Genomic DNA, 226,415 nt, shown 5'->3' with positions numbered 1-226,415 from the left:
ACCGTCGCCCGGATCGCGGGCGAGGACCCCTCCCGGCCCGCGCTGCTCATCCACGGGCACACCGACGTCGTACCGGCCAACGCCGAGGACTGGACCCACCACCCCTTCTCCGGCGAGATCGCCGACGGGTGCGTCTGGGGCCGCGGCGCGGTCGACATGAAGGACATGGACGCCATGACGCTGGCGGTCGTCCGGGACCGGATGCGCTCCGGCCGGAAGCCGCCGCGGGACATCGTGCTGGCGTTCCTCGCCGACGAGGAGGCGGGCGGCACCTACGGCGCGCGCTACCTGGTCGACAAGCACCCCGGTCTCTTCGACGGTGTGACGGAGGCGATCAGCGAGGTCGGCGGCTTCTCCTTCACCGTCAACGAGAACCTGCGGCTCTACCTCGTCGAGACGGCGCAGAAGGGCATGCACTGGATGAAGCTGACCGTGGACGGCACCGCCGGGCACGGTTCGATGATCCACCGGGACAACGCCATCACCGAACTGTCCGAAGCGGTCGGCCGGTTGGGCCGGTACGAGTTCCCGGTACGGGTCACCAAGACGCTGCGGCACTTCCTGGACGAGCTGGGTGACGCGCTGGGCACCGAGCTGGACCCGGAAGACATGGACGGCACGCTGGCCAAGCTCGGCGGCATCGCCAAGCTGATCGGCGCCTCGCTCAAGAACACCGCCAACCCGACCCAGCTCGGCGCCGGTTACAAGGTCAACGTCATCCCGGGACAGGCCACCGCCCACGTCGACGGCCGTTTCCTGCCCGGCTACGAGGAGGAGTTCCTGGCCGACCTCGACCGGATCCTGGGCCCCCGCGTCGTACGCGAGGACGTGCACGCCGACAAGGCGCTGGAGACCACCTTCGACGGCGCCCTGGTCGACGCGATGCAGTCCGCGCTGCGCGCCGAGGACCCGATCGCGCGGGCGGTGCCGTACATGCTGTCCGCGGGCACGGACGCCAAGTCCTTCGACGACCTGGGCATCCGCGGGTTCGGGTTCGCGCCGCTGAAGCTGCCGCCCGAGCTGGACTTCGCGGGCATGTTCCACGGTGTGGACGAGCGGGTGCCGGTGGACGGGCTCAAGTTCGGTGTGCGGGTGCTGGACCGCTTCATCGACCAGAGCTGATGGACCGTAACAGGAGCAAACTGTCTGCTACTTGTTCCTGCTTCGCTGGAAAGAGTGAATACCGCGATCTGTTCGTAGCTTGAATGCCCTTCGCCTCGTTGCAGTGTGTGCGGTCCGCGGCTGGGATCGCATTGCCAACAAGGAGGAAGAATGATCAAGAAGGTCGTCGCTGCTGCGGCGCTCACCGGTGGTTTCGTGCTCGCCGGCGCGGGCCTGGCCGTTGCCGACTCGGGCGCTCTGGGTGGTGCCTCGCACTCCCCGGGCGTCGTGTCGGGCAACGTGATCCAGGTGCCGGTGCACGTCCCGGTCAACGTCTGCGGCAACACGATCTCCGTGGTCGGGCTGCTGAACCCCGCCTTCGGCAACACCTGCATCAACACCTGAAGTTGCACTTGAACCCGTAAGGGTCTGCTCCCGGTCGGCTCCGGAATGCGCCACTCGCGTTCCGGGGCCGCTGGGGATTTCGGCAGGCGGGGCGACCGTGCACCGCCCGCATTCCAAAGGAACAAGGCAGGGGAACAACCTATGAGACAGGTCGCACGAAAGGGCCTGATCACCGTGGCGGCTGCCGGTGGCGTTCTCGTCGCCGGCGCGGGTTTCGCCCACGCGGACGCGGGAGCCCAGGGCGGAGCGGCAGGCTCACCCGGCGTCGCATCCGGAAACACCATTCAGGTACCGGTCCACGTACCGGTGAACGCGTGCGGGAACACCGTCAGCGTCGTCGGACTGCTGAACCCGGCATTCGGCAACACCTGCGCCAACGGCTCCCAGAGCGGAGGCCACCACGACAAGGGTGATCAGCCCGCCAACGGTGACCAGCACGCCAACCAGGGCGGCGGACACCAGGGCGGGCACGGCGGTTCCGGGGCCCAGGGCAGCGCCAAGGGTTCGCCAGGCGTCGGCTCGGGCAACAGCATCCAGGCGCCGATCGACATCCCGGTCAACGCCTGCGGCAACAGCATCGACGTCGTCGGACTGCTGAACCCCGCGTTCGGCAACGACTGCGGCAACGACGCCAAGGTGCCGCCGACGAGCCCGGAGAACCCCGGTACGCCGGGCAAGCCGGAGCAGCCCCGTACCCCGTCGACGCCGGAGCACCCCTCCACGCCGAAGACGCCGGAGCTGCACGTGCAGACCGCATCGCACGTGAAGATCGCGACGCCTGAGCCCGCACAGGAGCTCGCGCACACCGGCGCCGGATCGATCGGGTACGCGATTCCGGCCAGCGCGGGTCTGCTGCTCGGCGGAGCCGTGCTCTACCGCAAGGCGCGCACCGCGCGCAGGTGATCACCGCACCCGGCATCGCATGACGAAGCGGGCTCCGCATCAGCGGGGCCCGCTTTGCCGTGCCAGGACCCCGGCCGCCCGCAACCGTTCCACCGCCGGGGCGACGGTGCGTCACCGGCGGGCACTTCAGGTCACCACGTGGCGCGAAGCTGGCGGATGATCCGGCGGCGCAGCCGCACCTTGCGGCTGCCGTCGGGGTTGAGGCGGAGTCGGTCCAACTCCCAGTGTCCGTACTCGGCATGGTCGGTGAGCAGGCGTGTGGCGGCCTTGCGGGAGACCCCCCGAGGCACGTACACATCGCAGAATTCGTATTCCGGCATCGCATCTATTGTGCGGGACCGGCCCCGGTACGGATAGCGTCTGCACTATGTCTGATGCTGCGCAGCCTTCCGCTGCCGAGGTACGTGCCGCCGCCGAGGCGGTCAAAGCCGCACTGGACCGTCACCTCGACGCGGTGGAACGCCGCTCGGGGCAGGACGATCCCGCCGTCTACGCCGCGTTCGACGAACTCGCCGCCGCGGCCGAGGTCTACGACGAGCTGCTCTACGACACCTACGACGAGGTCACGCCCTTCGAGATCCCCGGGAGCGACCATCTCCCCTCCTACAACGGGCCGGAGGAACCCAGTGCGCTGAGCGTCCTGATCCGGCGCGATTACGCGGTGGCCCAGCCGCAGCGGCTGCTGCATCAGGCGCAGCGCATCGCCGATCTCGATCCGGAGGCCGTGGACGACGCGGCGGACGGCAGCGGCGAGGCGGGCTCGGCCGCCGCGGTGGTCGGGACCAGCGTGTACGCCGCGCTCGGTGTGCTGTTCGGCGAGTTCGAACCGGACGAGATCGCCTCCCGGCACAAGGAGTTCGGCCTGGAGGAGGGCGATTCCACCCTCTGGGTCGCCGCCGCCGACGACCTCGCGGAACCGGGCGAGTGGCTGTCCGTGCCGTTCGACGACATCGACCCGCAGCAGGTGGTCTGCCGCTTCGATGTCAGCGCCGTCTTCGACGAGGAGCTGGACGAGGACGAGGACGCGGCGGACCCCGTCGAACGGGGTCGTTGAGCTGCGGCCGATGGCGGGCGGGGCCGGATGCCCCGGCGGACGCGGCTGGGAGCCCGTCTCCGCCCGCCTCGGCCGGAACCCGTAAGAACCCGTAACCGGAGCCGCGTAATGCTGCCCCGGTCCGTCGGGAGGGCGTATCGCTCTCCGACGGGCCGGGGCAGCGGCGTGCCCGGTCCGTCGGAGAGGGCGGGGTTCAGCCCGCGGCTGCCGCGTCGGCCGTGGCCTGGACGCTCTGGAGTTGCAGCAGGGTGCGCAGCCGGGTGGTGCGCTCCTTCACCGGTACCTCGGCGATCGCCTTGGGCAACGCCTGGTCCACTCCCTGCACCACCGACAGATGGCGCTCGCCGCGGCTGAACGCGGTGTAGACCCAGGACCGGGTCAGGCCGCGCGCGGCGTCGCCCGGCAGCACGACCACGGCGGCGGGCCAGCGCAGGCCGGCCGCCTGATGCGCGGTGAGCGCCCAGCCGTGCCGCAGCGCGCCGGAACCGACCCGCTCGCGGGGCACCAGGACGGCGCTGCCGCCGCAGTCGAGCCGCAGGCCGTCCTGGTCCGCGCCGGTGACCGTGCCGGGCAGGATGCGGCCGGGGGCGGGGGAGTAGGCGACGCGGTCGCCGGGGTCGAATCCGCCGAAGCGGCCGGGGCCGGGATTGAGCCGTTCCTTGAGCGCGGCGTTGAGCGCGCGGGTGCCGGCCGAGCCGCCGTGCCCGACGGTGATGACCTGCGTCTGCTCCGGGGGGACGCCGAGCGCCCGCGGCACCGAGTCGGCGACCAGCTGCACCGTACGGTGCACCGCCTCCGGCGCGTCGCGCACCGGGACGATCACGACCTCCTTGCCGGGCGCGTCGACCTGGCTCAGCTCGCCGATGCCGATCCCCGAGACCAGCTCGCCGATCGGGCCGAAGTCCGGGGTGCGGGAGGCGACCTGGGGACAGCAGCGGGCCGCGATGAGGTCGGCGAAGAGGCGGCCGGGACCGGCGGACCACAGGACTCCGGGGTCGCCGCTGAGCACAAGGCGCGACCCGTCGGTCAGCGACTCGATGAGCATCGCCGCCGTCTCCAGATCCAGCTGCGGGGCATCGAGCACGACCAGCAGATCGAGGGCGAGCGCGCCTTCCGCGTCCCTGCCGGGGCCTTCCTGGCCGGAGAGCAGCCCGGCGACGGTGACCGCCGCAGCTCCGGGGGCGCCGGCGCCATCGGCTGCCGGGTGCGCGGTGTTCTCCGCCAACTGCGCGGCCAGCCGTTCGCGGCCGTTCGCGCTGTGCGTGGCGCCGTAGGCCCGCAGGCCCAGCGCGCGGGCGGCGGCGACCAGGGCCGCCGGCTCGGCGCGTGCCGCCTCGGCGCCGGTGTGCGCCACGAGCCCGCTGCGGGCCGCGGCCCGGATCAGTTCCGCTGCCGACGGCGACGGGGCCGCCGCCGCGGCGCCCTCCCAGTCCGCCGCGGACGGCCGCACCCGGTGCGCCGCCGCATCCTCAGGACGCTCCGGGGTGGCCTCCGCGTCCGGCTGCGGCGCATCGGCCGGCCGGTTCTCCTCCCGGCCCTCCTCCGCGTCCGGCTCTTCGGAACCGCCGTCCTGCGGGGCGCCATCGGCCGCGGAACCCGCGCCTGCTTCGTCGCCGTCGGCAGCGGACTCCGCGTCCTCCTCGCCGCCCCCGGCCACGGTGTCCGGACCGTCCTCCGCGTCGAAGGTGTTGAGCAGCCGCGCCAGGCCGTCGGCGACGCTCTCCTCGGCCATCGCGAACCGGTCGAGCCCCAGCAGGACCCGGACCGGTGTTTCCTCTTCCTCGTCGTCGGCCGCGGGCCTGGCCCGGCCCGGGGTGTCGATCGCGTCCTGGAAGACCAGGACGGCGCCGTCGGCGAGCGCGGTCTGGAGCGCTTCGTCGGGATCGGGGACGGCGCGCTGGGCCAGCGCGGCGCGCAGCGCGGGCGCCTCCAGGGCGGAGTGCCCGGCCACGGCGGCCTGCTCCAGCAGCCAGACGACCAGCGCCTGTGCGCGCCGCTCGTCGCCCGGCCCGCAGTCGGGGCCGAGCAGCGCCCGCGCGAACGCGTCGGCCTGCTCGGGGCGCACGCCGGGCACGGCCAGCAGCCGCCAGGGGTCCTCGCTCAGCTCCTCGCCCGCCCGCTCGCCGAGCAGCTCCGCCGCCTTCTCGGCCAGCGCCTCGGGGGCGCCGCCCGCGGCCAGGACCTGGCGCACCCCGTCGACCCCAGGGGACGTCGGCCGGACCGTGCTCTCCGGGGCGGGGGCCGCGGCGCCGGGGGAGCCGACGGGGCCGCCCGCTTCGTGCGCCGGGGCGGCCGGGTGGTGCTGCGGTGCGGTGTCCGCCGGGGCGCGCTGCGGCGTCACCTGCGGCGCCGGGGCGTCCGGGGGCGCGGCTGCGTCACGGGGCGGGGCGGCGCGGGCGGCGGGCCGCGGGGTGCTGTTGAAGAACGAGGCGGCCGAGCGTTCGCCGCTCTCCACCGCCCGCACAGCGGCGGCCAGCGCCGCGGCGGAGGCCGCGGGTCCGGCCTTCGCCTCCCGCGCCGCCGTGGAGCCGTCGGCCGCCGCACCGGCCTCCTGACCTGCGCCCTGGCTGCTGTCCGCGGCGCCACCGGTCTCCTGATCCGCGCCTTGGCTGCCGTCCGTTGTGGCACCGGCCTCCTGACCCGAGTCCTGGCTGCCGTCCGCGGCGGCCGGCCCGGAGTCCTGGTCCGACGGGGCCTCGGCGGGGCTGGGCGTGGCCTCCTGCTCGGGCGCGGTCTCGCCGGCGGGGCGGTCGGTACTCACAGCGTGCTCCAGTTGTGATCGGGATAGTGGTGCACCGGAGCGGACACCTCGTCCAGCGCCCGGCTGATCTCGTCAGGAAGACTAAGGGTCTCCACCGACAACGCCGCTCCGAGCTGCTGCGCGGTGCGCGCGCCCACGATCGGGGCGGCCACACCGGGACGGTCACGCACCCAGGACAGCGCGACCTGGAGAGGTGCGACGGCCAGGCCGTCGGCGGCCGTGGTGACCGCGTCGACGAGGCCGATGCAGGACACCCGCAGGCCGGTACGTCCGAGGTGCCTTTGCTCCATGGGCCCCGAGATTAGTGGCCGCGTGCCGGGCGCAGGAGAGCTGTGGACAACCCGGCCATGACGGCGGCGGGCGGTGCGCGCTAGAGTCCCCGCAACAGTGACGTTACTGATGGGTAAGGGGAGCGGCGTGAGGCTTGGGATCAACCTCGGTTACTGGGGTGCCGGCATGGACGGGGACAACCTCGCCGTCGCGCAGGAGGCCGACCGGCTCGGGTACGCGGTCTGCTGGGCGGCCGAGGCGTACGGCTCCGACGCCCCCACGGTCCTGTCCTGGGTGGCGGCCAAGACCGAGCGCATCGACGTCGGTTCGGCGATCTTCCAGATCCCGGCCAGGACACCCGCCATGACCGCCATGACCGCGGCGACCCTCGACTCGCTCTCCGGTGGCCGCTTCCGGCTCGGCCTGGGCGTCTCGGGCCCGCAGGTCTCCGAGGGCTGGTACGGCGTGAAGTTCGACAAGCCCCTGGCGCGCACCCGCGAGTACGTCGACATCGTCCGCAAGGCCATGTCCCGCGAGCGGCTGTCCTACGAGGGGCAGCACTGGACGCTGCCGCTGCCCGACGGCCCCGGCAAGCCGCTGAAGCTCACCGTCCACCCGACCCGTGAGCACATCCCGCTCTACATCGCGGCGATCGGCCCCAAGAACCTCGAACAGACCGGTGAGATCGCCGACGGCGCGCTGCTGATCTTCCCCTCCGCCGACCACCTGGAGGAGACCGCGCTCGCCCCCATCCGGGCGGGCCGCGAGAAGGCAGGCAAGACCATGGACGGGTTCGACGTCTGCCCGACGCTGCCGCTGGCCGTCGGCGATGACGTCGGCGCCCTCGCAGACATGTTCCGCCCGTACACGGCGCTGTACGTCGGCGGCATGGGCAGCCGCAAGCAGAACTTCTACAACAAGCTGGCCCAGCGCATGGGTTACGAGAAGGAAGCCGCCGAGATCCAGGACAAGTACCTCTCCGGCGACAAGGAGGGTGCCGCCGCCGCGATCCCGCAGCGGCTCATCGACCAGACCACGCTGCTGGGCTCCGTCGAGCGGATCGCCGAGCGGATGCAGGCGTACGCCGCCGCGGGGGTCACCACGCTGACGCTGGCGCCCGCCGGCTTCACCCTGGAGGACCGGATCGCGTCGCTGCGCGCGGGCACCGAGGCGCTGGAGAAGGCCGGACTGGCCTGACCGCCGACGGCCCGGCCGGCTGCGGCCGGGCCGTGCGGATCGTTCGTACGGGTGAACGCCGGGAGCCTCCGGTTGCCGTGCCTCCCGGACCGTCCTTGACTGTGCCTTCAGGCGCGTCCGTTCGGAGGTGGTGCTGATGCTCTCGGCCAGAAGCCTGTTCCGGGAGATCGTCGACAACGACGATTCCTACCGCCTCTTCTGCTCCATCGCGGCGAGCGGAGAGGCACAGGGCGGCTGGGAGAACGGCCGGATCGCCGCGCTGCTGCCCGCCGCGCAACGCCATCTCGCGCCCAAGGTGGCGCGGCACGGCGCCGACGAGGACAAGCACGGCCGGATCTTCCGTGCGCTGCTGCGCAAACGCGGACTGAGCCCCGCCGACGTCCCCGGCGAAACGGACTACACGATGCTGCTGGAGCGCCGCGGCATCGGTCTCGCACACGACACGCTGCGGCGCGCCGAGCCCCTCACCGAGCAGGACGTCATCACCTACCTCGCGCACAGCCGGGTCACCGAACAGCGCGCGTCCGAGCAGATGCTGCTGCTGAAGAAGTACTTCGGCGACGACCCCGAACTGGGCCGGGCGATCCGGATGATCTCCGAGGACGAGGACAACCACCTCGCCTACTGCCACGAGGAACTGCTGCGGTTCGCCCACGCCGGGCACGGCCGCCGCATCCAGCGGACGCTGCGCGCCTGCGCGCTCGCCGAGATCGCCGTCCACCGGGACGTCAGCCTCGCCGTGATGGAGCGCATGGGCCGCATCCTGGGCTGGCCCGCCGCCAAGTCCGCGGTGCTCGCGGCGGGCATCCGCGCCCGCTACGCGTACGAACGGCTGGCCGGCTGGCGGCGGATGGTCAGCCTGCGGATGCCCGAGCGGCGCGATGCGCTGGGCGGTCGGGCGACCGAGTTCGCCTGAGTGACCGGGCGCGCGTCACAGCCAGCCGCGGCGTTTGAACAGCCGGAACAGGGACAGTTCGATGGCCGCCATCGCCAACAGCACACCGTAGTAGCCAAATCCCCAGTTCAATTCGGGCATGTGCGTGAAGTTCATGCCGTAGATGCCGGCGATCAGGGTCGGCACGGCCGCCAGCGCCGCCCAGGCCGAGATCTTGCGCATGTCGTCGTTCTGCCGCACGCCCATCTGCGCCAGATGGGCGGAGAGGATGTCGGACAGCAGCCGGTCGAGACCTTCGACGGACTCGTTGGCGCGGGTCAGGTGGTCGCCGACGTCCCGGAAGAACGGCCGCGCCTGATCGTGCACGAAGGGCACCCCGGCGCTCTGGAGCCGCGCCATCGGCTCGGTCAACGGCCCCGTGGCGCGCCGGAATTCCAGCACCTCCCGTTTGAACGCGTAGATCTCGGCGGCGGTGTTCCTGGTGCTCGACCGGGTCGGCGCGAACACCTCGGCCTCCAACTCCTCCAGATCCACCTGGAGTTCCCCCGCCACTTCGATGTAGTGGTCCACCACCGCGTCACTGACCGCGTAGAGGACCGACGTCGGCCCGTGCCTGAGGATGTCCGGCTGGTGTTCGAGGCGGCGGCGCACCGCGCTCAGCGGGCTGGCCTCGCCGTGCCGGACGGTGACGACGAACGAGTCGCCGACGAAGACCATCAGCTCCGACGCGGTCACGGTGTCGGCGTGCACGTCGTAGGTGACCGGCTTGAGCACGAGGAACAGCGAGTCGTCGTAGACCTCCAGCTTCGGCCGCTGATGGGCCTTGAGCGCGTCCTCGACGGCCAGCGGGTGCAGGGCGAAATCCCTGGTGATCCGGTCGAATTCGGCCTGTGTCGGCTCGTGGACGCCCAGCCAGAGGAACGCGCCGGCGCTCCCGGCCCGCGCGTCGTGCAGGGCGGCGGAGAAGTCGGCCGGTGCGTCGGCGCGGCGGCCCTCCCGGTAGATGGCGCAGTCCACGATCACACCTGGCATTCTCACCCGGTACCCGGCCTCCTGCCAGGGAGGAGTAGCCGGGAACGTAGGCTGGCTGCCATGCCCACGCTGATCCTGGTGCGGCACGGCCGCTCCACCGCCAATACCTCCGGCGTACTCGCGGGACGCACTCCCCGGGTCGCACTCGACGAACGCGGCGCCGCCCAGGCCGCCGCGCTGCCAGGACGGCTGGCCGACGTGCCGCTGGCCGCCGCCGTGACCAGCCCGCTCCAGCGCTGCCAGGAGACCCTGCGCCCGCTCCTTGACGCCCGTCCCGGTCTGCCGCTGCACACCGAGGACCGCATCAACGAATGCGATTACGGCGACTGGTCGGGGCGCAAGCTCGCCGAGTTGAGCGATCACCCGCTGATGGAGGTCGTCCAGCGGCACCCGTCGTCGGCGGCCTTCCCCGGAGGCGAGTCGATGCGGGGGATGCAGGCCCGCGCCGTCGACGCCGTGCACGACTGGAACGCCAGGATCGAGGCGGCGCACGGCCCGTCGGCTGCCTATCTGATGTGCTCGCACGGCGACATCATCAAGGCGCTGGTCGCCGACGCACTCGGCCTGCACCTCGACCTGTTCCAGCGGATCTCCGTCGACCCCTGCTCGGTGACCGCGATCCGCTACACCCGCCTGCGGCCGTTCCTCGTACGCCTCGGCGACACCGGCGACTTCGGTGCGCTGGCGCCGTCCGGCGAGGAGCCGGACGAGGCGGCCACGGAGGGCGAGGGGGACGCCGCCGTCGGTGGCGGTGCGGGAGCACCGTGATCAGCGGGCGCAGTAGGGTGGTGCGACGGCGCTGCCCGCCACGCCGCTGAGAACTGTGCACAGACCGCAGTGACCACAGGGGCCGCAGCGACCGCAGTGCCCCCGCAGTCGAGCAAATCGGAGCAGGACGTTGTCCCGTCAGGTGTTCTTCTACGACGCCCCGGACCGCTTTGTGGCCGGCACGGTCGGGCTGCCTGGCCGCCGTAGCTTCTTCCTCCAGGCCACAGCGGCCGGCAGGACCACCAGCGTGGCCCTGGAGAAGACCCAGGTCGCCGCACTCGCCGAGCGGATCGACGAGCTGCTGGACGAGGTGGTGCGGCGCAGCGGCGGCAATGCCCCGGTGCCCGCCGTCGCGCCGTCCGAGCTGGCCGACACCGCCCCGCTGGAATCGCCGGTCGAGGAAGAGTTCAAGGTCGGCACGATGGCGCTCGCCTGGGACGGCGAGGACGAGCGCATGATCATCGAGGCGCAGGCGCTGGTCGAGCTGGAGGCCGACAGCGACGAAGATCTCGCGGAGGCCGAGGAGCGCCTGCTCCAGGACGACGAGAACGGCCCGCCCATGCTGCGGGTGCGGATGACCGGCACCATGGCCAGGGCCTTCGCCAAGCGCGCCCTGGAGGTCGTCAACGCCGGACGGCCCCCGTGCCCCCTGTGCAGCCTGCCGCTCGACCCGGAGGGACACGTATGCCCGCGCCAGAACGGATACCGACGGGACGCCTGAGCCCGATGGAGCCCTCCGCCCAGCAGGCCGTCCCCGGGCCCGCGGCGCCGCCGGACGGCGCGCCGCCCCCGGCGGAACCGGCCGACCTGCCTGCCGCCTTCCTCGCCGACGGCGAGCTGACCGTGCGCGGGCAGATCCAGGAGGCGTCCAACGCGGTCCTGTACTGCACCGTGACCCACGAGGGCCGCACCGCCGCCTGCGTCTACAAGCCGGTCGCCGGCGAGCGCCCGCTGTGGGACTTCCCCGACGGCACCCTCGCCCAGCGCGAGGTCGCCGCGTACGAGATCTCCCGGGCGACGGGCTGGGGCCTGGTCCCCACGACGGTGCTGCGCGAGGGCCCGTACGGCTCCGGCATGGTCCAGGAGTGGATCGAGGCGCCGGGCGATGACGACGAGGTCCCCGAGCTGCTGGCGCTGGTCGAGGGCGAGGAGCCGGGTCCTGGCTGGAAGGCCGTCGGCTTCGCCGAGACCGGCAGGGGCCGCCCCGCGCTGCTGGTGCACGCCGACGACCGGCGGCTGCGGCGCCTCGCCGTGCTCGACGCGGTGATCAACAACGGTGACCGCAAGGGCGGGCACCTGCTGCCAGGCGCGGGCGGCCGGGTCTTCGCGATCGACCACGGTGTGACGTTCAACTCCGATGACAAGCTGCGCACCCTGCTGTGGGGCTGGGCCGGGGAACCGCTGACCGACGAGGCGCTGGCGGTGCTGCGGGCGCTCGCTGAGGCCCTGGAGGCGGGCCGGCCGCTCGTCACCCGGCTGGCCGAGCTGATCACGGAGGCCGAAATCGCGGCCCTGCGGGCACGGGTGGCCGGGCTGCTGGCCGACGGGCGCCACCCCGAACCCAGCGGGCAGTGGCCGCCGATTCCCTGGCCGCCGGTCTGATTCAGGGCGCCCGTGGCGGGCCGTCATGCACGCCGCGGCTTCGAACGCAAGAGCGCCTATCCGGTCAAGAGAGCCGGTCCGGTTCGTATGCGGAACGTGCATCCGGTTAGGCTCAAGGCATGCATGCATGGCCCGCTTCTGAGGTCCCCGCCCTGCCCGGCCAGGGCCGCGACCTGAGGATCCACGACACCGCGACCGGCGGACGGGTAACCCTCGCCCCCGGTCCCGTCGCCCGTATCTATGTCTGCGGCATCACGCCGTACGACGCCACCCACATGGGGCACGCGGCGACCTACAACGCGTTCGACCTGGTCCAACGCGTGTGGCTCGACACGAAGCGCCAGGTTCACTACGTGCAGAACGTCACCGATGTCGACGATCCGCTGCTGGAGCGGGCCGTCGCCACGGGGGACGACTGGACGGCGCTCGCCGAGCGTGAGACCGCGTTGTTCCGCGAGGACATGACGGCCCTGCGGATGCTGCCGCCGCGCCACTACATAGGCGCCGTCGAGTCGATACCCGGCATCGTGCCGCTCGTCGAGCGGCTGCGCGACAACGGCGCCGCCTACGAGCTGGACGGCGACATCTACTTCTCCGTCGAGTCCGACACCCACTTCGGTGCGGTCTCCGGCCTCGACGCGGAGGCGATGCGGCTGCTGTCCGCCGAGCGCGGCGGCGACCCCGAGCGGGAGGGCAAGAAGAACCCGCTCGACCCGATGCTGTGGATGGCCGCCCGTGACGGCGAGCCGAGCTGGGACGGCGGCTCGCTGGGCCGCGGCCGGCCCGGCTGGCACATCGAGTGTGTGGCCATCGCTCTCGATCACCTCGGCATGGGCTTCGACGTGCAGGGCGGCGGCTCCGATCTCGCCTTCCCGCACCACGAGATGGGCGCCTCGCACGCCCAGGCACTCACCGGCGAATTCCCGTTCGCCAAGGCGTACGTGCACGCCGGGATGGTGGCCCTGAACGGCGAGAAGATGTCCAAGTCCAAGGGCAATCTGGTCTTCGTCTCGAAGGTGCGGCGGGACGGCACCGACCCGGCGGCGATCCGCCTGGCGCTGCTCGCCCACCACTACCGCGCCGACTGGGAGTGGACCGACGCGGTGCTCGACGAGGCCGTGGCGCGGCTGGCGCGCTGGCGTGCCGCCGTCTCCCGCCCCGACGGCCCGTCGGCCGATGTGCTCCTGGAGGAGATCCGCACGGCGCTCGCCGACGACCTGGACTCGCCCGCCGCGCTCGCGGCCGTCGACCGCTGGGCCGCGGCGCAGCAGGCCGATGGCGGCAGCGAGGAAGGCGCGCCCGGCCTGGTCTCGCGTGCGGTGGACGCGCTCCTGGGCGTGGCCCTGTGATCCGCTGATCCGTTGCTTCCCGGGCGCCCCCGCCGATCGGCGGGGGCGCCCTTTTTTCCGTGGTCCGGGGGAGGGGCGCGGCCCGGCGGCGGGTGAGAAGTCCAGGAAGCGGGGCCGAAGAGTCCATGGTCATGTCCGCGCCAGGGCGTTAGATCTCGGGCATGAGGAAATCAACAGGACTGCGGGCGGCGGTCGTTGCCGCGCTGCTCGGGCTCGCGGCGGCGCTCGCGGGGCCGGCGGGCAGCGCCGGGGCCGCCGAGCCCGCCCCCGCACACACCGTCGGCGATGTCACCGGCTTCGACGCCGACGGGCCCGTCTACCGTCTGCACGCCGGAAAGGCCCAGGCGCGCGTCAGTTTCGTCTCCGACCGGACCTTCCGCATCGAACTCGCCCCCGACGGGAAGTTCACCGACCCGACGGGCAAGGACATCGTGCTGCCCCAGGGCGCACCGCCGCGCACGCACTGGAAGGACGCGGGCGACGCCTACGAACTCGCCACCGGCAAGGTGACCCTGCGGGCCTTCAAGGCACCGCTGCGCTTCGAACTGCGCCGCGCCGACGGCTCCTTGGTGTGGTCCGAGGCGAAGGGGCTGAGCTGGGACGGCGACTCCACCACCCAGACCCTGGCACGCGGCGGCGACGAGCAGTTCTACGGCGCCGGCATGCAGAACGGCCGCGGCAACACCTCGCACCGCGGCCACACCGTCGAGGTCGGCGTCGACGACAACTGGGACGACGGCGGGCACCCCAACTCGGTGCCCTTCTACCTCTCGACGGCGGGCTACGGCGTCTTCCGGAACACGTACGCGCCCAACACGTACGCGTTCCACGACCCGGTGACGGCCACCGCGAAGGAACGCCGCTTCGACGCCTACTACTTCGCGGGGCCGAGTGCGAAGGACGTCATCGGCCAGTACACGACGCTGACCGGCAAGCCGTTCCTGCCGCCGCTGTACGGCCTGGAGATCGGCGACTCCGACTGCTATCTGCACAACGCCAACCGCGGCGAGCGGCACACCCTGGACGCGCTGAAGGTCGCCGACCTCTACACCCAGCACGACATGCCCAACGGCTGGATGCTGGTCAACGACGGCTACGGCTGCGGCTACGAGCACCTCGCCGAGGCGTCGAAGGGCCTCGGCGAGCGGAAGATGAAGCTCGGACTGTGGACCGAGGACGGACTCGACAAGCTCGCCGACCAGGTCAAGGCGGGCCAGCGGGTCGCCAAACTCGACGTCGCCTGGGTCGGCGACGGCTACAAGCACGCACTGGACGGCTGCAAGGACGCCTACCGCGGCATCGAGGACAACAGCGACGCCCGCGGGTTCACCTGGGCCCCGGAGAGCTGGGCGGGCGCGCAGCGCTGCGGCGTCCAGTGGTCCGGCGACCAGAAGGGCACCTGGGACTACATCCGCTGGCAGATCCCGACCTACGCGGGCGCGAGCATGTCAGGGCTCGCGTACACCACCGGCGACGTGGACGGCATCTTCGGCGGCAGCCCCCGGACGTACGTCCGTGACCTGGAGTGGAAGTCGTTCCTCCCGGCGATGATGACGATGGACGGCTGGGCGGACAGCGACAAGCAGCCCTTCAGGCGCGGGGAGCCGTACACCTCCATCAGCCGGAAGTACCTCAAGCTCAAGGAGTCGCTGCTGCCGTACATGTACTCCTACGCGGCGCAGGCGACCGGGACCGGCGTCGGACCGGTCCGCCCGCTGTCCCTGGAGTACCCGGACGACCCGAAGGCGGGCTCGGACGCCGCCAAGTACGAGTTCCTGAGCGGCGAGGACTTCCTGGTCGCGCCCGTCTACCAGGACACCGAAACCCGCGACGGCATCTACCTGCCGAAGGGCACCTGGGTGGACTACTGGAGCGGCCGTACCTACCGGGGGCCGGTGACGGTCAACGGCTACCACGCCCCGCTGGACACCCTGCCGCTGTTCGTCAAGGCCGGTGCGAGCGTGCCGATGTGGCCCGGCATCACGTCCTACCAGGACCGCACGGCCGCCTCGCCGCTTGCCTGGGACGTCTATCCGCAGGGCCGTTCGTCGTTCACGCTCTACGAGGACGACGGTGTCACCCGCGCCCACCGGGACGGCGCCTTCGCCACCCAGCGGGTGGACGTCGCGGCGCCGAAGTCCGGCGCGGGCGACGTACGGATACGGGTCGGGGCCTCCCGCGGCACCTTCCACGGCAAGCAGACCTCCCGGCCCTACGCGTTCACCGTGCACACCGGTGACGCGCCGCGCGGGGTGCGGCTGGCGGGGCGGCAGCTGCCGCGGCTGCACTCGGCGGCGGCGTTCGAAGCGGCGGGTGAGGGCTGGTACCACGACCCGTCCGACCGGGCCGGTGTGGTCAAGGTCAAGACCGCGAGCCGCGCCACCGACCGCGCCTTCTCGCTGGTGCTCAAGGGCGCGAGCGCGGTCGGCGGGAAGTGACCTGCGCCCTGCGGTAGCGGGGTGAGGATGACGGAACGGGGGCGCCCGCCGGTGGGGCGCCCCCGTTTCCGTGCCGTGCGCGGCGGTTCAGCGGCCGTCGCCGCTCTCCTCCGGGCCGTCGTCCCTGCGGTCGCCGCGGGGCCCGGCCTCGGGCCGGTCGTCGGTGCCCTCGTGCCCGTCACCTGCGCCGTCGGCGGAATCCGCCGCGCCGGGGCCCTCCGGGTCCGGGACTGTCCCGTCCCGCCCGTCGGACGGCCGGGTCTCGCGCGGCTCCTTGGGCGCGGGGCGCGGGGGCCGGGTGCGGCCCGCGGTGGTGTCCCGCAGGTACGAGCCGCCCGGCCCGTCCGTGAGCCCGCCTTCGGTGGCGAGTCCTGGCCCGGCCTGCGGGTCGCGGCGCCGCAGGTAGCGCTCGAATTCGCGGGCGATGGCCTCGCCGGACGCCTCCGGCAGGTCCGCGGTGTCCCGCGCCTCCTCCAGCGACTGGACGTACTCGGCGACCTCGCTGTCCTCGGCCGCCAGCTGGTCCACGCCGAGCTGCCAGGCGCGTGCGTCCTCGCTCAGCTCGCCCTGCGGGATGCGGATGCCGAGCAGGTCCTCCAGGCGGTTGAGCAGCGCGAGGGACGCCTTCGGGTTGGGCGGCTGGGAGACGTAGTGCGGTACGGCGGCCCAGAGGCTGACCGCGGGCACACCGGCGTGGGTGCACGCCTCCTGGAGGATGCCGACGATGCCGGTGGGGCCTTCGTAGCGGGACTCCTCCAGATCCAGCCGGGCGGCGAGGTCCGCGTCGGACGTCACGCCGCTCACCGGGACCGGCCGGGTGTGCGGGGTGTCGCCGAGCAGCGCGCCGAGCACGACCAGCATCTCCACACCCAGTTCATGGGCGAACCCCAGGATCTCGGTGCAGAACGTCCGCCAGCGCATGCTCGGTTCGATGCCGCGGACCAGGACCAGGTCCCGCGGGCGGCCCTTGCCGTCGGAGTCGGCGACGCGGACGACGGAGAGCCGGGTCGTCGGCCAGGTGACCTTGCGGACGCCGCCCTCCAGGAAGACGTTCGGGCGGTTGACCTGGAAGTCGTAGTAGTCCTCGGCGTCCAGCGCCGCGAACACCTCGCCCTTCCACTCCCGGTCCAGATGCGCGACCGCGGCGGAGGCGGCGTCGCCGGCGTCGTTCCAGCCCTCGAACGCGGCCACCATGACCGGGTCGATCAGCTCGGGAACCCCCTCGAGCTCGATCACCCAGCGCCTCCTTCCGACCGGCCGGGCCGCCTCGCGACGGCCGCCGGCAGCAGTTCTCTTGCGTGCGTTCCCCAGACTACGGGGTCTGCGGTACCCGTTCGCAGCCCCTTTGCACGTACGAGTGCTCATTCATCCGACCTGTCGGGCCCGGTCCTCGTGCAACTTCGGCACGGGTCTGGACGCTGGCTCACGGGCGGCGCTATACATCGGATGACCGGGAAAGGTCCGATGTTCTTCCGCGACGTCCCAGGGGGCATGCGCATGGCCGCGACCGACACCGTCACGGAACTGGAGGTCCACGACGTCCGCTTCCCCACGTCGGAGCAGCTCGACGGCTCGGACGCGATGAACCCCGACCCCGACTACTCCGCCGCGTACGTCGTCCTGCACACCGAGGGCGGCACACGGGGGCACGGCCTCTGCTTCACCATCGGCCGCGGCAACGACGTCATGGCCGCCGCGATCCGCGCGCTCGCCCCGTACGTCGTCGGCCGCCCGGCCCCCGCCACCGCCGCCGCGCTGGCCACGCTGTACCGCACCCTGACCCGCGACTCCCAACTGCGCTGGCTCGGCCCGGAGAAGGGCGTGATGCACATGGCGGCAGGCGCGGTCGTCAACGCCGCGTGGGACCTGGCCGCCACCCGCGCGGGCCTGCCGGTCTGGGAGTTCCTGGCCGCGATGACCCCCGAAGAACTGGTCTCGCTGGTCGACTTCCGCCACCTGTCGGACGCGCTGACCCCCGACGAGGCGCTGGCCCTGCTGCGCGCCGCCGCCCCCGGCCGGGCCGCCCGCACCGCCCGCCTCAAGGCCGACGGCTACCCCGCGTACACCACATCGCCGGGCTGGCTCGGCTACGACGACGGCAAACTGGTGCGGCTGGCGAAGGAAGCGGTCGCCGACGGCTTCCGGCAGATCAAGCTCAAGGTGGGCGGCGACCCCGACGACGACCTGCGGCGGATGCGGCTGGCCAGAGAGGCCGTCGGGCCCGGCGTACGGATCGCGGTCGACGCCAACCAGCGCTGGGACGTACCGGAAGCGGTCCGCCGGATGACCGCGCTCGCGCCGTACGACCCGTACTGGATCGAGGAGCCGACCGGACCCGACGACATCCTCGGCCACGCCGCGGTCCGCGCCGGGCAGCCGGTCAAGGTCGCCACCGGCGAACACGCCGCCAACCGCATCGTCTTCAAACAGCTGCTCCAGGCCGGGGCCGTCGACTTCGTGCAGATCGACGCGGCTCGTGTGGCGGGGGTCAACGAGAACCTCGCGATCCTGCTGCTGGCCGCCAAATACGGCGTGCCGGTCTGCCCGCACGCGGGCGGGGTCGGGCTGTGCGAGCTGGTGCAGCACCTGGCGATGTTCGACTACGTGGCGGTGTCCGGGAGTTGGGACGACCGGGTCATCGAGTACGTCGACCACCTCCACGAGCACTTCACCGACCCCGCGGTGGTCGAGCGTGGACGCTACCGCGCCCCCACGGCCCCCGGCTTCTCGGCCCGGATGAAACCCGCGTCGGTCGCCGCCCACCGCTACCCCGAAGGACCGGTGTGGCGCGACCGCACCCCGCGTCCGCACGGCGAACAGGAGGTCTCCGCATGAGCCAGGTACAGCTTCCCGCGGTCCCGTCGGCCGACTTCACCGGCATGGGCGCCCTCGTCACCGGCGGCGGCTCCGGCATCGGCGCGGCCACCGCCGCCCTGCTGCTGGCCCGCGGCGCCCGGGTCGCCGTCCTCGACCGCGACCCGTCGGGCGCACCCGAAGGCGCCCTGCGGGTGGCCGCCGATGTCACGTCCGACGCCGCGGTACGCCGGGCCGTCGACGAGGCGGCAGCGGAACTCGGCGCCCTGCACACCCTCGTCGGCAACGCGGGCATCGGCGCCGTCGGCACCGTCGAGGACAACGACGACGCGGAGTGGAGCCGGGTGCTGGACGTGAACGTGCTGGGCCTGGTGCGCTGCGCCCGCGCCGCGCTGCCGTGGCTGCGCCGCACCGCCGCCACCGACACCGGCCGGGTCTCGGTCACCCACACCTGCTCCATCGCCGCCACCGCGGGACTGCCGCAGCGCGCCCTCTACAGCGCCAGCAAGGGCGCCGTCCTCTCGCTGACCCTCGCCATGGCCGCCGACCACATCCGCGACGGCATCCGCGTCAACTGCGTCAACCCCGGCACCGCCGACACCCCCTGGGTCGGCCGGCTGCTCGACCGCGCCGACGACCCGGCCGCCGAACGCGCCGCCCTCAACGCGCGCCAGCCGATGGGCCGGATGGTGACGGCGGACGAAGTCGCCGCGGCCATCGTCCATCTGGCGTCCCCTGCCGCGTCCGGCATCACCGGCACCGCGCTCGCCGTGGACGGCGGCATGCACGGACTGCGGCTGCGCCCCGCCACCTGACCGCCCGCCGCACACCACGACCGAGGGACCACCCATGAGACTGCGTACGACCGGCGCGGCGGCCTGCGCCGCGGTGCTCGCCACCGCCGCACTCGCCGGCTGCAACCGCGGCAGCGACGCGGCCGGAAAGATCGGCATCGACATCCCGCGTGCCGACACCGACTTCTGGAACTCCTACCAGCAGTACGTGTCGAAGGACCTGGACCGCGACGGCACGGCCGCCCTGCCGCTGTCCAACTCGCAGAACGACATCTCCAAGGTCGTCTCCAACGTGCAGGCCCTCACCGACCAGGGCGCCAAGGCGATCGTGATGGCCCCGCAGGACACCGGCGCCATCAGCGCCGAACTCCGGCGGCTGGCGGAGAAGAAGATCCCGGTCGTCAGCGTGGACACCCGTCCCGACGAGGGCGCGGTCTACATGGTCGTGCGGGCCGACAACCGCGCGTACGGCGAGAAGTCCTGCGAATACCTCGGCGAGAAGCTCGGCGGCAGGGGCCGGGTCGCCGAACTCCAGGGCGACCTCAGCTCGATCAACGGCCGGGACCGCTCGGCCGCGTTCGCCGCCTGCATGAAGAAGAAGTTCCCGAAGATCACCGTGCACGAGCTGGCCACCGACTGGAAGGGCGAGGTCGCCTCCGCCAAGCTCCAGAGCCTGCTCGCCCAGCACCAGGACATCGACGGCATCTACCTCCAGGCCGGCGGCGTCTTCCTCCAGCCGACGCTGGCCCTGCTGGAACAGAAGAAGCTCCTCGAACCGGCCGGATCCCCGGGCCACATCACCGTCATCTCCAACGACGGCATCCCTGACGAACTGGCCGCGATCCGGGCCGGGAAGATCGACGCCACCCTCTCCCAGCCCGCCGACCTCTACGCCAAGTACGCGCTGTACTACGCCAAGGCGGGTGTGGCGGGGAAGAAGTTCACACCGGGCCCGACCGACCACGGCTCGACCATCGTGAAGATCAAGAACGGCCTGGAGGACCAGCTGCCCGCCCCGTTGGTCACCAAGGACACCGTCGACGACGGGAAACTCTGGGCCAACCAGCTGGAGAAGAAATAGTGCCGCCCGCAGCCACCGGCCCCACCGGGACGCCACCGGCCGCGGCGGCCGTCCGCGCCGAAGGCATCGTCCGGCGCTACGGCCCCACCCTCGCCCTCGACGGCGCCCGGCTGACCGTCGCGGCAGGTGAGGCGCACGCACTCGTCGGCCGCAACGGCGCGGGCAAGTCCACCCTGGTCTCGGTGCTCACCGGCATGCAGCGGCCGGACGCGGGCGAGATCACCTTCGGCGGCGCGCCCGCGCCCCGCTGGGGCGACACGGCCGCCTGGCAGCGCACCGTCGCCTGCGTCTACCAGAAATCGATGACCGTCCCCGACCTGACCGTCGCGGAGAACCTCTACCTGGGCCGGCTGCCGGGCCGCCGCGCCATCCGGTGGCGGGCGCTGCGCGAGCGGGCCCGCGAGCTGCTCACCGATTACGGCGTGGACGTCGACCCGGCCGCCCGCATCCGTGATCTCGGCGTCGAGCAGCGGCAGTTCGTGGAGATCGCCCGCGCCCTCTCCTTCGGCGCCCGGCTGATCATCCTCGACGAGCCGACCGCCAGGCTCGACGCGGGCGGCATCGACCGGCTCTTCGGCAAGCTCCGCGCGCTGCGCGCCCAGGGCGTCGCCTTCCTGTTCATCTCGCACCACCTCCAGGAGGTCTACGAGCTGTGCGACACCGTCACCGTCTTCCGTGACGCGCGCCATGTGCTGACCGCGCCCGTCGCCACCCTCACCGATGACGCGCTGGTCGAGGCGATGACGGGGGAGCCGCGGGCCGCGGCGGCCCGGCGCCGCGCACCTGTGGCACGGCCCCCGGGCGAGCCGGTCCTGCGCACCGAACGGCTGGCCGTCCAGGGCCACTTCGCGCCACTGGACCTGACCGTACGGGCCGGCGAGGTGGTGGGCCTGGCCGGGGCGACCGGCAGCGGGAACACCGCGATCGGCGAGACGCTGGTGGGCCTGCGGGCCCCGGACGGCGGCCGGATCACGGTGCGCGGCCGGCCGGTGCGCGGCGGCAGCGTCCCGCACGCACTGGGCGCCGGCATCGGCTACGTCCCCGAGGACCGCCACCGCGAGGGCCTCATCGCGGGCCGCAGCGTCGCCGAGAACGCCACGCTGACCGTCACCGACCAGCTCGGCCCGTTCGGCACCGTACTGCCGTCGCGGACCCGGGAGTTCGCCCACCGGATGATCACCTCGCTGGACATCAAGACGTCAGGTCCAGGACAGCCGGTGTCCGGCCTGTCAGGCGGCAACCAGCAGAAGGTCGTCATCGCCCGCGCGCTGGCCCGCGAGCCCGCCGTGCTGGTGGCCGTCCGCCCCACCAACGGGGTGGACGTCAAGTCCAAGGACGCGCTGCTCGGCGTGGTGCGGGAGACCGCCGACGGCGGCGGCTGCGCGCTGATCGTCTCCGACGAACTCGACGATCTGCGGATCTGCGACCGGGTGCTCGCGGTCTTCCACGGCCGGGTGACCGCCGCGTTCCCGGCCGGCTGGAGCGACCACGAACTGGTCGCGGCCATGGAGGGGATGGAGGGGCCGGAGGGGCCGGAGGTGGCGGGCGGCCCGGACGACACCCCGCACCGCTCGGACGATGCCCCGCCCCGCCCGGACGGCACCCCGCACGGCACCCGGCGGGCGGCAGGAACCGCAGGAACGGAAGGCACCGAAGGGACCGCGCCATGACCGAGACCGCACCGCCACCGGCCACCCACGCCGCCCGGCCCCCGGCGCCCGCCCGCCCCCGGGCCCTGCCGGGCCGCTGGCGTGACCTCTCCCTGGTGCCGGTGATCTTCGTCCTGGGTGTCATCGGCTTCATCGTCTCGCCCGCCTTCCTCACCCAGGACAACCTCATCGGCGTCGTCCAGCAGTCCACCGAACTGGGCCTGCTGGTGCTCGGCGAGGCGCTGATCCTGATCAGCGGGCGGATGGACCTGTCACTGGAGTCGACGATCGGCCTCGCCCCGGTGGTCGCCCTGTGGCTGGTGATGCCCGCGCACGGCGCCCGCTTCGCCGGACTCGGGCTCCTCCCCGCCTGGAGCGCCGTCCCGCTCTGCCTGGCCGTGGGCGCGGCCATCGGCGCCACCAACGGCTTCCTCATCCTCAAGCTCCGCGTCAACGGCTTCATCGCCACCCTCGGCATGCTCACCATGCTGCGCGGCCTCCAGGTCGGCATCTCCGAGGGCCAGTCCATCGGCAACGTCCCGGCGTCCTTCTCCTACCTCGGCAAGGCCGAGTGGCTGGGCGTCCCGGCCGCCGTATGGATCTGCCTGGCGCTCTTCGCCGCGGGCGGCGGCGTACTCGGCTACCTGCGGCACGGACGGGCGCTGTACGCCGTCGGCGGCAACCCGGAGGCGGCCCGCGCCGCCGGCATCCGGGTGGACCGCCTCACCTGGATCGTGCTGACCACGGGCGGGGTGCTCGCCGCCTTCGCCGGCATCCTCTACACCGGCCACTACGGCGCGGTCTCCGCGAGCCAGGGCAACGGCTGGATCTTCCAGGTCTTCGCCGCCGCGGTGATCGGCGGCATCAGCCTCAAGGGCGGCCGTGGCACCCTCTTCGGCGCGCTGACCGGCGTTCTGACCCTCCAACTGGTCATCAACGTGATGACGCTGGGCGGGGTGCCGCCGCTGTGGACCCAGTTCCTCAACGGCATGATCATCATCATCGCGCTGGTCATCTCCCGCTTCACCAGCGGCGAGAAGCAGGACTGAGGCCCGGCATGCCGTATCTCCCGCACGGACCGAGGGAGTTGGGGCGCAGCGGCGTCACCGTCCCGCCCCTCGGCCTCGGCTGCGCCCCGCTGGGCAACCTCTACCGCGCCGTCCCCGAGGCCCAGGCGCAGGACGTGCTGCGCACCGCCCTCGCCACCGGAGCCCGCTACCTCGACACCGCCCCGCACTACGGCGTCGGCCTCGCCGAGGAGCGCATCGGCCGGGCACTGCGCGGTCGCGACCGGGCCACGTACACCCTCTCCACCAAGGTGGGCCGCCGGCTGCGACCGCTGGCACCGGGCGAGGAGGCCGAAGGCGAGGGCTTCGTCGACACCCCCGCACGCGCCCGGGTACGGGACTTCAGCCGCGACGGCATCCGGGCCGGCCTCGACGCGTCCCTGGAACGGCTCGGCGTGGAATCCGTCGACATCGTCTACCTCCACGACGTCGAAGACCACCTGCGCGAGGTGTACGAGACCGGCTTCCCCGCCCTCGCCGAACTCCGCGACCAGCGGGCCGTACGCGCCATCGGCTTCGGCATGAACCACAGCGGCGTGCTGGCCCGCCTGGTCGCCGACCTCGACGTGGACGTGGTGCTCTGCGCAGGCCGCTGGACGCTGCTGGAGCGCACCGCGTTCGACGACCTGCTGCCGGTGTGCGCGCGGCGCGGCACCTCGGTCGTGGTCGGCGGCGTCTACAACTCCGGCCTGCTGGCCGACCCGTCGCCCGGCGCGCCCTACGACTACGCCCCCGCGCCGCCCGCCGTCCTGGCGCGGGCCCGCCAACTGGCCGACATCTGCGCGGAGTTCGGCGTCCCGCTCAAGGCCGCCGCGCTGCGTTTCCCGTTCGGTCACCCCGCCGTCGCCTCGGCGGTCGTCGGCGCCGCCACCGCCGACGAGGCCGCCCAGAACGCCGCGCTGTTCACCCACGACATCCCCGACGCCCTGTGGCACACCCTCGTCGCCCGTGGCCTGCTCGGCCCGGACCTGCCGCTGCCCACCGCCGACCCCGGAGCACGCCCCTGATGCGTATCGACGCCCATCACCACCTGTGGAACCTCGGCAGGCGCCCGCAGCCCTGGATGGACGGCCCCTGGGCCGACCCCATCCGCCGCGACTTCACCCTCCCCGATCTCGCCCCGCAGCTCGCCGCGCACGGCATCGAAGGCACCGTGCTCGTCCAGTCCTCGTCCTCGTACGAGGAGACCGCCGAGCTGCTGGCCGTCGCGGCGGGGGAGGGGCCGGTACGCGGCGTCGTCGGCTGGGCCGACCTCACCGATCCGGCGCTCGGCGAGGTGCCGGCCGCCCTCGGGCCCGGCCTGGTGGGCATCCGCCACCAGGTCCAGGACGAGCCGGATCCCGACTGGCTGACCCGGCCCGACGTGCTGCGCGGGCTGCGCACCCTGGCCGCAGCGGGGCTCGTCTACGACCTGCTGGTCACACCGCGCGAGCTGCCCGCGGCGCTGGCCGCGGCGCGCGCGGTGCCGGAGCTGTCGTTCGTGCTGGACCACGCGGGGAAGCCGCCGGTGGCCCGCGGCGCACGCCTGCCCTGGGCCGACCACCTCACCGCCATCGCCCGGCTGCCGAACGTCAGCTGCAAACTCTCCGGCCTGGTCACCGAGGCCGACTGGACCACCTGGCGGCCGGAGCCACTCCTGCCGTACGCCCGGCACGTCCTGGACGCCTTCGGGCCGGGCCGGGTCCTCTTCGGCTCCGACTGGCCGGTGTGCACCCTCGCCGCCCGCTACGACGACGTCGTCGCCCTCGCCGAGTCGGCCACCGGCCATCTCACCGCCGCCGAACGCGCCGCCGTCTTCGGGGGAACGGCGGCGCGGGTGTACGGCATCGGGCGGCCAAAGGCGCGGCAGCGAGCGGAGTGAGGGGAGGAGCGGGGGCGAGGGTGAGCGTCACAGCGTCGAGCGCAGCCACTGCTCCACGCTCGCGATGTGCACCGTCGCCCACGCCCGCGCGGCCTCCGCGTCGCGGTCGCGCAGCGCCCCGATGATCGCGCGGTGCTCGGTGAGGGTGCGGGCCACCGCGTCCTTCTGCGTCAGCCCCCGCCAGATCCGGGCCCGGGTGGTCGGCCCCGACAGGCCGTCCAGCAGCGAACAGAGCACGGAGTTGCCGGACGCGGCGACGATCGCGCGGTGGAACTCCAGGTCGCCGCCCACCAGATCCTCCACCGATGGATCCGGGCCCAGCGCGTCCAACTGCGCCTCCAGTGCGTCCAGTTCGGCCGGATCGATCCGGCCGGCCGCCATCGCGGTGGCGGCGGGCTCCAGGATCCGGCGGACGGAGAGGAACTCAAGGACCGTGTCGTCGCGGTGGAAGTCCACCACGAAGCTCATGGCCTCCAGCAGGAGCTGCGGATCCAGGCTGGTGACGTACGTCCCGTCGCCCTGCCGGACGTCCAGGATGCGGATCAGCGAGAGCGCGCGGACCGCCTCGCGCAGGGAATTGCGCGACAGGCCCAGATCGGCCGCCAGTTCGCTCTCCTTGGGCAGCCGGTCGCCCGGCCGCAGCGCCCCGGAGACGATCATGCCCTTGATCTTCTCGATGGCCTCGTCAGTGACGGCCATGGCCGACCTCCCCGCTCGGACCCGCCGGACATCCCACCAGACATCCGATGTCTGGCCCCATTATGGCCTCTCCCGGGCCCCCGGTGGCCCTCCGTACGCGGACCGGGCCACCCGTCTTCCATGGGCAACGCCACACCCCGCCCCGCCCCACCGCACGCCGAAGGGGCGGCCCCCGTCCACCGGGAACCGCCCCTCCATCCGTTCACGCCGGGAATCAGCCCTCCAGCATGCCCTTCACCTTGGCGCGGACGTCCTCCGTGTCCAGGCCGCGGATGGTGAGCGTGGTACGGCGGCGCAGCACGTCGTCGACGGTCTCGGCCCACTCGTGGTCACGGGCGTAGGCGACCTGCGCCCAGATCTCCGGAGCGTCCGGGTGGATCCGCTCGGCCAGCTCCGGGTTCTCGTTCGCCAGCCGGGCGATGTCGAAGGACAGCGAGCCGTAGTGGGTGGCGAGGTGACGCGCGGTCTCCGGGGCCATCCGCGGGCCGGGGGCGGTGCCGTCGATCAGCAGCCGGTGCGCGACCGCGTTCGGGTTGGCGATGCCGGGCAGCGGGAGCTTCTTCGGCAGGTGCGAGATCGGCTCCATGTCCTCGGCCAGCGGGTGGCCGGGCAGCGCGGCGAGCTTGTTCATGACCGTACGGCCGATGTGCCGGAAGGTCGTCCACTTGCCGCCCGCCACGGACAGCATGCCGCCGCTGCCCTCGGTGACGACCGTCTCGCGCTTGGCCTTCGATGTGTCGCCGGGGCCGCCTGGCAGCACCCGCAGACCCGCGAAGGAGTACGTGATCAGGTCGCGGGAGAGCTGCTGGTCACGGACCGAGAAGGCGGCCTCGTCGAGGATCTGCGCGGTGTCCTTCTCGGTGACCGCGACGTCCGCCGGGTCACCATCGAACTCCTCGTCGGTGGTGCCGAGCAGCAGCATGTCCTCCCAGGGGAGGGCGAAGGTGATGCGGTACTTGTCGATCGGCGTGGCCAGCGCGGCCTTCCAGGGGGCGGTGCGCTTGAGCACCAGGTGCGCGCCCTTCGACAGCCGGATGGAGGGGTCCGCGCCCTTGTCCTCCATCTTGCGCAGGTGGTCGACCCACGGTCCGGTGGCGTTGAGCACGAGGCGGGCGTTGACGCCGAACTCCTCGCCCTCCATCCGGTCCTTCAGCTCCGCGCCTGTGACCCGTCCCTGGGTGAAGCGCAGGCCGGTGACCTCGGCGTGGTTGAGGACCGTGGCGCCGGCCGCGACGGCGGCGCGGACGGTCATCAGGGCCATCCGGGAGTCGTTCATCTGGTCGTCGCCGTACACGGCCACGGCCTTGAGGTTCTCGGTGCGCAGCTCCGGCACGTCACGCTGGGCCTTGGCCGGCGATATGACGTGGCCGACGCCGTCGCCGAAGGCGGACAGCGCGGAGTACGCGAAGACGCCGGCGCCGAGCTTGGCCGCGCCGTGCGGACCGCCCTTGTAGACGGGCAGGTAGAAGGTCAGGGGGTTGGCGAGGTGCGGTGCCACCTGACGGGAGACCGCACGCCGCTCGAAGTGGTTCTCCGCCACCAGCTTGACCGCGCCGGTCTGCAGGTAGCGCAGACCGCCGTGCAGCAGCTTGGAGGAGGCGGAGGAGGTGGCGCCGGCGAAGTCACCGGCGTCCACCAGGGCCACCCGCAGTCCGGCCTGCGCGGCGTGCCAGGCAGTGGAGATGCCCAGGATGCCGCCACCGATCACCAGGAGGTCGTACGTCGCCTTGGAAAGCTGTTCCCGGGTCTCGGCGCGGCTCGCGGTCGAACCATCGGCCGGGTGCGTCCCAAGTGCCGGGACGCTCTGCAGGGTGCTCATGATTACTCCTCGACAATGCTGTCATCGAGCCAGCCCATGGAGCGTTCCACGGCCTTGAGCCAGCTCTTGTACTCGCGGTCACGGGTGGCCGCTTCCATCCGGGGGGTCCACTCGGCGGCCCGGCGCCAGTTGGCGCGCAGTTCGTCGGTGCTGGACCAGAAGCCGACGGCCAGTCCGGCCGCGTAGGCGGCGCCGAGACAGGTCGTCTCGGCGACCATCGGGCGCACCACGGGCGCGTCCAGGAAGTCCGAGATGGTCTGCATCAGCAGGTTGTTGGAGGTCATGCCGCCGTCGACCTTCAGTGCGGTCAGCTCGACGCCGGAGTCCTTGGTCATGGCGTCGGTGATCTCGCGGGTCTGCCAGGCGGTGGCCTCGAGAACGGCGCGCGCGATGTGGGCCTTGGTGACGTAGCGGGTCAGGCCCGCGATGACGCCGCGCGCGTCCGAGCGCCAATAGGGGGCGAACAGGCCGGAGAACGCCGGCACGAAGTACGCGCCGCCGTTGTCGTCGACCGTGCTGGCCAGCGTCTCGATCTCGGCGGCGGAGTTGATCAGGCCCATCTGGTCCCGCATCCACTGCACCAGCGAACCGGTGACGGCGATGGAGCCTTCCAGCGCGTACACCGGCTGCTGGTCGCCGATGCGGTAGCCGACGGTGGTGAGCAGGCCGTTGTACGAGTTCACCGGCTCGTGCCCGGTGTTCATCAGCATGAAGGTGCCGGTGCCGTACGTGGACTTGGCCTCGCCCTGGTCGAAGCAGGTCTGGCCGAACAGCGCGGCCTGCTGGTCACCGAGCGCGGAGGCGACCGGGACACCCGCCAGGGCGCCGCCCGCGGTGATGCCGTAGACCTCGGCGGACGACTTGATCTCGGGGAGGACCTCCGCCGGGATGTGGATCGACTGAAGGATCTTCTCGTCCCACTCCAGCCGGTGCAGGTTCATCAGCAGGGTGCGCGAGGCGTTGGTGACGTCCGTGACGTGCACGCCGCCGTTGACGCCGCCGGTGAGGTTCCAGATGACCCAGGAGTCCATGGTGCCGAAGAGGATGTCGCCGCGCTCGGCGCGCTCGCGCAGGCCCTCGACGTTGTCCAGCAGCCAGCGGATCTTGGGCCCGGCGAAGTACGAGGCCAGCGGCAGGCCGGTCTCGCGGCGGAAGCGGTCCTGGCCGACGTTGCGGCCCAGTTCCTTGCAGAGCGCGTCGGTGCGGGTGTCCTGCCAGACGATGGCGTTGTGGACGGGCTCACCGGTGTGCTTGTCCCAGAGCAGCGTGGTCTCGCGCTGGTTGGTGATGCCGATCGCCTTGACGTCGGCGGCGGTGATGCCGGCCTTCTCCACGGCGCCGGCCACGACCTGCTGGACGTTGGCCCAGATCTCGGTCGCGTCGTGCTCGACCCAGCCCGGCTTCGGGAAGATCTGCTCGTGTTCCTTCTGGTCGACCGCCACGATGCGGCCGTCCTTGTCGAAGACGATGCAGCGGCTGGAGGTCGTGCCCTGGTCGATGGCCGCGATGAACGGTCCGTGGCCGTGGGAGGAGGGCGTGTTGTGGGTGTCACTCATGGTGTGCTCCAGAAAATCTGTGCGGGCGGAGTCGGGAGGCGGCGCGGATCAGGCGAATGCCACCTGATAGATGCCACCGGCGATGGCCCCGCCAATCAGCGGGCCGACGACCGGGATCCAGGCGTATCCCCAGTCCGAGCCGCCCTTGTTCGGCAGCGGCAGCAGCGCGTGCACGATGCGCGGCCCGAGGTCGCGGACCGGGTTGATGCCGTAGCCGGTGGGTCCGCCCAGCGACAGACCGATACCGACGACGACCAGGGCGACCAGCAGGGAGCCCAGCGGCCCGACACCCTTGCCGTCGTCGCTCAGGCCGAGGGTGAGGATCGCCAGCACGAGCACGATGGTGGCGATGATCTCGGTTGCGAGGTTCTGTACCGCGTGCCTGATCTCCGGGCCGGTGGAGAAGATGCCAAGGACCGGTCCCGCCTTCGGGGCCGCGGCCTGATCGACGAGTCCGTCCGAGCCGAGTCCGTCCGTGCCGTTGTGCGCGGCCAGCACCTCGGGGTCCGTCAGGTGCGCACGGAACTGCCCGTAGTACGAGACCCACACCAGGAACGCGCCGATCATGGCGCCGAGCAGCTCACCGCCGAAGTAGACGGGTACCTGGCTCCACTCGATGCCGCCCTTGATGGCGAGACCGATGGTGACCGCAGGGTTGAGGTGCGCGCCGGACTTCGCGGCGATGTAGGCGCCCGTGAGGACGGCGAAGCCCCACCCGAACGCGATGGCGACCCAGCCGGCGTTGTACGCCTTGGAGCGCTTGAACGTGACGGCGGCGCAGACGCCACCGCCCAGCAATGTCAGAACAGCGGTACCGATGGTCTCGCTGATGAAGATGTCGGAGCTGGACACCCGCGACTCCTTTGTCCTTCGTCCAGGGGAAGGCGGACCCCCAGGTCCCTCCGGTGGTCCGCACCCTCCAAGAGGGTGGTGGTCGGCCCGCGGCACTGCCCACCATAACGAAGATTGTCGCAAGGTGTTCGACAATGCCGACCGACGAACGGCAGTTTTGTTTACCCGCAGGAAACCGTCAAGGCATCTGTGGCGAAAACCTTGGGTGAATATATGCACCCAAAGGGGTCAAAACCGACCTGCACCAAGATCTCTGGACACGGCGCGTGCGCAATCCCTCACCGCAGCGACGATTTCCGGCCGCAGCTCCCCCTCCTGGCACACCCGTTCCACCGCCCCTGTGATTCCCACCGCACCGACCGGCATCCGCCTGCGGTCGTGGATCGGCGCGGCCACCGACGCCACGCCCTCCCAGGTCTCCTCGACGTCGGCGGCCCAGCCGCGCGCCCGGGTCACGTCCAGGACCCCCTCGAATTCCTCCATGCCGGTCACCGTGCGCGGCGTGAGCGACTGCCGCTCCACCTCCGTGACCTCGCTGTGCGCCACCGGGTCGTACGCGCACAGCACCTTGCCCAGCGCCGTGCTGTGCAGCGGGTGCATCGCGCCCACCTCAAGGACCTGGCGGCTGTCGTCCGGCCGGAAGACGTGGTGGACGATCAGCACGCCCTGCTGGTGCAGCACACCGAGATAGACGCTCTCGCCGCTGGAGCGGGCCAGGTCGTCGGTCCACACCAGGGCCCGCGCACGCAGCTCGTGCACGTCCAGGTAGCTGTTGCCCAGGCGCAGCAGCTCGGCGCCCAGTTGGTAGCGCCCGGACGCCGGGTCCTGCTCGACGAAGCCCTCCTGCTGGAGCGTGCGCAGGATGCCGTGCGCGGTCCCCTTGGCCAGACCGATGGCGGAGGAGATGTCGGACAGTCCCAGCCGCCGTTCCCCGCCGGCCAGCAGCCGCAGCACTGCGGCTGCTCGCTCCAGCGACTGGATGGTGCGTGCCATCGGACAACCTCCGGTATTGAGCGGTTCGACAATGCTGAACGATATCGGCCCATGCCGACCGGTGGGGGGCGCTGCGGCCATCCCACGATCATGAGCTGCGCAGCGCAAGCGGCAGGCCACACAGCTGTCCACGCGCTGGAATGCCGCACACCTGTACCGGGTCGGCAGCTACGCTGGCCGGGTGCGCCCTCTCCCGGAGGGTGCAAAGCCGACAGCCGTCGCAACCAGGGGAGTATCTCCATGGCCTCGTACACGCCATCGTCCGACAGCACATCCCGCATCGATTCCTTCCGTGAGGCGCTGGCCTCCCGGGTGGTGGTCGCCGACGGGGCGATGGGCACGATGCTGCAGGCACAGGACCCGACGATGGAGGACTTCCAGCAGCTGGAGGGCTGCAACGAAGTACTCAACATCACCCGTCCGGACATCGTGCGCTCGGTGCACGAGGAGTACTTCGCGGTCGGCGTCGACTGCGTGGAGACCAACACCTTCGGCGCGAACTTCGCCGCACTGGCCGAGTACGACATCCCCGAGCGGGTCTTCGAACTGTCCGAGTCCGGCGCCCGCATCGCCCGCGAGGTCGCCGACGAGTTCACCGCGTCGACCGGGCAGCAGCGCTGGGTGCTGGGCTCGATGGGCCCCGGCACCAAGCTGCCGACGCTGGGCCACGCCCCGTACGTCACGCTGCGCGACGCCTACCAGCAGAACGCCGAGGGCATGATCGCCGGCGGCGCCGACGCGCTGCTGGTGGAGACCACGCAGGACCTGCTGCAGACCAAGGCCGCCATCCTCGGCGCCCGCCGCGCCCTCGCGGCGACCGGCACCCGCCTCCCGGTGATCTGCTCGGTGACGGTCGAGACCACCGGCACCATGCTGCTGGGCTCGGAGATCGGCGCCGCGCTGACCGCTCTGGAGCCGCTCGGCATCGACATGATCGGCCTCAACTGCGCCACCGGACCTTCCGAGATGAGCGAGCACCTGCGCTATCTCGCCCGCAACTCCCGCGTCCCGATCTCCTGCATGCCCAACGCGGGCCTGCCGGTCCTGGGCAAGGACGGCGCGCACTACCCGCTGTCCGCCGGTGAACTGGCCGACGCCCAGGAGTCGTTCGTCGCCGAGTACGGCCTGTCGCTGGTCGGCGGCTGCTGCGGCACCACCCCCGAGCACCTGCGGCAGGTCGTCGAGCGGGTGCGCGGCCAGGTCCCGCCGGCCCGTGTGGCACGGCCCGAGCCCGGCGCCGCCTCGCTCTACCAGACCGTTCCCTTCCGCCAGGACACCTCCTACCTGGCCATCGGTGAGCGCACCAACGCCAACGGGTCGAAGAAGTTCCGCGAGGCGATGCTGGAGGCCCGCTGGGACGACTGCGTGGAGATCGCCCGCGACCAGATCCGCGAGGGCGCCCACATGCTCGACCTGTGCGTCGACTACGTCGGCCGGGACGGCGTCGCCGACATGGAGGAGCTGGCCGGCCGGCTCGCCACCGCCTCCACGCTGCCGATCGTGCTGGACTCCACCGAACTGCCCGTGCTCCAGGCCGGCTTGGAGAAGCTGGGTGGCCGCGCGGTGATCAACTCCGTCAACTACGAGGACGGCGACGGCCCCGAGTCCCGCTGGGCGAAGGTGACCGCGCTGGCCGCCGAGCACGGCGCGGCGCTGATCGCGCTGACCATCGACGAGACGGGCCAGGCCCGCACCGCCGATGACAAGGTCGCCATCGCGGAGCGGATGATCGCCGACCTGACAGGCAACTGGGGCATCCACGAGTCGGACATCCTCATCGACACCCTGACCTTCACCATCTGCACCGGTCAGGAGGAGTCCCGCAAGGACGGCATCAACACCATCGAGGCGATCCGCGAACTCAAGCGCCGCCACCCCGATGTGCAGACCACGCTGGGCCTGTCGAACATCTCCTTCGGCCTGAACCCCGCCGCCCGCATCACGCTCAACTCCGTCTTCCTCGACGAGTGCGTCAAGGCGGGACTGGACTCGGCGATCGTGCACGCCTCGAAGATCCTGCCGATCGCCCGACTGGAGGAGGAGCAGGTCAAGGCCGCCCTCGACCTGATCTACGACCGCCGTGCCGAGGGCTACGACCCGCTGCAGAAGCTCATGGAGCTGTTCGAGGGCGTCAACACCAAGTCCCTCAAGGACGGCCGTGCCGAGGAACTCCTGGCCCTGCCGCTGGACGAGCGCCTCCAGCGCCGCATCATCGACGGCGAGAAGAACGGCCTGGAGGCCGACCTGGACGAGGCGCTGACGAGCCGTCCGGCGCTGGACATCGTCAACGACACGCTCCTGGAAGGCATGAAGGTCGTCGGCGAACTGTTCGGCTCCGGCCAGATGCAGCTGCCGTTCGTCCTCCAGTCCGCCGAGGTCATGAAGACCGCGGTCGCCCACCTCGAACCGCACATGGAGAAGAGCGACGACGAGGGCAAGGGCACCATCGTGCTCGCCACCGTCCGCGGCGACGTCCACGACATCGGCAAGAACCTCGTCGACATCATCCTGTCCAACAACGGCTACAACGTCGTCAACCTCGGCATCAAGCAGCCCGTCTCGGCGATCCTGGAGGCCGCCGAGGAACACCGCGCGGACGTCATCGGCATGTCGGGACTCCTGGTCAAGTCCACGGTGATCATGAAGGAGAACCTCCAGGAGCTGAACCAGCGCAACATGGCGGCCGACTTCCCCGTCATCCTCGGCGGTGCCGCCCTCACCCGCGCCTACGTCGAACAGGACCTGCACGAGATCTACGAGGGCGAGGTCCGCTACGCCAGGGACGCCTTCGAGGGACTGCGCCTGATGGACGCCCTGATCGCCGTCAAGCGCGGGGTGCCGGGCGCGGCGCTGCCCGAACTGAAGCAGCGGCGGGTGCCCAAGCGCGAGACGGCCGTGGTGGAGGTCGATGAGCCCGAGGGCTCGGTGCGCTCCGACGTCGCCGTCGACAACCCCGTCCCCGCCCCGCCGTTCTGGGGCACCCGCGTCGTCAAGGGCATCCAGCTCGCCGACTACGCCTCCTGGCTGGACGAGGGTGCGCTCTTCAAGGGGCAGTGGGGCCTCAAGCAGGCCCGTACGGGAGACGGTCCGACGTACGAGGAGCTGGTGGAGACCGAGGGCCGGCCGCGGCTGCGCGGCTGGCTGGACAAGCTCCAGACCGAGAACCTCCTGGAAGCCGCCGTCGTCCAGGGCTACTTTCCCTGCTACTCCAAGGGCGACGACCTCATCCTCCTGCACGAGGACGGCACCGAGCGCACCCGGTTCACCTTCCCGCGCCAGCGCCGCGGGCGCCGTCTGTGCCTGGCCGACTTCTTCCGTCCCGAGGAGTCGGGCGAGCGGGACGTGGTCGGGCTCCAGGTCGTCACCGTCGGCTCACGGATCGGCGAGGCGACGGCCAAGCTGTTCGCCGACAACGCCTACCGCGACTACCTCGAACTGCACGGCCTGTCCGTCCAGCTCGCCGAGGCGCTGGCCGAGTACTGGCACGCACGGGTCCGCTCGGAGCTGGGCTTCGCGGGCGAGGACCCGGCCGACGTCGAGGACATGTTCGCCCTCAAGTACCGCGGTGCGCGCTTCTCGCTGGGCTACGGCGCCTGCCCCGACCTGGAGGACCGCGCGAAGATCGCCGACCTGCTCGAACCGGGGCGCATCGGCGTCGAGCTGTCCGAGGAATTCCAGCTCCACCCCGAACAGTCCACCGACGCGATCATCATCCACCACCCGGAGGCGAAGTACTTCAACGCACGGTGAGCGCCGTGTGGCCGCCCGTCACCTCCGGCGGGCGGCCCGCCGCGGCCCCGGCGGGCGTCCCGCGGCGGCCGGTCGTACACTGGTCGGTCCGGTAGTGGCCGGTCGTTCTCCCCGCACGGGGCGGCGACCGGCCCTTTCGTCCCTTCGGGGACGCCCTCACGGAGGTGAACGGATGACCAGCAGCATCCCCGCGGTCGCCACCCGTACGGCCGAAGACGCGACCCTCCAGGCCGTCTTCCTCGACCTGGACGGCACCCTCGTCGACACCGAGGGCTTCTGGTGGGAGGCGGAGGCGGAGGTCTTCGCCGAACTGGGGCACATCCTGGACGACACCCACCGCGGTGTCGTCGTCGGCGGCCCGATGACCCGCAGCGCCGGCTACCTCATCCGGGCCACCGGAGCCGAGATCGGCCTGGCGGAGCTGAGCGGTCTGCTCAACGCCCGCTTCGCCGCCAGGATCGCGGGCGGCGTACCGCTGATGCCGGGCGCGCACCGGCTGCTCGCCGAACTGTCCGCACACGCCGTGCCCACCGCGCTGGTCTCGGCCTCGCACCGGACCATCATCGACCGGATGCTGCACTCCCTGGGAGCGGCCAACTTCCGTCTGACGCTCGCGGGTGACGAACTGGCACGTACCAAGCCGCACCCGGACCCGTATCTGACGGCGGCGGCACGGCTGGGTGTCGACCCCGCGCGATGCGCGGTGGTGGAGGACACGATGACGGGTGTGACGGCGGGTGAGGCCGCGGGCTGCCGGGTCGTCGCCGTGCCGTCGGTGCTGCCGATCCCGCCCGCTGAAGGCCGTACGGTCGTCCGTTCGCTCGAAGAAGTCGATCTGCCTTTTCTCCGGTCACTCATCACGGAAAGCCGTGGCGGCGTGTACTGAGCGTGCTTCGGTGAAAACCACCGGAACTCAGGGGAGTGGTTCGCTCATTTTCCGTGACGAATGCACGGTCGAATTCCTGCACGGTGAAGGGTAATTGGGCGCGTGAGGTTTCTCACGCGCCATGGCATCGACAGCCGGGCCGACAGGTGTTCCAGGGGGTCTCTTCGGCTCTTTGTGCGGGGGTAAGTGTCCGGATTGGTGGAGCGACGTACGAATCGTTCCACCGTCCGGTTATCGGTGACCCGGGTGCGGTTATCCCGTCGCGATATACCGGCAACTCCGTTCCGTCCCGGACCGGCTGGCCGTGCCTACTAATGTCGACGCGAGCAACACCTCTGCAGCTGATAAGGAACCTGCCGACGATGAATCGCAAGACCTTGGTGCTGCCGGCTCTGGCCGGTCTGCTCGCCCCCGTACTCGCTGCCTGCGGCAGCTCGGACGGCGCGGACGGGAGCGGCGACCCGATCGTCGTCGGGGTCGCCACGCAGATCGAGGCCACCAAGGCAGCGCCCGCCCCGTTCGACCCGGCACAGGCGTACGACGTCGACGCGATGAACGTCCTGCGCGGCACCCTCCAGACGCTGATGCGCCTGCCCAGGACCGGTACGGCGCCGGTGCCCGAGGCCGCCAAGACCTGTGGGTTCCGCGATACCAGGAACGAACAGTTCCGGTGCACCCTGCGCAGCGATCTGAAATTCTCCAACGGCCATGCGCTCACCGCGCGGGACGTGAAGTTCTCCATCGACCGCGTGCAGAAGATCAACTACGCCAACGGTCCCGGGACGCTGGTCAACGACATCGACAAGGTCGAAACGCCCAGCGATACCGAAGTGGTTTTCCACCTCAAGAAGCCGGACGCCACCTTCCCGCAGAAGCTCACCACACCGGCCGCCGGCATCGTCGACCACCAGGTCTACCCCAAGGACCATCTCTACAACGGTTTCGACCTCGTCGGCTCCGGCCCTTACACGCTCAAGGCCGAGCACAGCGGCGAGCGGGTAACCAAGATCGTTTTCTCCAGGAACCCCACCTACAAGGGCGCGGTGAAGCCCTTGAACGACAAGGTGGCGATGCGGTTCTTCGGCAGCTCGTCCGCCATGGAGAAGGCCCTGCGCAAGGGCGATATCGACCTGATGAACCGCGGTCTGTCGCCCAATCAGGTCAAGGGTCTGAAGAACTCCAGGGACGAGCACATCGCCCTCCAGGAGATGCCAGGCCAGGAAATCCGCTACCTCGCCTTCAACACGAAGGACCCGTCGGTCTCCGACCGGGCCGTACGCCAGGCGATGGCGCAGCTCGTCAACCGCTCCCAGATGCTGCGCGACGTCTACTCCTACGCCGGCGACCCGCTGTACTCCCTGGTGCCCACCGGCCTCACCGGCCACATCAACTCCTTCTTCACCAAGTACGGCAACCCCAGCGTCCCGGCCGCCCGCAGGATCCTTGAGCAGGCGAACATCCACACCCCGGTGAAGCTGACCCTGACGTACACCGAGAACCACTACGGCGCCAGCACCGCCAAGGAGTTCGCGGCCCTGCAGAAGCAGCTCAACGCCAGCAAGCTCTTCGACGTCGACATCAACGGCATCAAGAACTGGCAGCAGTTCCGCACCGACTCGTCCGGGGGCAAGTACGCGGTCTACGGCATGGGCTGGTTCCCCGACATCCCGGACGCCGACAACTACATCGCGCCCTTCCTCGGCAAGGGGAACTTCCTCAACTCCCCGTACCGCAACGCGAAGATCGAGCAGCTGATCCCCGCCACCCGGCAGCAGACCGACCGCAACGCCGCCGGCACCGGCTTCAAGGAGGTCCAGAACATCCTCGCCGAGGACGTCCCGATCCTCCCGCTGTGGCAGGGCAAGCAGTACGTGGCCGCCCGCGACGACATCACCGGCGTGGAATGGGCGCTCAACTCCTCGTCCGCGCTGCAGATCTGGGAGCTGGGCCGCGGCGTCGCCGACTGAGCCACCGCGGGAGGCCCCGGCCGCACCCGCACCGCACGAACGGCGGGGCCGGTCCTGATCCCAGGACCGGCCCCGCCGTCATGACCACCGCCCGCCGGCGGCCCGCGCCGCCTACTGCGCCCCGGGGCGCACCAGACCGCTCTCGTACGCGTAGACCGCCGCCTGCACCCGGTCGCGCAGCCGCAGCTTCGTCAGCACGTGTCCCACATGCGTCTTGACCGTCGTCTCGCTCACGAACAGATCCGCCGCGATCTCGGCGTTCGACAGGCCGCGGGCCACCAGCTTCAGCACCTCGACCTCGCGGTCGGTGAGCGTGTGCAGGGTGTCGGGCACCGACTCCTCGCCCGACGGGAGATGACCGGCGTACTTGTCCAGCAGCCGGCGCGTGATGCTGGGCGCCAGCATCGCCTCGCCGGCGGCCACCACCCGGATCGCCTGTACCAGCTCGACGGCAGGCGCGTCCTTGAGCAGGAAGCCGCTGGCCCCCGCCCGCAGCGCCTCGACGACGTACTCGTCCAGGTCGAAGGTGGTCAGCACCAGCACCTTCGCCGGGCCGTCCTTCGCCGGACCGGTGATCTGGCGGGTCGCCTCCACCCCGTCCATCCGCGGCATGCGGATGTCCATCAGCACCACATCGGGCTGCAATGCCCGCACCTGGTCCAGTGCCTGCAAGCCGTCCCCGGCCTCGCCGACGACCGCCAGGTCCTGCTCGGCCTCCAGAATCATCCGGAAACCCGTACGCAGCAGCGGCTGGTCGTCGACCAGCAGGACGCGGATAGCCACCAAAGCTCCTTCGTTAGACCGGCTCCATTCTGCCCTGCTCAGGGCCGCTCCCGTCCGCCGGGCGGATCGTGAGCGGATAGACCGGGGGAGTGCCGCCGAACTCCGGGCAGTGCGCCTGATGGTCGCACCAGCCGCACAGCTTCGTCGGCCGCGGACGCCAGTCGCCGGATTCCGTCGCCTTCTCGATCGCCGCCCACAGCGCCAGCAACTTCCGCTCCACGCCCCGCAGTTCGGCCTCGCCCGGGTCGTATGTGATGACATCGCCGCTGCCCAGATAGACCAGCTGCAACCGGCGCGGCACCACTCCGCGCAGCCGCCACATCACCAGCGCGTAGAACTTCATCTGGAACAGCGCGCCCTCGGCGAACTGCGGACGCGGCGCCTTGCCGGTCTTGTAGTCGACGATCCTGACCTCGCCCGTCGGCGCGACGTCCACCCGGTCGATGAACCCGCGCAGCCTCAGCCCCGAATCCAGCGCCGTCTCGACGTACAGCTCACGGTCCGCCGGCTCCAGGCGCGTCGGATCCTCCAGCGAGAACCACCGCTCCACCAGCGCCTCGGCGTCCGCCAGCCAGCCGGCCAGCCGCTCGCCCTCCGGATCGTCGGCGAACAGCTCCGCCAGCTCCGGCCGCTTGCCCAGCAGCTTCTCCCACTCGCCCGCCACCATCGCGCGGGCACCGGGCGCCGTACGCTCCGCCGCCGGCGCATCGAAGAGCCGCTCCAGCACCGCGTGCACCACGGTGCCGCGGGTCGCCGCCGGGCTGGGCTTCTCCGGCAGCTTGTCGATCACCCGGAAGCGGTACAGCAACGGGCACTGCATGAAGTCGCTCGCCCGCGAGGGCGACAGCGCGACGGGACGCCCCGGCGACCGCTGCGCCCCGCGCTGCGCGCCGGGACCTGCCGTCCCCTGCTCGCCCTGCCCGTCCCGCGGCGCCGCCGCCCCGTCCGCCTCGGCAATCTCGGTGCTCGTTCCCATGACACCCGACCCTACGGCCAGGCACTGACAACACCCGCCACCACGGCAGGGACCGGGGGCCCGCAGCGGAGCGGCCGGGCACGCTCCGCATACCATCGACGCCAGACCCCTTCGCGCTGCATGATCGAGAGATCACGCCGCACCGGCGCGAAGGCCGTATTCGACGAGGGGACACCGTGGACGAGAGCGGGAAGCCGCAGGACCCCCAGGAGTCCGCGCAGCCCCAGCCGCCCAACCCGCCCGAGCCACCCGAGGGCCCCAAGAACTCCAAGGGCCGCAAGACACCGGCACCGGGCCGCAAGAAGGGCGGCGGCATCCTCATGGGCCGCCCCTTCGGCGTGCCCGTCTACGTCGCGCCCAGCTGGTTCCTCGTCGCCGCCCTGATCACCTGGGTCTTCGGCGCCCAGCTCGAACAGGTCCTGCCCGAGCTCGGTGGCGCCCGCTACCTCGTCTCGCTCTTCTTCGCCGTCGCCTTCTACGCCTCGGTCCTCATCCACGAACTCGCGCACACCGTCGCCGCGCTCCGCTTCAAGCTCCCCGTACGCCGCATCCAGCTCCAGTTCTTCGGCGGCGTATCGGAGATCGAGAAGGAGACCGAGACCCCCGGCAGGGAATTCGTCCTCGCCTTCGTGGGCCCGCTCCTCTCCCTCGTACTCTCCGGTGTCTTCTACGGCGGCATGCAGCTCGTCGAGGCCGGCACGGTCCCCGGCGTGCTGCTCGCGGGGCTGATGATCTCCAACCTCATCGTCGCGGTCTTCAACCTCCTTCCCGGGCTCCCGCTCGACGGCGGACGGATGCTCCGTGCCGTCGTCTGGAAGATCACCGGCAACCCGATGTCCGGCACCGTCGCCGCCGCCTGGATCGGCCGCGCGCTCGCCGTCACCGTCCTGATCGGCCTGCCGCTGCTCACCCACACCGGAGCGCTCGGCGGCCCCCGCCCCGACATCGGCAGCGCCGACTCCCTCACCGACGCCCTGCTCGCCGCGATCCTGGCCGCCATCATCTGGACCGGAGCGGGCAACAGCCTCCGGATGGCCAGGCTGCGCGAGCGCCTCCCCGGACTCCAGGCCCGCACGCTCACCCGGCGCGCCGTCCCGGTGGAGAACGCCACCCCGCTCTCCGAGGCGCTCCGCCGCGCCAACGACTCCGGGGCCCGCGCCCTGGTCGTCGTCGACGGGCACGGCGAACCCACCGCCGTCGTCCGCGAAGCCGCCATCGTCGGCGTCCCCGAACACCGCCGCCCCTGGGTGCCGGTCGGCACCCTCGCCCAGGACCTCAAGGACGGCATGCGGGTTCCGGCCGAACTGGCCGGCGAGGACCTCCTCGAATTCCTCCGCGCCACCCCGGCCACCGAATACCTCGTCGTCGAGGAGACCGGCGAGATCTACGGCGTGCTGTCCACCGACGACGTCGAGCGGGCCTTCGTCTCCGCCATGGCCCGCCACTCCTGACCCGCCCGCGCCCCCGACGGGACGCCCGCTGGTCCTGGGCGTCCGCCGGGCCCGGTAGGCTGGTCACATGTCCGAACCGACCGGTGCCGCCCGCCGTCGCGGGCCCTTCAAGGTCGGGGACCAGGTCCAGCTCACCGACCCCAAGGGACGCCACTACACCTTCACGCTCGAAGAGGGAAAAAGCTTCCACACCCACAAGGGAGCTTTCCCCCACGACGAGCTGATCGGTGCTCCCGAGGGCAGTGTTGTCCGTACCACCGGGAACGTCGCCTACCTCGCGCTGCGCCCGCTGCTCCCCGACTACGTCCTGTCCATGCCCCGCGGCGCCGCCGTGGTCTACCCCAAGGACGCGGGGCAGATCCTGGCGATGGCCGACATCTTCCCCGGCGCCCGCGTCGTCGAGGCGGGAGTGGGTTCCGGCTCGCTCAGCAGCTTCCTGCTGCGCGCCATCGGCGACCAGGGCATGCTGCACTCCTACGAGCGCCGCGAAGACTTCGCCAAGATCGCCACCCAGAACGTCGAGCGCTACTTCGGCGAGCCGCACCCGGCCTGGACGCTCACCGTCGGTGACCTCCAGGACAACCTCTCCGACACCGAGGTCGACCGGGTCATCCTCGACATGCTCGCCCCCTGGGAGTGCCTGGAGGCCGTCTCCAAGGCGCTGGTCCCCGGCGGCATCCTCTGCGCGTACGTCGCCACGACCACGCAGCTGGCCCGCACCGTCGAGGCGATCCGCGAACACGGCACCTTCAACGAGCCGTCGGCCTGGGAAACCATGGTCCGCACCTGGCACGTCGAGGGCCTCGCCGTCCGCCCCGACCACCGCATGATCGGCCACACCGGCTTCCTGCTCACCGCCCGCCGTCTCGCCGACGGCGTCGAACCCCCGCTGCGCCGCCGCCGTCCCGCCAAGGGCGCGTACGGCGACGACTACACCGGTCCGGGTTCCGCGTCGGGCGGCTCCAAGGACGCGCCGTCGGGCGACTCCGCAGAGCGCGGCTGACCGCCGGCTTCAGGCCACCGAACCACCGGGCGCCGCCGACGAGTTCCCCCTTCGGGAACCGTCGGCGGCGCTCCTTCGTTTCCGGCGTAAAACTCCGGTCCGGCTGGTTCCTGGGCGTCTTGTCCTGTGGAACGATGCTGGGCACTCCCACCGCCACAGCACTTCACAGGAGTTACCTCGCGTGCAGCCCTTGGCAGGCCAGGATCTTTCGCACACCCAGCCCCGCCCCATGCACTGGCTCGCCACGGCCACCGCCGTCGCCGCGGTCGTCGCTGCAGCTTCCTTCGTCCAGCCCCCTGATGCGAAGGCCACTCCGACCGCGTCGGGCCGCCCTGCGGCGGCTCCCGACCCGCGAGGTGTGACCTTCCCCGTCGACTGCGGCCCGAACCGCCTCGACGTGGTGAAGAAGGTCTCGGGCGACCTCGACGGCGACGGCACGCCCGAGACCGTCGCGACGGTCCGCTGCCACAGCGCCACCGGCACCCCGCCCAGCGGCGTCTACGTCCTCGCACAGCCGACCGGCAAGGGGGCGAAACCCCGCATCGTCGCCACGCTCCTGGCGCCCTCCCAGCGGCTCAGCGTCCAGGACCTCTCCCTGGACGCCGGCGAGATCTCCGCGTCGCTCCTGGGGTACTCCACGACCGACGTGCCGCGCTGCTGCCCCGACGTGCACACCACCGCCAAGTGGCAATGGAAGGGCGGGAAGTTCGTACGGAACGAACTCCCCGCCGCTGTCGGCACCGCGCGTATCTGACCGGTCACAGGACGTGCCCCGGAGGGGGAGGCGGCCCGGTGCCGTAACCGCCGTCTCCCCGCCGCCCGGCGGCTATTCCGCCTCCGGGCCGTAGACCTCCACCTGGTTGTCGACCCGGCGGACGTGGATGCAGTCCCCGGGGCACTCCTTCGCCGAGTCCCGTACGTCGTTGAGCAGCGGCAGCGGAACGGGCGTTGTCGCTCCCTTGTCCTGGAGCAGCTCGTCGTCGGAGCTCTTGACGTAGGCGAGTCCGTCGATGTCCAGCTCGAAGACCTCGGGCGCGTACTGCGCGCAGATCCCGTCCCCGGTGCACAGGTCCTGATCGATCCAGACTTCAAGCTCTGGAGTGGCTTCTTCCTGCGCGGTCATCTCGCCTGCCGTTCCTGCGTACGTGAAGCGTTTTTGTCTAAGTGGTGCCAGCCCTGACGGGTGTTGACCGTCCCGACGATACAACCGGTCGCTTTCCGATGTTGTTCGGTGGGTATTCCCTTGGTGAGCGGACGTGCGCAAGGGTGAAGATCGGACACACCCCGACCGTCTTTTCGATCTAGGGGTTTCAACCCGCACCGGCCCAGGTAGGGTCAGGAAGCGTCCAGCTCCCCTTGGAGGAGGTGAGGACCGTGGCAGCCCACGACGACGACATCAACCGCGGCATCCGGCCCGGGCGGGGGTCTGAAGACCCCGCCGGCCAGGTCGCCTATCTCGAGCAGGAGATCGCCGTCCTGCGACGCAAGCTCGCCGACTCTCCGCGTCATACGAGGATTCTCGAAGAGCGGATCGTCGAGCTGCAGACCAACCTGGCCGGCGTTTCCGCGCAGAACGAGCGACTCGCCAATACTCTCCGAGAGGCCCGCGACCAGATCGTCGCGCTCAAGGAGGAGGTCGACCGGCTCGCGCAGCCGCCGGCCGGCTTCGGCGTCTTCCTGCAGGTGAATGAGGACGGCACGGCCGATATTTTCACCGGAGGCCGAAAGCTCCGGGTGAATGTCAGCCCCAGCGTGGAGACGAACGACCTCAGGCGCGGCCAAGAGGTCATGCTCAACGAAGCGCTCAATGTGGTCGAGGCCATGGCGTTCGAGAGCGCCGGGGACATCGTCACCCTCAAGGAAATCCTTGAGGACGGCGAGCGCGCCCTGGTCGTCGGGCACACCGACGAGGAACGGGTGGTGCGGCTCGCCGAGCCGCTGCTGGACATCACCATCCGCCCCGGCGACGCCCTGCTGCTCGAACCCCGCTCCGGCTACGTCTATGAAGTCATCCCGAAGAGCGAGGTCGAGGAACTCGTCCTCGAAGAGGTCCCGGACATCGACTACACCAAGATCGGCGGTCTGGGCGGCCAGATCGAACTGATCCGGGACGCGGTCGAGCTTCCGTACCTCTACCCCGACCTCTTCAAGGAGCACGAACTCCGCCCGCCCAAGGGTGTGTTGCTCTACGGCCCGCCCGGCTGCGGCAAGACGCTCATCGCCAAGGCGGTCGCCAACTCCCTTGCCAAGAAGGTCGCCGAGGTGACCGGCCAGCCCGCGGGGAAGAGCTTCTTCCTCAACATCAAGGGCCCCGAGCTCCTCAACAAGTACGTCGGCGAGACCGAACGGCACATCCGGCTGGTCTTCCAGCGGGCGAGGGAGAAGGCCAGCGAGGGCACGCCCGTCATCGTCTTCTTCGACGAGATGGACTCCCTCTTCCGCACCCGCGGCTCCGGTGTCAGCTCGGACGTGGAGAACACCATCGTCCCGCAGCTGCTCTCCGAGATCGACGGTGTGGAGGGCCTGGAGAACGTCATCGTGATCGGCGCCTCGAACCGCGAGGACATGATCGACCCGGCGATCCTGCGCCCCGGCCGCCTCGACGTGAAGATCAAGATCGAGCGTCCGGACGCGGAAGCGGCGAAGGACATCTTCTCGAAGTACCTCACCGAGCGCCTGCCGCTGCACACCGACGATCTCGCCGAGCACGGCGGCTCCCGCAATGCGGCCGTCAGCGGAATGATCCAGTCGGTCGTCGAGCAGATGTACGCGGAATCCGAGGAGAACCGCTTCCTGGAGGTCACCTACGCCAATGGTGACAAGGAAGTCCTGTACTTCAAGGATTTCAACTCCGGCGCGATGATCGAGAACATCGTCGGACGTGCGAAGAAGATGGCCATCAAGGCATTCCTCGAACACAATCAGAAGGGTTTGCGGGTCTCCCACCTCCTCCAGGCATGCGTGGACGAGTTCAAGGAGAACGAAGACCTGCCGAACACCACCAACCCGGACGACTGGGCCCGTATCTCCGGTAAGAAGGGCGAGCGGATCGTCTACATCCGCACCCTGGTCACCGGAAAGCAGGGCGCGGACACCGGCCGTTCCATCGACACGGTGGCGAATACCGGCCAATACCTGTAACACCGCTCTCCGGCTGCGGATGTCCTGCACGGGGCGTCCGCAGCCGGATGCTTTTCCAGGGTCGCCGGACAGCCCCGGGCAAAGCGCGGGGCGGCGGTCAGGGAAACCGGACGGGAGCAATGACTGTAATGATCTCCCCAGCGCCGCAAAGGCGTTCTAGGCTCGTCAGTACCGCGGCGTCACGCTGTGCGGGAGCGGGGATCGCACACGGACCGGAAGCGCAGCGGTACTTGAGCGCCGACCCCATCCGGGGGCGCCGCCGGGCAAGGAGGGCCGCATGACCGTACGGCGAGTAATGGGGATCGAGACGGAGTACGGAATCTCCGTCCCCGGACACCCGAACGCCAATGCCATGCTCACCTCGTCCCAAGTCGTCAATGCCTATGCGGCGGCGATGCACCGGGCACGGCGTGCCCGTTGGGATTTCGAGGAGGAGAATCCGCTGCGGGACGCCCGCGGCTTCGACCTCGCCCGCGAGGCCGCCGATTCCAGCCAGCTCACCGATGAGGACATCGGCCTCGCCAATGTGATCCTCACCAATGGCGCGCGGCTGTACGTCGACCACGCGCACCCCGAATACAGCGCCCCGGAGGTCACGAATCCGCGGGACGCCGTGCTGTGGGACAAGGCGGGCGAGCGGATCATGGCCGAGGCCGCCGAGCGGGCCGGCCAGGTACCCGGCGCCCAGCCGATCCTCCTCTACAAGAACAACACCGACAACAAGGGCGCCTCCTACGGCACGCACGAGAACTACCTGATGAAGCGGGAGACCCCGTTCTCGGACATCGTGCGGCACCTGACGCCGTTCTTCGTCTCCCGCCAGGTCGTCACCGGCGCGGGCCGCGTCGGCATCGGCCAGGACGGGCGGGAGCACGGCTTCCAGCTCAGCCAGCGCGCCGACTACTTCGAGGTCGAGGTCGGCCTGGAGACGACGCTCAAGCGCCCGATCATCAACACCCGCGACGAACCGCATGCGGACGCCGAGAAGTACCGCCGCCTGCACGTGATCATCGGCGACGCGAATCTCTCCGAGATCTCGACCTATCTGAAGCTGGGCACCACCTCGCTGGTCCTCTCCATGATCGAGGACGGCTTCATCGCCGTCGACCTGGCCGTCGACCAGCCGGTCCGCGCCCTGCACCAGGTTTCGCACGACCCCGGTCTGCGACACCTCATCACGCTCCGCAGCGGCCGTACGCTCACCGCGGTCCAGCTTCAGATGGAGTACTTCGAGCTGGCCCGCAAGTACGTCGAGGACCGCTACGGCGCGGACGCGGACGAGCAGACGAAGGATGTGCTCACCCGCTGGGAAGACGTGCTCGGGCGGCTGGAGAACGACCCGATGAGCCTGTCCGGAGAGCTGGACTGGGTCGCCAAGCGGGAGCTGATGGAGGGCTACCGCCGCCGCGACGGCCTGGACTGGGACGCGGCGCGGCTGCACCTCATCGACCTTCAGTACGCGGACGTGCGGTCCGACAAGGGCCTGTACAACCGTCTGGCGGCCCGCGGCAAGATGAAGCGGCTGCTGGAGGAGCCCGAGGTCCAGCGGTCCCGGCTGCAGCCTCCCGAGGACACCAGGGCCTATTTCCGCGGTCGCTGCCTGGAGCAGTACGCGGACGACGTGGCGGCTGCCTCCTGGGACTCGGTGATCTTCGATCTGCCGGGCCGTGACTCTCTGCAACGGGTTCCCACTCTGGAGCCGCTGCGCGGGACGCGTGAGCACGTCAAGGATCTGCTGGACCGCTGTCGCACGGCCGAGGAGCTGGTGAGGGCGCTTTCCGGCCACTGAACCGGCAGGGATTCGCGGCTGATCCACGGCTGAAAAGGCCGTGGGGCGGGAATCATCGAGGTGACTCCCGGGCGTTGCAACAAGTGCAGGGCCGATGTCAGAGCCAGCTTGTAGGGTCGGATCTTGAGAGTCACATCGAGCGGGGCGAACCGAGCGGGGTGAGGGAAATGGCGACCAAGGACAGCGGCGGCGGGCAGCAGAAGGCCACGCGTTCCACCGAAGAGGTCGAGGAGCAGACGCAGGAGGCGGAGGCTTCCGAAGACCTCAAGGAACGCCAGGAAAAGCTGTCGGACGACGTCGATTCGGTGCTGGACGAGATCGACGACGTGCTCGAAGAGAACGCCGAGGACTTCGTGCGGAGCTTCGTTCAGAAGGGCGGAGAGTAACCGGACCGTGGTTCGGGCGCGGCGCCGGTGGTGTTCTGCGGAGCGCCGCCGGCCCGGTCCGGAGTGCCAAGGACCCATCCCACGGGGCCGTGCGGGCCGCCTGGCGGCACGTCAGCCGGCCAGGTCCGCACGGCCGGTGAGGCCGGTGCAGCCCGGTTCGGGAACTCATGTGGATCACGGCCGCAGGACGGGTAGGGTCCGGGTCGTACAGTGCTTCAGCTGCATCGCAGCCTGGGACAATTCAAGCATCGGCCGGCCACCCGGAGGCGGACGGCCGAGTATCCGGAAGGAAACGTGTGGAAGCCAACACTCGTAGCACCGGGCGTCTACCAGCTGCCTTCCTGACGCCTGGATCCTCGTCGTTCATGGACTTCCTCGGCGAGCACTCTCCCGATCTGCTGCCGGGCAACCGCCCGCTGCCGCCCGTCCAGGGCGCCATCGAGGCACCGCACGGCACGACCATCGTGGCGGCGGCCTTCCCCGGCGGCGTGGTGCTCGCCGGTGACCGCCGGGCGACGATGGGCAACGTCATCGCACAGCGCGACATCGAGAAGGTCTTCCCGGCCGACGAGTACTCCGCTGTCGGCATCGCCGGCACGGCAGGTCTGGCCGTCGAGATGGTCAAGCTGTTCCAGCTGGAGCTGGAGCACTTCGAGAAGGTGGAAGGCGCCCAGCTTTCCCTGGAGGGCAAGGCAAACCGTCTCTCCACGATGATCCGGGGCAACCTCGGGATGGCCATGCAGGGCCTCGCCGTCGTGCCGCTGTTCGCGGGCTGGGACGTCGACCGGGAGAAGGGCCGCATCTTTTCCTACGACGTGACCGGCGGGCGGTCCGAGGAGCACGGCTTCGCGTCGACGGGATCCGGTTCCGTCTTCGCCCGCGGCGCCCTCAAGAAGCTGTACCGCGACGACTTCACGGAGCATCAGGCCGCCACGGCCGTCGTTCAGGCGCTCTATGACGCCGCTGACGACGATTCGGCGACCGGTGGGCCGGATCTGGCCCGCCGGATCTACCCGATCGTCACGGTGATCACCGAAGACGGCTTCAAGAGGTTCACCGACGCCGATGTCTCGGAGATCGCCCGTGCCATTCATGAGCGCCGCCTCGAACAGCCCGACGGCCCGCGCGCCGCGGTGCTCTGACGGGACGGACGGTCCGGAATGCGCGTGCCAGTGAGAGAGTCATTGACAGAAAGGGACGGATAACCGGTGTCGACGCCGTTCTATGTCTCACCCCAGCAGGCCATGGCCGATCGCGCCGAATACGCCCGCAAGGGCATCGCGCGCGGACGCAGTGTCGTGGTGCTGCAGTACACCGACGGCGTGGTATTCGTCGCCGAGAATCCCTCCCGGGCCCTGCACAAGGTCAGCGAGATCTATGACCGCATCGCTTTCGCGGCGGTCGGCAAGTACAACGAATTCGAGAATCTGCGGATCGGCGGTGTGCGCTACGCCGACCTGCGCGGCTACACCTACCACCGTGAGGACGTCACCGCACGCGGCCTCGCGAACGTCTACGCACAGACGCTCGGCACGATCTTCTCCAGCGCCGCCGAGAAGCCGTACGAGGTCGAGCTGATCGTCGCCGAGGTCGGCAGCGCCGCCGAGGACGACCAGATCTACCGGCTTCCGCACGACGGCTCGATCGTGGACGAGCACGGTTCGGTCGCGGTGGGCGGCAACGCCGACCAGATCAGCAGCTACCTCGACCAGCGGCACCGCGACGGCATGACGCTGGGCGAGGCGCTGAAGCTGGCCGTCGACTCGCTGTCGCGGGACAACAACGGCGGTGAACGCACCCTGACCGCCGAGCAGTTGGAGGTCGCGACGCTGGACCGCACGCGTCCGCAGCAGCGGAAGTTCAAGCGGATCCTGGGCCGCCAGCTCTCCCGGCTGCTCGACGAGCACGCCACGGCGTCCGGCACCGAGCCGGCCGCGGACGAAGCGGGCTCCGGGGACGCGGACACGTCCCAGGGGAGCGACGACGCGTCCGGCGAGAAGGGCGAGAAGGGCGCGAAGAACGCGAAGGATGCGAAGGGGCCGGAGAAGGGCTCCGAGGAGTAGTCGGCGCCGTACGGCGTCAGGGCAGCGCGTCCCGGTGGGTCACCGCCGGGGCGCGCTGTGCTGTGCGGGCGGCTCCGGGGGCGTACGCGTCAGGCGGGCGCCGGGCCCGTGGAGCCGCGGGTGACCAGTTCGACCGGCAGGGTGCGGGCCGGAGCGGGGCGGCCGTCGAGCGCGGTCATCAGGGCGCGCATGCCGGCCGCGCCGAAGTCCTCGGCCGGCAGCCGTACGGTCGTCAGCTCCGGTTCGACGGCCACCGCCAGCGCCAGATCGTCGAAGCCGGTGACCGAGACGTCTTCCGGCACCCGCAGGCCGAGCCGCCGCGCGGCCTTGCAGGCGCCGGCGGCCACGATGTCGTCGTCGCAGACCAGGGCCGTCGGGCGGGGCCCGGGGCCGGTCAGTGCGGTGTGCGCGGCCGTCAGGCCCGCCGTGACGCCGAGCGCGGTCGGTACCCGGCGCAGCTCGGCGCCGGGGATTTCGCCGAGCGCCCGGTCGAGCGCGCGGGCGCGCAGCGCGAAGGTCCAGGAGTCGATGTCGGCCGCGAGATGGCCGATCCGGCGGTGGCCGAGCCCGAGGAGATGGGCGGCCACCTGGCGGATGCCGTCGGCGATGTCGAGGTTGACGGTGGCGGCGGCCCGGTCGTCCTGCGGGTCGTTGTCCAGCATGACGAGGGGGAGCCCGGTGTCGCGGAGTGCGGCGAGCGCGTCGACGGCCATGGACGAGGCGATCACGCCGTCGAGGGTGGCGCGGGCCGAGCCGAACGGGTCGGGGGCCGGGCCGATGCCTTCGGGCGAGGGGTAGAGGACCACGCCGAAGCCGCGGTCGGCGGCGGCCCGGGACGCGCCGGAGTGGACCAGCGCGAAGAATTCCGTGGTGAGTGCGGGGACGACGAGGAGCGCGGTGCGGGTGCGGCCCATGCGCAGGCTGCGGGCCGCGAGATTGGGGCGGTACCCGAGGTCGAGGGCGGCGGCCCGGACGGACTCGGCCTTGGCCGGGGAGACCCGGCCGCGCCACTTCTCGCCGAGCACGAGGGAGACGGCGGCCTGGGAGACCCCGGCGGCCCGTGCCACGTCCCGGCTGGTGACACGGGATGCGACCGACGGCTGCGCGCCGCGGTCAGGGGTCGTGCCGTTGTTGCTCACCGCTGACTGTCTCCTGGTGGTCGGCCGGGCGGGCTGGACCGCCGAATGGCGCCATGATACGTATAACGCTGCCACGTTATACGTATCATGTCCGGAGCTGCTGCGCCGGGCGGAGAGGGGCCGGGATGGCCGCGGGATATGCGGAGCTGCTCAAAACCCGGCATGCCGCCCGGCTGCTGACCGGAACCCTGATCGGCCGGCTGCCGAACGCCACGGCCGCCCTGGCGGTGGTCCTCTTCGTCCGCTCGGAGGGCGGCAGTTACGCGCTGGCCGGTGCGCTCTCCGCCGTCTACGGCGTGTGCACCGCGATCGGCCAGCCGCTGCTCGGCCGGGCCGTCGACGTGTACGGCCAGCCCCGCGTCATGCTGCCCGCAGCGGTGGTCTCCGCCCTGGGAATGGTGCTGCTCGCCGTCGTGGGGATCGAGCCGCTGCCCTTGGCCTACGCAGCCGCCGTGATCGCGGGGCTGTTCACGCCGCCTCTGGAGGGCGGGCTGCGGGCGCTGTGGCCGGGAGTGCTCAAGCGGCCCGAGCGGGTGCACGCCGCGTACGCGCTGGACGCGGTGGCGCAGGAAGTCATGTTCGCGGTGGGGCCGTTGCTGGTGACGCTGTGCGTCGCGGCCTGGTCGGAGCAGGTCGCGCTGCTGGTCATCAACGCGCTCGGCGTGCTGGGCGCGCTCTCCGTCGTCGTCTCCCCGCCGTCGCGGCAGTGGCGCAGCGGCCCGCGCGAGGCGCACTGGCTGGGCGCGCTGCGCTCGCCCGGCCTGCTGGTGCTGATCGGCTCGTTCTTCTTCGTCGGGCTGGCGCTCGGCTCCATAGCGGTGGCCGCGGTGGCGTACGCGGACGGGCACGGCGACGGCATGGTCTCCAGCTATCTGCTCTCCGCGCTGGGTGTCGGGGCGCTGGTGGGCGGCGTCGTCTACGGAGCCAGGGAGTGGCCGGGGAGTCCGGAGGGCCGGCTGCGGCTGCTCGTCGCCCTCCTGGCGCTGGGGTATCTGCCGCTCGTCCTCACCCCTGGTGTGGCGGGGATGACGGCGCTGACCGGTATCGCCGGTGTGTTCCTGGCGCCGGCGCTGGCGTGTGCGTTCGTGGTCGTGGACCGGCATGCTCCGCACGGCACGGTGACGGAGGCGTTCTCGTGGCTGGTGACGACCTTCGGCGTCGGCTCGGCGGTCGGTGCGTCGGTGGTGGGGCCCGCGGTCGAGCGCGGTGGCGCGGCGGCCGGATTCGCGGTGGCGGGCGGCGGTGGAATCGCCGCGCTGCTGGTGCTTTTGTCGACGAAGCGATTTCTCGGGGATCCCGTGGCGCGGACGGTTGTTGCCGCCCCGGCGGAAAATGATCGAAACGGGGCCGTCGAACCCGGTTTCAGAGCACGCCATCAGGCGTAATGTTCAGTCATGGACCGCCGCATTTTCGGGCTGGAGAACGAGTACGGCGTCACGTGCACGTTCAGGGGACAGCGCCGACTGTCGCCTGACGAAGTGGCGCGGTACCTCTTCCGCCGTGTCGTGTCATGGGGCCGCAGCAGCAATGTCTTCCTGCGGAACGGCGCCCGCCTGTACTTGGACGTGGGTTCGCACCCGGAATACGCAACTCCCGAGTGCGACAACGTGACCGAGCTGGTCACTCACGACAAGGCCGGCGAGCGCATTCTCGAGGGCCTTCTCGTCGACGCCGAACGCCGCCTGCACGAGGAGGGAATCGCGGGCGACGTCTATCTCTTCAAGAACAACACCGATTCGGCGGGTAACTCCTACGGCTGCCACGAGAACTATCTCGTCGCCCGCCACGGGGAGTTCTCCCGGCTCGCGGACATCCTCATTCCCTTCCTCGTCACCCGTCAGCTGCTGTGCGGCGCGGGCAAGGTGCTGCAGACCCCGCGCGGCGCCGTCTACTGCGTCAGCCAGCGTGCCGAACACATCTGGGAAGGGGTGTCGTCCGCGACGACCCGTTCGCGGCCGATCATCAACACCCGGGACGAACCGCACGCGGACGCCGAGCGCTATCGCCGGCTGCATGTGATCGTCGGCGATTCGAACATGTCCGAGACGACCATGCTGCTGAAGGTCGGGGCGACCGATCTCGTCCTGCGCATGATCGAGGCGGGCACCGTCATGCGTGATCTGACGCTGGAGAACCCGATCCGGGCGATCCGTGAAGTCAGCCATGACATCACCGGGCAGCGCAAGGTGCGGCTGGCCAGCGGGCGTGAGGCGTCGGCGCTCGAAGTCCAGCAGGAGTACTACGAAAAGGCGGTGGATTTCTGCGAGCGCCGCGGAATCCGTACGGGAACCGTCGAACGCGTCCTGGAGTTGTGGGGACGCACCCTCGAAGCAATCCGGGATCAGGAGCTCGACCGTATCTCCACCGAGATCGACTGGGTGATGAAACATCAACTCATCGAGCGATACCGCACAAAGAACAACATCACCATGTCCCATCCGCGAGTGGCGCAGATAGACCTCGCGTATCACGACATCCACCGCCGCAGAGGGCTCTATTACCTTCTGGAGCGGAAGGGGCAAGCGGCGCGGATCTGCAACGACTTGAAGATCTTCGAGGGCAAGTCGGTGCCGCCGCAGACCACCCGTGCCAGGCTGCGTGGCGACTTCATCCGCCGGGCCCAGGAGCAGCGTCGTGATTTCACGGTCGACTGGGTGCACCTCAAGCTCAATGATCAGGCGCAGCGGACGGTGCTGTGCAAGGACCCGTTCCGTTCGGTGGACGACAGGGTGGAGAAACTGATCGCCGGGATGTGACACGGGCCGTAGCAGGGTGTGCCGGGAGTGTAAGTGCTCCCGGCACATTGCTGTGTTGCGCCGGGAAACGTATGGGGGCACAGGTCGTAGAGTGGCGGACATTGGCCACCCACCCACGAGCCCGAGTTGGACTGATGAACCCCACGAAGAACACCCGTCGCGCCGCCGCCGCTGCGCTGACCGTGCCCATCCTGCTGTTCACCGCCGCCTGCGGGTCCGATGACGGCAAGGGCTCTGCCGACGGCTCAGTCGTCAAGGTCGAGGGCAAGGCAGGGGCCGAGCCCAAGATCTCGGTGTCCAAGGACGCCAAGCCGGCCGACAAGGTCGTGACCAAGACCCTCACCGAGGGCAAGGGCGCCACCGTCAAGAAGGGTGACCTGGTCCGCCTGGACTACTCGGCCCAGTCGATGAAGGGCCAGAACCTCGGCAGCAGCTGGACCAAGCAGCCCGGCGCCAAGAAGGATGCGCCGCGCGCCCAGGTCGTCACCGAGGTCACCGAGCAGATGACCCAGCAGATGCTGCCCCCGAAGGTGCTGACCGCTGCCGCCGGGCAGAAGGTCGGTGGCCGCTTCCAGGTCGAGGGCACCGCCAAGGCGCTGATCGGGGCGGGCCTCAACCCGCAGGCCGGCATCAAGCCCGAGGACGGTCTGGTGTGGGTCGTCGACGTGGCCGGTGTGAAGAAGGTCGACAAGAAGGCCAAGGCCGAGGGCGAGCAGGCGGCTCCCGAGAGCGGGATGCCCGAGGTGAAGGCCGCGGACGCCAAGGCCGCGTCGATCACCGTCCCCAAGGGTGAGAAGGCGCCGAAGGACCTCAAGCAGCAGGTGCTGATCAAGGGCAAGGGCCCCGAGGTGAAGGCCGGCGACGGGCTGATCGCGCAGTACACCGGCGTGAAGTGGGAGGACGGCAAGAAGTTCGACTCGTCCTGGGACCACGGCGGCGCGACCGCGTTCCAGATCGGCACCGGACAGGTCGTCCAGGGCTGGGACCAGGCACTGGTCGGCAAGCACGTCGGCGACCGCGTCGAGATCGTCATTCCGCCGAAGCTGGGCTACGGTGCCAGCCCGCAGCACGAGCTGGCCAAGAACACCCTGGTCTTCTCGGTCGACATTGTCGGCACGGTCTGACCCGGGTCTGCCAGACTGTTGCGGTCATCGCAATGATTCGTAAGTAGGAGCACATTCGTGAGCATCGACAAGCCCGAGATCGATTTCCCCGAGGGCCCGGCTCCCACCGATCTGGAGATCGTGGACCTGTGGGAGGGTGACGGGCCGGTCGCCAAGGCCGGGGACAGTGTCTCCGTGCACTACGTCGGCGTCTCCTTCAGCACCGGCGAGGAATTCGACGCGAGCTGGAACCGCGGTACCCCGCTGCAGTTCCAGCTGGGCGCCGGCCAGGTCATCCCCGGCTGGGACAAGGGCGTGCAGGGCATGAAGGTCGGCGGGCGCCGCCGGCTGACCATCCCCGCGCACCTGGCGTACGGCGAGCGCGGCGCCGGCGGCGGCCGTATCGCCCCGGGCGAGACGCTGATCTTCGTCTGCGACCTGGTCTCCGTCTGAGACCACCGCCGACCCACCGAGGGCCCGTGCCGACCGGCGCGGGCCCTCGGCGCGTCGGGCCACCGCATTCGGGCCCGCCCCTCCGGCTTTTGCCCTGAGCACGCCGGGCGGTACGGTCAACGGTCGGGAGATCCACGAGAGAGGGTGCCGATGGCGATTGCCAAGGCCGAGCGGCTGATGAACCTGGCACTGTGTCTGCTGGGTACGCGTCGTCCGTTGACCAAGCGCGAACTGCGGTCGTCGATCGAGGCATACGTCGAGTCCTTCGGCACCGGCGAAGGGCCGGCGAGCAGCGACGAGTCCTTCAACCGGATGTTCGAGCGGGACAAGGACGACCTGCGGGAGCTGGGCCTGGTCATCGAGACCGTCGACGGCCTGGAGGGCGACGTCGGGTACCTCGCCCGCCGCGACAGCAACCGCCTGCCCCCGATCACCCTCGACGCGGAGGAAGCCGCTGCGCTCGGCCTCGCCGCCAAGATCTGGCAGCAGGCCCGGCTGGCCGGTGCGGCCAGCGGCGCCCTGCAGAAGCTGCGGGCCGCCGGCATGCCGCTGGCCGCCGAGACCGAGGACATCGACGCGCCGCACAGTGCGCTGGAACCGCGGATCCCGGCCCATGAAGCCGCCTTTGAACCGCTGATGCTGGCCTGCCGCGACCGCCGCCCGGTGGTCTTCGACTACCGCAAGTCCAACGCCGCGCACCCCGAGCGCCGTCAGGTCGAGCCGTGGATCCTGGAGTGCTGGCGCGGCCACTGGTACGTCGCGGGCTGGGACCGCGACCGCAAGGCCGAGCGGGTCTTCCGGCTCTCCCGCATCACCGGCAAGGTCCGTTCCAGGCAAGGGGCGTTCACCGCGCCGGTGCCCGATCACGTCACCGTCCGCGAGACCGTCGAGAGCTGGGCGGGGGAGACCGCCACCGGCAGCGCCCGGATCAAGCTGCGGGCCGGTCACGGCTATCCGCTGCGCGCCCGCGCGCTGACCGTCCGCGCGCTCGGCGACGGCTGGGACGAGCTGGAGATCCCCAACGGCCACGGACTCGACGCCTGGCTGGTGGAGTTCGGGCCCGACGTGGTGGTGCTGGAACCGGCCGAACTGCGGGCCGACGTCATCGACCGGCTGCGCGCCGTGGCCAAGGGCTGAGAGGGACACGAGAACCCATGGCTACCAACGCGATCGACCAGACCCGCCGGATGCTGTCCTTGGTGACGTATCTGCGTGAGCGCCCCGGCGCGCGCGTCGGCGACGTCGCCCGCGCCTTCGGGATCACCGAGGACGAGCTGATCGCCGACCTCGACGTGCTGCCGATGTGCGGGACGAGCTTCCGCGGCGGCGATCTCCTCGACATCGACACCGACGGCGACCGGATCTGGTGGCACAACCCCGACGACGTCGCCGAGCCGCTGCGGCTGGCCGCCGACGAGGCCACCGCGCTGCTCGTCGCCGCCCGCGCCGTGGCCACCCTCCCCGGGCTGCGCGAGGGCGACCGGCAGGCCCTGCTGCGCGCCACCGCCAAGCTGGAGGCGGCGGCGGGCGAGGCGGCCGGAGCCAGCTCCCGGCTCTCGGTGACCTTCGAGTCCGAGGGCGGTGTCTTCGCCGACGTGGACCGCGCCATCGCCGAACGGCGCCGGCTGTGGCTGCGCTACTACTCGCCGGCCCGCGACGAGCTGACCGAGCGTGAGGTGGACCCGATCCGGCTGTTCGCCGTCGGCCACACATACATGGAGGCGTGGTGCCGGCTCTCCGAGGCCCGGCGCACCTTCCGCCTCGACCGGGTCGCCGAGATCAAGCTGCTCGACGCGCCCGCCGACCCGCCGCCCGTCGAACTGCGCGACCTCTCGGAAGGGCTGGTCCAGCCGGCGGCCGAGGATCCCGAGGTCACCATCGAGGTCGGGCCCGGGGGCCGCTGGGTCGCCGAGTACTACCCGCACGACAGCGCCGACGAGTTGCCGGACGGCGGACTGCGCATCACGCTGCGCACCCCCGACCCGGCCTCGCTCCGCAGGCTGGCGCTGCGCCTCGGCCGCGACGGCCGGATCGCCGCGCCCCAGGACCTCGCGGACAGCGCGCGGCAGGCCGCGGCCAAGGCGCTCGCCGCGTACGGCGAGTGAGCGCGGCGCCGCGCGAACCGTAAGGAGGCAGCGAAGGATGACGACCACGATGGCGACCGGAACCCTGGCCCACCCGACCTCTCCGGTGCTCTTCAAGGCGGCCTGCCCCGACTGCCGGGGCCGCTTCGAGCTGGCGTCGGACGCCTTCCGGCTGGCCATCGGTGCCAGCAGCCGCACCACGTTCTACTCCTTCACGTGCCCCGACTGCGGTCGCGCGGTGCGCAAACCGGCCGGTGAGCGGATCATCGAGCTGCTCACCGGCGGCGGGGTGCGGACCCTGCGGCTGCACATCGGCTGACCCCCGCGCCCGACCGGAACCGGACGGTCCGGTGCCGTACGACACCGGCGGAATCCCCTCGCACCCCCCGATAGGCTCGCCCCATGCTCTGGCCCATGATCGCTATCGCCCTCGGCTTCCTCGGCATCGCCGTGCTCGGCGTCCTCGCCGTCCGCGTCTTCGTCGAAGTGCGTCGGCTGGCCCGTCAGGTGGGCACGGCGTCGGAGCGGATCCAGCGGGCCGCGCAGGATCTGGAGCGGGCCGCGACCCCGCTCGCCGCCGCCGCACCCGCGGGAAAACGGAACGAGCGGCAGGGAGATCGGGCGGGGGGTTGACGGGACGCAGGAGTCGTACGCATGGACGGTAGGCTGGGGTGCGCAGGGCCGGAGAGCGCGGCGCGGCCCGTGTCCGGAAGTGCGCACAGGGGTTGCCGAACGTTCACCCGTGAGCGCTACGATCACTGGAAGCACGGCGGGCGGACGGTGTCCGGCCAAGTCAGGTAGTCCCTCAGCCGCCTCGGTGAGAAGGTAATTGCTTATGTTTGGAAAGTTCGGTTGGCCCGAGCTCGTTCTGATTCTCGTCGTCGTGATTCTTCTGTTCGGCGCCAAGAAGCTTCCCGACATGGCCCGCTCACTCGGTAAGTCCGCCCGCATCCTCAAGAGCGAGGCCAAGGCGATGAAGTCGGAGGGCGCCAAGAAGGACGAGGCCCCCGCCGACCCGCCGCAGGACGACACGCAGGCCGCACCCCGGACCATCAAGGCCGCACCCGGCGATGTGAGCAGTTCGCGACCGGTCAACGAGACCGATCAGACCGCGAAGCGCTGACCTAGGGCCTGACTGCGACGGCGGCAGGGCCGCTGCGCGCTGCATGAGATGAGGACGAGGGTTGCTGAAGTCTGCCCCCAAAAAGCAGAAGCGGGAGAGGGATCCCGAGGGTCGCATGCCCCTCGTGGAGCACCTGCGTGAGCTGCGGAACCGGCTGGCCAAGGGAATCCTGGCGATCATCGTCGCGACGATCGTCGCGGCGTTCTTCTACGAAGCGATCATCAACGTCTTCACGAAGCCGGTCCTGCAGACGGTGGGCTGCGACTCGCTCTTCACCGACCTCGCCAAGCAGGAAAAGGGTTCGCGCTGCGCGAGCATCGTGATGATGGACCTCCTCGGTCCCTTCACCCTCGCGCTCAAGGTGTCCCTGGTGGCCGGTGTCATCCTGTCCGCGCCGGTCTGGCTGTACCAGCTGTGGGCCTTCCTGGCCCCGGGGCTGCACCGCAACGAGAAGAAGTACGCGCTCGGCTTCGTCGGCGTCGGCTTCCCGCTCTTCCTGGCCGGCGCGTACTTCGCCTACCAGGTGCTGCCGACCACGGCGAAGGTGCTCATCGGCTTCACGCCTGAGGGCGTCGGCAACCTCCTGACGCTGGACAAACTGCTTGACCTGATCCTCCGCATGGTGATCGTCTTCGGCCTGTCCTTCGAGCTGCCGCTGCTGCTGGTCATGCTCAACTTCGCCGGCATCCTCACAGGTAAGCGGATGCTCGGCTGGTGGCGCGGCATGATCATGGGCATCACCGTCTTCTCGGCCATCGCCACGCCGAGCACCGACCCGCTGTCGATGCTCCTGCTGGCCGTGCCGATCTGCGTGCTCTACTTCGCCGCGGTGCTGGTCGCGCTGTCCAACGACGCCAGGCGGCGCCGGCGGACCGAGACGCAGCCCGACGACGACGAAGCCTCCGACCTGGACCTGACGCCGGAGAGCATCGGCGAGATGGAGCCGGTGGCCGCGCCCGGGGAGCTGGAGCGGGGCAGCGACGGGGACGGCGAATCCGGCGGGCGGCGCCGCGGGGATCTCGACGACGTGACGTGACGGGTCCGCGCGACCCGGCCGATGCGCCCTGACCTGACCGGGAGCGCGGACGGCCGGGGCGCGGGCCGGGCGGCCGGGAAATTTTCCGGCCGGCTGTCAGAGGTGGCCGGTAGGCTCGTGAGCACGATGACCGAGGACATGTCCCCTGCTGAGCGCTATGCCGCCGCCAAGCTCCGTGCGGCCGAGCAGGCCACCGCACTCGCCCCTTTCCGAGAGATGTACGACTTCGCCCTGGATCCGTTCCAGATCGATGCCTGCCGGGCCCTGGAGGCCGGGAAGGGCGTGCTGGTCGCCGCCCCCACCGGATCGGGCAAGACGATCGTCGGCGAATTCGCCGTCCACCTGGCCCTCCAACAGGGCCGCAAATGCTTCTACACCACGCCCATCAAGGCGCTGTCCAACCAGAAGTACCAGGATCTGGTGCGGCGTTACGGCGCTGACAAGGTCGGCCTGCTGACCGGCGACAACAGCGTCAACTCCGAGGCGCCGGTGGTCGTGATGACCACCGAAGTGCTGCGCAACATGCTCTATGCGGGCTCCCGGTCGCTGATCGGGCTCGGCTATGTGGTCATGGACGAGGTGCACTACCTCTCCGACCGCTTCCGGGGTGCCGTCTGGGAAGAGGTGATCATCCATCTCCCCGAGTCCGTGACCCTGGTGTCACTGTCGGCCACGGTCTCCAACGCCGAGGAGTTCGGCGACTGGCTCGACACCGTCCGCGGTGACACCGAGGTCATCGTCTCCGAGCACCGTCCGGTGCCGCTGTGGCAGCACGTCCTGGCGGGCCGGCGGATGTACGACCTGTTCGAGGAGCGGGAGGGGCAGGGTGGTGGCCGCCGCGAGGTCAATCCCGATCTGGAGCGGCTGGCCAGGATCGAGAACAGCCGGCCCACGTCAGGCAAGGACAAGCGGCGCGGTCGCAACATGCGCGAGGCGGACCGCGAGCGTGAGCGGCGGCAGCGCAGCAGGATCTGGACCCCCAGCAGGGCCGAGGTCATCGACCGTCTCGACAACGAGGGCCTGCTGCCCGCGATCACCTTCATCTTCAGCCGCGCCGGGTGCCAGGCGGCCGTCCAGCAGTGCCTGTACGCGGGCCTGCGCCTCAACGACCAGGAGGGCCGCGAGAAGGTCCGCCGCATCGTCGAGGCACGCACCGCAGGCATCCCCGACGACGACCTTCACGTGCTGGGCTACTTCGAGTGGCTGGAGGGCCTGGAGCGCGGCATAGCGGCGCATCACGCCGGCATGCTGCCGACCTTCAAGGAGGTCGTCGAGGAACTGTTCGTCCAGGGTCTGGTCAAGGCCGTCTTCGCCACCGAGACGCTGGCGCTCGGCATCAACATGCCCGCGCGGTCCGTGGTCCTGGAGAAGCTCGTCAAGTGGAACGGCGAGCAGCACGCCGACATCACGCCGGGCGAGTACACCCAGCTCACCGGCAGGGCCGGGCGGCGCGGGATCGATGTCGAGGGGCACGCCGTGGTGCTGTGGCAGCGCGGCATGAACCCGGGTGCGCTGGCCGGGCTCGCGGGGACGCGGACGTACCCGCTGCGTTCGTCCTTCAAGCCGTCGTACAACATGGCGGTCAACCTCGTCTCGCAGTTCGGCAGGCATCGCTCGCGTGAGCTGCTGGAGATGTCGTTCGCCCAGTTCCAGGCGGACAAGTCGGTGGTCGGCATCTCGCGGGAGGTGCAGAAGAACGAAGCGGGCCTGGAGGGGTACCGCGCCTCGATGACCTGTCATCTGGGCGACTTCGAGGAGTACTCCGCCCTGCGGCGGAAGCTGAAGGACCGCGAGACGGAGCTGGCCAAGCAGGGCGCGGCCCAGCGGCGGGTGGCGGCTGCCGCGGCGCTGGAGAAGCTCAGGCCGGGCGATGTCATCCATGTGCCGACCGGCAAGTACGCAGGGCTCGCCCTGGTGCTGGATCCCGGCATGCCGTCCGGCCGTACCGACCGGCACCGCGGGTACGAGGTGCAGGACGGCCCCAGGCCGCTGGTGCTGACCGCCGAGCGGCAGGTCAAGCGGCTGGCGTCGATGGACTTCCCGGTGCCGGTGGAGGCGCTGGACCGGATGCGCATCCCCAAGTCCTTCAACGCCCGCAGCCCGCAGTCCCGCCGCGATCTGGCCTCCGCGCTGCGCACCAAGGCCGGTCACCTCGTCCCGTCCCGGCACCGCAAGCCGCGCTCCGAGGCGATCGACGACAAGGAGATCGCGCGGCTGCGCAAGGACATCAGGGCGCACCCCTGCCACGGCTGCGACGAGCGCGAGGACCACGCCCGGTGGGCCGAGCGGTATCACCGACTGCTGCGGGACACCCGCCAGTTGGAGCGCAGGATCGAGGGGCGTACGAACACCATCGCGCGCACCTTCGACCGGATCTGCGCGCTGCTGACCGAGCTGGACTACCTGGAGGGCGACACCGTCACGGACGAGGGCCGCAGGCTGGCCAGGCTCTACGGCGAGCTGGACCTGCTGGCCAGTGAGTGCCTGCGGGAAGGCGTCTGGGAGGGGCTCGGGCCTGCGGAACTGGCCGCCTGCGCCTCGGCGTTGGTGTTCGAGGCCCGTCAGGCCGACGACGCGACGGCGCCCAAGCTCCCGGCCGGCCGGGCGCGGGACGCGCTGGGGGAGATGGTGCGCATCTGGGGCCGGCTGGACGCGCTGGAGGAGGACCACAAGATCAATCAGGCGGAAGGGGTCGGCCAGCGGGAGCCGGACCTCGGGTTCGCCTGGGCCGCCTACCGCTGGGCCTCCGGCTTCGGGCTCGACGAGGTGCTGGTCGAGGCGGACATGCCGGCCGGTGACTTCGTCCGCTGGTGCAAGCAGCTGATCGACGTGCTCGGCCAGATCGCGGCGGCGGCGCCGCCCGGCGGCACGGTCGCCCGCACCGCGCGCAAGGCCGTGGAAGGTGTGCTGCGCGGCGTGGTCGCGTACTCGTCCGTGGGCTGACGCCCCCGCACCCGGCGCCCGCCCTTCCGGTATCCGGAGGGGTGGGCGCCGTCGTGCGGACCCGTCAGGACAGGTGTGACCGGCCGCCGCGCGAGGTACGCAACGGGTGCCGGACGCAGCGGAGACGGGAGCGGACATGACGCACAGCGCGGGCAGCGACGCCGGGGACGGGGCGCGGATACGGCGCTTCGGGAAGGTCATCAGGCTCCGCCCCGAGCACCGCGAGCGGTATCTGCGGCTGCACGCCGAGGCGTGGCCCGCGGTCCTCGCGACCCTCACCGCCTGCGGCCTGCGCAACTACTCGATCTTCCTGGAGGGCGATCAGCTCTTCTCGTACGCCGAGTACGTCGGCGATGACTACGCGGCGGACATGGCCACCATGGCCGCCGATCCCGCCACCCAGGAGTGGTGGAAGCTGACCGACCCGTGCCAGGAGCAGACCGCGGGCGCGGTGCCGGGGGAGTGGTGGACGCCGATGCGGGAGATCTTCCACCACGACTGAGCGGCGGTCAGGGGCGGGCGCACCGCCCGCCCCGCCGGTCAGCAGGTCGTGGCGCCGGGCGCGTACAGGCCCTCCACCCAGCTCCGCCAGGTGGCCCGGGTCTGCTCCCGGTCGGGGTGCGGGGAGTCGTCGGCGAAGAGGTGGAGGGAGATGCCGACCGGATGTCCGAAGGCGTTGCGGCCGAAGAAGCGGTAGAGGCGGTGGTCGGTGCGCAGGCCCAGGAAGTGGTCGGTGCGGTAGTCGACGACCGCGTCGAGGGGCTCGGCGCCGGGGAGTTGGACGCGCAGCCGGTCGCCTGCGGTGACCGTGCCGGTGACGCCGAGTGCGCCCAGCAGGACGGTGAACGCGTCGGGGGTCTGCGAGCTCTGCGGGCCCGGCACCTCGATGAAGGTGGCAGGACGGCCGCCGAAGTACCGCAGGTACTGGCCGAGTGTGTGCAGGTAGAAGTCGGTGTGCAGGGCGACGCCGTCGTACTGGTCGTCCCAGTCGGACGCGTCCAGGACGCCGCTGTGGACGTAGCGCAGCACGGCCGTGCCGCCGTCGCGGCCCTCGATCAGGTACTCCAGTGCGTTGAACCAGCCGTCATCGCCCGCGACATGGACCGCGAAGCGGCGCGGCGGATCCCAGTCGGCGACGCCGTCGTCCTCGGGGGTGTGGCCACCGACGGCGGGGACGTCCTCCTTGGGGAACATCCACGCGCCGGTGTCCGCGGTCACCGCGGCGAACACCTCTTCGGGCATGGCCGGCAGCACGACCTCCCGGCGGATCTCGAATTCCTTGCCCATGGGTTACTCCTCGGTGGACGGCTGATCCGGCGCGGACGGCGGTGTGGGGCCGGAGTGCCGGGTGATGGTGGGGTGCAGGGCGATGACGAGCCGGTGCGGGCGGCCCCCGGACGTGTGCTCGTCGTGGTACTTGGCGGCCAAGTGGCGTGCCGACGCGCTCGGTTCCTCGGCGAAGGCCGCCCGGTCGGCGGCCGACGCGAAGCGGATCTCCCCGTCGACGGCGAAGGTCGCCAGCCGCTGGTCGGCGGTGCGGGCGCGGCGGATCAGCTCGCCGGTTTCGCGCACCAGCCGGGCGGCGAGGGCGAGCAGCCAGCGGGCGGACAGCGGGTCGGGCGCGCGCGCCGGATCGGGGGCCACCGCGGGCAGGGCGGCGGGCGAGATCACGTAGGAGGCGGCCGTGGCCTGCATGATCCGTTCGGTGACGTTGCCCTTGCGGCGCTCCTCGACCAGCTCGATCAGGCCGTGCCGTTCCAGGGCGCGCAGGTGGTAGTTGACCTTCTGGCGGGACAGGCCGGCCGTCGCGGACAGGGTCGTCGCCGAACCCGGTGCGGCCAGGGGGGCCAGCAGCCGCGCGCGCACCGGGTCGAGCGAGACGCCGGCGGCGGCCGGGTCGTCGATCACTGCTACATCGATCACCCCATGCGACCGAAAATAATTATTGCCAAGGAGTGGGATGTTGTCGGTGAGGAGTGATGGATGAGGCTTCGGGGTGACGGGATGCGGCCGTGCGGCGGTGGACGTGGTGTGCGGAGCGCAGGGCGACGAAGAGCAGGACGCCGATCGGGGACAGCAGGACGGTGAGCACCAGCAGCGGGGCCATCACCAGTGGGTGGATGCGCAGGGCCCGCGCCTCGCGGTACATCCACTGGCCCAGGAACAGGTCCCAGGCGATCACCTGCGCCCAGATCGCCCCGGCGCCGCCGTCGAGCACCAGCAGCTCCTGGAATCCGGCCAGGTCGGGGTGGCTCACGGCGGCCCACAGCTGCGGGAACACCGGTATGGCCAGGGCGAGATAGACGGCGATGACGGGGAGCAGCGGCAGGGGTGAGGCGGCGATCCGGTCCGTCAGGCGCCGTCCTGGTGCCAGGATCAGCAGGGCCCAGAACGGCGACGCGAGCGTGAAGGCCAGATTGAAGAGCGTGTTGTCGGTCATGCCGTCAACTCCGTTTCCAGGGGCGTGGGTTGTGCGGACGGGGTGCCGGGCGTGGGCCGGCGCAGCGCCGCGAGGGCGCCGAGCGCGGTGCAGGACAGCACGGCGGCGGTGGCGCCGATGGTCGCGCCGTCCGGGTGGAGCAGTGCCTGGCCGCGCAGCGCCTGCCAGGTGAGCAGGGCGAGCAGCGCGGCGGCGGAACCGGCAGCCACCAGAACGAGGCGCAGCCGCACCCGCTCGGCGCGCAGCCGCGGGAAGCGGCCGGCGAGGGCTTCGATGCCGTGCAGGAGGAGCGGGAGCGCCTGGAGTGCGTGCATGCCGAAGAAGTGCGGGATGCGCAGGTCTCCGCCGGTGGTGTTCCAGCCGGTGACCGGCATGGCGGGGCCGCCGTCCGGGACGCCGACGCTGTGTGCGCCGATGGCCGTGCGCAGGGCGCCGGCGGCCTGCTGTTCCGGCGTCGGCAGCAGCATCAGCCCGCCGAGCAGCAGACCGGCCAGGGCGAGCAGCAGGCCGAGGCGTATCGCCCAGGTCGCCGCGCGGTCGCCGAGTCCGGTACGGAAGACCGTCACGGCGATGACGAGGGTGGCCGTCCACAGGACGACGATGGTCAGGCCCATGACCCTGAACAGGATCTGGTCCAGCGGGGTTTCGACGTTGAAGTGGCTGGGCCTGCCGCGCACCGTCTGGCCGACGATGATCGCCATCTCGACGGCTCCGGCGGCCACCACGGCGTGCGCGGCCCAGCGGCCGGTCCTGCTCGGTCCGCGGCGGCCCAGCATCCAGGCCAGCGTGAGCCCGTAGGCGGCGAAGGACACCGCGAACTTGAAGGGCTTGAGCCAGATCGGTGCGCCGATCAGGACGCGGTCGTCGGCGATCAGCCCGACCGCGGACACCACGGCCAGTGCGGCCATCGCCCAGGAGAAGGCGAGCAGCGAACGGTATCTGGACATGCGGATCCCCCAGCAGAATGGATAGTAGCGCTTTCCGCTATCTGATAGCTGGACTATCTATGATGGGAGGCGCCATGGCAAGACCGGGAGGGGCGGGGATCCCGGCGCACGACAGCCGGGACCTGGGCCCGGACGAGGAAAGGGCGGGCGGATGCGCATCGGGGAATTGAGCCGCGAGACCGGGGTGGCGGTCCCGACGATCAAGTACTACGTCCGCGAGGGCCTGCTCCCTCAAGGGCGGCTGACCAGCCCGAACCAGGCCAGCTACGACGAGGTGCACGTCGGCAGGCTGCGGCTGATCCGCGGGCTGATGGACGTCGGCGGGCTCTCGGTCTCGGCGGTCCGTGAGGTGCTGGCGGCGGTCGACTCGCCGGAGCCGGTGCACAAGAAGCTCGGCGCGGCCCAGCACGCCATCACGCGGGTGCCGGGCGGGGAGCCGGAGGGGGTGGCCGAGGCGCGGGACACGGTCGGGGCGCTGCTGCGGCGCAGGGGGTGGCGGGTCGCGCCCGACCATCCGTCGGCGGAGGCGATGGCCGTCGCGCTGGCCGCCATCAGGGGCCTCGGACACGGCGCTTTCGATGAGGTCCTGGACAGCTACGCGGACGCCTGTGAGCGGATCGCCGAGGCCGACATGGCGTTCGCTGGGCACACCACGGAGGTCGACCGGCTCACGGAGAGCGTGGTGGTCGGCACGGTGCTGGGCGACGTGGTGCTCACGGCCATGCGCCGGCTCGCGCACGTGGAGGCGTCGGCGCATGCATACGGCGATGGCACCCGCTGAGGGGTGCCATCGCCGTAGTGTGGTGACGGGCAGTCAGGGCCCGCCGTGCTTCAGGATGCGGCAGCCGCGGTCTCCTGCTCGGCCTCGACCTGCTGGTTCCAGTCCCGCTTCGACGCCTGCCAGCCGTCCTCGTCATGGCCGTTGCGCCAGTAGCCGGAGATCGACAGCGCCTCGCGCGGGATCTCCCGCTCGACCCGCAGCAGCCGCCGCAGCTCCTTGACGAAGCCCGCCTCGCCGTGCACGAACGCCTGCACCTGCCCGGCGGGGAAGTCCAACGCGCTGACGGCGGCGACCAGTTCGCGGCCCACGGGGGCGTCGCCGCGGTGCAGCCAGGTGATCTCCGCGCCGGCCGGTGCGGACAGTTCCTGCTGCTCGGCGGGGTCGGCCACCTCGATGAAGGCGTGCACCGGCACACCGGCCGGCATCCGGGCGAGCGAGGCCGCGATGGCGGGCAGCGCGCTCTCGTCCCCGGCGAGCAGGTGCCAGTCGGCCGCGGCCTCCGGGACGTACGCGCCGCCGGGGCCGAGGAACAGCAGCTCATCGCCCGGCTTCGCGGCGGCGGCCCACGGCCCGGCCAGCCCCTCGTCACCGTGCACCACGAAGTCGACGGCCAGCTCGCCGGCCTCGGCATCCCAGGAACGGACGGTGTACGTACGGGTCTTGGGCCACTGGTCGCGCGGCAGCTCGGCACGGATCTGCGTCATGTCGAACGGCTCGGGGTAGGAGATGCCGGGCAGCGGGAAGACCAGCTTGATGTAGTGGTCGCTGTAGGTGCCCGCCGCGAACGCGGCCAGCCCCGCGCCGCCCAGGACGACGCGCACCATGTGCGGGGTCAGCTGCTCGGTGCGCCGGACCTCGGCGCGGTGCAGCGTCTGCTTCTTGCGGGCCGGTCGCTCTGCTGCCACGGCTGTCTCCCCTGACGCGATGATGAGTTAGGTATACCTAACCTAACAGCTCATGCCCGGAGTGTGTCGAGCAACCGTTGCAAAGATCCCCCCAAGCCCCACTGGGCGGCGAGCGCTTCCAGCCGCTCGGGGTCGGCCGGCTCGCGGGGCAGCGCCTGATCGACGTCCGGGATCCCGACGTCGGTGGCCACCCGTACGACGGTCGGGGCGACGGCGAGGTACGGCCGGGCGTCCGTCAGGCGCTTGCGCTGGACCGGGGTCAGCTTCGATGCCGGATCGTCGGCCGCCGCCATGATCCCGGCGAGATCGCCGTACGCGTCCAGCAGCTTGGCGGCGGTCTTCTCGCCGATGCCGGGCACGCCGGGCAGCCCGTCGCTCGGGTCGCCGCGCAGCAGCGCCAGATCGGCGTAGCCGGAGCCGTCCACCCCGTACTTCTCGCGCAGCAGCGCCTCGTCGGTGATCTGGAGGGTGCCGACGCCCTTGAGCGGATAGAGGATGCGGACGCCGCGCCGGTCGTCGACGAGCTGGAAGAGGTCGCGGTCGCCGGTGACCACGTCCACCGGCCCTGCCGCCCGGCCGGTGAGGGTGCCGATGACGTCGTCGGCCTCGTAGCCGGCGGCGCCGACCCGGGCGATGCCCAGCGCGTCGAGGACCTGCTCGATCACCGGGACCTGCGGGGACAGGGTGTCGGGGATCTCCTCCTCGTCCGGCTCGGGGGAGCCGTCGGGGGCCTCCGCGGCGACCCGGTGCGCCTTGTAGGAGGGGATCAGGTCGACCCGCCACTGGGGGCGCCAGTCGAAGTCCATGCAGGCGACCAGGTCGTCGGGGTGATGGTCCTGGACGAGCCGGGCGATGAAGTCCAGCAGCCCGCGCACCGCGTTGACCGGGGTGCCGTCGGGTGCCTTGACCGAATCCGGTACGCCGAAGTAGGCGCGGAAGTAGAGAGAGGCGGTGTCGAGAAGCATCAGGCGTCGAGTCACATCTCGCATGATGCCCCATACCTCAAACGCCCCATGGATGTGAAGTGGATCACGGAACGGTTTGAGCCAGATAAAGAGGGGCAGGCGCGCACCCGGAGAGGACCCGGTAAGCGCTTCAACTTTTTTACCGGTAAAGGCGGGCGGATCCCGTTCCGCTCCACGACCTGCCTACGGGGGTGGCAGGTCGTTTCTCGTGCAACAAGAGAGGTGTATGTGTCCAGGCTTCAAGCCGAGCACCTGTACATGGTGTTCGGAAGACGACCGAAGGACGCGGTGCGCAGGCTCGAAGACGGAGCCGACCGCGACGAACTGCGCGCCGAGGGCACGACCGCCGCGGTGATCGACGCGTCGATCGAGGTGGACGAGGGCCAGATCTTCGTCGTCATGGGTCTGTCCGGGTCCGGTAAGTCCACGCTGCTGCGGACCCTGAACGGGCTGCTGGAGCCGACCGCGGGAACCGTACGGTTCGACGGCCAGGACCTGACCTCGCTCAGCGACAAGGAACTGCGCAAGGTCCGCTCCGAGAAGATCTCCATGGTCTTCCAGCACTTCGCGCTCTTCCCGCACCGCAGCGTGCTGGAGAACGCCGCCTACGGGCTCGAGGTGCAGGGCGTCCCGCGCGCCGAGCGCGAGAAGCGCGCCTACGAGGCGCTGGAGCTGACCGGCCTCAAGGGCTGGGAGAAGTCCTGGCCCGACGAGCTGTCCGGCGGTATGCAGCAGCGCGTCGGCCTGGCCCGCGCGCTGGCCACCGACGCGGACCTGTTGCTGATGGACGAGTCCTTCAGCGCGCTCGACCCGCTGATCCGCCGGGACATGCAGGACCAGCTGCTGGAACTGCAGAAGACCCTGAAGAAGACCATCGTCTTCATCACCCACGACCTCAACGAGGCGATGCGCCTCGGCGACAAGATCGCGGTCATGCGGGACGGCCGGATCGTGCAGATCGGCAGTGCCGAGGACATCCTCGTCACCCCGGCCAACGACTACGTCGCCTCCTTCACACAGGATGTCGACCGCACCCGGGTGCTGACCGCGGGCGCGATCATGACCGACGCGGACGAGGCGCTCGGCGGCACGGCACCGGACGGCACGAAGCTCGCCACCGCCGGTGACCTCCTCGCCGCCGCCCCCGCGACGGTCGGCCTCGACACCCCCATCGTCGACCTGTTCGCCCCCTGCTCCACCAGCACCGTCCCGGTCGCCGTCACCGACAAGGCAGGCGAGCTCGTCGGCGTCGTACGGGCCGACCGGCTGCTGGCCGTCCTCGGCGAGGGCGGCGACGAGACGGCCCCGGCCGTGGTCCCCGCCCCCGCGGGCGGGCAGCCGTCGGACGCCGCACCGCAGAACGAGAAGCCCGGGAACGCGCCCGCGGACCACGACACCAAGGGCAAGGTGATCACCGGTGCCTAGAGTTCCCATAGGCAGCTGGGCCAGCGACGCCGTCGACTGGCTCACCGCGCACGTCTCCTGGCTCTTCGACTTCGTCACGACCGTGCTGAACGGGTTCTACACCGGGATCCACGCGGTCCTGGCCGGGCCCGAACCGCTGATACTCGCCGGCATCTTCGCGATCATCGCCTGGTGGCTGCGGGGTCTGCCGGCCGCGCTGCTGACGTTCATCGGCTTCGCGCTGATCGACTCGATCGAGCAGTGGGACGAGACCATCTCGTCGCTGTCGCTGGTCCTGGTGGCCTGCATCATCACGATCGCGGTCGCCGTTCCGCTCGGCATCTGGGCGGCCCGCAGCCGCGCCGTCGGCGGGGCGCTGCGTCCGGTACTCGACCTGATGCAGACGATGCCCGCGATGGTCTACCTGATCCCCGGCATCCTCTTCTTCGGGCTGGGCGTCGTCCCCGGCATCGTGTCCACGATCGTCTTCTCCATGCCGCCCGCGGTCCGCATGACCGAGCTGGGCATCCGGCAGGTCGACGAGGAACTGGTCGAGGCGGCCGAGGCGTTCGGCACGCACCCGCGGCGCACGCTCTTCCGCGTGCAGCTGCCGCTGGCGCTGCCCACGATCATGGCCGGTATCAACCAGGTCATCATGCTGGCGCTGTCCATGGTCGTCATCGCCGGTACCGCCGGCGGCGGCGGACTTGGCGGTTCCGTCTACAACTCGCTCAGCTCCGTCGACGTGAAGCTGGGCGCCGAGGCCGGTCTGTCGGTCGTCATCCTCGCCGTGTACCTGGACCGGATGACCGGTGCGCTCAACCAGCGGGTCTCGCCGCTCGGCCGGCGTGCCCTGGCCAAGGCACAGGCCGCGCTCGGCGGGCTGAAGTTCCTGCGCTGGAAGCCCGCCACCTCGCTCGCGACCGTCGGCATCGTCGTGCTGGCGCTGGTCGCCGGCGGGATGGGCTACTTCAACAAGAGCGGCGGCAACGGCACCGGCGGCAGCGACGGCGACGGCCGCTCGATCAGCCTGGGGTACGTCAACTGGGACGAGGGCCGCGCCACCACGTACCTGTGGAAGGAAATCCTCGAACAGCGCGGCTTCAAGCCCAAGCTCCAGGCGCTGGACGCGGGACCGCTCTTCGCCGGCCAGGCCCGCGGCGACATCGACGTGCAGTCCAACGCCTGGCTGCCGACGACGCACGAGACGTACTGGAAGAAGTACAAGGACCAGCTGGAGGACCTCGGCGCCTGGTACGACAAGACGTCGCTGGAGATCGCGGTGCCGTCGTACATGAAGGACATCAAGTCCCTCGACGACCTCAAGGGCAAGGGCGGCGAGTTCAAGGGCAAGATCACCGGCATCGAGCCCGGCGCCGGTGAGATGAAGATCCTCAAGGACAAGGTCCTCAAGGACTACGGCCTGTCCGGCGAGTACTCCGTGCAGGACTCCAGCACCTCGTCGATGCTCGCCGAGCTGGACCGCTCCATCCGCGCGAAGAAGCCGATCGCGGTCACCCTGTGGTCCCCGCACTGGGCGTACAACAAGTACGACCTCACCAAGCTCAAGGACCCCAAGGGCGCCTTCGGTTCCGGTGACAGCCTGCACATGCTGGGCCGCAAGGGCTTCTCCAAGGACGAGCCGCAGGTCGCCCAGTGGATGAAGAACTTCCACCTGGACGAGGAGCAGCTCACCAGCCTGGAGAACGAGATCAGGCAGGCGGGCAACGGCCACGAGCAGGACGGCGTGCGCAGCTGGCTCAAGAAGAACCCGGGCCTGGTCGACAAGATCGCCCCGTCCAGCCACGTCTCCTACGCCAAGGGCAAGGACGCCGGCAAGGCCCCGAACATCGGCTACCCGGCGTGGGACGAGGGCATCGCCACCACGTACCTGTGGAAGAACGTCCTGGAGAAGCGCGGCTACAAGCCGAAGCTGCACAACCTCGACGTCGGCCCGATGTGGACCGGCCTGTCGACCGGGCAGATCGACGTGGAGACCGACGGCTGGCTCCCGGTCGCGCAGAAGCAGTACTGGGACAAGTACAAGAAGGATCTCGTCGACGTCGGGCCCTGGTACGACAAGACCTCGCTGGAGCTCGCGGTGCCGTCCTACGTCAAGGACGTCAAGACCCTCGACGACCTGGCGAAGCACAAGGACGAGTTCAAGGGCAAGATCATCGGGATCGAGCCGGGCACCGGCGAGATGAAGCGCCTCAAGAGCACCGTCGCCCCCGCGTACGGTCTGGAGGACTTCCAGGTCACCGAGGCCGGGACCAGCGCCATGCTCGCCGAGCTGCAGCGGGCCTACCAGAAGCGGGAGCCCATCGCGGTCGTCCTGTGGTCCCCGCACTGGGCGTACAGCAAGTACGACCTGACCAAGCTCAAGGACCCCAAGGGCACCTGGGGCGCCAACAACCACATCAAGACGATCGGCAACAAGAGCTTCCCCGAGAAGTTCCCTGAGTTCGCCGGCTGGTTGAAGAACTGGAAGATGACCCCCGATGAGCTGGGCTCCCTGGAGAAGGACATCCAGGACGCAGGCAAGGGCAACGAGGACAAGGGCGTCCAGAAGTGGATCGACGCCCACCCGGGCATCGTCGACAAGATGGCCCCGGTGAAGTAGCCCTCAGCGGCACGCACTTCACGACGGCGAGCCCCGCCCCCGGCATCCGGCCGGGAGCGGGGCTCGCCGCATGCCGGGCCCGCGCCGCGGCCGGCTCCGCCGTTACCCGGCCGGTCCGTCCGATGGCGTAAGGCCGCCGTCCCCGCGTCGCGCCGCCCGGCGCCCGGTGGTGTGCTCGAAGGGCGCCGGTTCCTCCTGCACGGCCACCGGGGCCGTGGCCGGCGCGGGAGAAGACCGTGAGACCAGCGCACATCTCCGCGGCCGTGCTGTCCGCCGTCGCCGCCCTGACGCTCTGCGCCCCCGCCGCTTCGGCGCGGGTCGTCCCGGATCCGATGGCGGCGGGCGAGCGGGTGACCGTCGGCGACGACGGGCGGTGCACGGGGGAGGGGACGGCGCGGGCGCGGTCGACGCTGTTCGGCACCGTGCCGCTGCGGCCGTCGGACCGGGGCAGGACCGGGGCGGCGACCGTCGCACGCGGCGCCACGGTCGGCCGCTACACCGTCACCGTCGACTGCGGCGCGGGCGGCCCGCGCTACACCGAGACGGTCACCGTGCGCGGCGTCAGGACCGCGGGGATGAGCGTGACGCAGGCGGCCGGCGGCCTGGCCCTGCTGGTCCTGGTGGGCGGCGCGGCCCATGCGCTGCGCCGCACCCTGAAGACGTATCTGTGGGACGCGCGCCGCGGCGCGTAACGGGTGTCCCGCAGGCGGCAGTTGCGTACCGTGGGGGCCATGACCGGTCACAGTTCCCCGCGCCGGGTGGTGTCCCTGGTGCCCTCGCTCACCGAGTCGGTGGCCGCCTCGGCGCCGGAGTTGCTGGTCGGGGCCACCGACTGGTGCAGCCACCCGGAGGGCCTCGACGTCGTCCGCGTCGGCGGCACCAAGAACCCCGATACGGCCCGTATCGCCGCGCTCGCCCCCGACCTCGTGCTGGCGAACGAGGAGGAGAACCGCCCGCAGGACCTCGACGCGCTGCGGGCCGCCGGTCTCGACGTGCTGGTCACCGAGATCCGCACGCTGGACCAGGCGCTGAGCGAGCTGGACCGGGTGCTCACCCGCTGCGGGCTGCCGCGCCCTGACTGGCTGGACGCGGCCGGGGACGCCTGGCGGGGACTGCCGTCCCGGGCCGCGGAGTTGACCGCGATCGTGCCGATCTGGCGGCGGCCCTGGATGGTGCTCGGCCGTGACACCTTCGCCGGCGACCTGCTGGCCAGGATCGGCGTGCGGCAGCTCTACGCGGAGCACGCCGAGCGCTATCCGCGGATCCCGCTGCCCGAGCTGGCCGCGAGCGGCGCCGACCTGGTCGTGCTGCCCGACGAGCCGTACCGCTTCACGGCCGACGACGGCCCTGAGGCGTTCCCCTGGCTGCCCGCCGCGCTGGTCAGCGGGCGCCATCTCACCTGGTACGGGCCGTCGTTGGCGACGGCCCCCGAGGTGCTGTCGGCCGCGCTGGGCGCGGCCCGCTGACGTCCCGGCGGCCGTCGGCCTGCCTCAGCGCGCCGCCGGCCGCTCGCGTGCCGCGGCCACCAGCGCCGCCATCAGCCGGTCGTCGTCGCCCGCCTCCGGGTGCCACTGCACGGCGAGCGTGAACGCCCGCGCGTCCGGCAGCTCCAGGGCCTCCACGGTGCCGTCGTCGGCATGCCCCGAGGGGAGCAGCCCGCGCCCGATCCGGTCCACGGACTGGTGGTGGTAGGTCGGCACGGACACCGGCTCGGGCAGTACCGCGGCGAGCGCCGTCCCCGGCACCGGCTCGACCGCGTGCCGCTCGAAGACGCCGGGCGGCCCGGCGTGCCCGTCGAGGTGCTGGACGAGGGTGCCGCCCCGCAGCACGTTGAGCAGCTGGAGGCCGCGGCAGACGCCGAGCAGCGGTACGTCGCCGTCCAACGCCGCCTCGATCAGGGCCAGTTCCCAGGTGTCCCTGGCCTCGTTGGGCGGCCCGGTCCTGGGGTGCGGATCGGCACCGTAGCGGGCCGGTGCCACGTCCGCGCCGCCGGCGATCACCAGGCCGTCCAGCCGGGCGACGGCGCCGGCCGCGGCCTCGGCGGTGTCAGGCGGCAGCAGGGCGGCGAGCCCGCCCGCGCGCTGGACCATCCGGTGGTAGCCGGCGGGCAGCACCGCGGCGGGCAGCGTCCACACGCCCCACCGTGCCTCGTCCTCCAGGTAGGTGCTGATGCCGATGAGCGGCCGGGACATCGGGTCCTCCGTGCGTGGGTGCGGGTCGGTACGGGTGCGGGGCGGCCGGGGGCGGCCGGACGGTGTCAGTCGCGTGTCAGCTCGGCCTCGGCGGCGGCCAGTGCGGCGAACTCCTCCTCGGGTGCCGCGGCCACCAGCCGGTGTCGGGAGTAGCAGGCGAAGTAGGCGAGCGCCACGACGTACACGCCGAGGGCGATGAGCGCGGCGTCCTTGTCGACCAGGAACGTCGCCACCAGCGCGGAGCAGGCGAGCACGAAGGCGACGGACGAGGTGAGCATGCCGCCCGGAGTGCGGTACGGGCGGTGCAGGCCGGGCTCGCGGCGGCGCAGCACGAGGTGCGAGAGCGCCATCAGGGCGTAGGAGATGGTGGCGCCGAACACCGCGACGTTCAGCATGCGGGCACCGTCCCCGGTGGCCGCCGCCAGGCCGAAGCCGAGCGCGCCGGGAACCAGGAGGCCGAGGTAGGGCGCCTTGCGGCGGCTGGTCAGGGAGAGGAAGCGGGGCAGGTAACCGGCCCGGGAGAGGGCGAACAGCTGCCGCGATCCGGCGAAGATCAGCGAGAAGAAGGACGCCACGAGCCCCGCCAGGCCCGCGTAGTTGACGATCCGGCTGACGGTCGTCGGCTCGCCGTGCGGCTGGAGCGCCTGCACCAGCGGGTCGCCCACGGACTGGATCGCCGCCGAGCCGCGCGCGCCGGTCGCCGCGGTGAAGGTGATCAGCGCGAGCAGCAGCAGGACACCCATCGCGGCGGCCATCGCCTTCGGCAGCACCCGGGCCGGGTCCTTGGTCTCCTCCGCTGCCAGCGGCACCCCTTCGACGCCGAGGAAGAACCACATGCCGAACGGGAACGCGGCCCAGATGCCCAGCACGCCGAACGGCAGCCAGGACGATGCGCCGAACGCGCCCTCCCGGACCGGGATGTCGTTGAGTGCGTCCACGTGGAAGCCGGTGAGCGCGGCCAGCGCGAAGACGATCAGCGCGGCCACGGCGACGGCGGTGACGACCAGGCTGAAGCGCAGCGCCTCGCCCACGCCCCACAGGTGGATCCCTATGAAGAGCACGAAGCAGGCGAGGTAGACGGGCCAGCCGGAGTGCAGGCCGAACAGGCCGAGGGATTCGACGTAGTCGCCGATGAAGATCGAGATCGCGGCCGGTGCCAGGACGTACTCGATGAGGATCGCCGTGCCGGTCAGGAAGCCGCCCCAGGTGCCCAGCGCGCGCCGGGCGAAGCCGTAGCCGCCGCCCGCCGTCGGCAGGACCGAGGCCAGCTCCGCGAGGGCGAAGACCAGGCAGGTGTACATCAGGCCCATCAGGACGGCGGCGATGGCCAGGCCGCCGAAGCCGCCCTGGGCCAGGCCGTTGTTCCACCCCGAGAAGTCGCCGGAGACGACGTAGGCGACGCCCAGGCCGGTCAGCAGCAGCGGTCCCGCGCTGCCGCGGCGCAGCGAACGGCGCGCCAGGTAGGTGTCGTCCGTGGACGTCCCGCCGCCCGGGGAGATCACGGGCGGTGCGCTCTGCGATTCCGTACTGTCGGCCATCAGCCGCTCCTGCCTCGCCGTGGGTGCTGCGGACCTCGCGGATCCGAAGCAAAGGTTCAGCCGCATACCTTTGCTGGGTTCTTCGCTCCCGCGCAAGACCTGTGCGGTTACGGACCGGTTACCCGGCCGGTCCTGTCAGGAAGCCGCGCAGCAGCGCCGCGGTGCCGCCGCAGTGTTCGCGGGCCACCTCGCGCGCCCCGTCCGCGTCGCCGTCCAGGACCGCTTCGACCAGGACACCGTGCTGGGTCTGCGAGTGTTCCAGGTTGCGCACCAACAGCGGGATGCGGTCCAGCAGTTCGTTCACGCTCGCCCGCACCGCCGCGTACTGCGCCGCGAGCGAGGGGGAGCCGGACAGCTCGGCGAGGGTGAGGTGCAGCATCGTGTCGCACCTGCGGTAGTCGGTGAGCGGCGCGTCCCGGGTGGCGGCCAGCGCGTCCCGCAGCCGGGTGCCCTGCTCGTCGGTCAGGCCGTGGCTCGCGCACAGGCCGGCCGCGCCGGACTCCAGCACCTCGCGGAAGCGCAGGGTGTCCTCGACGTCGATCCGCTCGATCCGGCGCTGCGGCCCTGCCTCGCCTGGGCCCGCGGTGCGCACCCGGACGAAGGTGCCGCCGTAGCGGCCCCGCCTGCTCTCCACCAGGTCCTCGTCCTGGAGCACCTTCAGCACCTCGCGCAGGGTCACCCGGCTGATCTGCAGCCGCTCCGCCAACTCCCGCTCCGCGGGCAGCCGTTCGCCCTGCGGCACCAGGCCGAGCCGGACGACCTGGAGTATCTGCTCCAGCGCCTCCTCGAAACCGTTGCCCGCCCGTACCGGCCGCAGCACGGGTGCCAGCCGGTCCGCCGCACCGTCCATCTCAGCCCCTTCCCAAGCAATGGTTCATGTGCATACCTTATGACCTCCGGATGCAGCGACAGGAGGCAACACCGTGGCACACCGCACGCCCCCGCTCTCCGTCGAAGAGCTGAAAACGCTCGTCGACGCCGGGGAGATCGACACTGTCGTCCTCGCCTTCACCGATATGCAAGGGCGCCTCCAGGGCAAGCGGTTCGCCGCCCGCTACTTTCTGGACACCGTCCTGGAGCACGGCACCGAGGGCTGCAACTACCTCTTGGCCGTGGACGTCGACCTCAACACCGTCGAGGGCTACGCCATGGCCTCCTGGGAACGTGGCTACGGCGACTTCGCGATGCACGGCGACCCCGCCACCCTGCGCCGCACCCCCTGGAACCCCGGCACCGCCCTGATCACCGCCGACCTCGCCTGGCACGACAACTCCCCGGTCGTCGCCTCCCCGCGGCAGATCCTGCGCCGCCAGCTCGACCGTCTCGCCGAGCACGGCTGGAGCGCGTACGCGGGCACCGAGCTGGAGTTCATGGTCTTCAAGGACACCTATGAGGGCGCCTGGTCGCGCGGGTACCGGCAGATGAACCCCGCCAACCAGTACAACGCCGACTACTCCGTCCTCGGCACCGGCCGGGTCGAACCGCTGCTGCGCCGCATCCGCAACGAGATGGCCGCGGCCGGGATGACCGTCGAGTCGGCCAAGGGCGAGTGCAATCTCGGCCAGCACGAGATCGTGTTCGTCTACGACGAGGCGCTGGCCACCTGCGACCAGCACAGCATCTACAAGACCGGCGCCAAGGAGATCGCCGCCCAGGAAGGCATGTCGCTCACCTTCATGGCGAAGTACGACGAGCGCGAGGGCAACTCCTGTCACATCCACCTCTCGCTCCAGGACGCCGACGGCCGGCCGGTACTCGCCGACGAGGACGGCCCGTACGGCATGTCCCGCATCATGCGGCACTTCCTCGCCGGCCAGGTGGCCGCGATGCGCGACTTCACGCTCCTCTACGCGCCCAACATCAACTCCTACAAGCGCTTCCGGCCCGGGTCCTTCGCGCCCACCGCCGTCGCCTGGGGCCCCGACAACCGCACCTGCGCCCTGCGGGTGGTCGGCCACGGCCGCGCGCACCGGCTGGAGAACCGGCTGCCAGGCGGCGACGTGAACCCCTACCTCGCGGTCGCCGGCATGGTCGCGGCCGGCCTGTACGGCATAGAACACGAGCTGGAACTCCCCGACGCCACCACAGGCAACGCCTACACAGGCGACGCCGCACACGTCCCCACCACGCTGCGCGAGGCCGCCGAGCTGTGGGAGCACAGCCCGATCGCCCGCGCCGCCTTCGGCGACGAGGTCGTCGACCACTACCGCCACATGGCCCGCGTCGAACAGGACGCCTACGACGCGGCCGTCACGGACTGGGAGCGCTTCCGCTCCTTCGAGCGCATGTAAGGAACCGTCACGTGCTGCACGAGCTGGACATCATCAACCCGGCGACCGAGGACACGGTGGCCACCGTCCCCGCCACCTCGCCCGCCGAGGTCGACGCCGCGGTCCTGCGGGCCGCCGCCGCCCAGGAGAAATGGGCGGCCCTGCCGCCCGGCGACCGGGCCCGCCTGCTGCGCCGCTTCGCCGATGTCGTCGACACCCACATCGGACCGCTCGCCCAACTCGAACTCATCGAAGCGGGCCACCCGTTGGGCAACGCCACCTGGGAAGCGGGCAACGTCCGCGACCTGCTGCACTACGCGGCCGGTGGAGTGGAACGTCTGACGGGCAGTCAGATTCCGGTCGCCGGCGGCATCAACGTCACCTTCCAGGAACCGCTCGGCGTCGTCGCCGTCATCGCCCCCTGGAACTTCCCGATGCCGATCGCCGCCTGGGGCACCGCCCCCGCCCTCGCGGCCGGCAACGCCGTCCTCCTCAAGCCCGCCGAGACCACCCCGCTCACCGCGCTGCGGCTCGCCCAGTACGCGCTGGACGCCGGGCTGCCCGAAGGGCTCTTCCAGGTCCTGCCGGGCGAGGGGCCCGTCACCGGCACCGCGCTGGTCGACCACCCCGGCGTCGCCAAGGTCGTCTTCACCGGCTCCACCCCCACAGGACGGCAGATCGCCGCCCGCTGCGCCGCGCAGACCAAGCGCCTCACCCTCGAACTCGGCGGCAAGAGCCCCAACATCGTCTTCGCCGACGCCGACATCGAGGCAGCCGCCGCAGCCGCCCCCGGCTCCTTCCTCGACAACACCGGACAGGACTGCTGCGCCCGCAGCCGCATCCTCGTCCAGCGCACGGTGTACGACCGCTTCATGGAGCTGCTGGAGCCCGCCGTCAAGGCGTTCACCGCGGGCGACCCCGCCGACCCCGCCACCGACATGGGCCCGCTGATCTCCGCGGCCCAGCGCGAACGGGTACGGTCCTACGTCCCCGAGGGCGCCCCCGTCGCCTTCCGCGGCGAGGCCCCTGAGGGCAAGGGCTTCTGGTACCCCGCCACCGTCCTGGAGGGCAGGCCCGACGACCGCAGCGCGGTGGAGGAGATCTTCGGCCCGGTCGCCGTCGTCCTGCCCTTCGACGACGAGGCCGACGCCGTCCGCATCGCCAACGCCACCGACTACGGCCTGTCCGGCTCCCTGTGGACCCGCGACGTCGGCCGCGCGCTGCGCGTCTCGCGCGCCGTCGCGGCCGGCAACCTCTCCGTCAACTCCCATGCCAGCGTGCGCTACTCGACCCCCTTCGGCGGGTTCAAGCAGTCCGGGCTCGGCCGTGAACTGGGCCCCGGCGCGCTGGCCGCCTTCACCGAGACCAAGAACGTCTTCATCAGCACCGAGGAGAGCAAGTGACCGACCAGACCCCCGTGTGCCGCCGCCTGGTGGGCCGCACCGCCGTGATCACCGGAGCCGGCAGCGGCATCGGCCTGGCCACCGCCCGCCGGCTGGCGTCCGAAGGCGCGCACGTCGTCTGCGCCGACATCGACGAGCGCGCGGGCAAGGCCGCCGCCGACGAGGTGGGCGGCACCTTCGTCCAGGTCGACGTGACCGACGCCGAGCAGGTCGAGGCGCTCTACAAGACCGCGTTCGACACCTACGGATCGGTCGACATCGCCTTCAACAACGCCGGCATCTCCCCGGCCGACGACGACTCCATCCTCACCACCGGGCTCGACGCCTGGAAGCGCGTCCAGGAGGTCAACCTCACCTCCGTCTACCTCTGCTGCAAGCACGCCCTGCCCTACATGCAGCGCCAGGGCCGCGGCTCCATCATCAACACCGCGTCCTTCGTCGCCGTGATGGGCGCCGCCACCTCGCAGATCAGCTACACCGCGTCCAAGGGCGGCGTGCTGTCCATGTCCCGCGAACTGGGCGTGCAGTTCGCCCGCGAGGGCATCAGGGTCAACGCGCTGTGCCCGGGGCCCGTCAACACCCCGCTGCTCAAGGAGCTGTTCGCCAAGGACCCGGAGCGGGCCGCGCGCCGCCTCGTGCACGTGCCGGCCGGCCGGTTCGCCGAGCCCGAGGAGATCGCCGCCGCCGTCGCCTTCCTCGCCAGTGACGACTCCTCCTTCGTCAACGCCGCCGAGTTCCTCGTCGACGGCGGCATCGCCGGGGCGTATGTCACACCCGTGTGACCTGCCTCGATAAGGTCGCATGATCACACCGGGGCCGGCGCCGCAGTGGTGCCGGCCCCGGTGTCATCCTGCCCCTCGGACACACCGGAGTTCTCATGCGCCACAGGCACGCCCTCGCCCTGGGCCTCACCGTGACCGCGCTCCTCGCCGGCAGCGTGCCGGCGACCGCGGCCACCCCGGCCCGCCCCGCCGCCCAGGACACCGCGGCGGCCCGGCCCGGCACGAACTGCCCGCAGCTTTCCAGAGACCTGCCGTGGTACGGCCACAACCGCGCCAAGCTGCAACGCGCCATCAACGAGCGCGGCACCTGCAGCCACCCCGGACTCGCCCACGGCCACGGCCGGGCCCCCGTCGCCGCGTTCGACTGGGACAACACCATGACCAAGAACGACGTCACCGACGCGACGATCAACTGGTCCCTGCGGCACGACAAGATCCTGCGCCCCGCCCGCTGGAGCGACACCAGCAAGTGGCTCACCCCCGAGGCCGACCGCGCCCTCACCACGGCCTGCGGCACCTCCGTACCCGTCGGCAAGCCGCTGCCCACCTCCACCGACGCCGACTGCGCCGACGAGATCCTGGAGATCCGCGGCGAGGGCAGGACCATGAGCGGCGCGGCGGCCTTCGCCGGCACCTGGAACCACCGGCGCACGGTGCCCCAGTACGCCTGGGTGCCGCAGCTGTTCGCCGGCCACACCGACGCCGGACTCCGCCGGATCGCCGCCGCCGGACGCAAGGCCGCGCTCGCCGCGCCCGTGGGCAGCACCGTGAAGATCGGCACCCACACGCTCCCCGCCTACGTGCGCTACTACGAGCAGCAGAAGGACCTGGTCCGCACCCTGCGCCGGGCCGGCTTCGACGTCTACATCGTCTCCGCCGGATCCGAACCCGTCGCCGAGGTCTGGTCACAGTCCGTCGGCTTCGACCGCGCCCACACGGTCGCGATCCGCAGCGTCATGAAGAACGGCAGGATCACCTACGGCATGCAGGGCTGCGGCGACGTGCCCACCGGCCAGGGCGAGGCGATCCCCTACATCGACGGCAAGCGCTGCTTCATCAACCAGGAGATCTTCCACATCAAGGGCGCCGAAGCCTGGCGCAAGCAGGACCCCGCGCACCGCATCGCGCTCGGCGGCGGTGACGCCGACACCGACGTCACGTTCGTCAACGACGCCACCAGCGCCCACCTGGCCATCAACCGCAACAAGACCGAACTGATGTGCCGCGGCTACGACAACGCCGACGACCGCTGGGTGATCAACCCGATGTTCATCGAGCCGATGGGCCGCAAGTCCGGCGCCTACCCCTGCGCCACCGATGGCTACACCAACACCGACGGCGTCCCCGGTCCGGTCCGCCGCCCCGACGGCACCGTCGTGCCCGACCAGCACGACCGCATCCACGCCTGACACCGCAGCGTGGGCCGCGCCGACGCCGCGCGGCCCGCGCTCACAGGAACGTACGCCCCTCGCCCCGGTACGTCGGCACCGTCTCCACCACCCGGTCACCCGCGACCAGATGCAGCCGCGCGAACCGCTCGCACAGCTCACCGGCCTTCGCGTGCCGGAACCACACCCGGTCGCCGATCGACAGCAGGTCGGCCGCCGCCCCCAGCAGCGGCGTCTGCACCTCGCCCGCACCCTCCTGCGGGTCGTAGCGCAGCCCCGCGGGCAGATGCGGCTCCGGCAGCCGGTCCGCGCCCGCGGCGCCCGACGCCGGATAGCCGCCGCCCAGCACCGTCACGGCGCCGGGCCCCGGACGGCGCACGACGGGCTGCGCGAACAGCGCCGCCGGACGCCCGCTGAACGAACGGAAGTTGTCGAAGAGACGCGGCACGTACAGGCCCGAACCGGCCGCGATCTCGGTGATCGCCGCCTCCGCCGCCGTGTGCTGCACACTGCCGGTACCGCCGCCGTTGACGAACTCCAGACGCGGCGCCACCGCCCGCACCGCCCGTACCGCCTCCCAGCGCCGCTGCGCCAGCTCCTTGCGCGCCGCCGCCTGCAGCACCCGCACCGCCCGCGAGAACACCGGCTTGCCGGCCACCTCGTCGCCCACCCCCGCCACATGCCCCTCGTACGCCATCAGCCCCACCAGCCGGAACCCGGGGCGGGCGGCCACCGCGCGGGCCAGCTCGGCCAGTTGGGAGGGCCGGTGCAGCGGCGACCTGCGCGCCCCGACCCGGACCGCGCTGCCCATCAGGCGGTACGAGGTGTCAAGCTCCAGGCACACCCGGATCTCCGCGCCGCGGCCGGCCGGGCGGGACGCGTCGATCAGGTCCAGCTGCGCGGGGTCGTCGACCATCACCGTCACCGCCGCGGCGAGCCCGGCGTCCGCGGTCAGCTCGCCGAAGGCCGTGCGGTCCGCCGACGGGTACGCCAGCAGGATGTCGGTGAACCCCGAACGTGCCAGCCACAGCGACTCGTCGAGGGTGAAACTCATGATCCCCGCGAAGCCGTCGCGCGCCAGCACCCGCTCCAGCAGCGCCCGGCAGCGCACCGATTTGCTCGCCACCCGGATCGGCTTGCCCTTCGAGCGGCGCACCAGATCGGCGGCGTTGGCGTCGAACGCGTCCAGATCGACGAGGGCCAGCGGAGCATCGAGGTGCGCGGTCGCCCGGTCGTAACGGGCTTTGTCGCCATACGCGTCGGCGGGGTAGTGGGACATGGCGGCAGCCTGCCAGAGACGCCTACCACTGGGTAGAGGGGAGATAGCGACAGAACGGACACAGGGTTGGAGGCCCGCCCGCGCCAGCCCGTAGAGTGGCGGTACGCCGCAACCACCAGGTCAGCGGCGGTTTGTGTGGATACGGACCACCTTGCCCCGATTGTTGGTCGGGCGCGGGGCGAGCGGCGCGAGGGGGCGCGGGTGAGCACCGAGGCCGACTGTGCCGGAACGCGGAACACCCCTCCGATACCCCCGCCACCGCAGGCCCCGCCCACCCCGCCGCGAGCACCGGAACGGACCGCGACCGCCGTCGCGCGTTCCGAGGTACGTCCCGGGGAACGCCCCAAGACTCCCGCGCAGCCGCAGCCGTCGGGCCAACAGGCCCCGCCCGCACCGCCCGTGGACACCGACGACGACCCGCGGACCGCGGTCCTGCGCAGGGTGCCGGCCGACGCCCCCGTCCCGTCGCTCGACCGGACCTCGGCCTCGGCGTCCGCCCCGGCCGCGGAACCGGCCCCTGTGCCCGCCCCGTCCGACGAGGAGCCGCAGCCCGGCGAGGGCTCGCGGACCGCGGTCCTGCGCACGGTGCCGTCCGACACTCCCGTGCCCTCGCTCGACCGGACCTCGGCCTCGGCGTCCGCCCCGGCCGCGGAACCGGCCCCTGTGCCCGCCCCGTCCGACGAGGAGCCGCAGCCCGGCAGCGAGTCACGCACCGCCGTCCTGCGCACGGTGCCGCCCGCCCCCGCCCCCGCCCCCGCCCCGGGACGGGCTCCCGCGACCGCCGCCGGCCGGGCCGCCGCCCCGCAGCCCGCAGCCGCGCCCGCCGGTACCCCGCCGCGCCCCGGGACGCCGCCTGCCGTGCCGCCACGCCCGGAGCGCGCGCCCGCCGTGCCCCCGGCCGCGCCGCCCGCCCGCAGGCCCGCGCCCTTCCGCGACACCGCCGCCTTCCACCTCGCCCGCAGCCAGGACCTGTGGACGGCCCGCACCGAGTCCGCCCGGAGCACCGGGAACGCCGACGGCACCGCCCCGTCGCGCACCCGCGCCGCGACGCCGCCCACCGGCGCACCCCCCGCACCCACCACCCCCCGCACCACAGGACTCCCAGGCCCCAGGACCCCGCTCCCGCCCGCCCACCTTCCCCCCGCCCCACCCCGCACCTCACTGCTCGTCCCGGCCCGCGGCCCCGCCCCGCGCGTGCTCGCCGCCGTGATCTGCCTGGTACTCGGCGTCGGCCTCATCGGCGGCGCGGTGGCCGGGAGTTGGCTCACCGACGACGCCGACACCCGCCCCACGGCCGAGGTCACCTTCGCCAAGGGCCGCGACGCCTGGCGCAACACCCCCGTCGACGCGCTCTTCCCGCGCACCGTCGACGGATTCGGCATCGGCCCCGGAGGCGCCGACCGCCGCTGGACCCGGATCGCCCTCGCCCCCGACAGCGGCTGCGCCGACGCCTACGACCCGCCGCTGGCCAAGGCGCTCGCCACGGCAGGCTGCACCCGCCTGCTGCGCGCCACCTACATAGACGCCACCCGCACCGACCTCATCACCGTCGGCGCCCAGGTCGCCAAGGCCGACCAGGACACCCTCAAGGCCCTGCACACCCGCTTCACCACCCAGGGCCTGGACCGGCGCGCGGGCCTGCTGCCCCGCACATACCCGGCCGACGGCACCCCCGCCGCGGACTTCGGGCCCGAACGGCGCGCCAGCTGGAGCATCCGCGTGCTCACCGACATACCGGTCATCGTCTTCGCCGTCTCCGGATTCGCCGACGGACGCACGGTCGACACCCCGCAGCCCGCCACCGCGGCCACCACGGCGGGCGCCACCACCGCCCCCGCCGAATCCGGCCTCGGTCACGACGCCAAGGACCTCGCCGACCGCATCGAGGCCACCTTCCGCAAGGCATCGGGCAGCGTCACCCGGACCACGGAGGCGTCGTCATGACCGGAGCCCTGCTGCGCGGCGCCGCCGTCGCGCTCGGCTCGGCCGCGCTGGCCGTGCTGCCCGCCGTACCGGCCCGCGCCGACGGCATCCGCGCCCAGGAATGGGCACTGGAGGCGATCCACGCCCAGGAGGCATGGCAGACCACCAAGGGCGACGGCATCACCGTCGCCGTCCTGGACACCGGCGTCGACGCGAGCCACCCCGACCTCAAGGGCCAGGTGCTGCCCGACCGCGACCTCGTCGGCTTCGGCGCGGCGCAAGGCGACCCGGCCTGGGCCACCCACGGCACCGGAATGGCCGGCATCATCGCAGGTCACGGCCATGGCCCCGGACGCGTCGACGGCGTGCTCGGCGTCGCACCGCAGGCCCGCATCCTGCCGGTGCGGGTGATCCTCGAAGACGACGACCCGCAGCGCAAACGCGCCCGCGCCGAACGCTCAGGGGCACTCGCCGACGGCATCCGCTACGCCGCCGACCATGGCGCCGACGTCATCAACCTCTCCCTCGGCGACGACAGCGCCTCCGCGCACCCCGAACCCCGCGAGGACGCCGCCATCCAGTACGCCCTGGGCAAGGGCGTACCGGTCGTCGCCTCCGCGGGCAACGGCGGCAAGGAGGGCAACCGCGCCTCCTACCCCGCCGCCTACCCCGGCGTCATCGCCGTGACCGCGGTCAACCGCTACGGAGTCAGGTCCAGGTTCTCGACGAAGCACTGGTACGCCGCCGTCTCAGGACCCGGCGAACAGGTCGTCACCGTCAACCCCGACCGCACCTACTACGAGGGCTGGGGCACCAGCGCCGCGGCTGCCTTCGTCTCCGGAAGCGTCGCGCTCATCCGCTCCGTCCACCCCGAACTCAGCCCGGCACAGATCAGGCAGCTGCTGATCGACACCGCGCAGGACCGCCCGGACGGAGGCCGCGACGACGAACGGGGCGCAGGTCTGGTCGACCCCGCAGCCGCCATCGAGGCAGGCGACGACATCGAGCCCACCGCCCAGAAACCGGCACCCGCCGCGCACGCCGAGCGCTACTTCGGCAACGGACCGGTCGCCGAGCCCGCGAAGACCGGCTCGGCCGGCTGGCTCCCCTGGAGCGCCGCCGCCGCGGGAGCGGGCCTGCTGGCCGCCGCCTTCGTGCTCTGGCGCGACCGCCACGGCCACCGCTGACCCGCGCACACCCGCCCCCGGCGGCGCCCGGCCCGGCGGCTAGGCTCACCCCCGTGGCGCAGAAGAACATTCCGGACCCCGGTTTCTCCGACGACGACGGCTCCGCCGACCCCGCCCTGGAGGCCGCGCTGGCCGCCTATGACGACGACCGGAGCACCGAACCCCGGCTCCTGGAGGCGCTGTCGGGCGCCCGCGTCCTGGTCCCGGTCGTCGCGGTGCTCGGCGAGAGCGAGACCGGACCCGACGGCCTGCGCCGCGAGAAGACCAGCGACATGGCCGTCCCCACCCTCCAGGCACCCGACGGCCGCCGCGCGCTGCCCGCCTTCACGTCGATGGACACCCTCAAGCGCTGGCGGCCCGACGCCAGGCCGGTGGCGGTGCCGCTCCAGCAGGCGCTGCTCGCCGCCTCGCACGAAAAGGCCGACACCGTCGTCGTCGACCTGGCGGGACCGGTGACCTACCAGCTCACCGGCGCCGCCCTGCGCGCACTCGCCGAAGGCAGGCAGAGCGCCGACCCGCGCACCGACCCCGCCGTCACCGACGCGCTGCGCACCCTGCTCGCCGCCGAGCCCGCCGTCCTCGTCGCCCACCTCGCACCGTCGGCCGAGACCGACGCGACCCTCGCGCTCGGCCTGGCGCCCGACGCCCCGACCGCCGAGGTCGCGCAGCGCCTGGCGCAGGCGCTGGCCACCGACGACGCCCTGCGCGCCCGGCTCGTACGCGGACTCGACCTGGCCCTGCTGCCGCCCGGCGCCGGTCCGGCGGAGGAGCCGTTCTACCGCCGCTGACCCGCCTCCCGGTTCTTCCTCCCGCCGCCGGGCTCCTCCTCGCCAACGGGCGCGTCGTGCTCCACGGGCCCACAATGCGAGAAGAGAGCAAGATCCACGCGAGGAGAGCCCACATGGAGACCACGGAGACCCGCACGGTCATATCCGAATTCCTCGGCACGCTGCTCCTGGTGTTCTTCGGCGTCGGCGCAGTGGTGCTGGCGGGCGAGTACATCGGCACCTTCGGCATCGCGCTGAGCTTCGGTTTCGTCATGCTGGCACTTGCCTACGCCCTCGGGCCGATCTCCGGGTGCCACATCAACCCGGCGGTGACGCTCGGCATGCTGCTGGCCCGCAGGATCGATATCCGTACGGCTGTCGAGTACTGGATCTCCCAGGTGCTGGGCGGCATCGTGGGCGCCGCCCTGCTCTTCCTGGTGGCCAAGCAGATCCCGGGCCTGCAGACCCACGAGTCCTTCGGCAGCAATGGCTGGGGGGACCGCTCGGCCGTCCACCTCAACACCGGCGGCGCCTTCGTCACCGAACTGGTGCTGACCTTCCTCTTCGTCTTCGTCGTGCTGGCGGTGACGCACAAGGTGGCGGTGATCGGCTTCGACGGCCTGCCGATCGGCCTGGCGCTGGCCACCGTCCACCTCGTCGGCATCCCGCTGACCGGTACGTCCGTGAACCCCGCGCGCAGCATCGGCCCCGCGCTCTTCGCCGGCGGCGCCGCGATCACCCAGCTGTGGATGTTCATCGTGGCCCCGCTGCTCGGCGGCGCCCTGGCGGCCGTGGTGCACCAGTTCACCCACCCGTCCCATGAGCCGCGGCTGATCGCCGACGAGGTCGCGGCGAAGGAGCACACGCCCTGACGGCGGCACCCCGGAACGCAGCGGGCCCCGGCCGGTTCACCCCGGCCGGGGCCCGCTGCGTCTTTCGCCCGATCAGCCGTAGACGGGACCGGTGAACTTCTCGCCGGGGCCCTGGCCCGGCTCGTCCGGGACGACCGACGCCTCGCGGAAGGCCAGCTGGAGCGACTTCAGTCCGTCCCGCAGCGGCGCCGCGTGGTACGAGCCGATCTCGGTGGCGCTGGCCGTCACCAGGCCGGCCAGCGCGTGGATGAGCTTGCGCGCCTCGTCCAGGTCCTTGTGCGTCTCGCCCTCCTCGGCGAGGCCGAGGTTGACCGCGGCCGAGCTCATCAGGTGGACCGCCACCGTCGTGATCACCTCGACCGCCGGCACGTCCGCGATGTCACGGGTCATCGCGTCGAAGTCCGGATTCGCCGGGTCGGGGGTGCCGGGCTGCTGCTGCGGAGTCTGGTCGCTCATGTCGTGGGACTTCTCTTCCTGCTGAGGGGATCGCGTCCACCCTATGACCCGCGCGGCACGGCCCTTTCCCCGGCCGGGAAGGGGAGCGGACGCACGAGTGGGTCCGTACCCCTTGACTCGTGTATTCTGGTGTTCCGACCGGCCGGACACTCATGTGACCGGCCCGCAAGTGGAGGCTCCGATCTCCCACCCGACCGACCTCACGGTTGGCGGGTCACGGTCCGGCTGCGCCCCGCGGAGACCTTCGCGGCGGTGCTCCTGATCCATTCACGGAGCCCCGCCTGTGTCCCGTCCGGGGCGTTTTTCATGTACCGGCGCGGTAGGTCACACCGAAAAAGACGTTACGCGGCAGTCCGCCAGGCCGTCGCGTGGTGCTACCGAGGAGGATCCATCAGCGCCGAGCCCCGCATCAACGACCGGATTCGCGTCCCTGAGGTGCGACTCGTCGGTCCCAGCGGCGAGCAGGTCGGCATTGTGCCGCTTGCGAAGGCCCTGGAGCTTGCGCAGGAGTACGACCTCGACCTCGTCGAGGTGGCCGCGAACGCACGTCCGCCGGTCTGCAAGCTCATGGACTACGGAAAGTTCAAGTACGAGTCGGCCATGAAGGCCCGTGAGGCGCGCAAGAACCAGGCGCACACGGTCATCAAGGAGATGAAGCTCCGGCCGAAGATCGACCCGCACGACTACGACACCAAAAAGGGTCACGTCGTTCGGTTCCTCAAGCAGGGTGACAAGGTCAAGATCACGATCATGTTCCGTGGTCGCGAGCAGTCCCGCCCCGAGCTGGGCTTCCGGCTGCTGCAGCGGCTCGCGTCCGACGTGGAGGACCTCGGCTTCATCGAGTCGAATCCGAAGCAGGACGGCCGAAACATGATCATGGTCCTCGGTCCGCACAAGAAGAAGACCGAGGCGATGGCCGAGGCCCGCGAGGCGCAGGCCGCCCGCAAGGCGGAGCGCCAGGGTGGGGTTCCCTCCGAGGAGTCCCACGAGGAGCCCGCCGAGGCGTGATTCCCGGGCGTGAGCCCCGGACCTGCGCCGGGGCGCCCGCCCCGGACACCAACCGAAACATTCTGACGCTCCCGGGCCGGCCCGGCCGGTGGGGGCGCCACTGACGAGGAGAGAACGGCGCATGCCGAAGAACAAGACCCACAGCGGTTCCAAGAAGCGCTTCAAGATCACCGGCTCCGGCAAGGTGCTCCGCGAGCGCGCCGGCAAGCGCCACCTGCTCGAGCACAAGTCGTCCCGTCTGACGCGTCGCCTCACCGGCAACGCCGAGATGGCCCCGGGCGACGCCGCGAAGATCAAGAAGCTTCTCGGCAAGTGAGTCGTCGCGCCCCTCATCGCAGGCGGCGCGCGATCAGGACCGGGACTAAATCGAACCGGGCCGTGTGACGAACAACCACGGCCCCGCTACAAGGAGTTAACAAGTGGCACGCGTCAAGCGGGCGGTCAACGCCCACAAGAAGCGCCGGGCGATCCTCGAGCAGGCCAGCGGCTACCGCGGTCAGCGCTCGCGCCTGTACCGCAAGGCCAAGGAGCAGGTCACCCACTCCTTCGTCTACAACTACAACGACCGCAAGAAGCGCAAGGGCGACTTCCGTCAGCTGTGGATCCAGCGCATCAACGCCGCTGCCCGCGCCAACGGCATGACCTACAACCGCTTCATCCAGGGTCTGAAGGCCGCCAGCATCGAGGTGGACCGCAAGATCCTCGCGGACCTCGCCGTCAACGACGAGAACGCGTTCGCCGCGCTCGTCGAGGTCGCCCAGAAGGCGCTCCCGAGCGACGTCAACGCTCCGAAGGCCGCCTGAACACCGGCCTGACGCACGTGGTGAAGCGGACCCGCAGGCCCCGGCCTGCGGGTCCGCCGCCGTTTACCGGACCGGCGGCGCCACACCCGCCGCCCGCCCCGCACCGTACGAAAGAAGCGAGCCGCCGCCCATGGGCACCCCCGAGCTGATCTCCCCGCGTTCCCCGCGCGTCGCCGCCGCCAGGCGGCTGGCCCGCCGCGCCTTCCGCGGCAAGGAACGCCGGTTCATCGCCGAGGGCCCGCAGGCCGTACGGGAGGCCATCGCCCACCGCGTCGGCGGCGAGCCCACCCTCGTCGAGCTGTTCGCCACCGTCGAGGCCGCCGAGCGGCACGCCGAGATCATCGCCGCCGCGCACGCCGCGGGGGTCCGCGTCCACCACGCCGACGACCGGACCGTCGCCGACATCTCCCAGACGGTCACCCCGCAGGGCCTGCTCGGCGTCTGCCGGTTCCTGGACACGCCGTTCGACGACATCCTCGCCGCCCGGCCGCAGCTGATCGCGGTGCTCGCCAACGTCCGCGACCCCGGGAACGCCGGCACCGTCCTGCGCTGCGCCGACGCAGCGGGCGCCGACGCGGTGGTGCTCACCGACGCGTCCGTCGACCTCTACAACCCCAAGTCCGTGCGCGCATCGGTCGGTTCGCTCTTCCATCTGCCGGTGGCCGTCGGCGTGCCGGTGGAGCGGGTGATGGCGGGGCTGCGCGGCGCCGGTGCGCGGCTGCTGGCCGCCGACGGCGCGGGCGAGCGGGATCTCGACGCCGAACTCGACGCCGGCGCGATGAGCGGCCCCACCGCCTGGATCTTCGGCAACGAGGCGTGGGGCCTGCCGGAGGAGACCCGGGCCCTGGCGGACGCCGTGGTGCGGGTGCCCATCCACGGCAAGGCCGAGAGCCTCAACCTCGCGACGGCCGCCGCGGTCTGCCTCTATGCCTCGGCCCGCGCCCAGCGCACGGCCGGCGGCTGCCGCGGCGCGTCACCCGCCTGAGGGGTGTCCGGCGGATCGCCCCGGCACCTACGGCCGTTGCTAGTAGGGTGACGTGCCCGGGGCCCGGAGGGGGAAACAGGGGATGAGCGTGAGGACTTCCGGTGCTGCCGCCGCTGCGGACATCCGCCCGCAGGACCACGATTCCGCGTCGGCCGCGGCCCGTCCCGACCACACCGCGGCAGACCTCGGCCTCGGCCCCGACGACCTGCCCGACGGCCTCGTCGTCGCCGACGAGGACGGCCGCGTCATCTGCTTCAACACCGCCGCCGCCAGGATCACCGGCACCGACCCGCAGGACGCGCTCGGCCGGCCCCTGGACCAGGCGCTGCCGCTCCAGGACGTCGAGGGCCGCCGCTGGTGGCAGCTCACCGACCCTTACGGCGGCCTCGCCATCCGCCGCGGCCAGCCGGAGCGCAATCTGCTGCTGGGCGGCCGGGAGGTCCTGGTCTCGGCGCGCTACGTCCGCAGCGTCCCGACGGGCCCTGTCCGACGGCTGATCGTCGCGCTGCGCGGCACCGAGGCCAGGCGCCGTACGGAGCTGAGCCACGCCGAGCTGATCGCCACTGTCGCGCACGAACTGCGCTCGCCGCTGACCTCCGTCAAGGGGTTCACCGCCACCCTGCTCCAGAAGTGGGAGCGCTTCACCGACGACCAGAAGCGGCTGATGCTGGAGACTGTCGACGCCGACGCCAACCGCGTCACCCGGCTGATCGCCGAGCTGCTGGACATCTCGCGCATCGACTCCGGGCGTCTTGAGGTGCGGCGGCAGCGGGTCGACATGATCGCGGCGGTGCGCCGGCACGTCCAGGCGCAGACCACGGCGGGCCAGGCCCCGGAACGCTTCATGATCCGGCTCCGCGAACCGCTGCCCGATCTGTGGGCGGACCCGGACAAGGTGGACCAGGTGCTGGGCAACCTCCTGGAAAACGCGGTGCGGCACGGCGCGGGAACCGTCACCATCGAGGTCACAGCCGCAGGACGGGCGAGCCACACGGAAGGAACCGCGGTCACGGTGAGCGACGAGGGCACCGGCATCCCCGAGGAGTCGATGAGCCGCGTCTTCACCCGCTTCTGGCGGGGCAGCAAGCGCGGCGGCACCGGCCTCGGCCTGTACATCGTCAAGGGCATCGTCGAGGCGCACGGCGGGACGATCACCGTCGGCCGGGCCCCTGCGGGCGGCGCCGAATTCCGCTTTATCCTGCCCGTCGCGACTCCGGCCTTCATGGCGTAGGAGATCACGGCGGGCACCCCGGGCCGGGGCTCGGAACAGCCCTGTCGGCCCCTCCCCTTAGACTTGCCCTTTGGCACCTTTGGCGCACAGGCATCGCGGGCACAGCGCGGGCTCGGATCCGAGGTTTGTGATCAGAAGAGCCGAGGCGAAGCGAGCCAAGCCAAGCCAGACCACCGGAAGCACGGGAAGAGATGTCCGCACCCAATAAGTCGTACGACCCTGTCGAGGTCGAAGCCCTGAAACCGGAAGAGATCACCCGGCGGACGGACGAGGCGCTCGACGCCATCGCCGCCGCGGCCGATCTGGAGGCGTTGCGCGAGGTGAAGGCCGCGCACGCGGGCGACCGTTCGCCGCTCGCGCTGGCCAACCGCGAGATCGGCGCACTGCCCCCGCACGCCAAGGCGGACGCCGGCAAGCGCGTCGGCCAGGCCCGCGGCCGGGTGAACCAGGCGCTCAAGGTCCGCCAGGAGGAGCTGGAGGCGGAGCGCGACGCGCGCGTGCTCGTCGAGGAGGCGGTGGACGTCACGCTGCCCTACGACCGGCAGCCCTCCGGCGCCCGGCACCCGCTGACCACCTTCATGGAGCGGGTCGCCGACGTCTTCGTGGCGATGGGCTACGAGGTGGCCGAAGGCCCCGAGGTCGAGGCCGAGTGGTTCAACTTCGACGCGCTCAACTTCGTGCCCGACCACCCCGCGCGCCAGATGCAGGACACCTTCTTCGTCCAGGGTGAGGGCACCAAGGACGACGAGTCCGGTGTCGTGCTGCGCACCCACACCTCGCCGGTCCAGGCCCGTACGCTCGTCGACCGCGAGCCGCCGGTGTACGTCGTCTGCCCGGGGCGGGTCTACCGCACCGACGAGCTGGACGCCACGCACTCGCCGGTCTTCCACCAGATCGAGCTGCTCGCCGTCGACGAGGGCCTGACCATGGCGGACCTCAAGGGCACCCTCGACCACATGGTCCAGGCGCTCTTCGGGCCCGGCATGACGACCCGGCTGCGGCCGAACTACTTCCCGTTCACCGAGCCGTCCGCCGAGATGGACATGGTCTGCTACGTCTGCCGTGGCGCGTCCGTGGGCAACCCCGACCGGCCCTGCCGTACCTGCTCCAGCGAAGGCTGGATCGAGTTGGGCGGCTGCGGAATGGTCAACCCCAAGGTGCTGATCGCCTGTGGCGTGGACCCCGAGAAGTACAGCGGGTTCGCGTTCGGGTTCGGTATCGACCGGATGCTGATGTTCCGGCACAACGTGGAAGACATGCGCGACATGTTCGAGGGCGACGTCCGGTTCACCCGGCCGTTCGGGATGGAGATCTGATGCGTGTCCCGCTTTCCTGGCTGCGGGAGTACGTCGACCTGCCGACGACCGAGTCCGGCCGTGACGTACAGGCCAAGCTCATCGCGGTCGGCCTGGAGGTCGAGACCGTCGAGCGGCTCGGCGAAGGACTGAAGGGCCCGCTCGTCGTCGGTCAGGTGCTGACCATCGAGGAGCTGGAGGGCTTCAAGAAGCCGATCCGCTTCTGCACCGTCGCCGTCGGCGACGCCAACGGCACCGGTGAGCCGCAGGAGATCGTCTGCGGCGCCCGCAACTTCGCGGTCGGCGACAAGGTCGTCGTGGTGCTCCCCGGCGCCGTGCTGCCCGGCGACTTCAAGATCGCCGCGCGTAAGACGTACGGCAAGAAGTCGCACGGCATGATCTGCTCGGGCGACGAGCTGGGCATGGGCGACGACGGTACCGGCGGCATCATCGTGCTGCCCCCGGAGACCGAGGTCGGCACCGACGCCATCGAGCTGCTCCAGCTCGTCGACGAGGTGCTGGACATCGCCGTCACCCCGGACCGCGGCTACTGCCTGTCGATGCGCGGCGTCGCCCGCGAGACCGCCACCGCCTACGGCCTGCCGCTGCGCGACCCGGCGCTGCTCGACGTGCCGCCGCCGAACTCCTTCGGCTACACCGTCCAGGTCGCCGACCCGCTGGGCTGCAGCCGCTTCACCGCCCGTACGGTCACCGGCCTGAACCCCGAGGCACGCTCCCCGATCTGGCTGCAGCGCCGCCTGCAGAAGGCCGGGATGCGTCCGGTCTCGCTCGCCGTCGACATCACCAATTACGTGATGCTCGAACTGGGCCAGCCGCTGCACGCCTACGACCGCTCCACCGTCGACGGGCCGATCGGCGTCCGCCGTGCCACCGGCGGCGAGCAGCTGACGACCCTCGACGGCACCAAGCGGGTGCTGGACACCGAGGACCTCGTCATCACCGACAACCGCGGCCCCATCGGTCTCGCGGGTGTCATGGGCGGCGCCAACACCGAGATCGCGGGCGGCACCACCGACCCGGAGACCGGTGAGGTGCACGGCACCACCGACGTCGTGATCGAGGCCGCGCACTTCGACGCGCTCTCCATCGCCCGTACGGCCCGCCGCCACAAGCTGTCGTCGGAGGCGTCCCGGCGCTTCGAGCGCGGTGTGGACCCGGCCGCGGCGTCGGCCGCCGCACAGCGGACCGCCGACCTCCTGGTGCTGCTCGCCGGCGGCACCGCCGAGGCCGGCGTCACCGAGATCGTCTCGCCCAGCGGGCCGCGCACGATCACCATCTCCGCCGATCACCCGGACAAGGTCGCCGGCGTCGGCTACGGCCGGGAGACCGTCGTCCGCCGCCTCCAGCAGGTCGGCTGCGACGTCTACGGGCAGGACGAGCTGGTCGTCACGGTGCCGTCCTGGCGGCCCGACCTGAGCGAGCCGAACGACCTGGCCGAAGAGGTCATCCGGCTGGAGGGCTACGAAAACCTGCCCTCCACCCTCCCGCTGCCGCCCGCAGGCCGCGGCCTGACCGAGCGTCAGCGGCTGCACCGCAGGGTCGGCAGGGCGCTGGCAGGTGCGGGCTACGTCGAGGCCCTGAACTACCCGTTCACCGGCTCCGCCGTGCTCGACCAGCTCGGCATCGCGCCGGACGACCCGCGGCGCAACACCGTCACCCTCGTCAACCCGCTCTCCGACGAGGAGCCCGATCTGCGCACGACGCTGATCCCGGGCCTGCTCGGCGCGCTGCGGCGGAACGACGGCCGGGGCACGCACGATCTCGCCCTCTTCGAGACCGGCCAGGTCTTCAGGCCGACCGGCGACGAGAAGCCGGCCGTCCGGCTGCCCGTCGACCGCCGGCCGACCGACGAGGAGATCGCCGGGCTGAACGCCTCGCTCCCGCAGCAGCCGCGGCGCGTCGCCGTGGTGCTCGCCGGGGCCCGCGAGCAGGCCGGCTGGTGGGGCAAGGGCCGCCCGTCGACCTGGGCGGACGCCGTCGAGGCCGGGCGCACGGTCGCCCGCGAGGCCGGAGTCGAGCTGACCGTCCGCCAGGACCAGCAGGCGCCCTGGCACCCGGGCCGCTGCGCCGCGCTGCTCGCGCAGATCGACGGCGAGGAGGTGCTGGTCGGCAACGCCGGTGAGCTGCACCCGCGGGTCATCAAGACGCTGGGGCTGCCGGAGCGCACCTGCGCGATGGAGATCGACCTGGACCGCGTCGAGCGGGCGGCCGAAGGCCCGCTGCGCGCACCGCGGATCTCCACTTTCCCGGTCGCCACCCAGGACGTCGCGCTCATCGTGGACGACACGGTGCCGGCCGCCGACGTGGAGGCGGCGCTGCGGGCGGGCGCGGGTGAACTCCTGGAGTCGCTGCGGCTGTTCGACGTGTTCAGCGGCGAGCAGGTCGGCGCGGGCAAGAAGTCGCTCGCCTACGCGCTGCGCTTCCGTGCGGCCGACCGCACGCTGACCGCGGACGAGGCGTCGGCGGCCCGTGACGCGGCGGTCGCCGCGGCGGCGGAGCACACCGGAGCGGCCCTGCGCGGCTGACGGCAGGCCCGCGGCCGGCGACGGCACGGAGTGAGGGCGCGCACCGGCGAAACGGCCGGTGCGCGCCCTCACCCCTTTCCACCGGGACGGCTCAACCGGCCCGCCCCGCACGGCAGTTGCGCGGTTCCCTTCACACCCCGTGTGAAGCGCGGTTCACTACCCTGACGGCACGGAGTCAGTACGCCGACTGGAGGCATCCAGTCATGAGTCGCCGGCCCGTGGGCGGGCCCGGCTCACCGGGAGGCCGGCATGGAGCCCAACACTCTGCTCGACGCGATCCTCGACGAGGCGGGCATCTCGCACGCCGGGCTCGCGGCGCGCATCAACCATCTGGGGCGCAGCCGCGGCCTCGCCCTGCGCTACGAGCACACCGCGGTGGCCCGCTGGCTGAAGGGCCAGCGCCCGCGCGGCCAGGTCCCCGACCTGATCTGTGAGGTACTCGGCGACCGGCTGCACCGCGCGGTGGGCCTGGACGACATCGGCCTCAGCCGCCCCGGTGCGGGCCACGCCACCCCCGACACCCCGCTCTCCGGATTCGTCGAGCGGGCCACCGCGCTGTGGCGCTCCGACGAGCAGCAGCGCGCGCACGTCGTGGACGCCCCCGCGCTGACCGGTACGTCCGCGGTCATCCCCGTCTGGGAGTGGGAGAACCCGCCGGAGGACTCCGACGTCTCCCGGGACGGCGTGGCGCGGGTCGGCATGGCCGACATCGAGATGCTGCGGGCCGCCAGGACCCACTACGAGCACCTGTACCGCAAGGCGGGCGGCGTCGCGACCAGGACCCGCATCGTCGGCTTCCTCAACACCGAGGCCGCGCCGCTGCTGCGCGGCAGCTACAGCGACGCGACGGGGCGCCAACTGCACCGCGCCACCGGCGGCTTGGTGGCCGTCGCGGGCATCTGCGCCTACGACTCGGACGCGCTCGGCCTGGCTCAGCGCTATTTCCACCAGGCCCTGCGGCTGGCCAAGGCCAGCGGTGACCGCGGCCTCGGCGCCTACATCATCGCGCTGCTCGTCAACCAGTCCCTCTTCGTACGGGAGTACCGGCAGGCGGTGGCCTTCGCGGAGGCCGCGCTGCGGGCCGCGGGGCCGCAGATCACCCCGGCGCTGAGTGCCGACCTCTACGCCATGCAGGCCAAGTCCTACGCCAGGCTCGGCGACGGCGCGGGCGCGCTGGCCTGCATCCGGCGCGCGGAGACGGCGGCCGAGCGGATCAGGCCGGGGCTCGAACCGGTGGAGACCGGCTACGTCCAGCCGGGTCTGGTGAACGTACAGGTCGCGGAGGCGTTATTGAGCCTCGGTGATCTGCGGGCCGCACGGGAGCAGGCGGACGCCGCCGTGGACACCCCCGCGCACGACCGCGGCCGGGTCCACCGGCTGGCCATGCTCACCCACATCGAGCTGCGCCAGGGCGACGCGGAGCGGGCGGCGGCCAACGCCGCGCAGATGACCGAGCGGGCCAGGGGAGTGGAGTCACAACGGTTGCGGGACCGGCTGCGGGCGGTGCGCGAACATCTGGCGGAGACCGGTAGCTCCGCGACGGACGCGGCGGCCGATCTCATCGACGAGGTGCTGCGCGTACCGCTGTAGGGGCGACCCTGCCCTGACCCGGGCCCGTGTCACCTTGCCGGACAACCGCGGAAGGTGGCAGACAGTGCGTTGGAACAATCTCGCGGAAGAGACCGTGTACGAGAACCGTTGGTTCCGGGTCAATCTCGCCGATGTGCGGCTCCCCGACGGCCGGCACCTGGATCACTACCTGATCCGGATGCGGCCGGTGGCGGTGGCCACGGTGGTCAACGAGGCCAATGAGGTGCTGCTGCTGTGGCGGCACCGCTTCATCACCGACACCTGGGGCTGGGAACTGGCCGCCGGTGTCGTCGAGGACGGCGAGGACATCGCGTCGGCCGCGGCTCGGGAGATGGAGGAGGAGACCGGGTGGCGGCCGGGACCGCTGACCCATCTGCTGTCGGTCGAGCCGTCCAACGGCCTCACCGACGCCCGGCACCACATCTACTGGTCGGACGAGGGGACCTATACCGGGCCGCCCGAGGACGGCTTCGAGTCCGACCGGCGGGAGTGGGTGCCGCTGAAGCTGGTGCCCGACATGGTGGCGAGGGGAGAGGTGCCGGCCGCCAACATGGCGGCTGCCCTGCTGATGCTGCACCATCTCCGGCTCGGCTGAGCCCCGGCCCGCCGCGGGCCCGGCAGGCTGTCGCCTGCCGGTGCCTGCCGAGCGGTCACCTGACCAGGACCTGCCAGACGGCCACCGCGAGCGCCGCGATGCCGGTGAGCGCGGCGAGCGAGGGCAGTGGCCAGCGTCCGCTCTCCAACTGCGTGACGCGGGCCTGGAGTTCGCCCGCGTCACGCTCGTACTGCGCGGAACGCTGGGCGAGCAGCGCCAGTTCGCCGTCGACGCGGGCGGTGCGCACGTCTAGGCAGCGCCTCAGCTCCGCCACATCGGTGGCTACCAGCTCGGGCTTGGGGTGGGCGGTCACTTTCCGCTCCTCTTTCCGTCTCCGGAATCGTCCGTGTTATCCGTACGACACCAGTCAACTGCCCAGGAAGGAAAGGCGGGAGCGTGTGCGGAGGGGCAATGGGGGTCACCGGCGCACACCCCGTGTGAAGTGACGGAGAGTGAGTTCCGGGGCGGAGCAGGCCGGTTCACGCGGGGTGCGAACCGCGCGCTCCGGGTTGGCCGTTTCACACGCTTTTGCCGCCGCCCGTACGGTAGTTGACTCGAAGGTGCCACGGGGGGAGCGGCCGGCGGACGGGCGCCCGCCGGCCGCTGTCCGCCCGCCGTCCCCCCGAGCGGCGGGCGGACGCCAGGTCAGCTCCGGGCGTGCAGCCGCCACGACAGCGCGACGGCCCGCGTCCCCGAGGGGAGCGGGCCGTCGCGGCGTGCGGCTCAGTACGCGTAGAAGCCCGAACCGGACTTCCGGCCGAGGCGTCCCGCGTCGACCATGCGGGCGAGCAGCGGGGGAGCGGCGTACAGCGGCTCCTTGTACTCCTCGTACATCGAGGCGGCGACGGAGGAGACGGTGTCCAGACCGATCAGGTCCGACAGCTTGAGCGGACCCATCGGGTGCGCGCAGCCCAGCTCCATGCCGCGGTCGATGTCCTCGCGGCTGGCCATCCCCGACTCGAACATCCGGATCGCCGAGAGCAGGTACGGAATGAGCAGCGCGTTGACGACGAAGCCCGACCGGTCCTGGGCGCGGATCGCGTGCTTGCCCAGCACGTCCTGCACCAGCGTCTCGGCGCGGGTGATGGTCTCCTCGGCGGTGGTCAGCGCGGGAATCAGCTCGACGAGCTTCTGCACGGGCGCCGGGTTGAAGAAGTGGATCCCGATGACCTGGTCGGGGCGGGAGGTGGCGACGGCCAGCTTCACCAGCGGGATCGACGAGGTGTTGGATGCCAAGATCGCGTCCGGCCGGGTCACGACCTGGTCGAGAACCTGGAAGATCTCGGTCTTGACCTGCTCGTTCTCCACGACCGCCTCGATCACGAGGTCGCGGTCGGCGAACTCTCCGAGGTCGGTGGTGAAGTTGAGTCGGCCGAGCGTCGCATCGCGCTCCGCGGCGGTGATCTTGCCGCGTTCGGCTGCCTTGCCGAGGGAGTTGGTCAGGCGGGTGCGACCCAGCTCCAGGGCCTCGCCGGTGGTCTCGGCGACCATGACGTCCAGCCCGGCGCGGGCACACACCTCGGCGATGCCTGCGCCCATCTGGCCGCAGCCGACCACTCCGACGCGTGCGATGTCGGTGAAAGTGTCCGTCACCTCGTGCCTTTCGCTGATCTTCAGGACCGGCGGCGCGTCGCAGGAGCCCGCCTTCACCCGCGCAGGCCGGGCTCGGGTCGCGAGCTGATCCGGTCGGGGGCAAAGGCGGGCTCCAAAGGGTTCCGACGACCGCCTCGCCCCCGACGTTACTCCGAGCGGTAGGAGGCACCGGGCCCCGGGGCGGGCATTCTGACCTCGAAGAATGGGATGAACCGGACAAGTTGGGGGCTTTTCATGAGACGAATCACACGCCGGGGGTTCGCGGTGGCCGCACTGGGCGCCGCCTCGTCGCTCCTCGTCGAAGGAGAGGCGACGGCCACCGGGCGCACCGGCCCCGGGAAGATCCACCGCGCGCTGCGCGGCATGTGGCTGGCGACCGTCGCCCGCCGCGACTGGCCGTCGGCGCCCGGCCTCGCGCCCGCCGCCGCGCAGCGCGAACTCATCGCCCACCTCGACACCGCGGCCGACCGCCGCCTCAACACCGTCTTCTTCCAGGTGCGGCCCACCGCGGACGCCCTGTGGCCCTCGCCGTACGAGCCGTGGTCGGACTGCCTCACCGGGCAGCAGGGCCGCGACCCCGGCTGGGATCCGCTCGGCTTCGCGGTCCGCGAGGCCCACCGCCGCGGCCTGGAGCTGCACGCCTGGTTCAATCCGTACCGGGTGGCAGGCCACACCGACCGCGCTCTGCTGGCCCCCTCCCACCCCGTCCGCCGCCGTCCCGCCTGGGCGCTGCCGTACGGCGGCAAGCTCTACTACAACCCCGGGCTGCCCGAGGTCCGCCGCTTCGTCCAGGACGCGATCATGGACGCGGTCCGGCGCTACGCCGTGGACGGTGTGCATTTCGACGACTACTTCTACCCGTATCCGGTCGCCGGGCAGACCTTCGACGACGACGCGGCGTACGCGGCGCACGGCGGCGGCTTCGCGGACCGCGCGGCCTGGCGTCGGGCCAACACCGACCTGCTGATCCGGGAGCTGTCCGCCCGGATCGCCCGGCTCACCGGGACCGGCCGCCGGGTGCGCTTCGGCGTCAGCCCGTTCGCGGTCTGGCGCAACCGCGAGAGCGACCCGGCGGGCTCCGCGACCCGGGCCGGTGTGCAGACCTACGACGACCTCCACGCCGACACCCGGCGCTGGGTGCGCGAGGGCTGGCTCGACTACCTCGCGCCCCAGGCGTACTGGAACCTCGGCTTCGAGGCCGCCGATTACGCCGAGATCGTGCGGTGGTGGGCGCGGACGGTGGCGGGCACGGGCACGGACCTCTTCATCGGCGAGGCGCTCTACAAGGCGGGCGACCCGGCGCAGCCCGCCCCCTGGCAGGACCCCGCCGAACTCTCCCGCCACCTCACGTTCGCCGGCCGGTATCCGCAGGTGGGCGGCCACATCTTCTTCTCCGCGAAGGAGGTGGCTGCCGACCGGTCGGGCGCCATGGCACGGGTCGTCGCCGACCACTACGGGACGCCGGCGCGCCTCCCGGCGTCCCGGCCGCCCGGGTGAGGCGGCGCGCATCCGGGCAGCGCGAGGCCGCCGCTGCCCTGTGGTCCCGTCGCGGGTGCCGGAAAGGCCCCGCGCGGCGGGCGGCGGCGTCCGTGACAGTGTCAGGCGCGGCGGACGGGACGCGGGGGCGGGCCTACTTCATGGGGCCGGGCGGCTCTTCGTGCCGGACGGCCGCGTCGGGCCCCGGCGACACGATCGCCTCATGGCCGTCCTCGCCGCGGACACGGTAGGGAGGGGTGCCGTTCTCGCCCAGCACCTCGATGATCTTGACGACGTGGTCGTGCTGCCCGACGGTCCTGCCGTGCACCAGCAGCTGGTCGCCCGTGGTGGCGTGCATCAGGGATCCTCCCGCCTGGGATGGCCGGGTGGCCGAACGGCCGGCAACGCGACGGCCGGGCGGCACAACGGCCAGCGGATTACGGGCCGGGGACGGCCCGGACGGCGGTACATGCCGTTGCGGCAAGTTTACGTCCGGGGCCCGTCCGTGCATCCGGGCGACGGCACCGCCGCCCGCGCCCGCCGGGCCGCTCCCTGGCCGTCAGCCGCGGGAGCGCTGGGTCACCGCGATGCACGCCAGCACCGCACACGCCGCCACCGGGGCCGCGGGCGGCAGCCGCTCGCCGAGCAGCGCGACCGACCACACCAGGGTCAGCAGCGGCTGCGCCAGCTGCACCTGGCTCGCCTTGGCGACGCCGATGGCCGCCATCCCGCGGTACCAGACGACCATGCCGACGAAGGTCGAGCCGACCGCGAGCCACAGGAGACCGGCCACCGTGTGCGGCGTGAGCCGCAGCGGCTCGGTGGCGAGTGTGACGGCCGTGCCCGTCACGGTCACCGGCAGCGCGAGGACCAGCGCCCAGGCGATCACCTGCCAGCCCGGCATCAGGCGGGCCAGCCTGCCGCCCTCCGCGTAGCCCGCCGCGCAGACCAGCAGCGCGCCGAACAGGTACAGGTCGCCGGTGCTCGGCCTGCCGCCGCTCTGCTGCACCGCGAATCCGATGACGACCGCGGCACCGGCGAACGAGGCGATCCAGAACGTCCGGGAGGGGCGCGCCCCGGTCCGCAGTGCCGAGTAGGCGGCGGTGGTCAGCGGCAGCAGGCCGACCACAACGGCCGCGTGCGAGGTGGTCGAGGTCTGGAGGGCGAGCGTGGTGAGCAGCGGGAAGCCGAGAACGACCCCGATCATGACGATGGCGATGCCCGCCCAGTGGCGCCGCTCCGGTATCCGTACGCGGCACAGCGCGAGGCACACTCCGGCGACGGCCGCGGCCAGCACGCTGCGCAGCATCACCACGGTCCAGGGGCCCGCGCCCTCCAGGGCCCAGGCGGTCGCGGGGAAGGTGAGCGAGAAGGCGGCGACGCCGAGTGCGGCGAGCAGCGCGCCACGGCCGAAGCCGTGGCCCGGCGCGGCGGTCGGATCCACTGCCGCATCCACCGAGTCGTGTGCCGTGCCCTGAATCCCGGGGGCGGTGCGGCGTCCGGCGGTGCCGTCGGCCGGGCGGCCTGCCGGGGCCTCGGCGCCGTCGACCGCTATCGCGAGCGAGGCAGTAGCGCTATCGTTGTCTCTCATGTATGAGCGTAGCAGTGTCGCCGAACTCGCCACATCCCTCCGCCAAGAGGTGAACCGCTACTCATCGGGAGAGAAGCTGCCATCGAGCCGTGCGCTCGTCGAGCGGTACCACGTGAGTCCGGTGACGGTCTCCCGCGCGCTGGCCGAACTCGCCGCCGAGGGTCTGGTCACCACCCGCCCCGGCGCCGGTGCGTTCCGCGCCGAGCCGCACACCCGGTCGTCCCGGCCCGTCGACACCTCCTGGCAGGCGATTGCGCTGAGCGCCGAGGGCGCCGCCGACCAGGTGCCGCGCAGCGTCGACGCCGAGGGGGTGCTGGCGACGCTCGCCGTGCCACCGCCCGGCGTCATCGAACTCAACGGCGGCTACCTCCACCCCGATCTCCAGCCCGAACGCGCCCTCGCCGCCGCCCTCGCGCGGGCCGGCCGGCGCCCCGGGGCCTGGCGGCGCCCGCCCGTGGAAGGCGTGTCGGAGCTGCGCGCGTGGTTCGCGCGGGAGATCGGCGGGCCGGGCGGCGCGGTCGCCGCGAGCGACGTCCTGGTCACGGCGGGCGGCCAGAGCGCCCTGACCGCCGCCATGCGGGCGCTCGCCGCACCCGGCGCCCCGGTCCTCGTCGAAGCCCCCACCTACCCCGGCATCCTGGCCGCCGCCCGCGCGTCGGGGCTGCGCCCGGTGCCGGTACCGGTGGACGGGGACGGCATCCGCGCCGATCTCCTCGCCGAGGCGTTCCGGGCCAGCGGCGCCCGGCTCGTCGTCTGCCAGCCGCTGTTCCAGAACCCGACGGGCACGGTGCTCAGCGCGGAGCGGCGGCGGGACGTGCTGCGGGTGGCGCGCGCCGCGGGCGCGTTCGTGGTCGAGGACGACTTCGCCCGCCGGCTGGTCCATGAGAACGCGCCCGCGCTGCCGCCGACGCTGATGGCGGACGACGAGGACGGCACCGTCGTCCATGTCTGCTCGCTCACCAAAGTGACCTCGCCCAGCCTGCGGGTCGGCGCGCTGGCCGCCCGCGGCCCGGTCCGCGACCGGCTGCGCGCCATCCAGGTCGTCGAGAGCTTCTTCGTGTCGGGCCCGCTCCAGGAAGCCGCACTCGAACTGGTCGGATCGCCGTCCTGGAGCCGCCATCTCCGGCTGATATCACGGGAGTTGGCGGCCCGCAGGGATGCCCTGGCCACCGCCCTGCACGAGCTGCTGCCCGGCCTCGCCGCACCCGGCCCGGCGCGGGGCGAGGGGTACGGCCACGGCCTGCGCGTCCCGCAGGGCGGCTGCCATCTCTGGCTGCGGCTGCCGGACGGCACGTCCGAACCGGCGCTCACCGGCGCCGCCCTGCGCGCGGGTGTCGCCATCGCGCCGGGCCGCCCGTACTTCGCCGCCGAACCGCCGGCCCCGCACCTGCGCCTGGGTTTCGCGTCCGCCACCGGAGCGGCCGAACTCGCCGAGGGCGCCCGCCGGTTGGCCGCCGCCTTCGGTGAGGTCACCGGCGGCTGAGCGATGCGGGACGGTGCCGGCCCGCTGCCCCGCGCCGTCCCGCGCAAACGGCTCGACGGGCGCCCCGCGGATCTGCGAACCTCCCGGCATGAGCGCTCACCTTCCCGAAGGCTACGAGATCTCCACCGACCCGGCCCGCCTGGATGCGGACCTCATCCACCACTGGCTGTCCACGGACGCCTACTGGGCCCTGGGCCGCCCCCGCGCGAAGCAGGACCTGGCCATCGCCGGATCGCTCAACTTCGGCCTGTACGAGTCCGCTTCGGGCCGTCAGGCGGCGTACGCCAGGGTGGTCACCGACCACGCCACCTTCGCCTGGCTCTGCGATGTCTACGTCGGACGTACCGACCGCGGCAAGGGCCTCGGCGGCGCCCTGGTCGAGGCCGTCGCCGACCGCCTCGCGGCCTGCGACCTGCCGCGGATCACCCTGGCCACCACCGACGCGCACGGCATGTACGAGAAGGCCGGCTTCCGTGCCCTGGCCGCCCCCGAACAGTGGATGACCCTCGGTCTTGCCGACCCGGGCCCGCTCGCCGGATGAACCGGTGCCGGGGGACCGCCGCCCGCCTGCCCCATCCGGCCCAGCGGCCACCCGACCGGCGTACCCACCCACCTGACCTGCGGGAACGCCCCGGTCCCCGGCCCGGGGCCAGGACCGGGGCGGCCGGGGCGCCCACCACCGACATGCGCCCTGCGGACCGCCGCGTTCTGCTCGCTGTATGCAGATACGGCACGTCCTGCGGCACGCACCGGCGACCGGCGCCCTGGCGGCGTCCATGGCCCTGACCTGCGCGGGCCCCGCCCTCGCGGCCGGCGGCACGGACTCGGTGATCATCCAGCCCGATCCGGTGTCCCCCGGCGAGGAGTTCTCCGTCTTCGACGGCGGCCGGTGTCCGGGCGGGGGCGGCGAGGCGACGTTCGACGGCGCGGGCATCCCGAAGATGAAGCTGTCCATGCTCAGCAACCAGGTGGGCGGCACCGGCACCGTCCCGAAGGCCACCGAGCCCGGTACGTACACCGTGACGATCACCTGCGGAGGGGGCGGTGGCCACGACGGCTCCGGCTCCTGGGGCGGCGGTACCCACAAGCCGCCGAAGGAGCAGCAGGACGGCGTGGTCCCCAAGGGACAGCAGGACGTCCTGCCCCCGGACGCTTCGGGCACCCCGGACGGGAGCGAGGGCGGCGCGGGCGCGTACGGCCGCCAGGAGGCACCGGGCGGCGCACTGCCCGGTGACGGCACCGAACTGCCGGACGACGGCGCGGGGGACCTGGGGATGCCGCTGCCCGGCGACGGCGGGGCGGGCGCCGAGCCGCCCGGCTTCGGGACCGGTGCCGACGGCGGCCTCCCGGGCACCGGCACCGAGAGCCTGCCGGGGGAGCGGCAGGCACCGGCGCCCGGTTCACCCACCGTCCAGGCGGGGCCCACGGGCGCCGTGCAGCGGACCGTCGCCGCGGAATCCGGCCGGAAAGTGAAGCTCACCGGAACCATGAAGGTCGTCGCCGGGCACCAGGGCATGCCCAAGGGCGGCTCGAAGACCGGGGCGGGCGGCGCCACCGGCACCGGCGTGGGTGCCGCAGCGATGGGCGGCACCCTGCTGGCGGGCGCGGTCGGCTGGGGCCTGGCGACCGCTCGGCGGCACGGCACCCGCAGGGCCGGCCGGCGCTGACCCGATTCCCCGGGGACGTCGCCGCACTCCTCCTCAGCCCGGCGGAAGCCCCAGCAGGGTGCGGGCCTCGCCGACCAGGGCCAGCGAACCGATGACCACGATCAGGCCGCCAGGTCCGGTGAGCCGGGCCGCGTGCCGCAGCGCCGTGGATACGTCAGGGGCGCGGTGGGTGTGCGGGCGGCCGGCGACGCAGCGGGCGAGGTATTCCGGGTCGGCTGCCGGCGACGATCCGGTGACGGTCACCAACAGGGGCCATTCCGCGGGCAGTTCGGCCAGCATCTCGGCGGCGGCCTTGGTCTCCTTCGTCGCGAAGACCAGGACGGGAGCACGTCCCGCGTCCGCCATCCGCCGGACCTCCGGTATCACGGTCGCCACGCTGTGCGGATTGTGCGCCCCGTCCAGGAGGACCGAACCGGACCAGTCGTCCAGCCGGGCGGGGCGCACCAGTTCCAGCCGGCCGGGCCACGTGGTGGCCGCCAGGCCCTCCCGCAGCCGGCGCTCGGTGAAGCCAGGCACCAGGCCCCGCTCGCGCAGCGCGTCGATGCCCGCCACCGCCAGCGCGAGATTGCGCTCCTGATGGGCGCCGCGCAGCGGACAGGGCAGGTCGCGGTGGGTGCCGAGCGGGGTGCTCACCTGCGCCACCGTCCGCTGCGCCGGGGCCACCGACGAGGGCCCGTCGCCCGCCTTCGCCTCGTACGCGGTCCCGGGCACGGCATCGGCGGCACCGGCCGTGACGCGGATCTCCTCGCCGAGGCGCCACACCGTCAATCCGCTGTGGTCGGCGAGCACGTGACGCACCATCTGCTCGGCCTCCGGCGGCAGGTCGCCGAGCAGCACGTGGTCGCCGTCCCTGACCACCCCGGCCTTGGCCCAGGCGATCTGCGCGTAGGTGTCACCCAGCATGTCGGTGTGGTCGAGCGCCACGTTGGTGATGACCTTCACGCCGAGGTCGAACGAGTTCACCGCGGTGTCCCGCCCGCCGGCGCTGGCCTCCATCACCGCCAGATCGATGCCGACCCGCCGGTAGTGCATCACCGCGGCGGCGGCCCGGAGCGCGGGCGCGTCGAGCGGCTCGCTCAGCCGCCGGGCCGCGGCGTCGACCTCGGTGTACGCGGCGGTGTAGGCGGAGCGCGAGACCGGGACGTTGTTCACGCGGATGCGCTCGGTGGAATCCTGCAGGTGCGGGCCCGGCATGCTGCCGACCCGCAGCCCGCAGGCGGCCAGACCCGACACCGCGAACGCGCAGGTCGAGCCCTTCCCGTTGGTCCCGGCGACCAGCATGCCCCGCAGCTCCCTGCCGGGCCGGTCCAGCGCGTCGAGCAGCGGGGGAAGGTAGTTCTTGACAGGTAACGGCGTCGCCCGGGGGCCGGTCGTGAGGTTCTCGGCCTGCTGATAATCCATGGCACGAGATCATGCCGCAGGCCCGGCCGCGGACCGGCGTCGCGGTCACCCGTCCCGGCCGGGGCGGCCTTGCGGAGGTGGACGGCAGGTCAGGGAGCGGGGACGGGGCCGCCGGGCCGGAACCGCTCCACCCCGACGATGTGCCGCACCTTGACCGGGCGCACGACCACCGCGACCCGCTGCTCCCCCGGCATGATCCACTCGAACCGCTCGCTGCCCAGGTACTTCCGGGCCAGCCGGTCCATCCGGTCGTGCGCTTCCTGGCCCTCGATGAAACGGGCCACCTCACCGCTGATCTGTACGCGGTCGAAGGGATCGGCGGCGTCCGCGTGCGAGAGGTAGACGCGGGGGTCGCGGCGCAGGTTCTCCTCCTTCACCCGGCCCACCGAGGTGTTGAACGTCAGCTCCCCCTCGCCCTCCAGGTCCACCCACATCGGGCTGACCTGCGGCGCTCCGTCGGCGAACACGGTGCCGACGTACCAGATGTGGGGGGCTTTCAGCCGGGCGCGGACAGCTTCGTCGAACGTGGAAATCATCCGGGGAGGCTACCAACCGTGATCGGGTTCCACGGATCGGGGGAACCGTGGAATCCGGCGGGTGAAGCCGGGACGGGGGAGCGCCCTAATCCTCGGCGGAGCCGGGGCGCCGCCGCCGTCCCGTGGCGCGGCGGGGCGCGAGCTGCCGGAGGGCCAGCGCGCCGAGTGCCAGGCCGATCCCGATGGCTCCCCACACCGCCGGGTTCTCCTCCACCCACATACGGCGGTCGCCCGCCATGCCGAGGGAGCCGAAGAGGCGGCCGTTGCGCCCGGGTACCAGGCAGGCCAGCGCGAGGAACGCCACGCAGCCGACGGCTGCCGCGCCGGTGCCGCGCACCCACTGCCGCCCACCAGGACCGAGACCGGCCACCCAGCGCCACAGGGGATCGCCCACGAAGACCGAGGCGGCGGCACCGAGGACGACGATCCAGGACAGCTTCGTGGTGTGCCGTTCGGACATTCTGGCTATGAAGGACATCGCGGCAAGGCTACGGCACGGGGGAGGGGCTCCCCGGCTCAGGAGTCCGTCGGCGGAACGAGGTCGTCGAGCGCCTTGGCACAGTCCTGGGCGGCCTGGGCCGAGCGCGGCAGCATGACGTTCTCGTAGGCGCGGACGGCGTCGTCGATGCCGGGCTCGGCGATGAGGGCTCGGGCGAGTTCGGCGCCGTCGAGCATGGCGAGGTTGGCGCCGAGCCCGACGGGGGGCATCAGGTGCGCGGCGTCGCCGAGCAGGGTGATGCCGGGGACGTGTTCCCAGGTGTGCGGGGTGGGCAGCACGAACAGGGGCCGGTGGGCGAACCCGCCGTCGGGGTAGCGCAGCAGGCCGAGCAGGCTCTCGTCCCAGCCGTCGAACATCTTCAGCAGGTGTGCGCGCACGGCCGCCGGGTCGTCGAGGTCCACGCCGGCGGCCCGCTGCCAGTCCTGCGGGGCGCGGAAGGCGGCGTAGGCGCGGATGTGGCCGTTGCCGTTGCGTTGCGCGAGCAGGGCCTTGCTGTCGTCCTTCGCCAGCAGGGTGCCGTTGCCGACCAGGCGTGCGAGGGCGGGACGGCGGGTGTCGCAGTCGTCGAAGCCGGTCTCGACGAAGTGGACACCGGCGTAGCCGGGTGCGGCGTCCGACAGGGCCGGGCGGATGCGCGACCAGGCACCGTCGGCGCCGACCACCAGGTCCGCGTCCTCGGCGGTGCCGTCGTCGAGCTGCAGACGCCAGGTGCCGTCCCCGAGCGGGGTGACCCCCATGACGGCGCGGCCCCACCGGACGGTGCCGTCGGCGAGGGAATCCAGGAGCAGGCCGCGCAGTTGGCTGCGGTCGATCTCCGGGCTGTCGTCGTCGTGGACGGGCGCATCGAAGGACAGGGCGCTCCCGGTGGCGGGGTCGAGCAGGCGCCACTCCTGGCCTTCGGGGCGGGCCAGGGCGCGGAACCGGTCGAGCAGGCAGGCCGCACGCAGGGCGGTCTGACCGGTACCGGCATGTATGTCGAGGCTGCCGCCCTGGGGGCGTGCGTCGGCGGAAGCCTCACGCTCGAAGACGGTGACGGCGCGGCCGTGCAGCTGGAGGACGCGGGCGCAGGCGAGGCCGCCGAGACCGGCGCCGACGACCGCGATGCGCGGGCCGGGAGCGGAGTTCATGGAGCTGTCCCCTCGAAAGACCGGGTGAGTTGCCAGGAGGTCCGGCACCTGATCAAGAAAGCACAGTCATCGAGAACGTGCCCGGGAAATACGGGGTGCCGGTGGACCGGCCGGCCGGGCGCCGCGAGCGCAACTGCCGGTGCCCTGACCGGTCATGAATGGGTCCGCGCCGAGCGGCCTGCGGCTCGGAGCCCCGTTGTGACCCAGGTCGCGGGAGGCGCCGATGACTGCTCCTCACGTTCCGCCGAAGCGCGGCTGTCCGCCCGGCCACCAGCCTGGCCAGGCGCCTCGGAGAGAGGCCGGTCAAGGCCGTAGAGCGACTCGGCGTCGGCGTGGGCGATCTTGTGTCGGTCGTCGTGGTCGGGAAGCGTGCGCAGGAAGTCGCTGACGGTCGCGGCTTCGATGCGGTGGAAGGGATAGTCGCCGGAGAGCAGGATGCGGTCGACGCTCGTGTGGTCCAGCGCGTGGCGGAGCAGACGCGGGGTCAGCATGCCGCTGGTCGTGAGGTGAAGGGTGGTGGCGAGTACTCGGAGACCCGCCGCTCCAGGTGGGTCGCGATGTGGGAGAGGCTGTCGGCCCGGTCGAGCGCGAACAGGAGCATCTCACCCCGGTGCCCCAGGACGATGTGCAGGTCAGGGTGGCGGTCGAAGGTGCCGCGCACGATGAGGCGCAGCGCCGCAAGTCCCGCCTCGATGTGCCGGCCCTGGCCGTCAGCAGCATCCTGGGTCTCACGATCGCGCGGCACTTCCTCCGGCTCGACGCGCTGACCGACATCTCCGAGCCGCAGATCGAAGCGACCATCCGGCCATGGCTGACCGCGGCCTTCGGCGGCGGCACCGCCGCACCGCCCGCCCCCTGACCCGGGAGAACGCGCCCCCCTGATCTCATCCCTGAGAGAAGCTGTGCACCAGGATCAGCCCGAGAAAGGAAGATCTTGCCCACCAAGACCCTGCAGATTCCCACCCCGGACGGCCAGGCCGACGCCTTCGCCGCCTTCCCCGACCGTGGCGAGCGGCACCCGGGGGCGCTGCTGTACCCGGACGCCTTCGGCTTGCGGCCCGTGCTGAAGGAGACGGCCCGCGAACTGGCCGAGCACGGGTACTACGTGCTCGTCCCCAACCTCTACTACCGGCACGGCCGGGCACCGGTGATCGAACTTCCCGAGCACATCGGAGAAGAGGTCAGGCCCGCGGTCTTCGCCCAACTGATGCCGTTGATCGAGGCGCACACCACCGAACGTGCCCTGCGCGACGCCGACGCGTACCTCAAGTTCCTCACCTCCCGGCCCGAGGTCAGCGCCGGGCCGGTCGCCGCGATCGGCTACTGCATGGGCGCCGCCCTGGCGATGCGCACCGCAACGGCCCACCCCGACCGGGTGGCGGCCGTCGCCGGATTCCACCCCGGCTTCCTGGTCACCGACGCGCCCGACAGCCCGCACCGCCGCGTCCCCGAACTCACCGCCCAGGTCCACCTCGGCCTCGCCGAAGGCGACCTGTCGCCCGAGGCGATCAGCGAACTCAACCAGGCCCTGGACGCCGCGGGTGTCGCCTACACCACCGAGGTCTACCCCGGCACCATTCACGGCTTCACCATGTCCGACACCGACGCCTTCAACCCCTCCGGGCTGCAACGCCACTGGGACCGTCTGCTCCCCCTCCTCGGCCGCACCCTGACCAACGGCTGAGGCTCCGGCCCCGGGAACCCCCTGAGGTACCCGGCACCTGAGGGCCTTCGTCCGGATCGATCCGGACGAGGGCCCTCAGGGTTCAGGTGCCGGTGCGACCGAGCGGTTGACGCGGTCGACGACAAAAGGCAAAGGCAAGGAGGTCACGTCACCACTCCTTGCCACTCTCAACGTATAGCGCCCCGGGGGGCTTGCGGCAAGACCCGGGTCGCACCGCAGAATGGCCGGCCAAGGCCAGGACCTGCGGAAATCCGGGGTTCACGCAGTGCGTGCGCGTGCGGGCACTCGGCGCGCGGCTGCGGGTGCGCACGCCGCCGGACTGCGCTGAGCAACTGGCCAGGAGGCGGCCTTGCCCGATGGGGGGATCTTCATGATTGACGTGATCGTTGTCGGCGGCGGACCGACCGGCTTGATGCTGGCCGGCGAGTTGCGGCTGCACGGCGTGCACACGGTCGTGCTGGAGAAGGACACGGAGCCGCCCAGGGAGGTCCGGGCGCTCGGCCTGCACGTGCGCAGCATCGAGGTGATGGATCAGCGCGGTCTGCTGGAGCGGTTCCTCGCGCACGGCAGGCAGTACCCGATCCATTCTTTCGCCGGCATCGACAAGCCGCCGCCCGGCCGGCTGGACACCGCCCATGCGTACGTCCTCGGCATCCCGCAGCCCGTCACCGATCGCCTGCTGGCCGAGCGCGCCACCGAGCTCGGCGCCGAGATCCGGCGCGGCTGCGAAGTGGTCGGGCTGAGCCAGGACGCGGACGGGGTGACCGTCGAGCTGGCCGATGCGCGCGTAGCCGGCGGGGGAGGCACACAGCTGCGCTCGCGCTACCTCGTCGGCTGCGACGGCGGACGCAGCACGGTCCGCAAGCTGCTCGGCGTCGGCTTCCCCGGCGAGCCCACCAGGGCCGAGACGCTGCTGGGCGAGATGGAGGTGGCCGTGCCGCCGAAGACGCTGGCCGCCGTGGTGTCCGAGGTCCGCAAGACCCACAAAGGGTTCGGCGTCGGGCCCTACGGGGACGGGATGCACCGCGTCGTCGTGCCCGCCGATGGGGTGGCCGATGACCGCTCGGCCCCGCCGACCCTCGACGAGTTCAAGCAGCAGCTGCGGGTGTTCGCCGGCACCGACTTCGGCGTGCACTCACCGCGCTGGCTGTCCCGCTTCGGCGACGCCACCAGGCTGGCCGAGCGCTACCGGACCGGCCGGGTGCTGCTGGCAGGCGACGCGGCACACATCCACCCGCCGCTGGGCGGGCAGGGGCTCAATCTCGGCGTGCAGGACGCGTTCAACCTCGGCTGGAAGCTGGCCGCCGAGGTCGGCGGCCGGGCACCGGACGGGCTGTTGGACAGCTACCACACCGAGCGTCATCCGGTGGCCGCCGATGTGCTGAACACCGTCCGCGCGCAGGGTGAGTTGATGGCCTCCGGTCCTGGCTCCCAGGCGGTGCGCCGGCTGCTGTCGGAGCTGATGGACTTCGATGGCGTGAACCGGTACCTGATCGAGAAGGCCACGGCGATCGGCATCCGCTACGACTTCGGCGAGGGCCACGAACTGCTCGGCCGGCGGCTGCGGGACATGCGGCTGCAGCGGGGCCGCCTCTACGAGCTGATGCACGGCGGTCGCGGGCTGCTGCTCGACCGGACCGGCCGGCTCTCGGTGGCGGGCTGGGCGGACCGGGTCGACCACGTCGTCGACGCCTGCGAGGAACTGGACGTGCCCGCGGCGCTGCTGCGGCCGGACGGCCACGTGGCGTGGGTCGGTGAAGACCAGCAGGAGCTGCTCGGCCGACTGCCCGAGTGGTTCGGCGCCGCCGGTTGAGCACGCGGCGGGCTCCGTGTCAGCGAGGGGTGAGGACGCAGAACTCGTTGCCCTCCGGGTCGGCCATGACCGTCCACGGCACGTCGCCCTGGCCGAGGTCGATGTCGATGGCGCCGAGCGCCCGCAGCCGGGCCGCCTCCGCCGCTTGATCGTCACCGGCGTACGGGCGGAGGTCGAGATGGATGCGGTTCTTCACGGTCTTCGCGTCGGGTGTGCGGAGGAACTCCAGATACGGGCCGACACCCTTGGCGGAGCGCAGCACCGCGTGGTCGTCGGTCACCTCGTGCAGGGTCCAGTCCATCGCCTCGCCCCAGAACCGGGCCATGGCCCGCGGATCCGCGCAGTCGACGGCCACCGCGGCCATCGGCCCGGTGTCCCGGTAGATCGATCGCGGCTCCAGCACGCAGAACTCGTTGCCCTCCGGGTCGGCCATGACCGTCCACGGCACGTCGCCCTGGCCCACGTCGGCGGGTGTCGCGCCGAGAGCCCGGAGGCGCGCGACCAGCTCTGCCTGATGGGCCGCGGAGGTGGTGGCAAGGTCGATGTGCACACGGTTCTTCACCGTCTTGGGTTCCGGGACGCGGAGGATGTCGACGCAGACGGCGACGGGGTCGGGATAGGCGAAGCCCACGGGTTCGAGGTTGGTCACACCGGGTTCCTCGCTGTCGATGCCCCAGCCGAGCGCCTCCGCCCAGAACCGGCCGAGCGCGGAGTCGTCCCGGGCGTTCATCGCAATTTGCACAAGCCGTGTCGCCATGCCGCCGACCCTATGTACGCCGCCCTGCGACGACAACGTATATACGGTCGCCCGGCGGAGATCGACTCGCTCGCCGATCGCCGTGCTCAGCTCGCCAAGGGAAAGGGGCGGTCGCGGCCGAGTGCGAAGCGGTACCGGCACGGCATTGCATAAAACTGCCGCTATCCGTATAGTCATGCCATCGATGAGGAGGGACCATGACGGTACGAGCGGCAGTGGCCGGTGCGAGTGGGTACGCGGGGGGTGAGGTCCTGCGTCTGCTTCTGGGGCACCCGGAAGTGGAGATCGGCGCGGTGACCGGGCACTCCAGTGCCGGGCAGCGACTGGGTTCCGTGCAGCCGCATCTGCTGCCGCTGGCCGAGCGCGAGATCGGGCCGACGTCGGCCGGGGCGCTGGCGGGCCACGACGTGGTGTTCCTCGCGCTGCCGCACGGGCAGTCCGCAGCCGTCGCCGACGAGCTGGGGCCCGAGGTGCTGGTCGTCGACTGCGGGGCGGACTTCCGGCTCAAGGACGCCGCCGACTGGGAGACGTTCTACGGCTCGGCCCACGCGGGCACCTGGCCGTACGGGCTTCCCGAACTGCCCGGTGGGCGCGAGGCGCTCCGGGGATCCAAGCGCATCGCGGTCCCGGGCTGCTACCCGACCGCCGTCTCGCTCGCGCTGTTCCCCGCCTACGCGGCGCAGCTCGCCGAGCCCGAAGCGGTGATCGTCGCGTCATCCGGCACCTCAGGAGCGGGCAAGGCGGCCAAGCCGCACCTGCTGGGCTCGGAGGTGATGGGCTCGATGAGCCCGTACGGCGTCGGCGGCGGGCACCGGCACACCCCGGAGATGATCCAGAACCTCAGTGCGCTGGCCGGCGAGCGGGTCGGGGTCTCCTTCACCCCGACGCTCGCGCCGATGGCCCGCGGCATCCTCGCGACCTGCACCGCGAAGGCGAAGCCAGGAGTGGACGCGGCGGCGGTGCGCGGCGCGTACGAGAAGGCGCTGGACGGCGAGCCGTTCGTGAGCCTGCTGCCGGAGGGGCAGTGGCCGGCGACCGCCGCCGTGTACGGGTCCAACGTCGCGCAGCTCCAGGTCACCCTCGACCCCGCGGCCGGCCGGATCATCGCGATCTGCGCCATCGACAACCTGGCCAAGGGCACCGCGGGCGGCGCGGTGCAGAGCATGAACATCGCCCTGGGCCTCCCCGAGGACACGGGGCTCCCGAAGACCGGGGTCGCCCCGTGACGGCGCGGGGCACGGGACAGCAGGGCGTGACCGGCGGGGCCGGCGAAGCGATCGAGGAGAAGAAGCAGTGAGCGTCACCGCAGCACAAGGGTTCACGGCGGCGGGCATCGCCGCCGGGATCAAGCAGAACGGCAACCCGGACCTCGCCCTCGTGGTGAACAACGGGCCGAGCCTCGCCGCCGCCGGGGTGTTCACCTCCAACCGCGTCAAGGCGGCGCCGGTCGTCTGGTCCGAGCAGGTGCTCAAGGGCGGCCGGGTCTCCGCCGTCGTCCTCAACTCCGGCGGCGCCAACGCCTGTACGGGCCCGCTCGGCTTCCAGGACACCCACGCCACCGCGGAGAAGGCCGCCGACGCGCTCGGCGGCCACAGCGCGGGGGAGGTGGCGATCGCCTCCACCGGCCTGATCGGGCTGCGGCTGCCGATGGACAAGCTGCTGCCCGGAGTCGAGCGCGCCGCCGCCGAACTGACCGGGCACGGCGGCGAGAAGGCCGCCATCGCGATCAAGACCACCGACAGCGTGCACAAGACGGCGGTGGCCGGCGGCGACGGCTGGACGGTCGGCGGGATGGCCAAGGGCGCGGGCATGCTCGCCCCTGGCCTCGCGACCATGCTCGTGGTGCTGACCACGGACGCCGACGTACCGGCCGCCGAGCTGGACGCGGCGCTGCGGGCGGCGACCCGTACCACCTTCGACCGGGTCGACTCCGACGGCTGCATGTCGACCAACGACACGGTGCTGCTGCTCGCTTCCGGCGCCAGCGGCGTCGTCCCGGACGGCACGGAGTTCGCCGAGGCCGTACGGACCGTCTGCGACGACCTCGCCCGGCAGCTGATCGGCGACGCCGAGGGCGCGAGCAAGGACATCCGTATCGAGGTGATCAACGCCGCGAGCGAGGACGACGCCGTCCAGGTCGGCCGTTCCATCGCCCGCAACAACCTCCTCAAGTGCGCCATCCACGGCGAGGACCCCAACTGGGGCCGGGTGCTCTCCGCCATCGGCACCACGTCGGCCGCCTTCGAGCCCGACCAGCTGAACGTCGCGATCAACGACGTCTGGGTGTGCAAGAACGGCTCGGTGGGCGAGGACCGCGACCTCGTCGACATGCGGTACCGGGAGGTACGGATCACCGCCGACCTCGCGGCAGGCACCGAGTCGGCGGTCATCTGGGCCAACGACCTGACCGCCGACTACGTCCACGAGAACAGCGCGTACTCGTCATGAGCGATTCCCCCGCCGGCTCCGGCGCGACCCGTAAGCACACCGCACTGCCCAAGGCCCGCACCCTCATCGAGGCGCTGCCCTGGCTGACCCGCCACCACGGCAAGACCGTCGTCATCAAGTTCGGCGGCAACGCCATGGTCGACGACGAGCTGAAGAACGCCTTCGCCCAGGACGTCGTCTTCCTGCGGCACGCCGGACTGCGCCCGGTCGTGGTGCACGGCGGCGGCCCGCAGATCAGCGCCCAACTCGACCGGCTCGGCCTTGAGTCGGAGTTCAAGGCGGGCCTGCGGGTCACCACACCGGAGGCGATGGACGTCGTACGGATGGTGCTGGCCGGAAAGGTGCAGCGCGAGCTGGTCGGACTGCTCAACCGGCACGGACCGCTCGCCGTCGGCATGACGGGCGAGGACGCCCACCTGATGACCGCGACCAAGCACTACGCGGCGATCGACGGCGAGCAGGTCGACATCGGACGGGTCGGCGAGGTCACCGCGATCGACACCGGCGCGGTGCAGGCACTGCTGGACGACGGCCGGATCCCGGTCATCTCCTCCATCGCCCGCAGCAGCGACGAGGAGGACGGCTCCGGCGTCTTCAACGTCAACGCCGACACCGCAGCCGCCGCGCTGGCCGCCGCGCTCGGCGCCGAGACGCTGATGGTCCTCACCGACGTCGAGGGCCTGTACGAGGACTGGCCGCACAGCGACGAGGTGATCTCCCGCCTCACCGCCATGGAGCTGGAGAAGCTGCTGCCCGACCTCGCCAGCGGCATGGTGCCCAAGATGCGGGGCTGCCTGCACGCGGTCCGCAACGGCGTGCACAACGCCCGGGTCATCGACGGGCGGGTCCAGCACTCGATCCTGCTGGAGATCTTCACCGACGAAGGAATCGGCACGATGGTCGTGCCGGACGCGCACACGATCGAGGGGACGGCATGAGCGACCCGATGGACAACGCGGACCTCGGACGGCGCTGGCAGGGCGCCATGATGGACAACTTCGGCACCCCGCGGCTGGCCCTGGTCCGCGGCGAAGGCACCCACCTGTGGGACGCCGACGGCAAGGAGTACCTCGACTTCCTCGGCGGGATCGCCGTCAACGCGCTCGGCCACGCCCACCCCGCGGTGGTCCGCGCGGTGTCCGACCAGGTCGCCACCCTCGGCCACGTCTCCAACTTCTTCGTCGCCGAGCCGACGGTCGCCCTCGCCGAGCGGCTGCTCGCGCTGGCCGGCCGGCAGGGGCGGGTCTACTTCTCCAACTCCGGCGCCGAGGCCGTCGAAGCCGCCTTCAAGATCGGCCGGCTGACCGGGCGCCGGCACATGGTCTCCGCGGCCGGCGGCTTCCACGGCCGGACCATGGGCGCGCTCGCGCTCACCGCCCAGCCCGCCAAGCAGGCCCCCTTCGCGCCGCTGCCGGGCGACGTCGACCACGTCCCGTACGGCGACGTCGAGGCACTCCGGGCCGCCGTCACCACCGACACCGCCCTCGTCATCCTCGAACCCCTCCAGGGCGAGAACGGCGTCGTCCCGCCGCCGCCCGGCTACCTCCAGGCCGCCCGGGAGATCACCGCAGCCACCGGCACCCTGCTCGTGCTCGACGAGATCCAGACCGGCATCGGCAGGACCGGGCACTGGTTCGCGTCCCAGGCGCCGGGTGTCGAGGCGGACGTGATCACCCTCGCCAAGGGCCTGGGCGGCGGCCTGCCCATCGGCGCGACGCTGGCCTTCGGCCCGGCAGCCGAGCTGCTGACGCCCGGCTCGCACGGCTCGACGTTCAGCGGCAACCCGATCGTCTGCGCCGGCGCACTCGCTGTCCTGGACACCATCGAGGCGGACGGGCTGCTCGACCACGTCAAGCGGGTCGGCGAGCGGCTGCGCGCGGGCGTCGAGGCGTCGGCGCACCCTCTGGTCGACCAAGTCCGCGGCGCGGGTCTCCTCCTGGGTATCGTCTTGACCGAGCCCCTCGCGCCCCAGGTGCAGCAGGCGGCTCAGGACGCGGGCCTGCTGGTGAACGCGGTCGCGCCGGACGTCATCCGGCTCGCCCCGCCGCTGATCCTCTCCGAGGACGATGCGGATACGTTCCTCCACAGGCTTCCCGCCGTCCTCGACACGGTCCTCGAAGGGGCCAACGGGGAACAACGATCCGGAGACTGACGACAACGATGACCGAGGCGCAGGACAACGAGACGCAGGCCGGCGGCCAGGCCGTACCGCAGACCCGCACCGCCCGCCACCGCCGGATCGTGGACATCCTCAACCGGCAGGCGGTCCGCTCCCAGAGCCAGCTCGCGAAGCTGCTCGCCGACGACGGGCTCACCGTCACCCAGGCGACGCTCTCGCGTGACCTGGACGAACTGGGCGCGGTGAAGATCCGCAACACCGGCGGTGAGCTGATCTACGCGGTGCCGAGCGAGGGCGGCGACCGCACGCCGCGGGCACCGCTGGGGGAGTCCGCCAAGGAAGAGCGGATGCGCAGGCTCTCCGGCGAACTGCTCATCTCGGCCGAGGCGTCGGCCAACCTCGTCGTGCTGCGCACCCCGCCGGGCGCCGCGCAGTTCCTCGCCTCGGCCATCGACCAGGCCGAACTGCACGACATCCTCGGCACCATCGCGGGCGACGACACACTGATGCTGATCAGCCGCGACCCCGCGGGCGGCCAGGCGCTGGCCGATCATCTGCTGCGGCTGGCACAGAAGCCGCACTGAGCGCACCGGCCGGGACGGCGGCGCCGAGCGCGACACAGGCGCTCAGCGCGCCGCCTCCCCGGCTTGGTGGCAGCCGCCGCAGTACCGGGCCTGCGGCACGATCTCCAGACGCGCGAACGGAATCGGCAGACCGCAGCGCCGGCAGCCGCCGTAGTCGCCGCGGTCCATCCGCTCCAGGGCGGCCTCCACGTCCACCAGCACCATCCGTGCGGAGGCCACCAGTTGGACGTGTACCTCACGGCGCCCCGGTGAGGCGCAGGCGCGGGACCGTCCGAACTCCCGCAGCTGCTCGTGGCGGAACCGGCGCTGGTCCTCCAGGTTCGCGCGCAGCGCGGCCAGTTCATCGGGTCCGATGCCGGCCGGGCCGGCGTCGGTGACCTGGTGGGGCACGACGTCACATCCTCCGGGAGAGGCGACAGGGGAGAGCGGCGCGTCCGGCGCCGGTCAGGCGGTGCGTTCCTGGCAGCCGACGCAGCAGCGGGCGTACGGCAGGATCTCAAGGCGTTCGACGGGCACCGGCTTGGCGCACCGCCCGCAGTCGCCGTACGTCCCCGCGTCCAGGCGGGCGACCGCCGCGTCGATCTCGGCGAGCACCTGCCGGATCGCACGGATCTGCCCCGTCAGCAGCGCGTCACCGCCGGGCGGCGCGCTCTCCTCGATCGCGGCGATCTGCGCCAGCCGGGATCGGCGCTCGTGCGCGAGGCGCCCGCGGGCGTCGTGCGCGGCGAGCCGCTCGGCTCGGGGATCGGCGTGGGCCGCTTCTGGCGACATGAGGGACGTTCCTTTCGGGGCGGGCAGGTGCTGCGGGGTCGAGGGCGAACGAACGGGAATGCCCCCACCCTGGCCGCCCGCACCGCATCCCGCCATGGGGGCAGGCACCCATTTCCGGGGGCGCCGGGGCTGTAACCGCCCGCCCGCGCCCCGCGTTTCGGACACCGCGGATGGCTGCCGTACCCGATCGACGCGGCGTCCCCGCCAACGGCAGGCTGGGCCGTACCGGGCCCCGACGGTCAGGACCCGGCCGTTCCCGTGGGCACGGCGAATGGGAGAGTGACCGAAACGAGGAGGTTTTGCACGCTGTGACCGTGTCGTTGTTCTGGCGGATCTTCGGGCTCAACGCGGTGGTGCTGGGCGCGGCCACCGCGCTGCTGCTGTGGGCGCCGGTGACCGTATCCGTCCCCGTCGTGCTCACCGAGGCCGTCGTCCTGGTCGGCGGCCTGGTCGTCATGCTCGTCGCCAACGCGGCGCTGCTGCGCATCGGGCTGGCTCCGCTGGACCGGCTGGCCCGGCAGATGACCACCGTCGACCTGCTGCGGCAGGGCCGCAGGCTGCCGGTCAACGGACACGGCGGGGTCGCCCAACTGCTGCGCACCTTCAACGAGATGCTCGACCGTCTTGAGGCCGAGCGGGCCACCAGCACCGCCCGGGTGCTCTCCGCCCAGGAGGCCGAAAGGCGCCGCATCGCCCAGGAACTCCACGACGAGGTGGGACAGAGCATGACCGCCGTACTGCTCGAACTCAAACGTGCCGCCGACCGCGCTCCCGAAGCCCTGCGCGCCGACCTCCAGCACGCCCAGGAAACCACCCGGCAGAGCCTGGACGAGGTCCGCAGGATCGCCCGCCGGCTGCGCCCCGGCGTCCTGGACGACCTCGGCCTGGTGAGCGCGCTGACCGCGCTCACCACCGACTACGCCACCCACACCGGCCTCGCCGTGCAGCGCCGCTGCGCCCCCGACCTGCCGCCCCTGGACCCGGAGACGGAGCTGGTGCTCTACCGCGTCGCCCAGGAGGCGCTGACCAACGCGGCCAGGCACGCGGGCGCGGGAAACGTCGAGCTGACCCTGCGGCACTCCGGTACCGAGGTGGTGCTGGACGTCTGCGACGACGGCCGCGGGCTCGGGCACGCCTGGGAGGGCGCCGGCATCCGCGGGATGCGCGAACGCGCCCTGCTCATCGACGCAGGGCTTGACATCGGGCCGGGCCCCGCGGGCGGCGCCCGGGTCCGGCTGACCGTTCCGCTGCCCCGGGACGCCGCATGACGCACCCGCCCCGCACCGGCACCCCGCGCCCGGCCCGTATCCTCCTCGCCGACGACCACGCGCTGGTACGCCGCGGCATCCGGCTCATCCTGGACGGCGAGCCCGACCTCGAAGTCGTCGCCGAGGCAGGGGACGGAGCCGAGGCGCTGGCGCTGGCCCGCAGCAGCCGCCCCGACCTCGCCATCCTGGATGTCGCGATGCCACGGATGACCGGCCTCCAGGCGGCCCGCGAACTCTCCGCGCTCCAACCGGGCCTGCGCATCCTGATGGTGACGATGTACGACAACGAGCAGTACTTCTTCGAGGCGCTGAAGGCGGGCGCGTCCGGCTACGTGCTCAAGTCGGTCGCCGACCGTGACCTGGTGGAAGCCTGCCGCGCCGCGATCCGCGGCGAGCCGTTCCTCTACCCGGGCGCGGTCACCGCCCTGATCCGCAACTACCTCGACCGCGTACGGCAGGGCGACGACGTCCCCGACAAGGTGCTCACCGTGCGCGAGGAGGAGATCCTCAAGCTGATCGCCGAGGGCCACTCGTCGAAGGAGATCGCCCACACCCTGGTCATCAGCGTCAAGACGGTCGAACGCCACCGCGCGAACATGCTGCACAAGCTCGGCATGCGGGACCGCCTGGAACTGACCCGCTACGCGATCAGGGTCGGCCTGATCGAGCCGTAACGCGCCGCGGACGGGAGCGGGCTGGGGCAGGGACACACCGGACACGAGGAGGGGGCATGGCGCGGCGGACCGTACGGCGGCCCGGCGGCGCGCTCCGTATCCGGGGCGGCCACGCGCTGCGCGTCCTGCTCACGCTCACCGCACTCCTCGTCGGCCTCCTCCCGGCCGCGGCCCCGGCGACCGCGGGCCCCGCGCCCGCCACCCGGGCCACCGCGGCACCGCTTCCGTACGCCCCGCACTCAGGCGCTCCGCACACCGGCACCTCGCATCCCGGCGCCCGGCACCAGGCCACTCCCGGCGCCAGGCCCCCGCTGTCCGCGCTGCGGCCCGGCGCGCCGTGCGACGGTGAGCCCGGCCACCCGCACCTCCCCGCGCCCGGCACGGCGTGCGCGTACCGCTGGGCGCCCCCACTGCGCGCCGGACCCCGCCCGCCCCGCCTCCGGCCCGCCCGCCAGGACCACCCCCCGTACGCCGGGCGGTGCCTGGACCGCGCCCCGCCCCGCTCCAGCAGCTGACCGGCATTCCCGTCGCTCTTCGCCGCGCCCGGACAACTCCCGGCCGCGGTGCGCCTGTTGGAGGCATTGATGACCCGCGCCACCAAGGTGCGGGCGCTGCTCGCGCTCGCCCTGCTAGCCCTGTCCGTCTTTCTCGCCGTGACACAGCCCGTCCGGCTCGGTCTCGATCTGCGCGGCGGTACGCAGATCGTCCTGGAGACCCGCGACTCCCCGACGGCCGATGCCGACCGGGACGCGACCGACCGCACACTGGAGGTGCTGCGCCGCCGGGTGGACGCCCTCGGCGTCGCCGAACCGTCCATCGCCCGCTCCGGTGACCACCGGATCGTCGTGGAACTTCCCGGCGTCCAGGACCCCGAGCAGGCCACCGAAGTACTCGGCCGCACCGCCCAGTTGACCGTCCACCCGGTCATCGGCACGGCAGCGGGGCCGCAGCAGCCCACCGGCCACAAGGGGAAGGAACCCGCCGACCCGGCAGGAAAGGTGCTCCCGGACGCGTCCGGCGCCCACCTGCGCCTGGGGCCGCCCGCCCTGACCGGCGCCGAGGTGGACCGGGCCGACGCGCAGTTCGACGCGGAGACCGGTTCCGGCTGGTTCGTCGGCCTCGATCTGCGCGGTGCGGGGGAGCGGGCCTGGGCCGGGCTGACCGGTGAGGCGGCCTGCGCGCCGCCGGGGGATCCGGCCAGGCGGGCCGCCATCGTCCTGGACGACAAGATCATCTCTTCGCCGCAGGTCGACACCTCGGTGGCCTGCGGCACCGGGATCACCGGCGGCTCGACGCGGATCACCGGCGGATTCGACCAGGAGACGGCGACCGAACTGGCGCTGCTGGTCAACGGCGGTGCGCTGCCGGTCCCCGTCGAGGTCGTCGAACAGCGGACCGTGGGGCCGACGCTGGGCGCCGCTGCCATCGACTCCAGCGCCCGCGCGGCGGCCCTCGGCATCGCGCTGACCGCCGTCTTCCTCACCGTCGTCTACCGGCTGCTCGGCGCCCTCGCGACGCTCGCCCTGGCCTGCTACGCGCTCCTCTCGTACGCGGCGCTGCTCGCCGTCGGCGCGACCCTCACGCTCCCCGGGCTCGCCGGTTTCGTGCTCGCCGTCGGGATGGCGGTGGACGCCAACGTGCTGGTCTTTGAACGGGCCAGGGAGGAGTACGCGGCCGGGCGCACGCCCCGCCGCGACGGTTCCGCGCCCCGGAGCCTGCGCACCGCCCTGACGGCCGGCTTCCGGCACGCCTTCAGCGCCGTCGCCGACTCCAACGTCACCACCCTGCTCGCCGCCGGACTGCTGTTCCTGTTCGCCTCCGGGCCGGTCCGCGGCTTCGGCGTCACGCTGTCCATCGGCGTGCTCGCCTCCATGGTCAGCGCCCTGCTCGTCACCCGGGTCCTGGCCGAGTACGCGGTGACCCGCAAGCCGCTGGAACGCCGGCCGCGACTGTCCGGCATCGCAGGTCACGGACGGGTGCGCCGGCTGCTCGTCCGCCGCGGCCCGTCCCTCATGCGCCACCGGTGCCGCTGGCTCGCCGGATCCGCCGCCGCCCTGATCCTGGCCACCGGCGGGATCGCGCTGCGCGGCCTCGACTTCGGGGTGGAGTTCACCGGCGGCCGGCAGATCGCCTACGCGACACAGTCCCCCGTCGACGCCGAGCGGGCCCGTACCGCCCTGGGCGACGCGGGCTTCCCGCGGGCGGTGGTCCAGACATCGGGCGACGGGGAGCTGACGGTCCGCACCGAGCGGCTGACCGGCGAGGAGGAGGACCGGGTCGGCACGGTGGTCGACGAGCTGGGCGGCGGCGCGCAGAAGGTACGCGACGAGCTGATCGGGCCCAGCCTCGGCGACGAACTGCGCCGCAACGCGCTGATCGCCCTCGGTGTGGCGCTCGCGGGCCAGATGGCCTACCTGGCGCTGCGCTTCCGCTGGACGTTCGCGGTCTCCGCGGTCGCCGCGATGGCACACGACGTGCTGATCCTCGTCGGCGTCTTCGCCTGGCTGGGCAAGCCGGTCGACGGGGTCTTCCTGGCGGCGCTGCTGACGGTCATCGGCTACTCCGTCAACGACTCCGTCGTGGTCTTCGACCGGGTGCGCGAGCTGTGGGCGGCGGCCCGCCGCACCCCGTTCGCGCAGATCGCCGACAGGGCGCTCCTGGAGACCGTGCCGCGCACCGTCAACACCGGCATCGGTGCGGTCTTCATCCTCGCCGCGCTCGCCGTGCTGGGCGGCGACTCGCTGACCGACTTCGCCGTGGCGCTGCTGATCGGCATCGGCGTCGGCACGTACTCGTCGATGTTCACCGCGACGCCGCTGGCCATCGCGCTGGAGGCGCGCAGCGGCAGTCCCGCGCCGCGGCCGGCCGGCCGCGGGTCCGGCAGGAGGGGAGCGGCGGGCGCCCGCCGCCGCCCGGGGCAGCGGCCCGGCACCGGCGCGCAGGTCTGATCGGCCGCTCGCACGAAAAAACCCGCTGACCTGGAGATTTCTCTCCGGTCAGCGGGTTTTCGCACCGTCGGGACGACAGGATTTGAACCTGCGACCCCTTGACCCCCAGTCAAGTGCGCTACCAAGCTGCGCCACGTCCCGGTGCTCGTCCGCCCGGATGTTCTCCGGTCGGCGCGTGCAGAAGAAAAATACCCTGTCCGGTGCCCTGATTCCAAAGCGGGGCCCCCGACGGCCCCACGACCGGCCTCCCGGAGGGGGTGCGGGGGGCCTCGCGCGCACCGGTGAAGCGGCGCCTGACGTGTTTCGATGAGGGCATGGCCAAGGAATCGCCCGGCACCGGACACCCGGGACGCGGGGGGTCGGGGAGCGACATCCAGGTGCGCCGGATCTATGACCCGGCCGACCCCGCCGACGGCGCGCGGGTGCTGGTCGACCGGCTGTGGCCGCGCGGCGTCTCCAAGGAGGACGCCCGGCTGACGGAGTGGTGCAAGGGCGCCGCGCCCTCGTCCGACCTGCGCCGCTGGTACGGCCACGATCCGGAGCGGTTCGACAGGTTCGCCGGCCGCTACCGCGAGGAGCTGGCCGGGCCGCAGCCGCAGGCGGCCCTGCGGCGGCTGCGCGAGCTGGCGTCGGACGGCCCGCTGACGCTGCTGACCGCGACGAAGGACCTGCCGCACAGCCACGTACAGATCCTGCTGGAAGCGCTGCGCGAGGTCGGCTGACCGGCCCGCGCGACCCCATAGAGACACCGCTGACCTGCGACGTCGCTCGCTCATTGACGAAACATACGGTGGAGTGCATACTTATGCCCATCAGCGTATGCACCGTAAGGAGAAACCCGTGACCGAGCGCGTCGTACTCGCCTACTCAGGCGGCCTTGACACCTCTGTCTGCATCGGCTGGATCGCCGAGGAGACGGGCGCCGAGGTCATCGCCGTTGCCGTGGACGTAGGCCAGGGCGGCGAGGACCTGGACGTCATCCGCAAGCGCGCCCTGGCCTGCGGCGCCGTCGAAGCCGAGGTCGCGGACGCCAGGAACGAGTTCGCCGACGAGTACTGCCTCCCGGCGATCCGGGCGAACGCCCTCTACATGGACCGCTACCCGCTGGTCTCCGCCCTCTCGCGGCCGGCCATCGTCAAGCACCTGGTGGCCGCCGCCGAGAAGCACGGCGCCTCCACCGTCGCCCACGGCTGCACCGGCAAGGGCAACGACCAGGTCCGCTTCGAGGCCGGCATCTCCTCCCTCGCCCCCGACCTCACCTGCATCGCCCCGGTACGTGACTACGCGATGACCCGGGACAAGGCCATCGCCTTCTGCGAGGCGAAGAACCTCCCGATCGCGACCACCAAGAAGTCGCCGTACTCCATCGACCAGAACGTCTTCGGGCGGGCCGTCGAGACCGGCTTCCTGGAGGACATCTGGAACGCGCCGATCGAGGACGTCTACGAGTACACCGAGAACCCGGCCACCGCGCGCGAGGCCGACGAGGTCGTCATCACCTTCCAGCAGGGTGTCCCGGTGGCGATCGACGGCAGGCCCGTCACCGTCCTGGAGGCGATCCAGCAGCTCAACGTCCGGGCCGGCGCCCAGGGCATCGGCCGGATCGACATGGTCGAGGACCGGCTGGTCGGCATCAAGTCCCGCGAGGTCTACGAAGCTCCCGGTGCCATCGCGCTGATCACCGCGCACCAGGAGCTGGAGAACGTCACCGTCGAGCGCGAACTCGCCCGCTACAAGCGGCAGGTCGAGCAGCGCTGGGGCGAACTGGTCTACGACGGCCTGTGGTTCTCGCCGCTCAAGCGCGCCCTGGACGGTTTCATCGCCGAGGCCAACCAGCACGTCACCGGCGACATCCGGATGACCCTGCACGGCGGTCGTGCGGTCGTCACCGGCCGGAAGTCCGCCGATTCGCTCTACGATTTCAACCTGGCGACCTACGACACCGGCGACACCTTCGACCAGTCGCTGTCCAAGGGCTTCATCGAGCTCTTCGGAATGTCCAGCAAGATCGCCGCCCGGCGCGACCAGGGCTGAGCCCAGGACCCGTCACTTTCCGGCACCACCCCGCTTCCCCGCCCCGCGCGGGGAAGCGGTCGTACCGTCACAGCCTTGAGGAGCAGCAGTGAGCAACGGCGCCGATTCGATCGACAAGAGCACGGGAGACGTCCGGCTCTGGGGCGGCCGATTCGCCGACGGACCGGCCGAGGCACTCGCCCAGCTGTCCGCTTCGGTCCACTTCGACTGGCGTCTGGCCCCCTACGACATCGCCGGATCCCGCGCACACGCCCGCGTGCTGCACAAGGCCGGACTGCTCACCGCCGACGAACTGGAGCGGATGCTGGCCGGACTCGACCGGCTGGCGGCCGACGTCGCCGACGGGTCCTTCACCGGCACCGTCGCCGACGAGGACGTGCACACCGCCCTGGAGCGCGGCCTGTTGGAGCGGCTCGGCGCCGACCTCGGCGGCAAGCTGCGGGCCGGCCGGTCCCGCAACGACCAGGTCGCCACGCTCTTCCGGATGTACCTGCGCGACCACGCCCGGATCATCGGCGGCCTGCTCGTCGAGCTGCAGGAGGCGCTGGTCGGCCTCGCCGAGGCGCACCCTGACGTCGCGATGCCGGGCCGCACCCACCTCCAGCACGCCCAGCCGGTGCTCTTCGCCCACCACGTGCTGGCCCACGTCCAGTCGCTGTCCCGGGACGCCGAGCGGCTGCGGCAGTGGGACGAGCGGACCGCCGTGTCCCCGTACGGCTCCGGCGCGCTGGCCGGCTCCTCGCTCGGCCTCGACCCGGAGGCGGTCGCCGCCGACCTCGGATTCGAGCACGGCAGCGCGGGCAACTCCATCGACGGCACGGCCTCCCGTGACTTCGTCGCCGAGTTCGCCTTCATCACCGCGATGGCCGGCGTCAACCTCTCCCGGATCGCCGAGGAGGTCATCATCTGGAACACGAAGGAGTTCTCCTTCGTGACCCTGCACGACGCCTTCTCCACCGGCTCGTCGATCATGCCGCAGAAGAAGAACCCGGACATCGCCGAGCTGGCGCGCGGCAAGTCGGGCCGCCTCATCGGCAACCTGACCGGCCTGATGGCCACGCTCAAGGCGCTGCCGCTCGCCTACAACCGCGACCTCCAGGAGGACAAGGAGCCGGTCTTTGACTCCTGTGACCAACTGGAGGTCCTGCTCCCGGCCTTCACCGGAATGATGGCCACCTTGACCGTCAACCGCGCACGGATGGCGGAGCTGGCCCCCGCGGGCTTCTCGCTCGCCACCGACATCGCGGAGTGGCTGGTCAAGCAGGGTGTGCCGTTCCGGGTCGCGCACGAGGTCGCCGGTGAGTGCGTCAAGGAGTGCGAGGCGCACGGCATCGAGCTGGACGAGCTCACCGACGAGCAGTTCGCCAAGATCTCGCCGCATCTGACCCCCGAGGTCCGCACCGTGCTCAACGTGCCGGGCGCGCTCGCCTCGCGCAGCGGCCGGGGCGGCACCGCGCCGTCCGCCGTCGCCGTCCAGCTCGCCGAGGTGACGGCGGACCTGGCGACGCAGCGGGCCTGGGCCACGGCGAAGCAGCCGACGACGTAGGGACACCGCGCCCTGCCCGTGCGGCGGCCCCCACCTGATCGGCCGGGTGGGGGCCGCCGCCGTTTCGGCCCGGCAGGGATCCGACATCCCCCCAGGGAGCGCCCCGCGTATGGAATGAGACATTCACGTCTCATTCCGTTAAGGTGCGTCTCATGGCCGTGGATCGTGCACACGTACTGGAAGAAGCCGCCGCGCTGCTCGCGCGCCGGTCGACCTCCTCCATGGACGAGATCGCCCGCGCCGCCGGGATCAGCAGGGCCACCCTGCACCGGCACTTCGCCGGCCGCGACGCGCTGATCCGTGCCCTGGAACAGCTCGGCATAGAACAGCTCGCCCAGGCGATGGACGCCGCCAGGCTCGACGAGGACGACGCCGCCACCGCGCTGCGCCGGCTGGTCACCGAGGCGCAGCCGGTCGCCGGCGTGCTGGCCTTCCTGTTCACCGAGAACCAGCTGTTCGAGGGCGAGGAGGTCAACTCGGGCTGGGCCCGCCTCGACACCCGCATCCACGCGCTGTTCCGCCGCGGCCAGGAAGAGGGCGACTTCCGCATCGACCTGAGCGCGACCTGGCTGACCGAGGCGTTCTACGGACTCGTCGGCGCCGGCGCGTGGGCCGTCCAGGAAGGCCGGGTCGCCCGCAACGACCTCACCCACTCGATCGCCGAGCTGCTGCTCGGCGGCATCCGACGGAGCATGGAGAAATGAGCGAGAGCGCAGCGGTGGGACCGGCAGGTTCGGCCCACGAGGACCACCCCCGCCCAGGACGCTGGCTCGCGCTCGCCGTCCTCGTCCTCGCCGTACTGCTGGTCGGTGTGGACGCCACGGTCCTCGGCCTGGCCACCCCCTTCCTCAGCGAGGACCTGAAGCCGTCGGGCACCCAACTGCTGTGGATCGGCGACATCTACTCCTTCGTCATCGCCGGACTGCTGGTCTCCATGGGCAGCCTCGGTGACCGGATCGGCCGTAAGAAGCTGCTGCTCATCGGCTCCGTCGTGTTCGGCGCGATGTCGGCGCTGTGCGCGTACGCCACCAGCCCGGAGATGATGATCGCGGCCCGCGCCCTGCTCGGCGTGGCCGGCGCGACGCTGATGCCCTCCACCCTCGCGCTGATCCGCAACCTCTTCCACGACCCGAAGGAACGCAGCCTCGCGGTCGGCATCTGGGGCGCGATGGCCTCGGCCGGCACCGCCGTCGGGCCGGTACTCGGCGGCTTCCTGCTCGGCCACTTCTGGTGGGGCTCGGTCTTCCTGATCAACCTGCCGGTGATGGCGCTGCTGGTGGTCGTCGGCGCCCGGGTGATCCCCGAATCCCGCAACCCGGACCCCGGACCGTGGGACATCCCCAGCGTCGCCCTCTCGCTGGTCGGCATCGTCGGCGTGGTCTACGCCATCAAGGAAGCCGCGGTGCACGGCTTCCGCTGGGACATCGCGGTGGCCGCCGCCATCGGCATCCTGGCGCTGGTCGTGTTCGTCCGCCGTCAGTACGCGCTGCCCTCGCCGCTGCTGAACATGAAGCTCTTCCACCACCGCGGCTTCTCCGGGGCGGTACTAGCCGACCTGTTGACCATCCTGGGCCTGTCCGGGCTCGTCTTCTTCCTCTCCCAGTTCCTCCAGATGGTGCAACTGCGCTCGCCGCTGAACGCCGGGCTCACCGAACTCCCCGCCGCGATCGGCGCGGTGGGCGCAGGACTCGCCGCCGGATACGTCGCCAGACGGCTGTCCGTGCGCATCGTGGTGGCCGGCGGCCTGGCGGTCGTCGGGCTCGCTCTCGCCGGCTGCGTCACCCTGCACGCCGACACCGGCACCCTCGCGCTGGCCACCATCCTCTTCGTCGTCGGCATCGGCGCCGGATTCGCCTTCACCGTCACCGCCGACGTGATCCTCTCCAGCGTGCCCAGGGACGAGGCGGGCGCCGCGTCCGCGGTCTCCGAGACGGCCTACGAACTGGGCGCCGCGCTCGGCATCGCCCTGCTCGGCTCCATCGTCACCGGCATCTACCGCGGCTTCGCCACCCCCTCCGGCGTACCGGCGGCCCCGGCCGACGCGGCCAGGGAATCCCTGGGCGGCGCCGTCGACGCCGCCTCGTCGCTCCCGCAGGACCAGGCCGCCGCGCTGCTGAAGACCGCTCAGGACGCCTTCGTCGACGGACTCGACGTGGCGGCCGGGGTCGGCGCTGCGGTGCTGCTGGCCGCGTCGGTCGCCGCGTGGTTCCTGCTGCACGGCCAGGAACTGGGCGAGAGCCCCGAGCCCGAGCCGGAGACCGTGCCCGAGCGCCCCGCCGGATCCGCGTAACCCGGGCACCGCCCCCGCCACCCGGCCCGACGGGCCGCCGCACGCTCCGGCGCACGGCGGCCCGTACGGCCGTTCGGTGTCCTGAGGCGGACGGGGGACGCCGGCGCCCGGCGCGCGCCGGCGGGGCGTGTCCTGCCGGGCGGCGCGCGACGCGAGCGCCATGATCCATACGGCACGCCGCCGGGACCGCTGTCCGCCGCCTGTTCACGTCCGGGACGCGTCCCGGAGGCCGGCCGGCCCGACCCGCCCGTTTGACTCTCCGTCCGTTCCCTTCGGTCGGGCCCGTTCAGGAGAGTGACGCAGTGCGCGAGATCGGACGACGCTCCTTCTTCACCGCGGCCGGAGCCCTGGCCACCACCGGCGCCATCGGCAGCCGCGCCTACGCCACCGACCACGCACGCGACGCGGCCACCGCCACCGAATACGTCGACGTGCAACTCCTCAGCATCACCGACCTGCACGGCTTCCTCCAGGGCGCCCCGGGCGGCAACTCCGTCATCACCGGCGCCGGTGGCCGCACCTACACCGTGGGCGGGGTGGCGTACATGGGCGCGCACCTGGAGGCGCTGCGGGCCGGCCGCACCAACTCCGTCTTCTTCGCGCCCGGCGACCTCTTCTCCGGCTGGGAGTTCGACGCCTCCTCGCTCGCCGACGAGCCCACCATCGAGGCCCTGAACGCGATGGGCCTGGACTTCGCCTCCGCGGGCAACCACGAGTTCGACAAGTCGGCGGCCTTCCTCACCTCGCACATGGAAGCGGGGAGGCCCTTCCCCGTCATCGACCGCGACGACGCCTTCAAGGACTCCACAGGACGGCGGTTCCACGGCGCCGACTTCCCCTACTACAGCGCCAACATGGTCTGGTCGGGCACGGGGAAGACCGTGCTGCCGCCGTACAACATCGTGCAGGTGGACGCCGGCGGCGGCCGTACGCTGCCGGTCGGCTTCATCCACCTGACCGCCGTCGGCACCGAGTCCTTCCCCGGCTCCTACCAGCCGGGACTGCGCACCCTGGACGAACTGGAGACCGCCAACAGCCGCGCCGCCGAACTCAAGGCCCGCGGCGTCAACGCCATCGTGCTGAGCATGCACGACGGCGCCGTGGCAGGCAGCGACTTCAACAGCGGCAGCAACCCCTCGGGACCGGCCTACGAACTGGCCCTGCGCGCCTCGCCCGACATCGACGCGATCGTCACCGGACACTGGCACTGCGCCTTCTCCATGATGCTGCCCGATCCCGAAGGCACCCCCCGCCCGTTCGTGGAAGCGGGCTGCTACGGGCAGCTCATCAACGAGATCAACCTGCGCCTCGACCCCGTCACGGGAGCCGTCGTCCGGTCCCTGACCACGACCACCAACCACCCCAACACCCGTGACATCACTCCCGATCCGGAGCTGCGGGAGATCGCCGACTACTGGGCCGGCTACGGAACCCGGCGCGCCGCCACCGCGCTCGGCACCCAGACCGGATCGTTCACCCGTGCCGGCAACGCCGCGGGCGAGAGCACCATGGGCGACCTCGCGGCCGACTGGGCGCTGTGGGCGGGACGGCAGCCGCTCGACCCGACAGCCGACCCCGGCGGGCCCGCCAACACCCCCGCCGACCTCGCCCTCATCGCCGTCGCGCCGCGCATCGGACAGGCCGTCATCGCCGCCGACCTGGTACGCGACGAAGCCTCCGGCGGCACCGTCACGTTCGGGAAGGCGTGGAACGCCGTCGGGTTCGGCGACCCGGTCATGACGGTGACCGTCACCGGCGCGCAGATCCACGACGCGCTGGAGGAACAGTGGGCGCCGGCCTCCGGCGGCGTCCTGTCCTTCGCACCGCTGGCCGTCTCCGCCAACGTCCGTTACTCCTTCGACGCCGCGGGCCCGGTGGGCAAACGCGTCGACCCCGCCGATGTCCTCATCGACGGCAAGGCCCTCGACCCGGCCCGCTCCTACCGGCTCGCCGCCCCCTCGTACACCCTCATCAACCAGGACGGCTTCAGCGCCTTCCTGGGCTTCACCGCGCCGGTGCGGCACACCAGGGACTTCGAGAGCTTCGTCTCCTACGTACGGACCACGAAGACGCTTGCGCCCGCCGCCCTGGACCGGGTGCGGGTGAAGAACGCGGACGTGCCGGGCGCCCGCGTCGGCACCGTCACCGAACGGGCGCAGCTGCGGCAGGCGGACGGCAGCGCGATGCCGCGGCCCGAGGCGGCCCTGCGCGCCGCGCGGACCGGCGGCCCCGAGGGACAGCGCGCGCCCGGCGGCTTCCGGGTGCCCTGCTGACCCCGCCCCCGGTACGGCAACGGGCCGCACCCCCGTGAGGGATGCGGCCCGTGCGGCGGACGGTGGGTCAGGCGGCCCTGGCCTTCGTGGCGTAGATGTCGACGTACTCCTGGCCTGACAGCTCCATGACGTCGCTCATGACCTCGTCGGTCACCGCGCGCAGGACGTAGCGGTCGCGGTCCATGCCGTCGTAGCGGGCGAAGTCCAGCGCCTCGCCGAAGCGGACGGTCACCGGGGCGACGTGCGGCCTGCCCTTGCCGCCGGGCTGCACCTTGTCGGTGCCGATCATCGCGAAGGGCACGACGGGCGCGCCGGTCATCAGCGCGAGCCTGGCGATGCCGGTACGGCCGCGGTAGAGCCGGCCGTCGGGGGAGCGGGTGCCCTCGGGGTAGATGCCGAAGGCGTGGCCGTCCTCCAGGATCCGGCGGCCGGTCATCAGCGCCGCGACGCCGCCGCGTCCGCCGTCCCGGTCCACCGGGATCATCCCGGAGCTGGTGAAGAACCAGGCCATCAGGCGGCCCTTGACGCCCTTGCCGGTGACGTACTCGTCCTTGCCGATGAAGTAGACGGGGCGCTTGACCACCAGGCTCAGGAACAGCGAGTCGATGAAGGTGACGTGGTTGCCGGCCATGATGACGGGTCCTGTGTCCGGGATGTGCTCCATGCCCTCGACCTTCGGGCGGTACAGGACGCGCATGACGAATCCGAGAATCGCCTTCAGCAGAATGCGGGACAACGGGCCCTCCGGGCGTGGCTGGTCGAAGCGAACAGGTGCAGGACTACTCAGCGGCTCTGGACGATACTCGCGGGTCACCTCCGCCCGCACATCGGGTTCACCGGACGGATACGCAGAGTTGACACGCGTTTGTCCCATGTTCCCTCTCACACCGCTGCCCGTCTCCCCGGATGCCCCCGGTCGTGCATACGATCGGACCGTCCCAACAGCAGGTCAGGGACGACCGATACAGCACGGAGCAAGGAGCGGGGATGCACAAGCGGCAGCAGCCGGGACGCCGGAAGGTACTGGGGGCAGCGGCCCTGGGCGCGGGCGCGGCGGTACTGGGCGCGGCCGGACCGGCGGGCGCGGCAGGGCGCACCGCCGCGTCCGGTGACCGTGGCGCGGCGGGCCACGGCGGCGGGGGCCACGAACTGCCGGTGCCGCTGATCGTCGGCCACCGCGGAGCCAGCGGCTACCGCCCCGAGCACACCTTCGGCTCGTACCAACTCGCCCTCGACATGGGCGCGGACATCATCGAGCAGGACGTCGTCCCCACCAAGGACGGGCATCTGGTCTGCCGGCACGAGAACGACATCACCGCCACCACGGACGTCGCCGACCACCCCGAGTTCGCCGACCGCAAGACCACCAAGACCGTCGACGGCGAGAAGCACACCGGCTGGTTCACCGAGGACTTCACGCTCGCCGAGATCAAGACGCTGCGCGCCAAGGAGCGCATTCCGGGCAACCGGCAGCACAACACCCTGTACGACGGGGTGTGGGAGGTGCCCTCCTTCGACGAGGTGCTCCAGTGGGCCGAGCGCGAGGGCCGCAAGCGGGGCCGCCGGGTCTGGCTGCACATCGAGACCAAGCACCCCACCTACTTCCGCAAGCTGGGCCTCGGCCTGGAGGAGCGGCTGGCCAAGGCGCTGCGCAAGTACGGCAGGCACAAGAAGCACGCGCCGAACTTCCTGCAGTCCTTCGAGCCCAGCAGCCTCCAGCGGCTCGGCAAGCTGGTGGACTGCCCCAAGGTCGTCCTGCTCTCCACCCCCGACACCCAGCCGTGGGACTTCCTCGAGTCCGGTGACCCGCGGACGGTCGCCGACCTGATCACGCCCAAGGGCCTGGCGTGGATAGCCGGCTTCGCGCAGGGCATAGGACCGGACCTGACCGTGATCATCCCCTGGGACAAGGACGACAAGCTCGGCGAGCCGACCTCGGTCGTCAAGGACGCGCACGCCGCCGGTCTGGTGCTGCACCCCTACACCGTCCGTAACGAGAACCCCTTCCTGCCCGCCGACCACCGCCGCGGCAGCGACCCCCAGGCGTACGGCGACTCCCTCGCCGTCTTCCGGGCGTACCTCGGCACCGGCATCGACGGGCTGTTCTCCGACAACCCCGACACCGCGCTGCTGGCCGCCGCGGAGTTCCGCAAGGGCTGACCGCCCGGCCGCCCGCACCGGACCGGCCCCACCCCCTGCGCCGCTCATCGGAGTTGGCAAAGTCACAGGGGAGCTTGGGGCCGGTCCGTTCCGGTTGTCCCCTTTGCCGTCGCAGAATGCTCGCGGCGGAGATTGCCGCTGCCGAATTCCGGGGAGTGCGGAGTGCAGCAGTGTCAGTCACGCCATGGCGGCGGCGCGTATCCCAGCGCCGCCGGTCAGGGCCATTCGTTCCGGGCGTACCCCCAACACCCTCAGCGCGCCCGGCCACAGCGAACCGAAAAGGGGAGGCAGACGCGCATGGGCACGAGCGTGACCATCTCTGCGGCGACCGACCAGGACGCCGAGCAGATCCTCAAACTCCAGTACCTCTGTTACCAGTCGGAGGCCGCGCTGTACGACGACTACGGCATCGAGCCGCTCACCCAGAGCCTCGCGGCGCTCCGCACGGAACTGGGCGACGGCTGCGTGCTGGTGGCCAGGCTCGGCGCGGAGGTGGTCGGCTCGGTGCGCGGCACGGTCGACGCCGAAGGCACCGCCGACATTGCCAAGCTCATCGTGCACCCCAGGCTCCAGCGGCACGGCCTGGGCGGCCGGCTGCTCGCGGCCGTCGAGGCCAGGCTCGGCGAGGAGCGGGCGGCCAAGCGCTACCGCCTGTTCACCGGCCACCGCAGCGAGGCCGGTCTGCACCTCTACCGCAGCCACGGCTACGCGCCCGTCGGGACGGATGAGGTCACCCGCAGGCTCAGCGTGATCACGCTGGAGAAGCCGGCCGCCGCTGCGGCGTACGCGGCCGGAGCCTGACGAAGCGGTGCGGGGCCCGTACGGCGGTTCGCCGCGGACCCCGCACCACCACAGGCGGGACGGCTACGCGGTACGGGACCTGCGCAGCCAGATGAGGCCGGTGACCGGCAGGATGACCGGGATGAAGAGATAACCCATGCCGTAGTCGGACCAGACCGTGGCGTCCGGGAAGGCGGACGGGTCGGCCAGCGTCCAGGTGCCGATGCCCAGCACCCCGAGCAGTTCCAGGGCGCAGCAGGCGAACGCCGCCCTGCGGGCCCCTTCGCCGCCGCGCACCAGCGAGAAGGTGATGAAGCCGTAGACGACAGCGGAGACCGCCGACAGGATGTACGGCAGCGGGGCCACGTCGAACTGGGCGATCAGCTGATAGAGCGAGCGGGACGCGGCGGCGACGGTGAAGACGCCGTAGAGCGTGACCAGCAGCCGCCCGGGTCCGGTGCCGAGCGAGCGCCGTTCCCCGGCCGGGGCGGCGGATTTCGCCGCGGTGGTCGCAGAGGTCTCAGGCACTGCCGCCTCCCCAGATGTCGAAAAGCCTTACTTCCAGCACCGCAAGCACCACGGCGCCCGCCGTGACGGTGGCCGAACCCCAGCGGGTGCGCTCGGAGAGCGACATGAACCCGGTCGCCGGGATGCAGGCCGCCGCTCCGACCAGATACGCGACGAAGATCGCGGTGCCCTGGTCGGGCGACTGCCCGCGCGCCAACTGCACGACGGCGACGACCAGTTGGACGATACCGAGGAGCGAGACGACGGCCATGCCGATGAAGTGCCAGTCCTTCGTCGGCTCGTCGCGGTACGTGGCGACACCGCACCAGGCGGCCAGGGCGAGAGCGGTCACGGCGACCACGATCGTCAGGGCGTCGATCACCGGGACCTCCGCGCGGCACGGCGGCGCACCGTGGGGTTGTGGGGCATGAGGCGATGCTAATCGGCGCCCGGCGGGCGGCTGCGTCCGGCCCCGGCACGCCGCGGTGGCCCGGCACGGCGGTGCCGGCCGGTGCCGCCGCGTCCTGCTGCCGGGGCAGGGGCCGTGGTGTTGGCCACAACCTGCCGGTGCCGTGTTTGCCCGGCACCGGCGGCCGTCCCGGCTTCCCGGTGGCATCCACGCAGGCCAGCGAGGGGGCGGTGGAGACCGTGGCGGCGGGCCCGTCGTCCACCCTCTGATCGGCCCTGTCCGTTATGCGGACAGGCTTGAGGGGCGCGCGGAGCCGTCTGGTTTACTGGCCGCTATGACCACGACGAGCAGCCGCACCCCTGCGACCGAGGCGATCACGACGCCCGGTGCTCGTTGCATGTGTCGAATGTGTGACCGCTGAGGGCCCCCGCCTGAGCCTCGCGCCCCGAAGCGAGACCTGCTGCCATGTGCCGAATACGTCCGTCCCCGCGGAACCGGCCGCCCCGCGCGTCACCGGAACCCGAAGCCCGGCCCCGAGCCCGCCTTCCCCGGTTCCCCCATGCCGCACTCGCAAGAATGCCCCGTGCCCGGCGGGCGAGCCGCCGAGCACTCGACAGTGACGGAATTCCCTGTGATCACCACAACGGGCCTGACCAAGGTCTACCGATCGGGCGACCGCGTAGTCACCGCCCTGGACGGCGTCGACCTGCACGTCCGCGAGGGCGAGGTGTACGGCGTCATCGGCCAGAGCGGCGCCGGTAAATCCACCCTCATCCGCTGCCTCAACCTCCTGGAGCGCCCCAGCTCCGGCACGGTCACCGTGGCCGGCCAGGACCTCACCGCGCTCGCCGGCAACCAGAAGCGCGCCGGCGCCGCCCTGCGCGCCGCCCGCAGCCACATCGGCATGGTCTTCCAGCACTTCAACCTGCTGTCCTCGCGCACCGTCCAGGACAACGTCGAACTGCCCCTGGAAATCCTCAAGGTCGACCGCCGCGAACGCGCCCGCAAGGCGCTCGAACTGCTCGACCTCGTCGGCCTCGCCGACAAGGCCAAGGCGTACCCCGCCCAGCTCTCCGGCGGCCAGAAGCAGCGCGTCGGCATCGCCCGCGCCCTGGCCGGCGACCCCAAGGTGCTGCTCTCCGACGAGGCCACCAGCGCCCTGGACCCGGAGACCACCCGCTCCATCCTCCAGCTGCTGCGCGACCTCAACCAGCAGCTCGGCCTCACCGTCGTCCTCATCACGCACGAGATGGACGTCGTCAAGACCATCTGCGACTCGGCGGCACTGATGAAGAACGGCCGCGTCGTCGAACAGGGCACCGTCGCCGAACTCCTCGCCACCCCCGGCTCCGAACTGGCCCGCGAGCTGTTCCCGGTCGGCGGCGAGCCCTCCGCCGACGGCCGCACGGTCGTGGACGTCACCTTCCACGGCGACGCCGCCACCCGCCCGGTCATCTCCGAGCTGTCACGTACCTACAACGTCGACATCTCGATCCTCGGCGCCGCCATGGACACCATCGGCGGCAAGCAGGTAGGGCGGATGCGGATCGCACTGCCCGGCCCGTTCGAGGAGAACGTCGTCCCCATCGGCTTCCTCCGCGAACAGGGATTGCAGGTGGACGTCGCCGACGCCGCCGATGAGCCCGCCACGTCCCCGGCGCCCGGCGCCTCGTCCCTGAAGGAAGGTGCCAAGTGAGCTGGAGCGACATGCAGCCGCTGCTCTACAACGCGTGTCTCGACACCTTCTTCATGGTGTGGTGGGCGACCGTGTGGGCCGTCGTCGGCGGTCTGCCGCTCGGTGTGCTGCTGGTGCTCACCGAGCGCGGCGGACAGTTGCAGAACGCTGTGGTCAACAAGGTCATCAGCGTCGTCGTGAACATCGGCCGCTCGCTGCCTTTCGTCATCCTGATGATCGCCCTGATCCCCTTCACCCGCTTCGTGATCGGCACATCGATCGGCCCGAGCGCGGCGGTCGTCCCGCTCGCCATCGGCGCCATCCCGTTCTTCGCGCGGCTGGTGGAGACCTCGGTGCGCGAGGTCGACGGCGGGCTCGTCGAGGCGGCCCAGTCCATGGGCGGCGGCACCTGGACCATCGTCTTCAAGGTCCTGCTCCCGCAGTCCATGCCCTCGCTCGTGGCCGGTCTGACCAACACCGTCATCACCGTCATCAGCTACTCCGCGATGGCCGGCGCCCTGGGCGCGGGCGGACTCGGCAGCGTCGCCATCACCTACGGGCAGCAGCGCTTCGACACCCGCTTCATGATCGTCACGGTGGTCCTCATCATCGTCATCGTGACCCTCGTCCAGCTCATCGGCGACCTCGCGGTGCGCATCCTGTCCCGCCGCTCCTCCCGCGCCAACAGCCCGGTACGGCTGTTGCGCCTGCCCGGACAGCGCAAGCCGTCCGAGCAGACCGCCAAGATCTGACGCGTCTTCTGTGACCCGGAGTCCGGACCCTTTGCCGGACGACACACCCGCAAGAAAGGCACTCTTCGTGCGTAACACCATCAAGATCACCGGGGCGGTCGTGGCCGCCGCAGCCCTCACCTTCGGACTCGGCGCGTGCAGCGCCCCGTCCGACCCCGACACCGGCAAGAAGGACGACGCAGGCGCGCCGCTCACCGTCGGGGCCACCTCCGTCCCGCAGGGCCAGATCCTCGACTACGTCAAGAAGAACCTGGCGCCGAAGGAAGGGCTCAAGCTCAACGTCCGCACCTTCGAGGACTACACGCTCGTCGACCCCGCCACCGAGAACGGGGAGCTGGACGCCAACTACTTCCAGCACAAGGAATACCTCGACGAGTACAACAAGAAGCAGAACGGCCACCTCGTCCCGGTGGTCAACGTGCACCTGGAGCCGATGGGCCTCTACTCCAAGAAGCACACCAAGCTCTCGGAACTCGGCTCCGGCAGCGTCATCGGCGTCCCCAACGACCCCAGCAACCAGGGCCGCGCCCTCAAGCTGCTCGACTCCAAGGGCCTGATCGTCCTCAAGGACAAGAACGCCGACAACCCCGGTCTCAACGACATCAAGGACCCCAAGGGCCTGAAGTTCGAAGAGGCCAAGGCCGAGACCCTGCCGTCCTCCCTGCCGGACTACGACGCCGCGGCGATCAACGGCAACTACGCCATCCCCGCCAAGCTCAAGCCGTCCAAGGACGCCCTGGCCATCGAGCCGGTCCAGGGCAACCCGTACGCCAACTTCCTCGCCGTGAAGAAGGGCAACGAGGACGACCCGCGGGTCGAGAAGCTCGCCAAGCTCCTCAACTCCGACGCGGTCAAGAAGTACATCGAGAAGACCTACAGCGACGGCTCCGCCCTGCCGTCCTTCGGCAAGCCCAAGAGCTGACCCCGCGCCAGGCATCCCGACGGCCCGTCCGCAGCCAGGTGCTGCGCACGGGCCGTTGTGCTTGGCACATCCCCGTCCGGATGCTGCATGCTGGTGCACTCACGAGGTCAACAAGATGATCGAAAACGACCCGTAACTTCCCGGAGTTCTACGGTCAACGGCGTTGGAGCAGCGGCATGACACCCACCTTTCCGGACATCTCCATCAACACGGAGCGGTTGGTCCTGCGCCCCTTCGACGAGACCGACGCCCCCGCGCTGGCCGCGATGATGAACGACGAGCTGGTGGCCGCGTGGACCGCGGTACCGCAGCCCTACACCGAAGCCGCCGCCCGCCACTGGGCCACCCGGTACGCGCCCGCCGAACGCGCCGCGGGGCGCGGCATCGACTTCGCGGTCACCGAATTCCTCACCCAGCGCCTGGTCGGCGTCGTCCAGCTCAGCAACACCGACTGGCGGGTGCGCTCCGCCGAACTCTCGTACATCGTCGCCGCCTGGGCGAGGGGCGAGGGCTACGCATCCGAGGCCACGCTCGCCGTCGCCCAGTGGCTCTTCGACGACCAGCGGTTCGAGCGCCTCGAACTGCGCACCGCGGCCGGCAACACCGCGTCCCAGCAGGTGGCGCAGAAGACCGGCTGCATCAGCGAAGGCGTCCTGCGCAACGCCTGGATAGCCCGCAGCCGCACCGAGGACGGCGGCTGGGCGGACATCCGCACGGACCTCATCGTCTGGAGTCTGCTGCCCGAAGACCTCGAAGTGCTGCCCGGCAGGACGGTCGACGCCAACGGCTTCGCCCACCCGGAGTGGAACTGACCCGGCACCGGACCCGATCCCGGGACCGGACCCGCCGGGGGTAGTCTCGGCCTGCCGCCCTCCGCCCCGCGCGGACCTGCGGCGCCGCGGATCCCCGCACCCCGCCCGCGTAACCCCACCAGCCACAGGAGACTGACGAAGCATGGCCGACCGGGTCACGGTGATCGGCTGGGACGGCTCGCCGCTCACCGCCGCCGCCCGCTCAGCGCTGGGGGCCGCGACCCTCGTGGCCGGCGCGGCCCACCACCTCGCACTGCCCGAAGTGCCGCCCGCGGCCGAACGCATCCGGCTCGGCAGCGTCTCGCTCGCCGCCCGCCGGATCGCCCAGCACCGCGGCACCGCCGTCGTCCTCGCCGACGGCGACCCCGGCTTCTTCGGCGTCGTGCGCACCCTGCGCGCCCCCGAACACGGCCTGGAGGTCGAGGTCGTACCGGCCGTCTCCTCCGTCGCCGCCGCCTTCGCACGGGCCGGAATGCCCTGGGACGACGCCCAGATCGTCGTCGCGCACAGCCGCGACCTGCGCCGCGCGGTCAACGTCTGCCGCGCCCACCCCAAGGTCGCGGTGCTCACCGCACCGGGCGCAGGGCCCGCCGAACTCGCCCTGCTGCTGGGCGGCGTGCACCGTACGTTCGTCATCTGCGAGGCGCTGGGCACCGACCGCGAGCGGGTGACGGTTCTCACCTCGGACAAGGCGGCCGACCACGACTGGCGCGACCCCAACGTCGTCATCGTCGTCGGCGGTTCGGCCGGCGGCGCCGCGGCCCAGGGCAGCGGCTGGATCGCCGGCCACGACGTCGGGCACCCGACCGGGCCGCGCGGCTGGGGACTGCCGGCCGGCGCCTACGGCGGCGTGCTCGGCGAGGGCGAGTCCGTCCAGCTGCGCACCGCCCAACTGGCCAGGCTCGGGCCGCAGGTGGGCGAGCTGGTCTGGGACATCGGCTCGGGCTGCGGGGCCGCCGCGGTGGAGGCCGCCCGCTTCGGCGCCGCGGTCATCGCGGTGGACGCCGACCCGGACGCCTGCGGCCGTACCACCGCCGTCGCCCGGCGCTACGGCGTCCAGCTCCAGGTCGTCCACGGCCGCGCGCCGCAGATCCTCGAAGACCTGCCCGAACCCGACGTGGTGCGGGTCGGCGGCGGGGGAGCGGCGGTGGTCACCGCCTGCGCGGCCCGCCGTCCGGAGCGGATCGTCACCCACGCGTCGACCCGCGACGAGGCCGAGTCGCTGGGCCGCGCGCTGGCCGACGGCGGGTACGACGTCGAGTGCGCGCTGCTGCAATCCGTCGATCTGGACACTTCGGCATGGGTCGAACGCGAGCGCTCCGTCGTCTTTCTGCTGAGCGGCTATCGCGTTCCTCACCCGTGACCAGGACGGCGACCCGCGGAAGGTAGGCTGGCGGATCGTTGCGCCGCCGTGCCGCGTTCGGCTTCGTACACCAATATCCGGAAAATGCCGCGGTTTTGGCTGAAAATGAAGCTCTAGAGGGCGGACGTGCCGGGAGGCGTGCTCGCTCGTTCTAGCTATCGGGGCGTACGACGCGTCCCGGTCGAGCGCGTCGTACGAGCGGTTGAGAAGGAGCACTACCAATGGGCGAGGGGTACGCATGACCGACACCGGCCAGGTCCCGGGCGAGGGACTGCCGGAGAACGCAGGCGGACATCCCGGGCAGCCGCAGCCGGCGGCCGTCCCCTCCCCTGCCGGCTCCGCACCGATCGAGCCGGGCGTGCTGCCGCCCCCGGACGCCTACCCCTACGTCGAACCGGCCGAGGTCGTGACCGATGACGACGATCTGCTGCTGATGCCGGGCGCCCAGGGCGCCTGGAGCGAACACCAGGTGCCCCAGCCGCCCCCGCAGCCGCAGGCGGCCGTCCCGGCGCCCCAGGAAGCCGTCGCCGGCGCGCAGTTGCCCGCCCAGGCCGGCGACCACGAGAGCGGTGGCCGCGACACCGGTTCCGTCGACTTCGAAGCCGTCCGCCTCCAGCAGACCGCCCCGGCCCCGCAGGAGCGGATGCCGGCGGCGGCCCAGGCAGCGCCGCCGCGCCGCCCGCTCCACATGGGCCCGCCGGTGCCCGACGCGACCGGCGGCGTGGTCCGCTCGCTCGCCGACCGCGGCCCCGCGCACCCGCCCCAGCCCATGCCCGTACGGCAGCCGGGCCCGCCCACCGTCGGCCCCGAGTATCTCGACGTCCCCGAAGCGGGCCCCGCCACCGAGGCCCCGGCCGAGCAGGAGACCGTCCAGGCGTACGCCGGACAGCCGGGCGGGACCGCCCACGACGGCCGGTCGTTCGGCCCGCAGGCCCAGGGACTCACCGCGTACGGCGCGCCGGGCGAGGCCCCGCTGCCGGGCCCGCAGCTCGGCGAGATCCCGTCGCAGGTGCCGCCGTGGGGCGAGGCGTCGGCCCAGGCCGTCGGCCTCCCGATGGCAGGAACGGCCGAGCAGGGCGGCGTGCCGGACGGCGCGGTCGCACCCCAGGACGCGCAGGAATCGCAGGACGCGCAGGAACCGCAGCAGGCACCGGACGAGACGGCTCCGGAGGACGCCCGGGCCGTCGGCGCCGCCCCGGCCGCCGCGGAGCAGGCCGCCGTATCCGCCGCGCCGCCGCAGGCCGATGACGCGCCGCAGGACCTTCCGCAGCCCGCAACGGCCCCGGCGACGCCGGAAGCCGAGGGGTCAACTCCCGCGCAGGCGGCCCCGGACGCCCAGGTCCAGTCGCCGCTCCAGGCGACCGCGGACCAGGTCATACAGGCCGCGCCGGAACCGTCCGCCACCGAGCGGACGCCGCAGGAGGAGCAGCCGGCGGCCGATGCCCCGTCCGCCGCCGCGGCCACCGCGCAGGACGCGGACGAGCAGCCGGCGCCGCAGGACACGGAGCCCGCCGCCCCGGCGCAGCCCACCGCCGACGGCGCACCGGCCGCCCCCCAGGAGGAGCAGGCCGCCGCCGAGCCTGCCCCGGCCGCGCCGCAGCAGCCGTCGGCAGCCGTCGGCGACCAGGTCCCCGAGGCCGCGGGCGCCGCAGCCGGTGAACCGCAGGCCGCCGAGGACGCCGGAGCCCAGGCCCCGCCGTCGCCGCAGGCCGAGGCCCAGGAGACGGAACAGGCCGCGGAGCCGAAGTCCGAACAGCCCGCGGACCAGGCACCGCAGGGTGACCACGGCGACCAGGTGCCGGACGGCGAGCAGGCGGCGGACGGCGTTCCGGCCGAGGCCGACGGGGAGGCCCGGGGCGACGGCAGTGCTGTCGTCGCGGAGGCCGCCCCGGCAGCCGACGGCGGCGCCCCGGCGCCCGATGCCGCGGAGCCGCAGGACGCCGCCGAGGCGCAGCCGGAAGCCGTCGCCCCGGAGGGGACGGCCGCTGCGCCGCACCCGGAGCAGCCGCCCGCCGAGCAGATCCCCGGACAGCCGCAGCCCGTTGCCCAGGCCACCGGCGCCTTCCCCGTCGGCGTCCCGCTTCACGGCACCCCGGCCGCCGGCACCCCGATCGACGGCTGGCCCGGGAACGTGCCCGCCGGAATCGCCGTACCCGCCGACGCCGTGCCCGCCGCAGCCGAAGGCCCCGCGCCGCAGCAGCAGGACGGCGCCGAACTCGTCCAGCTCGGCGAGTCCGACGGCTCCGACGGCCAGGCCCCGTCCCAGGAGCAGCCCGAGGCCGCGCCCCAGCCCGAGGGCGCGGAGCAGGCCCCCGACGGCGCGGGCCAGGACCAGGCTCACCCCGTAAGTCAGGACGCCGCCGAGGCACCGGCCGCACCGCAGGCCGAAGCCGCCGCGGCCGACGACCGCGCCGCCACCCCCGGAGCCGAGCAGACGGCGGCGACGGCGGAGACCGGCGAGGCGGCGGACACCCCCGCAGCGACCGCGGCCGACCCCGCCGAAGCCACGGCCCCCGCCGCCCCGTCCGACCTGCCCCAGGACGGACCGGTGGACGGACCGGTGGACGACGGAACGGAGCCCGAAAGCGGCCCGCTCCAGGCCCCGGCCGCCCCGTACGACGACTCCGAACGCGCCGCCGTCCACCGCGTGATGCGCGAACGCCGAGACATCCGCAACGGCTTCCGCAGCGACCCGATCCCCAACGACGTGCTGCTGCGCGTCCTGGAGGCGGCGCACACCGCGCCGAGCGTCGGCCACTCCCAGCCCTGGGACTTCGTCGTCATCCGCTCGGACGAGACCCGTGAGCGGATGCACCAGCTCGCGACGGACCAGCGGGACGCGTACGCCAAGTCGCTGCCCAAGGCCCGCGCCAAGCAGTTCCGCGAGCTGAAGATCGAGGCCATCCTCGAAACGCCCGTCAACATCGTCGTCACCGCCGATCCCACCCGCGGCGGCCGGCACACCCTCGGCCGGCACACCCAGCCGCAGATGGCCCCGTACTCCTCCGCGCTCGCCGTGGAGAACCTCTGGCTGGCGGCCCGCGCGGAGGGCCTCGGCGTCGGCTGGGTCAGCTTCTTCGACGAGCGCGAGATGGTCCGCGCGCTGGACCTGCCCGAGCACTTGGAGGTCGTCGCCTACCTCTGCATCGGCTACGTCGACGAGTTCCCCGACGAGCCCGAGCTGATGCAGGCGGGCTGGGCCAAGCGCCGCCCGCTGTCCTGGGTCGTCCACGAAGAGACCTACGGCCGCCGCGCCCTGCCCGGCGAGGACCCGCACGACCTGCTCCAGGAGACGCTGCACGGCATCCGCCCGCTGGACGCCAAGGCGCTCGGCGAGGCGTGGGAGCGGCAGAAGCGGATGACCAAGCCCGCCGGGGCGCTGGGCATGCTGGAGATCATCTCCGCGCAGCTGTGCGGACTCTCCCGCAAGTGCCCGCCGCCCATCCCGGAGCCGGCCGCCGTCGCGATCTTCGCGGGCGACCACGGCGTGCACGCCCAGGGCGTCACTCCCTGGCCCCAGGAGGTCACCGGCCAGATGGTCGCCAACTTCCTGGGCGGCGGCGCGGTCTGCAACGCCTTCGCCAACCAGGTCGGCGCCGAGGTCTGCATCGTGGACGTCGGCGTGGCCGCCGAACTCCCCGCGACGCCCGGCCTGCTGCCCCGCAAGGTCCGCCCCGGCACCGCGGACTTCACCGCGGGCCCCGCGATGTCCCACGAGGACGTGCTCAAGGCGATCGAGGTCGGCATCGAGACGGCCCGTGACCTCGTCGCGGCCGGCAACAAGGCGCTGCTGACCGGCGAGATGGGCATCGCCAACACCACCGCTTCGGCCGCCCTGATCGCCGTCTACACCGACGCCGACCCGGTCGAGGTCACCGGCCGCGGCACCGGCATCAACGACGAGACGCACACCCGCAAGGTCGAGGTGGTCCGCCGCGCGCTGGAGCTGCACAGGCCCGACCCGGCCGACCCGATCGGCGTCCTCGCCGCGGTCGGCGGCCTGGAGCACGCGGCACTCGTCGGCCTGATCCTCGGCGGTGCCTCGCTGCGCACCCCGGTCATCCTCGACGGCGTCAGCGCGGGCGCCGCCGCCCTGGTCGCCCGCGCCATCGCCCCCGAGGCGCTGGCCGCCTGCATCGCGGGCCACCGCAGCGCCGAGCCGGGACACGTCGCGGCCCTGACCAAGCTGGGCCTGCGCCCGCTGGTCGACCTCGACCTCAGGCTCGGCGAAGGCACCGGCGCGCTGCTCGCCCTCCCCGTCGTGCAGGCCGCCGCCCGCGCCATGCACGAAGTCGCCACCTTCGACGCGGCCGGGGTGACCGAGAAGGACTGACCGGCACCGCCGCCGCAGCACCCCCGGCCCGCAGCTCTGCACGTTGCGGGCCGGGGCCTTACCCTCCACCGGTGCGCCGGGCCGCGAGCCGCAGGGATGAGCGGGTGCCCGCCCCTCGGGAGCGCTCATCTAGGCTGGCGGCCAGGATGCCCCCGCACCGGCACCCCGGCCGTACCACCCCTCACCAGCCGCTCCAGCGCCGCAGCGGCAGCCGCCGATCTCGCACCCTTCCGCATCAAGGAGCCACACCGCCATGGCCGAGCACGTCGCCGAACACGCCGCCTACCCCGTCGGACTGCGCCTGTCCGGCCGCCGCGTGGTCGTCCTCGGCGCCGGACAGGTCGCCCAGCGCCGGCTCCCCGCGCTCATCGCCGCCGGTGCCGACGTCCTGCTGATCTCCCCGTCCGCCACCCCCTCGGTCGAGGCCATGGCCGACACCGGCGAGATCAGCTGGGAGCGCCGCCGCTACCGCGCGGGCGACCTCACCGGCGCCTGGTACGCGCTGATCTCCACGGACGACCCGGAGGCCAACGCCGCCGCGTCCCAGGAGGCCGAGGACCACCGCGTGTGGTGCGTACGCTCCGACGACGCCGAGGCGGCCACCGCCTGGACCCCTGCCACCGGCCACAGCGAGGGTGTCACCGTCGCCGTGCTCACCGGCCGCGACCCGCGCCGCTCCGCCGCCGTCCGCGACGCCATCGTCGAAGGACTGCGGGACGGCACCCTCGCCGCACCGCACCACCGCAGCCGCGCCACCGGCGTCGCCCTGGTCGGCGGCGGCCCCGGCGACCCCGACCTGATCACCGTCCGCGGCCGGCGGCTGCTCGCCGAGGCCGACGTCGTCATCGCCGACCGCCTCGGCCCCCGCGACCTGCTCGCCGAACTCCCGCCGCACGTCGAGATCATCGACGCGGCCAAGATCCCCTACGGCCGCTTCATGGCCCAGGAAGCGATCAACCACGCGCTGATCGAGCACGCGAAGGCCGGCAAGGCCGTGGTCCGGCTCAAGGGCGGCGACCCGTTTGTCTTCGGCCGCGGGATGGAAGAGGCCCAGGCCCTCGCCGAGGCGGGCATTCCCTGCACGGTCGTCCCCGGCATCTCCAGCACCATCTCGGTACCCGGCGCGGCCGGCATCCCCGTCACGCACCGCGGCGTCGCCCACGAGTTCACGGTCGTCAGCGGCCACGTCGCCCCCGACGACGCGCGCTCGCTGGTGGACTGGCCCGCACTCGCCAAGCTGCGCGGCACCCTCGTCGTCCTGATGGGCGTGGAGAACAGCGGCGCCATCGCCGCCAAGCTCATCGAGCACGGCCGCCCCGCCGACACCCCAGCCGCCGTCATCCAGGAGGGCACCACCGCGGCCCAGCGCCGCGTCGACGCCACCCTCGCGACGCTCGGCGAGACGGTACGGGCCGAAGGCGTACGGCCCCCGGCGGTCATCGTCGTCGGAGACGTCGTCGCGGTCGCCTCACCTACCCGTAAGTAGCCGATTCCGTAACCGGCATTGGCACCTCGACACCGACAAGGCACTATCTCCCCGTGGCAGAAATCATCACCGTCGATGACCCGGACGACCCGCGGCTGAGCGACTACATCGGCCTCACCGACGTCGAGCTGCGGCGCCGGCGCGAGCCCGCCGATGGCCTGTTCATCGCGGAGGGCGAGAAGGTCATCAGGCGCGCAGGGCACGCCGGTTACACCATGCGCTCGATGCTTCTCTCGGCCAAGTGGGTCGACGTCATGCGCGACGTCATCGACGAGGTACCGGCCCCCGTCTACGCCGTCAGCCCGGACCTCGCCGAGCGGGTGACCGGCTACCACGTCCACCGCGGCGCGCTCGCCTCCATGCAGCGCAAACCCCTGCCCACGGCCGCCGAACTGCTCGGCGGCGCACGGCGGATCGCGGTCATGGAGGCGGTCAACGACCACACCAACATCGGGGCGATCTTCCGCAGCGCCGCCGCCCTCGGCATGGACGCCGTCCTGCTCTCCCCGGACTGCGCCGACCCGCTCTACCGGCGCTCGGTCAAGGTCTCCATGGGCGCCGTCTTCTCCGTGCCGTACGCACGGCTCGACAGCTGGCCCCGCGACCTCGCCGCCGTACGGGAGGCGGGCTTCAAGCTGCTCGCGCTGACCCCCGCGGAGCAGGCCACCGCCATCGACGAGGCCGCGCCGCACACCCTGGAGCGCGCCGCCCTGATGCTCGGCGCCGAGGGCGAAGGACTGTCCACCGGAGCGCTGCGGGCCGCCGACGAGTGGGTGCGGATCCCGATGGCGCACGGCGTGGACTCGCTCAACGTCGGCGCCGCGGCGGCCGTCGCGTTCTACGCGGTCGCCACCGGCCGCCCGAAGGACTGACCTGACGGGCGGGCCCGGACGAAGGTCAGCGGGCCCGCCAGGCGGCCGGATCCTTCGTACCGTCATCCTCCGCCGCCGGCCCGGCAGTCGGTGTGCCCGCCGCGGCGTGGGTCACCGGAACGTTTCGCTCCGTGCCAAGACCTCGGGTGGGCCCCTGACAGCCCTGCGCCGCCGCGATACCGAGCGCCACCAGCAGCGTCACCGTCACGAACACGATGATCCGCTGCCGCAGCAGCCGCCGGTCAGGACCGGGCCGCCGGCCGCCCGACCCCGTACGCACCGGGGCGCGGCGCCCCTTGCGCCCGGCAGGACCGGCGGCCGGGGCACGCCCCGAATGTGGCCCGCCTGACCGCGCGTTGCCGCCGCCGGGCGCCGACGGATGACCGGACGGCCGGGAGGGCGAACCCTCCCGCTGCGCCGGGGGTCTGGCGGCCTGCGGACGCGGCGGCGGGGTACCGGTCACCCGCCGTTCGGTGCGCTGGCGCGCGTACTCCTCGGCGCGCTGCCCGGTGGGCCGGTCGGATGGACGGCGGTCCGTACGGGCCCGGCCCGCCCCCGGACTCGGGCCGCCCGCCGCGCTCTCCGCCGGGCCCGACAGGCCGTGCGCCTCACGGGCCGCGATCTCCTTCAGCCGCAGCGAGAGGGACAGCGTGCTGGGGCGGTCCGCCGGATCCTTGGCCAGACAGGAGGCGAGCAGCGGCGCCAGCGCGTCCGGCACCCCGGCCAGTTGCGCCTCCTCGTGCACCACGCGGTAGAGCATGACCTCCGAACTGCCCTGTCCGAAGGGCGAGTCGGCGGTGCAGGCGTAGGCGAGGGTGGCACCGAGCGCGAAGATGTCCGTCGCCGGGGTGACCGCGGCCCCGCGCACCTGCTCGGGCGCGAGGAACCCGGGGGAGCCGACCGCGGTGCCGACGTGCGTCAGCGTGCTGGCGCCGGTCGCCCAGGCGATGCCGAAGTCGATGATCCGCGGCCCCTTGGGGGACAGCAGGATGTTGGACGGCTTGAGGTCGCGGTGGACCACGCCCGCGTCGTGGACGGCCAGCAGCCCCTCGGAGAGCGCGGCGCCGACCGAGGCGACCTGCGCGGGGGACAGCGGGCCCTCCTCGTTCACCTTGTCGTGCAGCGAAGGACCTGGCACGTACTGGGTGGCGAACCACGGCCGGTCCGCGTCGAGATCGGCCGCGACCAGCCGCGCCGTACAGCCGCCGCGGATCCGCCGGGCCGCCGACACCTCGCGGGCGAACCGCGAGCGGAACTCCTGATCCTCCGCCAGGTCCGGGCGGATCACCTTCAGCGCCACCCGCTGCCCGCGCTTGTCCGAGCCGAGATAGACGACGCCCATCCCGCCCGCGCCGAGCCTGCGGTGCAGCCGGAACGTGCCGACGACACGCGGGTCCTCGCGCCGGAGCCGCATCATCGCCATGTCCGTCCCCTACCTACGGTGGGGAGGCCCCACGCTGCCAACCGTCTGACGTGGCACAGCTTACGGATTGACGGCCCGCTGCGCTGAGAGGCCGCGCATGCGTCGGCACCGGGAATACCGCGGGGCGGCGGGATCCGGGCGCGGTGGCCCCGGCGCGGTCGGGCCGCGCGTCCGCCGCCCTTCGCGCGGTCCCAATCCTCGGCCCTGGAAAGGGGATTGGCGCGGGGGAGGGGCACCAGGTCAGACGCGCGCGGGGGGTCCGGAAGCCGCCCGGGAGCGCCCAAGTCCCCGTGGTGCGGGCCGGGTGCGGAGCGTGCGGAGCATGACCCGGAGGAGCGAGGGGAGTTGCGGGAGTGAGAGAAGTCACCCGCAGGGGAACCGGTGCCACCGGCCGGGAGCACGGGGCGACGGTCCGCCCGCACCGTGCGGCGCACCGAACCGCCTCGGGGTTGCCTCGGGGTCACCGCCACCCGCTCTCCAACCAGGGGAGTACACACGGCGCCCCGCCGTCATCCTCCTGGAGGCCCATCATCGGTACGACGGGCTGACGCCGGTCCGCCGCCGGTTGCCTACTGTGGAGATCAAGCGGCGGGTGGAGCACTCGTCCCCCGAGGTCAGACACCCGCCGCTGCGGATTCAGGACAGGAGTCAGGTGATGCCGGACATCCCAGGGCGTACGGGCCTCCGGGCGCAGGGGCGCAAGACCGCCGCGGCGCTCGGCCGGCAGCCCTCGGGCACCCGCCATCCCCTCGTCGCCGTGGCGATGGTGCTGCCACTGGCGATCTTCCTGGCCGTGGCGTTCGGCGGCTGGGAAGCCGTCATGACACAGGCGTCGTCCGTGGCCGGAATGCTGGGGCGCTGAGGCGTCCCGGTCCCGGGAGAGCGGCCCGGGACGGGGGACTCCGGCCGACAACCCCGTGGGGACGGGGGTACGGCGGACGGCACGAGTGGCCGGGCATCTGGGGAGATGCCCGGCCATCGGGCTTTCCCACCGCCGCCGCGGTCCGCACCCGCCGCGCGTACGATTCCGGACCGGGCCGAGCCCGGCCCGCCTTCACGCACCACGCGTCACCCCGGGGGAACGATGTCCACCACGCTGCTCGCCCGCCTGGCGGCCCTGTCCTCGGCACCCGGCCCGGGACCGGTCGCCGCCGCACCCGTACCGCCGCCCGCCCCTGAGGCCCCGGCCTCCCCTGAGACCCCGGCCTCCCCGCCCGCCCCCGAGGTGCTCGCCGACCGGCCGGACGGCACGGTCGTCCGCAGCGGCCGACGGGTGGCCAAGGCCCACGACCCCGCGTGCGCACCCCGCGACCTCGCCGCCCGCCTGCGCGTCGCCGCCCACCCCCGCCTGCACGGCATCCTCCTGACGCCCCTCCCCGTCACCGCACCCGACGGCTTCCTCACCCGCACCGATGACGGCCGCCTGCTGACCCGGTGGCCCTACGGAAGCCCCGTCCCGCCCGACGACCCCGACGCCGCCCCCTGGGAGGACGCCGCCCGCCTGCTGGCCGCGCTGCACTCCGTGGACCCGCGTCAATTGCCCGCCCCCGTACCGCCGATGCGCGGCCCGGCCAAGGCGGCCCGCGCGATGGCCAGAATGCGCGCCGCCACCACGGGCGGCCCGCTGCCCGCACCGCTGCGCGCGGCATCCGGCGCCGTCGAGCGCGCCTGGGCCCTCCTGCCGCCCTGGGCCCGCGCCGCAACGGCCGGACCGCCGCGCCCCGCGGACCGCCCGGCACTCCTGTGCCACGGCGACCTCCACCTCGGCCAACTCGTCCGCCACCCGGCCGCCACCGGCCCCTGGCTGCTGATAGACATCGACGACCTCGGCCTGGGCGACCCCGCCTGGGACCTGGCCCGCCCCGCCGCCTGGTTCGCCACCGGCCTCCTCGCGCCGGACATCTGGTCCCGCTTCCTGGCCGCCTACCGCGCGGCCGGCGGCCCCGCCGTGCCGCCCGGGGACGACCCGTGGCCCGCCCTGGAGCCGGCCGCCCGCGCGCTCACCGTGCAGACGGCCGCGCTCGCCGTCGCGAAGGCCGCCGCCGCGCCCCGCCTCCTGGACGACATCGAGACGGCGGTTCTCGACGCCTGTGCCCGAATGGCACCGGTGCCACCCGATGCGGACGGATCCGGCCCCGAACGACCTCCCCACCGCGGGAGTTCGCGCAGGCCGGACGCATCGTAGGGTGAACACCTCATCGCCGGGAGGCCGTTCCGGCGGTGCCGAAACGAGCAGTGATGGATAACGGGAGTTGAGCCGACGATGCAGTGCCCCAAGTGCCATGCACCGATGCATACGTACAACCGCAACGGCGTCCAGATCGAGCAGTGCGCCGGCTGCCGGGGGATCTTCCTGGACTACGGGGAGCTGGAGTCGCTGACCCGCCTGGAGTCCCAGTGGGTCCAGCAGGCCCCGCCGCCGCCCGCCCCGCAGGCGTACCCGGCGGCCCCCGCCTGGGGAGCACCGCACCAGGGCCACCACGGCGCCCACCACGGTCACCACGGCCATCACCGCAGCTTCGGCCGGATGCTCTTCTCCTCCTGAAACAGCCGGACAACGACCGAGGGCCGGAGCGATGTGCTCCGGCCCTCGGTCGTACGGTGTGGACGATACTGGGATTGAACCAGTGACCTCTTCCGTGTCAGGGAAGCGCTCTCCCGCTGAGCTAATCGTCCTCGGGACCACGGATCTCGATGATCTCCGTGGGGTGTTGCGGTGCTGCGTGCGCGATACTGGGATTGAACCAGTGACCTCTTCCGTGTCAGGGAAGCGCTCTCCCGCTGAGCTAATCGCGCGGGACGGATACCCGTTGTGCGGGGATCCAGTGGACGATACTGGGATTGAACCAGTGACCTCTTCCGTGTCAGGGAAGCGCTCTCCCGCTGAGCTAATCGTCCTTGGAGGTGGAGACGGGATTTGAACCCGTGTAGACGGCTTTGCAGGCCGTTGCCTCGCCTCTCGGCCACTCCACCAGGAGTGCAGGGGTTCGGGAAGATCCCCCAACATCGAGCGGACGACGAGACTCGAACTCGCGACATCCACCTTGGCAAGGTGGTGCTCTACCAACTGAGCTACGTCCGCAGGTGACTCTCCCAGACTACGTCGGGAAGCTACCGGGCCTCCGGGGCGCTTTCGCGTCCCGGCGACGTGTTGAACTCTAGCGGATTCCGGGGCCAGTACAAAAACGCGTTTGTGCAGCGTGCTGCGCTGCTCGCTCGGCCACGGCGGCGACCGGGCCCCCGCCATAGACTCATTGACGTGCGCGACCTACCTCCCGTGGCCCGCTTCGGCGGCCTGATAGCCACCGATCTGCGAGACGTCACCAGCGACCCCGCCGCCCTGGATTCCAGCGGCTGGTGGGCCGTGGTGGCCGGATTCGAAGGGGAGGTGGTCTGTGCGCGCTTCGCCGATGTCCGCCCCGCGACCCCGGCGGACGCCCCGGACCCCGCACGCTGGAGCGGCCCTGCGACCGGCGCCTGGCACAGCTCCCTGGACCGCGACTCCTATACCGCCGGCGTGCGGCGGGTACGCGCACACATAGCGGCGGGCGATGTCTACCAGGTGAACCTCTGCCGGGTGCTGAGCGCGCCGCTGCCCGACCCGGACCGTTCCGACGTCGACGCGCTGACCGCGCTGCTGGCCCACGGCAACCCCGCCCCGTACGCGGGCACGATCCGGCTGCCCGCCCACGGCGTCGAGGTCGCCACCGCATCCCCCGAGCTGTATCTGCGGCGTACGGGACGCACCGTCGACTCCGGGCCCATCAAGGGGACCGGCAGGACCGCCGCCGATCTGTCGGACAAGGACCGGGCGGAGAACGTGATGATCGTCGACCTGGTCCGCAACGACCTCGGCCGGGTCTGCGCCACCGGCACCGTCACCGTCCCCGCCCTGTGCGCCGCCGAGGAGCACCCCGGGCTCGTCCACCTCGTCTCGACCGTGCGCGGTGATCTCGCCGACGCGCACGAGAAGACCGCCTGGGCCGACCTGCTCACCGCCACCTTCCCGCCGGGCTCGGTCACCGGCGCACCCAAGGAGAGTGCGCTGCGGATCATCGGCGAGCTGGAGCGGGCGCCCCGCGGCCCGTACTGCGGCGGCATCGGCTGGGTCGACGCGGACCGCGGCACCGGCGAGCTGGCCGTCGGCATCCGCACCTTCTGGATCGACCGCACGGACCCCGGCGGCCCCGCCCTGCGCTTCGGCGCGGGCGCCGGGATCATCTGGGACTCCGACCCCGTACGGGAGTGGGCGGAAACCGAACTGAAGGCGCACCGGCTGCTCGCGGTAGCGTCGGGCCGGCACGGCACGAGCGGAGGGGAACAGCGATGAGGATCTGGTTCGACGGAGCACTGCGGGACGCCGACAGCGCCCGGGTATCGGTCTTCGACCACGGCCTGACGGTCGGCGACGGAGTCTTCGAGACCCTCAAGGCCGAGCAGGGCCGCGCCTTCGCCCTCACCCGCCACCTGGAGCGTCTCGTCACCTCCGCGCGCGGCCTCGGCCTGCCCGCACCCGACATCGACGAGGTCCGCCGCGGCTGCGCCGCCGTCCTGGAGGCCAACCCCATGGCGTTCGGCCGGCTGCGGATCACCTACACCGGCGGCGATTCCCCGCTCGGCTCGGACCGCGGCGACGCCGGTACGACCCTGGTCATCGCGCTCGCCGAGGCCACCCGCAGGTCCGACACCGCGTCCGCCGTCACGGTCCCCTGGACCCGCAACGAACGCGGCGCGCTCACCGGCCTCAAGGCCACCTCGTACGGCGAGAACGTCATCGCGCTCGCCCGCGCCCGTGAACAGGGCGCGTCCGAGGCGCTGTTCGGCAACACCGTAGGCGCGCTCTGCGAGGGCAGCGGATCCAACGTCTTCGTCGTCATCGACGGCGAACTGCACACCCCGCCGCTGACATCGGGCTGCCTCCCGGGCATCACCCGTGCCCTCACCGTCTCCTGGACGGGCGCCGAGGAGACCGATCTGCCGCTGGACGTCCTGGAGCGCGCCGACGAGATCTTCCTGACCTCATCGCTGCGCGACATCCAGGCCGTCACCCGGATCGACGGCCGCCAACTCGCCGCCGTACCGGGCCCGGTGACGGCGAAAGCCATGCGGGTCTTCGCCGAGCGGACGGCAGCCGACTTCGATCCGCGGTGATGACGGCCGGTGGCAGGGGCGAGTAGAAAGTCCTTGTGACCACAACGCTGCGCCCCGCGGGGCCGGACGACCGAAGCGATGACGGACACCGTTCCCGTACCTACGACGTCTGCGTCAACTCCCGCCGGGTCGGCGGGATCCGGCTGACCACGGACCCGCTCTTCGGTCCCGCCGCCGGGCGGATGGCGGGCCTGGAGATCGACCCGCCCGACCGGCACCGCGGCCGGGCCACGGTCGCCGCGCTGGCCGCCGAGGAAGTGCTGCGCGGCTGGGGCTGCCGGCGGATCGAACTGACCGTCCCCGCCGATGCGCGGGCCGCACTGGGCCTCGCCGCGGCGCTCGGGTACACCGAGCGCAGCAGCCGGCTGGCCAAACCCGTCACCACCGCACCGCAGTTGCCCGCAGGCAGCACGGACCTGCCGCTGTCCGAAGCCGCGTACCCGGCCTGGCGCGAGGCCGCCGTCGCGGCCCGTACCCGCCATCTCGCGCAGCAGGGAATGCCGCCTGAGTGCGCCGCGCGCACCGCGGCCGACGGGCACCGTGCGATGCTCCCGCTGGGCGCCGCGACGCCGGACCACGCCCTGCGGATCCTCGTCCACGACGGTACGGAGGCGGGGCACGTCTGGGTCGCCCTGCGGATGCCGGGGCACCCCGGTGGCTACGTCGTCGACGTGCGGGTCGGCGAGGGGCACCGGGGGCGCGGCCACGGCCGCACCCTGATGGGCATCGCCGAACGGGAGTGCCTGGCCGCCGGGCGGCCCGTACTCGGCCTCACCGTCCACTCCGGCAACGCCCCGGCCGCCGGCCTGTGCGCGGCACTGGGCTACCGGCCCACCGCCCACCTCCTGCACAAGCCGATCCTGTGACGCCGGGCCGCTGACCGGTCCGCCCCGGGCGGCTCAGCTCTCCCCGGCCGCCAGCCGGTCGGCGATCTCCTCGATGCGGGCGCGCAGGCCCTCCTGGCTCTGTCCGCCGTCGAGCCGCTGCCCGTCGATCACGTACGTCGGGGTGCCGGTGACACCGATCGCCTTGCCCTCGGCCTGGTCGGCGTCGACGATCAGCAGATGCCGGCCGTCGATCAGCGCGGTGTCCATCTCGTCGGCGTCCAGGCCGAGGCCGCCCGCGATCTCCAGCAGCAGCCGCTCGCCCGACCTGCCCAGCTCCTCGGCACGCGCCAGCACCGCCTCGGCGAACGGCCATCCCTGGCCCTGGGCCATGGCCTCCTCTGCCGCCTGGGCCGCGGCGTAGGCGTGCTTGTGCTTCTCCAGCGGGAAGTGCCGCAGCCGGATCTCCAGCCGGTCGCCGTAGCGCTCGCGCAGGGCGCGCAGATCGTCCAGGGCGGCGTGGCAGTCGGGACACTGCAGTTCGCACCACACGTCGAGGACGGCGGGCGCGGTACGGGTGGGGCCGGAGGCGGCGGAGTCGTTCATGCGGCCAGTCTTCCAGCCCGCCCGGAGGGCCGGGCGACGGGACCTGCGGACGACCGCAACCCGGAGATCTCCCTGAGGCCGGACCCGAACATGGCCCCGCGCACACCGGACAAGGCAGGATGGAGACAGGAGCGCACCGTGCGCTCCACGTCCAACGGCAGGAGAACCCGATGCTGACGTCGACCGTATGCGCCGCGGTGTCGGCGGCGGGCCTGGGTATTGCCGCGCTGACGGCCTACCGCAAGCGCTTCCTGGCCGCGACGCGCATCGCGGCCTTCGCCCTCATCCCCGTCGGCCTGGCGATGACCGGCATCATCGACTGGGTCACCAACATCATCTTCAAGCCCATGGTCTGGGCCGGCTTCGGTGTGCTGGCGCTCTCGGTCGTGCTGTTCATGATCGGCCGCTTCACGGAGCGCCGCAGGGGCGGGATCGGCAGCCGCAAGGAGCGCAGGGCCGCCACGGCCGCCCGCCCCGAAGCGGTGGCACCGGCCGCATCGGCCCCCTCGCTCGGCGCCGGCCGCACGGCGTCGCAGCCGTCCGCCGACGCAGGGAAGAAGGGCAGGTCCAGTGCACCCAAGGATGACTTCTCGGACATCGAAGCGATCCTGAAAAAGCACGGGATCTGATGAACTCCCGCTGCTGAGAGGCATCTTGGGCGAACCCGCCCGTCCGTCTGCGCCATCATCGGCGCGAGATGAACGATGAGTGCGTCCTGGCCCGGGACGATGCCCCGGCCCCCGAACCGCGCGGCTGTCTTTTCGCGCTGTCCCAGCCACCCCTGATGCTCTTCCTGAGCGTCATCGGCTTCCTGCTCCTGCTAGGCGCCGTGCACGACCTCTTCCTCCTGTGAGCCGCAGGACACGGTCGGCAGACGCGCCGGAAACGCGGGACATACGCAGCGGGCATCCCTGGCCCCTGCGCCGGTCGAAACGGCGGCCCGCCCCGGAGGGCGCAGCCGTTCAGCCCGCGGCCTCACGCCGCCGCGCCCGGTACGCCGCGACGTGCAGCCGGTTGCCGCAGGTACGGCTGTCGCAGTAGCGCCGCGAGCGGTTGCGCGACAGGTCGACGAAGGCGTTCGGGCAGTCCGGCGCCTCGCAGTACCGCAGCCGCTCCCGCTCACCGGCCACGACGAGGAAGGCCAGCGCCATCCCGCCGTCGGCCGCGAGGTGGTCGGCGACCGAGGCGCCCGGCGCGAAGTAGTGGACGTGCCAGTCGTAGCCGTCGTGGTCGGTCAGCTGCGGCGTGGTGCCCGCCGATGCCACCAGCGCGTTCAGCAGCTCCACCGCGCTGCGGTCGTCGGCGGCGGCGAAGACCTGCGCGAAGCGCGCACGGACGGCACGCACATCGGCCAGATCGCCGGAGCCGAGCGCACCGACCCCGCTGACGTTGTTGCGGCCCAGGAAGTCCTGGAGGGCGGCGAGGTCGGCCAGGCTGTCCGGAGCGGCGGGCCCTTCGCCTTCCGGCGCGGAGTTCAGCAGGTCGACGACCGCGTCGAGCGCGCACCGGGTGTCATGGGTGATCATCACGGTTCCGCTCCCAGGCCGGGTGGGGCGGACGGGTACCGCCCCGGGGTCCTTGCCGAATGGTCGCCGACTCTAGCGCGTCGAACAAGCTTCGGCGCCGCCTCCGCGGTGGGTCCGCGGCGACGGCGCCGAAGTGTGCCGTATGAACTTGTCGGTCCTGCGGCGTCTCCCCGAGTCGGACGCCGCAGAAGGTGAGCGGATCTTGCGGTGGGTTGCTGTGGTGCGCCTCAGCTCTCCGCGAGGATGTGGGAGAGCTCCGTGTCGAGATCGAAGTGCCGATGTTCCGTACCGGGAGGCACGGCGGCATCGGTCCTTTTGAGGAACGATTCGAGGGCCCTCGCGGGCGCCTCCAGGAGGGCTTCGCCTTCCGGTGAGCTCAGGGCGATGCAGACCACGCCCTGACCGTGGCTCCGGGACGGCCAGACACGGACGTCTCCGGTGCCGGTGGGCCGGTGCAGGCCCTCGGCGAGGAGGTCGCGGGCGAAAACCCACTCCACGGTCTCCTCGGCTCCGGTATGGAAGGTGGCATGCACGGCATAGGGATCGGCCGTGTCATACCGCAGGCCCGCGGGTACAGGCAGTGAGGACTCGCTCGACACAACGAGGCGCAGGTGCAGCTCGCAGCTGACCGTGGTGTTCATAAGCGCCAGGGCCTTTCGCTCAGTGTGCGCTCGGGGATTCGCACGTCGGCGAAATCGACATGCCACCTACGGTGCCGTTGTAAACCCCTCTGACGGTTTTGGGTGGCTTCAGGTACCTCTTCCGGCGGATTGCGGGATCGTCCTCAGTGGTAATTCCGGCGGAGTGGCACGGTCCGGTAAGTTTGACGCTATGAATACGGAGAGTAACGGGGGGTCGGAGGGCAGCGAAGGAGGCGCGACGTCGGTGGGGAAGCCGCTCGGATCCAGGGCGCCGCACTTCATCAAGCGCTCCCGGCCGCTGCACGTGAGCTGGCAGGCGGGGGTCTTCGTCGTCGGCCTCGCGGTGGTGGCCGTCGGCGTGGTGATGCTCCCGCTGCCGGGCCCCGGCTGGCTGGTGATCTTCGCCGGTATGGCGATCTGGGCGACGGAGTTCGTCTGGGCCCAGTTGGTGCTGCGCTGGACCAAGCGCAAGGTGACCGAAGCGGCACACAAGGCGCTCGACCCGAAGGTGCGCCGCCGCAACATCATTCTCACGTCCGTCGGCGTGGTGATCATCGCGGTGCTGCTGGCGGTGTACGTGGCCAAGTTCGGCTTCGCGATGCCGTGGAACATCGACGAATGATCCCCTGGTGGTCACAAGTGCCCGTCGACGTGGGGTAATGTTGGCGGCGCGCCGGGCGATTAGCTCAGTGGGAGAGCGCTTCGTTCACACCGAAGAGGTCACTGGTTCGAACCCAGTATCGCCCACCCCGGCCGAAGGTCCGGAGGCTTCAAGCCTCCGGACCTTCGTGGTTGTTGGGCATTCAGGGCCCTCGGAGCGGCACACTGGCACCATGCCTCACCGGCCACGCGCACCACATCGCTACCGCTTCCGCAGCGTGTGGCTCCTCCAGGCCCCGCCCGCCGTCGTCTACGCGGTCCTCGAACGCGTCGAGAGCTATCCCCACTGGTGGCCGCAGGTGCGGTCGGTCGACCGGATCGACGCGCACAGCGGCACCGCCAGGTTCCGCTCACTGCTGCCGTACGACCTCGACGTGATCGCCAGGGAAGGCGTACGGGATCCGCGCGCCGGGGTGCTGGAGGTGACGCTGGAAGGCGACATGGAGGGCTGGGTGCGCTGGCGGGTCGAGCCGCGGGGCGGCGGGACACGGGTCGTCTTCGAGCAGGAGGTGGAGCTGCGCAAGCCCCTGCTGAGGCGGTTGGCGGTGCCGGGGCGCCCGCTGTTCGTGCTCAACCACGCGCTGATGATGCGCGGTGGCCGGCGCGGTCTCGCCGCCTGGCTGGCCCGCTGAGCAGGGCCGCGGTCGCGACGCGGGGTGACCGGCTGCGGGGCCGCCCGCAGCCGGATCGCGTAGGAATTTGATGGAAGGCAGTGGCGGCCTGTATTGTTCAGGTCGTTCGCGAGGGAAACCCCGCAGACACCCGGGCGATTAGCTCAGTGGGAGAGCGCTTCGTTCACACCGAAGAGGTCACTGGTTCGAACCCAGTATCGCCCACCGGGATCAAGGGCCGGTCCGTCAATTGACGGACCGGCCCTTTTCGTTGAGATCCTTTTCCGGGCCCGGTGATTTCCCCGGGATTTCCCTGAGGCAGCATCAGAATTCAGGCGGCGGCGGGCAGCTCGGGCCGTATCGGCCAATGCGGATCGACGGGTTCGGGTTTTCCGCTGCGTGCGAACCACGCCTGGAGACCGCGTGCCTGGGCCGCGTACCACTTCGTCTGGAGGGTGTGCAGCGCGCTCGGTTGCAGCTGGTCGAGGCGTTGGGCGAAGCGCTGGCCCAGAGTCCGCACCACGTGCAGCGCCGCCAGCGCGTCGGCGGCTGCCTCGTGCGCGCCCTCCAGCTCGACCTCGTAGTGCGCGCACAGGTCGGTCAGGGTGCGGCGACCCTTGCGGTAGCGGTCCAGGTGCTTGTCCAGGACCCGTGGATCGAGGACGTGCAGCGGCTGCGTGCCCAGGTAGGCGGCCAGGGAACTGGCGCGGTGCCGCTTCAACTCGCGGTCCAGCAGCGTGAGATCGAACGGGGCGTTCATCACCACCAGCGGCCGGCCTGCCAGTGCCTGCGCGGCCAGCGCCTTGGCGATCTCCTCCAGGACCGGCGACGGCCAACGGCCGCTGCGCGCGAGGTGGCCGGCCGTCAGGCCGTGGACCGCCGTCGCCGCTTCGGGTATCTCCACGCCGGGGTTGATCAGCCACCGGGTGACGCGCGGCGCGGAGCGCGGGGTCTCCTGGACCACCAGCGCCGCGGAGACGACGCGGTCGGTCTCGACGTCCACGCCGGTCGTCTCGGTGTCGAAGGAAGCCAGCGGACCCTCATACCAGCACGGCATCGTCCCAACTCCTCGCGCTCGTACGACAGCTGACGGGACACCTCGCCCGAGCTGGTGATACCCGTCCCATGGTGTTGTCGAACCATCTTTGTTTGCCGACCGCTTGCCGCGGAGACAACCAGAGGGACGGGCCGCGGCGATCCGTACGGCCGTCTCCCGTCACTCGCGGACCCCACTCGATCGGCACAGCCCGGAAGGCACTTGAGCGATGACGCTCGCGCAGCCCGAACCGGGCGGGCTGCTGCCGCAGCGGACCACACCGCAGCGCGGCGGACTCGCCATGACGGCCTGCATGGAGACTCTCCAGGTGGGCTATCTGCACGTGATCGCCGCCGCCTCCGGGTGCTCGCCGGCGCAGCCCTTCCCGGACAACGGAATCGACTGGCACGTCAGCCATGGCGCGCCCGGACACACCGTCGACGACGAGGTCACCATCAAGGTGCAGCTGAAATGCACCTACCAGACGGCGCCGCACCCGCCGGGCCGCACCTTCGGCTTCACGCTCGACAACGACCATCTGGTGAAGCTGGCCCGTACGCCCGTCGCGGTGCACAAGATCCTGGTCGTGATGCTGGCGCCGCGCGGCCGTGACGACTGGCTGCGGGCCGGGCACGACTGCCTCGAACTGCGGCACTGCTGCTACTGGATCAACCTGGCCGGCCACCCCGTGACCGGCAGGCGCAGGACCACCGTGCGGATCCCGACCGCGCGGATCTTCGACGACCGCGCGCTCTGCGACATCATGACGCGGGTCGGGGCGGGAGGGAGACCCTGATGCACCGGCCGACCGACGACCACGACACGAGGTACCCGGCGGGCGCGCTCCCGGCGTACCCGGATCCGGCCGGGCTGGATCCGGCGGTGCTCGGCGCCCTGCTGGCCCGGCACGGCTGGCACCGCCGCGGCGGCGCCGCCGGCCGCTACGCGCGCTGGACGCCGCCCGGCGGGGGCTCGGGGACGAGCCTGCTGGTGCCGCAGGACGGCCGGTTCCCCGACAGCGCGGAACTGCTGGCCGAGGCGCTGGCCGCGCTGGCGCAGAGCGCGGCGCCGTCCGCCCGCGACGTCCTGCTGGGCCTGGCGACGCCCAGCGACGAGGTGCGCTGGGCGCGCGAGATCCCCGACGACGGATCGGGGGCCGCGCGCTGGGTGGCCCAGGAGCAACTGCGCGGCGCGGCCCGCGCGATGCTGGTCGCGGGCGCGCTCGGCACCTTCGCCCGCGCCGGGTACTACGGCTCGCGGTACAAGCGCCAGGCCGAGCGGTTCCTGGGCGAGGTGCTGGTGGGTCCGGCGTCGGCGGGGCGCAGGCTCACCGCGTTCGTACCGGTGACGGCCGGGCGCGGCGCGGTTGCCGGGCTGCAACGGGCGCTGCACGCGACCCGCGACGCCACCGACTACCAGCGGGCCACCGGCCGCATGGAGGCGTTCGACGCGGCCATCGGGCTCGGGGTCTGCCACGAACTGGCGCAGGCGCTGATCGCGCTGATCAGGGACGCGGAGGGGCTGCGGATCGCCGTGGACTGGTCGCCGGGCGCGGGACCGCCCGCCGGCTGCCCGGCCCGTCCCGAGCCGGTGGAGTTCTCGCCCGGTGACCTGCCGGCGTTGCAGCGCGCCGCGCAGCGCTACGTACGGGACGAGCCGTCGCTGCCCGTACGGGTGACCGGCGCGGTGGTGCGGCTGCGCAGGGAGCGGCCGGGCGGTGGCGCGGTGCGGCTGCGGGTGCTCACCGGGGCGGACGTGGTGCAGGTGCGGGTCGCGCTGGGGGAGGAGGATTACCGGATCGCGGGGCACGCGCATCTGGTGGGGCTGCCGATCCGGGTCAGCGGCCGGCTGGAGAGCCGGGGCGGGTTCCGGCGGATCACCGGGGCGTGCGACGTCACCCCGGTGCAGGTCGACCAGGCGGAGCGGGACCGGCTGCTGAAGTCGCTCCAGGGGAACTTCGGCTCCTTCGAGGAGGCGTGCGGCGGGCCGCCGGCGGAGGAGTGAGCGGCGGGGGAGCGGCGGGGTGTGAGGTCACCGGCACAAACCGTTTCGCGGTCCGGTCCATCGGCTCGGTACGATTCTGCTGCGCAGCGACCGCTGTCGCGCAGGAGACATGAGTCAGGAGAGACCGGTGTCAGACGTCCGTGTGACCGTCCAACGCGATTCCGAGCGGGAAGAACGCGTGGTGACCACGGGGACTACGGCCGCCGACCTCTTCCAGGGTGAGCGCAGCGTCGTCGCCGCGCGGGTGGCCGGGGAGCTGAAGGACCTGGCGTACGAGGTGGCCGACGGCGAGGTCGTCGAGCCCGTCGAGATCACCTCCGACGACGGCCTGAACATCCTGCGGCACTCCACCGCGCACGTGATGGCGCAGGCCGTCCAGGAGCTGTTCCCGGAGGCCAAGCTCGGTATCGGCCCGCCGATCAAGGACGGCTTCTACTACGACTTCGACGTCGAGACCCCGTTCCACCCGGACGACCTCAAGCGCATCGAGAAGAAGATGCAGGAGATCCAGAAGCGCGGCCAGAAGTTCGCCCGCCGGGTCACCACCGACGAGGACGCCCGCGTCGAGCTGGCGGACGAGCCGTACAAGATCGAGCTGATCGGCCTCAAGGGTTCCGCCGCCGATGCCGCAGAGGGCGCGTCGGCCGAGGTCGGCGCCGGCGAGCTGACCATCTACGACAACCTCGACGCGAAGACCGGCGAGCTGTGCTGGAAGGACCTGTGCCGCGGCCCGCACCTGCCCAGCACCCGCGCCATCCCGGCGTTCAAGCTGATGCGGTCGGCCGCCGCCTACTGGCGCGGCAGCGAGAAGAACAAGCAGCTCCAGCGGATCTACGGCACCGCCTGGCCCACCAAGGACGAGCTGAAGGCCCACCTGGAGTTCCTCGCCGAGGCCGAGAAGCGCGACCACCGCAAGCTGGGCGCCGAGCTCGACCTGTTCTCCATCCCGGAGGAGATCGGTTCCGGCCTCGCGGTCTTCCACCCCAAGGGCGGCATCATCCGCCGCACCATGGAGGACTACTCCCGCAGGCGGCACGAGGAGTCGGGGTACGAGTTCGTCTACACCCCGCACGCCACCAAGGGGAAGCTGTTCGAGAAGTCCGGCCACCTGGACTGGTACGCCGACGGCATGTACCCGCCCATGGAGCTGGACGAGGGCACGGACTACTACCTCAAGCCCATGAACTGCCCGATGCACAACCTCATCTTCGACGCGCGCGGCCGTTCCTACCGTGAACTCCCCCTGCGCCTCTTCGAGTTCGGGACGGTCTACCGCTACGAGAAGTCCGGCGTGGTGCACGGCCTGACCCGGGCCCGCGGCTTCACCCAGGACGACGCGCACATCTACTGCACCAAGGAGCAGATGGCGGACGAGCTGGACTCGACGCTCACCTTCGTGCTCGACCTGCTGCGCGACTACGGCCTGAACGACTTCTACCTGGAGCTGTCCACCAAGGATCCGGAGAAGTTCGTCGGCTCGGACGAGGTCTGGGAAGAGGCCACCGAGACGCTGCGCAAGGTCGCCGAGAAGCAGGGGCTGCCGCTGGTCCCGGACCCGGGCGGCGCCGCGTTCTACGGCCCGAAGATCTCGGTGCAGGCGAAGGATGCCATCGGCAGGACCTGGCAGATGTCGACCGTGCAGCTGGACTTCAACCTCCCGGAGCGGTTCGACCTGGAGTACACCGCGGCGGACGGTTCGAAGCAGCGGCCCGTCATGATCCACCGCGCGCTGTTCGGTTCCATCGAGCGGTTCTTCGCGGTCCTGCTGGAGCACTACGCGGGCGCGTTCCCGGTCTGGCTGGCCCCGGTGCAGGCGACCGGCATCCCGATCGGCGACGCGCACGTGCCCTACCTCCAGGAGTTCGCCGCCGAGGCGCGTGCCAAGGGGCTGCGGATCGACGTCGACTCGTCGTCGGACCGGATGCAGAAGAAGATCAGGAACGCCCAGCGCAGCAAGGTGCCTTTCATGATCATCGCCGGTGATGAGGACGTCGCGAACGGCGCGGTCTCCTTCCGTTACCGCGACGGATCGCAGAAGAACGGCATTCCGCGTGACGAGGCGATCACGGAGATCCTGGACGCGGTGGAGCGCCGGGTTCAGGTGTGACCCCGGCCGCTCGCTGAGCAACGGTCTGGCCCCGGCACGCGACACCGCGTGCCGGGGCCAGACCGTTTCCGCTCAGCCCTCGCCCTCCTGCCGGAAGCGGCGCACCAGCCAGGACGAGAACGAGCCGACGCGGCTTCGCCCAGGGTGCGGATGTGGCTGCCGGGCGCATGGCGCTCGTCGTGCAGCACGGTCGGCGCGGCGGCGAAGCCCAGCAGCAGGGAGGCGAGGCCGGTGTACGCCATGACCCGGGCCTCCAGGGCGAGCTGCGGCCGGCTCCGGTTCCGGCACATCCGGTCGTGCAGTTCGACCAGGCGCAGCGGTCGCAGCAGCGGCAGAACGGTCACGACCAGATCCAGCCAGCGGGTGCGCACGAAGCGCCGGCGGTCGGGGCTGAACGCCAGCCGCGCCAGGTACTCCACCACGAAGGTCGCCCAGCTGACGACGGTGACGACCGCCCACAGTTCCAGCCAGCCGGGGGAGAGGCCGGGCATCAGGACCCGGACCGCGTAGGCGGTCAGGAAGAGCAGCGACGCGGCCAGGAGATATGGATCGACGCGCCCTTCCCAGGTCCGCAGCCGCTCTTCCCTGTCCATCGGCTCAGCATCGGGGAGCGGGCGGCGGAGTGTGCCCCAGCGACACGCCCAGAGCCTGTGACGCCATATGCTGGCCCGTATGACAAGCGAGCCGGAGCAGCAGATCGGAGTCGGGACACAGGACGCCTTCCAGCGCCTGTGGACGCCCCACCGGATGGCCTACATCCAGGGGGAGAACAAACCGAGCGGCCCGGGGGCCGCGGACGGCTGTCCTTTCTGCACGATTCCCGCGAAGTCGGACGAGGACGGCCTCGTGATCGCGCGCGGCGAGCATGTCTACGCGGTGCTGAACCTCTATCCGTACAACGGCGGCCACCTCATGGTCGTCCCGTTCCGGCACGTCGCCGACTACACCGAGCTGGACGCCGCCGAGACGGCTGAGCTGGCCGAGCTGACGAAGCGGGCGATGACCGCGCTGCGTACCGCTTCCGGGGCGCACGGTTTCAATATCGGGATGAACCAGGGCACGGTCGCAGGCGCCGGCATCGCGGCCCATCTCCATCAGCACGTCGTACCGCGCTGGGGCGGCGACACCAACTTCATGCCGGTGGTCGGCCACACCAAGGTGCTGCCCCAACTCCTCGCGGACACCCGGGCGATGCTCGCCGACGCCTGGCCGTCCTGAGGCGGGTGCGGGCCGCCGGATACGGAGTACGCCGGCGCGTGCGGGGAGCGACACGCACTCCTAAGGGCTGGGTGAATTGCACCATTTCGGGCGGTCTGCGCCTGTAATGGGGCGGTGACTTTCTCAGACCGTCGCTCCGTGCTGCGCGCGGTCGCGTCCGCCGCTGCCGCCGGCGCGTTCGCTGCGGCCTGCGCCCCGGCCCGTACGGACTCCGCGACCGTACGGGCCTCCGGTGGCACGCCGACAGGATCCGCGCACTCCGCCACCCCGCCGCACCCGGCCCATGCCGCCCGGCCGCCCACCAGGGCGCCGGGCCTGCCCGTGCAGATCGCCCACGGGCCCCGGGACGGGCACGCGGTCGCGCTGACCTTCCACGGCCGCGGCGACCCCAGGACGGCCACCGCGCTGCTGTCCGAGGCCGAGCGGGCCGGCGCCCACGTCACCGTGCTCGCCATCGGCGACTGGCTCGACGAGCAGCCCCGGATGGCCCGCCGGATCCTTGACGGTGGCCATGAGCTGGGCAATCACACCCTGCACCACCGCAACATCTGCGCCCTGGCCGAGGCCGACGCCTACGCCGAGATCACCGGCTGCGCCGAGCGGCTGCGCAAGCTCACCGGCAGCATCGGCAGCTGGTTCCGCCCCTCGCAGACCCAGTACGCCACCGACCTGGTGACCCGGCTGGCCCGCAGGGCCGGCTACCCCCACGTCCTCTCGTACGACGTGGACTCCCGTGACGCCGACGACCCCGGTGCGCCGGCCGTCCGGCGCGCGGTGCTGGACGGCGCCCGTCCCGGCTCCGTCGTCAGCCTCCACCTCGGGCATCCCGGCACGGTCGCCGCGCTGCCCCCGATCCTCGACGGCCTGCGCCGGCGCGGTCTGCGCGCGGTGACGACAACGGAGCTGGTGACCTGATGGCTGAGCGGATTCCTGCCCATGACCGCACGACGTCCCTGACCCTGCGCAGGGCCGCACCGGCGGCCCTGATGTGCGCCCTGCTGGCGGCCGGCTGCGGTGCCGGGGGCGACGGGGCGGACACCGCGGCGCACAGCCCGCAGCCGGCCAGGCCCTCGCCGGTGCGGGCCGCGGCGTCCGATCTGCCCGGGATGCCGCCGCCGCTCGACCGGCACGACCTCTACGCGGCGGACCGGCCCGGCAGGCTGGCGCCGCAGGTCAAGGACTTCCCGTCGCGGATCTACGTACCGAATACGCTGTCCGACACGGTCAGCGTCATCGACCCCAGGACGTACAAGGTCATCCGGACGATCCCGGTGGGCGTCCAGCCGCAGCACGTCGTGCCCTCCTGGGACATGAAGACCCTGTGGGTCAACAATGACCGCGGCCACAGCCTGACCCCGATCGACCCCGAGACCGGCAAGGCCGGGAAGACCGTCGCGGTGCACGACCCGTACAACCTCTACTTCACGCCCAACGGGAAGTACGCGATCGTGATGGCGTCGATGGACCGGGAGTTGGTCTTCCGCGACCCGCACACCATGAAGGTCCGCAAGACCGTGCCGGTGACCTGCGCCGGCGTCAATCACGCCGACTTCTCGGCGGACGGCAGGTACTTCATCGTCTCCTGTGAGTTCTCCGGCGAACTCCTCAAGGTCGACACCGAGAAGATGAAGGTGACCGGCCGGCAGAAGCTGCCGTTCGACGGCGCGATGCCGCAGGACGTGAAGATCTCCCCGGACGGCAGGACCTGGTACATCGCGGACATGGCGGCCGACGGGGTGTGGGTACTCAACGGCGACACCTTCGCCCGGCCCGAGCTGCTGCCCACCGGCAAGGGCGCCCACGGCCTCTACGTCAGCCGTGACTCCAAGAACATGTACATCACCAACCGCGGCGAGGGATCCGTCTCGCTCCTCGACTTCACGACCCGCCGCCTCACCGGCAAATGGCACATCCGCGGCGGCGGCAGCCCCGACATGGGCGGTGTCTCCAGCGACGGCAAGGTGCTCTGGCTGTCCGGCCGTTACCACTCAGAGGTCTACGCGCTCGACACCCGTACGGGTAAGACCCTGGCGAAGATCCCGGTCGGCAACGGCCCGCACGGCCTGGCCGTCTACCCGCAGCCCGGCCGCTACTCGCTCGGGCACACGGGGATCTTCCGTTAGGACGTACGGCCCGTCGCCGAGGCGAAGCCCAGCCAGGTGTGCCGGTTGCCCGCCCAGCACCAGCCGACCTTGGGGGCGTTGCGGCGCTCGCGGCCGTCCCGACCGGTGCCGTTGCTGATCCAGATCGCCGGGGTGCGGGCGTCCAGGGTGCCGTTCGCCTTGCGCAGCCGGGAGCCGATGGTCATGAAGCAGTGGTTGCGCTCCAGGGCGGCCGGCTGTTGCAGCACCCAGTGGATGCCCTCGGCGAGCAGCAGTGGGGTGCGGGCTTCCGCGGTGAGGGCGGGCAGCGCTTCGTTCGGGCTCCGGTTGGCCAGATGGTCGCCGCGGTCGAGGCCGGTGAGGAGGTAGAGGGGGGTGCCGGGCAGCTCGATGGTGTCGAGCGGGGCGAAGCGGTCGGCATCGGGCATGTCGGTGACGAGGAAGCCGGGCCTGCCGTCGTGGCGGAGCAGCGGCGCGAGGGCGGAGGCCGGGGCGAGCTCCGGGTGGACGACGAGCAGGCCGCCGCGCTCGCCGGTGGCTGAGGTGGCGAAGGCACGCAGCTCGGCGGCGGACAGTCCGGCGGTCTCGTGCACGCCGAGTGCGATGAGGCGCTCGGCCTGAGCGGCGGGGGAGGGGAGGGCGAGGTCGCTGGTGGCGGTGGGCGCGGTTACGGGCACGGCACTCCCTCAGGGGCGCGGTTCGGGGAACCGCAAGAGCGGTGGGCGTCGTGTCAACGAGGCGGCCCGGCCGGATGTTCCCGGCACCCGGTGGCGAGGGCCGCGACGCCGCGATGATGTACCCAACGGACCCCGCGCGCCTACGCGTTGTACTCGTCGGCCTTCGCTGGTTCCGCGCCCTGGACCATGCCGCTGAGCACCAGCGAGCGGTTGGTGAAGCGCTCGGTGTCCACGCCGTTCTCCTTGAGCACGCTCATCGCCGCGGCGTGCACCGTACGCAGCACGGGGGTCGCGGCGCGCAGCGCGTCATCGGCCATGAAGCGGTGCCGCCAGGGCTTGTCCGCCCAGACGTGCCGCAGTCCGAACGGCTCGGGGAGGGCCAGCTTCCCGCCCAGGAAGTCCAGCACCGGCGGGAACCACGTCAGCGGCGCGCGGGCCGCGAGCCTGACGACCTCGCCGGGCTCGATCAGCGGCAGCGTCTGGGTCCTGGTCTCCCAGAACTTGACGACCTTGGCGACGTCCTTGGTCTTCGGCGACGGCTTGCTGGTGAACAGGGAGTTGACCGGGCCCAGGGCGTGCCCTGTGACCTCGATGCGCAGCGTTTCGTGCAGCACCGTGACCGTGATCAGGAGGGTGAGCACCAACTGGCCGTCCCAGAGGACGAATTGGACGCCCAGGTAGTGGCGGTTGCCGCTGCCGAACTGCTGCTCGTTGCAGATCCGCTCTATCTCGTGACCGCGGATCTGGAACGCGTCGGTGTCCGTGCCGTCCGGGCGGGAGACATCCTTGGCCTTCTCGCCGACCGGCGAGACGATCCAGTGGCGCACCTGCGGCGGCTGCTGGAAACCGCCGGTGTGCAGCGGGCTGCGTTCCAGCAGCCTCAGCCGGTCGTGGATCACCCGGATCACGTCCCAGCTGCGGAACGGGTGGATCTCGGTGCCCTCCTTCGCCGGCTTCAGCTCCTCGGCCAGCTGCCAGCTGCCCCAGCGGGTGCCCATCCCGAGTATTCCGCGGGGACCGGCGTAGAAGACGACGTTGCTGCGCTGCTCGGCGGAGAGTTTGGCGAGATTGTGCCGTAGCGTCTCGGCCGCGATCTCGTTCGGGTCGCCCGGCACCGCCTCGGGGATCTTCGCGCCCACGCCGCCGCCGTCGAGCAGCCCCTTCCACGCGCCGCGCAGGATCACGGCCGTCCGCTCGCAGATCTGCTTGGCGATCCACCAGCCCGCCACCGGGGCGATCAGCGCACCCCGTACGTACAGCGGCCAGAAGCCGTCGAACGGGAGCTTGACCAGGAGGACGACTCCGGCCAGCGCGATTGCGAGGAGCAGCGCACCGCCCATCACCGAGGTGCCCTTGCCGTCCTTGCCGAGCATCTTCTTGAGCTGGAAGGCGCCCAGCCACAGCAGCACACCCGGCAGGAACAGCAGGCCGAACGCGACCATGACCAGGGTCAGTTTGGCGTCCCGCTGCTTACGGATGCGGGTGGCGGCCAGGCAGTGCTCGACGACGGTCTGCGGTTCGGTCCCGAAGGACTGGATGAGCGCCTTGCGTCCGCCGCCGAGCATCCGCACCTGCACGGCGCGGGAGAACGCCTCGCCCAGATTCGGCGCGAACAGCGACAGCTTCGGCTTTTTGATGTCGGACTTGCTGGAATCCGAGTCCGCCTTCGAGATGTCGTCGAGCGGGCTGTCCCGGTACGCGGCCGAGGCCAGCGCCTGCGTCGCCGCGGTCTGCCCGGCGCCGCCCGAGAGCGGTACCTGCGCCCCAGGACTGAAGTCGAAGCCGTCTGCTGCCACTGCCCGCCCCCATCGCCGCCCACATCTGCTGCTGCGGCTCTTTCCCGACTACCGCCCACGGCACACCTGCCGAGCCTGTGACCTCAGCGTACAGCCGCCGTCCCGCTCAAGGGAGTTGAGCCGGACAGCGGCTGACGAACCGTTGACTATGCGCCGTTTTCCGCCTGCTCCCGCAGCTTGCCCGCGAGCTGCGGCGGCATCGGCTCGTGCCGCAGGTAGGTGCGGGAGAACTGCCCCGTGCCGTGCGAGAGCGACCGCAGGTCGACCGCGTACCTGCCGATCTCCGTCTCCGGCACCTCCGCGCGGACCAGCGTGCGGTCCGCCCCCGACTGCTCGGTGCCCACCACCCGGCCGCGGCGTCCCGACAGGTCGCTCATCACCGGGCCGACGAATTCGTCCGGAATCAACACCGTGACCTCGGCGACCGGTTCGAGGAGATCGATCCGGCACTGCGCCGCCGCGTCGCGCAGCGCCAGCGCCCCGGCGGTCTGGAACGCGGCGTCCGACGAGTCCACCGCGTGCGCCTTGCCGTCCAGCAGCGTGACGCGGAAGTCGGTGAGCGGGTAGCCGGCGGCCACCCCGAGCGCCGCCTGCGCGCGGATGCCCTTCTCCACGGACGGGATGAACTGCCGGGGCACCGCGCCGCCCACGACCTTGTCGGCGAACTCGATGCCGGTGCCGCCCGGCAGCGGCTCGACCTCGATCTCGCAGATCGCGAACTGGCCGTGGCCGCCTGACTGCTTCACATGACGGCCGCGGCCAGGCGCCGTCCCGGCGAAGGTCTCCCGCAGCGACACCTTGTGCGTGACGGTGTCCACCTGCACGCCGTAGCGGGTGCGCAGCCGTTCCAGCGCCACGTCGGCATGCGCCTCGCCCAGGCACCACAGCACCACTTGGCGGGTGTGCGGATGGTGTTCGAGGCGCATCGTCGGATCCTCCGCCACCAGCCGCGCCAGGCCGTGCGAGAGCTTGTCCTCGTCGGCCTTGCTGTGCGCCCGGATGGCGACCGGCAGCTGCGGGTCGGGCATCGCCCAGGGCGTCATCAGCAGCGGGGTGTCCTTGGCCGAGAGGGTGTCGCCGGTCTCGGCGCGGGTCAGTTTCGCCACGCACGCCAGATCGCCCGCGACGGCCTGCGGCAGCGGTCGCTGCTGCTTGCCGAACGGCGCGGACAGCGCGCCCACCCGCTCCTCGACGTCGTGGTCCTCGTGGCCGCGGTCCTCCAGGCCGTGCCCCGAGACGTGCACGGTCTCGTCAGGGCGCAGGGTGCCGGAGAAGATCCGGACCAGGGAGAGCCTGCCGACGTACGGGTCGGACGAGGTCTTGACCACCTCGGCGGCGAGCGGCCCGGCCGGGTCGCAGGTCAGCGGGGGCCGCGGGGATCCGTCGGTGCCGGTGACCTCCGGCGCCTCGCGTTCGGCCGGGGTCGGGAAGCCGCGGGTGATCAGGTCGAGCAGTTCGACGGTGCCCAGGCCCTGCCGGGAACCGTCGGGCGCCGGGGCCGCGGCGAGCACCGGATGGAACGTCCCCCGGGCGACCGCCGTCTCCAGATCCCCGATGAGGGTCTTGACGTCGATCTCCTCGCCGCCCAGATAGCGGTCCATCAAGGTCTCGTCCTCGCTCTCGGCGATGATCCCCTCGATGAGCCGGCCGCGGGCCTCGGCGATCACCGGCAGCTCGTCAGCCGTCGGTTCCCGCTCGGTCCGTTCGCCCGACGCGTAGTCGAAGACACGCTGGGTGAGCAGGCCGATCAGGCCGCGCACGGGGGCGTGGCCGTCGGCGCCCGGCGTGCCGTACAGCGGGAGATAGAGCGGCAGGACGGCGTCCGGATCGTCGCCTCCGAAGGCGTCGCGGCACAGCTCGGTCATCGCGTCGAAGTCGGCGCGGGCCGCTTCCAGGTGGGTGATCACCAGCGCCCGCGGCATGCCGACCGCCGCGCATTCGTTCCAGACGGTACGGGTCGCCCCGGCCACGCCGTCCGCCGCCGAGACCACGAAAAGGGCCGCGTCCGCAGCCCGCAGACCGGCCCGCAATTCGCCGACGAAATCGGCGTACCCGGGGGTGTCCAGCACATTGATCCTGGCGCCCTCCCACTCCACCGGCACCAGGGACAGCTGTACCGAACGCTGCCTGCGGTGCTCGATCTCGTCGTAGTCCGACAGCGAGCCGCCGTCCTCGACCCGGCCCGCGCGGTTGATCGCGCCCGACGCCAGCGCCAGCGCCTCCACCAGGGTGGTCTTGCCCGATCCGCTGTGGCCGACCAGCACCACGTTCCGCACGGCGGTGGGGTGGCCGGCCGTCGGCGCCCTTCCGGCGGCTCCCGGACGTGTACCCGTTTTCTCGCTCATGTGTCTCGCCTCCAGGTCGACACTTTGCGGTGATTCGAGCTTTCCACCGCGGTCATGCCGCGTCCATACGTGGCACACGGCGGCGCCGGGTCCTGGCCCGCCCCGCGGCCGTGCGTCCCAGGCCCCGCCGGGCCCGGAGCCCCCTGTCCCGCCCGTTGCACCCCGTGCCGCGATGCGTCCGCAGCGGCTCGCGGGCGCCTGGCTACGATGGGCCAGCCGGTGGCCCATCGACCGCGCGGCCCGTATCAACCCTCCGGGAAGGCCATGCTGAACAAGTACGCGCGTGCGTTCTTCACGCGTGTTCTCACGCCGTTCGCCGCCCTGCTCATCCGTCTCGGGGTCAGCCCGGACGCGGTCACCCTCGTCGGTACCGGAGGCGTGGTGGCCGGCGCTCTGGTCTTCTACCCCCGCGGTGAGTTCTTCTGGGGCACGGTCGTCATCACCCTGTTCGTCTTCTCCGACCTGGTCGACGGCAACATGGCACGGCAACTGGGCAGGTCGAGCCGCTGGGGCGCCTTCCTCGACTCCACCCTCGACCGGGTCGCCGACTCCGCGATCTTCGGCGGCCTCGCCCTCTGGTACGCCGGGGGCGGCGACAGCCTGATGCTCTGCGCGATGGCGATCTTCTGCCTCGCCAGCGGCCAGGTGGTCTCGTACACCAAGGCGCGCGGCGAGGCCATCGGCCTGCCGGTGAACGTCAACGGCCTGGTGGAGCGCGCCGAGCGGCTGGTCATCTCGCTGGTGGCCTGCGGTCTGTCCGGGCTGCACGCGTTCGGGGTGCCCGGCGTCCAGATCCTGCTGCCGGTCGCGCTGTGGATCGTCGGCCTCGGCAGCGCCGTCACGCTCGCCCAGCGCGTGGTGACCGTACGCCGTGAATCGGCCGAGGCCGACGCCGTCGCACAAGGGGGGAACGGCGCATGAGCCGCACCGGCCGACCGCTCATCGACACCGAGAAGCTCACCGACGGCCTGTACGGGCTGGGCTGGAGCACCGTCAAGAAGCTGCCCGAAGGCGTCGCGACGCGCCTGGGCCGCCGTATCGCCGACACGGCCTGGAAGCGCCGCGGCAAGGGCGTCCTGCGCCTGGAGGCCAACCTCGCCCGGGTCGTCCCTGACGCCTCGCCGCAGCGCCTCGCCCAGCTGTCCAGGGCCGGTATGCGCTCCTACATGCGCTACTGGATGGAGTCCTTCCGGCTGCCTGCCTGGAGCAAGGACCGGATAAGGGCGGGTTTCGACCCGCAGGACGTGCACCACCTGGAAGAGGGCCTCAAGAGCGACCGCGGCGTCATCCTCGCCCTGCCCCACATGGGCAACTACGACCTCGCGGGTGTCTGGGTCACCACCAAACTCGGTGTCCCCTTCACCACCGTCGCCGAACGCCTCAAGCCGGAGAGCCTCTACGACCGGTTCGTCGCCTACCGCGAGGGCCTGGGCATGGAGGTGCTGCCGCACACCGGGGGCGCCGCCTTCGGCACCCTCGCCCGGCGGCTGCGGTCCGGCGGCCTGGTCTGCCTGGTCGCCGACCGCGACCTGTCCAGCTCCGGCATCGAGGTCACGTTCTTCGGCGGCGCCGCGAAGATGCCGGCCGGGCCCGCGATGCTCGCCGTACAGACCGGCGCCATGCTGCTGCCGGTCACCCTCTGGTACGACGACACCGCCATCATGCGCGGCCGGGTCCACCCCGAGATCGGCGTTCCGGAGAGCGGAACCCGCGCCGAGAAGGCCGCGGCGATGACCCAGTCGCTCGCCGACGCCTTCGCCTCCGGCATCGCCGACCACCCCGAGGACTGGCACATGCTGCAACGCCTGTGGCTCGCCGACCTGGAGCCGCGCGACGCGGCCCGCGGAACGGAGAAGCCGTGAGAATCGGCATCGTCTGCCCCTACGCCTGGGACGTACCCGGCGGTGTCCAGTTCCACATCCGCGACCTCGCCGAACACCTCATCAGGCTCGGCCACGAGGTCTCCGTCCTGGCCCCCGCGGACGACGAGACGCCGCTGCCGCCCTACGTCGTCTCCGCGGGGCGCGCCGTGCCCGTCCCGTACAACGGCTCGGTCGCCCGGCTGAACTTCGGCTTCCTGTCCGCCGCCCGGGTCCGCCGCTGGCTCCAGAACGGCGGCTTCGACGTCATCCACATCCACGAACCGGCGTCCCCCTCGCTCGGCCTGCTCGCCTGCTGGGCCGCGCAGGGCCCGATCGTGGCGACCTTCCACACCTCCAACCCGCGCTCCCGGGCGATGATCGCCGCGTATCCGATCCTGCAGCCCGCGCTGGAGAAGATCAGCGCGCGGATCGCGGTCAGCGAGTACGCCAGGCGCACGCTCGTCGAACACCTCGGCGGGGACGCGGTGGTCATCCCCAACGGCGTGGACGTCGACTTCTTCGCCGACGCCGCACCGAAGCCCGAGTGGCAGTCGGCGGCGGCCCGCGGCCAGGAGGAGAGCGGGCCGCGGGAGGGCACGATCGGCTTCATCGGGCGGATCGACGAACCCCGCAAGGGCCTGCCGGTCCTGATGAAGGCGCTGCCCGCGATCCTCGCCGAGGTCCCCGGGGCCCGGCTGCTGGTGGCAGGCCGCGGCGACGAGGAGGAGGCGGTCGCCGGGCTGCCGGCCGAGCTGCGCTCCCGCGTCGAATTCCTCGGCATGGTCAGCGACGAGGACAAGGCGAGGCTGCTGCGCAGCGTCGACCTCTACGTCGCCCCGAACACCGGCGGCGAATCGTTCGGCATCATCCTCGTCGAGGCGATGTCGGCGGGCGCACCCGTACTCGCCAGCGATCTCGACGCCTTCGCCCAGGTACTCGACCAGGGCGCGGCGGGCGAGCTGTTCGCGAACGAGGACGCGGACGCGCTGGCGGCTGCGGCGGTACGGCTGCTGGGCGACCCCGGACGGCGGGCCGATCTGCGCGAGCACGGATCCAAGCACGTCCGCCGCTTCGACTGGTCGACGGTCGGCGCCGACATCCTCGCCGTGTACGAGACGGTCACCGACGGTGCCGCGTCCGTGGCCACCGACGAACGCGCCGGGCTGCGCGCCCGCTGGGGCCTGGCCAAGGACTGAGTGCGGGGGAGCGCGGGTGCCCGGCGGCGTACGCGGGCGGTCGGGACGGGCGCGGCGGCCCGGTAACGTGACCCGGCGTGACCACTTTCATCTGGATCGCGGCGGTCGTCGTCCTCGTCGGCATCTACCTGAGCTGGACGGCAGGACGCCTCGACCGCCTGCACGCCCGCATCGACGCCGCCAGGGCGGCGCTCGACGCGCAACTGCTGCGGCGCGCCTCGGTCGCCCAGGAGATCGGCACGTCGGGTGTCCTCGACCCCGCGGCGTCGATCGTCCTCTACCAAGCGGCGCACGAGGCCCGGCAGGCCGCGGAGGACCACCGCGAGGTCGCCGAGAGCGAGCTGACCCAGGCACTGCGCGCCACCCTCGGCGAGGAGGCGCAGCTGGAGGCGGTCCGCGAGGCACCGGGCGGCGCGCAGACGGTCACCGAACTCACCGCCGCGATCCGCCGCGTCCCCATGGCGCGCCGTTTCCACAACGACGCCGTACGGGCCGCCCGCGCCGTCCGCCGGCACCGGGTCGTCCGCTACTTCCGGCTCGCGGGACACGCCCCGTTCCCGCTCGCCTTCGAGATGGACGACGAACCGCCGGCCACGCTCGGCGACAGGCCAGCGGGCTCCTGACCCGGGGCGCAACGAGCCACCGGCCGCTAATTGGCCCTTTTCGCGGGCCCCTCACAAACGGTTGTGTGGGTGGAGAAGCCCACACACCCGCACTGAGTGAGGTCAACAGTGTCCAGCACGCCCACCACGCCCCAGCACCCCGAGACCGGAACGGCACGCGTCAAGCGCGGCATGGCCGAGCAGCTCAAGGGCGGCGTGATCATGGACGTCGTCACGCCGGAAGAGGCGAAGATCGCCGAGGACGCCGGCGCGGTCGCCGTCATGGCCCTGGAGCGGGTGCCCGCCGACATCCGCAAGGACGGCGGCGTGGCCCGGATGTCCGACCCCGACATGATCGACGGCATCATCGAGGCCGTCTCCATCCCGGTCATGGCCAAGTCCCGCATCGGCCACTTCGTCGAGGCCCAGGTGCTGCAGTCGCTCGGCGTCGACTACATCGACGAGTCCGAGGTCCTCACCCCGGCCGACGAGGTCAACCACTCCGACAAGTGGGCCTTCACCACGCCCTTCGTGTGCGGTGCCACCAACCTGGGCGAGGCGCTGCGCCGGATCGCCGAGGGCGCGGCCATGATCCGCTCCAAGGGCGAGGCCGGCACCGGCAACGTCGTCGAGGCGGTCCGCCACATGCGGCAGATCAAGGGCGAGATCGCCCGGCTGCGCGGCTACGACAACAACGAGCTGTTCGCCGCGGCCAAGGAGCTGCGCGCCCCGTACGAGCTGGTCAAGGAGGTCGCCGAGCTGGGCAAGCTGCCGGTCGTGCTGTTCTCCGCCGGCGGCGTGGCGACCCCGGCGGACGCGGCCCTGATGCGTCAGCTCGGCGCCGAGGGCGTCTTCGTCGGCTCCGGCATCTTCAAGTCGGGCGACCCGGCCAAGCGCGCCGCCGCGATCGTCAAGGCCACCACCTTCTACGACGACCCGAAGGTCATCGCGGACGTCTCCCGCAACCTCGGCGAGGCCATGGTCGGCATCAACTGCGACACCCTCCCCGAGGCCGAGCGCTACGCCAACCGCGGCTGGTAAGGCAGCAGATGAGCACCCCCACCATCGGTGTGCTGGCCCTCCAGGGCGACGTCCGCGAGCACCTTGTGGCGCTCGCCGAGGCGGACGCCCTGGCCAGGCCGGTACGCCGCCCCGAAGAACTCGACGGGCTCGACGGGCTGGTCGTCCCCGGCGGCGAGTCCACCACCATGTCCAAGCTCGCGGTCACCTTCGGCATGCTGGAGCCGCTGCGCGCGTTCGTACGGGCCGGCAAGCCGGTCTACGGCACCTGCGCCGGGATGATCATGGTCGCGGACAAGCTGCTGGACGCCCGCGAGGACCAGGAGACACTCGGCGGCGTCGACATGATCGTGCGCAGGAACGCTTTCGGGCGGCAGAACGAGTCCTTCGAGGCCGCCATCGAGATGGCCGGCATTCCGGGCGGCCCGGTCCAGGGCGTCTTCATCCGGGCGCCCTGGGTGGAGTCGGTCGGCGCGGCGGCGGAAGTCCTGGCGACGTACGGCGGGCACACGGTGGCCGTCCGGCAAGGTAACGTCCTCGCCACGTCTTTCCATCCGGAGCTGACCGGCGACCACCGGGTGCACGCGTTCTTCGTCGCTATGGTGAAGTCCGCATAACGCGTGTACCTGGGCGTCCGCGGGAGACGGACCGGCGGTACGTACGGCGGCCCGAGGCATTCCCGGTAGGATCTCAGGCGTTCGTTTCTCAATTGGTTACGCGAAGGAGACAGGCGGATGTCCGGCCACTCTAAATGGGCTACGACGAAGCACAAGAAGGCCGTGATCGATGCCAAGCGCGGCAAGCTCTTCGCGAAGCTGATCAAGAACATCGAGGTCGCGGCCCGTACCGGCGGTGCCGACCCGGAGGGCAACCCGACCCTCTTCGACGCCATCCAGAAGGCCAAGAAGAGCTCGGTGCCCAACAAGAACATCGACTCCGCGCTCAAGCGCGGTGCGGGTCTTGAAGCGGGCGGCGCCGACTACGAAACCATCATGTACGAGGGGTACGGCCCCAACGGTGTCGCGGTGCTCATCGAGTGCCTCACCGACAACCGCAACCGTGCCGCATCGGACGTCCGCGTCGCGATGACCCGCAACGGCGGCTCGATGGCCGACCCGGGCTCGGTGTCCTACCTGTTCAACCGCAAGGGCGTCGTCATCGTCCCCAAGGGCGAGCTGTCCGAGGACGACGTCCTCGGGGCCGTCCTGGACGCCGGTGCCGAAGAGGTCAACGACCTCGGTGACACCTTCGAGGTGATCAGCGAGGCCACCGACCTGGTCGCGGTCCGCACCGCGCTCCAGGAAGCCGGCATCGACTACGACTCGGCCGACGCCAGCTTCGTCCCGACCATGCAGGTCGAGCTGGAGGAAGAGGGCGCGCGCAAGATCTTCAAGCTGATCGACGCGCTGGAGGACAGCGACGACGTGCAGAACGTCTTCGCCAACTTCGACGTCTCGGACGAGACGATGGCCAAGGTCGACGCCTGACGGGCGTTCGCCCCGCACGACGACAACGGCCCGCCGGTGCCAACCGGCGGGCCGTTTCGGCTGATCCGGCCGGTGCGGCGTCCCGCCCCCGACGCATTGTCAGCGGCAGCCGATAGCCTGCACGAACAGACTGCCGGTTTGACCAGGGAGAGGGCATCGTGCGCGTACTGGGCGTGGACCCGGGGCTGACCCGCTGCGGCGTCGGTGTGGTGGACGGCGTGGCCGGCCGGCCGCTGACGATGGCCGGCGTCGGCGTGGTCCGCACCCCGGCGGACGCCGACGTCGCCCAGCGGCTGGTCCTCATCGAGCGCGGCATCGACGCCTGGCTCGACGAGCACCGCCCCGAATTCGTCGCCGTGGAACGGGTGTTCAGCCAGCACAACGTCCGTACGGTCATGGGCACCGCCCAGGCCAGCGCGGTCGCCATGCTGTGCGCGGCCCGCCGCGGGCTGCCGGTGGCGCTGCACACCCCCAGCGAGGTCAAGGCCGCCGTGACGGGCTCGGGCCGGGCGGGCAAGGAGCAGGTCGGCGCCATGGTGACCCGCCTGCTGCGGCTCGACGCCCCACCCAAACCGGCCGACGCCGCCGACGCCCTGGCGCTGGCCATCTGCCACATATGGCGCGCGCCCGCGGTCAACCGCCTTCAGCAGGCGCACGCCGCGGCCCGCCGCGCCGCTCCCGTCCGCGCCCCCGGTATCCGCCGGGCGGCTCCCCAGAAGGGCACCACCCGATGATCGCCTTCGTCTCAGGACCGGTCGCGGCCCTCGCACCGGACACCGCCGTCATCGAGGTCGGCGGCATCGGCATGGCCGTCCAGTGCACGCCTGACACCCTTTCCGGACTGCGCGTCGGCCAGCCCGCCAAGCTCGCCACCTCCCTCGTCGTCCGCGAGGAATCGCTCACCCTCTACGGCTTCGCCGACGACGACGAGCGGAGCACCTTCGAACTCCTCCAGACCGCGAGCGGCGTCGGCCCGCGGCTGGCGCAGGCCATGCTCGCGGTGCACTCCCCCGACGCCCTGCGCCTGGCCGTCTCCACCGGCGACGAGAAGAGCCTCACCGCGGTGCCCGGCATCGGCAAGAAGGGCGCCCAGAAGCTTCTCCTTGAACTGAAGGACCGGCTCGGCGCACCGCTCGGCACCGGCCGCGCCGGCGTCGGCAGCCCTGTCACCGCCGGCTGGAGCGACCAGCTGCACGCCGCCCTGATCGGCCTCGGATACGCCACGCGCGAGGCGGACGAAGCGGTCGCCGCCGTCGCCCCGCAGGCCGATGCCGCCGTCGCCGACGGCGGCAAGCCGCAGATCCCGCAGCTGCTCAAGGCGGCGCTGCAGACCCTGAACCGCGCACGATGAGCCGCTTCCCGCGGCGAGACCGGGCCAGGCCGCGCGCCGCCGTGCCGGCCGCGCGCCCCCGACCGTACGACCACGCAGGCGGCCAGACCGCCCCGACCCCGCGAGGCAATCCGCAGTGAACTGGGACGACACCGCACCGTCCACCGCAGACGAGGCCGACGGCACCGACCGGCTGGTCGGGGCCGACGCCGACGGCGAGGACACCGCGGTCGAAGCGGCCCTGCGCCCCAAGGACCTCGAAGAATTCGTCGGCCAGGAGCGGGTGCGCGAACAGCTCGACCTGGTGCTGCGCGCCGCCCGCGCCCGTGGCGCCACCGCCGACCACGTCCTGCTCTCCGGCGCCCCCGGCCTCGGCAAGACCACCCTGTCGATGATCATCGCCGCCGAGATGGGCGCCCCGATCCGGATCACATCGGGCCCCGCCATCCAGCACGCCGGCGACCTCGCCGCGATCCTCTCCTCCCTCCAGGAGGGCGAGGTGCTCTTCCTCGACGAGATCCACCGGATGTCCCGCCCGGCCGAGGAAATGCTCTACATGGCGATGGAGGACTTCCGCGTCGACGTCATCGTCGGCAAGGGTCCGGGCGCCACCGCCATCCCCCTCGAACTCCCGCCCTTCACCCTGGTCGGCGCCACCACCCGGGCCGGTCTGCTGCCGCCCCCGCTGCGCGACCGCTTCGGCTTCACCGGCCACATGGAGTTCTATGCCCCGCCGGAGCTGGAGCGGGTCATCCACCGCTCGGCCGGCCTGCTGGACGTCGACATCGACTCCGGCGGCGCCGCCGAGATCGCCGGCCGCTCCCGCGGCACCCCCCGCATCGCCAACCGCCTGCTGCGCAGGGTCCGCGACTACGCCCAGGTCAAGGCCGACGGCGTGATCGCCCGTGACACCGCGTCCCGTGCCCTGGACGTCTACGAGGTCGACGCCCGGGGTCTGGACCGCCTCGACCGCGCGGTGCTCACCGCGCTGCTGAAGCTGTTCGGCGGCGGCCCGGTGGGACTCTCCACCCTCGCCGTGGCGGTGGGGGAGGAGCGGGAGACCGTCGAGGAGGTCGCCGAACCCTTCCTGGTCCGCGAAGGACTCCTGGCGCGTACGCCCCGTGGCCGGATCGCGACCCCGGCGGCATGGACGCATCTCGGGCTGGTACCGCCCCAGCAGCAATCGGGTGGAAGCGGGCAGCAGGGCCTGTTCAGGGCGTGACGGCGCGGAGACTCGCGGGGTCAGGAACTGCGGTGCGATGCTGGGCGTTGTTCCACTGGTGCGGACTGACTTAGACTCCGCCGATGCCGTCCGTATGGTCCGGCATACCCACCCCCGAATATCAGGCCGCCGACCAGCGGTCGTGCGAAGGAATTTCCGTCCCGTGAATCCCGTGACTCTCCTCCCCTTCATTGTCCTCATCGGGGCCATGTTCCTGATGACCCGGTCCGCCAAGAAGAAGCAGCAGGCGGCTGCGCAGATGCGCAATGAGATGCAGCCCGGCACCGGCGTCCGGACGATCGGGGGCATGTACGCCACCGTCAAGGAGATCCACGAGGAGTCGGTTCTCCTCGAGGTCGCCCCCGGCGTGCACGCCATCTATGCCAAGAACTCCATCGGCGCGGTCCTCCCCGATGAGGAGTACAACCGCATCATCGACGGTGCCGACCCGATCAAGGCCGACGGCACGGTCGTGCCCGACGACGCCTCCTCGCTGACCGGTGACGCCGCTGCCGACGCCACCGAAAAGAGTGAGAAGGCGGACAAGATCGACCTGGGCAAGGACGAGGCCCCGGCCGCCGACGCCGACGAGCCCGCCGCCGACGAGGCCCCGGCCGCCAAGGCCGACAAGGGCGCGTCCGCCGAAGAGAAGAAGTCCGGCGGCGCCGACGCGAAGTAGTCCCGCCCGGACGGAGCCGCGGAGCGCCCCCTGGGCGGTGCACCGCGGTTCCGGGACGGTTTAGGCTCCGGCGGGGGCACGTCCCCACAACACTTCGTGGCCGCTCGGCAGACACCCGAAGCCGAGTGGTTGGACAGGGAGATACGAGAAGGTGGCAGCACCGAAGAAGGGCCGCAGGGCGCCCACGGGCCAGGGGAAGCCGGGGCGCACCCTGGTTTTCATCCTGATCGCCATGGTGGCGCTGGTCGGAGGAATGTTCTACTCCGGCACTCTGACGCCCCGACTGGGCATCGATCTGGCGGGTGGTACCAGCTTCACGCTCCAGGCCCAGAACCAGCCGGGCAAGCCCAACGCGATCAACGAGACCAACATGAAGACCGCCGCGGGCATCATGGAGCGGCGTGTCAACGGTCTGGGCGTGACCGAGTCCGAGGTCCAGACCCAGGGCCAGGACCACATCATCGTGAACATCCCCAAGGGGACGGACGCGAAGCAGTCCCGCCAGCAGGTCGGTACCACCGCCCAGCTCGCGTTCCGTCCGGTGCTGACCACCACGGCGGGCGCCAAGACCCCCACGCCCTCCGGAAGCCCGTCGACGGGCGCCCAGAACGGCAAGGACGCGAAGGCCGGACAGGGCGAGAAGGCCGCCGACGGCAAGAAGTCCGAGGACGGCGAGAAGGCCGGCGACCCGTCGCCCGGCGCGAGCGCCACCACTCAGGGCCGCGCCGTGACGGACGCCCTGAAGAAGGACCCCACGCCCGGCGGCTCCGCCTCGTCGAAGCCCGACGCGCCCGCGACGCCCCCCGTCCCCGGCACCGAGGGCATCCCGGCCGACCTGCAGAAGCAGCTCGCCGCCCTGGACTGCTCCACCAAGCAGAACCGCGCGACCGCCGGTGAGAAGGCGGCCGGCACCAAGCCGTCCGACCCGGTCGTGGCCTGCAAGGACGACGGCACGCAGAAGTACGTGCTCGGCCCGGTCGGTGTCGAGGGCACCGACGTCAAGGACGCCAAGGCGGTCTTCGACAGCCAGCAGGGCCAGGGCTGGATCGTCCAGATGGACTTCACCTCCGGCGGTGGCAAGAAGTTCGCCGACATCACCGGCAAGCTCGCCACCAAGACGCAGCCGCAGAACCAGTTCGCGATCGTCCTCGACGGCGCCGTCGTCTCCGACCCGCGGGTGAGCCAGCGGCTCAACGGCGGCAACGCCACCATCTCCGGCGGCTTCACCCAGCAGTCCGCCGAGGACCTGGGCAACATGCTGTCGTACGGCGCCCTCCCGCTCTCCTTCAAGATCGTCGACGAGACCACGGTCACCGCGGCGCTCGGTGGCGAGCAGCTGCACGCCGGTCTGATCGCCGGCGCCATCGGCCTCGCCCTGGTCGTGATCTACCTCGTCGCGTACTACCGGGGCCTGGCGCTCGTCGCGCTGGCGAGCCTCGGTGTCTCGGCGGTCCTGACGTACACGATCATGACGTTGCTCGGCCCCGCCATCGGATTCGCGCTGAACCTCCCCGCGGTCTGCGGCGCCATCGTGGCGATCGGCATCACCGCGGACTCGTTCATCGTCTACTTCGAACGCATCCGTGACGAGATCCGCGAGGGCCGCACGCTCCGCCCGTCCGTCGAACGCGGCTGGCCGCGCGCCCGCCGTACGATCCTGGTCTCCGACTTCGTGTCGTTCCTGGCCGCCGCGGTGCTGTTCATCGTCACCGTCGGCAAGGTCCAGGGCTTCGCGTTCACGCTCGGCCTGACCACCGTCCTCGACGTCGTCGTGGTCTTCTTCTTCACCAAGCCGCTGATGACGTTGCTGGCCCGGCGCAAGTTCTTCTCCGACGGCCACTCCTGGTCCGGCCTGGACCCGCAGCGCCTGGGAGCCAAACCACCGCTGCGCCGCCGCCGCGGCAGCGCCCCCACCCAGACGAAGGAGGCGTGAGATGTCCAAGCTCGGAAACCTCGGCGCCAGGCTCTACCGCGGTGAGGTCGGCTACGACTTCATCGGCAAGCGGAAGATCTGGTACGGCATCTCGATCCTCATCACCATCACGGCCCTCGTCGGCCTGGCGGTGCGCGGCCTGAACATGGGCATCGAGTTCTCCGGCGGCGCGGTGCTGACCACCCCGAAGACCTCCGTCTCCTCGTCCGAGGTGCAGCACAAGGCCGAAGCGGCATCCGGCGGCCACCAGGCCGTGGTGCAGAAGCTCGGCGGCGGCGCCATGCGCATCCAGATCAGCGGTCTGGACACCAAGCAGGCGGTGCCGGTCCAGGAGAAGCTGGCCCAGGACCTGAAGGTCCCGGTCAAGGACATCAACACCCAGCTCGTCGGCCCGAGTTGGGGCGAGGAGATCGCCAACAAGGCCTGGCTGGGCCTGGGGATCTTCATGGTCCTGGTGGTGATCTACCTGGCCATCGCGTTCGAGTGGCGGATGGCGCTCGCCGCGCTGATCGCGCTGATCCACGACCTCACGATCACGGTCGGCGTCTACGCGCTGGTCGGCTTCGAGGTCACCCCGGGCACCGTCATCGGTCTGCTGACCATCCTCGGTTACTCCTTGTACGACACGGTCGTCGTCTTCGACAGCCTCAAGGAAGCCTCCAAGGACATCACCAAGCAGACCCGCTTCACCTACGGCGAGATCGCCAACCGCAGCATCAACGGCACGCTGGTGCGGTCCATCAACACCACGGTCGTCGCGCTGCTGCCGGTCGCCGGTCTGCTGTTCGTCGGCGGTGGCGTGCTGGGCGCCGGCATGCTCAACGACATCTCGCTTGCCCTGTTCGTCGGCCTCGCCGCCGGTGCGTACTCGTCGATCTTCATCGCGACCCCGCTGGTCGCCGACCTGAAGAACAGCGAGCCGCAGATGAAGGCGCTGGCCAAGCGGGTCCAGGCGAAGCGCGCGGCAGCCGCGGCCAAGGACGCCGAGCAGGAGGAGCCGCAGGACGGCTCCTCGGCAGTCGACGGGGATGCCGCCGCCGCGGCGAGCGGCGTCGGCAGCCAGCGCAACCAGCCCGCCGTCCGCAACCGCGGGCGCGGCCGGCCGTCGGGCAAGCGCCGATGAGCGCCCCCGCCGAGCTGCACGAGCTGCTGCTGAGCAAGATCACGGACGTGCCGGACTACCCCCAGCCCGGAGTGATGTTCAAGGACATCACCCCGCTGCTGGCGGACGCCGCCGCGTTCGGCGCGCTGACCGACGCCTTCGTCGACCTCTGCGTCCGCCACCGCGCGGACAAGGTCGTCGGCCTGGAGGCACGCGGATTCATCCTCGCCGCTCCGGTGGCGGTCCGGGCCGGCATCGGTTTCGTCCCGGTCCGCAAGGCCGGCAAGCTGCCCGGCGCGACGCTGGGGCAGAGGTACGACCTCGAATACGGCACTGCCGAGGTCGAGATCCACGCCGACGCGCTGGCCCCGGGGGACCGGGTGCTGGTCATCGACGACGTGCTGGCCACCGGCGGCACCGCCCACGCCTCGCTCCAGCTCATCCGCCGCGCCGGCGCCGACGTCGCCGGCCTGGCCGTCCTGATGGAGCTGGGCTTCCTGGACGGCAGGAAGCGGGTGGAGACCGGTTTGAAGGGCGCTCCGCTGGAGGCCCTGATCACGGTCTGAGCCCGCCCGGCACCCGCTTCGGCGCCGGGGTCACCTGGGAAGTTTCCCGGTGGCCCCGGCGCTGTGTCATGTACGGACCGTAGCCGCAGGAGAGGCCGGGCGGTGAGGTCGATACGATGGCATCCCGACCCGATCGTTGGTCTTGTGGTCCGGAACCGCTTGAGGAGTGCTCTTGCCAGACGAGGCCCAGCCGCTCTCCCCCGGACTGCGTCCGGCGGGATCCCCCGCCACGCGCCCGGACGAGCAGAAGCCGCAGGACGCGGCTCATCCGGACGCGCCGCAGCCCGAGCAGCGGGGCGCGGCCGACGGCGGTGCCACGCCTGCCGGCCCCACCGGTGCGTCCGCGGCCGGGCCACGGCCGACACCGGGCCCGAAGCCGGAGCCCGGCACCTCAGCCGCGCCCGCCCCGAAGCCGGGGCCCGCGCCGCAGCAGGACCAGGCACCGAAGCCGGGCCCGGGGCCTGAACCGGCCGCCCGCCCGCAGGCGGCTCCCGGCCCTGCCTCCCCGTCGAAGGCCACGTCGCCCGCCCCCGTCCGGGCCGACCGCCCGACCACGAACCCCACATCCGTGTCCAAGCCGGTGGCGCCCGCCCCGCCCGGCCGCTCCGGATCCTCCAACCGCGTACGCGCCCGCCTCGCCCGACTGGGCGTACAGCGCTCCAGCCCGTACAACCCGGTCCTGGAGCCGCTGCTGCGGGTCGTCCGCAGCAACGACCCCAAGATCGAGGCGGCGACGCTGCGCCAGGTCGAGCGGGCCTACCAGGTCGCCGAGCGCTGGCACCGCGGCCAGAAGCGCAAGAGCGGCGACCCGTACATCACCCACCCGCTCGCCGTGACGACGATCCTCGCCGAGCTGGGCATGGATCCGGCCACGCTCATGGCGGGTCTGCTGCACGACACCGTCGAGGACACCGAATACGGCCTGGACACCCTGCGCCGCGACTTCGGCGACCAGGTGGCGCTGCTCGTCGACGGCGTCACCAAGCTCGACCGGGTCAAGTTCGGCGAGGCCGCGCAGGCCGAGACGGTCCGCAAGATGGTCGTCGCGATGGCCAAGGACCCGCGCGTCCTGGTCATCAAGCTCGCCGACCGGCTGCACAACATGCGCACGATGCGCTACCTCAAGCGGGAGAAGCAGGAGAAGAAGGCCCGCGAGACGCTGGAGATCTACGCCCCGCTGGCGCACCGGCTGGGCATGAACACCATCAAGTGGGAACTGGAGGACCTCGCCTTCGCGATCCTCTACCCCAAGATGTACGACGAGATCGTGCGGCTGGTCGCCGAGCGGGCGCCCAAGCGGGACGAGTACCTGGCGATAGTGACCGACGAGGTCCAGGCCGACCTGCGCTCCGCCCGCATCAAGGCCACCGTCACCGGCCGCCCCAAGCACTACTACAGCGTCTACCAGAAGATGATCGTCCGCGGCCGTGACTTCGCGGAGATCTACGACCTGGTGGGCATCCGCGTCCTCGTCGACACCGTCCGCGACTGCTACGCGGCGCTCGGCACCGTCCACGCGCGATGGAATCCGGTCCCCGGCCGGTTCAAGGACTACATCGCGATGCCCAAGTTCAACATGTACCAGTCGCTGCACACGACGGTCATCGGGCCGGCCGGCAAGCCCGTCGAGCTGCAGATCCGCACGTTCGACATGCACCGCCGCGCCGAATACGGCATCGCCGCGCACTGGAAGTACAAGCAGGAAGCCGTCGCCGGCGCCTCCAAGGTGCGTACCGACGTCCCCAAGGGCGCGGGCAAGGGCGCGGGCCAGGACACCGTCAACGACATGGCCTGGCTGCGGCAGCTCCTGGACTGGCAGAAGGAGACCGAGGACCCGGGCGAGTTCCTCGAATCGCTGCGCTTCGACCTCTCCCGCAACGAAGTCTTCGTCTTCACGCCGAAGGGCGACGTCATAGCGCTGCCGGCCGGCGCCACCCCCGTCGACTTCGCGTACGCGGTGCACACGGAGGTCGGCCACCGCACGATAGGGGCGCGGGTCAACGGACGGCTGGTGCCGCTCGAATCGACCCTGGACAACGGCGACTTGGTGGAGGTCTTCACCTCCAAGGCGCCCGGAGCCGGCCCGTCGCGCGACTGGCTGGGCTTCGTCAAGTCCCCGCGCGCCCGCAACAAGATCCGCGCCTGGTTCTCCAAGGAGCGCCGCGACGAGGCGATCGAGCAGGGCAAGGACGCCATCGCGCGCGCCATGCGCAAGCAGAACCTGCCGATACAGCGAATTCTCACCGGCGACTCCCTGGTCACCCTCGCGCACGAGATGCGCTACCCCGACATCTCGTCGCTGTACGCCGCGATCGGTGAGGGCCATGTCGCGGCCCAGGGCGTCGTCCAGAAGCTGGTGCAGGCGCTCGGCGGGCAGGACGAGGCCACCGAGGACATCGCCGAGTCCACCCCGATCCGGCGCTCCAAGCGCCGCTCCAACGCCGACCCGGGTGTGGTCGTCAAGGGCGTCGACGACGTCTGGGTCAAGCTCGCCCGCTGCTGCACCCCGGTCCCGGGCGACCCCATCATCGGCTTCGTCACCCGCGGCAGCGGCGTCTCGGTGCACCGCGCCGACTGCGTCAACGTCGACTCGCTGTCCAAGCAGCCGGAGCGGATCCTGGAGGTCGAGTGGGCGCCCACCCAGTCCTCGGTCTTCCTGGTCGCCATCCAGGTCGAGGCGCTGGACCGCTCGCGGCTGCTGTCGGACGTCACCCGCGTCCTGTCCGACCAGCACGTCAATATCCTGTCCGCGGCCGTCCAGACCTCCCGCGACCGGGTCGCCACCTCGCGCTTCACGTTCGAGATGGGCGACCCCAAGCACCTCGGCCATGTCCTCAAGGCGGTACGCGGCGTGGAAGGCGTGTACGACGTCTACCGCGTGACGTCGGCACGCAGGCCGTAGCAGGCACGCACGGAGAGGGCCCCGGTACGTGATGCGTACCGGGGCCCTCCTCGTATCAGTGGCTCAACGCTCAGCCGCCGAACTCCTCAAGGCCCTTCAGCGCCTGGTCCAGCAGCGCCTTGCGGCCCTCGAGCTCCCGGCCGAGCTTGTCGGCCTTGGCGTTGTTGCCGGCCGCCCGCGCCGTGTCGATCTGCTTCTCCAGCTTGTCGACGGCGTCCTGGAGCTGGCCGGTCAGGCCCGCAGCCCGCGCCCGCGCCTCCGGGTTCGTACGCCGCCAGTCGGCCTCCTCGGCCTCCTGGATGGCGCGCTCGACGGCGTGGATCCGCCCCTCGATCTTCGGACGGGCGTCCCGCGGCACGTGGCCGATGGCCTCCCACCGCTCGTTGACCGAACGGAACGCGGCCCGCGCCGCCTTCAGGTCGGTCACCGGGAGCAGCTTCTCGGCCTCGGTGACCAGCTCCTCCTTGCGGGTCAGGTTCTCCCGCTGCTCGGCGTCCCGTTCCGCGAAGACCTCGCCGCGGGCCTGGAAGAAGACGTCCTGGGCGCCGCGGAAGCGGTTCCACAGGTCGTCCTCGTGCTCGCGCTGGGCGCGGCCCGCGGCCTTCCATTCGGTCATCAGCTCGCGGTAACGGGCGGCGGTGGCCCCCCAGTCCGTCGAGTTCGACAGCGCCTGCGCCTCGGCGACCAGCTTCTCCTTGGCCTGCCTGGCCTCCTCGCGCTGCGCGTCGAGCGAGGCGAAGTGCGCCTTGCGCCGCTTGGAGAACGCGGAGCGGGCGTGCGAGAAGCGGTGCCACAGCTCGTCGTCCGCCTTGCGGTCGAGGCGCGGCAGCCCCTTCCAGGTGTCGACCAGCGCCCGCAGCCGCTCGCCGGCCGCCCGCCACTGCTCGCTGGCCGCCAGCTCCTCGGCCTCGGCGACCAGCTTCTCCTTGGCCAGCCTGGCCTCGTCGCTCTGCTTGGCCTTCTGCGCCTTGCGCTCCTCGCGCCGCGCGTCGACCGTGCCGACGAGGGCGTCGAGCCGCTTCCTCAGCGCGTCCAGGTCGCCGACCGCGTGGTGCTCGTCGACCTGCTGACGCAGATGGTCGATCGCGGCCGTCGCGTCCTTCGCCGACAGGTCGGTGGTCTTGACCCGGCGCTCGAGGAGGCCGATCTCGACGACCAGGCCCTCATACTTGCGCTCGAAGTAGGCGAGGGCCTCCTCGGGGGATCCCGCCTGCCACGATCCGACGACCTGCTCGCCGTCGGCGGTACGCACGTACACGGTCCCCGTCTCATCGACGCGGCCCCATGGGTCGCTGCTCACAGCGCCTCCTCCACATGATGCCGACGAGGGCGCGCGGCCCCCCGGCATCGTCCACAGTTTCTGTCCGGCAGAGCTGCGCCCTGGCCGGTCCGACGGGCGGTCTTGCGGGTGCGGGTGGCAGCCGTCGGCGCAGGCACCCTACACAACGCCAATCTAGGCGAAGGGCGGTCGGCTGTCCGCATCCAGCACGACCGAAATTACGCGGTGGACACACCGGGACGGCGGATCGCCCCGGTCACCGTCAGGACGCGGCAACCGTGGCGCGGTTGATGACGACCGTGGCGTTCGGTGCGGTGTTGCCGGTCTGCGACTCGGGGGCCGAACCGGCCGCGGCGATCTTCTTGAGGACGTCCATGCCGCCGGTGATCGTCCCGAACGGCGTGTAGTTCGGCGGCAGCTTGCTGTCCTGATAGACGAGGAAGAACTGACTGCCCCCGGAATTGCGGGTCTTGTCGCTCTTGCCGTCGTACTGGTTGGCCATCGCGACCGTGCCCGCCGGATAGACGCCGCCCTTGAGACGCGGGTCCTTGAGGTTCTCGTCCGGGAGGGTGTAGCCGGGAGTGCCGGCGCCGGTGGCGGTCGGGTCGCCGCACTGGAGGACGTAAATACCCTGGTCCACCAGACGGTGGCACTTGCTGTGGTCGAAATACCCCTGTTTGGTGAGGAACGCGAAGGAGTTGACGGTGTGCGGGGCCTTGCCCGCGTCCAGCTTCAGGTCGATCTCACCGCAGGTGGTCCGCAGCTTCGCGGAATAGGCGGCCGAGGTGTCGACGGACATCGCGGGCTCCTTCTTCCACTTCTTCTTCGACGGCGAGCCCTTCGCGGGGCGGGCGCACGGGTCGGCCGGCTTCGTGGGGCCAGCGGCGGCCTCGTCGGACGACCGGTCGTTGCCGCCGAGACCGGCCGTCGCGTACGCCGCGGCGCCCGCGGCCACCACCACGGCCAGCGCGGACGCGATGATCACGTTGCGGCGTCTGGCCTTGCGCCGGGCTGCGGCCCGCCGCTGCTGCTGGCGCGCGAACTTCTCCCTGGCGAGCTGCCGCCGCCGCTGATCGCTGCTGACCACCGGTCGTCTCCTTGTCCTGCGCTCCGGTCCTGCCGCGCGCGGGTCGCTCTGGTCTGCCGTGGCCGTACCGTATACGGGTTCGCAACCGCGGGAGTCGCGCCGGTAGGCTCTGGAGCTGCCGAATTGTTCCGGAGCGGCCGAGTGCACGAGCCGCCGCCCCACCGACCTTTAAGGACGAACGTGCTGATTGCCGGGTTCCCGGCCGGGGCCTGGGGGACCAACTGCTATTTGGTCGCCCCCGCCGCGGGCGAGGAGTGCGTGATCATCGACCCGGGCCACCAAGCGGCCCAAGGAGTCGAGGACGCGGTGCGCAAACATCGGCTCAAGCCCGTCGCGGTCGTCCTGACCCATGGCCACATCGACCACGTCGCCTCGGTCGTCCCGGTGTGCGGGGCGCACGACGTCCCCGCCTGGATCCACCCCGAGGACCGCTACATGATGAGCGACCCGGAGAAGGCCATCGGCCGGTCCTTCGGCGCGCAGCTCATGGGCGAACTGACCGTCGGTGAACCGGACGACGTCAAGGAACTCACCGACGGCAGCGCCCTGGAGCTGGCCGGCATGGAATTCTCCGTCGCGCACGCCCCGGGCCATACCAAGGGGTCGGTGACGTTCAGAATGCCCGAGCAGGAGGACATTCCGCCGGTCCTCTTCTCCGGCGACCTGCTGTTCGCCGGCTCCATCGGACGCACCGACCTGCCGGGCGGCGACCACGCCGAGATCCTGCAGTCGCTGGCGCGCGTGTGCCTGCCGCTGGAGGATTCGACCGTCGTCCTGTCCGGGCACGGCACCCAGACCACCATCGGCCGCGAGCGCACCGGCAACCCCTACCTGCGGGAGCTGGCCGCCGGCCTCGGAGACGGCACAACTGCCCCTCCGCGACGAGGAATGTGACGAGACTTTCCGTGAGCACCTTTCAGGCACCCAAGGGCACGTACGACCTGCTCCCGCCGAATTCCGCGACCTATCTCGCGGTGCGCGAGGCGATTTCCGCCCCGCTGAAGAACTCCGGGTACGGCTACATCGAGACGCCGGGCTTCGAGAACGTCGAGCTGTTCGCCCGCGGCGTCGGTGAGTCCACCGACATCGTGACCAAGGAGATGTACGCCTTCGAGACCAAGGGCGGCGACCAGCTCGCGCTGCGCCCGGAGGGCACCGCGTCCGTGCTGCGCGCCGCGCTGGAGGCCAACCTCCACAAGGGCGGCAACCTCCCCGTCAAGCTCTGGTACTCCGGCTCGTACTACCGCTACGAGCGCCCGCAGAAGGGCCGTTACCGCCACTTCTCGCAGGTCGGTGCCGAGGCGATCGGCGCCGAGGACCCGGCGCTCGACGCCGAGCTGATCATCCTGGCCGACCAGGCGTACCGCGCGCTCGGGCTGCGCGACTTCCGCATCCTGCTCAACTCGCTGGGCGACAAGGAGTGCCGCCCGGTCTACCGGACCGCGCTCCAGGACTTCCTGCGCGGCCTCGACCTGGACGAGGACACCCGGCGCCGGATCGACATCAACCCGCTGCGGGTGCTGGACGACAAGCGCGAGTACGTCCAGGAGCGGCTCGTCGGGGCGCCGATGCTCCGCGACTACCTGTGCGAGGCGTGCAAGGCGTACCACGAGCAGGTGCGCGAGCTGCTGACCGCGGCCGGAGTCGCGTTCGAGGACGACGTGAAGCTGGTCCGCGGCCTGGACTACTACACCCGCACCACCTTCGAGTTCGTCCACGACGGTCTCGGCTCGCAGTCGGCGGTGGGCGGCGGCGGACGGTACGACGGCCTGTCCGAGATGATCGGCGGCCCCGCGCTGCCGTCCGTCGGCTGGGCGCTGGGCGTGGACCGTACGGTGCTGGCGCTGGAGGCGGAGGGTGTCACGCTCGACATCCCGGCCGCCACCGCGGTCTACGCCGTGCCGCTGGGAGAGGAGGCCCGCAGGGTGCTCTTCGGGGCGGTCACCGAGCTGCGCAGGGCCGGCATCGCGACGGACTTCGCGTTCGGCGGCAAGGGGCTGAAGAACGCCATGAAGTCGGCCAACCGTTCCGGCGCGTGGCTGGCGCTGGTGGCCGGCGAGCGCGACCTGGCCGAAGGTGTCGTGCAGCTCAAGGACCTGCAGAGCGGTGAGCAGACGCCGGTCGCACTGGACGCCGTCGTCGAGGAGACCAGGCGCGCGCTGGGCTGAGGCCCGCGGACGTCATCGGCACGAGGGCCCGGCGGTGCACAGCACCGGACGGGCCCTTCGTGTGCCGCCGCGTCGCCCGTGGAGCGGGACCGGCGTCAAGGCGCTGCACGGGCCGTTCATCCGCGGGGATGGTTCCGGCCCGTGGCGGGCGGGCCCGCGGGAAGCGGCGGGGCCACGGCGGGCGCCGCACGGGGCCGGGCAACGGCGCCGGTCAGCCGGTGAGCGACGGCTTCCGGGGGCGCGGCCTGCCGACGCCGGGCGGTTGTCTTTATGTTCGCCGAACGGATATACGGGCCGCTGTTGGGGCAGAATGTGGGGCGCGACCGCTGCCCGCGGGCCCGCTTGTCCACCCCCACTTCCCAAGGGATCGACGGAACCGCGATATGACGACGACAGCGCTGGACGACGACGTGTCCACCGACGACGACCGCGACCGCGGTGAGGGCACCATCGGATCGGGCCGTGGTCTCGCCTGGCTCCTGGTGATCACCGGCGCGCTGGGCACCCTGATGTCCTGGATCATCACCATCGACAAGTTCGAGCTGCTGAAGGACCCGAACTTCAAGCCGGCCTGCAGCCTGAATCCGATCATCTCCTGCGGCAACATCATGCAGAGCGCGCAGGCGGAGGTCTTCGGATTCCCGAACCCGATGGCCGGTCTGATCGCGTTTCCCGTGGTCATCGCGATCGGCGTGGGCCTGCTGGCCGGCGCCCGCTACCGCCGCTGGTACTGGATCGGCCTCAACGTCGGCACCCTGCTCGGCACCGTCTTCTGCATGTGGCTGATGTCCCAGTCGCTGTACGAGATCAACTCGCTGTGCGTGTGGTGCACGCTGACCTGGTGCGTCACCCTCCTGATGTTCTGGTACACCACGGCGCACAACATCAAGCACGGCATCATCCCGACCCCCGCGGGGGTGCGGAACGCGGTGCTGGAATTCCACTGGGTCGTGCCGGTGCTCTGGTACGGCGTGATCGCGCTGCTGATCCTCACCAAGTGGTGGTCCTACTGGAGCTCGCTGATCTGACGGCCGCCAGGCCGCACTCCGACCGCTGCCCGGCCGCACCCGCGGCCGGGCAGCGTTGTCAGTGGGGTGGCATAGGCTCTTGAGCGTGGAGCCCGACCTGTTCACCGCCGCCGCCGAAGACCGTCAAGAGAAGGACCCCGCGGGGTCTCCCCTCGCCGTACGGATGCGTCCGCGCACCCTCGACGAGGTCGTGGGACAGCAGCATCTGCTCAAGCCGGGGTCTCCGTTGCGTCGCCTGGTCGGTGAGGGCAGCGGCGGCCCGGCCGGACCGTCGTCCGTGTTCCTGTGGGGACCGCCGGGCATCGGCAAGACGACCCTGGCCTACGTCGTCAGCCAGGCGACGAACAAGCGCTTCGTGGAGCTGTCCGCGATCACCGCGGGAGTCAAGGAGGTGCGGGCCGTCATCGACGGCGCCCGCCGCGCCTCGGGCGGTTACGGCAAGGAGACCGTCCTCTTCCTCGACGAGATCCACCGCTTCAGCAAGGCCCAGCAGGACTCCCTGCTGCCCGCCGTGGAGAACCGCTGGGTCACCCTCATCGCCGCCACGACCGAGAATCCGTACTTCTCGGTGATCTCCCCGCTGCTCTCCCGCTCCCTGCTGCTGACCCTCGAACCGCTCACCGACGACGATCTGCGCGGCCTGCTGGCGCGTGCGCTGACCGCGGAGCGCGGCCTGGCCGGCGCGGTGACGCTGCCCGACGACACCGAGGCGCATCTGCTGCGGATCGCCGGCGGGGACGCCAGGCGGGCGCTGACCGCCCTGGAGGCCGGCGCGGGCTCCGCGCTGGCCAAGGGCGAGAAGGAGATCACCCTCCAGACCCTGGAGGAGTCCGTCGACCGCGCCGCGGTGAAGTACGACCGGGACGGCGACCAGCACTACGACGTCGCCAGCGCGCTGATCAAGTCCATCCGGGGTTCGGACGTCGACGCGGCGCTGCACTATCTGGCGCGCATGATCGAGGCGGGGGAGGACCCCCGCTTCATCGCCCGCCGGTTGATGATCTCGGCCAGTGAGGACATCGGCCTGGCCGACCCCTCCGCGCTGCAGACCGCGGTGGCCGCGGCCCAGGCGGTCGCGATGATCGGCTTCCCCGAGGCTCGGATCACCCTCGGCCAGGCCACCATCGCCCTCGCCCTGGCCCCGAAGTCGAACGCCGCCTACACCGCGATAGACGCCGCGCTCGCGGACGTCCGAGCGGGTCAGGCGGGCCCGGTACCGGCCCATCTGCGCGACAGCCACTACAAGGGCGCCCAGAAGCTCGGCCACGGCCAGGGGTACCAGTACCCGCACGACCTGCCGGGCGGCATCGCGGCACAGCAGTACGCGCCGGACGAGGTCCACGGCAAGCGGTACTACACCCCGACCCGGCACGGCGCCGAGGCGCGTTACGCCGATGTCGCCGAGCGGGTCCGGGCCCGGCTGCGCGGCGAAACGGGCGACTGAGAGACGGGCGGCTGAGAGACGGGCGCCCGGGACGCCCGCCGCCGGCCTGCCGGGCGACTGTGGTTCACCGGGTGGACGACGGACCGTCCCGGACGGCCGACCGGCCGCGGACCGGTGCCCGCGGCGGCCGTGGCGCCGACCCGGCGCGGCCCGGGGTCACTCCATGGCGGCGTCGAAGAGCGCGTGCATCGCGCGGCGCAGTTCGGCCACGTCCCGCACCGGCTCGGGAAAGTCGAACCGCGCGTCGAACGACCGCTGGTCGGTGGTGCCGGTGAAGCGGACCCGCAGCCCGAAGCGGTCCAGGGCCACCGGCGCGGCGCGGTCCCGTACGCCGCAGAACTCCGCGGCCCGCTCGCCGAGCAGGCTGCACAGCGCGCGCACCTGTTCGCCGTGCGACGCGTCCAGATGCTGCAGCAGCTCCGCTTCGTGGGCCACCAGCGGGTCGGGGGAGGCGTCGGCGAACTCGTCGGGCTCGACGGATTCCGCGCCCCACAGGTCGTCCACCGCGCACTCGCCGACCTCCAGGCGCAGCATCACCCAGGCCGCCCGCCCGTAGAGGCCGGGTGCGGGCTCCGGCTGGAGCGCCTCGCCGATGCCGAGCAGCTCACCCACCGGATGGCGTTCGGCGAGCAGCATCGCGCAGCGGGCCCGGTCGTCGTTGCGTACGGGGGTGAGCCAGCCGGCCACCCAGGCCCGTCCACGGATGCGATGGGGCACCGAAACGGGTGCAACATCCGTGATCTCCATCACGGCTGCCAGGTCGTCGTCCTGCGCGTGCGCCGCCGCTCGGGCCGCCGCAGAGTCGCCTGGAGCCAGCAATAGCACGTCACCTTGGGGTGTCACGGTGCGACAGACAGGTGCGGAAAGTCCGCTCTCGTCGAGGTCCTCGACTCTGGGGATGCTGAGAGAAGCCATACCATTGGAATCGACGAGAGTTCGTACGCGCTCGGCGGCAGTGGGTCGCTGGGCGTCTTCCACGGGACGCGGCTGACCCGATTCGGTGCTGTGAACGGCGCCGGGCAGGGGGATCCCAGGTCGAAACATGCGTTCTCCTCGCGCTAAGGTAAGCCTCACCTAACTTACATGGAGGAACGTTCCACGTGAACCAGTCGCGTCCCAAGGTCAAGAAGTCCCGCGCGCTCGGCATCGCCCTGACGCCGAAGGCCGTCAAGTACTTCGAGGCCCGTCCCTACCCGCCCGGCGAGCACGGCCGTGGCCGCAAGCAGAACAGTGACTACAAGGTCCGGCTGCTCGAGAAGCAGCGTCTGCGTGCGCAGTACGACATCAGCGAGCGCCAGATGGCGCGTGCCTACGACCGCGCTCGGAAGGTCGAAGGCAAGACGGGCGAAGCCCTCATCGTCGAGCTTGAGCGCCGTCTGGACGCGCTCGTCCTGCGGTCGGGCATCGCCCGCACCATCTACCAGGCCCGCCAGATGGTCGTGCACGGCCACATCTCGGTCAACGACCGCAAGGTCGACAAGCCGTCCTTCCGCGTCCGCCCCGGCGACGTCGTGATGGTCCGCGAGCGCAGCCGCGAGAAGCACCCCTTCCAGGTTGCGCGCGAGGGCGGCTACGCCCCCGACGGCGAGACCCCGCGCTACCTGGAGGTCAACCTCCAGGCGCTGGCGTTCCGCCTGGACCGGGATCCCAACCGCAAGGAGATCCCGGTGATCTGCGACGAGCAGCTCGTCGTCGAGTACTACGCCCGCTGATCCAGGCGTAGCCACCCGGCAGCTTCAGCCCGCCGTCTCCCCGCCGCTCGCGGAGGGGGAGGCGGCGGGCTGCTGCGTGCCGGGAACCCGGAGCGCGGCGGCCGGTGGGCGTTCGGAACGTCGCCCGGAACACGGAGGGTACGGGAGTGCGTGCGGACCGTACGTTCTCCTGGCCGCGTCTCCCGCGGCCCCGCCCGGCGCACCGGAATCGGGGTACGGACGCACAGTCACGGCGCGATAAGGTCGAGGCTGCCGTTCGAGCAGGACGAACCAGACCAGTCGGAGAGTGGTGCCAACGTGTCCGGTGGAGAGGTGGCAGGGATCCTGGTCGCCGTCTTCTGGGCGATCCTCGTGTCGTTCCTCGCCCTGGTGCTGGTGAGGCTCGCGCAGACGCTCAAGGCGACGACCAAGATGGTGGCCGAGGTGTCCGACCAGGCCGTCCCGCTCCTCGCCGACGCGTCGGCCACGGTCCGCTCGGCGCACACCCAACTCGCCCGCGTCGACGCCATCGCCGCCGATGTGCAAGAGGTCACGGCCAACGCCTCCGCGCTCTCCTCGACCGTCTCGTCCGCCTTCGGCGGGCCGCTGGTCAAGGTCGCTGCCTTCGGCTACGGCGTGCGCCGCGCGATCGGCAAGAAGGGCGAGCCGGAGCCGAAGCGCACCGTCGTCGTCGGCCGTACCCTGCCCGGCGCCCGCCGGGGCGGGCGCCGCAACCGTCGCTCCAAGGACTGATCACCGCGATGTTCCGCCGCGCATTCTGGTTCACCACCGGCGCCGCAGCCGGCGTGTGGGCCACCAACAAGGTTCACCGCAAGCTGCGCAGGCTCCAGCCCGACAGCCTCGCGGCGCAGGCCGCGGACAAGGCCGTGGAAACCGGCCACCGGCTGCGTCAATTTGCAGTGGACGTACGCGCGGGAATGGCGGACCGTGAAGAGCAGTTGCACGATGCACTGGGTCTGACCGGGTCCGGCGACCCACGTGAACTCCCCGCATCGCACTACCGCGCGGTGCTCGAAACTCCCCACCGAACCACGAGAGCAACCGGACCGTCCGGTATTGCCGGACCGACTGGAAATGAGGACCACTGATGGAGTCGGCTGAAATCCGCCGCCGCTGGCTGCGCTTCTTCGAGGAGCGCGGGCACACCGTCGTGCCGTCGGCGTCGCTCATCGCGGACGACCCGACGCTGCTGCTGGTCCCCGCGGGCATGGTGCCGTTCAAGCCGTACTTCCTCGGCGAGGTCAAGCCGCCCTTCGACCGGGCCACCAGCGTCCAGAAGTGCGTGCGGACCCCGGACATCGAAGAGGTGGGCAAGACCACCAGGCACGGCACCTTCTTCCAGATGTGCGGCAACTTCTCCTTCGGCGACTACTTCAAGGAAGGCGCCATCAAGTTCGCCTGGGAGCTGCTGACCGGCTCCCAGGCCGACGGTGGCTACGGCCTGGACCCGGAGAAGCTCTGGATCACGGTCTACCTCGACGACGACGAGGCCGAGCGCATCTGGCGCGAGGTCGTCGGCGTGCCGGCCGAGCGCATCCAGCGCCTCGGCAAGAAGGAGAACTACTGGTCCATGGGCGTCCCCGGCCCCTGCGGACCCTGCTCCGAGATCAACTACGACCGCGGCCCGGGATTCGGCGTCGAGGGCGGCCCTGCCGTCAACGACGAGCGGTACGTGGAAATCTGGAACCTCGTCTTCATGCAGTACGAGCGGGGCGCGGGCATCGGCAAGGAGGACTTCGAGATCCTCGGCGACCTGCCCAGCCAGAACATCGACACCGGCCTCGGACTCGAGCGCCTGGCGATGATCCTGCAGGACGTCCGCAACATGTACGAGACGGACACCCTGCGCGTGGTCATCGACAAGGCCACCGAGCTGACCGGCGTCCGCTACGGCGCGTCGGACGCCTCCGACGTCTCGCTGCGCGTGGTCGCCGACCACATGCGCACCTCCACGATGCTCATCGGCGACGGCGTCACCCCCGGCAACGAAGGCCGCGGCTACGTCCTGCGCCGCATCATGCGCCGCGCCATCCGCAACATGCGGCTGCTCGGCGCCGACGGCCTGGTCGTCGGCGAGCTGCTGGACGTCGTCATCAAGACGATGGGCCAGCAGTACCCGGAGCTGCTGGAGGACCGCCGCCGCATCGAGACGGTCGCCCTCGCCGAGGAGGCCGCCTTCGTCAAGACGCTGAAGGCCGGCACCAACATCCTCGACACCGCCGTCACGGAGACCAAGGCCACCGGCGGCAAGGTCCTGGCCGGCGACAAGGCGTTCCTGCTCCACGACACCTGGGGCTTCCCCATCGACCTCACCCTCGAAATGGCCGCCGAACAGGGCCTTTCGGTGGACGAGGACGGCTTCCGCCGGCTGATGAAGGAGCAGCGGGAGCGCGCCAAGGCCGACGCCCAGTCCAAGAAGCACGGCCACGCCGACCTGTCCGCCTACCGCGAGGTCGCCGACACCTCCGGTGCCACGGAGTTCACCGGATACCGCGACACCGAGGGCGAGTCCACCGTCGTCGGCCTGCTGGTCAACGGCGCCCCGGCCCCCGCCGCCCACGAGGGTGACGAGGTCGAGGTCGTGCTGGACCGCACCCCCTTCTACGCCGAGGGCGGCGGCCAGCTCGCCGACACCGGCCGGATCAGGCTCGAATCCGGCGCCGTCGTGCAGATCCGCGATGTGCAGAAGCCGGTCCCCGGCGTCACGGTGCACAAGGGCGTCGTCCAGGTCGGCGAGGTGGTGCTGGGCTCCGCCGCGTACGCCACCATCGACGTGTCCCGCAGGCGCGCCATCGCCCGTGCCCACAGCGCCACCCACCTCACCCACCAGGCGCTGCGTGACGCCCTCGGGCCGACCGCCGCGCAGGCCGGTTCGGAGAACTCCCCGGGCCGCTTCCGCTTCGACTTCGGCTCGCCGGCCGCCGTGCCGGGTGCCGTCCTCACCGACGTCGAGCAGAAGATCAACGAAGTGCTCTCCCGCGAACTCGACGTGCACGCCGAGGTCATGAGCATGGAGGACGCCAAGAAGCAGGGCGCCATCGCCGAGTTCGGCGAGAAGTACGGCGACCGGGTGCGCGTGGTCACCATCGGCGACTTCTCCAAGGAGCTGTGCGGCGGTACCCACGTCCACAACACCGCCCAGCTCGGCCTGGTGAAGCTGCTCGGCGAGTCGTCCATCGGCTCCGGCGTCCGTCGCGTCGAGGCGCTGGTGGGTGTGGACGCCTACAAGTTCCTCGCCCGTGAGCACACCGTCGTCTCGCAGCTGACCGAGCTGGTCAAGGGCCGCCCCGACGAGCTGCCCGAGAAGATCTCGGGTGTCCTGGCCAAGCTGCGGGACGCCGAGAAGGAGATCGAGAAGTACCGCGCCGAGAAGGTGCTCCAGGCGGCTGCCGGTCTGGCCGATGGCGCCAAGGACGTCCGCGGTGTGGCCCTGGCCTCCGGACAGGTCCCGGACGGTACCTCCGCCGACGACCTGCGCAAGCTGGTGCTGGACGTCCGGGGCCGCATCCCGGGTGACCGCGCCGCCGTCGTGGCCCTGTTCACGGTTACCAACGGCCGCCCGGTCACGGTCATCGCCACCAACGAGGCCGCCCGCGAGCGCGGCATCAAGGCCGGCGACCTGGTCCGTACGGCTGCCAAGACCCTCGGCGGAGGCGGCGGCGGCAAGCCGGACGTCGCCCAGGGCGGCGGCCAGAACGCCGCTGCCGTGCCCGAGGCCATCGAGGCCGTCGAGCGGCTCGTCGCCGAGGCGGCCTGACGGCGTGAGTGAGATGCGACGCGGCCGGCGCATCGCCGTGGATGTCGGGGACGCCCGTATCGGGGTCGCCTCGTGCGACCCCGACGGGGTCCTCGCCACCCCCGTCGAGACGGTGCCGGGACGTGACATCCCCGCAGCCCACCGCCGCCTCAAGGCGATCGTCGACGAGTACGAACCGCTGGAGGTCGTGGTCGGGCTGCCCCGTTCCCTGAATGGGGGAGAGGGGCCGGCCGCGGCCAAGATTCGTACATTCGCCCAAGAGATGGCGAAGAACATCACACCCGTGGCCGTCCGGCTCGTCGACGAGCGGATGTCGACGGTCACCGCCGCACAGGGCCTGCGGGCCTCCGGAGTGCGGAGCAAGAAGGGCCGTTCGGTCATCGACCAGGCTGCTGCGGTGGTCATCCTGCAGAGCGCGCTGGAGACGGAACGGACCTCGGGGCGGCCTCCAGGGGAAAACGTCGAAGTGGGCATCTGATCGCAGTGCGGTAACGTTCCGCGCGATGCGGCCCGCGGTTCGGAAGCCGCGTGTGCAGGAAGAGGCGGGTCGGTACAGGTAGCGCTGCCGGACAGGAGCGCACCGCCTCTAGGCCCTAGGGGATCGATGACCGAGTATGGCCGGGGCTACGGCTCCGAACCGTGGCACCCCGAAGACCCGCTCTACGGAGACCAGGGTCCTCGGGGCGGCCAGGGGCAGCAGCCCCAGTGGGGCGGACCGGAGTCCGTCCCCTACCCCGAGCAGCAGTACGACGGGAGCTGGGGCGGCGCACAGATAGGGCAGGTGCCGTACGACCCTTACGACCCGTACGGCCCGCCGCAGCACGACCCTTATGGCATAGCCGGGCAGGACCCTTACGGCACCCCGGACGCCTACCCGCCGCCGCAGCCGCGCCATCTGCGTCCGCAGGAACCCCAGCAGTACCCGCAGCAGTACCCGCACCCGGGGCAGTTCCAGCAGCCGGATCCGTACGCGCAGCAGGGCCCGTACCCGCCGCACGATCCGTACGCGCAGCAGCAGTACCCGCAGGATCAGCAGTACCCGCAGGATCCGTACCCGCAGCACGTCCAGGAGCCGGAACGCTCCGAACCGCCGCAGCACATAGACGGCGGGGGGGAGAACTGGCGGGGGGAGCCGCAGCGGGAGCCGGACCCGGAGCACGCGTTCTTCGCTGACGACCCGGCCGGCGATGACGATGACGAGAGCGCGGACGACCCGCGGGAGAGCCGGCGGGCCACCCGTGAGCGCCGCGGAAAGAAGAACAAGCGGCACAGCGGCTGTGCCTGTCTGGTCGTCAGCGCGGTGATCGCCGGCGCCGTGGGAACAGTCGGCTATTTCGGCTACAACTTCTATCAGAGTCATTTCGCCAGCGCCCCGGACTTCGAGGGCGAGGGCTCGGGCGATATCCAGGTGGAAATCCCGGACGGCGCCCCCATCCAGCAGATGGGCCAGATCCTCAAACGTGAAGGCGTCGTCAAGAGCGTCGACGCCTTCACGGAGGCGGCGAAGGAGAACAAGAACGGCTCCGGTCTCCAGGCGGGCTCCTATGCACTGCACAAGGAAATGCCCGCGGCAGCCGTTGTCGCATTGATGCTGGACCCCAAGAGCCGCAACGGCCTCACGGTCCGCGAGGGGCTACGTGCCGAAGCGGTCTACTCGCTCATCGATGAAAAGCTCGACGTCAAGTCCGGCACCACCAAAGAAGTGGCCAAGAAGGACGTCAAGAGCCTCGGGCTGCCGTCCTGGGCGAGTCAGTCGTCGCAGATCAAGGACCCGCTGGAGGGCTTCCTCTATCCGTCGACGTACAGCGTGGGCGGGCATGCGAAACCGGCGGACGTACTCAAGATGATGGTCGCTCGTGCCAAGCAGGAGTACCAGAAGTACGACCTGGAAGAGAATGCCGAGAAGCTTCATCTGAAATCGCCGCTCCAGGTGCTCACCGTGGCCAGCCTCACCCAGGCCGAGGGCATCACGCACGACGATTTCCGGAAGATGGCCGCGGTCATCTACAACCGGCTCTCGCCGGCCAATGTGGCGACGAACCAGAAGATCGAATTCGACTCGTCGTTCAACTACCTCAAGAAGCAGAGCAAGATCAACATCAGTACGGACGAGATTCGGCATTACGACGACCCGTACAACACGTACTTCTACAGCGGGCTGCCGCCGGGGCCGATCGGCAATCCCGGGGCCGACGCGCTGAAGGCGACCGTCAATCCGGATACGTCGCAGAAGTGGCTGTTCTTCATCTCGATCGACGGGAAGAAGACGGAATTCACCACGAATCTCACCGACCACAACAAGCTTGTGAAGAAATTCAATGAGCGGCAGCAGCAGAAGAAGCAGGAAGGCTGAAGGCGGGGCAGTGTCGGACACCAAGCAAGCCGCGGTACTCGGATCACCGATCGCGCATTCCCTCTCGCCGGTCCTGCACCGCGCGGCCTACGACGAACTCGGCCTGGACGGCTGGGAGTACGGCCGATTCGACGTCGACGAGGCCGGACTGCCCGCCTTCATGGACACGCTGGACGCCGGCTGGGCCGGCCTCTCGCTGACCATGCCGCTCAAGCGCGCCGTCATCCCGCTGCTCGACGCGATCAGTGACACGGCGGCATCCGTCGAGGCCGTCAACACCGTCGTCGTCACCGGTGACGGACGCCGGGTGGGCGACAACACCGACATCCCCGGTATGCAGGCCGCCCTGCGCGAGCGCGGTGTGACGCAGGTCGAGCGGGCCGCGGTACTCGGCGCGGGCGCCACCGCGTCGTCGGCGCTCGCCGCGCTCTCCCGCGTCTGCACCGGCGAGGTCACCGCGTACGTCCGCAGCGCGGCCCGCGCCGACGAGATGCGCGGCTGGGGCGAGCGCCTCGGCGTCGCGGTGCGCACCGCGCCCTGGGACGACGCGGCCCGCGCCTTCGAGGCGCCGCTGGTCATCGCGACCACTCCGGCCGGCACCACCGACGCCCTGGCCGGCGCCGTCCCCGATGCGCCAGGCACCCTCTTCGACGTGCTCTACGAGCCCTGGCCCACGGCGCTCGCCGCCGCCTGGTCCGAGCGCGGCGGCGCGGTGGTCGGCGGCCTCGACCTGCTGGTGCACCAGGCGGTGCTCCAGGTCGAGCAGATGACCGGCAGGTCGCCCGCCCCGCTGGCCGCGATGCGCGCGGCGGGCGAGGCGGCCCTCGCGGCCCGCTGAGCCGCGGCCATCCGCCGCGTCCCGGTTCCGCCGGTCCTTCCGGTCCGATCTCCGGACGGGGCATCGGCCGAGCGGCGCGTCGTGGGAGGATCAGGGGAAGACCGTACGCGGAGTAGCAGTACAGAGGAGCACCGTTGAGCAGGTTGCGCTGGCTGACGGCGGGGGAGTCGCACGGCCCCGCACTGGTGGCGACGCTGGAGGGCCTTCCGGCCGGCGTCCCGATTACCACCGATCTGGTGGCGGACGCACTGGCACGACGGCGGCTCGGCTATGGCCGCGGTGCCCGGATGAAGTTCGAGCGGGACGAGGTCACGTTCCTGGGTGGCGTGCGGCACGGCCTGTCGCTGGGCTCGCCGGTCGCGGTCATGGTGGGCAACACCGAGTGGCCCAAGTGGGAACAGGTCATGGCCGCCGACCCGGTGGACGAGTCGGTGCTGGCCGAGCTGGCGCGCAACGCGCCGCTGACCCGCCCGCGTCCCGGCCACGCCGACCTGGCCGGCATGCAGAAGTACGGCTTCGACGAGGCCCGCCCGGTCCTGGAGCGCGCCTCGGCACGCGAGACCGCGGCCCGGGTCGCCCTGGGCGCGGTGGCCCGTTCCTTCCTCAAGGAGGCCGCCGGCATCGAGATCGTCTCGCACGTCGTGGAGCTGGCCGCGGCGAAGGCGCCGTACGGCGTCCTCCCGAAGCCGTCCGACGTCGAGAAGCTGGACGCGGACCCGGTGCGCTGCCTGGACACGGACGCGAGCGCGGCGATGGTCGCGGAGATCGACCAGGCGCACAAGGACGGCGACACCCTCGGCGGCGTGGTCGAGGTGCTGGCGTACGGAGTGCCGGTGGGCCTGGGCTCGCACGTGCACTGGGACCGCCGTCTCGACGCACGGCTGGCGGGCGCGCTGATGGGGATCCAGGCGATCAAGGGCGTCGAGGTCGGCGACGGCTTCGACCTGGCCCGGGTGCCGGGTTCGCAGGCGCACGACGAGATCGCGTCGACGGACGACGGCATCCGGCGCAGCTCGGGCCGCTCCGGCGGCACCGAGGGCGGCCTGACCACCGGTGAACTGCTGCGGGTGCGGGCCGCGATGAAGCCGATCGCGACGGTGCCGCGGGCACTGGCGACGGTGGACGTCACCACCGGCGAGGCCACCAAGGCGCATCACCAGCGGTCGGACGTCTGCGCCGTGCCGGCCGCCGGCATCGTCGCCGAGGCGATGGTGGCGCTGGTGCTCGCGGACGCGGTGGTCGAGAAGTTCGGCGGCGACAGCGTGCCGGAGACCCGCCGCAACGTCCGGTCCTTCCTCGACAATCTGGCGATCAAGTGACGTCGCCTGCCGTCGTCCTGGTCGGCCCGCCCGGAGCGGGCAAGTCGACCGTGGGCGCGCTGCTCGCCGAACGGCTGGGTGTGGGCTACCGCGACACCGACGCGGACATCGTCACCGCGGCGGGCAAGCCGATCGCGGAGATCTTCATCGACGAGGGCGAGCCGCACTTCCGCCGGCTGGAGCGGGAGGCGGTACGCGCCGCGGTGGCCGGCCATGAAGGTGTGCTGTCCCTGGGCGGCGGCGCGATCATGGACGACGGCACCAGGAAGCTGCTGGCCGGGCTGCCGGTCGTCTTCCTCGACGTCGCCCTCGCCGACGCGGTCAAGCGGGTCGGCCTGGACGCACCGCGCCCGCTGCTCGCGGTCAATCCGCGGCAGCGCTGGCGCGAACTGATGGACGTGCGCCGCCCGTTGTACACCGAGGTCGCGCGCGCCGTGATCACCACCGGCGGCCGAACCCCCCAGGACGTCGTCGATGCGGTCCTGGACGCTTTGGAGCTACAGCAGGCGGCGGGCGGGGCACCGCAGGCCGCCAACAGGGAGGAACAGGCATGACGGAGCAGGCCACCCGTATCCAGGTCGGCGGTACGGCGGGCAGCGATCCGTACGAGGTGCTCGTCGGGCGGCAGCTGCTCGGAGAGCTGCCGGGGCTGATCGGCGAGGGCACCAAGCGGGTCGCCGTGCTGCACCCCGAGGCGCTCGCCGCCACCGGTGAGGCGCTGCGCGAGGACCTGGCGTCGCAGGGTTTCGAGGCAATCGCGATCCAGCTGCCGAACGCCGAGGAGTCCAAGACCGTCGAGGTCGCGGCGTACTGCTGGAAGGCGCTCGGGCAGACCGGGTTCACCCGCAGCGACGTGATCGTCGGTGTCGGCGGCGGCGCCACCACCGACCTGGCGGGCTTCGTCGCGGCCACCTGGCTGCGCGGCGTGCGCTGGATCGCGGTGCCGACCACGGTCCTCGGCATGGTGGACGCGGCGGTCGGCGGCAAGACCGGCATCAACACCGCCGAGGGCAAGAACCTCGTCGGCGCCTTCCACCCCCCGGCCGGTGTGCTCTGCGACCTCGCGGCGCTCGACTCGCTCCCCGTCCACGACTACGTCTCGGGTCTCGCCGAGGTGATCAAGGCCGGCTTCATCGCCGACCCGGCGATCCTCGGCCTGATCGAGTCCGACCCGGAGGCGGCCAAGCGCCCCGACGGACCGCACACACAGGAGCTGATCGAGCGGGCGATCCGGGTCAAGGCCGAGGTGGTCTCCGCCGACCTCAAGGAGGCCGGGCTGCGCGAGATCCTCAACTACGGCCACACCCTGGCGCACGCCATCGAGAAGAACGAGCGCTACAACTGGCGGCACGGCGCCGCCGTCTCCGTCGGCATGGTCTTCGCCGCCGAACTGGGCCGGATCGCGGGCCGGTTGGACGACGCGACCGCCGACCGGCACCGCGCCGTCCTGGAGTCGGTCGGGCTGCCGCTGACCTACCGCGGCGACCAGTGGCCCAAGCTGCTGGAGACCATGAAGGTCGACAAGAAGTCCCGCGGCGACCGGCTGCGCTTCATCGTCCTGGACGGGCTGGCCAAGCCCACCGTCCTGGAGGGCCCGGACCCGGCCATGCTGCTCGCCGCGCACGCGGAGATCGCCGCATGAGCCAGGAGCCGGACGCGCCCCGTACGGCCCGCCGGGTCCTGGTGCTGAACGGCCCCAACCTCGGCCGTCTCGGCTCCCGCGAACCGGACGTCTACGGCGCGACCTCCTACGCGGGCCTGGTGGCGGAGTGCGCCAGGCTCGGCAAGGAGCTGGGCTTCGACGCCGAGGTCCGCGAGACCAACGACGAGGGCGAGATGATCCGTTGGCTGCACGAAGCCGCCGACGGATCGATTCCGGTCGTCATCAACCCCGGCGCCTTCACGCACTACTCGTACGGCATGCGGGACGCGGCGGCCCAGCGCACCGCCCCGCTCATCGAGGTGCACATCTCGAACCCGTACGCGCGTGAGGAATTCCGCCACAATTCGGTTATCGCGGCCGTCGCCAGCGGAACGGTCGCCGGATTCGGCATCGGCTCGTACCGCCTCGCACTGCGCGCACTCGCCGACGAACTCGGCGGCTGACGCGGTCTCCTGGGCACTCCCTTCCGCCCCCGGCCGTTCACACCGCGAGCGCCGGGGGCGGTACCGTTCGTCAGCGGTACCGCGCACGCCCCCGGCCGCGGGGCGGCCAGGCCCGCACCCGCCCGGCCCGCCCGCCGGGCCATGACGTGCCGGACGGCCCGCCCGGCACCCGCGCACCGCACCCAGTCGACCGCATGAGACGGAGAGCCACCGGATGCCGTACGCAGTGGGGGCTCCGCTGCCGCCGCCCCGCAGCCAGGCGCAGGAACAGGGCGCCACCATGAACTGGACGCCCCACCCCGGTCATTCCCTCCCGCCGGGCCCGCCGCCCGCGCCGGCGCCCGCGGCCCCGCCGCCGCCCGTGCAGCCCGCCCCGGCACCCGCCAATCCGGGCTGGAGCGGCCCCGCACCCCAGCAGACGCCGCCCGCTGCGGACACCACGGCCAGCACGGGTAACACCGGCAGCACCGGGCACATCCAGCTGCCTCCCGGCGCCCCGGTGGCGCTGCCGAGCCCGCAGTCGGGCGCCACGGCACCGGACGCCGCGCACGCCGCGGTCGCCGTGCTGCTCATCGGCCCGGCCGGCGCGGGCAAGACCAGCGTGGCCCGCCACTGGGCCGACAGCCGCCGCGTGCCCACCGCGCACATCAGCCTCGACGACGTCCGCGAGTGGGTGCGCTCCGGCTTCGCCGACCCGCAGCAGGGCTGGAACGACCACTCCGAGGCGCAGTACCGCCTCGCCCGCCGCACCTGCGGCTTCGCCGCCCGCAACTTCCTCGCCAACGGCATCTCCTGCATCCTCGACGACGCCGTCTTCCCCGACCGCCCGGTCGTCGGCCTCGGCGGCTGGAAGCGCCACGTGGGCCCCGGGCTGCTGCCGATAGTGCTGCTGCCCGGCCTGGAGATCGTCCTGGAGCGCAACGCACGGCGCAGCGGCAACCGCCGCCTGTCCGACGAGGAAGTGGCCAGGATCCACGGCCGGATGGCCGGCTGGTACGGCTCGGGCCTGCCGATCATCGACAACTCCCAGCACGACGTCGCGATGACCGTCAGGGTGCTCGACGACGTCGTCGCCCGCAGCCTCGCCAGCCCGCCCAGCTGGTAGCCCCGCTGCCCCGGAGGCCGCCCGCCCCCGCCCGGCCGCTCCCGAAGGGCCGGGCGCGCCGTCCGCCCGTAAGCTCGGGTTATGTCCGAGCTGTATGCGGCCCGACGCACGCGGCTGCGGGACCGCTGCGCGGCAACCGGAAGCACCGCGGCACTGATCTCGCGTCCCGCCAACGTCCGCTATCTCACCGGCTGCGCGCCATCCGGCGCCGCGCTCCTGATGGGGCCTGCCGATGACGTCCTGCTCTGCGGCGGCCCGCTGAGCGGCGACCCTTCGGAAGGCAGGCCGTCCGACGACGTACGGGTCGAGGTACTGCCGACGCGGGACGGTGATCCGGTGGTGGCAGGCGCGGACCTGGCGGAGAAGGCCGGGGCCGCCGTCCTCGCGGTCGAGGAACACCATCTGACCGTCTCCCGGCACCGGGCGCTGTCCCAGGTCGCCCCCCGGCTGCTGCTGTCGGACCTGGCCTGTGCCGTCGAGGCGCAGCGGCTGGTCAAGGACGACGACGAGATCGCCTGTCTGCGGATCGCCGCGGAGATCACCGACCAGGCGCTCGGCGAACTGCTCGAATCGATCCTCGTCGGCCGCACCGAACGCCATCTCGCCCTGGAACTGGAACGCCGGCTCGTCGATCACGGCGCGGAGGGCCCTGCCTTCCCCACGTCCGTGGCGGCCGGTCCGCATTCCGGGCGCCCGGGGCATCTGCCGACCGACCGCCGGGTCGAGGAGGGCGACTTCCTGACCGTCGGTCTTGGCGCGAACTACCGCGGCTACCGCTGCGAGATCGGCCGCACCTTCGTCATCGGGACGGCGCCCGCGGACTGGCAGATCGAGCTCTACGATCTCGTTTTCGCAGCCCAGAGGGCCGGTCGGGAGGCGTTGGCGCCGGGTGTCGAGTGCCGCGAGGTGGACCGCGTGGCCCGTCATGTGCTGGAGTCTGCGGGGCACGGTGAGCGGCTCGGACCGTGGACCGGGCACGGCGTGGGACTCGAAATCGATGAGGACCCTCAATTGTCGCCTGCGGCCATGGGTAAACTGGACGCTTGCGTGCCGGTCACCGTCGAACCGGGGGTTCACCTCCCCGGCCGCGGGGGCGTCCGGATCGACGACACACTCGTCGTCCGCCCCGAGGCGGACGGCGGGCCAGAGCTACTCACGATCACGACCAAGGAGCTGCTCGCGCTGTGAGCCGCAGGGCTTGCTGCGAGCGGCTTCGGGGTACCCACCACCTGCAGTCCAGGAGATTCCGCAACCGTGGCTTCCACGAACGACCTCAAGAACGGCCTGGTGCTCAAGCTCGAAGGGGGCCAGCTCTGGTCCGTCGTCGAGTTCCAGCACGTCAAGCCCGGTAAGGGCCCGGCCTTCGTCCGCACCAAGCTGAAGAATGTGCTTTCCGGCAAGGTGGTCGACAAGACCTTCAACGCCGGCGTGAAGGTCGAGACGGCCACTGTCGACAAGCGCGGGATGCAGTTCTCGTACATGGACGGCGAGTACTTCGTCTTCATGGACATGGACACCTACGACCAGCTCATGGTCGACCGCAAGGCCGTCGGCGACGCCGCGAACTTCCTGCTGGAAGGCTTCGAGGCCGTCGTGGCGCAGCACGAGGGCGAGGTGCTCTACGTCGAGCTGCCGGCCGCCGTCGAGCTCGTCATCCAGCACACCGAGCCCGGCGTCCAGGGCGACCGCTCCACCGGCGGCTCCAAGCCCGCCACCCTGGAGACCGGCTACGAGATCCAGGTCCCGCTCTTCATCACCGAGGGCGAGAAGATCAAGGTCGACACCCGCTCCGGCGAGTACCTCGGTCGGGTGAACAGCTAACCGTGGCCGCCCGTAACAAGGCCCGTAAGCGCGCCTTCCAGATCCTCTTCGAGGCCGACCAGCGCGGAGCCGACGTGCAGTCCGTGCTCGCGGACTGGATGCGGCACGCCCGGACCGACCCGCGGCAGCCGCCGGTCAACGAGTACACCCTGGAGCTCGTCGAGGGGTACGCGGACCACATCGGCCGTATCGACGAACTGCTCGACACCTATTCCGTCGACTGGCCGCTGGACCGCATGCCGGTCGTCGACCGCAACATCCTGCGGCTCGGCGCGTACGAGCTGATCTGGGTGGACGCCATCCCGGACGCGGTGGCGATCGACGAAGCCGTGCAGCTGGCCAAGGAGTTCTCCACGGACGACTCCCCGGCCTTCGTCAACGGTCTGCTCGGCCGGCTGAAGGACCTGAAGCCGACCCTGCGGCGCGAGACGCGGTAACGAGGCACACCAGCAGTACCCGAGAAAGGGCCCGGAGCGCGCAGGATGCTCCGGGCCCTTCCGCGTTCCCGAGGGGAGACGGGCGAGACGGAGGCGTGTGGGGCGCTCAGGGCCTGCTGGGCGGCCGTGCACCCCGGGGCGGGCTCCACGCAGGGGCGCAGCCCGGTACGCGCTCAGCCGCCCGTCTCTGCGCCCGCGGTCGAACACGCAAACGTGCCGCCGCTCCGTTCATCCGGAGCGGCGGCACGTTTCGTACGGGCGAGGGCCGATCAGAGGTCGTCGTGGGCGACCGCGCGACGCGCGTCGGCGTCCAGCACGCCCCAGCTGATCAGCTGTTCGGTCAGCACCGAAGGCGACTGGTCGTAGATGACCGCGAGGGTGCGCAGGTCGTCCTGGCGGATCGAGAGCACCTTGCCGTTGTAGTCACCGCGCTGGCTCTGGATCGTGGCGGCGTAGCGCTGCAGCGGTCCGGCCTTCTCCTGCGGGACGTGGGCGAGGCGCTCCAGGTCGAGCACCAGCTTCGGCGGCGGCTCGGCGGCTCCGCCCGGTGTCGTGCCCGGCAGCAGCTCCTGCACCGGCACGCCGTAGAAGTCCGCAAGCTCGGCGAGGCGCTGCACGGTCACGGCACGGTCACCGCGCTCGTACGAGCCCACCACCACAGCCTTCCAGCGGCCCTGGGACTTCTCCTCGACACCGTGGAGAGAAAGGCCCTGCTGGGTGCGGATGGCGCGGAGCTTGGCCCCGAGCTGTTTGGCGTATTCGCTGGACATAAAGCTCCCCAGACACCTGATCGATATGCGGCTCCGCCGCCCGGCTGGTAACTCACTGTGAGGTTACGCAGCGTAATCTCACTTCGTCAAGCCGGGCGGGTCCGCACCTCACCCGTCGGGGGCCCCGCAGGGCCTCCGACCGGCCCCTGGTAGCCTTGCAGAGGTAAATCCGACGTCCTTTAAAGTCCGTCCCGTGAGGCGGAGAAGGGGGTCCGTTTCGTATGGACGCAAACAGTTCCGACGTACGTGCATCCGATGCACGTGCCCAGCGCCCCGCGCGCCCGGTGCTCGAAGGCCCGGACATCGCGCGGATGCTGACCCGCATCGCCCACGAAATCGTCGAACGTGCCAAGGGCGCCGATGACGTGGTGCTCCTGGGAATCCCCACCCGCGGTGTCTTCCTCGCCCAGCGGCTCGCCGCCAAGCTGGAGGAGATCACCGGCCGCGCCATCCCGGTCGGCTCGCTCGACATCACGATGTACCGCGACGACCTGCGCCTGGGCCCGGCCCGCACGCTCGCCCGCACGGAGATCCCCGCCGACGGCATCGAAGGCCGCGTGGTCCTCCTCGTCGACGACGTCCTCTTCTCCGGGCGCACGATCCGCGCCGCCCTGGACGCGCTGGGCGACATCGGCCGGCCGCGCGCCGTCCAGCTCGCCGTACTCGTCGACCGCGGCCACCGCGAGCTGCCGATCCGCGCCGACTACGTGGGCAAGAACCTCCCCACCTCGCTGCGCGAGACGGTCAAGGTGCACCTCACCGAGGAGGACGGCCGGGACGCCGTGCTGCTCGGCGTGCGCTCCGCTTCGCCCCGCCCCGGCGCGACCGACGAGACCCCGGTGGCCGAGCGGACCACCCCGGCCGGCGAGCGCTGACCGCAGCCGCGTACGGACCCGGTGACCCCGGGCCCGTACCCCTGCCTGCCCGACGGACATTCCCGTACGCCTCCTTCACCCACGGAGAAAACCGGATGAAGCGTCACCTCATCTCGGCCGCCGACCTCTCGCGCGATGACGCCGTTCTGATCCTCGACACCGCCGAGGAGATGGCACGGGTCGCCGACCGGCCGATCAAGAAACTTCCCACCCTGCGCGGTCGCACCGTCGTCAACCTCTTCTTCGAGGACTCGACCCGCACCCGCATCTCCTTCGAGGCCGCCGCCAAGCGGCTCTCGGCCGACGTCATCAACTTCTCCGCCAAGGGCTCGTCGGTCTCCAAGGGCGAGTCGCTCAAGGACACCGCGCTGACCCTGGAGGCGATGGGCGCGGACGCCGTCGTCATCCGGCACGGCGACTCCGGCGCCCCGCACCGGCTGGCCACCTCGGGCTGGATCGGCGGCTCCGTCGTCAACGCGGGCGACGGCACCCACGAGCACCCCACCCAGGCCCTGCTCGACGCCTTCACCATGCGCCGCCGCCTGGTCGGCGCGGACGCCGGCGTCGGCCAGGACCTCGCCGGCCGCCGGATCACCGTCGTCGGCGACATCCTGCACAGCCGCGTCGCCCGCTCCAACGTCCATCTGCTCACCACACTCGGCGCCGACGTCACCCTCGTCGCGCCGCCCACCCTGGTGCCGATCGGCGTCGAGAACTGGCCCTGCGAGGTCTCCTACGACCTGGACGCGGTCGTCGGGACGTCGGACGCCGTGATGATGCTGCGCGTCCAGCGCGAGCGGATGAACGCCGCCTTCTTCCCGACCGAGCGCGAGTACGCGCGCCGCTACGGCCTGGACGGCGAGCGGATGGCCCGGATGCCCGAGCACGCCATCGTGATGCACCCGGGGCCGATGAACCGCGGCATGGAAATCACCGCCGAGGTCGCCGACTCGCCGCGCTGCACCGCCGTCGAGCAGGTCACCAACGGTGTCAGCATCCGGATGGCGGTCCTCTACCTGCTCCTGGGCGGCAACGAGCCCGCCCTCACCGCCGCCACCGGCACCAGCACCCGCACCGAGGAGAACAAGTAACCATGAGCAAGATCCTTATCCGCGGGGCGAAGGTCCTCGGTGGCGAGCCGCAGGACGTGCTGATCGACGGCGAGACCATCGCCGAGGTCGGCACGGACCTGAGCGCCGAGGGCGCCCGGGTCGTCGAAGCGGCCGGCCAGATCCTGCTGCCCGGCCTCGTCGACCTCCACACCCACCTGCGGGAACCGGGCCGCGAGGACTCCGAGACCGTCCTGACCGGCACCAAGGCCGCGGCCGTCGGCGGCTTCACCGCCGTGCACGCGATGGCCAACACCTTCCCCGTCGCCGACACCGCCGGCGTCGTCGAGCAGGTCTGGCGCCTGGGCAAGGAGTCCGGCTACTGCGACGTGCAGCCCATCGGCGCGGTGACCGTCGGCCTGGAGGGCAGGAAGCTCGCCGAGCTGGGCGCGATGCACGACTCCGCGGCCGGTGTGCGGGTCTTCTCCGACGACGGCAAGTGCGTGGACGACGCCGTCATCATGCGGCGCGCCCTGGAGTACGTGAAGGCGTTCGACGGTGTCGTCGCCCAGCACGCGCAGGAGCCCAGGCTGACCGAGGGCGCCCAGATGAACGAGGGCATCGTCTCCGCCGAGCTGGGTCTCGGCGGCTGGCCGGCCGTCGCCGAGGAGTCGATCATCGCCCGCGACGTGCTGCTCGCCGCGCACGTCGGCTCCCGGGTGCACATCTGCCATCTCTCGACCGCCGGGTCCGTGGAGATCGTCCGCTGGGCCAAGTCCAAGGGCTGGAACGTGACCGCCGAGGTCACCCCGCACCACCTCCTGCTGACCGACGAACTGGTCCGCTCCTACAACCCGGTCTACAAGGTCAACCCGCCGCTGCGCACCGAGGCCGACGTCATGGCGCTGCGCGAGGCGCTCGCCGACGGCACCATCGACTGCGTCGCCACCGACCACGCCCCGCACCCGCACGAGGACAAGGACTGCGAGTGGGGCGCGGCGGCCATGGGCATGGTCGGCCTGGAGACCGCGCTCTCCGTCGTCCAGCACACGATGGTCGACAGCGGGCTGCTGGACTGGGCCGGCGTCGCCGACCGGATGTCCTTCCGCCCGGCGCACATCGGCCGCCTCACCGGCCACGGCCGCCCCGTCTCGGCAGGCGAGCCCGCCAACCTCACGCTGCACGATTCCGCTTACCGTGGAGTGGTGGACCCCGCGGGCTTCGCCTCCCGCAGCCGCAACACCCCCTACGAGGGCCGTGAGCTGCCGGGACGCGTCACCCACACCTTCCTCCGGGGCCGCGCAACGGTCGTCGACGGGAAGCTCGCGTGACTCCTCACCTCACCACACTCGCCGCAGCACAGAAGTCCGCCGAGGTCACCGACTGGGCGGCCCGCATCGGCTGGGTCGTCGGCCTGCTGCTGTTCGTCGTCCTCGTCTACTGGCTGATGCGCCAGGGCTGGAAATGGCGCCGCACGCTCCAGGGCGGCCTGCCCGAACTGCCCGCGGCCCCGGCCACCGAGGCCGAGCCCACGCTGACGATGAGCGGTCGCTACCACGCCTCCACCACCGCGGGGCAGTGGCTTGACCGGATCGTCGCCCAGGGCCTCGGCACCCGCAGCCGTGCCGAACTGACCCTCACCGACCAGGGCGTGTCCGTCGTCAGGCCGGGTGCGCAGGACTTCTTCGTGCCGGCCGCTGCGCTGCGCGGCGCCCGCCTCGACAAGGGCATCGCGGGCAAGGTACTCCCCGAGGGCGGCCTGCTGATCATCACCTGGGAGCACGGCGGCACGGAGATCGACTCCGGCTTCCGCTCCGACCGGGCGGCCGACCACCCGGCCTGGGTCGAGGCCGTGAACGCGCTCAGCCCCCGGCACACCACCAGCACCACCGAGCACACCGAAACGGAAGGCGCACGATGACGACCTCCACCAGGGGGACCTCCAAGATCCCCGCCGTACTCGTCCTGGAGGACGGCCGCAGCTTCCGTGGCCGTGCCTACGGGGCCGTGGGGGAGACCTTCGGCGAAGCGGTGTTCTCCACCGGCATGACCGGCTACCAGGAGACCCTGACCGACCCGTCGTACCACCGCCAGGTCGTCGTCATGACCGCCCCGCACATCGGCAACACCGGGGTGAACGACGAGGACGACGAATCGCAGCGGATCTGGGTGTCCGGCTACGTCGTCCGCGACCCCGCCCGCATCCCGTCCAACTGGCGCTCGGTGCGCTCCCTGGACGAGCAGCTCGTCGCCCAGGGCGTCGTCGGCATCAGCGGCGTCGACACCCGTGCGCTCACCCGCCACCTGCGCGAGCGCGGTGCCATGCGGGTCGGCATCTTCTCCGGCGACGCGCTGCCCGACGAGGGCACCATGCTCGCCAGGGTGCGCCAGGCCCCCGAGATGCAGGGCGCGAACCTCAGCGAGCAGGTCGCGACGAAGGAGGCGTACGTCGTCCCCGCCGTCGGCACGAAGAAGTTCACCGTCGCCGCCGTCGACCTCGGCATCAAGGGCATGACCCCGCAGCGGATGGCCGAGCGCGGCATAGAGGTGCACGTGCTGCCCGCCACCGCCACCGTCGAGGACGTCTACGCGGTCGCGCCCGACGGCGTGTTCTTCTCCAACGGGCCGGGCGACCCGGCCACCGCCGACCACCCGGTCGCGGTCATGCAGGGCGTCCTGGAGCGGAAGACGCCGCTCTTCGGCATCTGCTTCGGCAACCAGATCCTGGGCCGCGCACTGGGCTTCGGCACCTTCAAGCTCAAGTACGGCCACCGCGGCATCAACCAGCCGGTGCAGGACCGTACGACCGGCAAGGTCGAGGTGACCGCCCACAACCACGGATTCGCCGTCGACGCCCCGCTCGACAGGGTCTCCGACACCCCCTTCGGCCGCGCCGAGGTCTCGCACGTCTGCCTCAACGACAACGTGGTGGAGGGCCTGCACCTCCTCGACCAGCCGGCTTTCAGCGTCCAGTACCACCCCGAAGCCGCCGCGGGCCCGCACGACGCCGCGTACCTCTTCGACCGCTTCGTCCAGCTCATGGAGGGCCAGCGTGCCTAAGCGCACCGATATCCAGTCCGTCCTGGTCATCGGCTCCGGCCCGATCGTGATCGGTCAGGCCGCCGAGTTCGACTACTCAGGCACCCAGGCATGCCGGGTCCTCAAGTCCGAGGGCCTGCGCGTCATCCTGGTCAACTCCAACCCGGCCACGATCATGACCGACCCGGAGATCGCCGACGCCACGTACGTCGAGCCGATCACCCCCGAGTTCGTCGAGAAGATCATCGCCAAGGAGCGGCCCGACGCGCTGCTGCCGACCCTCGGCGGCCAGACGGCGCTGAACACCGCCATCTCGCTGCACGAGTCCGGCACCCTCGACGCGTACGACGTCGAGCTGATCGGCGCCAACGTCGAGGCGATCAACAAGGGCGAGGACCGCGACCTGTTCAAGGAGGTCGTCGCGGCGGTCAACCGCAAGATCGGCCACGGCGAGTCCGCGCGCTCGTACATCTGCCACTCCATGGACGACGTCCTCAAGGGCGTCGACGAGCTGGGCGGCTACCCCGTCGTCGTCCGTCCCTCCTTCACCATGGGCGGCGCGGGCTCCGGCTTCGCGCACGACGAGGAGGAGCTGCGCCGCATCGCGGGCCAGGGCCTCACGCTCTCGCCGACCACCGAGGTGCTCCTGGAGGAGTCCATCCTCGGCTGGAAGGAGTACGAGCTGGAGCTGATGCGCGACAAGAACGACAACGTCGTGGTCGTCTGCTCCATCGAGAACTTCGACCCGATGGGCGTGCACACCGGTGACTCGATCACCGTCGCCCCGGCGATGACGCTCACCGACCGCGAGTACCAGGTCCTGCGCGACATCGGCATCGCCGTGATCCGCGAGGTCGGCGTCGACACCGGCGGCTGCAACATCCAGTTCGCGGTCAACCCGGAGGACGGCCGGGTCATCGTGATCGAGATGAACCCGCGCGTCTCGCGCTCCTCCGCGCTCGCGTCGAAGGCCACCGGCTTCCCGATCGCCAAGATCGCCGCCCGGCTCGCGGTGGGCTACACCCTCGACGAGATCCCGAACGACATCACCGAGAAGACGCCGGCTTCCTTCGAGCCGACCCTCGACTACGTCGTCGTCAAGGTCCCGCGCTTCGCATTCGAGAAGTTCCCCGCCGCGGACGCCACGCTGACCACCACCATGAAGTCGGTCGGCGAGGCCATGGCCATCGGCCGCAACTTTCCCGAGGCGCTCAACAAGGCGCTGCGCTCGCTGGAGAAGAAGGGCAGCCAGTTCGACTTCGTCGACGCCCCGGGTGACAAGGCCGAACTGCTGGCCACGGCCCAGGTTCCGACCGACGGCCGGATCAACACCGTGATGCAGGCGATCCGCGCGGGCGCCACCCCGCAGGAGGTCTTCGACGCGACGAAGATCGACCCGTGGTTCGTCGACCAGCTCTTCCTGATCAAGGAGACCGCCGACGAGATCGCGGCAGTCGACCAGCTCGGCCCCGAAATCCTCGCGGAAGCAAAGCGTCACGGCTTCTCGGACGCGCAGATCGCCGCGATCCGCGGGCTGCGCGAGGACGTCGTCCGCGAGGTCAGGCACGCCGTCGGCGTCCGCCCGGTCTACAAGACCGTCGACACCTGCGCCGCCGAATTCGCCGCCAACACCCCGTACTTCTACTCGTCCTACGACGAGGAGTCCGAGGTCGCCCCGCGCGAGAAGCCCGCCGTGATCATCCTCGGCTCCGGCCCCAACCGCATCGGCCAGGGCATCGAGTTCGACTACTCCTGTGTGCACGCCTCCTTCGCGCTCAGTGACGCCGGCTACGAGACCGTCATGGTCAACTGCAACCCGGAGACCGTCTCGACGGACTACGACACCTCCGACCGCCTGTACTTCGAGCCGCTGACGCTCGAAGACGTGCTGGAGATCGTGCACGCCGAAACCCAGGCGGGACCGGTGGCCGGCGTCATCGTCCAGCTCGGCGGCCAGACCCCGCTGGGCCTCGCCCAGGCGCTCAAGGACAACGGCGTACCGATCGTCGGCACCTCGCCCGAGGCCATCGACCTCGCCGAGGAGCGCGGCGCCTTCGGCCGGGTGCTGACCGAAGCCGGACTGCCCGCCCCCAAGTACGGCACCGCGTTCTCCTTCGACGAGGCCAAGGCCATCGCCACCGAGATCGGCTACCCGGTCATGGTCCGCCCCTCGTACGTGCTCGGCGGCCGTGGCATGGAGATCGTCTACGACGAGCCCTCGCTGGGCGAGTACCTCACCCGCCACGCCGGCCTCATCGACCAGCACCCGGTCCTCATCGACCGGTTCCTCGACGACGCCATCGAGATCGACGTCGACGCCCTCTACGACGGCACCGAGCTGTACCTCGGCGGCGTCATGGAGCACATCGAGGAAGCCGGCATCCACTCCGGCGACTCCGCCTGCGCGCTGCCCCCGATCACCCTCGGCGGCTTCGACATCAAGCGGCTGCGCGCGTCGACGGAGGCCATCGCCAAGGGAGTCGGCGTCCGCGGACTGATCAACATCCAGTTCGCCATGGCGGGCGACATCCTCTACGTCCTGGAGGCCAACCCGCGCGCCTCCCGCACGGTCCCCTTCACCTCGAAGGCCACCGCGGTACCGCTCGCCAAGGCAGCCGCCCGCATCTCGCTGGGCGCCACCATCGCCGAGCTGCGCGGCGAAGGCATGCTGCCGAAGACCGGCGACGGCGGCACCCTCCCGCTCGACTCGCCGATCTCCGTCAAGGAAGCCGTCATGCCCTGGTCGCGGTTCCGCGACGCGTCGGGCCGCGGCGTGGACACCGTCCTCGGCCCGGAGATGCGCTCCACCGGCGAGGTCATGGGCATCGACTCGGTCTTCGGCACCGCGTACGCCAAGTCCCAGTCCGGCGCCTACGGAGCGCTGCCCACCAAGGGCCGCGCCTTCGTCTCGGTGGCCAACCGCGACAAGCGCTCGATGATCTTCCCGGCCCGCGAACTGGTCGCGCACGGCTTCGAGTTGCTCGCCACATCAGGCACCGCCGAGGTGCTGCGCCGCAACGGCATCAAGGCCACCGTCGTCCGCAAGCAGTCCGAGGGCGAGGGCCCCAACGGCGAGCGGACCATCGTCCAGCTCATCCACGCCGGCGAGGTCGACCTCATCGTCAACACCCCCTACGGCACCGGCGGCCGGCTGGACGGCTACGACATCCGCACCGCGTCCGTCGCCCGCGGCATCCCCTGCCTGACCACGGTCCAGGCGCTGGCCGCGGCCGTGCAGGGCATCGAAGCGATGTCCCGCGGAGACGTCGGCGTACGTTCCCTCCAGGAACACGCGCACCATCTCACCGCAGCCCGCGAGGAGTAGGGCAGACCGAGGGGGACACCGGACGGTGTCCCCCTCTTCATGAGCCCCCGATGTCCTTGTGCGAAAGGCCCGCCCCCGACGATGTACCGCCTCTTCTTCCACCTGATCTTCAAGCGGATGGATCCCGAGCAGGCCCACCACCTGGCCTTCGGCTGGATCCGCCGCGCCGCCCGCGTCCCGGTGCTGCGCACCTTCGTCGCAGCCGCCCTCGCGCCCCGCTTCAAGGAGCTGCGCACCGAGGCGCTCGGCCGCCGGATGCACGGCCCCTTCGGCCTGGCCGCCGGCTTCGACAAGAACGCCACCGCCGTCGACGGCATGACGATGCTCGGCTTCGACCACGTCGAGATCGGCACCGTCACCGCGCAGCCGCAGCCGGGCAACCCCAAGAAGCGCCTCTTCCGGCTCGTGGCGGACCGCGCGCTGATCAACCGCATGGGGTTCAACAACGACGGTTCCGCCGCCGTCGCGGCCCGCCTCGCCGCCCGCAACCCCGTCTTCCGCACCACCCTCGGCGTCAACATCGGCAAGACCAAGATCGTCCCGGAGGAAGAGGCGGTCGGCGATTACGTGACCTCCACCGAGCGGCTCGCCGCGCACGCCGACTACCTGGTCGTCAACGTCTCGTCCCCGAACACCCCGGGACTGCGCAACCTCCAGGCCACCGAGCACCTCCGGCCGCTGCTGACCGCCGTCCGCGAGGCCGCCGACCGTACGGTCCCCGGACGCCGGGTGCCGCTCCTGGTCAAGATCGCCCCGGACCTCGCCGACGCGGACATCGACGCGGTCGCCGACCTCGCCGTCGAACTCGGCCTGGACGGCATCATCGCCACCAACACCACCATCGCCCGCGAAGGACTGGGCCTGACCTCCGCCCCGGCACTGACCGCCGAGACCGGCGGCCTGTCCGGAGCCCCCGTCAAGGAGCGCTCCCTGGAGGTGCTGCGCCGCCTGTACGCCCGCGTCGGCGACCGGATCACCCTCATCGGCGTCGGCGGCATCACCACCGCCGAGGACGCCTGGCAGCGCATCCTGGCCGGCGCCACCCTCGTCCAGGGCTACAGCGCCTTCATCTACGAAGGCCCCTTCTGGTGCCGCGCCCTCCACAAGGGACTCGCCGCCCGCCTGCGCAACAGCCCGTACGCCACGCTCGCCGACGCGGTCGGCGCCGAACACAAGAAGGTGACCGCATGACCGGACAGCTGCCTTTCGGGACGCGTCTGCGCCGTGCCATGGACGAGCGCGGCCCGCTCTGCGTGGGCATCGACCCGCACGCCTCGCTGCTGGCCGACTGGGGCCTGAACGACGACGTCGCGGGCCTGGCACGCTTCACCCGCACCGTCGTGGAGGCGCTCGCCGACCGCGTCGCCGTGCTGAAGCCGCAGTCCGCCTTCTTCGAACGCTTCGGTTCGCGCGGCCTCGCCGTCCTGGAGACCGCCGTCGTCGAGGCACGCGAGCGCGGCGCCCTCGTCCTGATGGACGCCAAGCGCGGCGACATCGGTTCCACCATGTCCGCCTACGCCGCGACGTACCTCGATCCGGCCTCCCCGCTGTTCTCGGACGCCGTCACGGTCAGCCCGTTCCTCGGCTACGGCTCCCTGCGCCCGGCCCTGGACCTGGCTGCGGCGAACGGCTGCGGCGTCTTCGCGCTGGCCCTGACCTCCAACCCGGAGGGCGAGGAGATCCAGCGGGCGGTGCGCGCGGACGGCCGCAGCGTCGCGGCCACCGTGCTCGGGCACCTCGCGGAGGAGAACGCGGGCGCGGACCCGCTCGGTTCCTTCGGCGCGGTCGTCGGCGCCACCCTCGGCGATCTCTCCGCGTTCGACCTGGCGATCAACGGCCCGCTGCTCGCCCCCGGCATCGGCGCCCAGGGCGCCACCCCCGCCGACCTCCCGGGGGTCTTCGGGGACGCGGTCCGCAACGTCGTGCCGAGCGTCAGCCGGGGGGTGCTCCGGCACGGTCCGGACACCGCCGCGCTGCGTGACGCCGCGGCCCGATGTGCCGACGAAGTGCAAAAGGCGGTCGGATAGCCGGGACTTTGGTCCCGAATTGTCCTGGTCAGCAGAGTCTGACCAGGACTTTTCGTCCGTTCTCGCTGACTCCAGCGCTCTTGGCCGCTAGTCTCCGTCGAGAGCACCGCACGTAAGAGCGTTGCTCGTTGCTCCGCAGATGCGGGGCGACTAGGTTCCACACGGTCCGTATCCGACAGTTCGACATCCGAGGTGACGTAGGCGTGGCTCTTCCGCCCCTTACCCCTGAACAGCGCGCAGCCGCGCTCGAGAAGGCCGCCGCGGCTCGCCGGGAGCGCGCCGAGGTCAAGAATCGGCTCAAGCACTCCGGTGCCACCCTCCACGAGGTCATTGAGCAAGGCCAGAAGAACGACGTCATCGGCAAGATGAAGGTCTCCGCCCTCCTTGAGTCCATGCCCGGCGTGGGCAAGGTCCGCGCGAAGCAGATCATGGAGCGGCTCGGGATCTCCGAGAGCCGCCGTGTGCGGGGCCTCGGCGTCAACCAGATCGTTTCCCTGGAGCGTGAGTTCGGGCGCGCGACGACCTGAGTTTTCCGGCACGGCCGGGAAGCTGGAATAATCGCTGCATGGCTGCAACATCCCGGGGGACGACCCCCGTGCCCCCGGACGCTCGTCCGCGACTGACCGTGCTCTCCGGCCCCTCGGGGGTCGGCAAGAGCACGGTCGTCGCTCATATGCGCAAAGTTCACCCCGAGGTCTGGCTCTCGGTCTCGGCCACCACCCGCAAGCCGCGCCCCGGAGAAAAGCACGGCGTCCAGTACTTCTTCGTCGAGGACGAGGAGTTCGACAAGCTCATCGCCAACGGCGAACTGCTGGAGTGGGCGGAATTCGCCGGCAATCGCTACGGAACTCCCCGCCAGGCGGTCCTCGACCGCCTGGAGTCCGGGGAGCCCGTCCTGCTGGAGATCGACCTCCAGGGTGCCCGCCAGGTCCGTGAGTCCATGGGGGAGGCGCACCTGATCTTCCTGGCTCCGCCGAGCTGGGACGAACTGGTTCGCAGGCTCACCGGCCGCGGCACGGAGGCGCCCGAGGTGATCGAACGGCGCCTGGAGGCCGCGAAGACCGAGCTGGCCGCCGAGACGGAATTCGACGTGACGCTCGTCAATACCTCCGTCGAGGACGTCAGCCGTGAGCTGCTAGCCTTGATGCTGCGGCGTAATGGGGACGGAAAGATCAGCGGCTGACACCGCGAGTTCCCGGCCTCCGCCAATTTTTTTGCTTTACACCGGCTTCATACCCCTTCGGAAGGCAGAGAGTGTCCTCTTCCATCACCGCGCCCGAGGGCATCATCAACCCGCCGATTGATGAGCTTCTCGAGGCCACCGACTCGAAGTACAGCCTCGTGATCTACGCAGCGAAGCGTGCGCGTCAGATCAACGCGTACTACTCGCAGCTCGGCGAGGGCCTGCTTGAATACGTCGGCCCGCTCGTCGACACCCACGTCCACGAGAAGCCCCTGTCGATCGCGCTCCGCGAGATCAACGCGGGTCTGCTGACCTCCGAGGCCATCGAGGGCCCGGCTCAGTAAGCGGCACAGCACCTTCACCGAGGGCCCGGCAGGGCGTCTCCCGGCGGAATCCGGGGAACCTGCCGGGCCCTCGGTGTGTCCGGGGGTGTTTCCATAGGAGCAGACGTTCGGACCGAGGCTCGGGGAGCAGCGAAGCGATGGACAAGCGGGAGCGGGACACGCCCAAGGTCGTCCTGGGAGTCAGTGGCGGCATCGCCGCGTACAAGGCGTGTGAGCTGCTGCGGCGGCTGACGGAGTCGGGGCACGACGTCCGCGTGGTGCCGACCGCGGCGTCGCTGCACTTCATCGGCGAGGCCACCTGGTCGGCCCTGTCCGGCAACCCCGCCTCCACCGAGGTCTGGGAATCCGTCCACGAAGTCCCGCACGTCCGCATCGGCCAGGCCGCCGATCTCGTCGTGGTCGCCCCCGCCACCGCCGACCTGCTGGCCAAGGCCGCCCATGGCCTCGCCGACGACCTGCTGACCAACACCCTCCTGACCGCCCGCTGCCCGGTGGTCTTCGCCCCCGCGATGCACACCGAGATGTGGGAGAACCCGGCCACCCAGGAGAACGTCGCCACCCTGCGCCGCCGCGGGGCGATCGTGATCGAGCCCGCCGTCGGCCGGCTCACCGGCGTCGACACCGGCAAGGGACGCTTCCCCGACCCCGGCGAGATCTTCGAGCTCTGCCGCCGGGTGCTGGCCCGCGGCCCGCAGGTGCTCCGGAGCGACCTGGCGGGCCGCCATGTCGTGGTCAGCGCAGGCGGCACCCGCGAACCGCTGGATCCGGTGCGCTACCTGGGCAACCGCTCGTCGGGCAGGCAGGGCTACGCCCTGGCCCGTACGGCCGCGGCGCGGGGGGCCAGGGTCACCCTCGTCGCGGGCAACACCGAGCTGCCCGATCCCGCGGGGGTGGACGTGGTGCACATCGGTACCGCGGTCCAGCTGCGCGAGGCGCTGCTCAAGGCGGCGGCCGACGCCGACGCGGTGGTCATGGCGGCGGCGGTGGCCGATTTCCGGCCCGCCCGCTACGCGGCCGGAAAAATCAAGAAGAAGGACGGGCAGGAGCCGGAACCGGTCACGCTGGTTCGGAATCCAGACATCCTCGCCGAGCTCTCCGCCGACCGGGCCCGCCCCGGGCAACTGGTGGTCGGATTCGCCGCCGAGACCGACGAGGTGCTCGCCAACGGACGCGCCAAGCTGGCACGAAAGGGCTGCGACCTGCTGGTCGTCAACGAGGTCGGCGAGCACAAGACCTTCGGGTCGGCCGAGAACGAAGCGGTGATCCTCGCCACGGACGGAACCGAGACGCCGGTGCCCCACGGACCCAAGGAAGCGCTGGCCGACACGGTATGGGACCTCGTCGCGGCCCGGCTCACGGGGTCGCGTGATTGACGGCTCAATTGCCCCACCGGTCCGACGTTTACCGGTGCGCCCTCTTGACCCGACGGGCCCATACGGATGATCGTCCTTCCGTGGACCGTGGTGTCCCAGGTCACGGGGGGTCCATAAATCGAGACTGCGTGTCCGAACAACGCACACGACCGATAAACTGGCAGTGGAACGGGCCGAGCGCAGCTCTCGAGCCCGTCCGCCAATGATCAGCCAGCAGCCGCTGCAACCCCAGGGAGCGATGTGTCCCGCCGCCTGTTCACCTCGGAGTCCGTGACCGAGGGCCACCCCGACAAGATCGCTGATCAGATCAGCGACACGATTCTCGATGCGCTGTTGAAGGAGGACCCGTCTTCGCGGGTCGCGGTCGAGACGTTGATCACTACCGGCCTGGTGCATGTGGCCGGTGAGGTGACGACGAAGGCGTATGCCGACATTCCCAGTCTTGTGCGCAACAAGATTCTCGATATCGGTTACGACTCGTCCAAGAAGGGCTTCGACGGCGCGTCCTGCGGCGTTTCGGTGTCCATCGGTGCGCAGTCCCCTGACATCGCGCAGGGTGTCGATACCGCGTATGAGCAGCGGGTCGAGGGCGATGAGGACGAGCTGGACAAGCAGGGGGCCGGCGATCAGGGCCTGATGTTCGGCTATGCGTGTGATGAGACGCCTGAGCTGATGCCGCTGCCGATCAATCTCGCGCACCGCTTGTCGCGGCGGCTGTCGGATGTCCG

Annotated in this window: 210 protein-coding genes, 8 tRNA genes and 1 pseudogene (1 of these 219 running past the window's edge); 160 read left to right on the top strand and 59 right to left on the bottom strand. The window is 71.7% G+C overall.

Annotated features, from left to right (window positions below; translation table 11 throughout):
* The 3 genes from ACGFNI_RS22330 to ACGFNI_RS22320 form a co-directional block, all read left to right on the top strand.
* Positions 1 to 1,122, top strand: partial view of a M20/M25/M40 family metallo-hydrolase gene (locus tag ACGFNI_RS22330; RefSeq protein WP_393686260.1) — the 3' portion only. 204 nt of this gene lie to the left of the window's left edge; only the last 1,122 of its 1,326 coding nucleotides appear in the window; its start codon lies off the left edge, out of view; the stop codon is at positions 1,120 to 1,122.
* Positions 1,123 to 1,272: 150 nt separating this feature from the next.
* Positions 1,273 to 1,506: a chaplin ChpH gene (gene chpH, locus ACGFNI_RS22325; protein WP_393686258.1), complete on the top strand. Its 234-nt coding sequence runs from the start codon at positions 1,273 to 1,275 to the stop codon at positions 1,504 to 1,506.
* A 141-nt stretch (positions 1,507 to 1,647) separates the two neighbouring features.
* Positions 1,648 to 2,409 (top strand): chaplin family protein, encoded by a 762-nt coding sequence (locus ACGFNI_RS22320; protein ID WP_393686256.1) that lies wholly within the window; start codon positions 1,648 to 1,650, stop codon positions 2,407 to 2,409.
* 131 nt (positions 2,410 to 2,540) lie between these two features.
* Here the strand turns inward: ACGFNI_RS22320 and ACGFNI_RS22315 are convergent, their stop codons facing one another.
* Positions 2,541 to 2,729: a DUF5703 family protein gene (locus ACGFNI_RS22315; RefSeq protein WP_006607658.1), complete on the bottom strand. Its 189-nt coding sequence runs from the start codon at positions 2,727 to 2,729 to the stop codon at positions 2,541 to 2,543.
* Positions 2,730 to 2,776: 47 nt separating this feature from the next.
* Between ACGFNI_RS22315 and ACGFNI_RS22310 the strand changes: the two genes are divergently transcribed.
* Complete coding sequence (locus ACGFNI_RS22310) at positions 2,777 to 3,463, top strand: hypothetical protein (protein WP_393686254.1); 687 nt, start codon at positions 2,777 to 2,779, stop codon at positions 3,461 to 3,463.
* Positions 3,464 to 3,656: 193 nt separating this feature from the next.
* On the opposite strand, the gene ACGFNI_RS22305 is transcribed toward ACGFNI_RS22310, so the two are convergent.
* On the bottom strand, positions 3,657 to 6,224 hold the full coding sequence (locus tag ACGFNI_RS22305) for a helix-hairpin-helix domain-containing protein (protein ID WP_393686253.1): 2,568 nt from the start codon (positions 6,222 to 6,224) through the stop codon (positions 3,657 to 3,659).
* Positions 6,221 to 6,463: pseudogene (locus tag ACGFNI_RS22300) on the bottom strand (aldo/keto reductase); the annotation flags it as partial. The gene ACGFNI_RS22305 and the pseudogene ACGFNI_RS22300, both read right to left, overlap by 4 nt.
* Positions 6,464 to 6,641: 178 nt before the next feature.
* On the opposite strand from ACGFNI_RS22300, the gene ACGFNI_RS22295 reads away from it, so the two are divergent.
* Both ACGFNI_RS22295 and ACGFNI_RS22290 read left to right on the top strand, forming a co-directional pair.
* Positions 6,642 to 7,691, top strand: coding sequence for an LLM class F420-dependent oxidoreductase (locus tag ACGFNI_RS22295; protein WP_393686251.1), 1,050 nt, complete (start codon positions 6,642 to 6,644; stop codon positions 7,689 to 7,691).
* A 136-nt stretch (positions 7,692 to 7,827) separates the two neighbouring features.
* Entirely contained in the window at positions 7,828 to 8,607 is a 780-nt protein-coding gene (locus ACGFNI_RS22290; protein ID WP_393686249.1) for a ferritin-like domain-containing protein, read from the top strand.
* Positions 8,608 to 8,622: 15 nt separating this feature from the next.
* Here ACGFNI_RS22290 and corA read toward each other — a convergent pair whose 3' ends face one another.
* On the bottom strand, positions 8,623 to 9,618 hold the full coding sequence (gene corA, locus ACGFNI_RS22285) for a magnesium/cobalt transporter CorA (protein WP_393686247.1): 996 nt from the start codon (positions 9,616 to 9,618) through the stop codon (positions 8,623 to 8,625).
* A 60-nt stretch (positions 9,619 to 9,678) separates the two neighbouring features.
* Here corA and ACGFNI_RS22280 point away from each other — a divergent pair, with 60 nt between their 5' ends.
* The 5 genes from ACGFNI_RS22280 to ACGFNI_RS22260 all read left to right on the top strand — a co-directional run bounded on the left by ACGFNI_RS22280 (position 9,679) and on the right by ACGFNI_RS22260 (position 15,775).
* The gene (locus ACGFNI_RS22280) at positions 9,679 to 10,386 is read left to right on the top strand and encodes a histidine phosphatase family protein (RefSeq protein ID WP_393686245.1); all 708 of its coding nucleotides are present in this window, start codon (positions 9,679 to 9,681) and stop codon (positions 10,384 to 10,386) included.
* A gap of 130 nt (positions 10,387 to 10,516) precedes the next feature.
* On the top strand, positions 10,517 to 11,107 hold the full coding sequence (locus tag ACGFNI_RS22275) for a DUF3090 domain-containing protein (protein WP_393686243.1): 591 nt from the start codon (positions 10,517 to 10,519) through the stop codon (positions 11,105 to 11,107).
* On the top strand, positions 11,071 to 11,988 hold the full coding sequence (locus ACGFNI_RS22270) for an SCO1664 family protein (RefSeq protein ID WP_393686241.1): 918 nt from the start codon (positions 11,071 to 11,073) through the stop codon (positions 11,986 to 11,988). The genes ACGFNI_RS22275 and ACGFNI_RS22270 overlap by 37 nt, the downstream gene beginning before the upstream one ends.
* Before the next feature lie 119 nt (positions 11,989 to 12,107).
* On the top strand, positions 12,108 to 13,337 hold the full coding sequence (mshC, locus tag ACGFNI_RS22265; protein ID WP_393686239.1) for a cysteine--1-D-myo-inosityl 2-amino-2-deoxy-alpha-D-glucopyranoside ligase: 1,230 nt from the start codon (positions 12,108 to 12,110) through the stop codon (positions 13,335 to 13,337).
* A gap of 161 nt (positions 13,338 to 13,498) precedes the next feature.
* A complete protein-coding gene (locus ACGFNI_RS22260; protein ID WP_393686237.1) occupies positions 13,499 to 15,775 on the top strand; it encodes a TIM-barrel domain-containing protein in 2,277 nt (758 codons plus the stop codon).
* Positions 15,776 to 15,862: 87 nt separating this feature from the next.
* Here the strand turns inward: ACGFNI_RS22260 and ACGFNI_RS22255 are convergent, their stop codons facing one another.
* Entirely contained in the window at positions 15,863 to 17,011 is a 1,149-nt protein-coding gene (locus ACGFNI_RS22255) for a PAC2 family protein (RefSeq protein ID WP_393686235.1), read from the bottom strand.
* Between the two features lie 261 nt (positions 17,012 to 17,272).
* Between ACGFNI_RS22255 and ACGFNI_RS22250 the strand changes: the two genes are divergently transcribed.
* From ACGFNI_RS22250 to ACGFNI_RS22220, 7 genes are read left to right on the top strand one after another with little or no spacing between them, the layout of a single operon-like run.
* On the top strand, positions 17,273 to 18,610 hold the full coding sequence (locus tag ACGFNI_RS22250; protein ID WP_393686233.1) for an enolase C-terminal domain-like protein: 1,338 nt from the start codon (positions 17,273 to 17,275) through the stop codon (positions 18,608 to 18,610).
* Positions 18,607 to 19,404 (top strand): SDR family NAD(P)-dependent oxidoreductase, encoded by a 798-nt coding sequence (locus ACGFNI_RS22245; protein WP_393686232.1) that lies wholly within the window; start codon positions 18,607 to 18,609, stop codon positions 19,402 to 19,404. Before ACGFNI_RS22250 ends, ACGFNI_RS22245 begins: the two co-directional genes overlap by 4 nt.
* A 34-nt stretch (positions 19,405 to 19,438) precedes the next feature.
* Positions 19,439 to 20,464 carry a sugar ABC transporter substrate-binding protein gene (locus ACGFNI_RS22240; protein WP_393686230.1) on the top strand — a complete coding sequence of 342 codons (1,026 nt, stop codon included), beginning with the start codon at positions 19,439 to 19,441 and terminating at the stop codon, positions 20,462 to 20,464.
* A complete protein-coding gene (locus tag ACGFNI_RS22235) occupies positions 20,464 to 22,134 on the top strand; it encodes a sugar ABC transporter ATP-binding protein (protein ID WP_393686228.1) in 1,671 nt (556 codons plus the stop codon). The genes ACGFNI_RS22240 and ACGFNI_RS22235 overlap by 1 nt, the downstream gene beginning before the upstream one ends.
* A complete protein-coding gene (locus tag ACGFNI_RS22230; protein WP_393686227.1) occupies positions 22,131 to 23,162 on the top strand; it encodes an ABC transporter permease in 1,032 nt (343 codons plus the stop codon). The genes ACGFNI_RS22235 and ACGFNI_RS22230 overlap by 4 nt, the downstream gene beginning before the upstream one ends.
* Positions 23,163 to 23,170: 8 nt before the next feature.
* Positions 23,171 to 24,187 carry an aldo/keto reductase gene (locus ACGFNI_RS22225; RefSeq protein WP_393686225.1) on the top strand — a complete coding sequence of 339 codons (1,017 nt, stop codon included), beginning with the start codon at positions 23,171 to 23,173 and terminating at the stop codon, positions 24,185 to 24,187.
* A complete protein-coding gene (locus ACGFNI_RS22220) occupies positions 24,187 to 25,041 on the top strand; it encodes an amidohydrolase family protein (RefSeq protein ID WP_393686224.1) in 855 nt (284 codons plus the stop codon). The genes ACGFNI_RS22225 and ACGFNI_RS22220 overlap by 1 nt, the downstream gene beginning before the upstream one ends.
* Before the next feature lie 27 nt (positions 25,042 to 25,068).
* Here the strand turns inward: ACGFNI_RS22220 and ACGFNI_RS22215 are convergent, their stop codons facing one another.
* From ACGFNI_RS22215 to ACGFNI_RS22195, 5 genes are all read right to left on the bottom strand, one after another.
* Positions 25,069 to 25,740 (bottom strand): FadR/GntR family transcriptional regulator, encoded by a 672-nt coding sequence (locus tag ACGFNI_RS22215; RefSeq protein WP_393686222.1) that lies wholly within the window; start codon positions 25,738 to 25,740, stop codon positions 25,069 to 25,071.
* 214 nt (positions 25,741 to 25,954) lie between these two features.
* Positions 25,955 to 27,559: an FAD-dependent oxidoreductase gene (locus ACGFNI_RS22210; RefSeq protein WP_393686220.1), complete on the bottom strand. Its 1,605-nt coding sequence runs from the start codon at positions 27,557 to 27,559 to the stop codon at positions 25,955 to 25,957.
* A gap of 2 nt (positions 27,560 to 27,561) precedes the next feature.
* Complete coding sequence (glpK, locus tag ACGFNI_RS22205; RefSeq protein ID WP_393686218.1) at positions 27,562 to 29,115, bottom strand: glycerol kinase GlpK; 1,554 nt, start codon at positions 29,113 to 29,115, stop codon at positions 27,562 to 27,564.
* Between the two features lie 48 nt (positions 29,116 to 29,163).
* The gene (locus ACGFNI_RS22200) at positions 29,164 to 29,967 is read right to left on the bottom strand and encodes an MIP/aquaporin family protein (RefSeq protein ID WP_393686217.1); all 804 of its coding nucleotides are present in this window, start codon (positions 29,965 to 29,967) and stop codon (positions 29,164 to 29,166) included.
* 228 nt (positions 29,968 to 30,195) lie between these two features.
* Positions 30,196 to 30,960, bottom strand: coding sequence for an IclR family transcriptional regulator (locus tag ACGFNI_RS22195; RefSeq protein ID WP_393686215.1), 765 nt, complete (start codon positions 30,958 to 30,960; stop codon positions 30,196 to 30,198).
* 240 nt (positions 30,961 to 31,200) lie between these two features.
* On the opposite strand from ACGFNI_RS22195, the gene metH reads away from it, so the two are divergent.
* The 3 genes from metH (at position 31,201) to ACGFNI_RS22180 (ending at position 37,563) form a co-directional block, all read left to right on the top strand.
* Positions 31,201 to 34,710 (top strand): methionine synthase, encoded by a 3,510-nt coding sequence (metH, locus tag ACGFNI_RS22190; protein ID WP_393686213.1) that lies wholly within the window; start codon positions 31,201 to 31,203, stop codon positions 34,708 to 34,710.
* Between the two features lie 172 nt (positions 34,711 to 34,882).
* Positions 34,883 to 35,596, top strand: coding sequence for an HAD family hydrolase (locus ACGFNI_RS22185; RefSeq protein ID WP_393686212.1), 714 nt, complete (start codon positions 34,883 to 34,885; stop codon positions 35,594 to 35,596).
* A 362-nt stretch (positions 35,597 to 35,958) separates the two neighbouring features.
* Positions 35,959 to 37,563 (top strand): ABC transporter substrate-binding protein, encoded by a 1,605-nt coding sequence (locus ACGFNI_RS22180; RefSeq protein ID WP_393686211.1) that lies wholly within the window; start codon positions 35,959 to 35,961, stop codon positions 37,561 to 37,563.
* A gap of 111 nt (positions 37,564 to 37,674) precedes the next feature.
* On the opposite strand, the gene ACGFNI_RS22175 is transcribed toward ACGFNI_RS22180, so the two are convergent.
* A complete protein-coding gene (locus ACGFNI_RS22175) occupies positions 37,675 to 38,346 on the bottom strand; it encodes a response regulator (RefSeq protein WP_393686210.1) in 672 nt (223 codons plus the stop codon).
* Positions 38,347 to 38,359: 13 nt separating this feature from the next.
* Positions 38,360 to 39,322, bottom strand: a complete 963-nt coding sequence (locus ACGFNI_RS22170) for a RecB family exonuclease (RefSeq protein ID WP_393686209.1) — start codon at positions 39,320 to 39,322, stop codon at positions 38,360 to 38,362.
* A 176-nt stretch (positions 39,323 to 39,498) separates the two neighbouring features.
* Here ACGFNI_RS22170 and ACGFNI_RS22165 point away from each other — a divergent pair, with 176 nt between their 5' ends.
* The 3 genes from ACGFNI_RS22165 to ACGFNI_RS22155 all read left to right on the top strand — a co-directional run bounded on the left by ACGFNI_RS22165 (position 39,499) and on the right by ACGFNI_RS22155 (position 42,530).
* Positions 39,499 to 40,773, top strand: coding sequence for a site-2 protease family protein (locus ACGFNI_RS22165; RefSeq protein ID WP_393686207.1), 1,275 nt, complete (start codon positions 39,499 to 39,501; stop codon positions 40,771 to 40,773).
* A gap of 67 nt (positions 40,774 to 40,840) precedes the next feature.
* Complete coding sequence (locus tag ACGFNI_RS22160; protein WP_227048632.1) at positions 40,841 to 41,776, top strand: tRNA (adenine-N1)-methyltransferase; 936 nt, start codon at positions 40,841 to 40,843, stop codon at positions 41,774 to 41,776.
* A gap of 181 nt (positions 41,777 to 41,957) precedes the next feature.
* On the top strand, positions 41,958 to 42,530 hold the full coding sequence (locus tag ACGFNI_RS22155; RefSeq protein WP_393686205.1) for a hypothetical protein: 573 nt from the start codon (positions 41,958 to 41,960) through the stop codon (positions 42,528 to 42,530).
* Between the two features lie 72 nt (positions 42,531 to 42,602).
* On the opposite strand, the gene ACGFNI_RS22150 is transcribed toward ACGFNI_RS22155, so the two are convergent.
* The gene (locus ACGFNI_RS22150; RefSeq protein WP_393686203.1) at positions 42,603 to 42,899 is read right to left on the bottom strand and encodes a ferredoxin; all 297 of its coding nucleotides are present in this window, start codon (positions 42,897 to 42,899) and stop codon (positions 42,603 to 42,605) included.
* A gap of 251 nt (positions 42,900 to 43,150) precedes the next feature.
* Between ACGFNI_RS22150 and arc the strand changes: the two genes are divergently transcribed.
* The 5 genes from arc to prcA all read left to right on the top strand — a co-directional run bounded on the left by arc (position 43,151) and on the right by prcA (position 49,155).
* Positions 43,151 to 44,917 (top strand): proteasome ATPase, encoded by a 1,767-nt coding sequence (arc, locus tag ACGFNI_RS22145; RefSeq protein ID WP_393686201.1) that lies wholly within the window; start codon positions 43,151 to 43,153, stop codon positions 44,915 to 44,917.
* A 277-nt stretch (positions 44,918 to 45,194) separates the two neighbouring features.
* The gene (gene dop, locus ACGFNI_RS22140; protein ID WP_393686199.1) at positions 45,195 to 46,706 is read left to right on the top strand and encodes a depupylase/deamidase Dop; all 1,512 of its coding nucleotides are present in this window, start codon (positions 45,195 to 45,197) and stop codon (positions 46,704 to 46,706) included.
* Between the two features lie 167 nt (positions 46,707 to 46,873).
* Positions 46,874 to 47,092 (top strand): ubiquitin-like protein Pup, encoded by a 219-nt coding sequence (locus ACGFNI_RS22135; RefSeq protein WP_227048627.1) that lies wholly within the window; start codon positions 46,874 to 46,876, stop codon positions 47,090 to 47,092.
* A 296-nt stretch (positions 47,093 to 47,388) separates the two neighbouring features.
* Positions 47,389 to 48,234 (top strand): proteasome subunit beta, encoded by an 846-nt coding sequence (gene prcB, locus ACGFNI_RS22130; protein WP_393686197.1) that lies wholly within the window; start codon positions 47,389 to 47,391, stop codon positions 48,232 to 48,234.
* Positions 48,235 to 48,300: 66 nt separating this feature from the next.
* Positions 48,301 to 49,155 carry a proteasome subunit alpha gene (gene prcA / locus ACGFNI_RS22125; protein ID WP_393686195.1) on the top strand — a complete coding sequence of 285 codons (855 nt, stop codon included), beginning with the start codon at positions 48,301 to 48,303 and terminating at the stop codon, positions 49,153 to 49,155.
* A gap of 89 nt (positions 49,156 to 49,244) precedes the next feature.
* Here prcA and ACGFNI_RS22120 read toward each other — a convergent pair whose 3' ends face one another.
* On the bottom strand, positions 49,245 to 50,294 hold the full coding sequence (locus tag ACGFNI_RS22120; protein WP_393686193.1) for a LacI family DNA-binding transcriptional regulator: 1,050 nt from the start codon (positions 50,292 to 50,294) through the stop codon (positions 49,245 to 49,247).
* Positions 50,295 to 50,419: 125 nt separating this feature from the next.
* Between ACGFNI_RS22120 and ACGFNI_RS22115 the strand changes: the two genes are divergently transcribed.
* From ACGFNI_RS22115 to ACGFNI_RS22060, 12 genes are all read left to right on the top strand, one after another.
* Entirely contained in the window at positions 50,420 to 51,679 is a 1,260-nt protein-coding gene (locus tag ACGFNI_RS22115) for an MFS transporter (protein WP_393686191.1), read from the top strand.
* Positions 51,680 to 51,688: 9 nt separating this feature from the next.
* Positions 51,689 to 53,050, top strand: coding sequence for a Pup--protein ligase (pafA, locus tag ACGFNI_RS22110; RefSeq protein WP_227048622.1), 1,362 nt, complete (start codon positions 51,689 to 51,691; stop codon positions 53,048 to 53,050).
* 134 nt (positions 53,051 to 53,184) lie between these two features.
* On the top strand, positions 53,185 to 54,174 hold the full coding sequence (locus ACGFNI_RS22105) for an FKBP-type peptidyl-prolyl cis-trans isomerase (RefSeq protein ID WP_393686189.1): 990 nt from the start codon (positions 53,185 to 53,187) through the stop codon (positions 54,172 to 54,174).
* Between the two features lie 57 nt (positions 54,175 to 54,231).
* Positions 54,232 to 54,606: an FKBP-type peptidyl-prolyl cis-trans isomerase gene (locus tag ACGFNI_RS22100; protein WP_393686187.1), complete on the top strand. Its 375-nt coding sequence runs from the start codon at positions 54,232 to 54,234 to the stop codon at positions 54,604 to 54,606.
* Positions 54,607 to 54,756: 150 nt separating this feature from the next.
* Positions 54,757 to 55,743, top strand: coding sequence for a helix-turn-helix transcriptional regulator (locus tag ACGFNI_RS22095; RefSeq protein ID WP_393686185.1), 987 nt, complete (start codon positions 54,757 to 54,759; stop codon positions 55,741 to 55,743).
* A gap of 17 nt (positions 55,744 to 55,760) precedes the next feature.
* On the top strand, positions 55,761 to 56,711 hold the full coding sequence (locus ACGFNI_RS22090) for a helix-turn-helix transcriptional regulator (RefSeq protein WP_393686183.1): 951 nt from the start codon (positions 55,761 to 55,763) through the stop codon (positions 56,709 to 56,711).
* A 37-nt stretch (positions 56,712 to 56,748) separates the two neighbouring features.
* A complete protein-coding gene (locus tag ACGFNI_RS22085; RefSeq protein WP_393686181.1) occupies positions 56,749 to 57,009 on the top strand; it encodes a hypothetical protein in 261 nt (86 codons plus the stop codon).
* An 83-nt stretch (positions 57,010 to 57,092) separates the two neighbouring features.
* Positions 57,093 to 57,323, top strand: coding sequence for a hypothetical protein (locus ACGFNI_RS22080; RefSeq protein ID WP_393686179.1), 231 nt, complete (start codon positions 57,093 to 57,095; stop codon positions 57,321 to 57,323).
* Between the two features lie 202 nt (positions 57,324 to 57,525).
* Positions 57,526 to 57,813, top strand: coding sequence for a Sec-independent protein translocase subunit TatA (tatA, locus tag ACGFNI_RS22075; protein WP_393686177.1), 288 nt, complete (start codon positions 57,526 to 57,528; stop codon positions 57,811 to 57,813).
* 61 nt (positions 57,814 to 57,874) lie between these two features.
* On the top strand, positions 57,875 to 58,849 hold the full coding sequence (gene tatC, locus ACGFNI_RS22070; protein ID WP_393686176.1) for a twin-arginine translocase subunit TatC: 975 nt from the start codon (positions 57,875 to 57,877) through the stop codon (positions 58,847 to 58,849).
* Between the two features lie 126 nt (positions 58,850 to 58,975).
* Positions 58,976 to 61,792 carry a DEAD/DEAH box helicase gene (locus ACGFNI_RS22065; RefSeq protein WP_393686486.1) on the top strand — a complete coding sequence of 939 codons (2,817 nt, stop codon included), beginning with the start codon at positions 58,976 to 58,978 and terminating at the stop codon, positions 61,790 to 61,792.
* A 136-nt stretch (positions 61,793 to 61,928) separates the two neighbouring features.
* Complete coding sequence (locus tag ACGFNI_RS22060) at positions 61,929 to 62,294, top strand: L-rhamnose mutarotase (protein WP_393686174.1); 366 nt, start codon at positions 61,929 to 61,931, stop codon at positions 62,292 to 62,294.
* Between the two features lie 38 nt (positions 62,295 to 62,332).
* On the opposite strand, the gene ACGFNI_RS22055 is transcribed toward ACGFNI_RS22060, so the two are convergent.
* From ACGFNI_RS22055 to ACGFNI_RS22040, 4 genes are read right to left on the bottom strand one after another with little or no spacing between them, the layout of a single operon-like run.
* Entirely contained in the window at positions 62,333 to 63,079 is a 747-nt protein-coding gene (locus tag ACGFNI_RS22055) for an SRPBCC domain-containing protein (protein ID WP_393686173.1), read from the bottom strand.
* 3 nt (positions 63,080 to 63,082) lie between these two features.
* Positions 63,083 to 63,715, bottom strand: a complete 633-nt coding sequence (locus ACGFNI_RS22050) for an ArsR/SmtB family transcription factor (RefSeq protein ID WP_393686172.1) — start codon at positions 63,713 to 63,715, stop codon at positions 63,083 to 63,085.
* 19 nt (positions 63,716 to 63,734) lie between these two features.
* Positions 63,735 to 64,232, bottom strand: coding sequence for an ABA4-like family protein (locus ACGFNI_RS22045; protein WP_393686170.1), 498 nt, complete (start codon positions 64,230 to 64,232; stop codon positions 63,735 to 63,737).
* On the bottom strand, positions 64,229 to 65,140 hold the full coding sequence (locus ACGFNI_RS22040) for a hypothetical protein (RefSeq protein WP_393686484.1): 912 nt from the start codon (positions 65,138 to 65,140) through the stop codon (positions 64,229 to 64,231). Before ACGFNI_RS22040 ends, ACGFNI_RS22045 begins: the two co-directional genes overlap by 4 nt.
* Positions 65,141 to 65,330: 190 nt before the next feature.
* Here ACGFNI_RS22040 and ACGFNI_RS22035 point away from each other — a divergent pair, with 190 nt between their 5' ends.
* Positions 65,331 to 65,960, top strand: a complete 630-nt coding sequence (locus ACGFNI_RS22035; protein ID WP_393686168.1) for a MerR family transcriptional regulator — start codon at positions 65,331 to 65,333, stop codon at positions 65,958 to 65,960.
* Positions 65,961 to 66,010: 50 nt separating this feature from the next.
* Here the strand turns inward: ACGFNI_RS22035 and ACGFNI_RS22030 are convergent, their stop codons facing one another.
* Together ACGFNI_RS22030 and ACGFNI_RS22025 are read right to left on the bottom strand one after the other, a co-directional pair.
* On the bottom strand, positions 66,011 to 66,865 hold the full coding sequence (locus ACGFNI_RS22030) for a siderophore-interacting protein (RefSeq protein ID WP_393686166.1): 855 nt from the start codon (positions 66,863 to 66,865) through the stop codon (positions 66,011 to 66,013).
* 50 nt (positions 66,866 to 66,915) lie between these two features.
* Entirely contained in the window at positions 66,916 to 67,830 is a 915-nt protein-coding gene (locus tag ACGFNI_RS22025; RefSeq protein WP_393686482.1) for a 5'-3' exonuclease H3TH domain-containing protein, read from the bottom strand.
* 228 nt (positions 67,831 to 68,058) lie between these two features.
* Here ACGFNI_RS22025 and ACGFNI_RS22020 point away from each other — a divergent pair, with 228 nt between their 5' ends.
* The 4 genes from ACGFNI_RS22020 (at position 68,059) to ACGFNI_RS22005 (ending at position 73,323) form a co-directional block, all read left to right on the top strand.
* Positions 68,059 to 69,255, top strand: a complete 1,197-nt coding sequence (locus ACGFNI_RS22020) for a glycine betaine/L-proline ABC transporter ATP-binding protein (RefSeq protein WP_393686164.1) — start codon at positions 68,059 to 68,061, stop codon at positions 69,253 to 69,255.
* The gene (locus tag ACGFNI_RS22015) at positions 69,248 to 71,857 is read left to right on the top strand and encodes an ABC transporter permease/substrate binding protein (protein WP_393686163.1); all 2,610 of its coding nucleotides are present in this window, start codon (positions 69,248 to 69,250) and stop codon (positions 71,855 to 71,857) included. Before ACGFNI_RS22020 ends, ACGFNI_RS22015 begins: the two co-directional genes overlap by 8 nt.
* 236 nt (positions 71,858 to 72,093) lie before the next feature.
* The gene (locus ACGFNI_RS22010) at positions 72,094 to 72,549 is read left to right on the top strand and encodes a hypothetical protein (RefSeq protein WP_393686162.1); all 456 of its coding nucleotides are present in this window, start codon (positions 72,094 to 72,096) and stop codon (positions 72,547 to 72,549) included.
* A gap of 39 nt (positions 72,550 to 72,588) precedes the next feature.
* A complete protein-coding gene (locus tag ACGFNI_RS22005) occupies positions 72,589 to 73,323 on the top strand; it encodes a helical backbone metal receptor (RefSeq protein ID WP_393686161.1) in 735 nt (244 codons plus the stop codon).
* Positions 73,324 to 73,347: 24 nt separating this feature from the next.
* Here ACGFNI_RS22005 and ACGFNI_RS22000 read toward each other — a convergent pair whose 3' ends face one another.
* The 3 genes from ACGFNI_RS22000 to ACGFNI_RS21990 all read right to left on the bottom strand — a co-directional run bounded on the left by ACGFNI_RS22000 (position 73,348) and on the right by ACGFNI_RS21990 (position 76,437).
* A complete protein-coding gene (locus tag ACGFNI_RS22000; RefSeq protein WP_393686160.1) occupies positions 73,348 to 74,049 on the bottom strand; it encodes a gamma-glutamyl-gamma-aminobutyrate hydrolase family protein in 702 nt (233 codons plus the stop codon).
* Between the two features lie 65 nt (positions 74,050 to 74,114).
* A complete protein-coding gene (gene eat / locus ACGFNI_RS21995; RefSeq protein WP_393686159.1) occupies positions 74,115 to 75,587 on the bottom strand; it encodes an ethanolamine permease in 1,473 nt (490 codons plus the stop codon).
* 118 nt (positions 75,588 to 75,705) lie between these two features.
* Positions 75,706 to 76,437, bottom strand: coding sequence for a FadR/GntR family transcriptional regulator (locus ACGFNI_RS21990; protein WP_393686157.1), 732 nt, complete (start codon positions 76,435 to 76,437; stop codon positions 75,706 to 75,708).
* 73 nt (positions 76,438 to 76,510) lie between these two features.
* On the opposite strand from ACGFNI_RS21990, the gene ACGFNI_RS21985 reads away from it, so the two are divergent.
* The 4 genes from ACGFNI_RS21985 (at position 76,511) to ACGFNI_RS21970 (ending at position 81,451) form a co-directional block, all read left to right on the top strand.
* A complete protein-coding gene (locus ACGFNI_RS21985) occupies positions 76,511 to 77,878 on the top strand; it encodes a glutamine synthetase family protein (protein WP_393686156.1) in 1,368 nt (455 codons plus the stop codon).
* 11 nt (positions 77,879 to 77,889) lie between these two features.
* The gene (locus ACGFNI_RS21980; protein ID WP_393686154.1) at positions 77,890 to 79,260 is read left to right on the top strand and encodes an aldehyde dehydrogenase family protein; all 1,371 of its coding nucleotides are present in this window, start codon (positions 77,890 to 77,892) and stop codon (positions 79,258 to 79,260) included.
* Positions 79,257 to 80,042: a 3-oxoacyl-ACP reductase gene (locus ACGFNI_RS21975; protein WP_393686152.1), complete on the top strand. Its 786-nt coding sequence runs from the start codon at positions 79,257 to 79,259 to the stop codon at positions 80,040 to 80,042. The genes ACGFNI_RS21980 and ACGFNI_RS21975 overlap by 4 nt, the downstream gene beginning before the upstream one ends.
* Before the next feature lie 95 nt (positions 80,043 to 80,137).
* Positions 80,138 to 81,451 (top strand): haloacid dehalogenase-like hydrolase, encoded by a 1,314-nt coding sequence (locus tag ACGFNI_RS21970; RefSeq protein WP_393686151.1) that lies wholly within the window; start codon positions 80,138 to 80,140, stop codon positions 81,449 to 81,451.
* Positions 81,452 to 81,491: 40 nt separating this feature from the next.
* On the opposite strand, the gene ACGFNI_RS21965 is transcribed toward ACGFNI_RS21970, so the two are convergent.
* Positions 81,492 to 82,709 (bottom strand): amino acid deaminase/aldolase, encoded by a 1,218-nt coding sequence (locus ACGFNI_RS21965; RefSeq protein ID WP_393686149.1) that lies wholly within the window; start codon positions 82,707 to 82,709, stop codon positions 81,492 to 81,494.
* A 399-nt stretch (positions 82,710 to 83,108) separates the two neighbouring features.
* Here ACGFNI_RS21965 and ACGFNI_RS21960 point away from each other — a divergent pair, with 399 nt between their 5' ends.
* The 4 genes from ACGFNI_RS21960 (at position 83,109) to ACGFNI_RS21945 (ending at position 87,458) form a co-directional block, all read left to right on the top strand.
* A complete protein-coding gene (locus ACGFNI_RS21960; protein WP_393686148.1) occupies positions 83,109 to 84,653 on the top strand; it encodes a hypothetical protein in 1,545 nt (514 codons plus the stop codon).
* Positions 84,650 to 85,819 carry a type VII secretion-associated serine protease mycosin gene (gene mycP / locus ACGFNI_RS21955; protein WP_393686146.1) on the top strand — a complete coding sequence of 390 codons (1,170 nt, stop codon included), beginning with the start codon at positions 84,650 to 84,652 and terminating at the stop codon, positions 85,817 to 85,819. The genes ACGFNI_RS21960 and mycP overlap by 4 nt, the downstream gene beginning before the upstream one ends.
* Positions 85,820 to 85,872: 53 nt before the next feature.
* Positions 85,873 to 86,607 (top strand): SseB family protein, encoded by a 735-nt coding sequence (locus ACGFNI_RS21950; protein ID WP_393686145.1) that lies wholly within the window; start codon positions 85,873 to 85,875, stop codon positions 86,605 to 86,607.
* A 113-nt stretch (positions 86,608 to 86,720) separates the two neighbouring features.
* A complete protein-coding gene (locus ACGFNI_RS21945) occupies positions 86,721 to 87,458 on the top strand; it encodes an MIP family channel protein (protein ID WP_393686144.1) in 738 nt (245 codons plus the stop codon).
* A 72-nt stretch (positions 87,459 to 87,530) separates the two neighbouring features.
* Here ACGFNI_RS21945 and ACGFNI_RS21940 read toward each other — a convergent pair whose 3' ends face one another.
* Complete coding sequence (locus ACGFNI_RS21940; RefSeq protein WP_393686142.1) at positions 87,531 to 87,914, bottom strand: DUF1844 domain-containing protein; 384 nt, start codon at positions 87,912 to 87,914, stop codon at positions 87,531 to 87,533.
* A 306-nt stretch (positions 87,915 to 88,220) separates the two neighbouring features.
* Between ACGFNI_RS21940 and infC the strand changes: the two genes are divergently transcribed.
* The 9 genes from infC to ACGFNI_RS21895 all read left to right on the top strand — a co-directional run bounded on the left by infC (position 88,221) and on the right by ACGFNI_RS21895 (position 97,967).
* Positions 88,221 to 88,922 (top strand): translation initiation factor IF-3, encoded by a 702-nt coding sequence (gene infC, locus ACGFNI_RS21935; RefSeq protein ID WP_393686140.1) that lies wholly within the window; start codon positions 88,221 to 88,223, stop codon positions 88,920 to 88,922.
* A 121-nt stretch (positions 88,923 to 89,043) separates the two neighbouring features.
* Complete coding sequence (gene rpmI, locus ACGFNI_RS21930; RefSeq protein WP_215182940.1) at positions 89,044 to 89,238, top strand: 50S ribosomal protein L35; 195 nt, start codon at positions 89,044 to 89,046, stop codon at positions 89,236 to 89,238.
* A gap of 103 nt (positions 89,239 to 89,341) precedes the next feature.
* Positions 89,342 to 89,725 carry a 50S ribosomal protein L20 gene (gene rplT / locus ACGFNI_RS21925; RefSeq protein ID WP_030278319.1) on the top strand — a complete coding sequence of 128 codons (384 nt, stop codon included), beginning with the start codon at positions 89,342 to 89,344 and terminating at the stop codon, positions 89,723 to 89,725.
* A gap of 130 nt (positions 89,726 to 89,855) precedes the next feature.
* Entirely contained in the window at positions 89,856 to 90,710 is an 855-nt protein-coding gene (locus tag ACGFNI_RS21920) for a TrmH family RNA methyltransferase (protein WP_393686137.1), read from the top strand.
* A gap of 82 nt (positions 90,711 to 90,792) precedes the next feature.
* Positions 90,793 to 91,941: an ATP-binding protein gene (locus ACGFNI_RS21915; protein WP_393686135.1), complete on the top strand. Its 1,149-nt coding sequence runs from the start codon at positions 90,793 to 90,795 to the stop codon at positions 91,939 to 91,941.
* 191 nt (positions 91,942 to 92,132) lie between these two features.
* Entirely contained in the window at positions 92,133 to 93,257 is a 1,125-nt protein-coding gene (gene pheS, locus ACGFNI_RS21910) for a phenylalanine--tRNA ligase subunit alpha (RefSeq protein ID WP_393686134.1), read from the top strand.
* Positions 93,257 to 95,782 carry a phenylalanine--tRNA ligase subunit beta gene (pheT, locus tag ACGFNI_RS21905; RefSeq protein ID WP_393686133.1) on the top strand — a complete coding sequence of 842 codons (2,526 nt, stop codon included), beginning with the start codon at positions 93,257 to 93,259 and terminating at the stop codon, positions 95,780 to 95,782. The genes pheS and pheT overlap by 1 nt, the downstream gene beginning before the upstream one ends.
* A gap of 249 nt (positions 95,783 to 96,031) precedes the next feature.
* A complete protein-coding gene (locus ACGFNI_RS21900; protein ID WP_393686132.1) occupies positions 96,032 to 97,372 on the top strand; it encodes a transcriptional regulator in 1,341 nt (446 codons plus the stop codon).
* A gap of 64 nt (positions 97,373 to 97,436) precedes the next feature.
* On the top strand, positions 97,437 to 97,967 hold the full coding sequence (locus ACGFNI_RS21895; RefSeq protein ID WP_393686130.1) for an NUDIX hydrolase: 531 nt from the start codon (positions 97,437 to 97,439) through the stop codon (positions 97,965 to 97,967).
* Between the two features lie 55 nt (positions 97,968 to 98,022).
* Here the strand turns inward: ACGFNI_RS21895 and ACGFNI_RS21890 are convergent, their stop codons facing one another.
* Both ACGFNI_RS21890 and ACGFNI_RS21885 read right to left on the bottom strand, forming a co-directional pair.
* Positions 98,023 to 98,280, bottom strand: coding sequence for a hypothetical protein (locus ACGFNI_RS21890; protein ID WP_393686128.1), 258 nt, complete (start codon positions 98,278 to 98,280; stop codon positions 98,023 to 98,025).
* 410 nt (positions 98,281 to 98,690) lie between these two features.
* Positions 98,691 to 99,560, bottom strand: coding sequence for a 3-hydroxybutyryl-CoA dehydrogenase (locus ACGFNI_RS21885; RefSeq protein ID WP_393686126.1), 870 nt, complete (start codon positions 99,558 to 99,560; stop codon positions 98,691 to 98,693).
* 234 nt (positions 99,561 to 99,794) lie between these two features.
* Here ACGFNI_RS21885 and ACGFNI_RS21880 point away from each other — a divergent pair, with 234 nt between their 5' ends.
* Positions 99,795 to 101,057, top strand: a complete 1,263-nt coding sequence (locus ACGFNI_RS21880) for a glycoside hydrolase family 10 protein (RefSeq protein ID WP_393686125.1) — start codon at positions 99,795 to 99,797, stop codon at positions 101,055 to 101,057.
* Positions 101,058 to 101,190: 133 nt separating this feature from the next.
* On the opposite strand, the gene ACGFNI_RS21875 is transcribed toward ACGFNI_RS21880, so the two are convergent.
* A complete protein-coding gene (locus tag ACGFNI_RS21875; RefSeq protein WP_393686123.1) occupies positions 101,191 to 101,394 on the bottom strand; it encodes a DUF1918 domain-containing protein in 204 nt (67 codons plus the stop codon).
* Between the two features lie 201 nt (positions 101,395 to 101,595).
* Positions 101,596 to 102,627: a DMT family transporter gene (locus ACGFNI_RS21870; protein ID WP_393686122.1), complete on the bottom strand. Its 1,032-nt coding sequence runs from the start codon at positions 102,625 to 102,627 to the stop codon at positions 101,596 to 101,598.
* Between ACGFNI_RS21870 and ACGFNI_RS21865 the strand changes: the two genes are divergently transcribed.
* The 3 genes from ACGFNI_RS21865 (at position 102,626) to ACGFNI_RS21855 (ending at position 105,777) form a co-directional block, all read left to right on the top strand.
* A complete protein-coding gene (locus ACGFNI_RS21865; RefSeq protein ID WP_393686120.1) occupies positions 102,626 to 104,110 on the top strand; it encodes a PLP-dependent aminotransferase family protein in 1,485 nt (494 codons plus the stop codon). The genes ACGFNI_RS21870 and ACGFNI_RS21865 overlap by 2 nt on opposite strands.
* A gap of 88 nt (positions 104,111 to 104,198) precedes the next feature.
* Positions 104,199 to 104,651, top strand: a complete 453-nt coding sequence (locus ACGFNI_RS21860) for a GNAT family N-acetyltransferase (protein ID WP_393686119.1) — start codon at positions 104,199 to 104,201, stop codon at positions 104,649 to 104,651.
* Positions 104,652 to 104,829: 178 nt separating this feature from the next.
* Entirely contained in the window at positions 104,830 to 105,777 is a 948-nt protein-coding gene (locus tag ACGFNI_RS21855) for a hypothetical protein (RefSeq protein ID WP_393686117.1), read from the top strand.
* A 33-nt stretch (positions 105,778 to 105,810) separates the two neighbouring features.
* Here ACGFNI_RS21855 and ACGFNI_RS21850 read toward each other — a convergent pair whose 3' ends face one another.
* The 5 genes from ACGFNI_RS21850 to ACGFNI_RS21830 form a co-directional block, all read right to left on the bottom strand.
* Entirely contained in the window at positions 105,811 to 107,178 is a 1,368-nt protein-coding gene (locus tag ACGFNI_RS21850) for a bifunctional folylpolyglutamate synthase/dihydrofolate synthase (RefSeq protein ID WP_393686116.1), read from the bottom strand.
* Between the two features lie 89 nt (positions 107,179 to 107,267).
* Positions 107,268 to 107,714: a TIGR03618 family F420-dependent PPOX class oxidoreductase gene (locus tag ACGFNI_RS21845; protein ID WP_393686114.1), complete on the bottom strand. Its 447-nt coding sequence runs from the start codon at positions 107,712 to 107,714 to the stop codon at positions 107,268 to 107,270.
* A gap of 85 nt (positions 107,715 to 107,799) precedes the next feature.
* Positions 107,800 to 108,192, bottom strand: coding sequence for a hypothetical protein (locus ACGFNI_RS21840; protein WP_393686112.1), 393 nt, complete (start codon positions 108,190 to 108,192; stop codon positions 107,800 to 107,802).
* A 38-nt stretch (positions 108,193 to 108,230) separates the two neighbouring features.
* Positions 108,231 to 109,340 carry an FAD-dependent oxidoreductase gene (locus tag ACGFNI_RS21835; protein WP_393686110.1) on the bottom strand — a complete coding sequence of 370 codons (1,110 nt, stop codon included), beginning with the start codon at positions 109,338 to 109,340 and terminating at the stop codon, positions 108,231 to 108,233.
* A gap of 152 nt (positions 109,341 to 109,492) precedes the next feature.
* Complete coding sequence (locus tag ACGFNI_RS21830; protein WP_393686109.1) at positions 109,493 to 109,831, bottom strand: hypothetical protein; 339 nt, start codon at positions 109,829 to 109,831, stop codon at positions 109,493 to 109,495.
* A 68-nt stretch (positions 109,832 to 109,899) separates the two neighbouring features.
* Between ACGFNI_RS21830 and ACGFNI_RS21825 the strand changes: the two genes are divergently transcribed.
* The 3 genes from ACGFNI_RS21825 (at position 109,900) to rox (ending at position 112,837) form a co-directional block, all read left to right on the top strand.
* The gene (locus tag ACGFNI_RS21825; RefSeq protein ID WP_393686107.1) at positions 109,900 to 110,199 is read left to right on the top strand and encodes a hypothetical protein; all 300 of its coding nucleotides are present in this window, start codon (positions 109,900 to 109,902) and stop codon (positions 110,197 to 110,199) included.
* 75 nt (positions 110,200 to 110,274) lie between these two features.
* A complete protein-coding gene (locus ACGFNI_RS21820; RefSeq protein WP_393686106.1) occupies positions 110,275 to 111,024 on the top strand; it encodes a dienelactone hydrolase family protein in 750 nt (249 codons plus the stop codon).
* Positions 111,025 to 111,394: 370 nt separating this feature from the next.
* Positions 111,395 to 112,837 carry a rifampin monooxygenase gene (rox, locus tag ACGFNI_RS21815; protein WP_393686104.1) on the top strand — a complete coding sequence of 481 codons (1,443 nt, stop codon included), beginning with the start codon at positions 111,395 to 111,397 and terminating at the stop codon, positions 112,835 to 112,837.
* 19 nt (positions 112,838 to 112,856) lie between these two features.
* Here rox and ACGFNI_RS21810 read toward each other — a convergent pair whose 3' ends face one another.
* The gene (locus ACGFNI_RS21810; RefSeq protein ID WP_393686102.1) at positions 112,857 to 113,594 is read right to left on the bottom strand and encodes a VOC family protein; all 738 of its coding nucleotides are present in this window, start codon (positions 113,592 to 113,594) and stop codon (positions 112,857 to 112,859) included.
* A 197-nt stretch (positions 113,595 to 113,791) separates the two neighbouring features.
* On the opposite strand from ACGFNI_RS21810, the gene argC reads away from it, so the two are divergent.
* The 5 genes from argC (at position 113,792) to ACGFNI_RS21785 (ending at position 118,745) form a co-directional block, all read left to right on the top strand.
* Positions 113,792 to 114,820, top strand: coding sequence for an N-acetyl-gamma-glutamyl-phosphate reductase (gene argC / locus ACGFNI_RS21805; RefSeq protein WP_393686100.1), 1,029 nt, complete (start codon positions 113,792 to 113,794; stop codon positions 114,818 to 114,820).
* Positions 114,821 to 114,887: 67 nt separating this feature from the next.
* Complete coding sequence (gene argJ, locus ACGFNI_RS21800; protein ID WP_393686098.1) at positions 114,888 to 116,042, top strand: bifunctional glutamate N-acetyltransferase/amino-acid acetyltransferase ArgJ; 1,155 nt, start codon at positions 114,888 to 114,890, stop codon at positions 116,040 to 116,042.
* A complete protein-coding gene (gene argB, locus ACGFNI_RS21795) occupies positions 116,039 to 116,980 on the top strand; it encodes an acetylglutamate kinase (protein WP_393686097.1) in 942 nt (313 codons plus the stop codon). Before argJ ends, argB begins: the two co-directional genes overlap by 4 nt.
* Before the next feature lie 8 nt (positions 116,981 to 116,988).
* Positions 116,989 to 118,194 carry an acetylornithine transaminase gene (locus ACGFNI_RS21790; protein ID WP_393686481.1) on the top strand — a complete coding sequence of 402 codons (1,206 nt, stop codon included), beginning with the start codon at positions 116,989 to 116,991 and terminating at the stop codon, positions 118,192 to 118,194.
* 8 nt (positions 118,195 to 118,202) lie between these two features.
* On the top strand, positions 118,203 to 118,745 hold the full coding sequence (locus ACGFNI_RS21785; protein ID WP_393686095.1) for an arginine repressor: 543 nt from the start codon (positions 118,203 to 118,205) through the stop codon (positions 118,743 to 118,745).
* 42 nt (positions 118,746 to 118,787) lie between these two features.
* On the opposite strand, the gene ACGFNI_RS21780 is transcribed toward ACGFNI_RS21785, so the two are convergent.
* On the bottom strand, positions 118,788 to 119,135 hold the full coding sequence (locus ACGFNI_RS21780) for a TraR/DksA family transcriptional regulator (RefSeq protein ID WP_393686093.1): 348 nt from the start codon (positions 119,133 to 119,135) through the stop codon (positions 118,788 to 118,790).
* Between the two features lie 54 nt (positions 119,136 to 119,189).
* On the bottom strand, positions 119,190 to 119,516 hold the full coding sequence (locus ACGFNI_RS21775; protein ID WP_393686092.1) for a TraR/DksA family transcriptional regulator: 327 nt from the start codon (positions 119,514 to 119,516) through the stop codon (positions 119,190 to 119,192).
* Between the two features lie 314 nt (positions 119,517 to 119,830).
* Here ACGFNI_RS21775 and ACGFNI_RS21770 point away from each other — a divergent pair, with 314 nt between their 5' ends.
* The 4 genes from ACGFNI_RS21770 (at position 119,831) to secD (ACGFNI_RS21755) (ending at position 124,406) form a co-directional block, all read left to right on the top strand.
* A complete protein-coding gene (locus ACGFNI_RS21770) occupies positions 119,831 to 120,784 on the top strand; it encodes a HAMP domain-containing sensor histidine kinase (protein WP_393686479.1) in 954 nt (317 codons plus the stop codon).
* Complete coding sequence (locus ACGFNI_RS21765; RefSeq protein ID WP_393686090.1) at positions 120,781 to 121,458, top strand: response regulator; 678 nt, start codon at positions 120,781 to 120,783, stop codon at positions 121,456 to 121,458. The genes ACGFNI_RS21770 and ACGFNI_RS21765 overlap by 4 nt, the downstream gene beginning before the upstream one ends.
* A 56-nt stretch (positions 121,459 to 121,514) precedes the next feature.
* Positions 121,515 to 121,973, top strand: coding sequence for a hypothetical protein (locus ACGFNI_RS21760; protein ID WP_393686089.1), 459 nt, complete (start codon positions 121,515 to 121,517; stop codon positions 121,971 to 121,973).
* A gap of 69 nt (positions 121,974 to 122,042) precedes the next feature.
* On the top strand, positions 122,043 to 124,406 hold the full coding sequence (secD, locus tag ACGFNI_RS21755; RefSeq protein WP_393686088.1) for a protein translocase subunit SecD: 2,364 nt from the start codon (positions 122,043 to 122,045) through the stop codon (positions 124,404 to 124,406).
* 67 nt (positions 124,407 to 124,473) lie between these two features.
* On the opposite strand, the gene ACGFNI_RS21750 is transcribed toward secD (ACGFNI_RS21755), so the two are convergent.
* Positions 124,474 to 124,547, bottom strand: a tRNA-Pro gene (locus ACGFNI_RS21750).
* Positions 124,548 to 124,720: 173 nt separating this feature from the next.
* Between ACGFNI_RS21750 and ACGFNI_RS21745 the strand changes: the two genes are divergently transcribed.
* From ACGFNI_RS21745 to ACGFNI_RS21720, 6 genes are all read left to right on the top strand, one after another.
* The gene (locus tag ACGFNI_RS21745; RefSeq protein WP_393686087.1) at positions 124,721 to 125,128 is read left to right on the top strand and encodes a DUF488 domain-containing protein; all 408 of its coding nucleotides are present in this window, start codon (positions 124,721 to 124,723) and stop codon (positions 125,126 to 125,128) included.
* 118 nt (positions 125,129 to 125,246) lie between these two features.
* Positions 125,247 to 126,440, top strand: coding sequence for an argininosuccinate synthase (locus ACGFNI_RS21740; protein ID WP_393686085.1), 1,194 nt, complete (start codon positions 125,247 to 125,249; stop codon positions 126,438 to 126,440).
* Positions 126,441 to 126,549: 109 nt separating this feature from the next.
* The gene (gene argH, locus ACGFNI_RS21735; RefSeq protein ID WP_393686477.1) at positions 126,550 to 127,986 is read left to right on the top strand and encodes an argininosuccinate lyase; all 1,437 of its coding nucleotides are present in this window, start codon (positions 126,550 to 126,552) and stop codon (positions 127,984 to 127,986) included.
* Positions 127,987 to 128,138: 152 nt separating this feature from the next.
* Positions 128,139 to 128,690: a TetR/AcrR family transcriptional regulator gene (locus tag ACGFNI_RS21730; RefSeq protein ID WP_393686083.1), complete on the top strand. Its 552-nt coding sequence runs from the start codon at positions 128,139 to 128,141 to the stop codon at positions 128,688 to 128,690.
* Positions 128,687 to 130,276, top strand: coding sequence for an MFS transporter (locus tag ACGFNI_RS21725; RefSeq protein WP_393686081.1), 1,590 nt, complete (start codon positions 128,687 to 128,689; stop codon positions 130,274 to 130,276). The genes ACGFNI_RS21730 and ACGFNI_RS21725 overlap by 4 nt, the downstream gene beginning before the upstream one ends.
* 302 nt (positions 130,277 to 130,578) lie before the next feature.
* Positions 130,579 to 132,549: a bifunctional metallophosphatase/5'-nucleotidase gene (locus ACGFNI_RS21720; RefSeq protein WP_393686079.1), complete on the top strand. Its 1,971-nt coding sequence runs from the start codon at positions 130,579 to 130,581 to the stop codon at positions 132,547 to 132,549.
* A gap of 67 nt (positions 132,550 to 132,616) precedes the next feature.
* Here the strand turns inward: ACGFNI_RS21720 and ACGFNI_RS21715 are convergent, their stop codons facing one another.
* Complete coding sequence (locus ACGFNI_RS21715) at positions 132,617 to 133,285, bottom strand: lysophospholipid acyltransferase family protein (protein ID WP_393686078.1); 669 nt, start codon at positions 133,283 to 133,285, stop codon at positions 132,617 to 132,619.
* Between the two features lie 251 nt (positions 133,286 to 133,536).
* On the opposite strand from ACGFNI_RS21715, the gene ACGFNI_RS21710 reads away from it, so the two are divergent.
* Entirely contained in the window at positions 133,537 to 134,709 is a 1,173-nt protein-coding gene (locus tag ACGFNI_RS21710; protein WP_393686076.1) for a glycerophosphodiester phosphodiesterase, read from the top strand.
* Positions 134,710 to 135,006: 297 nt separating this feature from the next.
* Positions 135,007 to 135,510 carry a GNAT family N-acetyltransferase gene (locus tag ACGFNI_RS21705; RefSeq protein WP_393686074.1) on the top strand — a complete coding sequence of 168 codons (504 nt, stop codon included), beginning with the start codon at positions 135,007 to 135,009 and terminating at the stop codon, positions 135,508 to 135,510.
* A gap of 63 nt (positions 135,511 to 135,573) precedes the next feature.
* On the opposite strand, the gene ACGFNI_RS21700 is transcribed toward ACGFNI_RS21705, so the two are convergent.
* Positions 135,574 to 136,017, bottom strand: a complete 444-nt coding sequence (locus ACGFNI_RS21700; protein WP_393686072.1) for a hypothetical protein — start codon at positions 136,015 to 136,017, stop codon at positions 135,574 to 135,576.
* Positions 136,010 to 136,378: a hypothetical protein gene (locus tag ACGFNI_RS21695; RefSeq protein ID WP_393686070.1), complete on the bottom strand. Its 369-nt coding sequence runs from the start codon at positions 136,376 to 136,378 to the stop codon at positions 136,010 to 136,012. Before ACGFNI_RS21695 ends, ACGFNI_RS21700 begins: the two co-directional genes overlap by 8 nt.
* A gap of 658 nt (positions 136,379 to 137,036) precedes the next feature.
* Here ACGFNI_RS21695 and ACGFNI_RS21690 point away from each other — a divergent pair.
* From ACGFNI_RS21690 to ACGFNI_RS21655, 8 genes are all read left to right on the top strand, one after another.
* Positions 137,037 to 138,101, top strand: a complete 1,065-nt coding sequence (locus tag ACGFNI_RS21690) for a methionine ABC transporter ATP-binding protein (protein ID WP_393686068.1) — start codon at positions 137,037 to 137,039, stop codon at positions 138,099 to 138,101.
* Positions 138,098 to 138,832: a methionine ABC transporter permease gene (locus tag ACGFNI_RS21685; protein ID WP_393686066.1), complete on the top strand. Its 735-nt coding sequence runs from the start codon at positions 138,098 to 138,100 to the stop codon at positions 138,830 to 138,832. The genes ACGFNI_RS21690 and ACGFNI_RS21685 overlap by 4 nt, the downstream gene beginning before the upstream one ends.
* A gap of 67 nt (positions 138,833 to 138,899) precedes the next feature.
* Positions 138,900 to 139,754, top strand: a complete 855-nt coding sequence (locus ACGFNI_RS21680) for a MetQ/NlpA family ABC transporter substrate-binding protein (RefSeq protein ID WP_393686064.1) — start codon at positions 138,900 to 138,902, stop codon at positions 139,752 to 139,754.
* 176 nt (positions 139,755 to 139,930) lie between these two features.
* Complete coding sequence (locus tag ACGFNI_RS21675; protein WP_393686063.1) at positions 139,931 to 140,566, top strand: GNAT family N-acetyltransferase; 636 nt, start codon at positions 139,931 to 139,933, stop codon at positions 140,564 to 140,566.
* 142 nt (positions 140,567 to 140,708) lie between these two features.
* On the top strand, positions 140,709 to 141,929 hold the full coding sequence (gene cbiE / locus ACGFNI_RS21670; protein ID WP_393686061.1) for a precorrin-6y C5,15-methyltransferase (decarboxylating) subunit CbiE: 1,221 nt from the start codon (positions 140,709 to 140,711) through the stop codon (positions 141,927 to 141,929).
* A 238-nt stretch (positions 141,930 to 142,167) separates the two neighbouring features.
* On the top strand, positions 142,168 to 146,262 hold the full coding sequence (cobT, locus tag ACGFNI_RS21665; protein WP_393686059.1) for a nicotinate-nucleotide--dimethylbenzimidazole phosphoribosyltransferase: 4,095 nt from the start codon (positions 142,168 to 142,170) through the stop codon (positions 146,260 to 146,262).
* A gap of 253 nt (positions 146,263 to 146,515) precedes the next feature.
* A complete protein-coding gene (gene cobA / locus ACGFNI_RS21660; protein ID WP_393686057.1) occupies positions 146,516 to 147,748 on the top strand; it encodes a uroporphyrinogen-III C-methyltransferase in 1,233 nt (410 codons plus the stop codon).
* A gap of 53 nt (positions 147,749 to 147,801) precedes the next feature.
* Complete coding sequence (locus ACGFNI_RS21655; protein ID WP_393686055.1) at positions 147,802 to 148,620, top strand: TrmH family RNA methyltransferase; 819 nt, start codon at positions 147,802 to 147,804, stop codon at positions 148,618 to 148,620.
* Between the two features lie 25 nt (positions 148,621 to 148,645).
* On the opposite strand, the gene ACGFNI_RS21650 is transcribed toward ACGFNI_RS21655, so the two are convergent.
* Positions 148,646 to 150,043, bottom strand: coding sequence for a protein kinase (locus ACGFNI_RS21650; RefSeq protein WP_393686053.1), 1,398 nt, complete (start codon positions 150,041 to 150,043; stop codon positions 148,646 to 148,648).
* 655 nt (positions 150,044 to 150,698) lie between these two features.
* On the opposite strand from ACGFNI_RS21650, the gene ACGFNI_RS21645 reads away from it, so the two are divergent.
* From ACGFNI_RS21645 to ACGFNI_RS21635, 3 genes are all read left to right on the top strand, one after another.
* Positions 150,699 to 150,905: a hypothetical protein gene (locus ACGFNI_RS21645; protein ID WP_393686051.1), complete on the top strand. Its 207-nt coding sequence runs from the start codon at positions 150,699 to 150,701 to the stop codon at positions 150,903 to 150,905.
* 222 nt (positions 150,906 to 151,127) lie between these two features.
* Complete coding sequence (locus ACGFNI_RS21640; protein WP_393686049.1) at positions 151,128 to 152,228, top strand: aminoglycoside phosphotransferase family protein; 1,101 nt, start codon at positions 151,128 to 151,130, stop codon at positions 152,226 to 152,228.
* Positions 152,229 to 152,306: 78 nt separating this feature from the next.
* The gene (locus ACGFNI_RS21635; protein WP_393686048.1) at positions 152,307 to 152,588 is read left to right on the top strand and encodes a zf-TFIIB domain-containing protein; all 282 of its coding nucleotides are present in this window, start codon (positions 152,307 to 152,309) and stop codon (positions 152,586 to 152,588) included.
* 59 nt (positions 152,589 to 152,647) lie between these two features.
* Here ACGFNI_RS21635 and ACGFNI_RS21630 read toward each other — a convergent pair.
* The 5 genes from ACGFNI_RS21630 to ACGFNI_RS21610 all read right to left on the bottom strand — a co-directional run bounded on the left by ACGFNI_RS21630 (position 152,648) and on the right by ACGFNI_RS21610 (position 153,125).
* Positions 152,648 to 152,719, bottom strand: a tRNA-Val gene (locus tag ACGFNI_RS21630).
* Between the two features lie 48 nt (positions 152,720 to 152,767).
* Positions 152,768 to 152,839: transfer RNA gene (locus ACGFNI_RS21625), tRNA-Val, on the bottom strand.
* A 30-nt stretch (positions 152,840 to 152,869) separates the two neighbouring features.
* A tRNA-Val gene (locus ACGFNI_RS21620) sits at positions 152,870 to 152,941 on the bottom strand.
* 1 nt (position 152,942) lies between these two features.
* Positions 152,943 to 153,016, bottom strand: a tRNA-Cys gene (locus ACGFNI_RS21615).
* Between the two features lie 36 nt (positions 153,017 to 153,052).
* Positions 153,053 to 153,125 (bottom strand) — tRNA-Gly (locus tag ACGFNI_RS21610).
* Positions 153,126 to 153,302: 177 nt separating this feature from the next.
* Between ACGFNI_RS21610 and ACGFNI_RS21605 the strand changes: the two genes are divergently transcribed.
* Genes ACGFNI_RS21605 through ACGFNI_RS21595 form a run of 3 tightly spaced genes read left to right on the top strand, consistent with a single transcriptional unit; the run spans position 153,303 to position 156,060 of the window.
* Positions 153,303 to 154,373, top strand: a complete 1,071-nt coding sequence (locus ACGFNI_RS21605) for a chorismate-binding protein (RefSeq protein WP_393686046.1) — start codon at positions 153,303 to 153,305, stop codon at positions 154,371 to 154,373.
* Entirely contained in the window at positions 154,370 to 155,194 is an 825-nt protein-coding gene (locus tag ACGFNI_RS21600; protein WP_393686044.1) for an aminotransferase class IV, read from the top strand. Before ACGFNI_RS21605 ends, ACGFNI_RS21600 begins: the two co-directional genes overlap by 4 nt.
* 35 nt (positions 155,195 to 155,229) lie before the next feature.
* Positions 155,230 to 156,060 carry a GNAT family N-acetyltransferase gene (locus tag ACGFNI_RS21595; RefSeq protein ID WP_393686043.1) on the top strand — a complete coding sequence of 277 codons (831 nt, stop codon included), beginning with the start codon at positions 155,230 to 155,232 and terminating at the stop codon, positions 156,058 to 156,060.
* 33 nt (positions 156,061 to 156,093) lie between these two features.
* On the opposite strand, the gene ACGFNI_RS21590 is transcribed toward ACGFNI_RS21595, so the two are convergent.
* Complete coding sequence (locus tag ACGFNI_RS21590) at positions 156,094 to 156,624, bottom strand: DsbA family protein (protein ID WP_393686041.1); 531 nt, start codon at positions 156,622 to 156,624, stop codon at positions 156,094 to 156,096.
* A gap of 170 nt (positions 156,625 to 156,794) precedes the next feature.
* Here ACGFNI_RS21590 and ACGFNI_RS21585 point away from each other — a divergent pair, with 170 nt between their 5' ends.
* Together ACGFNI_RS21585 and ACGFNI_RS21580 are read left to right on the top strand one after the other, a co-directional pair.
* Positions 156,795 to 157,253 carry a hypothetical protein gene (locus ACGFNI_RS21585; RefSeq protein WP_393686039.1) on the top strand — a complete coding sequence of 153 codons (459 nt, stop codon included), beginning with the start codon at positions 156,795 to 156,797 and terminating at the stop codon, positions 157,251 to 157,253.
* Between the two features lie 68 nt (positions 157,254 to 157,321).
* Positions 157,322 to 157,477, top strand: a complete 156-nt coding sequence (locus ACGFNI_RS21580) for a hypothetical protein (protein WP_393686037.1) — start codon at positions 157,322 to 157,324, stop codon at positions 157,475 to 157,477.
* A 109-nt stretch (positions 157,478 to 157,586) separates the two neighbouring features.
* Here ACGFNI_RS21580 and ACGFNI_RS21575 read toward each other — a convergent pair whose 3' ends face one another.
* Both ACGFNI_RS21575 and ACGFNI_RS21570 read right to left on the bottom strand, forming a co-directional pair.
* A complete protein-coding gene (locus tag ACGFNI_RS21575; protein WP_393686036.1) occupies positions 157,587 to 158,153 on the bottom strand; it encodes a CGNR zinc finger domain-containing protein in 567 nt (188 codons plus the stop codon).
* A gap of 224 nt (positions 158,154 to 158,377) precedes the next feature.
* The gene (locus ACGFNI_RS21570) at positions 158,378 to 158,791 is read right to left on the bottom strand and encodes an SsgA family sporulation/cell division regulator (RefSeq protein ID WP_003959770.1); all 414 of its coding nucleotides are present in this window, start codon (positions 158,789 to 158,791) and stop codon (positions 158,378 to 158,380) included.
* 190 nt (positions 158,792 to 158,981) lie between these two features.
* Here ACGFNI_RS21570 and ACGFNI_RS21565 point away from each other — a divergent pair, with 190 nt between their 5' ends.
* The 4 genes from ACGFNI_RS21565 to ACGFNI_RS21550 all read left to right on the top strand — a co-directional run bounded on the left by ACGFNI_RS21565 (position 158,982) and on the right by ACGFNI_RS21550 (position 160,287).
* Positions 158,982 to 159,413 (top strand): TIGR02611 family protein, encoded by a 432-nt coding sequence (locus tag ACGFNI_RS21565; RefSeq protein WP_393686034.1) that lies wholly within the window; start codon positions 158,982 to 158,984, stop codon positions 159,411 to 159,413.
* Positions 159,414 to 159,466: 53 nt separating this feature from the next.
* Positions 159,467 to 159,538 (top strand) — tRNA-Val (locus tag ACGFNI_RS21560).
* 86 nt (positions 159,539 to 159,624) lie between these two features.
* Positions 159,625 to 160,083: an SRPBCC family protein gene (locus ACGFNI_RS21555; protein WP_393686033.1), complete on the top strand. Its 459-nt coding sequence runs from the start codon at positions 159,625 to 159,627 to the stop codon at positions 160,081 to 160,083.
* 132 nt (positions 160,084 to 160,215) lie between these two features.
* Positions 160,216 to 160,287: transfer RNA gene (locus ACGFNI_RS21550), tRNA-Val, on the top strand.
* Between the two features lie 106 nt (positions 160,288 to 160,393).
* Here the strand turns inward: ACGFNI_RS21550 and ACGFNI_RS21545 are convergent.
* Positions 160,394 to 161,119 (bottom strand): exonuclease domain-containing protein, encoded by a 726-nt coding sequence (locus ACGFNI_RS21545; RefSeq protein WP_393686031.1) that lies wholly within the window; start codon positions 161,117 to 161,119, stop codon positions 160,394 to 160,396.
* A 208-nt stretch (positions 161,120 to 161,327) separates the two neighbouring features.
* Here ACGFNI_RS21545 and ACGFNI_RS21540 point away from each other — a divergent pair, with 208 nt between their 5' ends.
* From ACGFNI_RS21540 to thrS, 3 genes are all read left to right on the top strand, one after another.
* Positions 161,328 to 161,894, top strand: coding sequence for a DUF4365 domain-containing protein (locus ACGFNI_RS21540; RefSeq protein ID WP_393686029.1), 567 nt, complete (start codon positions 161,328 to 161,330; stop codon positions 161,892 to 161,894).
* Positions 161,894 to 163,102 (top strand): hypothetical protein, encoded by a 1,209-nt coding sequence (locus tag ACGFNI_RS21535; protein WP_393686027.1) that lies wholly within the window; start codon positions 161,894 to 161,896, stop codon positions 163,100 to 163,102. The genes ACGFNI_RS21540 and ACGFNI_RS21535 overlap by 1 nt, the downstream gene beginning before the upstream one ends.
* Before the next feature lie 127 nt (positions 163,103 to 163,229).
* The gene (thrS, locus tag ACGFNI_RS21530) at positions 163,230 to 165,209 is read left to right on the top strand and encodes a threonine--tRNA ligase (RefSeq protein WP_393686025.1); all 1,980 of its coding nucleotides are present in this window, start codon (positions 163,230 to 163,232) and stop codon (positions 165,207 to 165,209) included.
* On the opposite strand, the gene ACGFNI_RS21525 is transcribed toward thrS, so the two are convergent.
* Positions 165,200 to 165,802 carry a two pore domain potassium channel family protein gene (locus tag ACGFNI_RS21525; RefSeq protein WP_393686023.1) on the bottom strand — a complete coding sequence of 201 codons (603 nt, stop codon included), beginning with the start codon at positions 165,800 to 165,802 and terminating at the stop codon, positions 165,200 to 165,202. The two genes, thrS and ACGFNI_RS21525, sit on opposite strands and share 10 nt — an antisense overlap.
* 67 nt (positions 165,803 to 165,869) lie before the next feature.
* On the opposite strand from ACGFNI_RS21525, the gene ACGFNI_RS21520 reads away from it, so the two are divergent.
* From ACGFNI_RS21520 to ACGFNI_RS21510, 3 genes are all read left to right on the top strand, one after another.
* The gene (locus ACGFNI_RS21520; RefSeq protein ID WP_393686021.1) at positions 165,870 to 166,427 is read left to right on the top strand and encodes an HIT family protein; all 558 of its coding nucleotides are present in this window, start codon (positions 165,870 to 165,872) and stop codon (positions 166,425 to 166,427) included.
* A 114-nt stretch (positions 166,428 to 166,541) separates the two neighbouring features.
* The gene (locus ACGFNI_RS21515; RefSeq protein WP_393686019.1) at positions 166,542 to 167,342 is read left to right on the top strand and encodes a polysaccharide deacetylase family protein; all 801 of its coding nucleotides are present in this window, start codon (positions 166,542 to 166,544) and stop codon (positions 167,340 to 167,342) included.
* On the top strand, positions 167,342 to 168,550 hold the full coding sequence (locus ACGFNI_RS21510) for a hypothetical protein (protein WP_393686017.1): 1,209 nt from the start codon (positions 167,342 to 167,344) through the stop codon (positions 168,548 to 168,550). Before ACGFNI_RS21515 ends, ACGFNI_RS21510 begins: the two co-directional genes overlap by 1 nt.
* Here ACGFNI_RS21510 and ACGFNI_RS21505 read toward each other — a convergent pair.
* The 3 genes from ACGFNI_RS21505 to ACGFNI_RS21495 form a co-directional block, all read right to left on the bottom strand.
* The gene (locus tag ACGFNI_RS21505; RefSeq protein ID WP_393686015.1) at positions 168,547 to 169,206 is read right to left on the bottom strand and encodes a DUF5701 family protein; all 660 of its coding nucleotides are present in this window, start codon (positions 169,204 to 169,206) and stop codon (positions 168,547 to 168,549) included. The two genes, ACGFNI_RS21510 and ACGFNI_RS21505, sit on opposite strands and share 4 nt — an antisense overlap.
* Positions 169,207 to 169,346: 140 nt before the next feature.
* A complete protein-coding gene (locus tag ACGFNI_RS21500; RefSeq protein ID WP_393686013.1) occupies positions 169,347 to 171,002 on the bottom strand; it encodes a hypothetical protein in 1,656 nt (551 codons plus the stop codon).
* A 146-nt stretch (positions 171,003 to 171,148) separates the two neighbouring features.
* A complete protein-coding gene (locus ACGFNI_RS21495) occupies positions 171,149 to 173,347 on the bottom strand; it encodes an elongation factor G-like protein EF-G2 (RefSeq protein ID WP_393686011.1) in 2,199 nt (732 codons plus the stop codon).
* 264 nt (positions 173,348 to 173,611) lie between these two features.
* On the opposite strand from ACGFNI_RS21495, the gene pgsA reads away from it, so the two are divergent.
* The 15 genes from pgsA (at position 173,612) to ACGFNI_RS21420 (ending at position 189,248) form a co-directional block, all read left to right on the top strand.
* Complete coding sequence (gene pgsA / locus ACGFNI_RS21490; protein ID WP_393686010.1) at positions 173,612 to 174,268, top strand: phosphatidylinositol phosphate synthase; 657 nt, start codon at positions 173,612 to 173,614, stop codon at positions 174,266 to 174,268.
* On the top strand, positions 174,265 to 175,209 hold the full coding sequence (locus ACGFNI_RS21485; protein ID WP_393686008.1) for a phosphatidylinositol mannoside acyltransferase: 945 nt from the start codon (positions 174,265 to 174,267) through the stop codon (positions 175,207 to 175,209). The genes pgsA and ACGFNI_RS21485 overlap by 4 nt, the downstream gene beginning before the upstream one ends.
* Entirely contained in the window at positions 175,206 to 176,405 is a 1,200-nt protein-coding gene (locus ACGFNI_RS21480) for a glycosyltransferase family 4 protein (protein ID WP_393686007.1), read from the top strand. Before ACGFNI_RS21485 ends, ACGFNI_RS21480 begins: the two co-directional genes overlap by 4 nt.
* Before the next feature lie 77 nt (positions 176,406 to 176,482).
* Positions 176,483 to 177,028, top strand: a complete 546-nt coding sequence (locus tag ACGFNI_RS21475; RefSeq protein ID WP_393686005.1) for a hypothetical protein — start codon at positions 176,483 to 176,485, stop codon at positions 177,026 to 177,028.
* Positions 177,029 to 177,136: 108 nt separating this feature from the next.
* Positions 177,137 to 178,048, top strand: a complete 912-nt coding sequence (gene pdxS / locus ACGFNI_RS21470) for a pyridoxal 5'-phosphate synthase lyase subunit PdxS (protein ID WP_393686003.1) — start codon at positions 177,137 to 177,139, stop codon at positions 178,046 to 178,048.
* A gap of 8 nt (positions 178,049 to 178,056) precedes the next feature.
* Positions 178,057 to 178,644 carry a pyridoxal 5'-phosphate synthase glutaminase subunit PdxT gene (pdxT, locus tag ACGFNI_RS21465; RefSeq protein ID WP_393686001.1) on the top strand — a complete coding sequence of 196 codons (588 nt, stop codon included), beginning with the start codon at positions 178,057 to 178,059 and terminating at the stop codon, positions 178,642 to 178,644.
* Between the two features lie 117 nt (positions 178,645 to 178,761).
* Positions 178,762 to 179,514 (top strand): YebC/PmpR family DNA-binding transcriptional regulator, encoded by a 753-nt coding sequence (locus ACGFNI_RS21460; RefSeq protein ID WP_393686000.1) that lies wholly within the window; start codon positions 178,762 to 178,764, stop codon positions 179,512 to 179,514.
* A gap of 158 nt (positions 179,515 to 179,672) precedes the next feature.
* Positions 179,673 to 180,248: a crossover junction endodeoxyribonuclease RuvC gene (ruvC, locus tag ACGFNI_RS21455; protein WP_393685998.1), complete on the top strand. Its 576-nt coding sequence runs from the start codon at positions 179,673 to 179,675 to the stop codon at positions 180,246 to 180,248.
* A complete protein-coding gene (gene ruvA, locus ACGFNI_RS21450) occupies positions 180,245 to 180,865 on the top strand; it encodes a Holliday junction branch migration protein RuvA (protein ID WP_393685996.1) in 621 nt (206 codons plus the stop codon). Before ruvC ends, ruvA begins: the two co-directional genes overlap by 4 nt.
* 115 nt (positions 180,866 to 180,980) lie before the next feature.
* Positions 180,981 to 182,066 (top strand): Holliday junction branch migration DNA helicase RuvB, encoded by a 1,086-nt coding sequence (ruvB, locus tag ACGFNI_RS21445; protein ID WP_393685994.1) that lies wholly within the window; start codon positions 180,981 to 180,983, stop codon positions 182,064 to 182,066.
* Between the two features lie 163 nt (positions 182,067 to 182,229).
* Entirely contained in the window at positions 182,230 to 182,745 is a 516-nt protein-coding gene (gene yajC / locus ACGFNI_RS21440) for a preprotein translocase subunit YajC (protein WP_393685993.1), read from the top strand.
* Positions 182,746 to 182,896: 151 nt separating this feature from the next.
* The gene (secD, locus tag ACGFNI_RS21435; protein WP_393685991.1) at positions 182,897 to 184,678 is read left to right on the top strand and encodes a protein translocase subunit SecD; all 1,782 of its coding nucleotides are present in this window, start codon (positions 182,897 to 182,899) and stop codon (positions 184,676 to 184,678) included.
* Position 184,679: 1 nt separating this feature from the next.
* On the top strand, positions 184,680 to 185,801 hold the full coding sequence (secF, locus tag ACGFNI_RS21430; protein ID WP_393685989.1) for a protein translocase subunit SecF: 1,122 nt from the start codon (positions 184,680 to 184,682) through the stop codon (positions 185,799 to 185,801).
* A complete protein-coding gene (locus ACGFNI_RS21425; RefSeq protein WP_393685988.1) occupies positions 185,798 to 186,346 on the top strand; it encodes an adenine phosphoribosyltransferase in 549 nt (182 codons plus the stop codon). Before secF ends, ACGFNI_RS21425 begins: the two co-directional genes overlap by 4 nt.
* A gap of 172 nt (positions 186,347 to 186,518) precedes the next feature.
* The gene (locus ACGFNI_RS21420; RefSeq protein ID WP_393685986.1) at positions 186,519 to 189,248 is read left to right on the top strand and encodes a RelA/SpoT family protein; all 2,730 of its coding nucleotides are present in this window, start codon (positions 186,519 to 186,521) and stop codon (positions 189,246 to 189,248) included.
* 70 nt (positions 189,249 to 189,318) lie between these two features.
* On the opposite strand, the gene ACGFNI_RS21415 is transcribed toward ACGFNI_RS21420, so the two are convergent.
* Together ACGFNI_RS21415 and ACGFNI_RS21410 are read right to left on the bottom strand one after the other, a co-directional pair.
* On the bottom strand, positions 189,319 to 190,548 hold the full coding sequence (locus ACGFNI_RS21415) for a DUF349 domain-containing protein (protein ID WP_393685984.1): 1,230 nt from the start codon (positions 190,546 to 190,548) through the stop codon (positions 189,319 to 189,321).
* 241 nt (positions 190,549 to 190,789) lie between these two features.
* Positions 190,790 to 191,614 carry a peptidylprolyl isomerase gene (locus ACGFNI_RS21410; RefSeq protein ID WP_393685982.1) on the bottom strand — a complete coding sequence of 275 codons (825 nt, stop codon included), beginning with the start codon at positions 191,612 to 191,614 and terminating at the stop codon, positions 190,790 to 190,792.
* Positions 191,615 to 191,794: 180 nt separating this feature from the next.
* Here ACGFNI_RS21410 and ACGFNI_RS21405 point away from each other — a divergent pair, with 180 nt between their 5' ends.
* The 4 genes from ACGFNI_RS21405 to ACGFNI_RS21390 all read left to right on the top strand — a co-directional run bounded on the left by ACGFNI_RS21405 (position 191,795) and on the right by ACGFNI_RS21390 (position 196,254).
* Positions 191,795 to 192,508 carry an MBL fold metallo-hydrolase gene (locus ACGFNI_RS21405; RefSeq protein ID WP_393685980.1) on the top strand — a complete coding sequence of 238 codons (714 nt, stop codon included), beginning with the start codon at positions 191,795 to 191,797 and terminating at the stop codon, positions 192,506 to 192,508.
* An 11-nt stretch (positions 192,509 to 192,519) separates the two neighbouring features.
* Complete coding sequence (hisS, locus tag ACGFNI_RS21400; protein WP_393685978.1) at positions 192,520 to 193,782, top strand: histidine--tRNA ligase; 1,263 nt, start codon at positions 192,520 to 192,522, stop codon at positions 193,780 to 193,782.
* Between the two features lie 383 nt (positions 193,783 to 194,165).
* Positions 194,166 to 194,810, top strand: coding sequence for a vitamin K epoxide reductase family protein (locus ACGFNI_RS21395; RefSeq protein ID WP_393685977.1), 645 nt, complete (start codon positions 194,166 to 194,168; stop codon positions 194,808 to 194,810).
* A gap of 85 nt (positions 194,811 to 194,895) precedes the next feature.
* Positions 194,896 to 196,254: a replication-associated recombination protein A gene (locus tag ACGFNI_RS21390; protein ID WP_393685975.1), complete on the top strand. Its 1,359-nt coding sequence runs from the start codon at positions 194,896 to 194,898 to the stop codon at positions 196,252 to 196,254.
* A gap of 156 nt (positions 196,255 to 196,410) precedes the next feature.
* Here ACGFNI_RS21390 and ACGFNI_RS21385 read toward each other — a convergent pair whose 3' ends face one another.
* Positions 196,411 to 197,169, bottom strand: a complete 759-nt coding sequence (locus ACGFNI_RS21385; RefSeq protein WP_393685973.1) for a DUF2470 domain-containing protein — start codon at positions 197,167 to 197,169, stop codon at positions 196,411 to 196,413.
* 185 nt (positions 197,170 to 197,354) lie between these two features.
* On the opposite strand from ACGFNI_RS21385, the gene rpsD reads away from it, so the two are divergent.
* The 15 genes from rpsD (at position 197,355) to nusB (ending at position 211,702) form a co-directional block, all read left to right on the top strand.
* Positions 197,355 to 197,966, top strand: coding sequence for a 30S ribosomal protein S4 (gene rpsD, locus ACGFNI_RS21380; RefSeq protein WP_393685972.1), 612 nt, complete (start codon positions 197,355 to 197,357; stop codon positions 197,964 to 197,966).
* A 297-nt stretch (positions 197,967 to 198,263) separates the two neighbouring features.
* Positions 198,264 to 198,698, top strand: coding sequence for a DUF948 domain-containing protein (locus tag ACGFNI_RS21375; protein ID WP_393685970.1), 435 nt, complete (start codon positions 198,264 to 198,266; stop codon positions 198,696 to 198,698).
* Positions 198,699 to 198,706: 8 nt separating this feature from the next.
* Positions 198,707 to 199,054, top strand: coding sequence for a DUF6167 family protein (locus ACGFNI_RS21370; RefSeq protein WP_393685968.1), 348 nt, complete (start codon positions 198,707 to 198,709; stop codon positions 199,052 to 199,054).
* Entirely contained in the window at positions 199,054 to 201,723 is a 2,670-nt protein-coding gene (gene alaS / locus ACGFNI_RS21365) for an alanine--tRNA ligase (RefSeq protein ID WP_393685966.1), read from the top strand. Before ACGFNI_RS21370 ends, alaS begins: the two co-directional genes overlap by 1 nt.
* A gap of 13 nt (positions 201,724 to 201,736) precedes the next feature.
* Entirely contained in the window at positions 201,737 to 202,201 is a 465-nt protein-coding gene (gene ruvX, locus ACGFNI_RS21360) for a Holliday junction resolvase RuvX (RefSeq protein WP_393686475.1), read from the top strand.
* A gap of 126 nt (positions 202,202 to 202,327) precedes the next feature.
* A complete protein-coding gene (gene mltG, locus ACGFNI_RS21355; RefSeq protein ID WP_393685964.1) occupies positions 202,328 to 204,076 on the top strand; it encodes an endolytic transglycosylase MltG in 1,749 nt (582 codons plus the stop codon).
* Between the two features lie 10 nt (positions 204,077 to 204,086).
* Positions 204,087 to 204,914 (top strand): shikimate dehydrogenase, encoded by an 828-nt coding sequence (locus tag ACGFNI_RS21350; protein WP_393685962.1) that lies wholly within the window; start codon positions 204,087 to 204,089, stop codon positions 204,912 to 204,914.
* A gap of 134 nt (positions 204,915 to 205,048) precedes the next feature.
* On the top strand, positions 205,049 to 206,233 hold the full coding sequence (aroC, locus tag ACGFNI_RS21345; RefSeq protein ID WP_393685960.1) for a chorismate synthase: 1,185 nt from the start codon (positions 205,049 to 205,051) through the stop codon (positions 206,231 to 206,233).
* On the top strand, positions 206,230 to 206,787 hold the full coding sequence (locus ACGFNI_RS21340) for a shikimate kinase (RefSeq protein WP_393685958.1): 558 nt from the start codon (positions 206,230 to 206,232) through the stop codon (positions 206,785 to 206,787). The genes aroC and ACGFNI_RS21340 overlap by 4 nt, the downstream gene beginning before the upstream one ends.
* On the top strand, positions 206,784 to 207,875 hold the full coding sequence (gene aroB / locus ACGFNI_RS21335; protein ID WP_393685956.1) for a 3-dehydroquinate synthase: 1,092 nt from the start codon (positions 206,784 to 206,786) through the stop codon (positions 207,873 to 207,875). Before ACGFNI_RS21340 ends, aroB begins: the two co-directional genes overlap by 4 nt.
* The gene (aroQ, locus tag ACGFNI_RS21330; RefSeq protein ID WP_393685954.1) at positions 207,872 to 208,339 is read left to right on the top strand and encodes a type II 3-dehydroquinate dehydratase; all 468 of its coding nucleotides are present in this window, start codon (positions 207,872 to 207,874) and stop codon (positions 208,337 to 208,339) included. The genes aroB and aroQ overlap by 4 nt, the downstream gene beginning before the upstream one ends.
* Before the next feature lie 214 nt (positions 208,340 to 208,553).
* A complete protein-coding gene (locus ACGFNI_RS21325) occupies positions 208,554 to 209,444 on the top strand; it encodes a Pro-rich N-terminal domain-containing protein (RefSeq protein WP_393685952.1) in 891 nt (296 codons plus the stop codon).
* Between the two features lie 81 nt (positions 209,445 to 209,525).
* Positions 209,526 to 210,632, top strand: coding sequence for an aminopeptidase P family protein (locus ACGFNI_RS21320; RefSeq protein WP_393685951.1), 1,107 nt, complete (start codon positions 209,526 to 209,528; stop codon positions 210,630 to 210,632).
* Between the two features lie 66 nt (positions 210,633 to 210,698).
* The gene (efp, locus tag ACGFNI_RS21315) at positions 210,699 to 211,265 is read left to right on the top strand and encodes an elongation factor P (protein ID WP_393685949.1); all 567 of its coding nucleotides are present in this window, start codon (positions 210,699 to 210,701) and stop codon (positions 211,263 to 211,265) included.
* A gap of 2 nt (positions 211,266 to 211,267) precedes the next feature.
* The gene (nusB, locus tag ACGFNI_RS21310) at positions 211,268 to 211,702 is read left to right on the top strand and encodes a transcription antitermination factor NusB (RefSeq protein ID WP_393685947.1); all 435 of its coding nucleotides are present in this window, start codon (positions 211,268 to 211,270) and stop codon (positions 211,700 to 211,702) included.
* Between the two features lie 269 nt (positions 211,703 to 211,971).
* On the opposite strand, the gene bldD is transcribed toward nusB, so the two are convergent.
* Positions 211,972 to 212,472: a transcriptional regulator BldD gene (gene bldD, locus ACGFNI_RS21305; protein WP_030278578.1), complete on the bottom strand. Its 501-nt coding sequence runs from the start codon at positions 212,470 to 212,472 to the stop codon at positions 211,972 to 211,974.
* A gap of 221 nt (positions 212,473 to 212,693) precedes the next feature.
* Here bldD and pyrR point away from each other — a divergent pair, with 221 nt between their 5' ends.
* The 13 genes from pyrR to ACGFNI_RS21240 all read left to right on the top strand — a co-directional run.
* Positions 212,694 to 213,347 carry a bifunctional pyr operon transcriptional regulator/uracil phosphoribosyltransferase PyrR gene (gene pyrR / locus ACGFNI_RS21300; protein WP_393685946.1) on the top strand — a complete coding sequence of 218 codons (654 nt, stop codon included), beginning with the start codon at positions 212,694 to 212,696 and terminating at the stop codon, positions 213,345 to 213,347.
* A 95-nt stretch (positions 213,348 to 213,442) separates the two neighbouring features.
* Positions 213,443 to 214,438, top strand: a complete 996-nt coding sequence (locus ACGFNI_RS21295) for an aspartate carbamoyltransferase catalytic subunit (RefSeq protein WP_393685944.1) — start codon at positions 213,443 to 213,445, stop codon at positions 214,436 to 214,438.
* A gap of 2 nt (positions 214,439 to 214,440) precedes the next feature.
* On the top strand, positions 214,441 to 215,727 hold the full coding sequence (locus ACGFNI_RS21290; protein WP_393685942.1) for a dihydroorotase: 1,287 nt from the start codon (positions 214,441 to 214,443) through the stop codon (positions 215,725 to 215,727).
* On the top strand, positions 215,724 to 216,317 hold the full coding sequence (locus ACGFNI_RS21285) for a hypothetical protein (protein WP_393685940.1): 594 nt from the start codon (positions 215,724 to 215,726) through the stop codon (positions 216,315 to 216,317). The genes ACGFNI_RS21290 and ACGFNI_RS21285 overlap by 4 nt, the downstream gene beginning before the upstream one ends.
* The gene (gene carA / locus ACGFNI_RS21280) at positions 216,314 to 217,456 is read left to right on the top strand and encodes a glutamine-hydrolyzing carbamoyl-phosphate synthase small subunit (protein ID WP_393685938.1); all 1,143 of its coding nucleotides are present in this window, start codon (positions 216,314 to 216,316) and stop codon (positions 217,454 to 217,456) included. Before ACGFNI_RS21285 ends, carA begins: the two co-directional genes overlap by 4 nt.
* Entirely contained in the window at positions 217,449 to 220,760 is a 3,312-nt protein-coding gene (gene carB / locus ACGFNI_RS21275; RefSeq protein ID WP_393685936.1) for a carbamoyl-phosphate synthase large subunit, read from the top strand. Before carA ends, carB begins: the two co-directional genes overlap by 8 nt.
* Positions 220,761 to 220,841: 81 nt before the next feature.
* Positions 220,842 to 221,951 carry a quinone-dependent dihydroorotate dehydrogenase gene (locus tag ACGFNI_RS21270; RefSeq protein ID WP_393685934.1) on the top strand — a complete coding sequence of 370 codons (1,110 nt, stop codon included), beginning with the start codon at positions 220,842 to 220,844 and terminating at the stop codon, positions 221,949 to 221,951.
* Positions 221,948 to 222,787, top strand: a complete 840-nt coding sequence (gene pyrF, locus ACGFNI_RS21265) for an orotidine-5'-phosphate decarboxylase (protein ID WP_393685932.1) — start codon at positions 221,948 to 221,950, stop codon at positions 222,785 to 222,787. The genes ACGFNI_RS21270 and pyrF overlap by 4 nt, the downstream gene beginning before the upstream one ends.
* Positions 222,788 to 222,990: 203 nt before the next feature.
* Positions 222,991 to 223,314, top strand: a complete 324-nt coding sequence (locus tag ACGFNI_RS21260; protein ID WP_393685930.1) for an integration host factor — start codon at positions 222,991 to 222,993, stop codon at positions 223,312 to 223,314.
* Between the two features lie 38 nt (positions 223,315 to 223,352).
* A complete protein-coding gene (gmk, locus tag ACGFNI_RS21255; protein ID WP_393685928.1) occupies positions 223,353 to 223,970 on the top strand; it encodes a guanylate kinase in 618 nt (205 codons plus the stop codon).
* A gap of 71 nt (positions 223,971 to 224,041) precedes the next feature.
* Complete coding sequence (rpoZ, locus tag ACGFNI_RS21250) at positions 224,042 to 224,314, top strand: DNA-directed RNA polymerase subunit omega (protein ID WP_005319902.1); 273 nt, start codon at positions 224,042 to 224,044, stop codon at positions 224,312 to 224,314.
* 137 nt (positions 224,315 to 224,451) lie between these two features.
* Positions 224,452 to 225,687, top strand: a complete 1,236-nt coding sequence (gene coaBC, locus ACGFNI_RS21245) for a bifunctional phosphopantothenoylcysteine decarboxylase/phosphopantothenate--cysteine ligase CoaBC (protein ID WP_393685926.1) — start codon at positions 224,452 to 224,454, stop codon at positions 225,685 to 225,687.
* A gap of 240 nt (positions 225,688 to 225,927) precedes the next feature.
* Positions 225,928 to 226,415: S-adenosylmethionine synthetase N-terminal domain-containing protein (locus ACGFNI_RS21240; protein WP_393685924.1), on the top strand; the 488-nt coding region annotated here is incomplete at its 3' end.

This window comes from Streptomyces sp. NPDC048644, from assembly GCF_043199105.1.
Taxonomy (GTDB): domain Bacteria; phylum Actinomycetota; class Actinomycetes; order Streptomycetales; family Streptomycetaceae; genus Streptomyces.
The sequence above is the reverse complement of the archived record's forward strand: the minus strand, read 5'-3'. Positions and strand labels throughout refer to the sequence as shown.

Excerpts from the sequence above, each read along its gene's own strand:
- chpH (WP_393686258.1), top strand. The coding sequence starts at position 1,273 with ATGATCAAGAAGGTCGTCGCTGCTGCGGCGCTCACCGGTGGTTTCGTG.
- ACGFNI_RS22320 (WP_393686256.1), top strand. The coding sequence starts at position 1,648 with ATGAGACAGGTCGCACGAAAGGGCCTGATCACCGTGGCGGCTGCCGGT.
- ACGFNI_RS22315 (WP_006607658.1), bottom strand. The coding sequence starts at position 2,729 with ATGCCGGAATACGAATTCTGCGATGTGTACGTGCCTCGGGGGGTCTCC.
- ACGFNI_RS22310 (WP_393686254.1), top strand. The coding sequence starts at position 2,777 with ATGTCTGATGCTGCGCAGCCTTCCGCTGCCGAGGTACGTGCCGCCGCC.
- ACGFNI_RS22290 (WP_393686249.1), top strand. The coding sequence starts at position 7,828 with ATGCTCTCGGCCAGAAGCCTGTTCCGGGAGATCGTCGACAACGACGAT.
- corA (WP_393686247.1), bottom strand. The coding sequence starts at position 9,618 with ATGCCAGGTGTGATCGTGGACTGCGCCATCTACCGGGAGGGCCGCCGC.
- ACGFNI_RS22280 (WP_393686245.1), top strand. The coding sequence starts at position 9,679 with ATGCCCACGCTGATCCTGGTGCGGCACGGCCGCTCCACCGCCAATACC.
- ACGFNI_RS22270 (WP_393686241.1), top strand. The coding sequence starts at position 11,071 with ATGCCCGCGCCAGAACGGATACCGACGGGACGCCTGAGCCCGATGGAG.
- mshC (WP_393686239.1), top strand. The coding sequence starts at position 12,108 with ATGCATGCATGGCCCGCTTCTGAGGTCCCCGCCCTGCCCGGCCAGGGC.
- ACGFNI_RS22260 (WP_393686237.1), top strand. The coding sequence starts at position 13,499 with ATGAGGAAATCAACAGGACTGCGGGCGGCGGTCGTTGCCGCGCTGCTC.
- ACGFNI_RS22250 (WP_393686233.1), top strand. The coding sequence starts at position 17,273 with ATGGCCGCGACCGACACCGTCACGGAACTGGAGGTCCACGACGTCCGC.
- ACGFNI_RS22245 (WP_393686232.1), top strand. The coding sequence starts at position 18,607 with ATGAGCCAGGTACAGCTTCCCGCGGTCCCGTCGGCCGACTTCACCGGC.
- ACGFNI_RS22240 (WP_393686230.1), top strand. The coding sequence starts at position 19,439 with ATGAGACTGCGTACGACCGGCGCGGCGGCCTGCGCCGCGGTGCTCGCC.
- ACGFNI_RS22230 (WP_393686227.1), top strand. The coding sequence starts at position 22,131 with ATGACCGAGACCGCACCGCCACCGGCCACCCACGCCGCCCGGCCCCCG.
- ACGFNI_RS22225 (WP_393686225.1), top strand. The coding sequence starts at position 23,171 with ATGCCGTATCTCCCGCACGGACCGAGGGAGTTGGGGCGCAGCGGCGTC.
- ACGFNI_RS22220 (WP_393686224.1), top strand. The coding sequence starts at position 24,187 with ATGCGTATCGACGCCCATCACCACCTGTGGAACCTCGGCAGGCGCCCG.
- ACGFNI_RS22215 (WP_393686222.1), bottom strand. The coding sequence starts at position 25,740 with ATGGCCGTCACTGACGAGGCCATCGAGAAGATCAAGGGCATGATCGTC.
- ACGFNI_RS22210 (WP_393686220.1), bottom strand. The coding sequence starts at position 27,559 with ATGAGCACCCTGCAGAGCGTCCCGGCACTTGGGACGCACCCGGCCGAT.
- glpK (WP_393686218.1), bottom strand. The coding sequence starts at position 29,115 with ATGAGTGACACCCACAACACGCCCTCCTCCCACGGCCACGGACCGTTC.
- ACGFNI_RS22195 (WP_393686215.1), bottom strand. The coding sequence starts at position 30,960 with ATGGCACGCACCATCCAGTCGCTGGAGCGAGCAGCCGCAGTGCTGCGG.
- metH (WP_393686213.1), top strand. The coding sequence starts at position 31,201 with ATGGCCTCGTACACGCCATCGTCCGACAGCACATCCCGCATCGATTCC.
- ACGFNI_RS22185 (WP_393686212.1), top strand. The coding sequence starts at position 34,883 with ATGACCAGCAGCATCCCCGCGGTCGCCACCCGTACGGCCGAAGACGCG.
- ACGFNI_RS22180 (WP_393686211.1), top strand. The coding sequence starts at position 35,959 with ATGAATCGCAAGACCTTGGTGCTGCCGGCTCTGGCCGGTCTGCTCGCC.
- ACGFNI_RS22170 (WP_393686209.1), bottom strand. The coding sequence starts at position 39,322 with ATGGGAACGAGCACCGAGATTGCCGAGGCGGACGGGGCGGCGGCGCCG.
- ACGFNI_RS22160 (WP_227048632.1), top strand. The coding sequence starts at position 40,841 with ATGTCCGAACCGACCGGTGCCGCCCGCCGTCGCGGGCCCTTCAAGGTC.
- ACGFNI_RS22150 (WP_393686203.1), bottom strand. The coding sequence starts at position 42,899 with ATGACCGCGCAGGAAGAAGCCACTCCAGAGCTTGAAGTCTGGATCGAT.
- dop (WP_393686199.1), top strand. The coding sequence starts at position 45,195 with ATGACCGTACGGCGAGTAATGGGGATCGAGACGGAGTACGGAATCTCC.
- ACGFNI_RS22135 (WP_227048627.1), top strand. The coding sequence starts at position 46,874 with ATGGCGACCAAGGACAGCGGCGGCGGGCAGCAGAAGGCCACGCGTTCC.
- ACGFNI_RS22115 (WP_393686191.1), top strand. The coding sequence starts at position 50,420 with ATGGCCGCGGGATATGCGGAGCTGCTCAAAACCCGGCATGCCGCCCGG.
- pafA (WP_227048622.1), top strand. The coding sequence starts at position 51,689 with ATGGACCGCCGCATTTTCGGGCTGGAGAACGAGTACGGCGTCACGTGC.
- ACGFNI_RS22105 (WP_393686189.1), top strand. The coding sequence starts at position 53,185 with ATGAACCCCACGAAGAACACCCGTCGCGCCGCCGCCGCTGCGCTGACC.
- ACGFNI_RS22095 (WP_393686185.1), top strand. The coding sequence starts at position 54,757 with ATGGCGATTGCCAAGGCCGAGCGGCTGATGAACCTGGCACTGTGTCTG.
- ACGFNI_RS22090 (WP_393686183.1), top strand. The coding sequence starts at position 55,761 with ATGGCTACCAACGCGATCGACCAGACCCGCCGGATGCTGTCCTTGGTG.
- ACGFNI_RS22085 (WP_393686181.1), top strand. The coding sequence starts at position 56,749 with ATGACGACCACGATGGCGACCGGAACCCTGGCCCACCCGACCTCTCCG.
- ACGFNI_RS22080 (WP_393686179.1), top strand. The coding sequence starts at position 57,093 with ATGCTCTGGCCCATGATCGCTATCGCCCTCGGCTTCCTCGGCATCGCC.
- tatA (WP_393686177.1), top strand. The coding sequence starts at position 57,526 with ATGTTTGGAAAGTTCGGTTGGCCCGAGCTCGTTCTGATTCTCGTCGTC.
- ACGFNI_RS22065 (WP_393686486.1), top strand. The coding sequence starts at position 58,976 with ATGACCGAGGACATGTCCCCTGCTGAGCGCTATGCCGCCGCCAAGCTC.
- ACGFNI_RS22060 (WP_393686174.1), top strand. The coding sequence starts at position 61,929 with ATGACGCACAGCGCGGGCAGCGACGCCGGGGACGGGGCGCGGATACGG.
- ACGFNI_RS22055 (WP_393686173.1), bottom strand. The coding sequence starts at position 63,079 with ATGGGCAAGGAATTCGAGATCCGCCGGGAGGTCGTGCTGCCGGCCATG.
- ACGFNI_RS22045 (WP_393686170.1), bottom strand. The coding sequence starts at position 64,232 with ATGACCGACAACACGCTCTTCAATCTGGCCTTCACGCTCGCGTCGCCG.
- ACGFNI_RS22040 (WP_393686484.1), bottom strand. The coding sequence starts at position 65,140 with ATGGCCGCACTGGCCGTGGTGTCCGCGGTCGGGCTGATCGCCGACGAC.
- ACGFNI_RS22035 (WP_393686168.1), top strand. The coding sequence starts at position 65,331 with ATGCGCATCGGGGAATTGAGCCGCGAGACCGGGGTGGCGGTCCCGACG.
- ACGFNI_RS22025 (WP_393686482.1), bottom strand. The coding sequence starts at position 67,830 with ATGCTTCTCGACACCGCCTCTCTCTACTTCCGCGCCTACTTCGGCGTA.
- ACGFNI_RS22005 (WP_393686161.1), top strand. The coding sequence starts at position 72,589 with ATGACCGGTCACAGTTCCCCGCGCCGGGTGGTGTCCCTGGTGCCCTCG.
- ACGFNI_RS22000 (WP_393686160.1), bottom strand. The coding sequence starts at position 74,049 with ATGTCCCGGCCGCTCATCGGCATCAGCACCTACCTGGAGGACGAGGCA.
- eat (WP_393686159.1), bottom strand. The coding sequence starts at position 75,587 with ATGGCCGACAGTACGGAATCGCAGAGCGCACCGCCCGTGATCTCCCCG.
- ACGFNI_RS21990 (WP_393686157.1), bottom strand. The coding sequence starts at position 76,437 with ATGGACGGTGCGGCGGACCGGCTGGCACCCGTGCTGCGGCCGGTACGG.
- ACGFNI_RS21970 (WP_393686151.1), top strand. The coding sequence starts at position 80,138 with ATGCGCCACAGGCACGCCCTCGCCCTGGGCCTCACCGTGACCGCGCTC.
- ACGFNI_RS21965 (WP_393686149.1), bottom strand. The coding sequence starts at position 82,709 with ATGTCCCACTACCCCGCCGACGCGTATGGCGACAAAGCCCGTTACGAC.
- mycP (WP_393686146.1), top strand. The coding sequence starts at position 84,650 with ATGACCGGAGCCCTGCTGCGCGGCGCCGCCGTCGCGCTCGGCTCGGCC.
- ACGFNI_RS21945 (WP_393686144.1), top strand. The coding sequence starts at position 86,721 with ATGGAGACCACGGAGACCCGCACGGTCATATCCGAATTCCTCGGCACG.
- ACGFNI_RS21940 (WP_393686142.1), bottom strand. The coding sequence starts at position 87,914 with ATGAGCGACCAGACTCCGCAGCAGCAGCCCGGCACCCCCGACCCGGCG.
- infC (WP_393686140.1), top strand. The coding sequence starts at position 88,221 with ATGTACCGGCGCGGTAGGTCACACCGAAAAAGACGTTACGCGGCAGTC.
- rpmI (WP_215182940.1), top strand. The coding sequence starts at position 89,044 with ATGCCGAAGAACAAGACCCACAGCGGTTCCAAGAAGCGCTTCAAGATC.
- ACGFNI_RS21920 (WP_393686137.1), top strand. The coding sequence starts at position 89,856 with ATGGGCACCCCCGAGCTGATCTCCCCGCGTTCCCCGCGCGTCGCCGCC.
- ACGFNI_RS21915 (WP_393686135.1), top strand. The coding sequence starts at position 90,793 with ATGAGCGTGAGGACTTCCGGTGCTGCCGCCGCTGCGGACATCCGCCCG.
- pheS (WP_393686134.1), top strand. The coding sequence starts at position 92,133 with ATGTCCGCACCCAATAAGTCGTACGACCCTGTCGAGGTCGAAGCCCTG.
- pheT (WP_393686133.1), top strand. The coding sequence starts at position 93,257 with ATGCGTGTCCCGCTTTCCTGGCTGCGGGAGTACGTCGACCTGCCGACG.
- ACGFNI_RS21900 (WP_393686132.1), top strand. The coding sequence starts at position 96,032 with ATGGAGCCCAACACTCTGCTCGACGCGATCCTCGACGAGGCGGGCATC.
- ACGFNI_RS21880 (WP_393686125.1), top strand. The coding sequence starts at position 99,795 with ATGAGACGAATCACACGCCGGGGGTTCGCGGTGGCCGCACTGGGCGCC.
- ACGFNI_RS21875 (WP_393686123.1), bottom strand. The coding sequence starts at position 101,394 with ATGCACGCCACCACGGGCGACCAGCTGCTGGTGCACGGCAGGACCGTC.
- ACGFNI_RS21865 (WP_393686120.1), top strand. The coding sequence starts at position 102,626 with ATGTATGAGCGTAGCAGTGTCGCCGAACTCGCCACATCCCTCCGCCAA.
- ACGFNI_RS21870 (WP_393686122.1), bottom strand. The coding sequence starts at position 102,627 with ATGAGAGACAACGATAGCGCTACTGCCTCGCTCGCGATAGCGGTCGAC.
- ACGFNI_RS21860 (WP_393686119.1), top strand. The coding sequence starts at position 104,199 with ATGAGCGCTCACCTTCCCGAAGGCTACGAGATCTCCACCGACCCGGCC.
- ACGFNI_RS21855 (WP_393686117.1), top strand. The coding sequence starts at position 104,830 with ATGCAGATACGGCACGTCCTGCGGCACGCACCGGCGACCGGCGCCCTG.
- ACGFNI_RS21850 (WP_393686116.1), bottom strand. The coding sequence starts at position 107,178 with ATGGATTATCAGCAGGCCGAGAACCTCACGACCGGCCCCCGGGCGACG.
- ACGFNI_RS21845 (WP_393686114.1), bottom strand. The coding sequence starts at position 107,714 with ATGATTTCCACGTTCGACGAAGCTGTCCGCGCCCGGCTGAAAGCCCCC.
- ACGFNI_RS21840 (WP_393686112.1), bottom strand. The coding sequence starts at position 108,192 with ATGTCCTTCATAGCCAGAATGTCCGAACGGCACACCACGAAGCTGTCC.
- ACGFNI_RS21835 (WP_393686110.1), bottom strand. The coding sequence starts at position 109,340 with ATGAACTCCGCTCCCGGCCCGCGCATCGCGGTCGTCGGCGCCGGTCTC.
- ACGFNI_RS21830 (WP_393686109.1), bottom strand. The coding sequence starts at position 109,831 with ATGCTGACCCCGCGTCTGCTCCGCCACGCGCTGGACCACACGAGCGTC.
- rox (WP_393686104.1), top strand. The coding sequence starts at position 111,395 with ATGATTGACGTGATCGTTGTCGGCGGCGGACCGACCGGCTTGATGCTG.
- ACGFNI_RS21810 (WP_393686102.1), bottom strand. The coding sequence starts at position 113,594 with ATGGCGACACGGCTTGTGCAAATTGCGATGAACGCCCGGGACGACTCC.
- argC (WP_393686100.1), top strand. The coding sequence starts at position 113,792 with ATGACGGTACGAGCGGCAGTGGCCGGTGCGAGTGGGTACGCGGGGGGT.
- argB (WP_393686097.1), top strand. The coding sequence starts at position 116,039 with ATGAGCGATTCCCCCGCCGGCTCCGGCGCGACCCGTAAGCACACCGCA.
- ACGFNI_RS21790 (WP_393686481.1), top strand. The coding sequence starts at position 116,989 with ATGGACAACGCGGACCTCGGACGGCGCTGGCAGGGCGCCATGATGGAC.
- ACGFNI_RS21785 (WP_393686095.1), top strand. The coding sequence starts at position 118,203 with ATGACCGAGGCGCAGGACAACGAGACGCAGGCCGGCGGCCAGGCCGTA.
- ACGFNI_RS21775 (WP_393686092.1), bottom strand. The coding sequence starts at position 119,516 with ATGTCGCCAGAAGCGGCCCACGCCGATCCCCGAGCCGAGCGGCTCGCC.
- ACGFNI_RS21765 (WP_393686090.1), top strand. The coding sequence starts at position 120,781 with ATGACGCACCCGCCCCGCACCGGCACCCCGCGCCCGGCCCGTATCCTC.
- ACGFNI_RS21760 (WP_393686089.1), top strand. The coding sequence starts at position 121,515 with ATGGCGCGGCGGACCGTACGGCGGCCCGGCGGCGCGCTCCGTATCCGG.
- secD (WP_393686088.1), top strand. The coding sequence starts at position 122,043 with ATGACCCGCGCCACCAAGGTGCGGGCGCTGCTCGCGCTCGCCCTGCTA.
- ACGFNI_RS21745 (WP_393686087.1), top strand. The coding sequence starts at position 124,721 with ATGGCCAAGGAATCGCCCGGCACCGGACACCCGGGACGCGGGGGGTCG.
- ACGFNI_RS21730 (WP_393686083.1), top strand. The coding sequence starts at position 128,139 with ATGGCCGTGGATCGTGCACACGTACTGGAAGAAGCCGCCGCGCTGCTC.
- ACGFNI_RS21725 (WP_393686081.1), top strand. The coding sequence starts at position 128,687 with ATGAGCGAGAGCGCAGCGGTGGGACCGGCAGGTTCGGCCCACGAGGAC.
- ACGFNI_RS21710 (WP_393686076.1), top strand. The coding sequence starts at position 133,537 with ATGCACAAGCGGCAGCAGCCGGGACGCCGGAAGGTACTGGGGGCAGCG.
- ACGFNI_RS21705 (WP_393686074.1), top strand. The coding sequence starts at position 135,007 with ATGGGCACGAGCGTGACCATCTCTGCGGCGACCGACCAGGACGCCGAG.
- ACGFNI_RS21675 (WP_393686063.1), top strand. The coding sequence starts at position 139,931 with ATGACACCCACCTTTCCGGACATCTCCATCAACACGGAGCGGTTGGTC.
- cbiE (WP_393686061.1), top strand. The coding sequence starts at position 140,709 with ATGGCCGACCGGGTCACGGTGATCGGCTGGGACGGCTCGCCGCTCACC.
- cobT (WP_393686059.1), top strand. The coding sequence starts at position 142,168 with ATGACCGACACCGGCCAGGTCCCGGGCGAGGGACTGCCGGAGAACGCA.
- cobA (WP_393686057.1), top strand. The coding sequence starts at position 146,516 with ATGGCCGAGCACGTCGCCGAACACGCCGCCTACCCCGTCGGACTGCGC.
- ACGFNI_RS21650 (WP_393686053.1), bottom strand. The coding sequence starts at position 150,043 with ATGGCGATGATGCGGCTCCGGCGCGAGGACCCGCGTGTCGTCGGCACG.
- ACGFNI_RS21645 (WP_393686051.1), top strand. The coding sequence starts at position 150,699 with ATGCCGGACATCCCAGGGCGTACGGGCCTCCGGGCGCAGGGGCGCAAG.
- ACGFNI_RS21640 (WP_393686049.1), top strand. The coding sequence starts at position 151,128 with ATGTCCACCACGCTGCTCGCCCGCCTGGCGGCCCTGTCCTCGGCACCC.
- ACGFNI_RS21635 (WP_393686048.1), top strand. The coding sequence starts at position 152,307 with ATGCAGTGCCCCAAGTGCCATGCACCGATGCATACGTACAACCGCAAC.
- ACGFNI_RS21600 (WP_393686044.1), top strand. The coding sequence starts at position 154,370 with ATGAGGATCTGGTTCGACGGAGCACTGCGGGACGCCGACAGCGCCCGG.
- ACGFNI_RS21590 (WP_393686041.1), bottom strand. The coding sequence starts at position 156,624 with ATGAACGACTCCGCCGCCTCCGGCCCCACCCGTACCGCGCCCGCCGTC.
- ACGFNI_RS21585 (WP_393686039.1), top strand. The coding sequence starts at position 156,795 with ATGCTGACGTCGACCGTATGCGCCGCGGTGTCGGCGGCGGGCCTGGGT.
- ACGFNI_RS21580 (WP_393686037.1), top strand. The coding sequence starts at position 157,322 with ATGAACGATGAGTGCGTCCTGGCCCGGGACGATGCCCCGGCCCCCGAA.
- ACGFNI_RS21570 (WP_003959770.1), bottom strand. The coding sequence starts at position 158,791 with ATGAACACCACGGTCAGCTGCGAGCTGCACCTGCGCCTCGTTGTGTCG.
- ACGFNI_RS21565 (WP_393686034.1), top strand. The coding sequence starts at position 158,982 with ATGAATACGGAGAGTAACGGGGGGTCGGAGGGCAGCGAAGGAGGCGCG.
- ACGFNI_RS21555 (WP_393686033.1), top strand. The coding sequence starts at position 159,625 with ATGCCTCACCGGCCACGCGCACCACATCGCTACCGCTTCCGCAGCGTG.
- ACGFNI_RS21545 (WP_393686031.1), bottom strand. The coding sequence starts at position 161,119 with ATGCCGTGCTGGTATGAGGGTCCGCTGGCTTCCTTCGACACCGAGACG.
- ACGFNI_RS21540 (WP_393686029.1), top strand. The coding sequence starts at position 161,328 with ATGACGCTCGCGCAGCCCGAACCGGGCGGGCTGCTGCCGCAGCGGACC.
- ACGFNI_RS21535 (WP_393686027.1), top strand. The coding sequence starts at position 161,894 with ATGCACCGGCCGACCGACGACCACGACACGAGGTACCCGGCGGGCGCG.
- ACGFNI_RS21525 (WP_393686023.1), bottom strand. The coding sequence starts at position 165,802 with ATGGACAGGGAAGAGCGGCTGCGGACCTGGGAAGGGCGCGTCGATCCA.
- ACGFNI_RS21520 (WP_393686021.1), top strand. The coding sequence starts at position 165,870 with ATGCTGGCCCGTATGACAAGCGAGCCGGAGCAGCAGATCGGAGTCGGG.
- ACGFNI_RS21510 (WP_393686017.1), top strand. The coding sequence starts at position 167,342 with ATGGCTGAGCGGATTCCTGCCCATGACCGCACGACGTCCCTGACCCTG.
- ACGFNI_RS21495 (WP_393686011.1), bottom strand. The coding sequence starts at position 173,347 with ATGAGCGAGAAAACGGGTACACGTCCGGGAGCCGCCGGAAGGGCGCCG.
- pgsA (WP_393686010.1), top strand. The coding sequence starts at position 173,612 with ATGCTGAACAAGTACGCGCGTGCGTTCTTCACGCGTGTTCTCACGCCG.
- ACGFNI_RS21485 (WP_393686008.1), top strand. The coding sequence starts at position 174,265 with ATGAGCCGCACCGGCCGACCGCTCATCGACACCGAGAAGCTCACCGAC.
- pdxT (WP_393686001.1), top strand. The coding sequence starts at position 178,057 with ATGAGCACCCCCACCATCGGTGTGCTGGCCCTCCAGGGCGACGTCCGC.
- ACGFNI_RS21460 (WP_393686000.1), top strand. The coding sequence starts at position 178,762 with ATGTCCGGCCACTCTAAATGGGCTACGACGAAGCACAAGAAGGCCGTG.
- ruvA (WP_393685996.1), top strand. The coding sequence starts at position 180,245 with ATGATCGCCTTCGTCTCAGGACCGGTCGCGGCCCTCGCACCGGACACC.
- secF (WP_393685989.1), top strand. The coding sequence starts at position 184,680 with ATGTCCAAGCTCGGAAACCTCGGCGCCAGGCTCTACCGCGGTGAGGTC.
- ACGFNI_RS21425 (WP_393685988.1), top strand. The coding sequence starts at position 185,798 with ATGAGCGCCCCCGCCGAGCTGCACGAGCTGCTGCTGAGCAAGATCACG.
- ACGFNI_RS21395 (WP_393685977.1), top strand. The coding sequence starts at position 194,166 with ATGACGACGACAGCGCTGGACGACGACGTGTCCACCGACGACGACCGC.
- ACGFNI_RS21385 (WP_393685973.1), bottom strand. The coding sequence starts at position 197,169 with ATGGCTTCTCTCAGCATCCCCAGAGTCGAGGACCTCGACGAGAGCGGA.
- ACGFNI_RS21370 (WP_393685968.1), top strand. The coding sequence starts at position 198,707 with ATGTTCCGCCGCGCATTCTGGTTCACCACCGGCGCCGCAGCCGGCGTG.
- alaS (WP_393685966.1), top strand. The coding sequence starts at position 199,054 with ATGGAGTCGGCTGAAATCCGCCGCCGCTGGCTGCGCTTCTTCGAGGAG.
- ruvX (WP_393686475.1), top strand. The coding sequence starts at position 201,737 with ATGCGACGCGGCCGGCGCATCGCCGTGGATGTCGGGGACGCCCGTATC.
- mltG (WP_393685964.1), top strand. The coding sequence starts at position 202,328 with ATGACCGAGTATGGCCGGGGCTACGGCTCCGAACCGTGGCACCCCGAA.
- aroB (WP_393685956.1), top strand. The coding sequence starts at position 206,784 with ATGACGGAGCAGGCCACCCGTATCCAGGTCGGCGGTACGGCGGGCAGC.
- aroQ (WP_393685954.1), top strand. The coding sequence starts at position 207,872 with ATGAGCCAGGAGCCGGACGCGCCCCGTACGGCCCGCCGGGTCCTGGTG.
- ACGFNI_RS21325 (WP_393685952.1), top strand. The coding sequence starts at position 208,554 with ATGCCGTACGCAGTGGGGGCTCCGCTGCCGCCGCCCCGCAGCCAGGCG.
- ACGFNI_RS21320 (WP_393685951.1), top strand. The coding sequence starts at position 209,526 with ATGTCCGAGCTGTATGCGGCCCGACGCACGCGGCTGCGGGACCGCTGC.
- bldD (WP_030278578.1), bottom strand. The coding sequence starts at position 212,472 with ATGTCCAGCGAATACGCCAAACAGCTCGGGGCCAAGCTCCGCGCCATC.
- pyrR (WP_393685946.1), top strand. The coding sequence starts at position 212,694 with ATGGACGCAAACAGTTCCGACGTACGTGCATCCGATGCACGTGCCCAG.
- ACGFNI_RS21295 (WP_393685944.1), top strand. The coding sequence starts at position 213,443 with ATGAAGCGTCACCTCATCTCGGCCGCCGACCTCTCGCGCGATGACGCC.
- ACGFNI_RS21290 (WP_393685942.1), top strand. The coding sequence starts at position 214,441 with ATGAGCAAGATCCTTATCCGCGGGGCGAAGGTCCTCGGTGGCGAGCCG.
- carA (WP_393685938.1), top strand. The coding sequence starts at position 216,314 with ATGACGACCTCCACCAGGGGGACCTCCAAGATCCCCGCCGTACTCGTC.
- ACGFNI_RS21270 (WP_393685934.1), top strand. The coding sequence starts at position 220,842 with ATGTACCGCCTCTTCTTCCACCTGATCTTCAAGCGGATGGATCCCGAG.
- pyrF (WP_393685932.1), top strand. The coding sequence starts at position 221,948 with ATGACCGGACAGCTGCCTTTCGGGACGCGTCTGCGCCGTGCCATGGAC.
- gmk (WP_393685928.1), top strand. The coding sequence starts at position 223,353 with ATGGCTGCAACATCCCGGGGGACGACCCCCGTGCCCCCGGACGCTCGT.
- coaBC (WP_393685926.1), top strand. The coding sequence starts at position 224,452 with ATGGACAAGCGGGAGCGGGACACGCCCAAGGTCGTCCTGGGAGTCAGT.